The organism is Sandarakinorhabdus limnophila DSM 17366, from assembly GCF_000420765.1.
Lineage (GTDB): Bacteria > Pseudomonadota > Alphaproteobacteria > Sphingomonadales > Sphingomonadaceae > Sandarakinorhabdus > Sandarakinorhabdus limnophila.
In genome coordinates this window covers 55,152-277,403 of record NZ_ATVO01000003.1, presented here as the reverse complement: position 1 = coordinate 277,403, position 222,252 = coordinate 55,152, and the positions used below count along the sequence as shown (strand labels likewise).

At 64.3% G+C, this 222,252-nt stretch carries 228 protein-coding genes, 3 tRNA genes and 2 pseudogenes (2 of these 233 running past the window's edge); 87 read left to right on the top strand and 146 right to left on the bottom strand.

Annotated features, from left to right (window positions below):
• Positions 1-346, top strand: the 3' portion of a protein-coding gene (locus G566_RS0101470) for an alkaline phosphatase (protein ID WP_051135895.1). Its footprint begins 1,151 nt before the window's first position; the window shows 346 of its 1,497 coding nt (coding positions 1,152-1,497); the start codon falls outside the window, past its left edge; it ends in the stop codon at positions 344-346.
• 237 nt (positions 347-583) lie between these two features.
• On the opposite strand, the gene truA is transcribed toward G566_RS0101470, so the two are convergent.
• From truA to tolB, 4 genes are read right to left on the bottom strand one after another with little or no spacing between them, the layout of a single operon-like run.
• Positions 584-1,348: a tRNA pseudouridine(38-40) synthase TruA gene (gene truA, locus G566_RS0101465; protein ID WP_022678907.1), complete on the bottom strand. Its 765-nt coding sequence runs from the start codon at positions 1,346-1,348 to the stop codon at positions 584-586.
• Positions 1,345-2,250, bottom strand: coding sequence for a methionyl-tRNA formyltransferase (gene fmt, locus G566_RS0101460; RefSeq protein ID WP_022678906.1), 906 nt, complete (start codon positions 2,248-2,250; stop codon positions 1,345-1,347). The genes truA and fmt overlap by 4 nt, the downstream gene beginning before the upstream one ends.
• Positions 2,251-2,293: 43 nt before the next feature.
• Positions 2,294-2,839: a peptidoglycan-associated lipoprotein Pal gene (pal, locus tag G566_RS0101455; RefSeq protein ID WP_022678905.1), complete on the bottom strand. Its 546-nt coding sequence runs from the start codon at positions 2,837-2,839 to the stop codon at positions 2,294-2,296.
• 23 nt (positions 2,840-2,862) lie between these two features.
• Positions 2,863-4,182 (bottom strand): Tol-Pal system beta propeller repeat protein TolB, encoded by a 1,320-nt coding sequence (gene tolB / locus G566_RS0101450; protein WP_029131120.1) that lies wholly within the window; start codon positions 4,180-4,182, stop codon positions 2,863-2,865.
• Positions 4,183-4,315: 133 nt separating this feature from the next.
• Between tolB and G566_RS13150 the strand changes: the two genes are divergently transcribed.
• Positions 4,316-5,995 carry an amidohydrolase gene (locus G566_RS13150; RefSeq protein ID WP_022678903.1) on the top strand — a complete coding sequence of 560 codons (1,680 nt, stop codon included), beginning with the start codon at positions 4,316-4,318 and terminating at the stop codon, positions 5,993-5,995.
• A 15-nt stretch (positions 5,996-6,010) separates the two neighbouring features.
• On the opposite strand, the gene G566_RS0101440 is transcribed toward G566_RS13150, so the two are convergent.
• From G566_RS0101440 to ffh, 9 genes are all read right to left on the bottom strand, one after another.
• A complete protein-coding gene (locus G566_RS0101440) occupies positions 6,011-6,799 on the bottom strand; it encodes a hypothetical protein (RefSeq protein ID WP_022678902.1) in 789 nt (262 codons plus the stop codon).
• Positions 6,796-7,185, bottom strand: coding sequence for an ExbD/TolR family protein (locus tag G566_RS0101435; RefSeq protein WP_156874388.1), 390 nt, complete (start codon positions 7,183-7,185; stop codon positions 6,796-6,798). The genes G566_RS0101440 and G566_RS0101435 overlap by 4 nt, the downstream gene beginning before the upstream one ends.
• Before the next feature lie 53 nt (positions 7,186-7,238).
• Positions 7,239-7,952, bottom strand: a complete 714-nt coding sequence (gene tolQ / locus G566_RS0101430; RefSeq protein ID WP_207789899.1) for a protein TolQ — start codon at positions 7,950-7,952, stop codon at positions 7,239-7,241.
• Positions 7,949-8,395 (bottom strand): YbgC/FadM family acyl-CoA thioesterase, encoded by a 447-nt coding sequence (locus G566_RS0101425; protein WP_029131119.1) that lies wholly within the window; start codon positions 8,393-8,395, stop codon positions 7,949-7,951. The genes tolQ and G566_RS0101425 overlap by 4 nt, the downstream gene beginning before the upstream one ends.
• A gap of 92 nt (positions 8,396-8,487) precedes the next feature.
• A complete protein-coding gene (gene rplS, locus G566_RS0101420) occupies positions 8,488-8,865 on the bottom strand; it encodes a 50S ribosomal protein L19 (RefSeq protein ID WP_022678898.1) in 378 nt (125 codons plus the stop codon).
• A 1-nt stretch (position 8,866) separates the two neighbouring features.
• Positions 8,867-9,598, bottom strand: coding sequence for a tRNA (guanosine(37)-N1)-methyltransferase TrmD (gene trmD, locus G566_RS0101415; protein ID WP_022678897.1), 732 nt, complete (start codon positions 9,596-9,598; stop codon positions 8,867-8,869).
• Between the two features lie 10 nt (positions 9,599-9,608).
• Entirely contained in the window at positions 9,609-10,097 is a 489-nt protein-coding gene (gene rimM, locus G566_RS0101410) for a ribosome maturation factor RimM (RefSeq protein ID WP_022678896.1), read from the bottom strand.
• A 12-nt stretch (positions 10,098-10,109) separates the two neighbouring features.
• The gene (gene rpsP, locus G566_RS0101405) at positions 10,110-10,664 is read right to left on the bottom strand and encodes a 30S ribosomal protein S16 (protein ID WP_022678895.1); all 555 of its coding nucleotides are present in this window, start codon (positions 10,662-10,664) and stop codon (positions 10,110-10,112) included.
• 36 nt (positions 10,665-10,700) lie between these two features.
• Positions 10,701-12,188, bottom strand: a complete 1,488-nt coding sequence (ffh, locus tag G566_RS0101400) for a signal recognition particle protein (RefSeq protein ID WP_022678894.1) — start codon at positions 12,186-12,188, stop codon at positions 10,701-10,703.
• Positions 12,189-12,515: 327 nt separating this feature from the next.
• Here ffh and G566_RS0101395 point away from each other — a divergent pair, with 327 nt between their 5' ends.
• Complete coding sequence (locus tag G566_RS0101395) at positions 12,516-14,759, top strand: putative bifunctional diguanylate cyclase/phosphodiesterase (protein WP_022678893.1); 2,244 nt, start codon at positions 12,516-12,518, stop codon at positions 14,757-14,759.
• Between the two features lies 1 nt (position 14,760).
• Here the strand turns inward: G566_RS0101395 and ftsY are convergent, their stop codons facing one another.
• The 6 genes from ftsY to G566_RS0101365 are packed head-to-tail and all read right to left on the bottom strand — an operon-like array spanning position 14,761 to position 18,507.
• Positions 14,761-15,675 (bottom strand): signal recognition particle-docking protein FtsY, encoded by a 915-nt coding sequence (ftsY, locus tag G566_RS0101390; protein WP_022678892.1) that lies wholly within the window; start codon positions 15,673-15,675, stop codon positions 14,761-14,763.
• Positions 15,672-16,475: a diaminopimelate epimerase gene (gene dapF, locus G566_RS0101385; RefSeq protein ID WP_022678891.1), complete on the bottom strand. Its 804-nt coding sequence runs from the start codon at positions 16,473-16,475 to the stop codon at positions 15,672-15,674. The genes ftsY and dapF overlap by 4 nt, the downstream gene beginning before the upstream one ends.
• A gap of 10 nt (positions 16,476-16,485) precedes the next feature.
• Positions 16,486-17,319 (bottom strand): PhzF family phenazine biosynthesis protein, encoded by an 834-nt coding sequence (locus G566_RS0101380; protein ID WP_022678890.1) that lies wholly within the window; start codon positions 17,317-17,319, stop codon positions 16,486-16,488.
• Positions 17,319-17,906, bottom strand: coding sequence for a pyridoxamine 5'-phosphate oxidase (gene pdxH / locus G566_RS0101375; RefSeq protein WP_022678889.1), 588 nt, complete (start codon positions 17,904-17,906; stop codon positions 17,319-17,321). Before pdxH ends, G566_RS0101380 begins: the two co-directional genes overlap by 1 nt.
• A 41-nt stretch (positions 17,907-17,947) precedes the next feature.
• The gene (locus G566_RS0101370; protein WP_022678888.1) at positions 17,948-18,262 is read right to left on the bottom strand and encodes a TraR/DksA family transcriptional regulator; all 315 of its coding nucleotides are present in this window, start codon (positions 18,260-18,262) and stop codon (positions 17,948-17,950) included.
• Complete coding sequence (locus tag G566_RS0101365) at positions 18,259-18,507, bottom strand: HP1242/YdcH family protein (RefSeq protein WP_022678887.1); 249 nt, start codon at positions 18,505-18,507, stop codon at positions 18,259-18,261. Before G566_RS0101365 ends, G566_RS0101370 begins: the two co-directional genes overlap by 4 nt.
• A 221-nt stretch (positions 18,508-18,728) precedes the next feature.
• Between G566_RS0101365 and G566_RS0101360 the strand changes: the two genes are divergently transcribed.
• Positions 18,729-19,601 carry a MipA/OmpV family protein gene (locus G566_RS0101360; RefSeq protein WP_243442385.1) on the top strand — a complete coding sequence of 291 codons (873 nt, stop codon included), beginning with the start codon at positions 18,729-18,731 and terminating at the stop codon, positions 19,599-19,601.
• 236 nt (positions 19,602-19,837) lie between these two features.
• On the opposite strand, the gene G566_RS0101355 is transcribed toward G566_RS0101360, so the two are convergent.
• Positions 19,838-20,719: a LysR family transcriptional regulator gene (locus G566_RS0101355; protein WP_022678886.1), complete on the bottom strand. Its 882-nt coding sequence runs from the start codon at positions 20,717-20,719 to the stop codon at positions 19,838-19,840.
• A gap of 92 nt (positions 20,720-20,811) precedes the next feature.
• Between G566_RS0101355 and G566_RS0101350 the strand changes: the two genes are divergently transcribed.
• Both G566_RS0101350 and G566_RS0101345 read left to right on the top strand, forming a co-directional pair.
• The gene (locus G566_RS0101350) at positions 20,812-21,756 is read left to right on the top strand and encodes a sterol desaturase family protein (protein WP_022678885.1); all 945 of its coding nucleotides are present in this window, start codon (positions 20,812-20,814) and stop codon (positions 21,754-21,756) included.
• Positions 21,753-22,313, top strand: a complete 561-nt coding sequence (locus G566_RS0101345; protein WP_022678884.1) for a hypothetical protein — start codon at positions 21,753-21,755, stop codon at positions 22,311-22,313. Before G566_RS0101350 ends, G566_RS0101345 begins: the two co-directional genes overlap by 4 nt.
• 4 nt (positions 22,314-22,317) lie before the next feature.
• Here G566_RS0101345 and uvrA read toward each other — a convergent pair whose 3' ends face one another.
• The 4 genes from uvrA to G566_RS14565 all read right to left on the bottom strand — a co-directional run bounded on the left by uvrA (position 22,318) and on the right by G566_RS14565 (position 27,175).
• Positions 22,318-25,230, bottom strand: coding sequence for an excinuclease ABC subunit UvrA (uvrA, locus tag G566_RS13145; RefSeq protein WP_022678883.1), 2,913 nt, complete (start codon positions 25,228-25,230; stop codon positions 22,318-22,320).
• Between the two features lie 206 nt (positions 25,231-25,436).
• Complete coding sequence (locus G566_RS14570; protein ID WP_022678882.1) at positions 25,437-25,850, bottom strand: hypothetical protein; 414 nt, start codon at positions 25,848-25,850, stop codon at positions 25,437-25,439.
• A 93-nt stretch (positions 25,851-25,943) separates the two neighbouring features.
• Positions 25,944-26,300 carry a hypothetical protein gene (locus G566_RS13135; protein ID WP_022678881.1) on the bottom strand — a complete coding sequence of 119 codons (357 nt, stop codon included), beginning with the start codon at positions 26,298-26,300 and terminating at the stop codon, positions 25,944-25,946.
• Between the two features lie 95 nt (positions 26,301-26,395).
• Positions 26,396-27,175, bottom strand: coding sequence for a helix-turn-helix domain-containing protein (locus G566_RS14565; protein ID WP_169522737.1), 780 nt, complete (start codon positions 27,173-27,175; stop codon positions 26,396-26,398).
• 359 nt (positions 27,176-27,534) lie between these two features.
• On the opposite strand from G566_RS14565, the gene G566_RS0101320 reads away from it, so the two are divergent.
• Positions 27,535-29,082 (top strand): acyl-CoA carboxylase subunit beta, encoded by a 1,548-nt coding sequence (locus G566_RS0101320; protein ID WP_029131113.1) that lies wholly within the window; start codon positions 27,535-27,537, stop codon positions 29,080-29,082.
• Positions 29,083-29,093: 11 nt separating this feature from the next.
• Here G566_RS0101320 and G566_RS13125 read toward each other — a convergent pair whose 3' ends face one another.
• Entirely contained in the window at positions 29,094-29,363 is a 270-nt protein-coding gene (locus G566_RS13125; protein WP_084706715.1) for an EF-hand domain-containing protein, read from the bottom strand.
• Positions 29,364-29,435: 72 nt separating this feature from the next.
• Positions 29,436-30,248, bottom strand: a complete 813-nt coding sequence (locus G566_RS0101310) for an NUDIX hydrolase (RefSeq protein WP_029131112.1) — start codon at positions 30,246-30,248, stop codon at positions 29,436-29,438.
• Between the two features lie 129 nt (positions 30,249-30,377).
• On the opposite strand from G566_RS0101310, the gene ispG reads away from it, so the two are divergent.
• Genes ispG through G566_RS0101290 form a run of 4 tightly spaced genes read left to right on the top strand, consistent with a single transcriptional unit; the run spans position 30,378 to position 32,491 of the window.
• Complete coding sequence (ispG, locus tag G566_RS0101305) at positions 30,378-31,502, top strand: flavodoxin-dependent (E)-4-hydroxy-3-methylbut-2-enyl-diphosphate synthase (RefSeq protein WP_022678877.1); 1,125 nt, start codon at positions 30,378-30,380, stop codon at positions 31,500-31,502.
• Positions 31,503-31,505: 3 nt separating this feature from the next.
• On the top strand, positions 31,506-31,835 hold the full coding sequence (locus tag G566_RS0101300; RefSeq protein WP_156874386.1) for a hypothetical protein: 330 nt from the start codon (positions 31,506-31,508) through the stop codon (positions 31,833-31,835).
• Entirely contained in the window at positions 31,832-31,999 is a 168-nt protein-coding gene (locus tag G566_RS15240; RefSeq protein ID WP_022678875.1) for a hypothetical protein, read from the top strand. Before G566_RS0101300 ends, G566_RS15240 begins: the two co-directional genes overlap by 4 nt.
• Before the next feature lie 21 nt (positions 32,000-32,020).
• Positions 32,021-32,491 (top strand): GNAT family N-acetyltransferase, encoded by a 471-nt coding sequence (locus G566_RS0101290; RefSeq protein ID WP_022678874.1) that lies wholly within the window; start codon positions 32,021-32,023, stop codon positions 32,489-32,491.
• Positions 32,492-32,552: 61 nt separating this feature from the next.
• Here the strand turns inward: G566_RS0101290 and ppa are convergent, their stop codons facing one another.
• Positions 32,553-33,137 carry an inorganic diphosphatase gene (gene ppa / locus G566_RS0101285; RefSeq protein ID WP_022678873.1) on the bottom strand — a complete coding sequence of 195 codons (585 nt, stop codon included), beginning with the start codon at positions 33,135-33,137 and terminating at the stop codon, positions 32,553-32,555.
• Positions 33,138-33,227: 90 nt separating this feature from the next.
• Here ppa and G566_RS0101280 point away from each other — a divergent pair, with 90 nt between their 5' ends.
• Positions 33,228-33,554: a DMT family transporter gene (locus G566_RS0101280; protein ID WP_022678872.1), complete on the top strand. Its 327-nt coding sequence runs from the start codon at positions 33,228-33,230 to the stop codon at positions 33,552-33,554.
• A 3-nt stretch (positions 33,555-33,557) separates the two neighbouring features.
• Here G566_RS0101280 and G566_RS0101275 read toward each other — a convergent pair whose 3' ends face one another.
• Positions 33,558-35,471: a M61 family metallopeptidase gene (locus G566_RS0101275; protein ID WP_022678871.1), complete on the bottom strand. Its 1,914-nt coding sequence runs from the start codon at positions 35,469-35,471 to the stop codon at positions 33,558-33,560.
• A gap of 79 nt (positions 35,472-35,550) precedes the next feature.
• Here G566_RS0101275 and hisS point away from each other — a divergent pair, with 79 nt between their 5' ends.
• The 3 genes from hisS to prmC are packed head-to-tail and all read left to right on the top strand — an operon-like array spanning position 35,551 to position 38,731.
• Positions 35,551-36,840: a histidine--tRNA ligase gene (gene hisS / locus G566_RS13120; RefSeq protein WP_022678870.1), complete on the top strand. Its 1,290-nt coding sequence runs from the start codon at positions 35,551-35,553 to the stop codon at positions 36,838-36,840.
• On the top strand, positions 36,837-37,901 hold the full coding sequence (gene prfA, locus G566_RS0101265) for a peptide chain release factor 1 (RefSeq protein WP_022678869.1): 1,065 nt from the start codon (positions 36,837-36,839) through the stop codon (positions 37,899-37,901). Before hisS ends, prfA begins: the two co-directional genes overlap by 4 nt.
• Positions 37,901-38,731, top strand: a complete 831-nt coding sequence (prmC, locus tag G566_RS0101260) for a peptide chain release factor N(5)-glutamine methyltransferase (protein ID WP_419185332.1) — start codon at positions 37,901-37,903, stop codon at positions 38,729-38,731. The genes prfA and prmC overlap by 1 nt, the downstream gene beginning before the upstream one ends.
• On the opposite strand, the gene G566_RS0101255 is transcribed toward prmC, so the two are convergent.
• Both G566_RS0101255 and mazG read right to left on the bottom strand, forming a co-directional pair.
• Entirely contained in the window at positions 38,699-40,360 is a 1,662-nt protein-coding gene (locus G566_RS0101255) for a serine hydrolase domain-containing protein (RefSeq protein ID WP_022678867.1), read from the bottom strand. The two genes, prmC and G566_RS0101255, sit on opposite strands and share 33 nt — an antisense overlap.
• 45 nt (positions 40,361-40,405) lie before the next feature.
• Entirely contained in the window at positions 40,406-41,191 is a 786-nt protein-coding gene (mazG, locus tag G566_RS0101250) for a nucleoside triphosphate pyrophosphohydrolase (protein WP_022678866.1), read from the bottom strand.
• A 177-nt stretch (positions 41,192-41,368) separates the two neighbouring features.
• On the opposite strand from mazG, the gene G566_RS0101245 reads away from it, so the two are divergent.
• Complete coding sequence (locus G566_RS0101245) at positions 41,369-42,418, top strand: YeiH family protein (protein ID WP_022678865.1); 1,050 nt, start codon at positions 41,369-41,371, stop codon at positions 42,416-42,418.
• On the opposite strand, the gene G566_RS0101240 is transcribed toward G566_RS0101245, so the two are convergent.
• The 15 genes and pseudogenes from G566_RS0101240 to dusB all read right to left on the bottom strand — a co-directional run bounded on the left by G566_RS0101240 (position 42,413) and on the right by dusB (position 57,997).
• The gene (locus tag G566_RS0101240) at positions 42,413-43,192 is read right to left on the bottom strand and encodes an MBL fold metallo-hydrolase (protein WP_022678864.1); all 780 of its coding nucleotides are present in this window, start codon (positions 43,190-43,192) and stop codon (positions 42,413-42,415) included. The genes G566_RS0101245 and G566_RS0101240 overlap by 6 nt on opposite strands.
• The gene (locus tag G566_RS0101235) at positions 43,189-43,959 is read right to left on the bottom strand and encodes a TatD family hydrolase (RefSeq protein ID WP_022678863.1); all 771 of its coding nucleotides are present in this window, start codon (positions 43,957-43,959) and stop codon (positions 43,189-43,191) included. Before G566_RS0101235 ends, G566_RS0101240 begins: the two co-directional genes overlap by 4 nt.
• 4 nt (positions 43,960-43,963) lie before the next feature.
• The gene (gene metG, locus G566_RS0101230) at positions 43,964-45,499 is read right to left on the bottom strand and encodes a methionine--tRNA ligase (RefSeq protein ID WP_022678862.1); all 1,536 of its coding nucleotides are present in this window, start codon (positions 45,497-45,499) and stop codon (positions 43,964-43,966) included.
• Positions 45,500-45,532: 33 nt separating this feature from the next.
• Entirely contained in the window at positions 45,533-46,501 is a 969-nt protein-coding gene (locus G566_RS0101225) for an AAA family ATPase (protein ID WP_022678861.1), read from the bottom strand.
• The gene (gene tmk, locus G566_RS0101220; protein ID WP_029131109.1) at positions 46,495-47,106 is read right to left on the bottom strand and encodes a dTMP kinase; all 612 of its coding nucleotides are present in this window, start codon (positions 47,104-47,106) and stop codon (positions 46,495-46,497) included. Before tmk ends, G566_RS0101225 begins: the two co-directional genes overlap by 7 nt.
• Positions 47,106-48,257: a D-alanyl-D-alanine carboxypeptidase family protein gene (locus G566_RS0101215; RefSeq protein ID WP_022678859.1), complete on the bottom strand. Its 1,152-nt coding sequence runs from the start codon at positions 48,255-48,257 to the stop codon at positions 47,106-47,108. The genes tmk and G566_RS0101215 overlap by 1 nt, the downstream gene beginning before the upstream one ends.
• A gap of 23 nt (positions 48,258-48,280) precedes the next feature.
• On the bottom strand, positions 48,281-49,171 hold the full coding sequence (locus G566_RS15840; RefSeq protein WP_022678858.1) for a septal ring lytic transglycosylase RlpA family protein: 891 nt from the start codon (positions 49,169-49,171) through the stop codon (positions 48,281-48,283).
• Positions 49,168-50,265: a lytic murein transglycosylase gene (locus G566_RS13110; RefSeq protein WP_022678857.1), complete on the bottom strand. Its 1,098-nt coding sequence runs from the start codon at positions 50,263-50,265 to the stop codon at positions 49,168-49,170. Before G566_RS13110 ends, G566_RS15840 begins: the two co-directional genes overlap by 4 nt.
• A 60-nt stretch (positions 50,266-50,325) precedes the next feature.
• Positions 50,326-51,660 carry a GTPase HflX gene (hflX, locus tag G566_RS0101200; protein WP_022678856.1) on the bottom strand — a complete coding sequence of 445 codons (1,335 nt, stop codon included), beginning with the start codon at positions 51,658-51,660 and terminating at the stop codon, positions 50,326-50,328.
• Positions 51,661-51,682: 22 nt separating this feature from the next.
• Positions 51,683-51,910, bottom strand: a pseudogene (gene hfq, locus G566_RS0101195) (RNA chaperone Hfq); the annotation flags it as partial.
• A 99-nt stretch (positions 51,911-52,009) separates the two neighbouring features.
• Positions 52,010-52,885: a hypothetical protein gene (locus tag G566_RS0101190; RefSeq protein WP_156874384.1), complete on the bottom strand. Its 876-nt coding sequence runs from the start codon at positions 52,883-52,885 to the stop codon at positions 52,010-52,012.
• Positions 52,882-53,079, bottom strand: coding sequence for a hypothetical protein (locus G566_RS0101185; protein ID WP_022678853.1), 198 nt, complete (start codon positions 53,077-53,079; stop codon positions 52,882-52,884). The genes G566_RS0101190 and G566_RS0101185 overlap by 4 nt, the downstream gene beginning before the upstream one ends.
• A gap of 73 nt (positions 53,080-53,152) precedes the next feature.
• Positions 53,153-54,550, bottom strand: coding sequence for a nitrogen assimilation response regulator NtrX (ntrX, locus tag G566_RS0101180; RefSeq protein ID WP_022678852.1), 1,398 nt, complete (start codon positions 54,548-54,550; stop codon positions 53,153-53,155).
• Between the two features lie 16 nt (positions 54,551-54,566).
• A complete protein-coding gene (locus tag G566_RS13105; protein WP_169522735.1) occupies positions 54,567-56,804 on the bottom strand; it encodes a sensor histidine kinase NtrY-like in 2,238 nt (745 codons plus the stop codon).
• Positions 56,805-56,980: 176 nt separating this feature from the next.
• Complete coding sequence (dusB, locus tag G566_RS0101170) at positions 56,981-57,997, bottom strand: tRNA dihydrouridine synthase DusB (RefSeq protein ID WP_029131106.1); 1,017 nt, start codon at positions 57,995-57,997, stop codon at positions 56,981-56,983.
• 65 nt (positions 57,998-58,062) lie between these two features.
• Here dusB and G566_RS0101165 point away from each other — a divergent pair, with 65 nt between their 5' ends.
• Together G566_RS0101165 and G566_RS0101160 are read left to right on the top strand one after the other, a co-directional pair.
• A complete protein-coding gene (locus tag G566_RS0101165; RefSeq protein ID WP_029131105.1) occupies positions 58,063-59,214 on the top strand; it encodes a bifunctional 2-C-methyl-D-erythritol 4-phosphate cytidylyltransferase/2-C-methyl-D-erythritol 2,4-cyclodiphosphate synthase in 1,152 nt (383 codons plus the stop codon).
• On the top strand, positions 59,211-59,699 hold the full coding sequence (locus tag G566_RS0101160; protein ID WP_022678848.1) for a CinA family protein: 489 nt from the start codon (positions 59,211-59,213) through the stop codon (positions 59,697-59,699). Before G566_RS0101165 ends, G566_RS0101160 begins: the two co-directional genes overlap by 4 nt.
• Positions 59,700-59,763: 64 nt before the next feature.
• Here G566_RS0101160 and G566_RS0101155 read toward each other — a convergent pair whose 3' ends face one another.
• Genes G566_RS0101155 through G566_RS0101145 form a run of 3 tightly spaced genes read right to left on the bottom strand, consistent with a single transcriptional unit; the run spans position 59,764 to position 61,749 of the window.
• On the bottom strand, positions 59,764-60,201 hold the full coding sequence (locus tag G566_RS0101155) for a type II toxin-antitoxin system RatA family toxin (protein WP_022678847.1): 438 nt from the start codon (positions 60,199-60,201) through the stop codon (positions 59,764-59,766).
• On the bottom strand, positions 60,201-61,139 hold the full coding sequence (gene lipA / locus G566_RS0101150; RefSeq protein ID WP_029131104.1) for a lipoyl synthase: 939 nt from the start codon (positions 61,137-61,139) through the stop codon (positions 60,201-60,203). Before lipA ends, G566_RS0101155 begins: the two co-directional genes overlap by 1 nt.
• A 52-nt stretch (positions 61,140-61,191) precedes the next feature.
• Positions 61,192-61,749: a hypothetical protein gene (locus G566_RS0101145; RefSeq protein ID WP_022678845.1), complete on the bottom strand. Its 558-nt coding sequence runs from the start codon at positions 61,747-61,749 to the stop codon at positions 61,192-61,194.
• 130 nt (positions 61,750-61,879) lie between these two features.
• Here G566_RS0101145 and G566_RS0101140 point away from each other — a divergent pair, with 130 nt between their 5' ends.
• Entirely contained in the window at positions 61,880-62,572 is a 693-nt protein-coding gene (locus G566_RS0101140) for a carbonic anhydrase (protein ID WP_022678844.1), read from the top strand.
• Between the two features lie 185 nt (positions 62,573-62,757).
• Here G566_RS0101140 and G566_RS0101135 read toward each other — a convergent pair whose 3' ends face one another.
• The 7 genes from G566_RS0101135 to G566_RS0101105 all read right to left on the bottom strand — a co-directional run bounded on the left by G566_RS0101135 (position 62,758) and on the right by G566_RS0101105 (position 69,343).
• Entirely contained in the window at positions 62,758-63,129 is a 372-nt protein-coding gene (locus G566_RS0101135) for a hypothetical protein (RefSeq protein ID WP_022678843.1), read from the bottom strand.
• The gene (gene lpdA, locus G566_RS0101130; RefSeq protein WP_022678842.1) at positions 63,129-64,523 is read right to left on the bottom strand and encodes a dihydrolipoyl dehydrogenase; all 1,395 of its coding nucleotides are present in this window, start codon (positions 64,521-64,523) and stop codon (positions 63,129-63,131) included. The genes G566_RS0101135 and lpdA overlap by 1 nt, the downstream gene beginning before the upstream one ends.
• Positions 64,520-65,782 (bottom strand): pyruvate dehydrogenase complex dihydrolipoamide acetyltransferase, encoded by a 1,263-nt coding sequence (locus tag G566_RS0101125; protein ID WP_022678841.1) that lies wholly within the window; start codon positions 65,780-65,782, stop codon positions 64,520-64,522. Before G566_RS0101125 ends, lpdA begins: the two co-directional genes overlap by 4 nt.
• 2 nt (positions 65,783-65,784) lie before the next feature.
• Positions 65,785-66,450 (bottom strand): NYN domain-containing protein, encoded by a 666-nt coding sequence (locus tag G566_RS13100; RefSeq protein WP_156874383.1) that lies wholly within the window; start codon positions 66,448-66,450, stop codon positions 65,785-65,787.
• Between the two features lie 8 nt (positions 66,451-66,458).
• Positions 66,459-67,820 carry a pyruvate dehydrogenase complex E1 component subunit beta gene (locus G566_RS0101115; RefSeq protein WP_022678839.1) on the bottom strand — a complete coding sequence of 454 codons (1,362 nt, stop codon included), beginning with the start codon at positions 67,818-67,820 and terminating at the stop codon, positions 66,459-66,461.
• Complete coding sequence (gene pdhA / locus G566_RS0101110; RefSeq protein WP_029131102.1) at positions 67,820-68,869, bottom strand: pyruvate dehydrogenase (acetyl-transferring) E1 component subunit alpha; 1,050 nt, start codon at positions 68,867-68,869, stop codon at positions 67,820-67,822. Before pdhA ends, G566_RS0101115 begins: the two co-directional genes overlap by 1 nt.
• A 147-nt stretch (positions 68,870-69,016) precedes the next feature.
• Positions 69,017-69,343: an FtsB family cell division protein gene (locus tag G566_RS0101105; protein ID WP_169522732.1), complete on the bottom strand. Its 327-nt coding sequence runs from the start codon at positions 69,341-69,343 to the stop codon at positions 69,017-69,019.
• 109 nt (positions 69,344-69,452) lie between these two features.
• Between G566_RS0101105 and G566_RS0101100 the strand changes: the two genes are divergently transcribed.
• The 4 genes from G566_RS0101100 (at position 69,453) to msrA (ending at position 73,867) form a co-directional block, all read left to right on the top strand.
• A complete protein-coding gene (locus G566_RS0101100) occupies positions 69,453-71,492 on the top strand; it encodes a 3-hydroxyacyl-CoA dehydrogenase NAD-binding domain-containing protein (RefSeq protein WP_022678836.1) in 2,040 nt (679 codons plus the stop codon).
• A 62-nt stretch (positions 71,493-71,554) separates the two neighbouring features.
• Positions 71,555-72,709 (top strand): DUF3089 domain-containing protein, encoded by a 1,155-nt coding sequence (locus tag G566_RS0101095; protein WP_022678835.1) that lies wholly within the window; start codon positions 71,555-71,557, stop codon positions 72,707-72,709.
• A gap of 31 nt (positions 72,710-72,740) precedes the next feature.
• On the top strand, positions 72,741-73,217 hold the full coding sequence (gene msrB / locus G566_RS0101090; protein WP_022678834.1) for a peptide-methionine (R)-S-oxide reductase MsrB: 477 nt from the start codon (positions 72,741-72,743) through the stop codon (positions 73,215-73,217).
• On the top strand, positions 73,214-73,867 hold the full coding sequence (gene msrA / locus G566_RS0101085; protein WP_022678833.1) for a peptide-methionine (S)-S-oxide reductase MsrA: 654 nt from the start codon (positions 73,214-73,216) through the stop codon (positions 73,865-73,867). The genes msrB and msrA overlap by 4 nt, the downstream gene beginning before the upstream one ends.
• Before the next feature lie 88 nt (positions 73,868-73,955).
• Here the strand turns inward: msrA and G566_RS0101080 are convergent, their stop codons facing one another.
• The 11 genes from G566_RS0101080 to glmM form a co-directional block, all read right to left on the bottom strand.
• Positions 73,956-75,401 carry an NAD(P)(+) transhydrogenase (Re/Si-specific) subunit beta gene (locus G566_RS0101080; protein ID WP_022678832.1) on the bottom strand — a complete coding sequence of 482 codons (1,446 nt, stop codon included), beginning with the start codon at positions 75,399-75,401 and terminating at the stop codon, positions 73,956-73,958.
• A gap of 18 nt (positions 75,402-75,419) precedes the next feature.
• Positions 75,420-75,731 carry an NAD(P) transhydrogenase subunit alpha part 2 gene (locus G566_RS0101075; RefSeq protein ID WP_022678831.1) on the bottom strand — a complete coding sequence of 104 codons (312 nt, stop codon included), beginning with the start codon at positions 75,729-75,731 and terminating at the stop codon, positions 75,420-75,422.
• Between the two features lie 11 nt (positions 75,732-75,742).
• Positions 75,743-76,870, bottom strand: a complete 1,128-nt coding sequence (locus tag G566_RS0101070; protein WP_029131101.1) for an NAD(P) transhydrogenase subunit alpha — start codon at positions 76,868-76,870, stop codon at positions 75,743-75,745.
• A 27-nt stretch (positions 76,871-76,897) separates the two neighbouring features.
• Positions 76,898-77,023, bottom strand: coding sequence for an aa3-type cytochrome c oxidase subunit IV (locus tag G566_RS14965; RefSeq protein WP_022678829.1), 126 nt, complete (start codon positions 77,021-77,023; stop codon positions 76,898-76,900).
• Between the two features lie 106 nt (positions 77,024-77,129).
• The gene (folP, locus tag G566_RS0101060) at positions 77,130-78,119 is read right to left on the bottom strand and encodes a dihydropteroate synthase (RefSeq protein ID WP_022678828.1); all 990 of its coding nucleotides are present in this window, start codon (positions 78,117-78,119) and stop codon (positions 77,130-77,132) included.
• Positions 78,113-80,137, bottom strand: a complete 2,025-nt coding sequence (locus G566_RS0101055; RefSeq protein WP_022678827.1) for a M13 family metallopeptidase — start codon at positions 80,135-80,137, stop codon at positions 78,113-78,115. Before G566_RS0101055 ends, folP begins: the two co-directional genes overlap by 7 nt.
• Positions 80,138-80,305: 168 nt before the next feature.
• Positions 80,306-81,469 carry a site-specific DNA-methyltransferase gene (locus tag G566_RS0101050; RefSeq protein ID WP_272868122.1) on the bottom strand — a complete coding sequence of 388 codons (1,164 nt, stop codon included), beginning with the start codon at positions 81,467-81,469 and terminating at the stop codon, positions 80,306-80,308.
• A gap of 179 nt (positions 81,470-81,648) precedes the next feature.
• Complete coding sequence (locus G566_RS0101045) at positions 81,649-82,230, bottom strand: ribonuclease HII (protein WP_022678825.1); 582 nt, start codon at positions 82,228-82,230, stop codon at positions 81,649-81,651.
• Entirely contained in the window at positions 82,230-83,012 is a 783-nt protein-coding gene (gene thiD, locus G566_RS0101040; RefSeq protein ID WP_022678824.1) for a bifunctional hydroxymethylpyrimidine kinase/phosphomethylpyrimidine kinase, read from the bottom strand. The genes G566_RS0101045 and thiD overlap by 1 nt, the downstream gene beginning before the upstream one ends.
• A complete protein-coding gene (locus tag G566_RS0101035; protein WP_022678823.1) occupies positions 83,002-83,229 on the bottom strand; it encodes a DUF1272 domain-containing protein in 228 nt (75 codons plus the stop codon). The genes thiD and G566_RS0101035 overlap by 11 nt, the downstream gene beginning before the upstream one ends.
• The gene (gene glmM, locus G566_RS0101030; RefSeq protein ID WP_022678822.1) at positions 83,229-84,581 is read right to left on the bottom strand and encodes a phosphoglucosamine mutase; all 1,353 of its coding nucleotides are present in this window, start codon (positions 84,579-84,581) and stop codon (positions 83,229-83,231) included. The genes G566_RS0101035 and glmM overlap by 1 nt, the downstream gene beginning before the upstream one ends.
• Positions 84,582-84,627: 46 nt before the next feature.
• On the opposite strand from glmM, the gene G566_RS0101025 reads away from it, so the two are divergent.
• From G566_RS0101025 to virB11, 12 genes are all read left to right on the top strand, one after another.
• Positions 84,628-85,620: an aldo/keto reductase gene (locus tag G566_RS0101025; protein WP_022678821.1), complete on the top strand. Its 993-nt coding sequence runs from the start codon at positions 84,628-84,630 to the stop codon at positions 85,618-85,620.
• Between the two features lie 79 nt (positions 85,621-85,699).
• Positions 85,700-86,305: a bifunctional transcriptional activator/DNA repair enzyme AdaA gene (locus tag G566_RS0101020; RefSeq protein WP_022678820.1), complete on the top strand. Its 606-nt coding sequence runs from the start codon at positions 85,700-85,702 to the stop codon at positions 86,303-86,305.
• A 33-nt stretch (positions 86,306-86,338) separates the two neighbouring features.
• A tRNA-Ser gene (locus tag G566_RS0101015) sits at positions 86,339-86,428 on the top strand.
• Positions 86,429-86,607: 179 nt separating this feature from the next.
• Complete coding sequence (locus G566_RS13095) at positions 86,608-87,195, top strand: lytic transglycosylase domain-containing protein (RefSeq protein WP_156874381.1); 588 nt, start codon at positions 86,608-86,610, stop codon at positions 87,193-87,195.
• A gap of 38 nt (positions 87,196-87,233) precedes the next feature.
• Complete coding sequence (locus G566_RS0101005; protein ID WP_029131097.1) at positions 87,234-87,554, top strand: TrbC/VirB2 family protein; 321 nt, start codon at positions 87,234-87,236, stop codon at positions 87,552-87,554.
• Position 87,555: 1 nt separating this feature from the next.
• Positions 87,556-87,849: a VirB3 family type IV secretion system protein gene (locus G566_RS0101000; RefSeq protein ID WP_022678818.1), complete on the top strand. Its 294-nt coding sequence runs from the start codon at positions 87,556-87,558 to the stop codon at positions 87,847-87,849.
• A 22-nt stretch (positions 87,850-87,871) separates the two neighbouring features.
• Positions 87,872-90,262, top strand: a complete 2,391-nt coding sequence (locus tag G566_RS0100995; RefSeq protein ID WP_022678817.1) for a VirB4 family type IV secretion/conjugal transfer ATPase — start codon at positions 87,872-87,874, stop codon at positions 90,260-90,262.
• Positions 90,259-91,518 carry a TrbL/VirB6 family protein gene (locus G566_RS0100990; protein WP_156874380.1) on the top strand — a complete coding sequence of 420 codons (1,260 nt, stop codon included), beginning with the start codon at positions 90,259-90,261 and terminating at the stop codon, positions 91,516-91,518. Before G566_RS0100995 ends, G566_RS0100990 begins: the two co-directional genes overlap by 4 nt.
• A complete protein-coding gene (locus G566_RS13090; protein ID WP_169522730.1) occupies positions 91,515-92,264 on the top strand; it encodes a VirB8 family type IV secretion system protein in 750 nt (249 codons plus the stop codon). Before G566_RS0100990 ends, G566_RS13090 begins: the two co-directional genes overlap by 4 nt.
• Complete coding sequence (gene virB9, locus G566_RS13085) at positions 92,261-93,058, top strand: P-type conjugative transfer protein VirB9 (RefSeq protein ID WP_022678814.1); 798 nt, start codon at positions 92,261-92,263, stop codon at positions 93,056-93,058. Before G566_RS13090 ends, virB9 begins: the two co-directional genes overlap by 4 nt.
• A gap of 11 nt (positions 93,059-93,069) precedes the next feature.
• Positions 93,070-94,143, top strand: a complete 1,074-nt coding sequence (gene virB10 / locus G566_RS13080) for a type IV secretion system protein VirB10 (protein ID WP_022678813.1) — start codon at positions 93,070-93,072, stop codon at positions 94,141-94,143.
• The gene (gene virB11, locus G566_RS0100970; protein WP_022678812.1) at positions 94,140-95,153 is read left to right on the top strand and encodes a P-type DNA transfer ATPase VirB11; all 1,014 of its coding nucleotides are present in this window, start codon (positions 94,140-94,142) and stop codon (positions 95,151-95,153) included. Before virB10 ends, virB11 begins: the two co-directional genes overlap by 4 nt.
• A gap of 24 nt (positions 95,154-95,177) precedes the next feature.
• On the opposite strand, the gene G566_RS0100965 is transcribed toward virB11, so the two are convergent.
• Both G566_RS0100965 and G566_RS0100960 read right to left on the bottom strand, forming a co-directional pair.
• Positions 95,178-96,545, bottom strand: coding sequence for a DUF1501 domain-containing protein (locus G566_RS0100965; RefSeq protein ID WP_243442384.1), 1,368 nt, complete (start codon positions 96,543-96,545; stop codon positions 95,178-95,180).
• 23 nt (positions 96,546-96,568) lie between these two features.
• Positions 96,569-98,275, bottom strand: coding sequence for a DUF1800 domain-containing protein (locus tag G566_RS0100960; protein ID WP_022678810.1), 1,707 nt, complete (start codon positions 98,273-98,275; stop codon positions 96,569-96,571).
• 940 nt (positions 98,276-99,215) lie between these two features.
• On the opposite strand from G566_RS0100960, the gene G566_RS0100955 reads away from it, so the two are divergent.
• Positions 99,216-99,650, top strand: a complete 435-nt coding sequence (locus G566_RS0100955) for a hypothetical protein (RefSeq protein ID WP_022678809.1) — start codon at positions 99,216-99,218, stop codon at positions 99,648-99,650.
• Between the two features lie 96 nt (positions 99,651-99,746).
• Here G566_RS0100955 and G566_RS14960 read toward each other — a convergent pair whose 3' ends face one another.
• Positions 99,747-99,971: a hypothetical protein gene (locus G566_RS14960; RefSeq protein ID WP_084706712.1), complete on the bottom strand. Its 225-nt coding sequence runs from the start codon at positions 99,969-99,971 to the stop codon at positions 99,747-99,749.
• A gap of 171 nt (positions 99,972-100,142) precedes the next feature.
• Here G566_RS14960 and G566_RS14955 point away from each other — a divergent pair, with 171 nt between their 5' ends.
• Positions 100,143-100,388: a murein L,D-transpeptidase catalytic domain-containing protein gene (locus G566_RS14955; protein WP_084706711.1), complete on the top strand. Its 246-nt coding sequence runs from the start codon at positions 100,143-100,145 to the stop codon at positions 100,386-100,388.
• Positions 100,389-100,460: 72 nt separating this feature from the next.
• On the opposite strand, the gene katG is transcribed toward G566_RS14955, so the two are convergent.
• Both katG and efp read right to left on the bottom strand, forming a co-directional pair.
• Positions 100,461-102,671 carry a catalase/peroxidase HPI gene (gene katG, locus G566_RS0100945; RefSeq protein ID WP_022678807.1) on the bottom strand — a complete coding sequence of 737 codons (2,211 nt, stop codon included), beginning with the start codon at positions 102,669-102,671 and terminating at the stop codon, positions 100,461-100,463.
• A 180-nt stretch (positions 102,672-102,851) separates the two neighbouring features.
• Entirely contained in the window at positions 102,852-103,424 is a 573-nt protein-coding gene (gene efp / locus G566_RS0100940; RefSeq protein WP_022678806.1) for an elongation factor P, read from the bottom strand.
• A 92-nt stretch (positions 103,425-103,516) separates the two neighbouring features.
• Between efp and epmA the strand changes: the two genes are divergently transcribed.
• Positions 103,517-104,536: an EF-P lysine aminoacylase EpmA gene (epmA, locus tag G566_RS0100935; protein WP_022678805.1), complete on the top strand. Its 1,020-nt coding sequence runs from the start codon at positions 103,517-103,519 to the stop codon at positions 104,534-104,536.
• On the opposite strand, the gene G566_RS0100930 is transcribed toward epmA, so the two are convergent.
• On the bottom strand, positions 104,502-104,945 hold the full coding sequence (locus G566_RS0100930) for a hypothetical protein (RefSeq protein ID WP_156874379.1): 444 nt from the start codon (positions 104,943-104,945) through the stop codon (positions 104,502-104,504). The two genes, epmA and G566_RS0100930, sit on opposite strands and share 35 nt — an antisense overlap.
• A 123-nt stretch (positions 104,946-105,068) precedes the next feature.
• Here G566_RS0100930 and G566_RS0100925 point away from each other — a divergent pair, with 123 nt between their 5' ends.
• Positions 105,069-106,181, top strand: a complete 1,113-nt coding sequence (locus tag G566_RS0100925) for a peptidyl-alpha-hydroxyglycine alpha-amidating lyase family protein (RefSeq protein ID WP_022678803.1) — start codon at positions 105,069-105,071, stop codon at positions 106,179-106,181.
• A 111-nt stretch (positions 106,182-106,292) separates the two neighbouring features.
• Positions 106,293-107,078: a helix-turn-helix domain-containing protein gene (locus G566_RS0100920; protein ID WP_022678802.1), complete on the top strand. Its 786-nt coding sequence runs from the start codon at positions 106,293-106,295 to the stop codon at positions 107,076-107,078.
• On the opposite strand, the gene G566_RS0100915 is transcribed toward G566_RS0100920, so the two are convergent.
• The 9 genes from G566_RS0100915 to G566_RS0100875 form a co-directional block, all read right to left on the bottom strand.
• Positions 107,071-108,030, bottom strand: coding sequence for an NADPH:quinone oxidoreductase family protein (locus tag G566_RS0100915; protein ID WP_022678801.1), 960 nt, complete (start codon positions 108,028-108,030; stop codon positions 107,071-107,073). The two genes, G566_RS0100920 and G566_RS0100915, sit on opposite strands and share 8 nt — an antisense overlap.
• A gap of 17 nt (positions 108,031-108,047) precedes the next feature.
• Positions 108,048-108,806 carry an enoyl-CoA hydratase/isomerase family protein gene (locus G566_RS0100910; protein ID WP_022678800.1) on the bottom strand — a complete coding sequence of 253 codons (759 nt, stop codon included), beginning with the start codon at positions 108,804-108,806 and terminating at the stop codon, positions 108,048-108,050.
• On the bottom strand, positions 108,803-109,879 hold the full coding sequence (locus G566_RS0100905) for a CaiB/BaiF CoA transferase family protein (protein WP_029131092.1): 1,077 nt from the start codon (positions 109,877-109,879) through the stop codon (positions 108,803-108,805). Before G566_RS0100905 ends, G566_RS0100910 begins: the two co-directional genes overlap by 4 nt.
• Before the next feature lie 52 nt (positions 109,880-109,931).
• Positions 109,932-110,729: an alpha/beta fold hydrolase gene (locus G566_RS14560; RefSeq protein WP_169522728.1), complete on the bottom strand. Its 798-nt coding sequence runs from the start codon at positions 110,727-110,729 to the stop codon at positions 109,932-109,934.
• Positions 110,730-110,734: 5 nt separating this feature from the next.
• Positions 110,735-111,286 carry a VOC family protein gene (locus G566_RS0100895; RefSeq protein ID WP_040605323.1) on the bottom strand — a complete coding sequence of 184 codons (552 nt, stop codon included), beginning with the start codon at positions 111,284-111,286 and terminating at the stop codon, positions 110,735-110,737.
• Between the two features lie 41 nt (positions 111,287-111,327).
• Positions 111,328-111,930, bottom strand: coding sequence for an NAD(P)H:quinone oxidoreductase (gene wrbA / locus G566_RS0100890; RefSeq protein ID WP_022678796.1), 603 nt, complete (start codon positions 111,928-111,930; stop codon positions 111,328-111,330).
• Positions 111,931-111,946: 16 nt separating this feature from the next.
• Positions 111,947-114,124, bottom strand: a complete 2,178-nt coding sequence (locus tag G566_RS0100885; protein WP_022678795.1) for a TonB-dependent receptor — start codon at positions 114,122-114,124, stop codon at positions 111,947-111,949.
• 308 nt (positions 114,125-114,432) lie between these two features.
• The gene (locus G566_RS0100880; RefSeq protein ID WP_040605322.1) at positions 114,433-115,233 is read right to left on the bottom strand and encodes an IclR family transcriptional regulator; all 801 of its coding nucleotides are present in this window, start codon (positions 115,231-115,233) and stop codon (positions 114,433-114,435) included.
• 36 nt (positions 115,234-115,269) lie between these two features.
• Complete coding sequence (locus G566_RS0100875) at positions 115,270-116,436, bottom strand: CaiB/BaiF CoA transferase family protein (RefSeq protein WP_022678793.1); 1,167 nt, start codon at positions 116,434-116,436, stop codon at positions 115,270-115,272.
• A 137-nt stretch (positions 116,437-116,573) separates the two neighbouring features.
• Here G566_RS0100875 and G566_RS0100870 point away from each other — a divergent pair, with 137 nt between their 5' ends.
• Both G566_RS0100870 and G566_RS0100865 read left to right on the top strand, forming a co-directional pair.
• Positions 116,574-117,338: a citryl-CoA lyase gene (locus tag G566_RS0100870; RefSeq protein WP_022678792.1), complete on the top strand. Its 765-nt coding sequence runs from the start codon at positions 116,574-116,576 to the stop codon at positions 117,336-117,338.
• A gap of 17 nt (positions 117,339-117,355) precedes the next feature.
• Entirely contained in the window at positions 117,356-118,381 is a 1,026-nt protein-coding gene (locus G566_RS0100865; protein ID WP_022678791.1) for a uroporphyrinogen decarboxylase family protein, read from the top strand.
• A 62-nt stretch (positions 118,382-118,443) separates the two neighbouring features.
• On the opposite strand, the gene G566_RS0100860 is transcribed toward G566_RS0100865, so the two are convergent.
• The 5 genes from G566_RS0100860 to G566_RS15835 form a co-directional block, all read right to left on the bottom strand.
• Positions 118,444-119,580, bottom strand: coding sequence for a cobalamin-independent methionine synthase II family protein (locus G566_RS0100860; RefSeq protein WP_040605321.1), 1,137 nt, complete (start codon positions 119,578-119,580; stop codon positions 118,444-118,446).
• Positions 119,581-120,031: 451 nt separating this feature from the next.
• Positions 120,032-120,106, bottom strand: a tRNA-Gln gene (locus G566_RS0100855).
• Between the two features lie 195 nt (positions 120,107-120,301).
• Positions 120,302-121,126, bottom strand: a complete 825-nt coding sequence (locus tag G566_RS0100850) for an HpcH/HpaI aldolase/citrate lyase family protein (RefSeq protein WP_040605320.1) — start codon at positions 121,124-121,126, stop codon at positions 120,302-120,304.
• Between the two features lie 120 nt (positions 121,127-121,246).
• Positions 121,247-121,879, bottom strand: a complete 633-nt coding sequence (locus G566_RS13065; RefSeq protein ID WP_272868119.1) for a capsular polysaccharide export protein, LipB/KpsS family — start codon at positions 121,877-121,879, stop codon at positions 121,247-121,249.
• 56 nt (positions 121,880-121,935) lie between these two features.
• Positions 121,936-122,508, bottom strand: coding sequence for a capsular polysaccharide export protein, LipB/KpsS family (locus G566_RS15835; protein WP_272868118.1), 573 nt, complete (start codon positions 122,506-122,508; stop codon positions 121,936-121,938).
• Between the two features lie 267 nt (positions 122,509-122,775).
• Between G566_RS15835 and G566_RS0100840 the strand changes: the two genes are divergently transcribed.
• Positions 122,776-124,230 (top strand): LTA synthase family protein, encoded by a 1,455-nt coding sequence (locus G566_RS0100840; RefSeq protein WP_022678789.1) that lies wholly within the window; start codon positions 122,776-122,778, stop codon positions 124,228-124,230.
• A 1-nt stretch (position 124,231) separates the two neighbouring features.
• Here the strand turns inward: G566_RS0100840 and G566_RS15235 are convergent, their stop codons facing one another.
• Positions 124,232-124,756 (bottom strand): SDR family oxidoreductase, encoded by a 525-nt coding sequence (locus G566_RS15235; protein ID WP_156874378.1) that lies wholly within the window; start codon positions 124,754-124,756, stop codon positions 124,232-124,234.
• Between the two features lie 233 nt (positions 124,757-124,989).
• Between G566_RS15235 and rfbG the strand changes: the two genes are divergently transcribed.
• From rfbG to G566_RS13045, 11 genes are all read left to right on the top strand, one after another.
• Complete coding sequence (gene rfbG, locus G566_RS0100830) at positions 124,990-126,090, top strand: CDP-glucose 4,6-dehydratase (protein WP_022678787.1); 1,101 nt, start codon at positions 124,990-124,992, stop codon at positions 126,088-126,090.
• Positions 126,090-127,463, top strand: coding sequence for a lipopolysaccharide biosynthesis protein RfbH (gene rfbH / locus G566_RS0100825; protein ID WP_022678786.1), 1,374 nt, complete (start codon positions 126,090-126,092; stop codon positions 127,461-127,463). The genes rfbG and rfbH overlap by 1 nt, the downstream gene beginning before the upstream one ends.
• Positions 127,460-128,392, top strand: a complete 933-nt coding sequence (locus tag G566_RS0100820) for an NAD-dependent epimerase/dehydratase family protein (RefSeq protein WP_022678785.1) — start codon at positions 127,460-127,462, stop codon at positions 128,390-128,392. The genes rfbH and G566_RS0100820 overlap by 4 nt, the downstream gene beginning before the upstream one ends.
• Positions 128,393-128,493: 101 nt before the next feature.
• On the top strand, positions 128,494-129,612 hold the full coding sequence (locus G566_RS13055) for an N-acetylneuraminate synthase family protein (protein WP_022678784.1): 1,119 nt from the start codon (positions 128,494-128,496) through the stop codon (positions 129,610-129,612).
• A gap of 78 nt (positions 129,613-129,690) precedes the next feature.
• Entirely contained in the window at positions 129,691-131,544 is a 1,854-nt protein-coding gene (locus G566_RS0100810; protein WP_022678783.1) for a thiamine pyrophosphate-binding protein, read from the top strand.
• Positions 131,545-131,564: 20 nt separating this feature from the next.
• Positions 131,565-132,227 carry an HAD family hydrolase gene (locus G566_RS13050; RefSeq protein ID WP_169522725.1) on the top strand — a complete coding sequence of 221 codons (663 nt, stop codon included), beginning with the start codon at positions 131,565-131,567 and terminating at the stop codon, positions 132,225-132,227.
• Between the two features lie 92 nt (positions 132,228-132,319).
• Positions 132,320-134,272 (top strand): SLBB domain-containing protein, encoded by a 1,953-nt coding sequence (locus tag G566_RS0100800; RefSeq protein WP_022678781.1) that lies wholly within the window; start codon positions 132,320-132,322, stop codon positions 134,270-134,272.
• Positions 134,269-135,360: a GumC domain-containing protein gene (locus tag G566_RS0100795; protein WP_022678780.1), complete on the top strand. Its 1,092-nt coding sequence runs from the start codon at positions 134,269-134,271 to the stop codon at positions 135,358-135,360. The genes G566_RS0100800 and G566_RS0100795 overlap by 4 nt, the downstream gene beginning before the upstream one ends.
• Positions 135,357-136,319 (top strand): glycosyltransferase family 2 protein, encoded by a 963-nt coding sequence (locus tag G566_RS0100790; RefSeq protein ID WP_022678779.1) that lies wholly within the window; start codon positions 135,357-135,359, stop codon positions 136,317-136,319. The genes G566_RS0100795 and G566_RS0100790 overlap by 4 nt, the downstream gene beginning before the upstream one ends.
• A complete protein-coding gene (locus G566_RS0100785; RefSeq protein WP_022678778.1) occupies positions 136,319-136,738 on the top strand; it encodes a GtrA family protein in 420 nt (139 codons plus the stop codon). Before G566_RS0100790 ends, G566_RS0100785 begins: the two co-directional genes overlap by 1 nt.
• Positions 136,735-138,132, top strand: coding sequence for a glycosyltransferase 87 family protein (locus G566_RS13045; RefSeq protein WP_022678777.1), 1,398 nt, complete (start codon positions 136,735-136,737; stop codon positions 138,130-138,132). Before G566_RS0100785 ends, G566_RS13045 begins: the two co-directional genes overlap by 4 nt.
• Here G566_RS13045 and G566_RS0100775 read toward each other — a convergent pair.
• Both G566_RS0100775 and rfbF read right to left on the bottom strand, forming a co-directional pair.
• On the bottom strand, positions 138,114-139,256 hold the full coding sequence (locus tag G566_RS0100775) for an FkbM family methyltransferase (protein ID WP_084706709.1): 1,143 nt from the start codon (positions 139,254-139,256) through the stop codon (positions 138,114-138,116). The genes G566_RS13045 and G566_RS0100775 overlap by 19 nt on opposite strands.
• Positions 139,257-139,303: 47 nt before the next feature.
• Complete coding sequence (rfbF, locus tag G566_RS0100770) at positions 139,304-140,077, bottom strand: glucose-1-phosphate cytidylyltransferase (protein WP_022678775.1); 774 nt, start codon at positions 140,075-140,077, stop codon at positions 139,304-139,306.
• Positions 140,078-140,256: 179 nt separating this feature from the next.
• On the opposite strand from rfbF, the gene G566_RS0100765 reads away from it, so the two are divergent.
• Complete coding sequence (locus tag G566_RS0100765; RefSeq protein WP_029131081.1) at positions 140,257-141,852, top strand: glycosyltransferase family 39 protein; 1,596 nt, start codon at positions 140,257-140,259, stop codon at positions 141,850-141,852.
• Here G566_RS0100765 and G566_RS13040 read toward each other — a convergent pair.
• The gene (locus G566_RS13040; protein ID WP_022678773.1) at positions 141,838-142,749 is read right to left on the bottom strand and encodes a branched-chain amino acid aminotransferase; all 912 of its coding nucleotides are present in this window, start codon (positions 142,747-142,749) and stop codon (positions 141,838-141,840) included. The two genes, G566_RS0100765 and G566_RS13040, sit on opposite strands and share 15 nt — an antisense overlap.
• Positions 142,750-142,890: 141 nt before the next feature.
• Between G566_RS13040 and G566_RS0100755 the strand changes: the two genes are divergently transcribed.
• Entirely contained in the window at positions 142,891-143,421 is a 531-nt protein-coding gene (locus G566_RS0100755; RefSeq protein ID WP_022678772.1) for a MarR family winged helix-turn-helix transcriptional regulator, read from the top strand.
• Here G566_RS0100755 and G566_RS0100750 read toward each other — a convergent pair.
• The 5 genes from G566_RS0100750 to G566_RS13035 form a co-directional block, all read right to left on the bottom strand.
• The gene (locus tag G566_RS0100750; RefSeq protein ID WP_084706708.1) at positions 143,418-144,248 is read right to left on the bottom strand and encodes a c-type cytochrome; all 831 of its coding nucleotides are present in this window, start codon (positions 144,246-144,248) and stop codon (positions 143,418-143,420) included. The two genes, G566_RS0100755 and G566_RS0100750, sit on opposite strands and share 4 nt — an antisense overlap.
• Before the next feature lie 46 nt (positions 144,249-144,294).
• A complete protein-coding gene (gene proC, locus G566_RS0100745; protein ID WP_022678770.1) occupies positions 144,295-145,083 on the bottom strand; it encodes a pyrroline-5-carboxylate reductase in 789 nt (262 codons plus the stop codon).
• A 20-nt stretch (positions 145,084-145,103) separates the two neighbouring features.
• Positions 145,104-145,622, bottom strand: coding sequence for a type III secretion system chaperone family protein (locus tag G566_RS0100740; protein WP_022678769.1), 519 nt, complete (start codon positions 145,620-145,622; stop codon positions 145,104-145,106).
• 85 nt (positions 145,623-145,707) lie between these two features.
• Positions 145,708-145,995, bottom strand: a complete 288-nt coding sequence (locus tag G566_RS0100735; RefSeq protein ID WP_022678768.1) for an accessory factor UbiK family protein — start codon at positions 145,993-145,995, stop codon at positions 145,708-145,710.
• Between the two features lie 3 nt (positions 145,996-145,998).
• Entirely contained in the window at positions 145,999-146,547 is a 549-nt protein-coding gene (locus G566_RS13035) for a TspO/MBR family protein (protein ID WP_022678767.1), read from the bottom strand.
• 46 nt (positions 146,548-146,593) lie between these two features.
• On the opposite strand from G566_RS13035, the gene G566_RS0100725 reads away from it, so the two are divergent.
• Positions 146,594-146,890 carry an HNH endonuclease gene (locus G566_RS0100725; RefSeq protein ID WP_022678766.1) on the top strand — a complete coding sequence of 99 codons (297 nt, stop codon included), beginning with the start codon at positions 146,594-146,596 and terminating at the stop codon, positions 146,888-146,890.
• Here the strand turns inward: G566_RS0100725 and G566_RS0100720 are convergent.
• From G566_RS0100720 to G566_RS0100710, 3 genes are read right to left on the bottom strand one after another with little or no spacing between them, the layout of a single operon-like run.
• Positions 146,887-147,624, bottom strand: coding sequence for a TlyA family RNA methyltransferase (locus tag G566_RS0100720; RefSeq protein WP_029131078.1), 738 nt, complete (start codon positions 147,622-147,624; stop codon positions 146,887-146,889). The two genes, G566_RS0100725 and G566_RS0100720, sit on opposite strands and share 4 nt — an antisense overlap.
• On the bottom strand, positions 147,618-147,983 hold the full coding sequence (locus G566_RS13030) for a cupin domain-containing protein (RefSeq protein ID WP_156874377.1): 366 nt from the start codon (positions 147,981-147,983) through the stop codon (positions 147,618-147,620). The genes G566_RS0100720 and G566_RS13030 overlap by 7 nt, the downstream gene beginning before the upstream one ends.
• 17 nt (positions 147,984-148,000) lie before the next feature.
• Positions 148,001-148,336, bottom strand: a complete 336-nt coding sequence (locus G566_RS0100710; RefSeq protein WP_156874376.1) for a hypothetical protein — start codon at positions 148,334-148,336, stop codon at positions 148,001-148,003.
• A 37-nt stretch (positions 148,337-148,373) separates the two neighbouring features.
• Between G566_RS0100710 and tgt the strand changes: the two genes are divergently transcribed.
• Complete coding sequence (tgt, locus tag G566_RS0100705; protein WP_022678762.1) at positions 148,374-149,513, top strand: tRNA guanosine(34) transglycosylase Tgt; 1,140 nt, start codon at positions 148,374-148,376, stop codon at positions 149,511-149,513.
• Positions 149,514-149,569: 56 nt separating this feature from the next.
• Positions 149,570-149,803 carry a hypothetical protein gene (locus G566_RS15230; RefSeq protein WP_156874375.1) on the top strand — a complete coding sequence of 78 codons (234 nt, stop codon included), beginning with the start codon at positions 149,570-149,572 and terminating at the stop codon, positions 149,801-149,803.
• 77 nt (positions 149,804-149,880) lie between these two features.
• Here G566_RS15230 and G566_RS0100700 read toward each other — a convergent pair whose 3' ends face one another.
• Both G566_RS0100700 and G566_RS0100695 read right to left on the bottom strand, forming a co-directional pair.
• Entirely contained in the window at positions 149,881-151,011 is a 1,131-nt protein-coding gene (locus tag G566_RS0100700) for an NAD(P)/FAD-dependent oxidoreductase (protein WP_040605287.1), read from the bottom strand.
• Positions 151,008-151,961 (bottom strand): alpha/beta hydrolase, encoded by a 954-nt coding sequence (locus G566_RS0100695; protein WP_029131077.1) that lies wholly within the window; start codon positions 151,959-151,961, stop codon positions 151,008-151,010. Before G566_RS0100695 ends, G566_RS0100700 begins: the two co-directional genes overlap by 4 nt.
• Before the next feature lie 69 nt (positions 151,962-152,030).
• Here G566_RS0100695 and G566_RS0100690 point away from each other — a divergent pair, with 69 nt between their 5' ends.
• Positions 152,031-152,321 carry a hypothetical protein gene (locus G566_RS0100690; RefSeq protein ID WP_022678759.1) on the top strand — a complete coding sequence of 97 codons (291 nt, stop codon included), beginning with the start codon at positions 152,031-152,033 and terminating at the stop codon, positions 152,319-152,321.
• Positions 152,322-152,407: 86 nt separating this feature from the next.
• On the opposite strand, the gene ppdK is transcribed toward G566_RS0100690, so the two are convergent.
• The 12 genes from ppdK to G566_RS13020 all read right to left on the bottom strand — a co-directional run bounded on the left by ppdK (position 152,408) and on the right by G566_RS13020 (position 165,587).
• Positions 152,408-155,068, bottom strand: a complete 2,661-nt coding sequence (ppdK, locus tag G566_RS0100680) for a pyruvate, phosphate dikinase (protein ID WP_022678757.1) — start codon at positions 155,066-155,068, stop codon at positions 152,408-152,410.
• A gap of 89 nt (positions 155,069-155,157) precedes the next feature.
• Positions 155,158-157,233: a glycine--tRNA ligase subunit beta gene (gene glyS / locus G566_RS0100675; protein WP_022678756.1), complete on the bottom strand. Its 2,076-nt coding sequence runs from the start codon at positions 157,231-157,233 to the stop codon at positions 155,158-155,160.
• Complete coding sequence (locus G566_RS0100670) at positions 157,230-158,087, bottom strand: glycine--tRNA ligase subunit alpha (protein WP_022678755.1); 858 nt, start codon at positions 158,085-158,087, stop codon at positions 157,230-157,232. Before G566_RS0100670 ends, glyS begins: the two co-directional genes overlap by 4 nt.
• Before the next feature lie 33 nt (positions 158,088-158,120).
• Positions 158,121-158,417 (bottom strand): hypothetical protein, encoded by a 297-nt coding sequence (locus G566_RS0100665; protein ID WP_022678754.1) that lies wholly within the window; start codon positions 158,415-158,417, stop codon positions 158,121-158,123.
• A complete protein-coding gene (locus G566_RS0100660; protein ID WP_243442383.1) occupies positions 158,417-159,589 on the bottom strand; it encodes a molybdopterin-dependent oxidoreductase in 1,173 nt (390 codons plus the stop codon). The genes G566_RS0100665 and G566_RS0100660 overlap by 1 nt, the downstream gene beginning before the upstream one ends.
• Positions 159,590-159,614: 25 nt before the next feature.
• Positions 159,615-160,715: a redox-regulated ATPase YchF gene (gene ychF / locus G566_RS0100655; protein WP_022678752.1), complete on the bottom strand. Its 1,101-nt coding sequence runs from the start codon at positions 160,713-160,715 to the stop codon at positions 159,615-159,617.
• 50 nt (positions 160,716-160,765) lie between these two features.
• Positions 160,766-161,338: an aminoacyl-tRNA hydrolase gene (gene pth, locus G566_RS0100650; protein WP_022678751.1), complete on the bottom strand. Its 573-nt coding sequence runs from the start codon at positions 161,336-161,338 to the stop codon at positions 160,766-160,768.
• Positions 161,339-161,433: 95 nt separating this feature from the next.
• Positions 161,434-162,036, bottom strand: a complete 603-nt coding sequence (locus tag G566_RS0100645) for a 50S ribosomal protein L25/general stress protein Ctc (RefSeq protein WP_022678750.1) — start codon at positions 162,034-162,036, stop codon at positions 161,434-161,436.
• Positions 162,037-162,190: 154 nt separating this feature from the next.
• Complete coding sequence (locus G566_RS0100640) at positions 162,191-162,574, bottom strand: hypothetical protein (RefSeq protein WP_022678749.1); 384 nt, start codon at positions 162,572-162,574, stop codon at positions 162,191-162,193.
• Positions 162,571-163,425, bottom strand: coding sequence for a TraB/GumN family protein (locus tag G566_RS13025; RefSeq protein ID WP_022678748.1), 855 nt, complete (start codon positions 163,423-163,425; stop codon positions 162,571-162,573). Before G566_RS13025 ends, G566_RS0100640 begins: the two co-directional genes overlap by 4 nt.
• Positions 163,425-164,948, bottom strand: coding sequence for an acyl-CoA synthetase (locus G566_RS0100630; protein WP_022678747.1), 1,524 nt, complete (start codon positions 164,946-164,948; stop codon positions 163,425-163,427). Before G566_RS0100630 ends, G566_RS13025 begins: the two co-directional genes overlap by 1 nt.
• Before the next feature lie 3 nt (positions 164,949-164,951).
• Positions 164,952-165,587, bottom strand: a complete 636-nt coding sequence (locus tag G566_RS13020) for a Pr6Pr family membrane protein (RefSeq protein ID WP_022678746.1) — start codon at positions 165,585-165,587, stop codon at positions 164,952-164,954.
• 92 nt (positions 165,588-165,679) lie between these two features.
• Here G566_RS13020 and G566_RS0100620 point away from each other — a divergent pair, with 92 nt between their 5' ends.
• Both G566_RS0100620 and G566_RS0100615 read left to right on the top strand, forming a co-directional pair.
• The gene (locus tag G566_RS0100620; RefSeq protein WP_022678745.1) at positions 165,680-167,779 is read left to right on the top strand and encodes a molybdopterin dinucleotide binding domain-containing protein; all 2,100 of its coding nucleotides are present in this window, start codon (positions 165,680-165,682) and stop codon (positions 167,777-167,779) included.
• An 11-nt stretch (positions 167,780-167,790) separates the two neighbouring features.
• Entirely contained in the window at positions 167,791-168,117 is a 327-nt protein-coding gene (locus tag G566_RS0100615) for a DUF6481 family protein (protein ID WP_022678744.1), read from the top strand.
• 9 nt (positions 168,118-168,126) lie between these two features.
• Here G566_RS0100615 and G566_RS15720 read toward each other — a convergent pair.
• The 5 genes and pseudogenes from G566_RS15720 to petA all read right to left on the bottom strand — a co-directional run bounded on the left by G566_RS15720 (position 168,127) and on the right by petA (position 172,329).
• Positions 168,127-168,948: pseudogene (locus G566_RS15720) on the bottom strand (CHAD domain-containing protein).
• A gap of 44 nt (positions 168,949-168,992) precedes the next feature.
• Positions 168,993-169,535 carry an adenine phosphoribosyltransferase gene (locus G566_RS0100600; protein ID WP_029131075.1) on the bottom strand — a complete coding sequence of 181 codons (543 nt, stop codon included), beginning with the start codon at positions 169,533-169,535 and terminating at the stop codon, positions 168,993-168,995.
• Positions 169,536-169,615: 80 nt separating this feature from the next.
• Positions 169,616-170,434, bottom strand: coding sequence for a cytochrome c1 (locus G566_RS0100595; protein WP_029131074.1), 819 nt, complete (start codon positions 170,432-170,434; stop codon positions 169,616-169,618).
• A 12-nt stretch (positions 170,435-170,446) separates the two neighbouring features.
• The gene (locus G566_RS0100590) at positions 170,447-171,751 is read right to left on the bottom strand and encodes a cytochrome b (RefSeq protein WP_022678739.1); all 1,305 of its coding nucleotides are present in this window, start codon (positions 171,749-171,751) and stop codon (positions 170,447-170,449) included.
• Between the two features lie 11 nt (positions 171,752-171,762).
• Positions 171,763-172,329, bottom strand: coding sequence for a ubiquinol-cytochrome c reductase iron-sulfur subunit (gene petA, locus G566_RS0100585; RefSeq protein WP_022678738.1), 567 nt, complete (start codon positions 172,327-172,329; stop codon positions 171,763-171,765).
• A 215-nt stretch (positions 172,330-172,544) separates the two neighbouring features.
• Here petA and hemF point away from each other — a divergent pair, with 215 nt between their 5' ends.
• Both hemF and G566_RS0100575 read left to right on the top strand, forming a co-directional pair.
• The gene (hemF, locus tag G566_RS0100580) at positions 172,545-173,399 is read left to right on the top strand and encodes an oxygen-dependent coproporphyrinogen oxidase (RefSeq protein WP_022678737.1); all 855 of its coding nucleotides are present in this window, start codon (positions 172,545-172,547) and stop codon (positions 173,397-173,399) included.
• Positions 173,396-174,028, top strand: coding sequence for a GNAT family N-acetyltransferase (locus G566_RS0100575; RefSeq protein WP_022678736.1), 633 nt, complete (start codon positions 173,396-173,398; stop codon positions 174,026-174,028). The genes hemF and G566_RS0100575 overlap by 4 nt, the downstream gene beginning before the upstream one ends.
• Here the strand turns inward: G566_RS0100575 and G566_RS0100570 are convergent.
• Genes G566_RS0100570 through G566_RS0100555 form a run of 4 tightly spaced genes read right to left on the bottom strand, consistent with a single transcriptional unit; the run spans position 174,025 to position 175,680 of the window.
• The gene (locus G566_RS0100570) at positions 174,025-174,735 is read right to left on the bottom strand and encodes a hypothetical protein (RefSeq protein WP_156874374.1); all 711 of its coding nucleotides are present in this window, start codon (positions 174,733-174,735) and stop codon (positions 174,025-174,027) included. The genes G566_RS0100575 and G566_RS0100570 overlap by 4 nt on opposite strands.
• Before the next feature lie 36 nt (positions 174,736-174,771).
• Positions 174,772-175,104 (bottom strand): Grx4 family monothiol glutaredoxin, encoded by a 333-nt coding sequence (grxD, locus tag G566_RS0100565; protein WP_022678734.1) that lies wholly within the window; start codon positions 175,102-175,104, stop codon positions 174,772-174,774.
• 28 nt (positions 175,105-175,132) lie between these two features.
• Complete coding sequence (locus G566_RS0100560) at positions 175,133-175,363, bottom strand: BolA/IbaG family iron-sulfur metabolism protein (protein ID WP_022678733.1); 231 nt, start codon at positions 175,361-175,363, stop codon at positions 175,133-175,135.
• A complete protein-coding gene (locus tag G566_RS0100555) occupies positions 175,363-175,680 on the bottom strand; it encodes a DUF1476 domain-containing protein (protein ID WP_022678732.1) in 318 nt (105 codons plus the stop codon). Before G566_RS0100555 ends, G566_RS0100560 begins: the two co-directional genes overlap by 1 nt.
• 198 nt (positions 175,681-175,878) lie before the next feature.
• On the opposite strand from G566_RS0100555, the gene purC reads away from it, so the two are divergent.
• Positions 175,879-176,676 (top strand): phosphoribosylaminoimidazolesuccinocarboxamide synthase, encoded by a 798-nt coding sequence (gene purC, locus G566_RS0100550; RefSeq protein WP_022678731.1) that lies wholly within the window; start codon positions 175,879-175,881, stop codon positions 176,674-176,676.
• 4 nt (positions 176,677-176,680) lie between these two features.
• Here purC and G566_RS0100545 read toward each other — a convergent pair whose 3' ends face one another.
• On the bottom strand, positions 176,681-177,913 hold the full coding sequence (locus G566_RS0100545) for an MFS transporter (RefSeq protein WP_022678730.1): 1,233 nt from the start codon (positions 177,911-177,913) through the stop codon (positions 176,681-176,683).
• 92 nt (positions 177,914-178,005) lie between these two features.
• Between G566_RS0100545 and G566_RS0100540 the strand changes: the two genes are divergently transcribed.
• On the top strand, positions 178,006-178,521 hold the full coding sequence (locus G566_RS0100540; RefSeq protein ID WP_022678729.1) for a GNAT family N-acetyltransferase: 516 nt from the start codon (positions 178,006-178,008) through the stop codon (positions 178,519-178,521).
• Here G566_RS0100540 and G566_RS15635 read toward each other — a convergent pair whose 3' ends face one another.
• Positions 178,522-179,175, bottom strand: coding sequence for a DUF2853 family protein (locus G566_RS15635; protein ID WP_022678728.1), 654 nt, complete (start codon positions 179,173-179,175; stop codon positions 178,522-178,524).
• Between the two features lie 108 nt (positions 179,176-179,283).
• On the opposite strand from G566_RS15635, the gene coaBC reads away from it, so the two are divergent.
• The 4 genes from coaBC to G566_RS0100515 are packed head-to-tail and all read left to right on the top strand — an operon-like array spanning position 179,284 to position 183,684.
• Positions 179,284-180,483, top strand: a complete 1,200-nt coding sequence (gene coaBC, locus G566_RS0100530) for a bifunctional phosphopantothenoylcysteine decarboxylase/phosphopantothenate--cysteine ligase CoaBC (RefSeq protein WP_022678727.1) — start codon at positions 179,284-179,286, stop codon at positions 180,481-180,483.
• Positions 180,480-180,929: a dUTP diphosphatase gene (gene dut / locus G566_RS0100525; protein WP_022678726.1), complete on the top strand. Its 450-nt coding sequence runs from the start codon at positions 180,480-180,482 to the stop codon at positions 180,927-180,929. The genes coaBC and dut overlap by 4 nt, the downstream gene beginning before the upstream one ends.
• Positions 180,926-181,681: a HesA/MoeB/ThiF family protein gene (locus G566_RS0100520; protein WP_022678725.1), complete on the top strand. Its 756-nt coding sequence runs from the start codon at positions 180,926-180,928 to the stop codon at positions 181,679-181,681. The genes dut and G566_RS0100520 overlap by 4 nt, the downstream gene beginning before the upstream one ends.
• A 29-nt stretch (positions 181,682-181,710) precedes the next feature.
• Complete coding sequence (locus G566_RS0100515; RefSeq protein WP_243442382.1) at positions 181,711-183,684, top strand: transglycosylase domain-containing protein; 1,974 nt, start codon at positions 181,711-181,713, stop codon at positions 183,682-183,684.
• Here G566_RS0100515 and xth read toward each other — a convergent pair.
• Positions 183,681-184,448 carry an exodeoxyribonuclease III gene (gene xth, locus G566_RS0100510; RefSeq protein ID WP_022678723.1) on the bottom strand — a complete coding sequence of 256 codons (768 nt, stop codon included), beginning with the start codon at positions 184,446-184,448 and terminating at the stop codon, positions 183,681-183,683. The two genes, G566_RS0100515 and xth, sit on opposite strands and share 4 nt — an antisense overlap.
• Positions 184,449-184,465: 17 nt before the next feature.
• Positions 184,466-186,049, bottom strand: a complete 1,584-nt coding sequence (locus tag G566_RS0100505; RefSeq protein WP_022678722.1) for a cisplatin damage response ATP-dependent DNA ligase — start codon at positions 186,047-186,049, stop codon at positions 184,466-184,468.
• 58 nt (positions 186,050-186,107) lie between these two features.
• On the opposite strand from G566_RS0100505, the gene G566_RS14540 reads away from it, so the two are divergent.
• Positions 186,108-186,812: a MerR family transcriptional regulator gene (locus G566_RS14540; RefSeq protein ID WP_022678721.1), complete on the top strand. Its 705-nt coding sequence runs from the start codon at positions 186,108-186,110 to the stop codon at positions 186,810-186,812.
• Complete coding sequence (locus tag G566_RS0100495) at positions 186,805-187,905, top strand: asparaginase (RefSeq protein WP_084706704.1); 1,101 nt, start codon at positions 186,805-186,807, stop codon at positions 187,903-187,905. Before G566_RS14540 ends, G566_RS0100495 begins: the two co-directional genes overlap by 8 nt.
• Here G566_RS0100495 and G566_RS0100490 read toward each other — a convergent pair.
• The 4 genes from G566_RS0100490 to G566_RS12995 all read right to left on the bottom strand — a co-directional run bounded on the left by G566_RS0100490 (position 187,902) and on the right by G566_RS12995 (position 190,684).
• On the bottom strand, positions 187,902-188,405 hold the full coding sequence (locus G566_RS0100490; RefSeq protein ID WP_156874373.1) for a hypothetical protein: 504 nt from the start codon (positions 188,403-188,405) through the stop codon (positions 187,902-187,904). The two genes, G566_RS0100495 and G566_RS0100490, sit on opposite strands and share 4 nt — an antisense overlap.
• Positions 188,406-188,493: 88 nt before the next feature.
• Positions 188,494-189,579, bottom strand: coding sequence for a glycosyltransferase family 2 protein (locus G566_RS13000; RefSeq protein WP_243442381.1), 1,086 nt, complete (start codon positions 189,577-189,579; stop codon positions 188,494-188,496).
• Positions 189,554-189,853, bottom strand: a complete 300-nt coding sequence (locus tag G566_RS15715; RefSeq protein WP_243442380.1) for a hypothetical protein — start codon at positions 189,851-189,853, stop codon at positions 189,554-189,556. The genes G566_RS13000 and G566_RS15715 overlap by 26 nt, the downstream gene beginning before the upstream one ends.
• Before the next feature lie 123 nt (positions 189,854-189,976).
• Entirely contained in the window at positions 189,977-190,684 is a 708-nt protein-coding gene (locus G566_RS12995) for an acyl-homoserine-lactone synthase (RefSeq protein ID WP_022678718.1), read from the bottom strand.
• Positions 190,685-190,760: 76 nt separating this feature from the next.
• On the opposite strand from G566_RS12995, the gene thyA reads away from it, so the two are divergent.
• The 8 genes from thyA (at position 190,761) to G566_RS0100440 (ending at position 198,476) form a co-directional block, all read left to right on the top strand.
• Positions 190,761-191,684, top strand: a complete 924-nt coding sequence (gene thyA, locus G566_RS0100475; protein ID WP_022678717.1) for a thymidylate synthase — start codon at positions 190,761-190,763, stop codon at positions 191,682-191,684.
• Positions 191,681-192,181, top strand: coding sequence for a dihydrofolate reductase (locus tag G566_RS0100470; RefSeq protein ID WP_022678716.1), 501 nt, complete (start codon positions 191,681-191,683; stop codon positions 192,179-192,181). Before thyA ends, G566_RS0100470 begins: the two co-directional genes overlap by 4 nt.
• 10 nt (positions 192,182-192,191) lie before the next feature.
• Positions 192,192-193,355, top strand: a complete 1,164-nt coding sequence (locus G566_RS0100465) for a dipeptidase (RefSeq protein WP_022678715.1) — start codon at positions 192,192-192,194, stop codon at positions 193,353-193,355.
• Between the two features lie 25 nt (positions 193,356-193,380).
• The gene (locus G566_RS0100460) at positions 193,381-194,310 is read left to right on the top strand and encodes a bifunctional riboflavin kinase/FAD synthetase (RefSeq protein ID WP_022678714.1); all 930 of its coding nucleotides are present in this window, start codon (positions 193,381-193,383) and stop codon (positions 194,308-194,310) included.
• A gap of 33 nt (positions 194,311-194,343) precedes the next feature.
• Positions 194,344-197,109: an isoleucine--tRNA ligase gene (gene ileS / locus G566_RS0100455; RefSeq protein WP_022678713.1), complete on the top strand. Its 2,766-nt coding sequence runs from the start codon at positions 194,344-194,346 to the stop codon at positions 197,107-197,109.
• The gene (lspA, locus tag G566_RS0100450; protein WP_022678712.1) at positions 197,102-197,605 is read left to right on the top strand and encodes a signal peptidase II; all 504 of its coding nucleotides are present in this window, start codon (positions 197,102-197,104) and stop codon (positions 197,603-197,605) included. Before ileS ends, lspA begins: the two co-directional genes overlap by 8 nt.
• A complete protein-coding gene (locus tag G566_RS0100445) occupies positions 197,598-198,023 on the top strand; it encodes a DUF3035 domain-containing protein (RefSeq protein WP_022678711.1) in 426 nt (141 codons plus the stop codon). The genes lspA and G566_RS0100445 overlap by 8 nt, the downstream gene beginning before the upstream one ends.
• An 81-nt stretch (positions 198,024-198,104) precedes the next feature.
• Positions 198,105-198,476 carry a GFA family protein gene (locus G566_RS0100440; protein ID WP_022678710.1) on the top strand — a complete coding sequence of 124 codons (372 nt, stop codon included), beginning with the start codon at positions 198,105-198,107 and terminating at the stop codon, positions 198,474-198,476.
• On the opposite strand, the gene aroC is transcribed toward G566_RS0100440, so the two are convergent.
• Genes aroC through G566_RS0100420 form a run of 4 tightly spaced genes read right to left on the bottom strand, consistent with a single transcriptional unit; the run spans position 198,473 to position 202,167 of the window.
• Positions 198,473-199,543, bottom strand: coding sequence for a chorismate synthase (gene aroC / locus G566_RS0100435; protein WP_022678709.1), 1,071 nt, complete (start codon positions 199,541-199,543; stop codon positions 198,473-198,475). The genes G566_RS0100440 and aroC overlap by 4 nt on opposite strands.
• Positions 199,540-200,334: an enoyl-ACP reductase FabI gene (fabI, locus tag G566_RS0100430; RefSeq protein ID WP_029131066.1), complete on the bottom strand. Its 795-nt coding sequence runs from the start codon at positions 200,332-200,334 to the stop codon at positions 199,540-199,542. Before fabI ends, aroC begins: the two co-directional genes overlap by 4 nt.
• A 32-nt stretch (positions 200,335-200,366) precedes the next feature.
• The gene (locus tag G566_RS12990) at positions 200,367-201,230 is read right to left on the bottom strand and encodes a YihY/virulence factor BrkB family protein (RefSeq protein WP_022678707.1); all 864 of its coding nucleotides are present in this window, start codon (positions 201,228-201,230) and stop codon (positions 200,367-200,369) included.
• Positions 201,223-202,167, bottom strand: a complete 945-nt coding sequence (locus tag G566_RS0100420; protein WP_022678706.1) for a DnaJ C-terminal domain-containing protein — start codon at positions 202,165-202,167, stop codon at positions 201,223-201,225. Before G566_RS0100420 ends, G566_RS12990 begins: the two co-directional genes overlap by 8 nt.
• A 115-nt stretch (positions 202,168-202,282) precedes the next feature.
• Here G566_RS0100420 and G566_RS0100415 point away from each other — a divergent pair, with 115 nt between their 5' ends.
• Both G566_RS0100415 and ypfJ read left to right on the top strand, forming a co-directional pair.
• Positions 202,283-203,197 (top strand): S1/P1 nuclease, encoded by a 915-nt coding sequence (locus tag G566_RS0100415; protein WP_022678705.1) that lies wholly within the window; start codon positions 202,283-202,285, stop codon positions 203,195-203,197.
• A 24-nt stretch (positions 203,198-203,221) separates the two neighbouring features.
• Positions 203,222-204,115 (top strand): KPN_02809 family neutral zinc metallopeptidase, encoded by an 894-nt coding sequence (gene ypfJ, locus G566_RS0100410; protein WP_022678704.1) that lies wholly within the window; start codon positions 203,222-203,224, stop codon positions 204,113-204,115.
• 6 nt (positions 204,116-204,121) lie between these two features.
• On the opposite strand, the gene G566_RS14535 is transcribed toward ypfJ, so the two are convergent.
• Complete coding sequence (locus tag G566_RS14535; protein WP_022678703.1) at positions 204,122-204,676, bottom strand: hypothetical protein; 555 nt, start codon at positions 204,674-204,676, stop codon at positions 204,122-204,124.
• A 52-nt stretch (positions 204,677-204,728) separates the two neighbouring features.
• A complete protein-coding gene (locus G566_RS0100400) occupies positions 204,729-205,682 on the bottom strand; it encodes a DUF808 domain-containing protein (protein WP_022678702.1) in 954 nt (317 codons plus the stop codon).
• 333 nt (positions 205,683-206,015) lie between these two features.
• Between G566_RS0100400 and G566_RS0100395 the strand changes: the two genes are divergently transcribed.
• Together G566_RS0100395 and G566_RS0100390 are read left to right on the top strand one after the other, a co-directional pair.
• Positions 206,016-207,998, top strand: a complete 1,983-nt coding sequence (locus tag G566_RS0100395; RefSeq protein ID WP_169522723.1) for an autotransporter assembly complex protein TamA — start codon at positions 206,016-206,018, stop codon at positions 207,996-207,998.
• Positions 207,998-212,101: a translocation/assembly module TamB domain-containing protein gene (locus G566_RS0100390; protein WP_022678700.1), complete on the top strand. Its 4,104-nt coding sequence runs from the start codon at positions 207,998-208,000 to the stop codon at positions 212,099-212,101. Before G566_RS0100395 ends, G566_RS0100390 begins: the two co-directional genes overlap by 1 nt.
• 7 nt (positions 212,102-212,108) lie before the next feature.
• Here G566_RS0100390 and G566_RS0100385 read toward each other — a convergent pair whose 3' ends face one another.
• Positions 212,109-213,212: a Glu/Leu/Phe/Val dehydrogenase dimerization domain-containing protein gene (locus G566_RS0100385; RefSeq protein ID WP_022678699.1), complete on the bottom strand. Its 1,104-nt coding sequence runs from the start codon at positions 213,210-213,212 to the stop codon at positions 212,109-212,111.
• A gap of 153 nt (positions 213,213-213,365) precedes the next feature.
• Between G566_RS0100385 and G566_RS0100380 the strand changes: the two genes are divergently transcribed.
• Positions 213,366-213,442 (top strand) — tRNA-His (locus tag G566_RS0100380).
• Here the strand turns inward: G566_RS0100380 and G566_RS14940 are convergent.
• Together G566_RS14940 and G566_RS0100370 are read right to left on the bottom strand one after the other, a co-directional pair.
• Positions 213,421-213,987 (bottom strand): superoxide dismutase family protein, encoded by a 567-nt coding sequence (locus tag G566_RS14940; protein ID WP_029131062.1) that lies wholly within the window; start codon positions 213,985-213,987, stop codon positions 213,421-213,423. The two genes, G566_RS0100380 and G566_RS14940, sit on opposite strands and share 22 nt — an antisense overlap.
• Positions 213,988-213,993: 6 nt before the next feature.
• Entirely contained in the window at positions 213,994-214,506 is a 513-nt protein-coding gene (locus G566_RS0100370) for a DUF6456 domain-containing protein (RefSeq protein ID WP_022678698.1), read from the bottom strand.
• Between the two features lie 93 nt (positions 214,507-214,599).
• Here G566_RS0100370 and G566_RS0100365 point away from each other — a divergent pair, with 93 nt between their 5' ends.
• Positions 214,600-215,163, top strand: coding sequence for a helix-turn-helix domain-containing protein (locus G566_RS0100365; protein WP_022678697.1), 564 nt, complete (start codon positions 214,600-214,602; stop codon positions 215,161-215,163).
• Between the two features lie 7 nt (positions 215,164-215,170).
• On the opposite strand, the gene G566_RS0100360 is transcribed toward G566_RS0100365, so the two are convergent.
• Genes G566_RS0100360 through G566_RS0100325 form a run of 8 tightly spaced genes read right to left on the bottom strand, consistent with a single transcriptional unit; the run spans position 215,171 to position 221,795 of the window.
• Positions 215,171-216,523, bottom strand: a complete 1,353-nt coding sequence (locus G566_RS0100360) for a bifunctional folylpolyglutamate synthase/dihydrofolate synthase (protein ID WP_243442379.1) — start codon at positions 216,521-216,523, stop codon at positions 215,171-215,173.
• Positions 216,520-217,386, bottom strand: coding sequence for an acetyl-CoA carboxylase, carboxyltransferase subunit beta (gene accD, locus G566_RS0100355; protein WP_022678695.1), 867 nt, complete (start codon positions 217,384-217,386; stop codon positions 216,520-216,522). The genes G566_RS0100360 and accD overlap by 4 nt, the downstream gene beginning before the upstream one ends.
• Positions 217,383-218,216: a tryptophan synthase subunit alpha gene (gene trpA, locus G566_RS0100350; RefSeq protein ID WP_022678694.1), complete on the bottom strand. Its 834-nt coding sequence runs from the start codon at positions 218,214-218,216 to the stop codon at positions 217,383-217,385. The genes accD and trpA overlap by 4 nt, the downstream gene beginning before the upstream one ends.
• Positions 218,213-219,427: a tryptophan synthase subunit beta gene (gene trpB / locus G566_RS0100345; RefSeq protein WP_022678693.1), complete on the bottom strand. Its 1,215-nt coding sequence runs from the start codon at positions 219,425-219,427 to the stop codon at positions 218,213-218,215. The genes trpA and trpB overlap by 4 nt, the downstream gene beginning before the upstream one ends.
• Positions 219,424-220,056: a phosphoribosylanthranilate isomerase gene (locus tag G566_RS0100340; protein ID WP_022678692.1), complete on the bottom strand. Its 633-nt coding sequence runs from the start codon at positions 220,054-220,056 to the stop codon at positions 219,424-219,426. Before G566_RS0100340 ends, trpB begins: the two co-directional genes overlap by 4 nt.
• On the bottom strand, positions 220,053-220,730 hold the full coding sequence (gene pyrF / locus G566_RS0100335; RefSeq protein ID WP_022678691.1) for an orotidine-5'-phosphate decarboxylase: 678 nt from the start codon (positions 220,728-220,730) through the stop codon (positions 220,053-220,055). The genes G566_RS0100340 and pyrF overlap by 4 nt, the downstream gene beginning before the upstream one ends.
• 4 nt (positions 220,731-220,734) lie before the next feature.
• The gene (locus G566_RS12975) at positions 220,735-221,016 is read right to left on the bottom strand and encodes a hypothetical protein (protein WP_156874372.1); all 282 of its coding nucleotides are present in this window, start codon (positions 221,014-221,016) and stop codon (positions 220,735-220,737) included.
• An 8-nt stretch (positions 221,017-221,024) separates the two neighbouring features.
• Entirely contained in the window at positions 221,025-221,795 is a 771-nt protein-coding gene (locus G566_RS0100325) for a competence/damage-inducible protein A (RefSeq protein WP_022678689.1), read from the bottom strand.
• Positions 221,796-221,876: 81 nt separating this feature from the next.
• Here G566_RS0100325 and map point away from each other — a divergent pair, with 81 nt between their 5' ends.
• On the top strand, positions 221,877-222,252 hold the beginning of the coding sequence (gene map, locus G566_RS0100320; protein WP_029131060.1) for a type I methionyl aminopeptidase. 446 nt of this gene lie beyond the right edge of the window; 376 of the gene's 822 nt are visible here — the first part of the coding sequence; the start codon lies at positions 221,877-221,879; the stop codon falls past the right edge of the window.

Sequence of the window (222,252 nt, the reverse complement as noted above, 5' to 3'; positions counted from 1 at the left end):
CCCGGAGCGCGGGAATGACATATTGGGCTATATCAAGCCGCCCAAGGGCGGTGGCGAAGGCGATGGTGGCCTCAGCCCCGAAGGCTATGCGCTGGATGATCGCGGACAGCCGATGACGACGCTGACTTATGCCAACGGGCCTTTCGTGAGCCGCGGCCTGTCCCGCACGTTGCCGCCCACGGATCCCAATTATCTCGCCAACAAGACCTATGGCACCAGCGGCGAAAGCCATGGCGGTGAGGATGTGGCGTTGTTTGCCGAAGGCCCGCGCGCCGATCTGGTGCGCGGCGTGATGGAGCAGAATTTGATCTTCCACATCATGGCGGAGGCACTTGGCTGGCGGTAACTGGTCTCAGCCAGAAATCAGCCAGCCGGCCAGCAATCCGCCGGCGGTTCCGAGTGACAGCCCCATCCAGAGCCAGAGGCGCTTGCCGCGCTGGCCAGGTTGGCTGTGTGCAAGATGTGGCCCTTGGGGCATGTTGTGCTTCTTCGGTGGCGATCCAACAACAATCTTGCAATTAGCGTGCCAATTTGTGGATTGCCGGCAAGTGGCTGAATCCACCCAATCGGCAAGCGAGAAACTTTAGTCAGTTGTAAAGCCTACCGACAGTTCGGGGTAGCTGGCGCCGATGAAATAGAGGCCATCGGGCGGCGCGTTCAGCCCCAGCGCATCGCGATCACGGGCGGCGAGTGCGGCGGCAAGATCATCGCTGCTCCACTTGGCTTCACCCACCAGTTTCAGGCAGCCCACCATGGAACGCACCTGGTGATGCAGGAAACTGCGGGCCGCGGCGAAGATATGCACCTCTTCCCCCATGCGCGTCACCTCCAGCCGATCGAGCGTGCGAAGCGGTGATTTGGCCTGGCACTTGGCAGAACGAAAGGTGGTGAAATCATGCTGGCCAACCAGTATATGGGCTGCCGCGTGCATGGCCTGCACATCCAGCGTGGTTGGCACCCGCCAGGCCAGCCCCGCATCAAAGCTGAGCGGCGCGCGGCGATTGATGATGCGATAGTGATAGCGCCGCCCGGTGCAATCAAAGCGGGCGTGCCAATCTGGGGCTTGCGCACAATCGAGGATGGCAACCGGCTGCGGCTTCAACCGGGCGTTGATCGCCTCCATCAGGCGGAAGGGTGTGAGGGATTTTGCGATATCGGCATGGGCCGGCATGGCGCGGGCGTGAACGCCAGCATCCGTACGGCCCGACGCATGAACGTCCACCGCCTCGCCCGTCACCTGCAAGATCGCTTCCTCGATGGCGGCCTGCACCGATGGGCCATGATCCTGCCGCTGCCAGCCAAAGTAGGGCCGGCCATCATATTCCACGGTGAAACGGAAACGGGTCATGCAAGAGGTGAGCCGGCCGGAACGCGCCAACCGTTGAGCAGGGCCTTGACCGGCATGGCTGGTTTGCCAGCGCGCTGCACAAGCGTGGGCCGCAACACGCCATCGCCCGTGCCCAGCCCAAGCCGATCATCAACGGTGATGCCGGGCGCGGCCGGGGCGGGCTCAACGCTGGCGGCAAGGATCTTCACCCGTTCACCGGCAATATCGATCCAGGCCCCTGGTGCCGGATTGAAGCCGCGCACCTGCCGTTCCAGTTGCAGAGCAGGCAGGCTGGTATCGAGATGCGCTTCGGCCTTGTCGATGCGCGGGGCGAGTGTGACGCCGTCTTCCGGCTGCGGCACGGCCGCGCGCGGATTGGCCAGCACGTCGATCAACAATTCAGCGCCCAGTTGCGCCAGCTCGGCAAACAGATCGCCGCTGGTCTTGGCGTCGATGGGCGTCTCTACCGTGGCCAGCATCGGGCCGGTATCCAGCCCTTCCTCCATCTGCATGATGGTCACGCCGGTGATGGCATCGCCGGCCAGTACCGCGCGCTGGATCGGCGCCGCCCCGCGCCAGCGTGGCAGCAGCGAACCGTGGATGTTGAGGCAGCCCAAGCGCGGTGCATCGAGCACGGCGCGCGGCAGGATCAGGCCATAAGCGGCGACGATGGCCACGTCGCAATCCTTTGCCACCTCAAGGAACTGCGCCACCGCTGCCGGATCACGGAAGCTGCGTGGGGTGAAGACGGGTATGCCCAGCGCATCGGCGCGGGCATGGACCGGGCTCATCTGCAACTGCTTGCCGCGCCCGGCCGGCTTGGGCGCGCGGGTATATACGGCGATGATCTCGTGCCCGGCCGCCTCCAGCGCATCAAGCGCCGGAACGGCAAAAAAAGGCGTACCCATGTGGATGATCCGCATGGGCACGCCTGTAAACGATTAAACGGTGACGGGGGAAGGGGCCTTAGCGGCTCATCACCATGGTGACCGCGCGGCGGTTCCGCGCGTAGGCCGCTTCATCGGCGCCATCCACGGCCGGCTTTTCCTTGCCATAGGAAATGGTGCTGAGCCGGGCCACGTCGATGCCCTGCGTTGCGAGGAAATTCTTTGCCGAATTGGCGCGGCGATCACCCAGCGCCAGGTTGTATTCGCGGGTGCCGCGTTCGTCGCAATGGCCTTCCAGCGTCACGCGCACGTTCGGATTGGCGCGCAGCCACGTCGCGTGCTTCAGCAACGTGGCGCGAGCCTCGCCATCCAGTTCATAGCTGTCATAGGCAAACAGCACCGTGTCGCCGCCGGCCTGGGCGCGCAGATCGTCCTGGCTGCCGGGCACGATGCTGCTGGCACCCGTTTCAACGGTGGCTGGCCGGTCGATCGGTGCCGCTGCCGGCGTTTCCGGACGGGCGCTGGCAGGCGGAGCTTCCATCGTGGCTGGCGGCTTCTTGGGCGCGCAGGCGGCAGCAAGCAAAACAAGCGCCAGCAGGGGCAATTTGGGCAGGTGGCGGGTCATTTGGAGGGCTCCTCTTCCAACTGTCAGGGTAACAAGGGCGACCATGCTGGATCCGATGCATCCAGAGGGGTCGCGATACGGCGCTCATTCAGACCGGAAATATCGACGGACCACAAGCCCGAACGACCCGACCTGTCGCCGCGGGCAAACAGGATCACGCGGCCATTGGGGGACCAGGCCGGGCTTTCATCCTGGAAGCCGTTGGTCAGCAGCCGCTCGCCGCTGCCATCGGGGCGCATGACGCCCACGCCGAAACGGCCGCCGCCCATGCGGGTGAAGGCGATATAATCGCCGCGCGGGCTCCACACCGGGCTGGCGGAGCGGCCTTCGCCAAAGCTGATCCGGCTCTGGCCGCTGCCATCGGCGTTCATCACATACAACTGCTGCGATCCGCCGCGATCGCTTTCAAACACGATCTTTGTGCCATCGGGCGAGTAGCTGGGCGAGGTATCTATCCCCGGTCCGCTGGTGAGGCGCGTCGTGCTGCGGGTGGCAAGGTTGAAGCGATAGATATCGGTGTTGCCGCCCACCGCCATGGAAAAGACCAAGTTCTGCCCGTCGGGTGAGAAGCGCGGCGCGAAGGTCATGGCGGAAAACTGGCCCACCGCTTCCTGCCGGCCACTGCCCAGCGTGTAGATCCACACGCGCGGGCGGTTATTCTCGAAACTCATGTAGGTGATGGTCTGCTGCCCCGGCGCAAAGCGCGGCGTGAGCACCAGGTTCTGACCAGAAGTGAGGAAGCGGTGGCCGGCGCCGTCCTGATCCATGATGGCGAGCCGCTTGATGCGCTTGGTGCGCGTGCCCGTCTCGCTCACATAAACAATGCGGCTGTCGAAATAACCGCTTTCTCCGGTAAGGCGTGAATAGACGAGATCGGCGCATTTGTGCGCGGCGCGGCGCCAACCGGCCGCCGTGGTCACGAAACCCTGCCGCGCGATTTCGGCGCCGGCGAACACGTCATAGGCATAACAGGCGAGCGTGATGCCGCCATCGGGATTGGATGTCACCGTGCCCGTTACCAGCGCCTGCGCGGCAATCGTGCGCCAGGCCGGGAAATCCGGTTTCAGCACATCATCGATGCCCACCGTGGTTGTGTAGGCTGCGGGATCGAGTGGCCGGAACAGACCTGAGGATTTCAAATCATTGGCAATGACCTGCGCCGCGCGCTCGCCGATCTGCGTGGTGGTACCGGCTTCGGTGCTGGCGCCATTGCCAGGGGCAAAGGCTGGCACGGCAATCGGCATCGGCTGCATCAGTCCAGCGTTGATATCCACGCGAAGCGGCGCCGACTGCGCGAAGGCAGGGGCGGCAAAAAGTGCGGCAGTGAACAGAATCAGTCTCATCACCTCACCATATCAGGGGAGGGAGCTGAACGGGAGCCAAACTGTTTGCCTTGGCCGGCTGCGTCTTGCGTGGCGAAGGTTTCCCGTGCAAACACGCTGTGTAACACGTCTAATACAGATAGTTGGGGGAAATATGATCAGCCGCCGCATTGGCCTGGGATGCATCGTGGCGTTGGCCAGCCCAGCCAGCGCCGCCGATCTGCTGATCCACGGCGGCCCAATCCTGACCATGGTGGGGGACAGGCCGCAAACGGTGGCGGCGGTGGTCGTAGAAGGCGGCAGGATCGCCTTTGCCGGACCGCTGGCGCAGGCGCAGCGGATCGCCGGCGCGGAAACGCAGCGGCTTGATTTGAAGGGCCGCACGCTGCTGCCAGGGCTGGTCGATGCGCACAGCCACCTCGCCATGGCGGTTGATCTGGCGCGGCGGGTGAATGTGTCGGGCGCGCCGGTTGGCACAGTGGCCAGCATTGCCGATCTGGTGCGCAAACTGGCCGATGGTGCGGCGGCGCTGAAGATCGCGCCCAATGAATGGCTGGTGGGGTGGGGTTATGACGCCAGCCAGCTGGCCGACAAGCGCGACCTGACCCGCCGCGACCTCGATGCGCGCTTCCCGGATCGGCCGGTGCTGGTGATGCATGTTTCCGGCCACGGCGCGGTGCTGAATTCGGCCGGGCTGGCGGCGATTGGTGTGACGCCCGACACCAAGGCCCCCGAAGGCGGATTGATCAACCGCGAAGCCGATGGCCGCACGCCCAACGGCCAGATCTGGGAAAGCGCGCTGATGCTGGCCGGCCCGGCACTGAAACCGCCGCCACGTGAGCAACGCCTGCAGAATCTCGCCGCCGTGCAGCAGCTTTATGCGAAAAACGGCTACACGCTGGCCAATGATGGCTTTACCAGCCTTGCTGATCTCGATCTGCTGCAGGCGGCGGCGGCGCAGGGGCGGCTCGTGCTCGATGTGGTGGCACTACCCAGTTTTGTTGATATGCCGAAATGGCTGGGCAAGCCGGCCTATGCCTTCGGGCAATGGCAGGGCCGGCTGAAGCTGCAAGGCATCAAGATTACCCAGGATGGCAGCCCGCAAGGCCGCACTGCCTATATGAGCACGCCTTATCTACACGGCGGCCCCAATGGGCAGCAGGATTGGCGCGCACAGGGGATCCAGCCTTATCCGGCCTTCCTCGCCACCGCCAAGGCTGCCAGCGCCGCCGGGCTGCAACTCTTCATCCACGCCAACGGCGACGCCGCGATGGACGACGTGATCAACGCGGTCGACACGCTGCACCTGCCCGCCGATCACCGCACCATCGTCATCCACAGCCAGGTGCAACGCCCCGATCAGCTGCCGCGCTACGCCGCGATGGGCATCACACCGAGCTACTTCACCAACCACACGTATTTCTGGGGCGACGTGCATCGCAGCAACTTCGGCGAAGAGCGCGCCGCCCACATCTCCCCGAGCAAGAGCGCGATGGCGCTGGGCATCAAGGCCAGCAACCACAGCGATTTCATCGTTACGCCGCTCGATCCGATGTTCATCCTGTGGACCAGCATGGCCCGCACCACCCGCAGCGGCTTTGTGTTGGGGCCGGCCGAACGCCTGAACGCCTGGGCCGGCCTAAAAGCGATGACCATCAACCCGGCCTGGGCCTACCGCGAAGAGACGCGGCGCGGCAGCATCGAAGCGGGCAAACTGGCTGATTTTACCGTGCTCAGCGCCAACCCGCTGAAGACGCCAACTGCGCGCATCAGGGCCATCAAGGTGGTGGGGACGATGAAGGAAGGGCGATTTGTATGGGAGGCGGTGAAGTAGGGATGCCCCACTCCCTTAAGTCATCTCTTCCGGATCGAAATTGATCTCCACGCTGCCCCACAGATCATACAACTCCGCCGGCAGCCTCAACGGCTGGCAGCGCAGCACGGCGCGGCGGGCTGTTTCGGCGAAGGCGCGGGCGTAGTCGGCGTTGGCGGCGGTCATGCCGGTGGGGGTGCCGGCTTGCGGCATGCCGATCACGCGGCCATCGCGGCTGTAGTTCACGGTCACGATCACGGTCATGCGGCGCACGTCGCGGCCGCCGGTGGGCGGGTTCCAGCACGGGGCGACCTGGGCGCGGATGGCCTGGGCCAGGGTGGCGGCGGCGCGCGGATCGACGGTGGCGCGGGCAGGCGCGCTGGCGTTGAGTTCCTTGGCCAGTTTAGAGGTATCGAGCGGCTTCTTGGTCGCCTTGGGCAGCGCCTTGTCGATCAGGCTGGAGAGGGTGGACGTGTCGAGCGGGGAAGGCGGGGCCTTGGTCGGCGTTGCGGCCTTGGGCTTGGGCGGTGTTGGTTTGGTCGGTTCAGGCGGCGGCACGGCGTCGGCCTTCACCGGCTCTGGCTCGGGCGCGGTTTCGGCTTCGGGGGCCGCGGCGGCGGTTTCCTGCGGGGCGGCTTCCATCGAGGGCTTGGGCGGTTCCGGTGTGCGCGGCGCGTCGGATATGTCGACGATTTCCACCGGAACGGCGTCAGTGGGGGCGGCCAGCATTTTCTGGCTGTTCTGCCAGGCAAGGCTGAGCGCGGCCAGCAGCACCAGATGTGCGGTGGCGGCGCCGGCAATGCTGAGGCGTTCGGCGCGCGTCATCGCGGGGTTTTGGTTTGCCCGTCGGTGACCAGCGCCACCTTCTTGAAGCCGGCGCCGTTCACGTCTCCCACCACCTGCATCACCCGGCCATAATCGAGCCCGCGATCGGCACGCACATAAACGCGCGCTTCATCGCTGCGGGCCTCACGTAGGGCGGCGAGCTTGGCGGGCAGGGCGGCGGGCGCGATGGGCATGCGATCAACGAACAGCTCGCCGGCGGCATTCAGGCTGATCTGGATTGGCGACTGGTCCTGCGGCAGGCTTTGCGCCTTGGCGTCGGGCAGGTCGACCGGCACGCCGGCAACCAGCAGCGGCGCCGTCACCATGAAGATGATCAGCAGCACCAGCATCACGTCCACCAGCGGCGTGACGTTGATCTCCGCCATGGGCTGGCGGCCTCTTCCCCGGCCCCGCCTGCCTGATTGCGCTCCCATGCCCATTACTGGCTGTCCATGCCATCAAGCTGGCGGGAGAGGAGGTTGAGATATTCCTCCGAGAAGGCGTTCAGGCGGGCTTCGAGGCGGTTCACCCGGTGCAGCAGGCGGTTGTATCCGATCACGGCGGGAATGGCCGCGAACAGGCCGATGGCGGTGGCAAACAACGCTTCGGCAATGCCGGGCGCAACCACGGCCAGCGAGGTGTTCTGGCTGGCGGCGATGCTGGCAAAGCTGCGCATGATGCCCCACACCGTGCCAAACAGGCCGACGAACGGCGCCACCGAGCCGATGGTGGCCAGCGCGTTCAACCGGTCGGACAATTCATCGATATCGCGGCCGATGGCGACATTGATGGCGCTGGCCAGGCGGGAACGCAGGCCTTCGCGATCGATGCTGCGGCCAGTCTTGCCAGCCAGTGTGCGGCGCCATTCGTTCATGCCGGCCAGAAAGGCGCGGGCCGACGGGTGATCGGCGCGGGACGCTGGCTCATAAAGGCTGTCCAGATCCTTGGCCTTCCAGAACCAGTCTTCAAACTTCGCGGCCTCGCCATTCAGGCGCGACAGGCGGCGCGATCGTTCCAGGATGATCGCCCAGCTCCACACACTGGCCAGCAGCAGCCCGAACATCACCGCCTTCACGACGATATCCGCCTGCATGAACAGGGCAAAGGGCGACAGTTCGGCTGCGGTTTTGATCGCGATATCGGCTTGCATCATGGTTCCTGTGCCAGAAGTTCATTGAACCGCGCCATCCAGTCGCGCGGTTGCCGGCGGGGGCGGCCGGCGGGATCGAGGAAGGCAGCGACAAGTGTCGCGTCCAGCAGCGGCTCACCGGCGCGGGTGATGCGCTGAGCGATAGCGCAGGCCGCGGCGCGGACGCTGACGAGGCGGGTCTCGATGGTCAACACATCGTCCAGCTTTGCCGGGCGCAGCCACTTGATCTGCATTTCGGTCACCGCATAGGCGCCTTCGCCGGCCTTCACTGCCGCACCATGATCAATGCCCGCCACGCGCAGGAATTCGGTGCGGCCGCGTTCCATGAAGTGCAGATATTTGGCGTGATACATGATGCCGGCGGTATCCGTGTCTTCGAAATAGACCCGGGCTGACAGGCGATGGATGCCGCCATCGATCGCGCCGGAAGGGGGAAGGGGGGACATGGCTTCAGATAAGGGCTTGGGCTGCGAACACGCAATGAAAAACGGCGCCAGCAGCAGTGCCACTGGCGCCCTTTCGGCAATCTGAATGGAGATCAGTCCTTGGCGGGACGCGCGTCGCGCTTTTCGACAATGCGGGCGGACTTGCCGCTGCGCCCACGAAGATAATAAAGCTTGGCGCGGCGAACGACACCACGGCGGACGACTTCGATGGCTTCGATGCTCGGGCTGTACAGCGGGAACACACGTTCCACGCCTTCGCCGAACGAGATCTTGCGCACGGTGAACGACGAGTTGATGCCGCGGTTCGAACGCGCGATGCACACGCCTTCGTAGTTCTGCACGCGGGTACGTTCGCCTTCAACAACGCGCACGCCCACGCGCAGCGTGTCGCCGGCGCGGAACTGCGGGATGCTGCGCTTTTCGGTCAGCTTGGCAATCTGCTCGGCTTCGAGCTGCTGGATGAGATTCATCTCATTCCTCTTTCTTCTGTTGTCGCGCGCCAGAGGGCGGTTGGACCCGATCATCCCCATGATGATCCCACAGATCCGGCCGCCTTGACCGTGTGTCCATATTGGACCGCGCGCGCCGCCATTTGGCGATGCGTGCGTGATCCCCCGATCGCAACTCTTCGGGGATCGAAAGGCCTTCCCATTCAGGAGGCCTTGTATAGTGCGGGTGTTCGAGCAGGCCGCTTTCGTGGCTTTCCTCGGTCCCACTTGAAGCCGCCCCCATTACACCGGGCAGCAGCCGCACGCAAGCATCCATCACCACCATCGCGGCAACCTCGCCGCCGGACAGTACATAGTCGCCAATCGACACTTCCTCGATGGCCCGGCGCTGGAAGATGCGTTCGTCAAAACCCTCGAAACGGCCGCACAGGATGATGGCGCCGGGGCCGTCTGCCAATTGGCGCACGCGGGCCTGGGTGAGCGGCTTCCCGCGCGGCGTCATCGCCAGCACCGGCCGGCCGTCGGCCACGGCATCGATGGCGGCGCTGAGCACGTCTACTTTCAGCACCATGCCGGGGCCGCCGCCGGCCGGGGTGTCATCCACCGTGCGGTGCTTGTCCATTGCGTAATCGCGGATGTTGACGGCGTTGCAACCCCAGGTGCCTTGTGCCAGCGCCCGGCCTGCAAGGCTTTGGCCCAGGTGGCCGGGGAACATCTCGGGATAGAGCGTCAGAATTGTCGCCCGCCAGCTCATGCGAGCCCAGTCACGCTAACCACGCGCGGTCAACAATCAGCCGGTCCGCCTCCTCGCGCACCACCTCGGCGACGAAAGGCACCATCACCGTGCCGCCGCTCGCCAGCTCGATGTCGAGGATGTCGGAGGCGCCGAAATTCTCGATGGATTTCACGGTGCCAACGGTCGCGCCGGTTTCATCCACCACGCTGCGGCCAAGATAATCGGCGACATAATATTCGCCCTCGTCCAGCGCCGGCAGGGCGGTGCGGGCAACGGTGAGGGTGAGGCCACGCAGCGATTCCGCGACATTGCGATCGGTCACGCCCTCGAAACGGGCAATGGCGGTGCCGGGTTTGTCGGCACGGATGGCCGCCAAAACCAAGGCCCGCCCGCCCGCATCGAAGCGGGCGTGACGGGCCAGGGATTGGGCGTCGTCGGTGAACAGCTTCAGCCGCACCTCGCCGCGGATGCCATGGGCGCCGGCAATGGCGGCCAGCACGATCTGATCGGCCGCCATTGCACGCGTGCCTTAAGCGGCCGTTTCGTCGTCGGCAGCAGCTTCGGCGGCCGGCGTTTCTTCGGCGGCCACTTCTTCAGCAGCAGCTTCAACCGGAGCTTCTTCAGCCGGGGCTTCTTCGACGGCCGGAGCAGCAGCAGCTTCGGCAGCGGCAGCTTCAGCAGCGGCAGCGGCTTCAGCAGCGGCCGCTTCAGCAGCGGCTTCAGCAGCAGCGGCGGCTTCGACGGCTTCAGCAGCCTTCTGGGCGGCCATTTCGACGCGTTCCTTGGCCTTGGCGCCCGGTTCACCCTTGTTCGGGTTGTTCTTGGCAGCGCGGGTGCGCAGGCCAGCGGCATCCAGGAAACGGGCAACACGATCGGTCGGCTGCGCACCAACGCTCAGCCAATAGGCCGCGCGCTCGGTGTCCAGCTTGATGCGCTCGGGCGAATCCTTGGGCAGCAGCGGGTTGTAGGTGCCCAGCTTTTCCAGGAACTTGCCATCACGCGGGCTGCGGTTGTCCGACACGACGATGCGATAGAACGGACGCTTCTTCATGCCGCCGCGGGCAAGACGAATAGAGGTAGCCATTTTGATCTTTCCTTCAGTAATTTGCGTTGATTAGAGTTATTTTCTGCCAAACTTGTTGAAGCCGGGCGGCAGGCTGCCCATGCCGGGGCGGCCGAACATGCGGCCAACTGCCCCCAAATCGATGGCACCGCCGGGGCCTTCACCGCCGGCGCCGCCTTCCGGCCCAGGCATGCCACCACCCATGCCAGCCAGCATCTTCATCATGCCCTTCATGCCGCCCATCTTCTTCAGGCGCTTCATGACATTGGCCATTTCCTGGTGCATCTTCAGCACCTTGTTGACATCCTGCACGGTGGTGCCGGAACCATTGGCGATACGGATCTTGCGCTTGGCGGTGAGAATTTCCGGCTTGGTGCGTTCCTTCATTGTCATCGACAGGATGATCGCTTCCATGCGGTCCAGCATCTTGGGATTGACCGCGCCGCTGTCCATCGCCTTCTTGGCGGCGCCCATGCCCGGCATCATCGCTGCCAGGCCCGAAAGCCCGCCCATCTTCTTCATCTGGGCCAGTTGCTGGCGCAGATCGTCCATGTCGAACTGGCCCTTGGCCAGCTTCTCCGCCATCTTCTCGGCCTGATCGGCTTCGAAATTGGCGGCGGCCTTTTCCACCAGGCCAACAATGTCGCCCATGCCCAGGATGCGGCCAGCAACGCGGCGGGCGTCGAACAATTCCAGCGCGTCGAGCTTTTCGCCGACACCGGCAAAGCGGATCGGCGCACCGGTCACGCTGCGCATCGACAGCGCCGCGCCGCCACGGGCATCGCCATCCATGCGGGTGAGGATCACCCCGGTCAGCGCCACGTGTTCCTTGAAGGCAGCCGCGACATTCACCGCGTCCTGACCGGTCAGGCTGTCCACCACCAACAGGATTTCGTCGGGCGTGGTGGCGGTAGCGATAGCGGCCATTTCGGCCATCAGCGCTTCATCAACACCCAGGCGGCCGGCGGTATCGAGCACCACCACGTCAAAGCCCTGCAGCTTCGCGGACTGGCGGGCGCGCTCGGCAATCTGCACCGGCGTCTGGCCGGCAATGATCGGCAGGGTGGCGATGCCGGTCTGTTCACCCAGCACGCGCAATTGTTCCTGGGCGGCCGGACGGGCGACGTCCAGGCTGGCCATCATGACCTTCTTGCGTTCACGGGTCGAAAGCCAGCTTGCCAGCTTGGCGCTGCTTGTCGTCTTGCCGGAGCCCTGCAGGCCAACCATCATGACAACGGCGGGCGGCGTAACGGCAATCTTCAGCGGGATTGGTTCTTCTTCACCGCCGAGCAATTCCACCAGGCAATCATTGACGATCTTGACGACCTGCTGGCCCGGCGTGACCGATTTGATGACTTCGGCGCCGATGGCACGTTGGGTGGCGTTCTCAATGAAATCCTTGACGACCGGCAGGGCGACATCGGCTTCCAGCAGCGCCACGCGCACTTCGCGCATGGCGGCACGCACGTCGATCTCGGTCAGCGCGCCGCGACCGCGCAACCGCTCGAAAATGCCGCCCAACCGCTCGGAAAGACTGTCAAACAAAGCCCAGAGGCCCTTCTCAAAAATCGCTCTGCTTCCAAGTGAAAACGCGCCGGCGGGCGAAAACTCGCTGGCCGGCGTGCATCCTCAGACGCATGGCCCCCTCCCGGAAGCCGCCGCCTCCATAAGCGCATGGGGCAGGGCGGTCAAGCACCGTGGGTACGACGGGTTTGTCACGGGCAACTGGTCGCTATTCAGGCTTGAGATAATATGTTACTTCTTTACGGTTACATATTGAATTCAGTAAAACATAACCAACAGTTACTTGCGCATTCCGGTTGGCCGTTCCGGTGGGCGCGACGCATCCTGGGGCTGCAGCTTCCAGCCGCTTTGCAGGCTGAACTTACCCGCGATCTGGGGAATTATTTCTGGTCTTTTGCGTTTGCCGGGCCGGTGGCCGCGGTGCTGGCGATTGCCGCCGCACTGGCGGTGAAAAGCCTGCCGGCTCTGTTCTTTTCCGGGTTGGCCCTGGCCGGCTTTGCCTTTGTGATCTTTGCCTGCCATGCCGTGCGCACGCCCGATCCCGAAGTTGACCTAGAGGAGGTGGAGGCCCGCTATCTCTTGGGCACCATCATCGTTGCTGTCGGGCTGGGCGGCATCGTTGCTTCCGTTCTTGGGCAGAATTCGCCGTTCTTTGCGCAGGCGTTGGCCGTTATGGTCGCGTTGGCAACACTGGGGGCCGCCAACGGAGCCGGGCCGGGACGTCCGCTGATTGCGCTGGTGCAATTCCCGGCCATCAGCCTGCCGATTGGCATTGCGCTCATCCGTTTCTGGCCGGCGCCCTGGGGTGTCGGCGCCGGCGCCGGGGTGCTGGTGTTCGGGCTATTGTGCGTGTCGATGGCCCGCAGTGGTTATGCCGCCCACACCGAACTGCTGCTGGCACGCGAAGCGCAGGCGGCGGAGCGGCAACGCCTGGACACGGCCGTCCAGACACTCAGCCAGGCCATCACCATCCTGGATGCCGCCACGCGGGTGGTGGCGATGAACAGCAGCGCGATGGCGTTGCTGGGGGTGAAGCCGCTCGATCCGGCAAATCCCCCAACGTTCGCCGAATTGCTGGCCGATGCGCCCAACCTGCAGACCGCGGCCACCAACCGCGCCGAATTCCTCGGCCATGCCACGATGCTGGTAAACCTGCGCCAGCCGTTCAATGCCGCCCTGCACCTGAACGACAATCGCGTGGTCGATCTGGAATGCCAGCCGGTTCCCGGCGGGGGCTGGGTAACGGTGATGCGCGACAGCACCGGCGAGCACAATGCCATTGCCGAACTGAACCGCGAGATCCGTCGCTGCCCGGTTACCGGCCTGCCCAACCGACGCGCCTTCATGGAAGAATTGGATCAGCGCCTCCTTAAAGGCAGCAACTTTGCCTTGATGATCGTCGATCTGGATGGCTTCAAGCAGGTCAACGATCGTTATGGGCATGCCATGGGCGACCGCGTCATCACACGGGTCGGGTTCCGGCTGCGCACTGCTGATCCCGGCTTGTTTGCCAGCCGCATGGGCGGTGATGAGTTCGCAATCCTGGCCGAATCTGATGATGTCGAAGGCGCACTGGCGTTGGCCCGCGTGCTGATCGATGCGGTGGATCAGCCAGCACGGTTCGGTGATGCCGAAATTCAGGTGGGGGCCGCCGTTGGCGTGGCGATGAGCCCCGACAACGGGCAAATAGGCGAAGACCTGTTGCGCGCTGCCGATCTGGCGCTGCTGTCGGCCAAGGGTCATCCCGGCAGTCATATTTGCCTGTTCACGCCGGATTTGAAGCTGCTTTCGGCGCGCAATGCCGGGGTGGAATCGCGCGTGCGATCGGCACTGCGTGCTGGCAATATCGATGTTGCCTATCAACCGCTGGTCGATCTTGAAACCGGCACGGTGGTGGCGCTGGAAGCGCTGGCGCGCTGGCTGCCCGATGGCGGTGAGCCGGTGGCGCCCGCCGAAATGGTCCGCATTGCCGAAGCCCGCGGCCTGATTGGCACGCTGCGCCGCCTGGTGCTGGAGCAGGCAGCTGCTGTGGTGGCTGGACTGCCGGGGCCGATGAATCTGTGGATCAATGCGTCCGTGCACGATCTGCGCCTGCCCGGCATGGTGGATGAAGTGCTGGCGGAACTGCAGGTCGTCGGCCTGCCGCCACATCGCCTGGCGCTGGAAGTCACCGAAACCGCGCTGATGACCGATGAAGACGCCTGCCGCAGCAATATCGAGCGGCTGATCAAGCTGGGCGTGGGCGTGGCCATGGACGATTTCGGCGCCGGTTTCTCCTCGCTCGATCGCCTGCGCCGGCTCCCGATCAACGCGCTGAAAATCTCTGGATCGCTGCTTTCGGGTGCGCCAGGCCAGGCCATGGCCGCCGATATCTTCCGTGTTGCTGCAAGCCTGGGCCATTCGATGGACCTGATGCTTGTGGCCGAAGGGGTGGAAAGCCGCGAGGAGCTGGAGCTGGCCCGAGCCGCCGGCATTCACCGTGTGCAGGGCTTTGCGCTGTCCCCACCGGTGCCGGCCAGCCAGATCCCGGAAGCCATCGCCAGCGCTGAAGCAGCAGCCAACACCGGGTTGCAGTTGCGCGCAGCGAGCTGAATCAGTCCTCGGCGCCGGCCAGCGCGCGGGCGAACTCGCCGGCATCAAAGGGTTGCAGATCGTCCATCCCCTCACCAACCCCGATCGCGTGGATCGGCAGGCGGTATTTCTCCGCCGCGGCCACCAGCATACCGCCACGGGCTGACCCATCCAGCTTGGTCATCACCAGGCCGGTGACGCCCGCCACCTGACTGAACACCTCGATCTGGCTGAGTGCGTTCTGGCCGGTGGTGGCATCCAGCACCAACAGCACATCGTGCGGCGCCGAAGGATCGAGCTTGCCGATCACCCGCTTCATCTTGGCCAACTCGTCCATCAGGCCAGCCTTGTTCTGCAGCCGGCCGGCGGTATCGATGATCAGCACATCGATGCCCTCGTCCATAGCGCGCTTGACGGCATCAAACGCCAGGCCTGCCGCATCGCCGCCCTGTTCGCCCGAAATGATCGGCACGCCCACCCGGTCGGCCCAGATCTTCAATTGGGCGATGGCGGCTGCGCGGAAGGTGTCGCCGGCGGCCAGCATCACTGATTTGCCATCGGCCTTGAACAGGCGGGCCAGCTTGGCAATCGTCGTCGTCTTGCCGCTGCCATTGACGCCCACCACCAGCACCACCTGTGGCCGGCGCGTGATGGCCAGCGGAAGGGCGACCGGCGCCAGCACCTTCTCCACTTCCTCGGCCACCACCGTGCGGATGCCGGCTTCATCAATGCCCTTGGCAAACTTCTGATCCGCAAGCCGTTCGCGGATGCGGCCCGCAACGGCAGGCCCAAGATCGGCAGCAATAAGCGCTTCCTCGATCTCGTCGAGCCGCTCATCGTCCAGTGGCAACGTGCCGGTGGCGAGGCCGGTGATATTGTCTGCCAGGCGCTTGGTCGATTTCGCCAACCCTTGCGTCAGCTTCCCCAGCCAGCTCATGCGAAACGCTCCAGATCAACATCGCCGGTGTAGGCGATCACCGCTGCCCCAGCGAGCAGCAGATGGCCATCGTCGCGCCGCGTCACGGTCAGATCACCGCCGGGCAGGGAGACGCGCACCTGGGCATCCACAAGCCCGCGCCGCTGCGCTGCCGCCACTGCAGCAACGGCACCGGTGCCGCAGGCCAAAGTTGCGCCCGCACCGCGTTCCCATACGCGCAGGATCATGTGATCACGGGCTGTAACCTGCGCGATGCCGACATTCACCCGTTCGGGAAACACCGGATCATGTTCGACGGTGGGGCCGATCTGTTCCAGCGCAACGGCCGCCGCATCGGGCACAAAGAACACCACGTGGGGATTGCCCACCGACAGCGCTGCCGGATGGTCCAGATCGTCCCAGGCCAGCGGCAGGTTGGCGGTGTCCATCGGGTAAGCAACCGGCACCGCATCCCAGTCCCACTGCGGCGCACCCATGTCCACCTCGGCACCGCCCGCATGTGCGTTGCTGTCCAGCAGGCCGCCCGCGGTTTCGATGCGGTGCTGCCCGCCCAGCAAGGTCGCTGCCGCCCGGCTGCCGTTGCCACAGGCGGCCACTTCGCCGCCGTCGCTGTTCCAGAAGCGCAGCCGCAGATCGGCTGTGGTGCTGGGTTCAATCAGGATCAATTGATCGAAACCGATACCGGTGTGGCGGTTGGCCAGCGCCCGAACCTGCGCAGCGCTCAGCACAATCGGCTGTTCGCGTGCATCAAGCACAAGGAAATCATTCCCCAGCCCGTGCATCTTGATGAAGTGCGTCATACACCCGGCGTTAGTCGTTCAGGGCGGCATCCGGCAAGTCATACTCACCGCGGATCACGGTGCGAGCCTTGCCGGAAAGGATGACGGCATCGCCCTCCACCCGACATCCAAGCCGACCGCCGCGCACACTGGCCTGCACCGCGCTGAACTGCGGCCGGCCAAAACGGGCAGCCCACAGCGGCGCGATCACGGCATGGGCGCTGCCGGTTACCGGGTCTTCATCCACGCCGCACGCCGGCACGAACACGCGGGACAGCACGTCGGAATCTTCCCCCGGCGCGGTGGCAATCAGCATCAGGTCTACGCCCGGCGCCAGCGCCAGAATCGCCGCAAAATCAGGCTGCAAGCTGCGGACTTCATCTGGCGAATCGAACACCGCCAGCAGATAATCGTGGCCACGCGCCCACACTTCCACCGGCAGTGTGCCCAGCGCGGCGGAGACGGCGGATTCTTCCGCCTGCGTCACCGGACGGTTAGCGGGCAAGGCCGGCAGGCGCATCGCCAAGCCATCGCCATCGCGGGCCACGTTCAACAGGCCAGCCTGGCGGGTAAGGAATCGCGCCATCGGCAGATCAGGCAGCGCGTCAAGCACGACATGCCCGCTGGCCAGCGTGGCGTGGCCACACAGCGCGACCTCCAGCTTGGGCGTAAACCAGCGCAGTTCAAAATCGGCCTCGGCGCCGTCGTGCGCCACAAGGAATGCGGTTTCAGACAGATTGTTGTCGGCCGCGATGCCTTGCAGCACGCTATCCGGCAGCCAACGTTCGAGAAACATCACCGCCGCCGGATTGCCGGTGAAGGCACTATCAGCGAAGGCATCAACTTGGGAAAAGGGCAGGCGCATCAGGGATAGACCAGCCCAAAGCGCCAGCCGTCAGCCTCTCGCCAAAACACTTCGCGCTCGTGCCAGCGGCCATCGCGGGCCTGCCAATATTCAATGCGTTCAGGCACCACGCGCCAGCCGCTCCAGCGCGGCGGGCGCGGCACGTCGGCGGGGAAGCGGGCCTCCATTTCGGCGATGCGTGCTTCAAAGGTGGCGCGGTCGGGCAGGGGCTGGCTCTGCAGGCTGGCCCAGGCACCCAACTGTGATTCCCGCGGCCGTGTGGCGAAATAGGCGTCGGCCTCCGCATCGCTCACCAGTTCGGCGCGGCCGCCGATGCGCACCTGGCGTTGCAGCGATTTCCAGTGGAAATTCAGATGCGTCTGCGGGTTGCCTGCCAGTTCGCTGCCCTTCTGGCTGTCGAGATTGGTGTAGAACACAAACCCGCGTTCATCCCATGCCTTCAGCAGCACGACGCGCAAAGATGGCGCTGCATCCGGCGTTGCCGTCGCGACCGCCATTGCATTGGGATCATTGGGCTCTGCCGCTTCGGCGGCGGCCAGCCATTCGCCGAAACGGGCAAACGGGGCAGGGTGGGGCAACAGGTTCATGGCCGGTGGTTAGCCGCCCCGTTGCCCCCTGTCACCTGTGGTTATGCCGCGCACTTGATGCAGCGTGTTGCCGTGGGCAGGGCGGCCAGGCGGGCAGGGGCGATATCGCCGCCGCACACGTCGCATTCGCCATACTGGCCGGCCTCGATGCGGGCCAGCGCGGCCAAGATCTGCTCGGCTTCATGGATATGCTGCACTTCCATGCCTTTGTTGGTCGCCAGTTCTTCCAGATCATTGGCCTGATCGGAAAATTTGGCTGAAAGCGGCTGGATGGTGGCCTGTTCCAGACGGGCGATTTCGGCCTGAACCTCGGTCAGTCGCGCGCGCAGTTCGGCAGTGATCTCGTTGACATTCATGCCTTTTCTCCTTCCAGAATGGCCGCAATCTGGTCCAGCAGCGCCAGTCGTTCCTTTTTCAGGCCTTCGGCATGGGCATCGTCCATCGCCGGGGTGAAACCCGTTTCGCTGCGGCGGATTTCATCATCCAGTACGGCATAGCGATCAGCCAGCGTGCGGAAATGCCGATCCGTCTCTTTCAGGTGCCGCAACTGATCAGCGGCGGCGGGGAAGATGTCGTGAAGATCCTGCGGCAGATGGCTCATGTTGTGCTCCCAAGGGGTGTGTCTTGCAACCAATGTGGGCTGCCTTGGTTCCGCTTCCCATCGTGGCGATTGCGTAATTGCTGCCGGAATGTGCCGGGCCGCTGCCACACGGTGCCGGCGCGCTGCCGGCGTGTGCCGGGCCGCTGGCGGCACGCACCACATTGCAGTTCCGTAATAATCCCGCTATCGCCTGCGCACCCCATCCCGCTCGGAGCCTGCGCATGATCCGCCCCGCCGCCGCCCTGATCCTGATCACTGCAACCCCTGCGCTCGCACAACAAGGCCCGGCGCCCGGCGTGCCGACTACCCTGCAAGGCGCACAAGCCCAGCGCCCTCCCGCGCCCAAGGCCTGGACCCTCGGCATCGGCCTCGCGCCCATTTATGCGCCGGTGTGGCAGGGCAGCCGCGATCACGGACTGTCGATCTTCCCCGATCTGCGCCTGAATTATAAGGATGCCGTCTTCCTCTCTGTTCCCGATGGCCTGGGCTGGAACGCGGTGAACAGGGATGGCTGGAAGATCGGTCCGCTGGCCAAGATCCGCTTTGGCCGGCAGGAAAACACCGGCGGCTCGCCCTTCCTCATCACCGGCGGCTCCACGGCGCTGCGCGGCATGGGCGATATTGGCCTGGCCGGCGAGTTCGGCGGCTTTGCACAGAAAAGCCTGGCGGGTGGCAAGCTGCGCCTGCGCGCCGAAGTGCGGCAGGGCACCGGCGGCCACGATGGCCTGATCGCCGATACGATCATCGGCTGGAGCGACCGCAAGAAGGACGCCAGCCTGCTGTGGAACCTGTCCCTGCGCGCCACCTGGGCCGACAGTGATTACAGCAACATCTATTTCGGCGTTTCCGCCGCGCAAGCCGCTGCCGCTGGCCTGCCGGCCTTCACCACCGGGTCCGGCCTGATCTCCGCCGGCGTCTCCGGTGCGCTCACCAAGCCGTTGGGCCGCTTTGGCAAGCATGGCGCGCTCACCCTGTTCACCAGCTATGATCGCCTGGGCGACGTGGTGGCGGGTTCATCGCTCATCCGCCTGCGCGGGCAGCGGGATCAGGTTTCAGTGGGGCTCAGCTACGGCGTGCGCTTCGGGTTCAACTAACCCCTCACGCCACCCGCGCCAGTGATCCGCTGCCCATCCCAACGCCCTCGCAGCGAGTGATTGAACGATAGAGCTTATGGGACAGAACAAACGGGTGCAGGGACTGCGTCCCTGCCCGCCGGAGGCCCCTCAGCCTTCCTCATCCCTTCGCCTTGCGCGTCCGCTTCAGCGGCACGGGAGCTTCTTCCGCCACCGCCACAGGTGCACCCGGTTTCAGTCCTGCCGGATCTTTCGCGTCATTTGTTCCCTGACACGATTTCGATGAAATCGGCGGCTGCCTGATCGGGGACATCGGCCAGTGTCATGGCGGCGAGGGTGAAGGGGGCGATGCCGGGCACTTCATAGGAGATCAGGCCGCCTTCCGTGCAGGCCTTCAGCGCGCCGGAGCGGGGTGCCATTGTGACGATCAGGCCGTGCCGCGCCAGGTCCACACAGGCTTTTTGGCTCGACAGGCGAAAGCGCGGAAAGTCGGAGCGTTGCAGGGCTTCACGACGATCGGGTGCCAGATTGGCGGCAAAGCCTGGATCGAAACCGGCGATGGCCCAATCATGCTGGAGCAGGGCATCTGCATCGCGGTTGGTTGCCGCGGGGTGGGTGGGCCCGCACAGGAGATGATAGGGTTCTTCGATCACCGGTTGAATTTTGAGATCGCGCCGGCCGGCGAAGGCCGCGAGCGAGCCAGAATGATAGAGCAGCAGTTGCGCGCGGCGTTGTTGCAGGCGTTGGACGGCCATATCGGGCGGCAGATATTCCACCTCAACCCCGATGCCCTTGTGGCTGCGGGCGAAGGCGGAGAGTGCGGCGGGGATGAAGCTTTCAAGGATGGCCGGGCCGCACACGATCGACAGGCGGCGCCCGGCGGCCAGCACGCGGGCCTTGCTTTCTTCGGCATGGGTCAGCAGTTCGGGCGCCAGTTCGATCAGGCGCCGGCCGGCGGCTGTTGGCACCACGGATCGGGTTGTGCGTTCGAACAGGCGGACACCCCACAGCTCTTCGAGCGTCCGGATGCTCTTGGTCATCGCCGAATGGGTGACGCCAACCTCGTCAGCCGCGGCGGAAAAGCTGCCGAGGCGGGCGACGGCTTCAAACCGGCGGATCAGGACGAGATCGAGTGACATGTTCCATTACCTACATAATGAGGCAGAATAACTCAATTGTTGTCTACAACCGGACCACCTAACCAGGGGGCGTGCTTTGGGGGGAGAGTTAGATGACCGCGATGGAGTTCGTGCGTTCCAACATCGTCCAGTTTTCCGCGCTGGCGTTCCTGGCGATGATTGCGGTTGAACAGATCGCCATCCGGTTGTTCCACCGGAAGGGCAAGACCCCGCTGAAGGACAGCGGGGTGAGCATCGCGATGGGCTTTTTGAGCGAGCCGGCCAATGCGGCGACCGCGTTCATCACCCTGGGCGCGCTGGCGGCGGTGGAACCCTTCCAGATCGCCACCATCCCGGTGACCTGGGCAACCTTCCTGCTGTGTTTCGTGCTGGATGATCTGCGTTTTTATGTGCACCACCGGATTGCTCACCGGGTGCGCTGGGTGTGGGCGATGCATGTCGTCCACCATTCCAGCCAGAATTATAATCTGCCGATTGCCTTGCGCCAATCATGGACCAAGCATTTCACCGGCACGATGATGCTCAAGATCCCGCTGGTGCTGGTTGGCTTCGATCCGATCATGGTCACGTTTTGCGGGGTGCTGAATGCGACCTACCAGTTCTTCCTGCACACCGAAACGATCGACCGGATGCCGCGTTGGTATGAAGCGATCTTCAACACGCCATCGCACCACCGCGTGCACCACGGCACCAACCCGCGCTATCTCGATGCGAATTATGCCGGCACGCTGATCATCTGGGACAGGTTGTTCGGCACGTTCGAGGCCGAGCGCGCCGATGATCCGCCCGTCTATGGCCTGGTCAAGCAGCTGGACACGCTCAACCCGGTCACCGTGCTGACGCACGAATATGTTGGCATTGCCCGTGACGCCAGCCAGCGTGATCTGCGCTGGTGGCAACGGCTGGCCTATGTGTTTGCGCCGCCGGGCTGGAGCCATGATGGGGCGCGCGAGACGACCCAATCCATCCGGGCCGCGGCGGGCTTTGCCCCGGACGCCCGCCGCCGGGCGGGCAGCAGCGCGGTGCCCGCCGAATGAGTGCGCTGCTGCCTCAGCATTTCGCCGTGACCGAAGCGGTGGTAGTCGCGGCCGGCGTTTATGCCATGGCCCGAACGGCGCGGATCAATGCCTGGTGGGCCGTGGGGATCGCGCCCTTCATGCTCGCGGCCCTGGTGGGCACCATCAGGATCAGCGCTGGCCTGGCGGGGAACTTCGAGTTGGTTCACCAGTTCCTGTCGCGAGCCGGCGCGGTGTTCGGGCTCGGCTGCATGATCGGCGTGATGGCCGGCCGAGCCCGCTGGCTGGCGCCGATTCTGGGCGGAGCGGCGGGCATATTGGCCGTGCTGGTTCCGGGCGCGATGGTGCCGACCTTTTTGGCACTAACCTTGGTGGGAGCATGGCTGGCATATCGTGCCGCCGACGGGAAGGCGCCGCTGGTTGCCGCCAGTTTCACCGTGCTTCTGATCGGGCGGCTTGCGACGGATCCGCTGCGCGCGGCGCATCCGGCGTTGGCCTGGCATCTGTTCCACCTGGCGGTCGCCCTGTGGTTGTTGCTGCTGGCCATCGTTGTCATTCCGCGGCTGCGGGCACGCTGAGGCTTCAGGCCTTCGCTTTGCGCGCGCGCTTCGCCGGGGCGGCGGTTTCTTCCTCCACGGCGCGCGGGGATGCGGCGAGCAGCGGCGCCAGATATTTCCCGGTCCAGCTGGCCTCGCACGCGGCCACTGTTTCGGGCGTGCCGGTCGCCACGATATGGCCGCCTTTGTCGCCGCCGTCGGGGCCGAGATCGATGATGTGGTCGGCGGTTTTGATCACGTCGAGATTATGTTCGATGACGACGACGCTGTTGCCTTGTTCCACCAGGGCGTGGAGGACTTCGAGGAGTTTGCGAACATCTTCGAAATGGAGGCCGGTGGTGGGTTCATCGAGGATGTAGAGCGTGTTGCCGGTGGCGCGCCGGGAGAGTTCCTTGGCGAGTTTGACGCGTTGGGCTTCGCCGCCGGACAGGGTGGTGGCCTGCTGGCCGATCTTGACGTAGCCGAGGCCGACTTCGAGCAGCATGGCGAGCTTTTCGCGGATGGGTGGCACGGCCTTGAAGAATTCGACGCCGTCTTCGATTGTCATGTCCAGCACGTCGGCGATGGATTTGCCCTTGAATTTCACTTCCAGGGTTTCGCGGTTGTAGCGGTGGCCGTGGCAGACGTCGCAGGTGACATAGACATCGGGCAGGAAGTGCATTTCGATCTTGATCAGGCCGTCGCCCGAGCAGGCTTCGCAGCGCCCGCCTTTGACGTTGAAGCTGAAGCGGCCGGGCTTGTAGCCGCGGGCCAGCGATTCCGGCAGGCCGGCGAACCAATCGCGGATGTTGGTGAAGCAGCCGGTATAGGTCGCGGGGTTGGAGCGCGGGGTGCGGCCGATGGGGGATTGATCGATGTCGATCACCTTGTCGAGGTGGTTCAGCCCATCAAGGCCATCGTGCGGGGCGGCGAGCACGCGGGCGCCGTTCAGTTCGCGGGCGGCGGCGTTGTAGAGTGTATCGATGGTGAAGGTGGATTTCCCGCTGCCCGACACGCCGGTGATGCAGGTGAAGGTGCCCAGCGGGATGCTGGCGGTGACGCCCTGCAGATTGTTGCCGCGGGCGTTCTTCACGGTGAGTTTCTTGCCCGATCCCTTGCGGCGCTTGGCCGGCACCGGGATGGAGCGGCGGCCTGACAGATAGGCGCCGGTGATGCTGGTGGGGCTGTCGAGAATATCCTGCAGGCTACCGGCCGCGACGACTTCGCCGCCGTGGACGCCGGCGCCGGGGCCCATATCGACCACATAATCGGCGAGGCGGATGGCGTCTTCATCATGTTCCACCACCAGCACGGTGTTCCCCAGATCGCGCAGGCGTTTCAGCGTGGTGAGCAGGCGATCATTGTCGCGCTGATGGAGCCCGATGGACGGTTCATCGAGCACGTAGAGCACGCCCGACAGGCCGGAGCCGATCTGGGAGGCGAGGCGGATGCGCTGGGATTCGCCGCCCGAGAGCGTGCCGGATTTGCGATCGAGGTTGAGATAATCGAGGCCGACATTGTCGAGGAAGCCGAGGCGTTCGGTGATTTCCTTGAGGATGCGATCGCCGATGGCGCGTTGTTTGGGCGTGAGATGATCGGCGACGCCGCGCGCCCAGCGAAGCGCCTGGCCGACGGGGCGGCGAACTGCGGTGGAGATGGTTTCGCCGGCGATCTTGACGCTGAGCGCTTCGGGGCGGAGGCGATCGCCGTGGCAGACTTCGCAGGGGGAGGGGGATTGGTACCGCTCCAGCTCCTCGCGGATCATAGTGCTTTCGGTATTGAGGCGCTTTTCGAGGTTGCGGACGACGCCTTCGAAGGTTTTGACAACCTCATAGGCCTTGCGGCCGTCTTCGAAACGCAGCGGGATGGCGCGGCTGCCGGTGCCATAGAGCACGGCGCGGGCGGCTTCATCCGACAGATCGGACCATTTGCTTTTCAGGGTGAAGCCATAGGCGCGGCCGATGCTGGCCAGCACCTGCAGATAATAAGGCGAGGGCGGGTTGGATTTGGCCCACGGCGCGACGGCGCCCTTCTCCAGCGTGAGCGCGTGGTTGGGGACAATGAGATCGGGATCGAAATGCTGTTTTTCGCCAAGACCATCGCAGGCCGGGCAGGCGCCTTGCGGGGCGTTGAAGGAGAACAGCCGCGGTTCAATCTCGGAAATGGTGAAGCCGGAGACCGGGCAGGCGAATTTTTCGGAGAAAAGGATGCGGCGCTCAGCTTCGGGCGCATCGGCCAGCGCGTCTGCCAGTTCGACGAAGGCGAGGCCTTCGGCCAATTTCAAAGCGGTTTCGAAGCTTTCGGCGAGGCGGGATTGGAGGCCCTCCTTCACCGCCAACCGGTCTACCACCACGTCGATGTCGTGCTTGTATTTCTTGTCGAGCGCCGGGGCTTCCTCGATGGCGTAGAACTCGCCGTCGATCTTCACGCGGGTGAAGCCGTCTTTCTGCAGCTGGGCCAGTTCCTTGCGATACTCGCCCTTGCGGCCGCGCACGATGGGGGCGAGCAAATAGAGGCGGGTGTTTTCCGGCAGCGCCATGACGCGATCAACCATCTGGCTGACGGTTTGCGCCGTGATCGGCAAGCCGGTGGTGGGCGAATAGGGGACGCCGACCCGCGCCCACAGCAGGCGCATATAGTCGTAGATCTCGGTGACGGTGGCGACGGTGGAGCGCGGGTTCTTGCTCGTCGTCTTCTGTTCGATGCTGATCGCCGGGGACAGGCCCTCGATATGGTCAACGTCCGGCTTGGACATCATCTCCAGGAACTGGCGGGCGTAGGCGGAGAGCGACTCCACATAGCGTCGCTGGCCTTCGGCATAGATGGTATCAAAGGCGAGGCTGGACTTGCCGGAACCGGACAGGCCGGTGATCACGGTGAGCGCGTTCTTGGGCAGATCGACGTCGACGCCCTTGAGATTATGCTCCCGCGCGCCGCGCACCTGGATATGGTTCAGCATGAGCCCGTATGTTCCACATTTGTTCAGGCCGTGCAAGCCGGCTTGATCCGGGGTTACGAGGCGCAGACGGAGAGGGCAAGGGCGGCGCTGTCGCGGGGGGTATTCACTGTGAAACGCGGCAGAGCCACCCCCGATCAAGCCGGGGGTGGCCGTGCCATGCGAAGCTCTACCAGAGGTTGATAGAGCGAAGAACAATCAGTGGGCTGTTACAGCCCTGCCAACCGTCGGTTGCGGCTTTCCAGCCACGTACCGGCGAGCAGCGCCGCGATCACCGCGTAGGACCAGAAGATCAGGCCAACCGCATAAGCCCAGGCCATGCCGCCACCAGCAGAGGTGAGGCTGCCGATGTGGACCAACAGGCCAACCAGCTGGAACGCCGTGGCGTACATCGGCCAGAAGCGGTCACTGGTGAGCGCCAGGGCCAGCAGGCCAAGCAGCAGACCAAAGTCCACGGCCAGCACGCCATATTCGACATGCTGATACTCGGCGGTGATCATGCGGGTGGCGAGCGTGGCGGCCAGGAAGCCGATCGCGGCCAATTGTTCGTCACGGCCGCCGAAACCGAAGGCCAAGAGGGCCGCGGCGACAACGGTGACGACAGCAATAATTTCAAGAAACATCGTCCATACTCCAGACGAGAAGCGGTCTCCGGCGCATCAGCGCCATGAACCAAGTTTCAGCTGAAAAAGGCTTGCGCCCAGATCACGCCGCTCTCAGGCAGCGATCGTGAGGTGGCGGCGCGGAGCGACCGTCTCGTCGAGGCGGGCTTCTTCGGGCGGGCAGTTGCCCATGAAGTTCACGGCATCGAGGCCGATCTGGGTCTGCGCGGCGCGCAGGGCGGCGTGGGTGGCGATGATGCGCGAACGGGCCTGAACCAGCTGCTGGCAGGTTTCCATGGCGCCCATCAGGGCGTCCTGACCGATGCAGGCAGCCAGATTGGCTTCCTGGGCGGCCATCGGCATCACGGCGGTGAGTTGGGCCACAGCCGACACAGCGGCATTGATGGCGGCTTCAGCGGCGAACAGCTGCTCAGCAACTTTGTTCGCGGCGAGACGACGTTCTTTCAGCATAGCACAATCCTTTTTGAGAAAAGAACTGGCGGCTGATACGCGCAGCCAGTTGGTTAGACGCCCTTCCGGACGCCACGCAACTGGTTCCGGAAGTTCTAAACGAGTGTCTTCAGTGCAGCCAGGGCAGCGAGAATGCCGCCGAAGCTCAGCGCAGAGGCCATGGCGATCCCCATGATCCAGCCAAGCCTTTGGCCGATTCCGAGATCATTCTTCTGACCCCACGGCCGTGTCTGGTGAAACGGTGTGGTGTGGAATGGCCGGGCACCAATGCCAGGGTCGGGGGCTGCAATGCCCGGCCAATCCGTTGCAAGCGTCGCCGAAGCGATATTGCCTGATGCTGCAACTGGTTGGGCGAGGGAGCCACCTGATGGACCAACATCCAGCTTGCCAAGATCTGGGTGCAGCGTCCTTGCGAGGGATCCATGTTCAAGCTGATTGGGGTCGCTGGAACGATTGGAGGTTGCACCCGGTTCCTGAGAAGCCGGTGCCCCAATCGTCGCTGATTTCGCGTCGTCAGCAATCTCCGAAGCTTGGTATATCAATTCCTGATACGCATCACCGGTCGCGTTATCAGCAACGGGCTGGGCGATACCGAGGAGAATTTCGGTGTGGACAAGGGCGCGGGCCGCCTCGATCCGGTTGGTGACCTCAAGCTTGCGTATGGCCTGACGCAGCCGCATATCAACGGTATGCGGCGACACACCGAGCTGGCGCGCGATATCTTTGCTGGTCATGTGTTGGAAAACGAGGCGCAGGCAGTCGCGCTCCGCATCGGTCAGCAGCGTCACACGCGGGTTGCGCGGGCCATCAGAGCCTTGCCGTGTTGCCACAATAGAACACAGTGACGGGAAGGCGGCAAAGTCAAGCGTTGCCACGCCCGCACCCCCGGAATTCTTGTAAATTCGACCACTGAACATAGCCGCGACCCCATGCGACGCTAGAAACCAACCTGATTTATGAGCCTTTCTCCAAAGGGAAACAAGGCAAAATACACGCTTTGATCCCGAATGAGCATCAAAATCAACTTTATCTAAATCATTTTGCAATGGTTTGGCAAGGCTTGTTGAATTTACGAGTCAAACCCTCTGCCCAAGCCCAGCGAATCCCGATCAGCGGCGAATCACCCCGGATCGACCCAGGACGGGACATCCTCTCCAAACATGGGCTTTTCGCCATTGGTAAGGCCTGCCACGATGGTGACTTATCAATGATTGAGATGGGGCTTGATAGGCTGATGGGCTGGGAATCAGAGATTGATGAGCTGGGTCGCCGCCGTATTGCCGCGCATGGCATGGGCGGGCCGGAGAAACTCACGCGCCAACGCGACCAAGGCAAGTTGAACGTCCGCGAACGGCTGGCGGCGCTGGTCGATCCCGGCAGCTTCCACGAGGTGGGCGAGTTGGCTGGCTTTGCCCGTTATGACGATTCCGGCGAGATGACCGGGTTCCAGCCGGCCAATTTCCTGTTTGGCAACGCGACGATTGATGGCCGGCCGGTGGTGGCGACCGCCGATGATTTCACCGTGCGCGGCGGTGCAGCTGATGCCAGCCTGCACCGAAAGCTGATCGCCGCCGAGCAATTGGCCAGCGAATATCGCCTGCCGCTGATCCGCATGATCGAAGGCACGGGCGGGGGCGGCAGTGTGCGCACGCTGGAAAGCGCAGGTTACACCTATATCCCCGAAATCCCGGGTTGGGAGCTGATGACCGCCAACCTTTCCCAAGTGCCGGTGGTCGCGCTGGGCTTGGGACCGGTGGCCGGGCTGGGTGCCGGGCGGATGGTGATGGCGCATTATTCGCTGCTGGTGGATGGCCTGGCCCAGATGTTTGTCGCCGGCCCGCCGGTGGTGGCGGCTGCGGGCGAACATCGCACCAAGGAGGAACTGGGCGGCGCGGCCATCCATGCCGCCAATGGCGCGGTGGATGATCGGGTGGCGAGCGAGGCGGAAGCCTATGCCCGCACGCGCTGGTTCTTGTCTTACCTGCCGTCCTCGGTGGAGGAACTGCCGGCGCGCGCCGTTAACCGCGATCCGGCGGACCGTGCCGAGGAATGGCTGATCGATGCGGTGCCGCATGATCCGCGCCGGCTCTATCCGGTGCGGCCGATCGTGGAAGCGGTGGTGGACAAGGGGTCGTGGTTCGAGATCGGGCGGGAGTGGGGCACCGGTGTGGTGACGGGGCTGGCCCGGCTGGATGGCTGGCCGGTGGCGATCGTGGCTTCGAACCCGGAAAGCCTTGGTGGGCTGTGGACGGCGGCGACCGCGCGCAAGGTCGAACGCATGGTCGATCTGGCTGATACATTCCATCTGCCGATCATCCAGCTGGTTGATAATCCCGGCTTCCTGATCGGGCGCCGGGCGGAGGAGGAGGCGACAATTCGCTGGGGTTCCAGGGCCTTAGCGGCCATATATCAATCATCCGTACCCTGGGCCTGCGTGGTGATGCGCAAGGCCTATGGCATGGCGGGCAGCGGCCACGCGCCGGCTGATCGCTTCCGCTGGCGCATGGCCTGGCCGTCGGGTGACTGGGGTTCGCTGCCGATCGCTGGCGGGCTGGAAGCCGCCTACCGCGCCGATCTGGAAGCCGCGGATGACCCGGCGACGAAGCTGGCCGAGATCAAGGCGCGGCTGGAACAGGTGCGATCCCCGTTCCGCACGGCGGAAAAGTTCGGCGTGGAGGCGATCATTGATCCACGAACCACGCGGGCGGAGTTGTGCCGGTTTGCCAACATGGCGCAGCGGGCGTTGAAGCCGGGGGTGAAAGGGCGAGGGTTGCGGCCCTGAGGGGGTGTGCCTCAATCCTGCGGCGGCGGGCTCATCCCCATTGCCTGCATGCGCTTCATGCCTTCCATCAGCTCAGGCTGGGTGACGAACCCGTCCTTGTCGGCATCGATCATGGCAAAGCCCATTTCGCGGCGGCCGGCAGCGAGCCATTCTTCCTTGCTCCATTTGCCATCCTTGTTGGCATCGGCAGCCATCAAGCGTTCGCGCGGGGTAGCGGGAGCTGCTGCCTGCGCGAAGGCTGGCGTGGCGGCGAGCAGGGTGAGAGCAAGGAACATGCGCATCAAATCAAACTCCGGATGAGAGCGGGCACCCTACCAACGACTGAGACGGAGGCAATCCCCCGTTTGTGGCCCTCACTCGCGGCGAAGATTGTTCACGCGGTCGCGGGTGACGGGATAATCAATGCCTTCCGGGATGGTGAGCCAGGGTTCGCCATCAATCGTCTCAAACGCCGGCTGCACATAGGGGGCGGGCAGGGCGCTAACCCGTTCGAACAGCGTGGCCAGCGTTTGATACTGCGCCAGCCGGTGCATGTTGCACCAGGTGGGGAACACCATGGCGGCGGTGCCAGCGTCATAATCGGCGATGGCCTGCGCCGCCGTTGTCCAGCGCAGCGCCTGCGCTTCGAACCCATCGGGGCTGATCACCGCACTGGCAGACCGGCCGGCATCGGCCAGATAGAAGCGGGTATCGAACCGGCGGACAATGGCGGCAGCCGATGGTGGCTCCCAGCGGGCGAAGGGAATGAAGCGGGCCGCGTCCACCTTGTGGCCCATGGCGCCCAGCATGCCGGCAAACCCCACGGCCTCGGCTTCATCCGGCCCGGCGGCGAGCAGGGACCGGGCATGGGCCAGCGCGGCTTCGTCGGGGTGGGGGCCTTCGGTCAAGAGCACGCCGGTTTCCTCCAGCGCTTCGCGGGCGCAGGTGATGCGGGCGGCGGCGTCAAGATCTTCAAGGCCATCAAAGCCCATGGCCAGCAGTTCATTGCGGGCGATGTGGATATCGGCGGCATCCACCCGGCCGCCGGGGAACACCAGCGCACCGCCGGCAAAGGCGAGTTGTTCGCCGCGTTGCACCAGCAGATATTCAGGCACGCCGCCCGGCCCTTCGCGGGCCAGAATCACGGTGGCAGCCTGGATGGAAACGGGTTTGGCGGGTTCAGTCATGCGGCGATGATAAGCCGCGTCTTGCATGGCTGCATCCCTGTGCTATCGGGCAGGGGCGTCGCGCGCCGCAACGCGCGCCACCAACAAATGCGCGCCGGGCAGGGCGATTGAACGAAGGAGCCGATTGGCATGAGCGTGCGTCCCTGGCGTGACATCACCCGCCGCAAGAGCCGGCAGATCATGGTGGGCAAGGTGCCGGTGGGCGGGGATGCCCCGATCGCCGTGCAGACCATGACCAACACCCCCACCGAAGACGTTGGCGCAACGATCGATCAGATCCGCGCCTGCGAGGATGTGGGCGCCGATATCATCCGGGTGAGCTGCCCGACCAAGGAAGCCACCGCGGCGTTCCGTGCCATCACCCGCGCCGCCAAGGTGCCGATCGTGGCCGACATCCATTTCCACTACAAGCGCGCGCTGGAAGCGGCTGACGCGGGCGCCGCCTGCCTGCGCATCAACCCCGGCAACATCGGGAGCCGCGAACGCATCCGCGAAGTGGTGAACGCCGCCAAGGCCAATGGCTGCGCCATCCGCATCGGCGTGAACGCCGGCTCTCTGGAAAAGCATCTGCTCGAAAAATATGGCGAGCCCTGCCCGGAAGCGCTGGTGGAAAGTGCGCTGGAGCATATGAAATATCTTCAGGACGAAGATTTCCACGAGTTCAAGATCAGCGTGAAGGCCAGCGACGTGTTCCTGGCAGTCGCGGCCTATAACGGCCTCGCTGAAGTCTGCGATTATCCGCTGCACCTGGGCATCACCGAAGCCGGTGGCCTGATCGGCGGCACGGTGAAATCCTCCATTGGCATGGGCATGCTGCTGTGGGCCGGGGTGGGTGATACCATTCGCGTTTCGCTCTCCGCCGATCCGGTGGAGGAAGTGAAGGTGGGCTATCACATCCTCAAATCACTCGGCATCCGCGCCCGCGGCGTGCGCATCGTGTCGTGCCCGTCCTGCGCCCGCCAGGGCTTTGACGTGGTGCGCACCGTGGAAGCGCTGGAAACGCGCCTCGCGCACATCACCACGCCGCTGTCGCTTTCGGTGCTGGGCTGCGTCGTCAACGGCCCCGGCGAAGCGCGCGAAACCGATATCGGCCTGACCGGCGGCGGCAACGGCCGCCACGCCGTGTTCCTTTCGGGCATCAGCGATCACGTGATCGACAGTGAGCAGATGCTGGAACATATCGTGAAGCTGGTTGAAGCCAAGGCCGCCGAGATCGACGCGATCAACGCCGCTGCAGCAGCGGCAGCGGCCTGATCCATGCATGGCGGACCGCCCCGGCCGCGCCGGGTGGAAGAACCCGTGCGCCAGCAGGCGGTGGCCTATGGCTATGCCGTCGCGCTTTGGTGTTTCGGCCTGGGCGCACTGGTCGTGCTGCTCGAAGCCATCGGCCTCGGCTTTGATGGCGACCGCATCACCTGGATCGCCGGCCTCACCGGACCGGCCGCACTGGCCTGGCTGCTGAAGCGGCTGTGGATGCCAGATCGGGTGGACCGGGGCGCGCGTTACTGGGTATTCGCGGTGCCATCGGTGAGCCTCGCCTTCTTCAGCGTGATGTGGATGTTCAAGGCGATGGGGCGGATGCTGTGATCCGTCTTGCCAGCGCCGGTCTGTGGCTGGGCGTGGGCCTCGCCAAAATGGCGGCGCTGGTGTGGTTGATTGACGAAAATTGGCTGCAGTCGCTGCTGGCGCTGGTGCTGGCGTGGAGCCTCGCAGGGCTGGCCCTGTGGCTGCGGGGCTTGCGCCGCGCCTGAACTCCCGCCAATGCGGCAGCCATGATCCGCGCCGCCGCACTTGCCGATATACCCGCCATCCATCGCCTGATCGTCGAACTGGCGATCTACGAAAAGGAGCCGGACGCGGTGAAGGCCACGCACGATGATCTGGCGCGCGCCTTGTTTGGCGAACGCCCTGCAGCGGAATGTGTGCTGGCCGAGCAGGATGGGCTGCCGGTGGGCATGGCGCTGTTCTTCACCAATTTTTCGACCTGGACGGGCAAGCCCGGGCTCTATCTCGAAGATCTGTTCGTCATGCCTACCGCACGCGGTTCCGGGCTGGGCAAGGCGCTGCTCGTGCATCTGGCCGGTTTGGCCGTGGCGCGCGGCTATGCCCGCTTCGAATGGAGCGTGCTTGATTGGAACACGCCGGCCATCGGCTTCTACACGGCGATTGGCGCGAAGTTGATGGACGAATGGACGGTGATGCGGGTGGAAGGCGAAGCGCTCACGGCGCTGGCGGCAGGGTAGCACCACGAACAGAAAAGGGCGGCCCAAACGGACCGCCCTTTCTTGTACCCAGCGCCAAGGTTTAGCCTCGCGGTGCGCCCGGATGTTCCTTGTGCTCGACCATCAGGCGGCCTTCCTTCTCGGCGTTGTAGCGCTCGATCGATTCCATGATCAGCCGCTCGGCCGTGGCCTTGCCTTCAAAGCCCTGGCACTTCACCCACTTGCCGGGTTCCAGATCCTTGTAGTGGCTGAAGAAATGCTCGATCTGATCGAGCACGATCTTGGGCAGATCGGTATATTCCTGCACATCGTCGTAGTAGGGATAGACCTTGTTGACGGAAACGCAGATCAGCTTGGCATCACCGCCGCCATCATCTTCCATCATCAGCACGCCCACCGGGCGCACGCGGGCAATGGAGCCTGGCATGAACGGCGTGCGCGCCACGATCAGCGCATCGATGGGATCGCCATCATCGGCCAGCGTGTGCGGGATGAAGCCATAGTTGCACGGATAACGCATTGGCGTGTGCAGGATGCGATCGATGAACAACGCGCCACTCGCCTTGTCCAGCTCATATTTCACCGGTTCACCGCCCATCGGGCATTCGATGACAACATTGACATCTTGCGGCGGGGCAACGCCAATCGGAATCGAGTCGATACGCATGGGACTGGATTCTCCTATATTCTTCTCGGGCGCGGGTTACGGGGCTGCGACACTCTTGTCCACGGTCCAATTGACGCGGAAGGAACGGATATGGCGATGATCGGGCCCTGGGTGGCACTGCTGGCAGGCGGCTTGTGCGAAGCGGGTTTCACCACCGCGCTGCGCCATATCGATGGCGGCCGCAATATCGGCGCGCTGATCGCCTTCCTGCTGTCGGTCACCGCCTCCATGGGACTGCTGGCGCTGGCCGGGCGGCAGATTCCGATGGGCACGGCCTATGCAGTTTGGGCCGGTATCGGCGCGGCGGCCACCGCCATCATCGGTGTGGCCTTCTATGCCGAACCGATGTCGATCGTGCGTGGCCTGCTGATTGCCGGGTTGATCGGCTGCATCGTCGGGCTGAAGGCGCTGGGTTAGGACCTACTTCCTCGGGCTGAGCAGCATTTCCAGCGGCGTCTGCTTCACCGCCCCGATGCGTTCCAGCCGCGGATAGCGCAGCCCGCCCGTCCACGCCCACTCCACCGTGCGCACGCGATCATCAGTCTTCACCACCAGCTTGATCGGCGTGGCTCCGCCCTTTGCCGCTGCCACCGCGGCGCGCAGCGCATCATCGCTGAATGGCAGTTCGTTCGCGGCCAGCAGCACATCGCCCACGGCTAGGCCGGCATCATAGGCGGCGCTGTTCCACAACACCTGTTCCACCTTGCCGGCAAGACCAAGCAGCAGGCCGCCCGAAAACAGCAGATTGACCTGGCGCCGGTTGGCATCGGTGAAGGCGGCACTGGGCTTGTCGGTATAGACCAGCTTCCAGCCCGACAGTTCCAGGCCCTTCAACGGCGCGCCGTCGGCCTTTTCCGTCAACCGTCGCGTGAGGTGGCTGCCCCAATCATAGGGCTGCACCGCGTTCAGTTCAGCCACCAGGCTGGCAAAATCATAGGGTTTCACCCCCCAATCGCCGTCGCCGGTGCCAAAAAAGCGCCGCGCGAAATCATCGAGGCTGCGGGCGCCGCCACTTTCCCGCCGGATGATGGCATCGGCTTCCAGCCAGATCAGCAAGCCTTCGGTGTAATAATCCTCGCTGCGCTGGAAGCTAAGCCAGCCCTTGGGCGCGCGCGGCGTGATGATCGGATCGTTGGTGGTATCATCCAGGCTGCGCCAGCTGCGCGCCGGGCGGTTGTCCAGCGTGGCGGCGATGGTGGCGAGCTGGTCGAGCGTGTCTTCCACCTTCACCAGCCCGGAACGCGCCTGCAGCACATAGCCCCAGAATTGCGTTTGCCCTTCATATACCCACAGCATCGAATTGCGCATCGGCGTGCGGAAATCCGGCGTCACCAGATCGGCACCGCGGCGATGCTTGCCGTTCCAGCTGTGGGTGAATTCGTGCGGCAACAGGTTGCGCCGGCCAGGGCCGCGATCCCAATCGGTGAAATAGCCGGTATCGACACCGTTTTCGGAAGAGCGGTGATGCTCCAGCCCGATGCCGCCCATCTTTTCGGTGAGCGACAAGAGCAGATCATAATGATCAAACTGGCGGGTGCCGAACAGCTTCACCGCCTGGGTGACGAGCGCCTTGTGCTTGCCGATCTGTTCATCATTGGCCTTCAGGAAGCGCGCATCATCGGCGACCACGTTGAGCGTGACATTCTGGCCAAGATCCCATTTGGCGAAATGGCGGCCGGCGAAGAACGGGCTGTCCACCAGGGTTTCATAGTCGACCGTCTGGTAGGAAACGCGGCTGCCATCGCGGCTGGTTTCCCGCATGGCGGAACCGGCCTGCCAACCCTGCGGCCAGGTGACGGACAGGGACACCGGAATCTGGCGCGTGAACCAGCCCGCCGGATAAAGCGAGACACTGTTCGGCTGCAGGTTCATCATGTCCTGCGTCACCACGATGCGACCCTGTGGGCCATCGGTGGCGGAAAGGAACTGGAAGCGCACATCGAGCGCGGTGGCACCGGCCGGCACCTCCACCCAGAAGGCATAGACATCAACCGGATCACGCTGCCAGCGCAGCAGCTGGCCGCCGGCACGGATTTCCAGCCCCGCCAATTTCTCGATCTCGCCGCGCGGCGCGTGCTTGCCGGGCAGCCATTTCGGGAACAGCAGCGCCATCTTCTTGCCGGCAAGATCGGGCGGCACCGGGATGGTTTCCTCAACCTTGAACACGCCATGCAGCATATCGGTGGTATCCACATGCAGGCGCAGCGTGCCGGGGAAGGGCACATCCTTTGCCGCCGGCACCGCATCCACGATCGGCAGTGGCTGCGGCATGGAGCGTTGGGCAAGCGCCGGAGCAGCGATGAGGGCGGAAGCGAGGAGAAGGAAGGTGCGCATGGTCGCTGGTTAGCGAAGCGCGGCGCGGCAGGGAAGGGGGGCGTTGCGCGCATCCCGGTGCTGCCCTATTGGCGCGACCATGAGCAAGGCACCCCAGAAACCGCCCCAAAAACCTCGGGGCACGCAGGACATGATCGGCGAGGCCGCCGCCCGCTTCGATCATGTGATCGAAACGTTCAACCGCGTGCGCAAGCTGCACGGCTTCGGCAGGGTGGAAGTGCCGGTGTTCGAAGCGACCGCCGTGTTCGCGCGCTCGCTGGGCGAGACGACCGACGTGGTCTCCAAGGAAATGTATGAATTCCAGGATCGCGGCGGCGATGCCATGTGCCTGCGCCCGGAATTCACCGCCGGCATCGCGCGCGCCTACATCGAAAACGGCTGGCAGCAATTGGCGCCGTTGAAGCTGGCGGCGTGGGGACCCTTGTTCCGCTATGAACGCCCGCAAAAGGGCCGGTTCCGCCAGTTCCACCAGCTCGATGCCGAGATCCTGGGCGCGGGCGAGCCGGCGGCAGACGTGGAAGTGATCGCACTGGGCCAGCATCTGCTCGAAGAACTGGGCGTGGCGGGCGACGTGGAACTGACCCTCAATTCGATGGGCGATCCGGAAACACGCGCTGCATGGAGCGCCGCCGTTGCGGCCTATTTCGCCGCTCATCGTGGCGATTTGAGCGAAGACAGCCAGCGCCGGCTGGACGCCAACCCGCTGCGCATCCTGGACAGCAAGGATGCTGGCGACGCCGCACTGGTGGCGAACGCGCCGCAGATCGACGATTATTTCACGGTAGAGGCCGGCCAGTTCTTCGAACGGTTGCAGGTCGGTCTGCAAGCCAGCGGCATCGCCTGGACGCGCAATGCACGGTTGGTGCGCGGGCTGGATTATTATCGCCACAGCGTGTTCGAATTCATCACGCAGAGCCTGGGCGCGCAGGGCACGGTGCTGGGCGGCGGGCGTTATGACGGCCTGATCGGCCACATGGGCGGCCCGGAAACGCCGGCCGTGGGCTGGGCCGCGGGGATCGAGCGTCTGGCGATGCTGGTTGTGGGGCCGTCAGCGGACGACGTGTTCACCGTCATCGCGGATGCGCCCGAACTGGAGACCGACGCGCTGATCGTCTCGGCGCTGCTGCGTCAGGCCGGCTTCGCGATCGAGCGGCACTTTGCCGCCAAGGCGAAGCGCCAGATCGAGCTGTCGAAGAAGCGTGGCAACGCCGGCATCTTCTTCGTCAAACGGGAGAATGTGGAGTCCCCGCCCTACGTCTACGCCCGTTATCTGACGGAAGATCGTGACGAGCAGATTGGCTTGTTCGAGCGCGCAGCAGCGGCGATTTCAGGTCGCTACACGTTAAACGCGAGCGACTTGCCGGGATGACGCTGCCGCTTGAGCGCATCGCCCAGATCGAGCGCCGCCATGCCGCCCTGGCGCACGACATGGGCAATCCGGCACTGCCGCCCGAACAGTTCGTGGCGCTGTCCAAGGATTATGCCGAGCTGACGCCGTTGGTGGAGGCGGCGCAGGCGTGGCGGGCACTGATCACGGAACGCGACGAACTGGCCGCCATTCCGGCTGCCGACGAAATGCACGGCATCGCGCAGGAAGAACTGGCCAGCATCAATGCGCGGCTGCCGGCCGCCGAGCGCGCGCTGGCGCTGAAACTGCTGCCGCGCGATGCCGCCGATGATCGGTCCGCGGTCCTGGAAATCCGCGCCGGAACGGGTGGGGACGAGGCCGCGCTGTTCGCTGGTGATCTTGCACGCATGTATGAACGTTATGCGGCAAGCCATAGCTGGCGCTGGGAAATCCTTTCCGCCAGCGCGTCCGATGTGGGCGGCTTCAAGGAAATCATCGCCAGCGTGTCGGGCGCCGGGGTGTTTGCGCGGTTGAAGTTCGAAAGCGGCGTCCATCGCGTGCAGCGCGTGCCGGCCACGGAAGCCGGCGGCCGCATCCACACCAGCGCCGCCACTGTTGCCGTGCTGCCGGAAGCCGAAGATGTGGACGTCGCCATCGACGAGAAGGACTTGCGCATCGACGTGTTCCGCGCTTCTGGCGCCGGTGGCCAGCACGTGAACGTCACCGACAGCGCGGTGCGCATCACGCACATCCCCAGCGGTGTGGTGGTGGCCGTTCAGGATGAACGCAGCCAGCACAAGAACAAGGCCAAGGCGCTGAAATTGCTGCGCACCCGCCTGTTCGATGCCGAACGCGAGCGCCTGGCCAACACGCGCTCCGCCGATCGCAAGGCGATGGTGGGTAGTGGCGACCGCAGCGAACGCATCCGCACCTACAATTTCCCGCAAGGCCGGGTGACCGACCACCGCATCAACCTCACACTGCACCGTCTGCCCGAAATCCTGGCTGGCAGCGGGCTGGATGAACTGGTGACCGCGCTGATCGCCGAAGATGAAGCGGCGCGCCTGGCGAGTTTGGGGTGATCCGCACCGTCGACGCGTTGAATGAAGCTGCCGCCCGCATCGGCGGGGAGACGCCGCGCCTGGATGCCGAAGTGCTGCTCGCCCATCATCTCGGCTGCTCGCGTGGCGATCTGTTGCTGAATCCAGATTGCAAGTTCGATCCACAAGATTATGAAAAACTGGTTGAACGCCGCGCCAATGGCGAACCCGTCGCCCACATCACCGGCACCCGCGAATTCTGGTCAGTCACCCTCAAGGTCAGCCCCGCTGTGCTGATCCCGCGCCCTGACACGGAAACGCTGGTGGAGGTGGCCCTCAAGCTTTGCGCCCACCCACCAGCACGCATCCTTGATCTGGGTACAGGCTCGGGCGCGCTCCTGCTGGCCTGCCTCTCGGAATGGCCGAACGCGACCGGGCTTGGTGTCGATGCCAGCTTGGCGGCCCTAGCTGTGGCGCAGGAAAATGCGCAGTCCACCGGCCTTGCTGGCCGCGCCAATTTCCAGCTCGGCGACTGGGGGGAAGGGCTGAATGAACGCTTCGATCTGATCCTCAGCAATCCACCCTATATCGCTGAAACCGAAGAGCTTTCGGAGGAGGTCCGCACCTTTGAACCGGCCAGCGCCTTGTTTGCCGGCGGCAAGGGCCTCGACGATTATCGCCGCATTGTGCCGCAACTGCCCGGCCTGCTGAACCTCGGCGGCCTGGCGGTGCTGGAAATCGGCCACAAGCAGGGCCCGGCGCTGATGGCCATGGCGGCTGACCACGGCTTCACCGCCAGCCTGCACCCGGATTTGGCGGGCCGCGATCGCTGCGTTGCGCTAAACGTCCCGCCGCTCAAGCCGGCGGCCTGACCAGATCACCACCTGCGGCACGCCGTTCACTTGCGCCTCAAATCGCAAGCGTTCAGGGCTGTTGGCCGGATCAGCCGGTACGAAATCCACCTTGCCGGTGCGACGCAGGAGACCGGCACCGCCCAGATAGAGTTGGTCGCCCCGCGCCACGATACTGACGCCGCCAATCCACGGATCATCGCTTTGATAATGGCCGGCCAGGGCCGCGATTTCGGGCGTGGTTGCGGGCAGGGGCGCGTTTACGCCCGATCGCACAAAGCGCCGGCTGCCGTGATCAAGTGCGATCACCGCCTTTTCGCGGCGCACTGCCACCAGTGGCCACTCCACCAAGCCCGGATGTGCAGTCACGAACAGGCCACCACCTTGCGCCTGCAACGGCACGCGCGCGCCATCCAGCACCACGATAAGGCCGGGCAAGATGTCCAGTTTGGCCTGGCCGTCGCTGTAGCTGCCCACAAAATCGCCGGCGTCGGCGGGCAGGGCGCCCAGAGCCGGCGGTGCGGGAATGGCAGCGCCGGCCGCCGCCGCCCGCAGCGCCCGCAGCGCATAGAGCGTGATCAGCCGCGGCCGATAATTGATTCCGCCCACCGCGCAGCTGGCAAAGGCGCCCAGCCCCGCCGCCGCATCGACATGGAAAGACGAGGAAAAACACACCATCCCGCCGGTGTGGTGCAGCAGCGCCCGGCCTTCATCGGCGCGGTGCATCAGGGCTAGGCCATAAGTCTCCGCTGGGTTTGCCGGATCCTGCACCACCGGATTTTCCAGCCACAGCCGCGCCTGTGCATCGGTGAGCAGCGGGCTGCCCTTGCCTTGGCCAACCGCGATCAGGAAATTCAGATAGCGAGCCATGTCAGCCAGCGGCGCCGCCACCGAGCCGGCCGCCAGATTGGCATCCACCCACGGCGCCGGTGCCAGCGCCATGCCGGTCAACACCGGCCGATCGGGCCGCAAGGGGCTGTAACTGGCCGGATAGCGGCTGCGATCGCGCCACTGGATGGCGCCGCGCGTGTCGGTCATGCCCAGCGGCGTGCACACACGTTCTTCGATGATCTGTTTCACCGGCTTGCCTTCGATGCGCGACAGCGCCTGGCCGACCAGATCATAACCGGTGTTGCTATAGCTCCAGCCCTTGCCGGCGTTGAAACTGCGCCACAGTTTCTCGCCCAGCGCCGGCGCGAAATCCGGCAGGCCGGTGGTGTGATCAAGCAAGCCACGGATGGTAAAGGGCCCGCCCGATGACACGCCCGGCAACAGGGCTTCGGGCAGGTGCTGGCGCAGCTCATCGTCCAGCGTCAACTTGCCTTCGGCCTGCAGCGACAGGCAGGCCAGCGCCAGGAAGCTCTTGGAAATACTGCCGATCTGCCACAACTCATCGCCGCCCAGCGGCTGTGTCTCGCGATAATCGCGGGTGCCGGAATTTATGGTGAAGGGCCGCCCGCCGGCCACCACCACCATGCCCATCGCCGGCAGGCCATAATGCCGGCGGTGTGCCTCCAGATAGGCGGCAACGGCTTCCAGTGCGCGGGCTTCAGCCGCACTGGCACCCGGCGCGATCAATGTGGCGTTGGCGCCCCCGGCCAGCGAAACGCCGGCTGCACCGGCCAGAAACAGACGACGATCGATTGGCATTGTATTTCTCCCCCGTCGCAATGTGTAAGGGCAGAGCCGGGCGCGTCAACGCCGTTCGGCGGCCTTCACCTGTTGCCAGTAATCTTCCTGCGCATCGAGCGGCAGCGCCGGGAAATCCGGCCCGGCCAGCGACTCCATCGCCTTGAATCGGCGTTCGAACTTGGCGTTGCCGGCACGCAGGGCGGTTTCCGGATCGATGCCATGGCGGCGGGCCAGATTGGCAAGCACGAACAGCACGTCGCCCATCTCTTCGGCGCGGTGGGCGTCATCCGTGGCGGCGTCGAATTCGGCCAGTTCCTCGTCCAGCTTGGCGCGCACGCCGGACACATCGTGCCATTCGAACCCGACTCGCGCCGCACGGGCCTGAAGCTTTTCGGCGCGCATCAAGGCGGGCAGGGCCGTCGCCACCCCATCCAACGCCGAAACCGGCTTTTCCGGTGCACCGGCCGCGGCCCGTTCTTCGGCCTTGATGCGTTCCCATTCGTCCTTCTGGGTATCTGCATCCCTGGCGCGGGTGCCGTCACCGAAGATATGCGGATGGCGACGTTCCATCTTTTCGCACAGGGCGGTCACCACATCGGCGAGCGCGAAATGCCCGGCTTCTTCGGCCATGCGGCTGTGAAAGACGACCTGGAACAGCAGATCGCCCAATTCCTTCTTCAATTCCGCCATGTCCCGCATCGCGATGGCTTCGGCCACTTCATAGGCTTCCTCGATCGTGTATGGCGCGATCGTATCGAAATCCTGGGCCAGATCCCACGGGCAGCCATTCTCCTTGTGGCGAAGGGCGGCCATGATGGTGGCGAGGCGAGTGAGCGAGAGCGTTTCCATGCCGCTTCACTGCCGCAGTGCTGAACTGGTTTCAATCGGTTCAGACAGGCGGGGAGTGCCACGCCCTACCGCGCTTTGGATAATATGATTGCCTGATAATATATATTATGTTTAATACATACTGAGACTATCAGCGCCCCCTTGGCGAAATCCCTGCAACCGCCTAACCCTGCACCGATGGATGCCGCCAATCAATTGCCCCAGGCCGCCGATCTTTACGGCGACATTGAACGCACACCGGCGACACGCTGGCGCGATTATCTGCCCGGTTTGATGGTCGCCGTGTTGGCCACGCTGGCGGCGGCATCACTGGCGGATCGTTATGGCGCGCCGCTCACGCTGCTGGCGCTGCTGATCGGGCTCGCCATGAATTTCCTGTCGGCTGATCGGCGGCTCACGCCCGGCCTGACACTCGCGAGCCGCGAACTGCTGCGCTGGGCCATCGTGCTGGTGGGAGCGCGCATCACGCTGGAACAGATCGTGGCGCTGGGTCCCCAATCGCTGCTGGCGGTGGTTGCCATTGTTGGCATCACCATGGGCGCTGGCGTGCTGGCGGCGCGCAGCCTTGGGTTTTCCTCGGCTTTCGGCACATTGTCCGGCGGCGCTGTCGCCATCTGCGGTGCCTCGGCGGCTATGGCATTGTCCGCCACATTGGGCGAGCGTCGCTTGCGCCAGGCCGAACTCACGTTGGTGCTGGTCGGCACATCCACGATGAGCAGCGCGGCCCTGGTGCTGTATCCGGCAATCTGCGAACTGTTCAATTTGAACGACTTGCAGGCCGGTTTCGTGCTTGGCGCCTCGATCCACGACGTCGCGCAGACGCTGGGTGCCGGATATGCATTCTCGCCTGCGGCCGGTGAAACGGCCACCATTGTGAAACTGGCTCGGGTCGCGCTGCTGGCCCCGGTGCTGGCGCTGGTTGCGCTGGCCTTTCCGCAGCCATTGAAGATCAGCGGCGGCAAGCGCGCGGCGCCGTTGCTGCCGTGGTTCGTGGTGGGCTTCTTCGTGGTGGCCGGCATCAACTCAACGGGCATCATTCCGGCACAAGTCTCTGGTTTTGCAGCTGATGTTTCGAGCTGGATGCTGGCTGTATCAGTTGCGGCAACCGCCATCCGGTCACCATTGGGCGAAATATTGAAGGCCGGGCCCAAGCCGCTGTTGGTTGGCATTGTCGCCAGCCTCACCAGCCTGGCGGCAGCGCTCGGGTTCGCGGTCCTTGCGCTATAGCGTGATCACCTGGCCGTCAAAGCCCGGCTCCACCCCGGCCGGCAGTTCGGCGCGCAGGGTTTCATAGTCCATCGATTGATCCATGTGGGTGAGCACTGCCCTGCCCGGCCGGCGCTCAGTGATCCATGCCAGCGTCTGTTCCAGATGCGTGTGCGTCGGGTGCGGTTCGCGGCGCAGCGCATCGACCACCCACAGATCAAGGCCGGTCAACGCGGCATCGGCACGAACATCAAAGTCTTTTACATCAGTGGAATAGGCTGACGACCTTCCATCATGATCGAAGCGAACGCCGGTCGATTCAATGTCCCCGTGCGGTTGCGGGAACGGAGTGATGCACAGATCACCCAGCATTACCGGTTGTTCGAAATCATGGGCCGTGCAGGTGGCGGGATAGCCAGCAGCGCCAAAGAACACATAATCAAAGCGCGATTTCAGCACAGCGAATGTCGCCCGGCTAGCCCACACGTCGACCGGGCGCCGCATGGCGTGGAAGACCTGGCGCAGATCATCGATGCCATGGGCGTGATCGGCGTGATCATGGGTGATGATCACCGCATCAAGGTGCGCCACCTTGGCCGACAGCAACTGTTCGCGGCAATCCGGCCCGCAATCGATCAGAACGGTCTTGCCGGCGGCTTCGACCAGCACGGAGACGCGGCGGCGGCGGTTCTTGGGGTTTTCAGGGTCGCACAGGCCCCAGTTCCCTGCCCCATCCGGCCCGCCAATGCGAGGCACACCGCTGGACGTGCCGCAGCCGAGGATGGTGATCTTCATGCCGCTTTCGTGAAGAGCGCGTGGAAGTTGGCAGTCGTGCTGGCGGCAAGTTCCGCCTCGCTCACGCCACGCAGATTGGCCAGGAAACGCGCGGTGTGGGCGACGAAGGCCGGTTCACACGTCTTGCCGCGCATCGGCACGGGGGCGAGATAGGGCGAGTCCGTTTCCACCAGCAGGCGATCGGCGGGGATGGTCTTGGCGGTTTCCTGCAGATCACGGGCGTTCTTGAAGGTGACGATGCCTGACAGCGAAATGTAGAAACCCAGCGCAAGCGCCTCATCTGCAAAGGACTGGCTGGCGGTGAAGCAGTGGATGACGCCGGTCAACGGCCCCTCGCCCGGCTCCTTCAGCAAAGCCAGCGTATCAGCTTCAGCATCGCGGGTGTGGACGATCAGCGGCAGGCCGGTGGCGCGCGCGGCCTGGATATGGCTGCGGAAACTGGTCTTCTGTCGTTCCCGGTCCGACTTGTCGTAATAATAATCGAGACCGGTCTCGCCGATGGCGACAACGCGCGGGTGATGGCTTGCGGCGATAAGCGTCGCGGCGTCGGTATCGGGATGTTCGTCAGCCTCGTGCGGGTGGATGCCGACACTGGCCCAAACGCCGTCGTGCGCATCGGCTATGGCGATCACGCCGTCCCACTCGCTTTCCCGGCAGGAAATGGCGAGGAAACCACCCACCCCGGCGCCGCGGGCGCGTGCGAGCACGCCGGGCACATCTTCACCCAGGCTGGCGTAGTTGAGGTGGCAATGGCTGTCGATCAGCACGTCGTCAGCCTTCCAGCGTGATGCGCGGAAACACGCCGGCCGGGGCCGGCAGTTGCGTGCCGGCGTCAACCGGCGTGTTGAAGCCATTGAAATCACACAAATCAGCGGCCACGCCCAGCTGATCGAGCAGCTGCGTCGTGCTGGCCGGCATGAAGGGCTGGGCCAGGATGACGATGCGGCGGGTGGCGTCAAGCGTGGCGGCCAGCACTTCGGCCATGCGGGCCACGTCGGTCTTGGCCAGCGCCCACGGCGCATTCTCGGCGAAATAGCCGTTGGCGGCGGCGACCATGGCCATCAACGCATCGAGAGCCTTGTGTAGCGCCAGCGCGTTCATGGCGGTGAAATAGGCTTCGCTGCCGGACAGGAATGCCTCCTTCAGGCGCAATTCCGTTTCACCAGCCTCGCCGCGCACCGGCATCACGCCGCCGAGGTTCTTGGCCACCATCGACAGGCTGCGCTGGGCCAGGTTGCCGATGCCGTTGGCCAGATCGGCGTTTGTACGCTCCACGATGGCTTCGTCGCTGTAGCTGCCGTCATCACCAAAAGCGACTTCGCGGCACAGGAACCAACGCAGGCGATCAACGCCGAAGCGGTCCACCATGGCGGCCGGATCGACGACATTGCCGAGCGATTTCGACATTTTCTCGCCGCGGTTGAGAAGAAAACCGTGGCCGAACACGGTTTTGGGCAGCGCGATCCCGGCAGACATCAGGAACGCCGGCCAATAAACGGCATGGAAGCGCACCACGTCCTTACCCACAACGTGCAGATCGGCCGGCCACCATTCGCCATCGAGGCTGCCCCGACCAGTTGCGTCTGCCCCGGTGAGATAATTGGCCAGCGCGTCGAGCCAGACATACATCACATGGCGCTCATCCCCCGGCACCGGGATGCCCCAGGTGAAGCTGGTGCGGCTGACCGACAGATCCGAAAGCACGCCGGCAACAAAGGCGCGCATCTCATTGAAACGACTAGCGGGCTGAATATACTCGGGGTGGCTCTCGTACAGCGCCAGCAGCTTGTCCTGATAGGCCGAAAGCTTGAAGAACCAGCTTTCCTCCACAGTCCATTCGACCGGCGCGCCGTTGGGAGAGAGCTTGCCACCATCCTCGCCGGTAACGAGTTCACCTTCGTCATAATAGGCCTCGTCGCGCACCGAGTACCAGCCTTCATAGCGGCCCAGATACAGGTCACCATTGGCCGCCATGCGCTGCCACAGCGCCTGCACCAGCGCCTTGTGATCATCATCGGTGGTCCGGATGAAACGGTCGAAGCTGATCCCGAGGGATTCATGAAGCGACTGGAACGGCGCCACCATGTCATCGACATAGGCCTTGGGCGGCTTGCCGGCGGCGCGGGCGGCCTGGTCGATCTTCAGGCCATGTTCGTCTGTGCCGGTAAGGAAGCGCACATCAAAACCATCGAGCCGTTTGAAGCGGGCGATGACATCGGTGGCGATCGCTTCATAGGCATGGCCCATGTGCGGGCGGCCGTTGGGATAGGCGATGGCGGTGGTGACGTAGAAGCGGGGCTTGCTCATGGCCACGGCCAATGGGGCAATATGGTCCCAGATTCAAGCAGGCACGGCGGCCAGATGCAGGGCGAGACGATGCGCCACCTGCCCCGGTTCCAGTTGCAGCGGCACGGCTTCGCGGGCGAGACGGCTGGCGGCCTCCCATTCGGCAATGGCCGCCCCCCGCGCCGGGCCGGTCAGGCGTTGGGCGCGATCGGCGATCAAAGCCGGCACACGATCGAGCAGCGCGGCATAGCGCCCTTCCCGGCCCTTGCCGCCAATCCCGCGCGCCAGCATCAGGGCGGCCGGGTTGGCAATCTGCGGCGGCAGATCGGCAAGTTGGCCCAGATCGCGTTCCAGCGCGGTGATGCCGGCGCCGGCCAGGGCGATGGCGCGGCCGGGGCAGCCTTCGGCCAGGCGCACGAGCAGGTTTTCGTCCTCGCCTTCCAGATCAGCGCTGGCCAGAACGCGGGAGACTTCTGCGTCGGTGAGGCGGGAAAAGCGCAACGTGCGGCAGCGCGAGCGAATGGTGGGCAGCAACCGGCCGGGCGAGTGGCTGACCAGAAGGAAAACCGTATCTTCCGACGGCTCCTCAAGGCTTTTCAGCAAGGCGTTGGCTGTGTTGCGATTCATGTCGTCAGCCGCATCGATCACCACCACACGGCGCGGGCCCAGCATCGGTGTTCCCGACAGGAACTCGCGCAGCGGCTGCCCCTCGCCGTCAGGCCGGCGCACGATCTGGCCGATAACGATTTCACTGCGCAGCTTGCCGGTCTTGGCTTCGGTGCGTTCGATCAGGCGATAATCGAGGTGCGATCCTGCGGCCATCAGGCGGGCGGCGTCGCCTTCGGGCGGCACGGCAAATCCATCACCGCGCGGTGCGCCGGCCAGCAGCCAGGTTGCCGCCTCCCGCGCAAAGCTCGCCTTGCCCAGCCCCTGCTGGCCGACCAGCAGCCAGGCGTGATGCGGACGGCCACCGGTGAAGGCGGCGGTCAAGGCCTCGATCTGGGCTTGGTGGCCGATCAGCACAGCGCGTCCCGGAGGCGCCCTGCCACATCGTCGATGCTGCCGCCGGCGTTGACGGCCTTGCAGCGGGCCGGCTCGGCCTTGGGCAATGCCACGAAAAATTCCTGCACGCGGGCGTGGAAATCGCCGCCGATGGCTTCAAAGCGAGCTTCCGCACCGCCCCGCGCCGCCGCCCGGGCAAGCCCTTCGGCTTCATCGAGCAGCAGCACCAGCGTGAGATCAGGCCACAGGCAAACCGCTTGGTTGTGCAGATCGATCAGCGCCGCATCTTCCAGCCCGCGTCCCGCCCCCTGATAGGCGCGAGTGGAGTCGATGAAACGATCACAGATCACCGTGGCGCCGCGTTCCAGCGCCGGGCGTATGACGCGCGCGACGTGATCAACACGCGCGGCCGTCATCAACAGTGCATCGCTCCACGGCGTCCAGCGATCGGGATCGCCGGTCACCAGCAGGCTGCGAATGGCTTCCGCACCCGGCGTGCCGCCCGGTTCGCGGGTCAGCAGCACCTCGTGGCCATCGGCTCGCAACGCCTCGGCGAGCAGCCGGCCTTGCGTGGACTTGCCGCTCCCCTCCCCGCCTTCCAGCGTGATGAAACGGCCAGTCTTCATCAGCCGAAGAAGCTCATCAGCCAGTTCCACGCGCGGCGGAACATGCCGGCTTCCTCGATGGCGACCGGAGTCACCAACGGCGCCTTGAGCGGTTGCTGGCCGGGCATGGTGACCACGAGATTGCCGACCTGCTGGCCGGCCTTGAGCGGTGCGGACAAGCCGGGCAGCGCTTCAACGCTCGTCTTGCGCTCCATGCCGAAACCGCGCGGCAGCGTGACAAACAGGTCCTTGCCAGCCACCGCGTCGATGGACGGATCGGCAGCGCCACTGATGGCAACCTTGCCCATCACCTGGCCCTTCTTGCCGAGCGGGATATTCTGCCAGGCGGCAAAGCCCCAGTTCATGAAATCGACACTGGCGGACACGCGCTCGCCAAAGCTGGGCAGGCCGGCGACGACCATCACCAGGCGGCGGCCGTTCTGCACGGCGGAACCGGTGAAGCCATAGCCGGCCTCTTCGGTGTGGCCGGTCTTCAGGCCATCGGCGCCAGCCACCTTGCCCAACAAGGGATTGCGGTTGCCCTGGGTGATGGCCTGGCCGGCACCCATGGTCTTGCCCCACGTAAAGCCTTCCTTCTGGTAGAAGCGGGCGTAGAGATCGGGGAAATCGCGGATAGTGGCTTCGGCGATCATGGCCAGATCGCGGGCGGTCACATATTCGTTCGGATCAGGCCAGCCATTGGTGTTGGCGAAATTGCTGCTCTTCAGGCCCAGGCGCTTGGCTTCGCGGTTCATCAGCGCGACATAATTGGCTTCGGTACCGCCCAGCCCTTCGGCCAGCACCACGCAAGCGTCATTGCCCGACAGGGTGACGATGCCGTGCAGCAGGTTTTCAACGCTCACCTGGCTGTTCACGTCCAGGAACATGGTGCTGCCCTGGTTGTTCCACTTCTTCCAGGTTTCCTCACGCACCAGGATCGGCTGTTCCAGATTGGCTTCGCCCGACTTGATCAGCTTGAAGGCAACATAGACGCTCATCATCTTGCCCATCGAAGCGGGCGGGATGCGCTTGTCGGCATCCTTGGCCAACAGGATGCGACCGGTCTGCAGGTCCTTCAGGAAAGCGATGGGCGCCGCGGTGGTATAGGCCGGGGCCTGCGCAAGGGCGGGCGTAGCGGCAAGGAACAAAGCAATCGGAGCAATCAGGCGCATCAGAATTTTCGTCCTTGGGTCAATCAGCGTGATGTGGTGGGAGGAATCAGTCTGGCGTCGGCATAGCCGGCAGCGCGCACCTGCGCCAGCGCCGCGCTGGCCATGGTTTCGCTGCCAAAGGGGCCAAGCCGCACACGGGTGAGGCCGCCGGGCAGGCTTTCGGTCAACACCGGGCCGAAGCTGGAAAGGAAGCCCTTCAGCCAGGAAACGCGGCCGCCGTCGCCCAGCGCCGCCACCTGCACCAGCCAGTTGGCGCCGGTGGACGTTGTTGCGCGTGCGGGTTCGCGGCTGGCCGTGGGCAAGGAAATTGTGGTGACAGGGGCGACCGGTGCCGATGCGACGACGAACGGCGGTGGCGGTGGCGGTGCAATTTCGCTTCGTCCACCCGGATAGACGCGGCGCAGGCGCACGCGGGCGGTGCCGGCGCGATCAACGCCCAATAACTGCGCCGCCTTGCGCGACAGATCGATGATGCGTCCGCGCGCAAACGGGCCGCGATCGTTGATGCGCACGGTCAACTTGCGGCCGTTGTCCAGGTTTTCCACCTCCACCCAGCTCGGCATCGGCAGGGTGCGGTGGGCGGCGGTAAGATCATCCTGGTCATAGCGTTCGCCGTTTGCGGTGCTGCCGGCGTGGAAGCCAGGGCCATACCAACTGGCAACGCCGTCCTCGCGGTAATCACGCTCATCGGCAGGATAATAGGTGATGCCCGCGACCTGATACGGCTTGCCGATCTTCACAGGCCAGTTGCCCAGCTTCGCGGCGTCGCGGGCCACGGCGGCTGAATCGTCCGACACGTCAACCAATCGCGGCGGCGGCGGCGGTGGCGGTGCATTTACAATGCGCGGCGCGGGCTTCCCGCCACAGGCCGCAACGGCAAGGACGGCCAGCACCGGCAACAGCAACCGACTCATTGCGGGCTGCTCGCTGCCACCACGGGGGCGGCCACCGGCGCCGATGCGGCGGCCCCGGCCAAGCTGATGGCATCTGCCAGCAGCGTGACCGACAGGGCATAGAGATTGGAGCAATTGTAGCCGAGCACCGCGCGATAGCTGCGGGTGACAAGATAGGCGCCCTGCCCCGCCCCGTCCGGTTCGATCAGGCTCATCACCACATCATCGGCCGGCCAGCTGCCGTTGACCGGCGTGAAGCCCGCCGCCCGCCATTCGCGCGCCGGTTTCAGCGCCGAATGGCGCGACAACGGCGTGACGCAGCGGGTGGGTGGTTCGGCGGCGGCAACAGCGCTGCGATCAAAGCCATCAGGCACCAATGTGCGGAAACCCCAGGCCTCGCCCGGTTGCCAGCCACTTTTGGCCAGATAATGGCCGATGGAAGCGAACACGTCGGGCTGGCTGCCCCAAAGATCAATCTTGCCATCGCCATCACCATCGCGGCCATAGGCAAGATAGGAGCTGGGCAGGAACTGCGTCTGGCCAAAGGCGCCGGCCCAGCTCCCCTTCATCGCTTCACGCGCCACCCGGCCTTCGCCCACCATTTGCACGGCGGCATCAAGTTCACGGGTGAACAGATCACGGCGACGGCCATCAAAGGCGAGCGTCGCCAGCGCGGACGGCAGATCATAGCGGCCAAGCACACGGCCATAGCTGGTTTCGATGCCCCAGATCGCCGCAATCACGGCCGCCGGCACGCCGCTGGCGGTTTCGGCCTGTGCGAGCAAATCCCGATTGGCGGCAAACTGGCGCTGGCCGTGCGGGATGCGGTCGCCGCGGAATTTGCTGGCCAGATAGTCGGGGAAGCGGATCGGTTTGGCGCTGCCGCCGGGCTGATTGCGATCGGCGCCGATCACGCGCGGCACCAGCCTCACATTAGTCAACGCCGTGTCCAGCCATTCCGGTTTCAACCCGCGCGCCGTGGCCTCTGCGCGATACAGGTTCAGCCAATCGGCAAACGCCGCCTGCTGCTGCGGTGAGACCGGGGTTTCATCGGCACGAACCGGCGCGGCCACAAGGGCCACGGCCAGCGCCAAAAGGGGAAAGCGGGCGGGCATGGCGTCTTGTGCCAAAGCATCGCCGCCGGGGGAAGGCCTAATGGCTCAGCTCCCCAATTCTTATGTCATCGCGTCAAACCGCGACTTGTCCTTGTCTGAAAGGCGTACGTTGACGGTCAGGCTGGTCTCGTCCCCGGATTGGCCGACCACTTCCCCATGGCTGTGCAGCCAGGCAAGCCTGCGGCCATCGCTCATCGGCAGCGTGATGCGGTGCACGCGGGCGCCGGCGCGCAGCGTCAGGTCCATGGCGGCCTGTAACCGATCCAGCCCTTCGCCCGTGAGCGCCGATACCGGTATGGCATCATCGCCAGCCTGACTCAGCACAATTTCACGCTGTTCGGCATCAAGCGCGTCGATCTTGTTGAACACCGTGATCATCGGCGTTTCACGCTGGCCGGGCGCGAGGCCCAGGCTGGTGAGCACATCGACCACGTCCTGCGCCTGCGCGTCGCTGTCGGGGTGGCTGATGTCACGCACGTGGATGATCAGATCAGCTTCCATCACCTCTTCCAGCGTGGCACGGAAGGCAGCAACAAGTTGGGTCGGCAGATCGGAGACAAAGCCGACCGTATCCGACAAGACCACCTTGTCATGCCCCGGCAACTTGATGGCGCGCATGGTGGGATCGAGCGTGGCGAACAGCAGATCCTCGGCGCGCACCTCGGCACCGGTGAGCCGGTTGAACAGGGTGGATTTCCCGGCGTTGGTATAGCCAACCAGCGCCACCACCGGCCACGGCGCCTTCTGGCGCTGCTTGCGGTGCAGGCCGCGGGTGCGGCGCACTTCCTCCAGTTCCTTGCGCAGGCGGGCAATGCGGTCGCGGATCAGGCGCCTGTCCGCCTCGATCTGCGATTCGCCAGGGCCGCCGAGGAAGCCGAAGCCGCCGCGCTGGCGTTCAAGGTGGGTCCAGCTGCGCACCAGGCGGCTGGCCTGATATTGCAGATGCGCCAGTTCGACCTGCAACGTGCCTTCCGCCGTGCTGGCGCGCTCGCCAAAGATTTCCAGAATCAGCCCGGTGCGATCGATCACCTTGGCCTTCAGCAGTTTTTCCAGATTGCGCTGCTGCACCGGGGTAACGGGGCCATCGATGATGACCACTTCGGCCTCCATCGCCGCCACCAGGCCGGCCAGACGATCGATCTGGCCGCTGCCCAGCAAGCGCGAGACCTGCACATTGCGCAGCTTCACCACTTCGGAATGGACAACATCGAGCGCGATGGCGCGCGTCAGGCCCTCCGCCTCGGCCAGCTTGGCTTCGGGCGAGCGCAGGGCATTGGCGGATTTGGCAAGGATGTGCGGCAGGATAACGATGGCGCGCGAACCGGTGCGGATGCCACGTGCTTCATCAAAGCCGCCGATGGTGAGTTCGCCGGCCTGTGGTGGTTGATAACCCAAATTCTGTCTCTCAATCTTCGGTTTCGGCCTCGAACAGCTGCAGCGGAGTCGCCGGCATCACGGTCGAGATGGCGTGCTTGTACACCAGTTGGCTGTGGCCGTCGCGGCGCAACAGCACCGAGAAATTATCAAACCAGGTGATGACCCCTTGCAGCTTGACGCCATTGACCAGGAACATGGTGACGGGGGTGCGCGTCTTGCGCACGGTGTTCAGGAACTTGTCCTGCAGGGTGTTGGGCTTGTCCGCCATCGGGCCATCCTCTTGTTCTTGGGCGTGCCACATGCCGCCGCAACAACGACATAAGGATGGAAAAGCGCATTTTCAAATACGTGTTTCGTCACAGGCAGTTCAGAAACTGTCGTTGACCAGTTTCATTGCGGCACCGATTTGGGCACCCAGTTCATCGACCTGCGTTGACAGCCACAATCTGACCTTGGTGGTATTCCAGCCCGATTGCCACAATTCGGGCTGACGCTCGATCTTGTCTTTCCAGACCTGCATCGCGCCGATCAGCCGTTGTTGGCCGGCAATGCCCGACAGATCATAACGCAGGATGGAGACATGCTGGCGGCCGAAATCGGCACCCGGTGCCCAGGCCGCCAGCAGTGGCCCGCGCGTGGCCGGGGCCAGGCGTTCGGCGGACGGCAGCCCGGCCATGGCCTGTTGGGCGCGCAGATAATCATAATTGGCCGCCGCCGCTGTGCACAGGCGATCCGCCTCCGCAGCGCTGGACACCACGCCCGAACGCGGCACGGCGCTGCCGTTTTTCACCGGCCAGATCGTCACCATCTGGGCGGCATCGGGCAGTCGCTCGCTCACTTCGCCGCTGTCGTCGAGCACAGCAACAAAGGCCCGGCACACCTGCTGCAGCCGGGCCGGATCAGAGCCGTTGGGGAAGATCACCACGGCAATCGCGCCGAACTGGCCAGGAATCGGCTCGTTTCCGGCCAGGAAGATGCGGGTGGCAATCGCCATCGGCCGGACAGCAGGCGGACGAGCTGCCGCCGGAGGTCGCGCACTGGTTGGCGGACGGCCGGCAGAAGGTGGCCGCGCCTCGACCACCGGCGATGGTGGTGGTGGTGGTGGTGGCGGCTCTTCCCGCGGTGCGCCAACAATCGGTTCATCAGGGCCAACGGATTCAACCGGCGCAGAGGAGTCTGGCGGCGGCTGCTTTGCGCAGCCCGCGACGGCCAGCATCAGCGTTAATGCAGCAAGCGCTTTCATTTGCCGTCCTCCGCCCCTGCCGGCGGCGCTTTCCTGCCGCGAACAGATTGCACGATGATACCGCCCAGCGTGAGCAATGCCGTGCACACGATGATGACAAGCGCAGCGCCTTCGGTGGTTTCCGGCCGCAGCCACCACACGAGCACCAATCCAATCAGGAATCCGGCCGTACTGGCCCACACAGGCGGTTTCATGGCGTTTCCCCACGGGAATGCCCCAACCCTGCAAGCAGTGTTACGCAAGCCGGCCGCTCTGGCAAGCCGCGACTTATTCCTCGGTAACGTCCTCGGCACCCGGCTCATCGGCCAGACCCAGCGCCTTCAGTTTCCTGTGCAAGGCGCTGCGTTCCATGCCGATGAAGGCGGCGGTGCGGCTGATATTGCCGGAAAAACGCCGGATCTGCGCGCGCAGATATTCACGCTCGAACGCTTCGCGGGCTTCGCGCAGCGGCGTCCCCATGATCGATCGCGCCGCCTGACCGGGCATCAGTCTTGAAGGCTCCGCCGTCACTTCGGATGGCAGCATGTCGATCTCCAGTGTCGCCATGCTGGTGCTGGGCGCCATTATCATCGTGCGCTCGATGACGTTCCTGAGCTGCCTCACATTGCCCGGCCAATCATAGGTTTGCAGCGCCGCCACCGCGTCTTCCGAAAGATCGGGTGTCGGCATGCCGCGTTCGGCGGCGTAGCGGGTGAGGAAATAGCGGGCGAGTTCGGCCACGTCCTCGCGCCGTTCCGACAGCGGCGGCAACCGCACCGGCACCACGTTCAACCGGTAATAAAGATCCTCGCGGAAGCGGCCGGCGGCGATTTCGGCGGCCAGATCGCGGCTGGTGGCCGAAATCACCCGCACGTCCACCCGCACCCAGCGCGCACCGCCCACACGTTGGAACACCTGTTCGGTGAGCACGCGCAAGATCTTGGCCTGGGTCGTCATCGGCATGTCGGCCACGTCATCGAGGAACAGCGTGCCGCCATGCGCCTGTTCCAGCAGGCCGGCGCGGACATTCTCGCCGCCCTCCTCCACCCCGAACAGCGCCTCTTCCACCCGCTCCGGCGTCATCCGCGCGGCCGAAACCACCACGAACGGCGCATCGATGCGCGGGCTCCACTGGTGCAGCAGGCGGGCGGCGACTTCCTTGCCGGAACCGGCCGGGCCGCTGATCAGCACGCGGCTGCCGGTGGCGGCCACCCGCTTCAAGGTGGCGCGCACCTGGTTGATCTGCGGGCTCGTGCCGGTAAGCTCGATATCAATGCCCACCCGCTCCTTCAGCGCCTCATATTCGCGGCGCAGGCGCTCGGTTTCAGTGGCGCGGCGCACCACCAGCAGCAATTGCTCGGCCTGGAACGGCTTTTCGATATAATCATAGGCGCCGCGCTTGATGGCGGCGACCGCGGTATCGAGGTTGCCGTGCCCGGAAATCACCACGATCGGCAGGGTCGGATCGCGGGCTTTCATGGCGTCCAGCAGTTCGATCCCGTCCATGCTACTGCCCTGCAGCCAGACATCGAGGATGACGAGGCTGGGCCGGCGTTCGGCCAGCGCCGCGAGTGCGCCTTCGGCATGGGCAGCGGTGCGGGTTTCAAAGCCCTCATCGCCCAGCACGCCGGCCACCAGCTCGCGGATATCGGCTTCATCGTCGACGATCAGTATATCAAGGGCCATTGTGGGGCAGTCCTTCTCAGGCGGAGGTGGTGGCGGCAGCCGGCAGGGGCAGACCGGGTTGCGGTTCGGCGGCAAGGTGCCGGCTGATGCGGGCGATCACCATCGCACCGGGGCCATCGGGATTATCGGCCAGTTCAAGCTGGCCGCCGTGATCTTCGATGATCTTGGCGCAGATGGCGAGGCCGAGCCCGGTGCCGCGCGCCCGGGTGGTGATATAGGGTTCGAGCAGGCGCATACGGTCTTCCGCCGGGAAGCCCAGGCCGTTGTCCGCAACGCTGATGCGCACGAAATGCTCATCGGCGGCCACGCTGATGGCGATCAGGCCGGGAGTGGCTTCATCACCATCGCGCTCAACCCGCGCCACAACGCTTTCGGCGGCGTTCTTGATCAGGTTGGTGAGCGCGCGGCCCAGTTGCTGGCGGTCACACACCAGCGCCAGATCGGTGGGGCCGCTCAAGGTGAAGCGGATCGCCGGGAAGGCGACTTCCTGCAGCACCAGCGCCTGCCGCAGCAGGCGGTCGAGCGCTTCGGAGGCAAACACCGGGCGCGGCAACCGGGCAAATTCGGAAAACTCGTCCACCATGCGCCGCAGGTCACCCACCTGCCGGACGATGGTGCTGGTCAGCGTCGCAAAGGTCTCGGCGTCCTCGTCGATCTGGCGGCCGAACTTGCGCTGCAGGCGTTCGGCGGCAAGCTGGATCGGGGTGAGCGGGTTCTTGATCTCGTGCGCGATGCGGCGGGCAACATCGGCCCAGGCGGCGCGGCGCTGATCGGCGAGTTGCGCGGTGATATCGTCAAAGGTGAGCACAAAGCCTTCGGCCCGGCCTTCCGCTGCTTCGGCCGCACCGATGCGCACGGCCAATGTCTGTGTCTCCTCGCCGCGCTCGATGCGCACCTGCCCGGCGGCGTCACCGGTCTGCCGCGCCTGTTCCAGCAGATCAGCCAGTTCGGGCGCCACATCCTGCAGCATTTGCCCGCGCAGCACCCGATGCGGCAGCGCCAGCAGCGCAGCGGCAGAAGCATTGGCGACGCGGATCACCCCTTCCGGCGTGATCGACATGACGCCCGCCGACACGCCGGCCAGCACCGCTTCGGTGAAACGGCGGCGGGTATCCAGTTCGTCATTGGCGCCCAGCAGCGCGGTTTGCTGCGCCTTCAATTGGCTGGTCATGCGGTTGAAGGCGCGTTCCAACACGCCGATTTCATCGGCCTGGCCGCGCACCGGCACCCGCACATCCAGATCGCCATCGCCCACCCGTTCGGCAGCGCTGGCCAGGCGCGCGATCGGCGCTACAAGGCGATTGGCCAGCCAAAGCGCAAACCAGATGGCGACGATCAGCGTGAGCAGCGACACCGCCATCAGGATCAGGTTGAAGCGCAACTGCATCACCCGGCTGCGTTCGGTGAGCGCATTATACTCGCCCAGCGCGCCGGCGGCCTGGTTGGCACGGGCCAGCACGGCGGGATCAACCTTGCGGCTGACATAAAGGAAGGTGCCGGGGCTGCCCGGCACGCCAACCGCGGACTCCACCCGATCCTCACCCGCGCCGATCAGGGTGACGGGCGTGGCGTTGGCGCGGGCCAGATTCATGTCGGCGACATGCGCCTGCACTTCGCTGGCCGAAGCGCCGCTGGCCGCCACCAGTTGCAGGCCGGTGGCCGTCATGCGGAAAACGGCGGCTTCGGTCAGTGTGCGGCCGGCCACCTGGAAATCGAGGCCGCGGCGATAGAGCGGCGTGCCTTCGCCGAAATCGCGGGCATAACTGGCCACGTCGGCGGCCATCACCACGATATCATCGCCGATGCGCTGGCGGTTTTCCTCAACATAGGCCTGCGCGACCTGGTTGGAGCTGTCGAGAATGGTTTTCACCCGATCGGAAAACCAGAATTGCACGCCGAATTGGAACAACAGCGAGGCAAACACCACCACCAGCAGTGTGGGAACGGCCGCAATACCGGCAAACAGCGCCACCAGGCGCAGGTGCAGCTGGGCAACGGCCAGGCCCTTGCGCCGGTTAGTGATCAATATGGCAAACCGCCGGCCGATCAGCACCACCAGCAGCATTGCCGGGACCAGACAGGCCACCAGCACCAGCGCCACCAGCGGCTGCGACGCACCAGTGGCCGGCACTTCGCGGCGGGTGAGCAGCGCATAGCTGGACCAGCCCATGATGATGGTGGCCGCCGCCGCCAGCACTTCAAGCCGTGGATAGAAATTATCGTTGCGGGTGACACGCAGCACCCGGCGCAACAAGCGCCGCCCGCGCAAGCCAAGGCGGGCGCCAGGGCCACGCCGCCGGCGCATCGGCACGGATTCAGAAATGGGTGATTCGACCGTCACAGAGCCCCAGCATAACCTGCCATTGTGTCTTTAGGAACACAGTGCAGCGCCATAGCGTTGCCCCGATGCGACAGAAGATCTGCGACAGGTTACGCCGCGAGTGCCGCCGGGCGCGGTGGCAGGCTGGCCTGGGCCTCGTAAAACTGGTCGATCATCGCCAGCACGGTGGCGCTGTCAGGCACGAAATTCACCTTGTTGCGGAACACTGCGCTGTCGTGCAGCCCTTTGGTGTACCAGCCCAGCTGCTTGCGGGCGATATTCACGCCGTTCAGCTCGCCATAAAGATCAAGCATCAGCGCATAATGCTCCTTCACCAGCGCATGCTGCTGCGCCAACGTGGGGTCCGCCGGCACGTCATGGCCCGTCAGCGCGGCCATCACCTGGCCGATCAGCCACGGCTTGCCATAGGCACCGCGCCCGATCATCACGCCGTCCGCACCGCTTTGCAGCAGCGCCGTCTTGGCATCCTCGATCGAGCAGATGTCGCCATTGACGATCACCGGCAGCTTCACGGAGTCCTTCACGCTGCGCACGAAGGCCCAATCGGCGGTGCCGCTGTAGAGCTGGCAGCGAGTGCGGCCATGCACGGTGATCAGGTGCACGCCTTCGCCTTCGGCAATGCGCGCCAGTTCCGGTGCGTTCAGGCTGTTGTGATCCCAGCCCATGCGCATCTTCAGCGTCACCGGCAGCTTCACCGCCTTCACCGTGGCGCGAATAAGCTGCGTCGCCAGCGGCAGATCGCGCATCAAAGACGATCCGGCGTGGCCGTTGACCACCTTCTTCACCGGGCAGCCCATGTTGATGTCGATGATCGCCGCGCCCTTCTGCTCGTTGAGCTTGGCGGCTTCTGCCATGCGTTCCGGCTCGCATCCGGCCAATTGCATGGAGACGGGCTCCTCGCACGGGTGCCAGGCGGCTTTCTGGATGCTCTGCCGCGTCTCGCGGATCATTGCTTCCGATGCAATCATCTCGGTCACGGTCAAGCCGGCGCCGAACCGCTTGACCAGCGTCCGGAACGGCATGTCGGTCACGCCGGTCATCGGTGCCAGGATCACGGGCACATCGATGCGGTTGGGACCGATCTGGATGGGGGCGATAAGGCTCATTGCGCGCGGCCCATAGCGCAGATTGGGCCTTTCCGGCAAGGCGACCGGGCTTTATGCGGCAAGCCATGCGGATCCACGCCATCATCGTTGCGGCCGGTGCCGGCCTTAGAGCCGGCGGCGGCGTGCCGAAACAATATCGCGCTGTGGCCGGCCAGCCCTTGTTGCGGCATGCGGTGAAGCGGTTGCTGGGGCACCCCGCCATCACCGGTGTGAGCGTGGTGATCAACCCGGAATGCCGGGCGCTGTATGATGAGGCGGTGGCCGGGCTTGGCCTGTCCGAACCCATTGTTGGCGGCGCGACGCGACAAGAGAGCGTGCTTGCCGGGTTGGAAGCGCTGGCCGCTGATCCGCCCGACATCGTGCTGGTGCATGATGCGGCCCGCGCCTTCGTTCCGGATGCGGTGATCGATGCGCTGGTGGCGGCCTTTGATGATGACGTGGACGGCGCCTGCCCTGCCCTGCCCCAGGTCGACAGCCTGCGCCGCGGCGAGGATGGCCGTTTTTCCGGCAGTGTTGTCCGCGACTCTCTCTGGCGGGTGCAGACGCCGCAGGCCTTCCGCACCCCCGCCATCCTCGCTGCGCACCGTGCCGCAGCGTCCGGCGCCACCGACGAAGTGGCGATTGCGCTGGCCGCCGGGCTGCGTGTGGCAATCACGCCGGGAGACGAACGCGCTTTCAAGGTGACGGAGCCGGCCGATTTTGCCAAAGCCGAGGCGATGACCACCTATAGCTCCCGCGCCGCCTCCGGCTTTGATGTGCACAAGTTCGGCCCCGGCGATCACGTCTGGCTGTGCGGCATCAAGGTGCCGCATGATCATGGCCTGATCGGCCACAGCGATGCCGATGCCGGCCTGCACGCGCTCACCGATGCGCTGCTCGGCACCATTGCGGCCGGCGATATCGGCGATCATTTCCCGCCGAGCGACGAACGCTGGCGCGGCGCGGCGTCCGATCAATTCCTGGCGCATGCCGCCACCCTCGTGCGCGAACGTGGCGGCCTCATCGATCACGTCGATGTCACCCTGATCTGCGAGCGCCCCAAAGTCGGCCCGCACCGCGACGCCATGCGGACGCGCATCGCCGAAATCCTCGGGCTGGGCATCGACCGCGTCAGCGTGAAGGCCACCACCACCGAGAAATTGGGCTTCACTGGCCGCCAGGAAGGTATCGCAGCCCAAGCCATGGCCAGCGTGCGCCTGCCGGAGCACTCGGCATGACTCCCGATCTCATCGCGCTGGCCGAAACCGTGCTCGCTGAAAACCGCGCCGCCGGCCGCCGCGTCGCCACCGCTGAAAGCTGCACCGGCGGTATGGTCGCGGCTGCTCTCACCGAAATCGCCGGATCGTCGGACGTGTTCGATCGCGGCTTCGTCACCTATTCGAACGAAGCCAAGATGGAGATGCTCGGCGTTTCGGAAGACGTACTGGCCACCTTTGGCGCCGTGTCCGTCGCCACCGCCTGGGCCATGGCGCTGGGCGCACTGAAGCACAGCAATGCCGATGTTGCCGTTTCCATCACCGGCATCGCCGGGCCGGGCGGCGCCACCGCCAACAAGCCGGTGGGCATGGTGGTGTTCGCGCGCGCCGTGTGCGGCGAAGATCCGGAAATGGTGGTCGCCGATACCCGCCAGTTCGGCGATGTGGGCCGCGCCGAGGTGCGGCGAGAGGCGGCGCTGGTTGCGCTGGAACTGCTTCGTCCGTAGCGCCGACTGCATCAAAGTTTGAAGCGGGGCCCCGGATCAAGTCCGGGGCGACGCGGCAGTTTATCTATCGCGGCCCGTACAGCGCCTGCGCGCGCGCAACGAACGCGCCCACCATCTTTTCGAACGCCTGCGTGAAGAACATGCCCGCCAACGCCTCAAAGGCGCGGTTGCGGAATTCGAAATCGACCGCGAAATCAATCTCGCAGCCGCCACCCGGCGCGTCCCTGAACGTCCAGTCGTTAAACAGATGCTTCATCGGCCCGTCGAGATACTCAACATGAACCGTCCGTGGCCGATCCAGCGTCACCCGGCTGGTGAATTTCTCGCGGATCATGCGGAAACCCACGATCATGTCGGCCACCACGACACCATCCCGCTCCGGCCCCACCCGCATGCCCTGCACCCACGGCAGGAACTCCGGATAGCGGCCGATATCGGCGACCAGATCGAACATTTCGGCGGCCGACCACGGCAGCCGGCGCACTTCGCGATGCTTGGGCATCAGGCCCCGAAGGACTTTGGCACGGCAGCACGGCGCCGCGCCTGCATCTCGGCAAAATCCCGGCCGGCGTGATAGCTCGACCGGGTCAGCGGCGAGGCCGCCACCAGCAGAAAGCCCTTGGAGCGGGCAACAGCGGCATAGGTCTGGAAGGTGACCGGCGGCACGAATTCCATCACCTTGGCATGGCGCGGCGTCGGCTGCAGATACTGGCCCACCGTTAGGAAATCGACCCCGGCCGAGCGCATGTCGTCAAACACCTGGTGCAGTTCCAGCGGCGTCTCGCCAAGCCCCACCATCAGGCCGGACTTGGTGAAGATTGTCGGCGAAAGCTGCTTCACCTTATCGAGCAGGCGCAGCGAATGGTAATAGCGCGCACCCGGCCGGATCGTTGGGTACAACCGCGGCACGGTTTCCAGATTGTGATTGTACACGTCCGGCCCGGCCTCGACGATCATCTCCACCGCCCGGTCCATCTTGTTGCGGAAATCGGGCGTGAGGATCTCGATCGTGGTGCTCGGTGTCTGCCGGCGCAGTTCCTGGATCACCTTCACGAACTGGCTGGCGCCGCCATCCGGCAGATCATCGCGGTCCACCGAGGTGATGACGATATGTTCCAGGCCCAGCTTGGCGGCCGCTTCGGCAACATGGCCGGGCTCGGTCGCGTCCACCTTGTTCGGCATCCCGGTCTTCACGTTGCAGAAGGCGCAGGCGCGGGTGCAGGTATCACCCAGGATCATCACGGTGGCGTGCTTCTGGCTCCAGCATTCCCCGATGTTCGGGCAGGCGGCTTCCTCGCACACGGTGTTGAGCTTCAGCGACCGCATCAGCGCCCGCGTCTCGTTGTAGGCCTTGGAGGTGGGCGCCTTCACCCGGATCCAGTCCGGCTTGCGCGGCAGGCCAGACGGCGTGAGGGGAAGATCAAGGACAGGCTCGCTCATGCCCATCTGATAGCGACCAGGGGCATCTCGAACAACCGGTCAGTTGTGCAGATCAGCCATGCGGTGGTGCGGCATACTCGCTGCCCGCCGCCCAAGCCTCGGCCTCCTCCGCCGCCTCAATAGCCGCCGTGCCAATCCCCAGGATGCGTGTCGCCAGCGCGTCTGCCGTGCAATCAAGCCCGAGCACCAGCACATCATCATGTGCAACCAATCCGATGGCACGGGCGAGCCGTGCAAACAGGCTGGCCGGCGGATTGAGCTCCGGATCAACCAGGCGCAAGCGCACCGCCGGGATGCCGAACCAGTGCACCGGATCAAATTCGGCAATGTTGCTCCAGCCAATCGGCTTGGTTGACCAGCGCCGATCCAGCAGGCCATCCAGGCCAAGCCGCACGGTTGGCCGTGAATCCCGCATCAGCAGCACGACAATTAACAAAACCGCCAGGCCCAGCATCGCCAGTGCCCATGCCAGTGCCGTGCCGAAACCGAACCTGCCGGCATCCGCCGTGTGGAAGAAATAGGTCAACCCGATGGCAAGGGCGAGCAGGACCAGCGCCCCCACAGCGACCCGAACCGGGGCATCTTCGCGATAACGGACAGCAAAACGCATACGCCTTACCCTCAACTGATCACGCTCAAACGTAAGGGCCGCCAGCCTGCTTCGTTTGGAAACAGGTTGGCAGCCCTCGCAGATGCTGAGATACTCGTTCCAACATTAACGCAGCATTGCGGAGGACAAGATGCCCGAATTCAAGGCCCTGCTCGAAGGCTATCGCCGGTTTCGCACCGGCGCCTATCAGGAACAGCGCCGCCGGTACGACGCCCTGGCCGACAAGGGCCAGGCACCAGGCGTGTTGGTGATCGCCTGTTCCGACAGCCGGGTGGACCCCACCCGCGTGTTCGATACCGAACCCGGCCAGATGTTCGTGGTGCGCAACGTGGCCAATCTGGTGCCGCCCTTCGATCCCGATCCGACGCACGGGCAGCACAGCACGTCGGCCGCCATCGAGTACGCCGTTACCCAATTGAAAGTGCATCATATATTGGTTCTGGGCCACGCGCGTTGCGGCGGCATCAAGGCCAGCATTGAAGGCACGTTCGATGACGCGGCGCCGGGTGAAGGCGGCTTCATCAAACGCTGGATGAGCCAGATTGCGCCGGCACGCGATACCATCCGCGCCGCGGCGCAGCTGTCACCCGATATCGATGCCTGCAGCGCGCTCGAACTGGCCGCCATCCGGCTTTCCATCGACAATCTGCGCAGCTTCCCCTTCATCGCCGTCGCCGAAGCGGCCGGCGAACTGCACCTGCAAGGGGCGCTGTTCGATATAGCAGAAGGCGTGCTGCGCGTGCTGAATCACGAAAGCGGCAAGTTCGAAGCGCTGTCCGTGGATTGGGAAGAAGAGAATGTGACCGTGCTGAAATCGGCCTGAAACGCGAAACGGGCGTATCCGACACAAACAGGGGGGAGTGCCGGATACGCCCGCAGCAGCTTGGCCTTCGACAAGGGCAGTTGCCTTGGGCCGCGCCGTTGTATCAAATATAAGATTGATTTGGTCTTGTTTGCAAGGCGAAAGATTGCACTTCTGTCACTTTCACCTGCGGCAGGCTGCCGCAGCTAGTGCGGTTCGCGATAGGCCCGGCCGCGCGGGTCACTGCTTCCGGCGGCCTGATTCGCGTTGTTCTTGAACTCATTATACTTGCATCCGAACGGCCCCGCTGGGCCCCAGGTTCCCGAGCACGTGCCGGCGGTGCCGACATCCGGCCCCATCAACTTGTTGCGTTCGGCCGATACACTGGCAGTGCCGCGCTCACCAATATCCCGCAACACCGGCAGCGGGGCGCGATAGGGCGATTGGGCTGGCTCACGGTCAGCACACACCACGATCTCATCGGGACGGGACTTGGGCGGGCACAACACGCTCCAGCCCGGCGGCATGAGACTGGCGGTGCCGGCGGCGGCCAGAACAAAGCCCGCCAGCAGGCTCATCAGTAGTGCAGCGCCCGGCCGTAGGCGTCGAGCACGCTTTCGTGCATCATTTCGCTGAGTGTCGGATGCGGGAAGATGGTGTGCATCAACTCTGCCTCCGTCGCTTCCAGGCCCATGGCGATGGCATAGCCCTGGATCAACTCGGTCACCTCGGCGCCCACCATGTGCGCACCCAGCAATTGGCCTGTGGTGGCATCAAACACGGTCTTCACGAAGCCTTCCGCTTCGCCCAGTGCGATAGCCTTGCCATTGCCGATGAACGGGAATTTGCCAACGCGCACCGTGTGGCCGGCGGCTTTCGCCTTGGCTTCGGTCAACCCGATGCTGGCCACCTGCGGGCGGGCATAGGTGCAGCCCGGAATGCGGGCGACGTCCATCGCGTGGGGATGGCCGCCGGCGATATGTTCGACAGCAATAATGCCTTCATGGCTAGCCTTGTGGGCAAGCCAGGGCGGGGCCGTCACGTCGCCGATGGCATAAAGGCCGGGCACGTTGGTCTGGCACATGCCATCGGTCACGATATGGCCACGGTTGGTGGCGACACCCAGCGCCTCCAGGCCGATATTCTCGGTATTGGGCACGATGCCGATGGCAACGATGACATGGCTGTAGCTGTCGGTGCTCGCCTTGGCGTCGGCCGTGGTGATGGTGGCTTTCACGCCTTCAGGGCCGGGCGTCACGTCCGACACCTTGGCGCCGGTCACAATGGTCATGCCCTGCTTGGTGAGCGCCTTCTGCGCGAAGGCCGAAACCTCCTCGTCTTCCACCGGCAGGATGCGATCCAGCATTTCGACCACGGTCACATGCGCGCCCATATAGCTGTAGAAACTGGCGAATTCGACACCGATCGCGCCCGATCCGATCACCAGCAGCTTGGTCGGCATCACCGGCGGCACCATGGCGTGGCGATAGGTCCACACGCGGTTGCCGTCGGCCTCCACGCCCGGCAGATCGCGGGCGCGGGCACCGGTGGCGACGATGACATTCTTGCCCGTCAGCACCCGCTCGCCATTGGCGGTGGTGACGGAAACCGTTGTGGCCCCGGTCAACCGCCCCTGCCCTTCAACCACCTCGATCTTGTTCTTCTTCATCAGCGATTTCACACCGCTGTTCAATTGGGCCGCCACTTTGCGGGAACGGTCGGTGACCTTCTTCAAGTCAAACGACGGCTTCTCCACACTCAGCCCATAGGCATCGGCGTGGGTGATATAGTGGTAGATTTCGCTCGTCCGCAGCAGCGCCTTGGTCGGGATGCAGCCCCAGTTGAGGCAGATGCCACCCAGGCGCTCCCGCTCGACGATGGCGACACTCATGCCGAGCTGAGCCGCGCGGATGGCGGCCACATAGCCGCCGGGGCCGGACCCGAGGATGACGAGATCGTGGGTGGTGCTCATGCGACCAGCCCCAGTGGGCTTTCGATCAGCGCCTTGACCGCGCTCATCAGCGCCGCCCCGTCTGCCCCGTCGATGGCGCGATGGTCAAAGCTGCCGGTGATGGTCATCACTGTGGCGATGGCCAGCGCGTCACCCTTCACCACGGCGCGCTTCTCGCCCGCACCCACGGCCAGGATCATCGCCTGCGGTGGGTTGATCACGGCATCGAACTGCTTGATGCCAAACATGCCGAGGTTGGACAGGCTGGCGGTGCCGCCCTGATATTCGTGCGGCTGCAACTTGCCGGCACGGGCCTTTTCGGCGAGCGCCTTCATTTCACTGGCGATCTGGCTGACCGCCTTGCCATCTGCGCCCACGATGATCGGCGTGATCAGGCCCGACGGCGCGGCGACGGCGACCGAGATGTCGGCGCGATCATAAACCAGCAGATTGTCGCCTGCGAACGACACGTTGCATTTGGGCACCTGGCGCAGGCCCAGTGCCAGCGCCTTGATGACGAGATCGTTGACGCTGACCTTGATGCCGCGGGGTTCCAGCGCCTTGTTGAATTCGCCGCGCAATTTCAGCAGCGCATCCAGTTCGACATCGAGCGTCAGGTAGATGTGGGGGATCGACTGTTTGGCTTCGGTCAGGCGGCGGGCGATGACCTTGCGGACATTGCCGAGCTTTTCCAGTGTGTGGGGAATGTCGCTGGTAACAGGCGCAGCTGGAGCGGTTGCTGCAACCGGAGCCGGTGCCGCAACAACGGGCGCGGGGGCAGTGGCAGCGACGGGCTTGCCGCTGGACGCTACCACATCGGCGCGCACGATGCGGCCGCGTGGGCCGCTGCCGGCAATACTGGCGAGGTCCACGCCTTTCATTTCAGCGATGCGCCGGGCGAGCGGGCTGGCGATGACGCGGTCGCCTGCTGGTGCAGGCGCAGCCGGGGCTGCAACCGGAGCCGGTGCTGCAACCGTTGCAGGTGCCGCCACAGGAGCAGGAGCAGGCGCGGCCTTCGGCGCGGGCGCAGCCGCCTCCCCTTCCCCGGCCAGGCGCAGGATCACCGTGCCCACCGGCACATTCTCCAGGCCTTCCGGCACCGCCAGTTCGATCACCGTGCCTTCGTCCACGGCTTCCACTTCCATTGTGGCCTTGTCGGTTTCGATCTCGGCGATGATGTCGCCGGATTTCACCGTGTCACCGGGCTTCACATGCCATTTGGCCAGCGTGCCCACTTCCATGGTGGGCGACAGGGCGGGCATGGTCACATCAATAGCCATGATCAATTGTCCACAAAAAGCTGATCAACCAGAGCGCGCTGTTCCTCGTCGTCCGGGTTGTCGATCAGGTCGGCCATGTCGAGGAAATAGGCGGCCGCGCCCGCGAGCGGCCCGGAAAAACGCACCTGTGTGCCGGCTTCGGATTTCATGCTCCACGCCACCACCAGCGCGCGCTTGCCGATGGCGTTGATCTTCTTCACCAGCGGCACGAAATCGCCGTCGCCAGCCACCAGGGCCACCACGTCGCAGCGATCACTCACCGCCAGATCGAAGGCCTCCAGCGCCAGCCACACATCGATGCCCTGTTCCTTGGGCGGTTCGCTGTTGGTGTCGATGCGGGTGAAGTGCGGCGTGATGTTGCTGGCGGCCAGGATCTGATCGAACACCCGGTCGTTGCGCAGCGATTCCTCGACGAAACTGGCGTTGCGCGCCCGGTCTTCCAGGTCGCGCAGCGTGTAACGGCCGCGGAAATAATGCGCCTCCACCACCCGGCAGCGATTGCGCGACACTTCCTCCATGTCGGCGGCGGCGATACGGATAAAATCCATCAAGCCGGACAGCGACAGGCGCCGGCCAACATTGTGCTCGAACTTGTAGAAGGTCGATACGCGGTTGAAATAACTGCCATCGATCATCACGGCGACACGGGTTTGCCCAGAGGGTTTCATCGTGCCGCTCACTTGTAACAGACAGTGCGAGCGGCGGTGACGACGTCTTCCGCCTTCAGCAGCGCCGCCTTTTCAAGATTGGCAGCATAGGGCAGCGGCACATCGACGTTGGTCACCCGCAGCACCGGCGCATCGAGATCGTCGAAGCCCTTTTCCATCACCACCGCCATGATTTCCGATGCGATCGAACAGGTCGGCCAGCCTTCTTCCACCACAACCATGCGGTTGGTTTTCTTCAAGGAGGCCAGCACCGTGGCGGTATCCATCGGACGCAGCGTGCGCAGATCGATCACCTCGGCATTGATGCCGAGCCCGGCCAGCGTTTCGGCGGCCTGCAAAGCCACGCCCACGCCGATGGAGTAGCTTACCAGCGTCACATCCGTGCCGGCCTTGACGATGCGCGCCTTGCCGATGGGGACGACATGATCGCCTTCAGGCACATCGAAGCTCTGACCATAGAGCAGCTCATTTTCAAGGAAGACGACCGGATCGGGGCTGCGGATCGCGGCTTTCAGCAGGCCCTTGGCATCATCGGCGCTGTAGGGCGCAAGCACGATCAGGCCGGGCACGCTTGCATACCACGGCCCGTAATTCTGGCTGTGCTGGGCGCCCACGCGGCTGGCAGCGCCGTTGGGGCCGCGGAACACGACGGGGCAGCGCATCTGGCCGCCCGACATGTAGAGCGTTTTCGCCGCCGAATTGATGATGTGATCAATGGCCTGCATGGCGAAATTGAAGGTCATGAACTCCACGATGGGCTTCAGACCGCCCATCGCCGCGCCCGTGCCCAGGCCGGCAAACCCATATTCGGTGATCGGCGTATCGATCACGCGGCTGCCGCCGAATTCCTCCAGCAGGCCCTGCGTCACCTTGTAGGCGCCCTGATATTCGGCGACTTCCTCGCCCATCACGAACAAGGTTTGATCGGTCCGCATTTCTTCGGCCATGGCATCGCGCAGGGCTTCGCGCACGGTCTGGCGGCGGGTGGGTCCTGGGGCGATATCGGGAGCGGGCGCGGCAGCGACCGGGGCATTGTCATCGCCCGGCGTCTCCCGTTCAGGAAGCGAAACGGCCTTCGGTTCCTCCATGGTGGCCTTGGGAGCGGGAGCCGCGGCCGGCGTTTCCGCTTCATCCTCCCCGGCGATGTTGATGATCGGCGTGCCGACCTTCACGCCTTCGGAACCGCCCGCCACGAGCAGCGCCGTCACCGTGCCGCCGTCGTCGGACTCCAGTTCCATCGTCGCCTTGTCGGTCTCGATTTCGGCGATCACGTCGCCGGGTTTGACCACATCGCCCACGGCAACCAGCCACTTGGCCAGCGTGCCCTCTTCCATGGTGGGCGACATGGCGGGGAGAAGAATCTGCGGCATCAATAGGTTCCCAACAACACGTCGGTGTGGAGTTCGGCGAGCGCCGGCTCGGGCGTTTCCAAGGCAAAGTCCGCGGCTTCGGCCACTTCATCGCGCACGTCGCGGTCGATGGCTTTCAACGCGGCTTCGTCGGCATGGCCACCTTCCAGGATCAGCTTCTTCAGCCCTTCGATCGGGTCGCTCTTCTCGCGCATTGCCTGCACTTCGTCGCGGCTGCGATATTTTGCCGGGTCGCTCATCGAATGGCCGCGATAACGATAGGTCTTCATTTCCAGCAGCAATGGCCCTTTGCCGCCGCGCACCCATTCCACCGCCAGCTTCGCGGCACCGCGCACGGCCAGCACATCCATGCCGTCCACCTGCAGGCCCGGCACGCGGAAGCTTTCGCCGCGGCGATAGAGCTGGTCTTCCGAACTGGCGCGGTTCACCGATGTGCCCATGGCATATTGGTTGTTCTCGATCACGAAGATTACCGGCAGCTTCCACAGCTCGGCCATGTTGAAGCTTTCATAGACCTGGCCCTGGTTGGAAGCACCGTCGCCAAAATAGGTCACGGCGATATGGCCATCATTCTTATATTTGTGGGCAAAACCCAAGCCGGCGCCCAACGGCACCTGCGCCGCCACGATGCCGTGGCCACCGAAGAAGCCATGTTCAACGCTGAACATGTGCATCGAACCGCCCTTGCCGCCGCTGATCCCGGCTGCGCGGCCGGTCAATTCCGCCATCACCGCCTTGGAACTGATGCCGCAGGCCAGCATGTGGCCGTGATCACGATAGCCGGTGATGATGCTATCGCCCTTGATCAGCTCGGCCTGCAGGCCCACCACCACGGCTTCCTGGCCGATATAGAGGTGACAGAAGCCGCCGATCTGGCCCATGCCATACAACTGGCCAGCGCGTTCCTCGAACCGCCGGATCAGCACCATCTGGCGGTACATTTCCAGCAGCTGATCACGTGAGGCGACGAACCGTTCCGGTTCATCAGGCCGCGGCCAGTTCGGAATCGGCGGGGCGGATGCGGCCTTGCGGCCCGTGCTGCGTGCCAAGATAATCACCTTTCACTGGCGGTACCTGACAGGTATAAAATGTCGCACCCGCGCCGAAAAGCCCCTATCCAGCCCAAGGTGCCAGAACGGTTAGTCGCAACAAAATTCAGGGAATAATCTGGCGGTCGCAGCCTGCTGCGGCGTTGATCAATTGCCCGCCGACTGGGCCTGCGGGAGCGGCACGATCACCTCGTCTGGCTTCACCAGATCGAGGTTGCGGCGCACCAGTTCATCGGCCAGATCGGGATCGACATGGCGCGGATCAAGCAGCACGAGCCGGCGCTGCAATGCGGCCTGCTGTTCCTCGCTGGTTTGCACGGCCTGTTGCAGTTTCGAACGCTGCACCTTGTATTCGCGCCACGCGACATAGCCGGTGGGGCCAGACACGGCATGGAACGAAAAATAACTGGCGACAGCCACGCACACCGCCGGCAGCGCGGCGCGCGTTATCATCTGTTGCAAGGTCAGTTTCATCGCCATCGCTGGTGAAACTACGCAAACACTGGCCTATCCACAAGGCTGCAATCGCGCCGAAGTGATGCTAACAATCCACAACAGGCCAATAATCGGGGAGAAAACCGCCATGACCGCCATCAACACCGTCGTCGATCTCGCAAAGGACGGTGAAATCGCCATCGTCACGGTCAATTCGCCACCGGTCAACGCGCTTTCCGCCGATGTGCGCGATGGCCTGGCCGGGGCGTTCGCCGCGATCGCCGCTGATTCTGCGGTGAAAGCCGCCGTGCTGGTCTGCGCCGGCCGCACCTTCATTGCCGGTGCCGACATTTCCGAATTCGGCAAGCCGCCGCGCGGCGCGTCACTGCCGGCCGTGCAGGATGCCATGGAAAGTTCGCCCGTCCCCGTCATCGCCGCCATCCACGGCACCGCCCTGGGCGGCGGCCTGGAAGTGGCGCTGTGCGCGCATTACCGGGTGAGCGATGCCAAGGCCAAATTCGGTCTGCCGGAAGTGAAGCTGGGCCTGCTGCCCGGTGCCGGCGGCACGCAGCGACTGCCGCGCATCGTTGGCGCGAAGAAGGCCACCGAAATGGTGACCAGCGGCGCGCAGATGGGCGCCAAGGATGCGCTGGCCACCGGGCTGGTGGACGAAGTGGTGGACGGTGATCTGACCGCCGGCGCTGTCGCCTTCGCCCGCAAGGTTCTAGCCGAAGGCCGCCCGCTGAAGAAGGTGCGCGACGACAACAGCAAGTTGGGCGGCAGCACGGCCAATCTGGCGCCGTTCTTCGCCGACGTGCGCAAGGCCAATGCCAAGGCGTTCAAGGGTTTTGACGCACCCGAAGCCAACATCAAGTGCATCGAGGCGGCGGTCGCCCTGCCGTTCGAGGAGGGCCTGAAGGTCGAACGCAGCGAATTCATGAAGCTGATGACCGGGCTGCAATCGGCGGCCCAGCGCCATGTCTTCTTCGCCGAACGCGCCGCCGCCAAGATCGATGGCCTGCCTGCCGACATGCAGCCGTTGCCCGTGAAGAAGGTTGGCGTGATCGGCGCCGGCACCATGGGCGGCGGTATTTCGATGAACTTCCTGTCGGTCGGCATCCCGGTCACCATCGTCGAGATGAAGCAGGAGGCGCTCGATCGCGGTGTCGGCGTGATCCGCAAGAATTACGAGAACAGCGCCAAGAAGGGCCGTTTCAGCATGGAAGAGGTCGAAGCCCGCATGGGCCGGCTGACCCCGACGCTGAACATGGAGGATCTGGCCGATTGCGACCTGATCATCGAAGCCGTGTTCGAGAATATGGCGATCAAGAAGGACATCTTCGGCAAGCTCGACAAGATCGCCAAGTCCGGCGCGATCCTCGCCAGCAACACCAGCTATCTGGATGTGGACGAAATCGCTTCGGCCACGTCGCGCCCAGAAAGCGTTGTGGGCATGCACTATTTCTCGCCGGCCAACGTTATGCGCCTGCTGGAAGTGGTGCGCGGCGCCAAGACGGATCCGCAAGTGCTGGCCACCGCGATGGCGATGGGCAAGGCAACCGGCAAGATCGCTGTGGTGGCCGGCGTGTGCCACGGCTTCATCGGCAACCGCATGCTCAGCCGCCGCCAGCAACAGGCAAATCTGTTGATGCTGGAAGGCGCCGCCCCGGCCGATATCGATCGCGTGCTGACCGATTTCGGTTTCCCGATGGGCCCGTTCCAGATGAGCGACCTGGCTGGCCTCGACATTGGCTGGAACGCCGAAACGTCGAAGGGCGAAAGCGTGCGCGACCGGCTGTGCGAGGCGGGCCTGCGCGGCCAGAAGAACGGCAAGGGTTTTTACGTTTACGATGAAAACCGCAACCGCACGCCCAACCCCGAAGCGCTGGCCATCATCGATGCCTATGCCGTGGAAAGGGGCATCAACCGCCGCACCATCGACGATCAGGAAATCCTGGAACGCTGCCTGTTCCCCATGGTGAACGAAGGCGCGCGCATCCTTGCCGAAGGCAAGGCCCAGCGCGCCAGCGACATCGATATCGTCTGGATCAACGGCTATGGCTGGCCGGTCTATCGCGGCGGCCCTATGTTCTGGGCGCAGAATGATGCGGGCCGCGAACGCATCATCGAAGTGCTGGAAAAGATGGGCGAAGAGGTGTCGCCCGTGCTGAAGGACGGCTGGAAATAAGCTGCATCAACCACCGCCACCCCGGCTTGCGTCGGGGTGGCGAACTGGTTCAGGATGCAGGCATGAAGCTGCACCTCCTCCCCCTGCTCGCCCTCCTCGCCGCGCCGACCTTCGCCCAGCCCGCGCCCGCACCCGATTATCGCAATCCTGCCAGCTGGCTGTGCCGGCCCGGCGCCAAGGACCCGTGCAGCGGGGACGCCAGCACCTCGCGTGTAACAGCCGATGCGGTGGTCACGCTGGACATGCTGCCGGCCGCCAAGAAGCCCAAGATCGACTGTTTCTACGTCTATCCCACCGTATCCACGGACCCGACGCCCAACAGTGACATGACCGCCGATCCGGCCGAGATCGGCGTGGCCCAGGCCCAGGCGGCACCGTTCCGCCAGGGCTGCCGGGTGTTCGCGCCACTGTACCGGCAAGTCACCTTGGCCACGCTGCGCGATCGCATGATGGGCAAGCCGGTTGCCGCTGATCCCGCCATGGGCCTGCGCGACGTGTCGGCCGCCTTCGCCGATTACATGAAGCATGACAACAAGGGCCGCGGCGTCATCCTGATCGGCCACAGCCAGGGCAGCGGCGTGCTTAAGGCGCTGGTGCAGACCGAGATCGAAGGCAAGCCCGTCGCCAAGCAGATCATCGCCGCCTATCTGGCTGGCCACAATCTGCTGGTGCCGCAGGGCGCAGATGTGGGCGGCGATCTGAAATCCACCCCACTGTGCCGCTCCGCCACGCAGACCGGATGCGTCGTCGCCTGGGTGAGCTTCCGCGACACCATGCCGGTGCCGCCGGCCAGCCTGTTCGGCCGTCCGCGCGAAGCCGCACCGGGTATGGCGGTAGCCTGCACCAACCCCGCAGCCCTGGCCGGCGGCCGTGCCCCGCTGCGCCCGCTGATGGTCAACCGCACCGGCATTGTGGACAACGGCACACCGGCACCGAAATGGGCCAAGGGCCGCAACATTTACATGCCGTTCGTCGCCCTGCCCGGCCTGCTCAGCGGTGAGTGCATGAACCGCGAGAACGCCAACGTGCTTTCGGTGGGCATCAAAGCCGATCCATCTGATCCGCGCACCGATACAATCAACGGCGACGTGATGGTGGGCGGCCAGGTGGTGCCGAGCTGGGGCCTGCACCTGATCGACATGCAGGTGGCAATGGAGGATCTGGTCGATCTGGCGAAGACGCAGGGGCAAGCCTGGCTGCGGCGTCGCGGCAAGTAACCGTTCAGCCGTGTCTTGCGTATATGAAGGCATGACCACACGACGCAGCCTCCTCGGCCTCATCGCCGCTATTCCCTTTGCAGCGCCCGCCTTCGCGGCGGCCGGCCGCTTTGCCGTCAGCTACACACCGGATGAATGGCGGCGGCGGCTGGGCAAGGATGCCTATGCCGTGCTGCGCGAGGAGGCCACCGAACGCCCGTTCACTTCGCCGCTGAACAAGGAAAAGCGCATCGGCACCTTCGTGTGCCGCGGCTGCGCGCTGCCCTTGTTCAGTTCGGCGCACAAATTCGAAAGCGGCACCGGCTGGCCCAGTTTCTGGCAGCCGATCAACAAGACCGCGATCGGCAGCACGGTGGACAAGAGCTATTTCATGGTGCGCACCGAAGTGCATTGCAGCCGCTGCGGCGGTCACCAGGGCCATGTGTTCGATGATGGGCCGAAGCCGACGGGGCTGCGTTATTGCATCAACGGCCTGTCGCTCAACTTCGTTCCGGAGAAATCGGCATGAAGCGCCTGCTGATCGCACTAGCCCTCGCCACGCCCGCCTGCGCCGCCGAGCGCATGGTGCTGGCCCCGGCCCCGGCCATTGATGCGCCGCTCACAAAAGCCCGGTTGCAGAAGGCGGTCTTTGCCGGCGGCTGCTTCTGGGGCGTGGAAGGCGTGTTCGAACGGGTGAAGGGCGTTCGCTCCGCCGTGTCGGGCTATGCCGGCGGTGCGCGTGCGACGGCGATTTATGAAGTCACCGGCAGCGGTCTGACCGGCCACGCCGAGGCGGTGGAAGTGACCTACGATCCTGCGGTGGTGAGCTACGGCACGCTGCTCAGGGTCTTCTTCTCCGTGGCGCACGATCCGACACAGCTGAACCGCCAGGGCCCGGACAGCGGCAGCCAGTATCGCAGCGCGCTGTTCACGCGCGGGGCGGAGCAGGAACGGATTGCGCGCGCCTATGTGGCGCAGCTGGAGAAGGCCGGCACTTGGAAGCCGAAGATCGTGACGACGTTCGAAGGCGCCAAGCCCTTCTATGCCGGCGAGGGCTATCACCAGAATTATCTGCGTGCCCACCCGACACAGCCCTATATCGTGTGGAATGACATTCCCAAGGTGGAAGGCTTCAAGCGGCTGTTTCCGGCGTTGTGGAGCGAGAAGCCGGCGGCGTGAGACAGATGCTCCGTCGGTGAAACGAAAAAGGGCGGCCTGCGAAGGCCGCCCTTTTCATTTGTCGTACGGTCTTGCCGCAGGGCTTGGCTCAGTGGCCCCCGCCGTTCAGCGCCTTGACGATATTCTCCACCATCTTCTTCGCATCAGCGAGCAACATCATGGTGTTGTCCGCATAGAACACCGGGTTGTCCACGCCGGCATAGCCCACGCCGCCCATGGAGCGTTTGATGAACAGCACGGTCTTGGCCTTCTCAACGTCCAGGATCGGCATGCCATAGATGGGCGACGTCTTGTCGGTCTTGGCCAGCGGGTTGGTCACGTCGTTGGCGCCGATCACAAAGGCGACATCGCACTGGCCGAATTCGCTGTTGATGTCTTCCAGTTCGAAGACTTCATCATAGGGCACATTGGCTTCGGCCAGCAGCACGTTCATGTGGCCGGGCATGCGGCCCGCGACGGGGTGGATGGCGTATTTCACCGAAACGCCTTCCTTGCGCAGCAGATCGCCCATTTCGCGCAGCGCGTGCTGGGCCTGGGAGACCGCCATGCCGTAACCCGGCACGATGATCACGGTTTCGGCATTCTGCATGATGAAGGCGGCATCGTCGGCCGAACCGGCCTTGTAGCTCTTGGCCGGGCCAGATGCCTTGTCGCCGCCACCGCCACCGGAATCCGCGCCGAAGCCACCAGCGATGACGCTGATGAAGCTGCGGTTCATCGCCTTGCACATGATGTACGACAGGATCGCTCCCGACGAACCGACCAGGGCGCCGGTGATGATCATTGCGGTGTTCTGCAGGGTGAAGCCCATTGCCGCAGCCGCCCAGCCCGAATAGCTGTTCAGCATCGAAATGACGACCGGCATGTCCGCGCCGCCAATCGGGATGATCAGCGTCACGCCGATGATGAAGCTGAGGCCCAGGATGATCCACATCAGCGGTCCCTGGCCCATGCCGGCAGCGGTATCAAAGGCAAACACGCCGGTGAGCACGATGATGCCGGCCAGCACGCCAAGGTTGATGATGTGGCGGCCCGGCAGCAGGATCGGCGAGCCGGACATGCGGCCCGAAAGCTTGAGGAAGGCGATGATCGAACCGGAGAAGGTGATGGCCCCGATGGCAACGCCCAGGCCCATTTCCACGCGGCTCACCGCCAGGATCGCACCAGTGGCATCGGTGATGCCGAACGCGCCCGGATTGAGATAGGCCGCACAGCCGACCAGCACGGCGGCCATGCCGACAAGGCTGTGGAAGCCGGCGACCAGTTCCGGCATCGCCGTCATCTGGATGCGCTGGGCAATCACCCAGCCAATGCCGCCGCCGATGGCGATGGCGCCAATGATCAGCAGCAGGCCTGTGGGGTGCAGGGCCAGCGTGGTGCCCACGGCCAGCGCCATGCCGATTATGCCATTGCGGTTGCCCGCCTGGCTCGATTCCGGCGACGACAGCCCGCGCAGGGCGAGAATGAAGAGCACACCGGCGGCGAGATAGGCCAAAACGGCCCAGGCCGGGGTAGCGGCGACTGCGTGTTCCATGGTCGTTTGCCCCTGCCCTTACTTCGAAGCCGCCGGCTTCTTTTCTTTTTTCTTGTACATGGCGAGCATGCGGCGTGTGACGGCAAAGCCGCCAAAGATATTCACGCTGGCCAACACGACGCCCAGCAGGCCCAGCCACTGCGACAGGCCACCGCCATCGGTGATGGCGCCCGCTGCCGCCGCGATGAGCGCGCCGACGATGATCACCGATGAAATGGCGTTGGTCACGGCCATCAGCGGCGTGTGCAGCGCCGGCGTGACCGACCACACGACATAATAGCCGACGAACACCGCCAGCACGAAGATCGACAGGATCGACAGGAAATCCATGTGCGTGCCCCTTAACCCAACAGCCGTTCGTGGACGACAGCGCCGCCCTCGGTCAGCTTGATGCCCTTCACGATGTCATCATCGGCCGGCCACACGGCGGCTTTCGCCTCCTTGTCCCAGAAGGCGTTGATCATGTTGAACAGGTTGCGGCTGTACAGCGCCGATGCATCGGGCGCGAGCCGGCTTGCCGGGTTCTTGTGGCCAATGATCTTCACGCCGTGGCGCTCGACGATTTCGCCAGCCACGGCGCCTTCGACGTTGCCGCCGCTGTCCACCGCCAGATCGACGATCACGCTTCCCGGCCGCATGGAAGCGACCTGCGCATCGGTGACCAGGCGCGGCGCCGGCCGGCCCGGGATCAGCGCGGTGGTGATCACGATATCCTGCTTGGCGATGTGCGACGATACCAGCTCGGCCTGCGCCGCCTTGTATTCGTCGCTCATTTCGGTGGCATAGCCGCCGGCGCCTTCGCCGCTGATGCCCACCACCTTCTCGACGAAGATCGCCTTGGCGCCCAGCGATTCAATCTGTTCCTTGGTGGCGGCGCGCACGTCGGTGGCGCTGACCAGTCCGCCCAGGCGACGGGCGGTAGCGATGGCCTGCAGGCCGGCAACGCCAACGCCCATGATGAACACGCGCGCGGCGGAAATGGTGCCGGCCGCCGTCATCATCATCGGGAAGGCGCGGCCATAGGCTTCGCCGGCATCGATCACCGCCTTGTAACCGGCGAGGTTGGACTGGCTGGACAGCACGTCCATCGATTGCGCGCGCGTGGTGCGCGGCATCAATTCCATCGCATAGGCGATCAGGCCGGCCCCTGCATAAGCGTCGATCTTGGCGCGATCGCTGAAGGGCGACTGGATGGCGGCCAGAATCGTGCCGGCCTTGATACCGGGCAAATCGGCCAGCGCCGGACCCTGCACGCCCAGCACCATATCGGCCCCGGCAATCACGTCGGCGCGCGGCGCCACAGTGGCCCCTGCGGCGGCATAATCGGCATCGCTGATCTTGGCACCAAAGCCGGCGCCGGTTTCAACTGCCACGCTGGCCCCAAGAGCCATCAGTTTCTTCACCGTTTCCGGGGTGGCCGCGACGCGCGTTTCAACGCCGCCGGCTTCCTTCAGCACCGCGATCTTCATGGTTTCGCCCCCAAAGCTGCGCTGCAATCAGACCAGGAACACGTAAAGCGAAGCCACGACCACAATCACGAAGATCGTGCCCCACTTGGTAAAGCCGGTGAAGCTTTCGTAGGTGGAACGGTGGCTGTCGTTCTGCTGTTCGTTGCTGGCCATGACCGGCGAAACCCTCGTTGAATTGCAGTGGCTGGTTGCAAAACCGCAACCTGTGCAGGTTGCCTGTTAGCAGACACGGCGCGGCTGTGAAGGGGCAAATGCCCGCTCAGGCCCGTGCGGGATGGCAGGCTCGCCAAACCGCGAGGGCTTGGGCGGTTTCGGGCACATCATGAACGCGCATGATCTGCACCCCAGCATCCGCTCCCGCCAGCGCCAGCGCCAGGCTGCCGGGCAGGCGTTGTTCGACAGGAACCTCACCCGCCAGATTGGAAATCAATGACTTGCGGCTGGCCCCGAGCAGGATCGGCACGCCCAAACCGTGCAGCAGCGTCAGCCCCTGCAACAGTGCGAGATTGTGGCTGAGCCCCTTGCCGAAACCAATGCCGGGATCGGCGATGATGGCATCGGGTGCGATCCCGCCGGCCACGGCTGCGGCAATCCGCCTCTCCAGCCAGTCGAACACATCGAGCAGGGCGTTGTCATACTGCGGCGCGATCTGCATCGTTTCCGGCGTGCCCTGGTGGTGCATCAGGATCACCGTGCAACCGCGCGCGACGACCAGCGCCATGGCCGCCGGATCATGGCCCAGCGCGCTGACATCATTGACGATCATCGCGCCGGCATCGAGCGCGGCCGCCATAACGGGCGATTTGCGCGTGTCGATCGACACCGGCAGCCCGGCCAGCCCGGCCCAAAGGGGCGCAAGCCGCGCCAGTTCATCAGCAACCGGCAATTCCGGCGCGCCCGGCCGCGTGGATTCCGCCCCCACGTCGATAAGTGCAGCACCGGCAGCATGCATGGCGCGGGAAGCGGCAATCGCGGCATCTGGCGCATCATGGCGGCCGCCATCGGAAAAACTGTCGGGCGTGATGTTGATGATGCCCATCACCAGCGGCAGTTGTTGATCGAACCGGGCCAATAACGGGCGTGGCCGCGTCAGCCGCTCCCGCCAGTCATCCGGCACATCGGCCGCGTCCACCAGTCCCTCGCTCCCGGCCCGAGTCAGCACCTCGGCACGCGCAAACGAAAAGGGGCCGCCGGCAAGCGGCAGCCCCTCCCCTTCACTCAGTATCGGGCGATAATAACGCCTTACCACAGCTTGATGCGCTCTTCCGGCGACAGGTACATCTTCTCGCCCTGCTTCACGTTGAACGCCTTGTACCAGGCATCGATGTTGCGCACCACGTAGGGGCGGAAATGGCCCGGCGTGTGCGGATCGGTGACCAGCTGCTGCAGCAGCGCCGGCTCGCGATATTTCTGGCGCCACACCTGGCTGAAACCGAGGAAGAAGCGCTGATCGCCGGTGAAACCATCGATAGCCTTCGGCTTCTTGCCGCCAAGGCTGCGCTTCCAGCCATCATAGGCGATGGTGATGCCGGCCAGATCGGCAATATTCTCGCCCAGGGTCAGCTCGCCGTTCACCTTCTTGCCGGCGACCGGCTCGTAAGCGCCATATTGGGCCACGACCTTGTCGGTGCCCTCCTTGAAGCGCTTCACGTCTTCAGCCGTCCACCAATCGGCAAGCCGGCCGGTCTTGTCATATTTGCGGCCCTGATCGTCGAAATGATGGGTGATTTCGTGGCCGATCACGGCGCCGATGCCGCCATAGTTTACGGCATCATCGGCATTGGGATCAAAGAACGGCGCCTGCAGAATTGCGGCCGGGAACACGATTTCGTTCCAGGTCGGGTTGGCATAGGCGTTCACCGTCATCGGCGTCATGAACCACTCGCTGCGGTCCACCGGCTTGTTCAGCTTGGCCACGGATTCGTTGAACTCGAACTCGGTCGCACGCTTGGCATTGCCGCGAACAATGGTGAGCGCCGAATAATCCTGCCACTTGTCCGGGTAGCCGATCTTGGGCGTGAACGCGGCGAGCTTCTCGCGCGCAGCCACCCGGGTCTTGGGGTCCATCCACGCCAGATTGGCCAAGCGGGCATCCATAGCAGCGATGATGTTCTTCACCAGCGCATCGGCCTTGGCCTTGGCTTCCGGCGGGAAATATTCGGCCACATACAGCTTGCCCAGCGCTTCGCCGAGCACGCCCGACGTGATGTCCACGCCCCGCTTCCAGCGCGGCGCCTGTTCCGGCTGGCCGCCCAGTGTCTTGGAATACATGTCGAAATTGGCATCGACAAACGCCTTGGGCAGGAAGGCCGCGGCATCGCAGATGGTGTGGAAGGCCATATAGTCCTTCAACACCGCCAGATCGGCAGCGGCAATCACCTTGGCGGCGCCTTCAACGGCACTGGGGTTGGCGATGATCACCTCACCCTGCACCGGGATGCTGCTGCCGGCGATCATGCGGCTCCAATCAAGCCCGGCAAAGCGGTTCGGCAGTTCAGCGACGGGCACCGGATTATAGGTCTTTTCGGCCTGACGGCGCTCCACGCAGGTCCAGTGGGTTTTCGCAATCGCGGTTTCCAGCGCAAAGATGCCTTCGGCACGGGCCGCGGCATTGTCGTAACCGGCCAGGCCCAGCATGGTGGCGATGTACGCCTTGTACTTGGTGCGAGCCGCCACGAACGATGCGTTCTTGTCGTCCAGATAATAGTCACGATCCGGCAGACCCAGGCCCGACTGGCCAGCCTGCACGACGAAGCGATCCGGGTTCTTGCGATCCGGGCCCACGCACATGAAGATCGGGCCGGGCACGCCGAGCTTGAAATTGCGGCCCACCAGTTCGGCATAATCGGCCTTGCTTGCGATGGCTGCGATGGCATCAAGCTGCGGCTTCAGCGGGGCGATGCCCTTCGCTTCGATGGCGGCTTCATCCATGAAGCTGGCGAAGAAATCACCGACCTTCTGGGCTTCGCTGCCCGGCGAGCCACCGCTGGCGGCGGCCTTTTCGATGATGGTGCGGGTGCGTTCCTGGGACAGGTCACGCAGTTTGGTGAACATGCCGAAATTGGTCTTGTCAGCCGGAATTTCCAGCGCGGCCATATATTTGCCGGCAGTGTGGCCCACGAAATCGTCGCCAGCCTTCACGCTGGTATCCATGCCGGCAACATCGAAACCAAACGTGCCGATCTGCGGCTTGGTATCGGCAGCCAGCGCCGGAACGGCAAACATGGTCAGGCCGGTGGCCAGCGCCAATATGGCCTTGAACGTCACGCGTCATTCTCCCCAACAGGTCGGTTGCCGCGCGGCTTAGCCACAGCGGCCGGCATACGCAACGGGCTGCGGCAGTTGATGCCACAGCCCGTCAGGCTGCACGTGTGTTAGGGGAACGATACGCAATTGGCAAAAGCGAAAATGCCAACGGAAAATGGATGCCAGGCGTCAGCCGTCCACAGCAGTGGCGTGACGGAACGCCTGCCGCCTGGCATCCAACGGAACCAGCCGGCCATCGTCGTCCTCGAAGTGCCAGAAGGTCCAACCATTGCAGCTTGGCAGGCCTTGCGCGGCCGCACCCATCTTGTGGATGGATCCGGTCGTGCCGGCCATGTCCAGACTGCCATCAGCTCTTACGCTTGCGCCCACACGCCGCCCCGGACCCCACAGGCGTGTGCCAGGGCGGACGTAGCCGCTCTCGACGAGACTGCCAAACGGGATGCGGGCGAGGCTGCGATTGCCTTCGCTGATCTTGATGTCGCCGCCCTCAAGCGGCAGCAGATTGTTGATACGCTCACTCGCCACTCGCACATATTTCGGCTCGCGTTCGATGCCGATCCAGCGGCGGCCGAGCAGCTTGGCGACAGCGCCGGTGGTGCCGGTGCCGAAGAAGGGATCGAGCACCACGTCACCCGGCTGGGTGCAGGCGACAAGAATGCGATAAAGCAGGGCTTCGGGCTTCTGCGTCGGGTGGGCCTTGGACGCACCGTCCTTCAGCCGCTCACCGCCGGTGCAGATCGGGATCGTCCAGTCCGACCGCATCTGCAGATCATCGTTCATCGCCTTCATGGCGTGATAGTTGAAGCAATAGCGGCTGTTTTCGCCCTTGGCGGCCCAGATCATGGTTTCATGGGCGTTGGTGAAACGCGTGCCCTTGAAATTGGGCATCGGGTTGGCCTTGCGCCAGATGATATCGTTGAGGATCCAGAAGCCTTCGTCCTGCAACGCGGCGCCAACGCGGAAGATGTTGTGATAGCTACCGATCGTCCAGATCGCGCCATCTGGCTTCAGCAGGCGATGCGCCGCCTTCAGCCAGGCGCGGGTGAAACCGTCATAGGTTTCAAAGCTGGAAAACTTGTCCCAATCATCGGTGACGGCATCGACATGGCTGCCATCCGGACGGGCCAGATCGCCACCCAGCTGCAGATTATAGGGCGGATCGGCAAATATCAGATCGACACTGCCGGCGGGCAGGCTGTTCATCATCTCGATGCAGTCACCCACCAGGATGCGATCGGTCTCCAGCTTGGGCGCGCGGGCCTTGCCGGCCAGGCCGGTATCCACCAGCAGCCGTTCGGCATCACGATGATCAGATGACCGGAAATGTTTCATCATACGCGCTCCAAAAGACAATGCGGTGATGATTCAGATGGGATTCACGGTCAAGAATCATTTGGAATCAATGAGATTCCTCGATTCGTCATATTCCGGAATCAAAAGGGGAACAAACCCACATCTTGAGTCCGGGCGGGACACGCGGACTCAACCCCTAGTGGTGTGACCCAAAAGACTCACCCCGAAGTTTCTTCCCGCAGTCGCTGCAGAACGGCGCGCACGGGCGCAAAACTGGCGCGGTGATGGGGCGTTGCACCCAATCTGTTCAGTGCATCGGCATGCGCCGCGACACCATAACCCTGGTTGGTCGCCCAGCCATAGCCGGGATGCGCGGTATCGAGTTCGACCATGATCCGGTCACGCGTCACCTTGGCGATGATCGAGGCCGCCGAAATCGCCGGCTCGCAGCCGTCGCCGCCGATGATTGCGGTGGCCGGCCAGCGCCACTTCGGCAGGCGATTGCCGTCAACCAGCACATGCGCCGGCACTTCGCCCAAGGCTTCGACGGCGCGTGTCATCGCCAAATAGGTCGCCTGCAAGATGTTGATCTGATCAATTTCGGCCACGCTGGCCTGGCCAACGCCGATCAGGCAGTCGCTGGCCTGCAGCGCATGGAACAACGCCTCGCGCCGCTTAGCACTCAATTTTTTGCTGTCATCAAGGCCCGTAGGGACCTTCCCACGCAGGATCACGGCCGCAGCCACCACCGGCCCCGCCCACGGCCCGCGCCCGGCCTCGTCAACCCCAGCGATCAGCATCAGGGCAACGGATAAAAGCCCAACGGCCCGTGTCCCTGGCCGAGCCCCGGCGCCCGTTCCAGTCCCTGCCGCACAAATGCCCGTGCGCGTTTCACCGCTTCGGGCAAGGCCAGCCCCTGCCCCAGACTGCACGCCAGCGCTGCAGACAAGGTGCACCCGGTGCCGTGGCTGTGCCGGGTTTCGATCTTCGTATCAGTGAACGCCAAATGCCCCTGCCGCGTCACCAGCCAATCAGTCAGCTGGTCACCCTCCAGATGCCCGCCCTTGGCCAGCACCGCGCGCGGGCCCGCATTCAGCAATTCCTGCGCCGCCAGCAGCATGTCGGCGGCGTCCTCCACCTCGGTCTCGGTCAGCGCGACAAGTTCGGGCACGTTCGGCGTGATCACGCTGGCCAGCGGTAACAGGCGCTGCATCATCGCCCATACGGCATCCTCCTCAATCAGCGGCGCGCCGCCCTTTGCGATCATCACCGGATCGAGCACGATGGGCACGCGGCAACCCTCAAGCGCATCGGCAACGGCGTTGATGGTGGCTTCATTGCCCAGCATGCCGATCTTGATGGCATCGACGCCGATATCATCGATGCAGGCGCGGATTTGCCCCGCCACGATTTCCGGCGGAATTGCATGCAACGCGCTCACGCAAAGCGTATTCTGCACGGTGATCGCCGTCACCGCCGTCATCGCGTAACCGCCCAATGCAGTGATCGTCTTGATATCAGCCTGGATGCCGGCGCCGCCGCCACTGTCCGACCCGGCGATGGCCAAAATCCTAGCGACCATGTTTGCGCTCCGCGGAGGCCGGATATTTCGCTAGCGCCGCACCCACCCGCAACGGCCGCACTTGCAGATCGCCACCGCAATTGGGGCACCGCCCGTCGAGCGGCCCCGCCGCACAATCCGCACAGAACGTGCATTCGAACGAGCAGATCAGCGCGCCGCCCACATCCGCCGGCAGATCGACGCCGCAGCGTTCGCAATCGGGCCGCAGTTCCAGCATCAGGCGGCCGCTGCCGCAACAGCCGCGCAGATATCATCCACCACGCGGCCGACCAGCGCCTTGTCCTCGCCTTCGGCCATCACGCGGATCAATGGCTCGGTGCCGCTCTTGCGAATGAGCAGCCTCCCCTGCCCGGCCAGTTTCGCCTCACCCGCAGCAATCGCGGCCTTCACACTGTCGGCCTCCAATGGCGCGCCGCCCTTGAAGCGCACATTCTTCAGCAATTGCGGCAGCGGATCAAACAGGTGCAGCAGCTCGCTTGCCGGCTTGCCCGAACCCACCAGCGCGGCCAGCACCTGCAAGGCTGCCACCAGTCCATCGCCGGTGGTCGCGTGATCCGAAAGGATGATATGCCCCGATTGCTCGCCGCCCACGTTGCAGCCGCGATCACGCATCAGTTCCAGCACGTGCCGATCGCCCACATTGGCGCGGTGCAGCGCGATGCCCTTCGTGGCGAGAAACCGCTCCAGCCCCAAATTGGACATCACGGTTGCCACCAGTGCGCCGCCCTTCAGCGTGCCGGCTTCCGCTGCGCGTGACGCGATCAGCGCCATCAGCTGATCACCATCCACCACCTGGCCGCGTTCATCCACAACGATCAACCGATCCGCATCGCCATCCAGCGCGATGCCGATATCGGCGCCCGATTCCAGCACCTTCAGTTGCAGCGCCTTGGGATGGGTCGATCCCACCTTGTCATTCACGTTGAAACCGTCCGGCGCGACACCGATGGCGATCACTTCGGCACCCAGTTCCCACAAGGCCGCGGGCGCTACCTTGTAGGCGGCACCGTGCGCGCAATCGATGACGATCTTCAGCCCATCCAGGCGCAGATGTTCGGGGAAAGTCGCCTTAGCAAAGTGGATATAGCGCCCCTGCGCGTCATCAATGCGCCGCGCCCGGCCAATGGCGCGCGGTTCGGCGAGCGGAATCTCCTCCTCCAGCAACGCCTCGATCGCCATCTCGTCGTCATCCGACAGTTTATAGCCATCGGGGCCGAACAGCTTGATGCCGTTATCGTGAAACGGGTTGTGGCTGGCCGAAATCATCACGCCGATATCGGCCCGCATCGACCGGGTGAGCATCGCCACCGCCGGCGTCGGCATCGGGCCGAGCAGCGTCACATCCATGCCTACGCTGGTAAAGCCGGCAACCAGCGCCGATTCCATCATGTAGCCCGAAAGCCGCGTGTCCTTGCCGATCACCACCCGGTGCGTGTGGCTGCCCCGCAGGAAATGCCGCCCGGCGGCCTGGCCCAGTTTCAGGGCGATGGCGGCGGTCATCGGCGGGCTGTTGGTCAGGCCACGAATGCCATCGGTGCCGAAATAGCGGCGGGTCTGCTTGCTGCTCATGGGTGGATTCTCTAGCCTGTGATGCAGAGCAAAGAAAGGACGCGCCATGCAGACCCACAAGATCGGCCCGCTTACCGTTTCGTCCCTCGGCCTGGGCTGCATGGGCATGGCGGGCACCGCTGGCCAGGCCGCCATGTACGGGCCTGTCGATCGCGCTGAAGCCATCGCCACCATCCACCACGCGCTCGATCTCGGCATCAACTTCTTCGACACCGCCGAAATCTATGGCCCGTTCGCCAATGAGGAGCTGGTCGCCGAAGCGCTGGCCGGCCGCCGCCACCAGGCCATCATTGCCACCAAGTTCGGTTTCCGCATCGAAAATGGCCGCGTGGCCGGCGTCAACAGCCAGCCCGCCCATATCCGCGACGTGTGCGAGGCGTCGCTGAAGCGCCTGAACACCGACGTGATCGACCTGTTCTACCAACACCGCGTCGATCCTGCCGTGCCGATCGAAAACGTGGTCGGCACGCTGGCGGACCTGGTGAAGGAGGGCAAGATCCGCGCCATCGGCCTTTCGGAATGCTCCGCCGCCACCCTGCGCCGCGCGTGCGCCGTCGCCCCCATCGCCGCCCTGCAAAGCGAATGGAGCCTGTGGGAACGCGACGTGGAGTCCGAAATCGCGCCAACCGCCCGCGAACTGGGCGTCACCTTCGTGCCCTATTCCCCGCTCGGCCGCGGCTTCCTCACCGGCAGTGTGCCGCGCGCCGAAGATCTGCCCGACGGCGATTATCGCAAGGCCGATCCGCGTTATCAGGGCGCAAATTACGACGCCAACATGGCAGCCGTCGCCGTGGTCAAATCCATCGCCGCCGCCCACGCCGCCAGCCCCGCCCAAGTCGCCATCGCCTGGCTGCTGGCCAAGGGTCCGGACGTCGTGCCCATCCCCGGCTGCAAGCGCCGCACCACCCTGATCGATACCGCCGGCGCCGCCGCGCTCACCCTGTCCGCCGCCGACATCGCCGCGCTCGACACTGCCCTGCCCCACACCGCCGGTCTGCGCTACGGCAGCAAGGCCGCGCTGGCGATGACGCGGTTGTAACAAGTTCACTCGCGAAAATCGGCCATCGTCTTCACGGTTACTATGGCGGGAGGAACGGCACGGGCGTATTTAGATCCCCATGCACGCACCCGTCGATCCGTCCGTTCACGGCCTCGATTTCGACACGATGAACGCGGCGCGTTTCGCCCGCGATCCGGCGTACGACGGTCTGTTCTTCTTGGCTGTCAAAACAACTGGCATCTATTGTCGCCCGGTCTGCCGCGTGCGCCAACCGCTCACGCGCAACATCAGTTTCTTCCCCAGCGCCGCTGCCGCCGAACGCGCTGGATACCGCCCCTGCCTGAAATGCCGCCCCGAAAGCGCGCCCTTCTGTCCGGCCTGGAACGGCACCAAGACGACCGTGGAACGGGCGCTGAAACTCATCGACGAAGGCGCGCTCGATGGTGAAGGCACGGTGGAAGCCCTCGCAACACGCTGCGGCGTCGGCGCCCGCCACCTCACCCGCCTGTTCCGCCAGCATCTGGGCGCTTCCCCCATTGAAGTCGCCCAAACCCGCCGCGTCCAGCGCGCCATGCAGATGATCGCGCACACACAACTGCCGATAACCGAAATCGCCCACGCCGCCGGCTTTGCGTCCCTGCGCCGCTTCAACGAAGTGATCAGCGCCCGCTACGGCCGCCCGCCATCAGAGTTGCGCAAGGCGCGCCCGCATAACGTGACTTGACCGGGTGCCCTCCAAACCACTAGGCCCATCCCCGGACAGATGGCCGAGTGGTTTAAGGCAGCGGTCTTGAAAACCGCCGTGGGTGAAAGCTCACCGTGGGTTCGAATCCCACTCTGTCCGCCAGCAACCCTGCGCTTTGGTCTCCCGAGGGCCGGGTTGTCGGCAACAGGGTCAATCCGTTGGTGGCGGGCGGCTGCTCGCGCTTATGATCGCTCTCTTGTGGACGGAAAGGCTGGTCGGTGTCCGACTTCGCCTTGACGATTCCCATTGCAAGTCAGTCTGACAAGCGCCTATCCAATGGCTTGTCGTTCACAGAGGGTTTCATGCACACGCGGCTGATCACGGCAGTTGCATTGGTGCTGTCGACACTGTCAGCCAGCGTGGCCAATGCCGATGTCTATGAAGTTGGCCAGGACGGCCGGATCGAACGGATCGACAGCTTGCCGCCGCGGCTCGAAAACCGGCCAGTTTCGCGCAAGGCCCGGCCAGTGCCGGTCAGCGCGCGCGCCGCCGCCTTTCGACCCGCCGTGGCAAAGGCGGGACAGATTTATGCAGTCAGCCCGGCCCTGATCGATGCCATTGCCCACCATGAATCGCGCTATAGCCAGCACGCGGTTTCGGCGGCCGGCGCGATCGGCATCATGCAGCTGATGCCGCAAACGGCGCGAACGATCGGCGTCGATCCGCAGAATGCAGCGGCCAATATCCGCGGTGGCACCGCCTATCTGCGCTATCTGCTCAATCGCTATGATGGCGACATTGTCTGTACGATTGCCGCTTATAACGCCGGACCTGCCCGGGTGACGAAATCACGCTGCATCCCCAACTTTCCCGAAACACGGGCCTATGTCGCAAAGGTTCTTGACCATCTTGCCAATGCAGCGGACTGAAAGAGGCGACGGAGACCACAGGGGGAAAGCAGATCGCCATGTCGAGCCAGACATATGCCCGCCGGACAATGGCAGCCATGGTCGCCGCAATGCTTGCCACGCCGGCCCTGGGCCAATCCGTCACGCTTGATCCGCAAGGCTCCGGTCCGCTCACCGCGGCACTCGGCTGGATCCAGGGCACGCTGCTCGGCAGCGTCGCGACGGCGGTTGCCGTCATCGCCGTTGCCAGTGTCGGGCTGCTGATGCTCACCGGCCGGATGAACTGGCGTTATGGTGCCACGGTTGTCATCGGGCTGTTCATCCTGTTCGGCGCCGGCGCGATTGTTGCCGGCATTCGCAGCGTCGCCGGGGGCGCCTGATATGGCCGAGGCCGACATGCTCGTTCGCGAGCCGGTCTTTACCGCGCTCACCCGGCCACAAATGTTCGCCGGCGTTACCTATAACTTCTTCATCGTCAACGCGTTGGTGACCATGGAGGCGTTTCTTTTAACCCGATCGTTCTGGGTTATCGCACTCGCGCTTGTGCTGCACGGCCTGGGGGTGTTGGCGTGCGTGCGCGAACCACGCATGTTCGATCTCTGGATCCTGCGCGCGCAACGCTGCCCGCGGCTGGCCAGTTTCCGGAATTGGCAATGCAATTCTTACGATCCGTGATCGCGGTGTCATGGCACGGTCAATGATGGCGAGCGCCGCCCTGCACAGCCGAACCGCGGCAGGGTCGCGTTTGCCCTATGGCCATCATGTCGACGACATGACTATCGCAACGCGCGACGGCATGTTGTGCCAGTTCATCCACGTTGCCGGGTTGCCATTTGAAACCGCCGACACCGAAGATCTGAATTATCGCCACGCCATCCGCGAGTCCTTGCTGCGTGGCCTCAATGATCCGCATCTGGCGCTCTATCACCATATTCTTCGGCGCCCGGTGACGGCGGCGTTGCAGGGTGAGTCGCCCAATGGCTTTTGTGCTGAAGTCGATGCGGCCTGGCGTGCACGCCTCGCCGGCAAGCAGATGTATGTCAACGATTTGTTCCTGACACTGGTTCGCCGGCCGCTTGGCGGCCGCTCCGGCCTGATTGATGCGGCCATTGCGCCATTCCGCCGTGGCGGCGGTGCCGACACGATCGGGGCCGGGCTTGGCGATCTCAACAATGCCAGCAACATCATCCTGCGCAGTCTGGCGGCCTATGGCGCCCGCCAGTTGACGGCCTATCAGACCGAGGCGGGCATCTGTTCGGAACCACTGGAGTTCCTGTCGTTTCTCTACAATGGCGAGCTGCGCCCGGTTCTGCTGCCGCGTGCCGATGTCGGGATGTATCTGCCGCAAAAGCGGGTCAGTTTTGGCGGTGACACGATCGATCTGAAGGGTGCCACCGAGGCCGACCGACGTTTTTCGGCGATGCTGTCGATCAAGGATTATCCGGCCGCCACCTCGCCTGGCCTGCTCGACAATCTGTTGCGGCTGCCGCATGAAATGGTTGTCAGCCAGAGCTTTGGCTTTGTCGATCGCACGCAGGCGGTGAACAGGATTGATCTGGTGCTGCGGCGCATGCGTGCCTCCGACGATGCCGCCGTATCGCTGCGCGGCCAGTTGGCCCAAGCCAAGGACAATGTCGCCGCCGGCCGGTCGGGCTTTGGTGAACACCATCTGACCGTGCAGGTGCGGGTGCCGCGGTTGGCGGATCTTGATCGCGCGGTCGCAGATGTGATGGCGGGCTTCACCGATCTGGGCCTGATCGCTGTGCGGGAGGATGTCGCCATGGAGCCCGCCTTCTGGGCGCAGTTTCCTAGCAATTTCAAGGACATCCCACGCCGTTCGCTGGTTTCGACCGGCAATTTCGCGGCGCTGGCATCGCTGCACAATTTTCCGGTCGGCAAAGCCTCGGGCAACCATTGGGGTGATTCGATCACCGTGCTCGAAACCACATCGGGTACACCCTACCATTTCAATTTCCATGCCGGCGACCTCGGCAATTTCACGATCATTGGCCCCAGCGGGTCGGGCAAGACGGTAGTGTTGACCTTTCTGCTGGCGCAAGCGAGCAAATTTGGGCCGCGCACCGTCTATTTCGACAAGGATCGCGGCGCCGAAATCTTCATCCGTGCGATCGGCGGCCAATATTCGGTGGTTCGGCCGGGGTTTCCTTCGGGATTCAATCCCTTGGCGCTGCCCGACACGCCGGGCAACCGCCGCTTCCTCACCGAATGGATCGAGCGCCTGTTGTTGCCGGCCGGCGGCGGACTGGACGTCGGCGACCGTGAAGTGGTGGCGCGCGCGGTCGATGCCAATTTCGAATCGGACCCCAGCTTTCGGCGGCTGCGCTATTTTCGCGAGCTGCTAGGTGGGGTCGATCGGCCGCGCGCCGGTGATCTGGCGCACCGGCTGGGCGCCTGGGTTGACGGCGGCGAGCGCGCCTGGCTGTTCGACAATGAACGCGATGCGCTCGATCTTGGCATCACGTCGATCGGCTTCGACATGACGATGTTGCTCGACGACCCGGTGCTGCGCACGCCGACCATGATGTATCTGTTCCACCGCGTCGAGGAACGGCTTGATGGCACGCCGACGATCATCATCGTCGATGAAGGCTGGAAGGCGCTTGACGACGAGGTGTTTGTCGCGCGGATCAGGGATTGGGAGAAAACCATCCGCAAGCGCGGTGGCATTGTCGGCTTTGCCACCCAGAACGCCCGCGACGCCCTCGACAGCCGGATCGGCCCGGCGATCATCGAACAGGCGGCGACGCAGATCTTCATGCCCAACCCCAAGGCGCAGGCGGCCGATTATCGCGAGGGTTTTGGCCTTTCGGCGCATGAATATGATCTGGTGCGCAGCCTGCCCGACACGTCGCATTGCTTTCTGGTCAAGCACGGCAACGACAGTGTCATCGCCCGGCTCGATCTGACCGGCCTCAACCGAATCCTGACCGTGCTGTCGGGGCGCGAAGCGAGCGTGCGCCGCCTCGATGCGTTGCGCAATGAACTGGGCGATGATCCGGCGGTGTGGCTGGAACCGCTGTTGGCGCAGGTGGCGGCGGCCGATCCAGCCGCGCGATCGCCCCGATGAGCGGCGCCTGCAGCCTTGCCAGCGGGCCGCCGAGCCTGGCGCGCGATCTTCTGGGCAGTGTGGACTGCTTTATCGCCGATAAGGTCGAAGCATCCTTTGCCGGCCTGATGGCGCCGGGCGGCAGCCTTGAAGCCGCGCTGACGATTAGCCTGACACTGTATGTCGCAATCTATGGCTATCGGCTGGCGCTCGGCCTTGCTTCGCTGTCGCTGGGCGAAATCGTGCCGCATTTCATTCGGATCGGGTTGGTGCTGTCACTGGCGACGAATTGGCCGGCCTATGATCGGCTGGTCTTCAAGCTGTTGTTCGATGGCCCCCAGCAGGTCGCTGCCCTGGTGATGCCGGGTGCCAGCGCCGGCACCGGCGATGCGGTGATTGTTGGCGAGCAACAGCTTTTCGATGCCATCACCGATTATGCCGGCGCTGCCTGGCAGCAGCGCGACCCGGCCGCGCCGGTCGCTGACGCCGCTGCCACGTTGCCGTCGCCGACGCCACCGCCCGCCGCCGGGGCGCCGCCACCAACAGCGCCGGCGCCGACTGCGATCGTTGGCTTTGTTCCGGGGGCGCCGCAATTTGTTGCGATGGTGCTGTGGCTCAGCGCCTTGCTGATGATGGCGAGCAGCGTCGGGCTGTTGTTGATTGTCCGCATCATCCTCGCCCTGCTGCTGGTGGTCGGCCCATTGTTCATCGCCTTCGGCCTGTTCGGCGCAACCCGCGGGCTGTCGGAAGGTTGGCTGCGCGCGGCGGTGAAGTTCGCATTGGTGCCGTTGATCGTGTTGCCGCTGACGGGCGTGCTGGTCACTGTGCTGACGCCCTTTGTCGCCAGCCTGCCCCCAGGGCCGATCACGGCGTTTCGTGATACGCCGGCGTTGGCGATCCTGATGATCGTTGTGGTCTTTGCCGTCGTGCTTTCGCAGGCGTTGGCCCTTGCCGGCATTATCGCAGCCGGTCTGCGCTTGCCCAGGGGTGCGCAGGCGCCATTGCGCACAACGGCCGAAACGGCGCTGACGGTGCCGCGCATGTCTGCGCCTGAACAGAGCCGCACCGAGACCATTGTCAATCTTGTCCAGACTGCCCCGTTGGCCGGTGCCGCTGCGCAGCCCCGCGACCTGCTGGTGTCGCGCGCCGCCGAACCGGCAGCGCTGAGCGCGATTGACCCGGTGGCCGTTGCCGGACGGCTGGGCCAGGGCCGTCGCCGCATCACCCCGCGCGCTGGCTTTGCCAACGGCGGCCAGGGTATGGTGAAATGGACATGATGGAAAAGCTGCCCCCCCCTGCTGCCGTGATCCCGGCAGCCTATCGCGCCGAGGCGGCAAGTTGGGCGCAGGACGTCAATGCCGGCCTGCGCGCATCGCGTGCCCGCGCCTGGTGGGTCGCTTGTGTCGCGCTTGGCCTCGCCGTCGTCCAAGGGCTGGCATTGATCCTTCTGCTGCCGCTGAAGACCGTGGTTCCCTACACGATTACCGTCGATCGCCAGACCGGTCATGCCGAATTGGCGCGCGGCGTCGTTCTCGGGCCGCTGAGCGAGAACGAGGCGCTCACCCAGTCGGCGCTGGCGCAATATGTCATCGCCCGTGAAACGCTCGACGCCGCCGATCTTGCTGCCAGTTACCGCAAGGTCGGCCTGTGGTCGACGGGACAGGCGCGTCGCGATTATCTGCGCGCCTTTGACCGCGCCAACCCGCAATCAGTGCTCAATTCCGCCAACGCCGAAACGCTGATCACGACGATGATCAAGTCGATCGCCTTGATCGACAAGAACAATGCGCTGGTGCGCTTTTCGACCGACCGCCGCGATGGCGATGGTCCGGTGACGCGGCGCGATTGGGCGACGGTGGTGCGCTTTGGATTTTCCGGGGCGCCGCTTGCGGCCGAAGACCGCTTGCTCAACCCGCTCGGCTTTCAGGTGTCGCACTATCGGCGCGATGCGGAATCAATGCCGCAGGCGGTGCCGACCGGGGATGCCGCGCCGTCATCCGCAACGCCAGAGGCAAGCCAATGACTGTTATCAAACCCCTTTTGGTGACGCTGCTGGTGGCGATTGGCAGTGCTGCCAGCGCAGCGCAGACCCCTGTCGCCAGCCCGGTCGATCCGCGCATCCGCACCGTCGTCTACAACCCGCGCGAGGTGGTCACCATCACGGGCCAGCCGGGATATCAGATGGTCATCGCATTCGGGCCTGGTGAGCGCATCGAAAATGTCTCGATCGGCGATTCGCAGGCGTGGCAGGCGACGCCGAACCGCAAGGCCGATTTGCTGTTTCTGAAACCGATCGATTCGATCGCCAGCACCAATATGACCGTTGTCACCAACGCGCGGCGCTACAATTTCGAACTGATCGTCCAGTCGGCCAGCATGCGCCGCAACCAGACCTTCGATATCCGCTTCATCTATCCCAACGAGGAACTGGCCGCAGGACAAACGGCCGCCGGGGAGCCGCTGGTCAGCGACGCGTTGCCACCGGAAAGCTGGAATTTCGCCTATAGCTATACCGGCGACAAATCGAACCTACCGTCGCGCGTTTTCGATGATGGCCGCTTCACCTATTTCCAATGGCCGGCCGGCATCGACACCCCGGCTGTGTTCGCGGTTGGCGCCGACGGCAAGGAAAGCCTGGTCAATCATATCGTCAAAGGGCGCTATTTCGTGGTCGAACAGCTGGCTGGCCAGTTCGTGCTGCGCAGCGGCCCGCAGGTGACCAAGGTGTTCAACGATGCGTTGCGCGCCATTGAGCCCGGCGCTGCTGCCCCCCGCCCGCGCGAGGCGCGGTCGCGCAAGCGCGGCCTGTTCGGTTGACCGGGCGCCCCATGGCCAATCCCAGCCCTGACGACGCCCTCGCAGCCGTCCGCGCCGCGTCGCTGCCGGCGGTGTCACGCCCGCCCAACCGCTGGCTGCTGCCGCTCGGGTTCGTCGGCGTGCTGGCGCTGGGTGCCGCCACGTTTGCCGGCTTGCAGGCGGGCAAGCCGGTTGACGTTGCGGCCACAGTGCCGACGGCACCGGCAGCCGTGCCATCGACGATCGATTTGCCGCCGCCACCGGTCCTGACACCAGTTGCGCCCCCGCCAACCGTGGCCGAGCCTGAACCGCCGCCTGTGGTGGCAGCTCCGGCCCCGGTCGAAACCGCGCCGCCGCTGCCTGAACGCCGATCGACAACGCCGGCCCTGATTGTCGATACCAGCGTCAGCGATCGCCCGGCGCTCACCGCCGACGCGGCCAAGGCTGCGGCCGGTACAGCCGATAAGCTGACCGCCAATGAGGTCTTCGCCGACCGCGTGGCGCGCAGCCCAACCGAAAGCGTCGGCACGGATCAACTCGCATCGACCACCATGGTCATTCCGCAGGGTACGATCATCGCCGCCGTGCTGGAAACCGCGATCAATTCGGATTTGCCGGGGCTGGTCCGCGCCGTTGTCAGCCGCGATGTGGCCGGCTTTGATGGCAACAAGGTCCTCATTCCGCGCGGCAGTCGCCTGATCGGCCAATATTCGAGCGGCGTTGCGCTTGGCCAGTCCCGCGCCTTTGTCATCTGGACGCGCGTGCTGCGCAGCGACGGCGTGTCCGTCCAGCTGGTGTCGGCGGCGACGGACCCGCTCGGCTCCACCGGACTGGGCGGTAAGGTCGATACGCACTTCATGAAGCGTTTCGGCGCGGCGACGTTGCTTTCGGTGATCACCGGCGGCATCGATTATCTCGCCAATACGGCACGCAATGGATCACAGGTGCTGATCGGCAATGTCAGCCAGGCCAACCAATTGGCGAGCATCGCCCTGCAGCGTCAGATCGATATCGCCCCGACAATCAAGGTGATGCAGGGCACGCCGGTGCGGGTCTTTGTGGCGCGGGACCTGGATTTTTCCAAGGTACGCGAGAAGACGCCATGACCAACGTGGCCGACATCGGTGCCGACGGCGTTTATCTGCGATCCTTCCTGGCGCCGCTGGCACCATGGCTCGAGCGCGATGACGTCACGGAAATCCTGATCAACCGGCCGGACGAGATCTGGGTTGAAAGCAACGGCCGGCGGGGGATGGAACAGATCGCCGTGGCGGGCCTTGGCGAGATCGTGCTGGCGCGGCTGGTGGCGCAGGTGGCGCGCGCGAACAACCAGGGTGTCAACCGCGCCCAGCCGCTGCTGTCTGGCCTGTTGCCAGGGGGCGCGCGCATCCAGATCATTGCACCGCCGGCCACCCGGCAACATTTGGCGATTGCCATTCGCAAGCACGTCCAGGTCGACATCGATCTTGCGGATTATGCCGCGGCCGGCGCCTTTGCCAATGTGAGGACCCGCGACAGTGGCGATGCGGCGCGCCGTGATGCCGAATTGCGCCAACTGCTGGACGCCGGCAACATCCTCGGATTCCTCGAACATTGTGTGGCCACGCGCAAGAACATCCTTGTCGCTGGCGGCACGTCGAGCGGCAAGACGACCTTTCTGAACGCGCTTTTGAAGCGGATTCCGACGGATGAGCGCATCATCGTCATCGAGGATACGCCAGAGGTTGCGCTGGGTCGGCCCAATGCGCTCGGTCTTGTCGCGGTGCGGGGCGAAACCGGTGAAGCCATGGTGACGACCGAAGACCTGTTGCAGGCCTCGCTGCGGATGCGACCTGACCGTTTGCTGCTTGGCGAAATGCGCGGCAAGGAGGCGTTCAGCTTCCTGCGGGCGATCAACACCGGCCACCCAGGTTCGATTTCGACGATCCATGCCGACAGCCCTCGGGGGGCCATCGAGCAAGTGGCGCTGCTGGCGCTGCAGGCGCGTGTCAATCTGGGACGTGAAGAGATCATCGCCTATGCCCACAGCGTGATCGATGTTGTCATTCAGGTCGAACGGGGCGCTTCGGGTCAGCGTGGCATCGCCGAAATCGCGCTGGTCAAGGATATGCGGTAACCGGTTCCCGCAACCCGTTGCAGATCAAATGAAGCCGAGGTTGCGCGATGCCGCCGGATAATTGCCGATGAACGGCAGCACGTTCGCCATATCGGCAGCGCTGACGCCGAACCAGCTCGCCAGTGTTGCCGCATATTGATCGACGCTGATCGCCGGCAACAGCCGCCCCTGGCCGACATCATCCGGGCCATTGTCGGCGAGGACCGGCGGTCTGCCGTAAAAGTTGCGGCCGTTGACCGCGCCACCGACGACAAAATGCATCGAGCCCCAGCCATGATCGGAGCCACTCGAATTGCTCAGAAGGGTGCGGCCGAAGTCTGATGCCGTGAATGCTGTAACGCGGTTGGCGACGCCAAGTTCGACGGTGGTATCATAGAAAGCGCGCATTGCATCGGCCACCCTGCCAAGCAAAACGGGCTGCGTTGCCGCGAGCCCCGCGTGGAGATCGAAGCCACCGAGCGAGACGAAGAACACCTGCCGCTTGGCGCCGAGCTCCTGTGATACCGAAATCAGCCGGGCAACGACTCTCATTTGGTCGGCAAGCGTGTTGCCGGTTGGATACGGCGTGGCAATCGTCGGCGCGCCGGCCAGTGCGGTGGAGACCTGGTTGTAGGCGGTCAGCGCCCGGCTGCTCGTGCGCGCCAGTTCATTGCCGAACAGATTGGCCTGAGTGGCGCCGACGATCGCTTGCAACGCCGTCGCACCGGCCGCCGATCCGAACAGCGTTCTGGCATTGCCATTCAGGGCAACCGGCCCTGTCGAGGTCACGGCATATTGGCTGGCCGTCCTGCCGGTCAGAAAGACAGCGTTACCCGCGGCGTTGATCGCTGTCACCACCGGGTTGCTGTTCTGAGCCAGAAACAGATCGGCCATGCGTCCACCCCAGCCCGATCTGGCGCCTTCGGCTGTCGACGCCTGCCAAAAGGATTGCTGATCGTTGTGGCTGAACAATTTTGGCGGCAACGGTACGCTTCTGGCGAGATACTGCGCCTTGGTTGTCGGCTGGATCAGCGTTCCGACATTGAGGATCGCCGCCATCTTGCCGGCATTGAACACCGGCAGCAAGGGCGCCAGCGATGGCGCCAGCGCATATTGGATGCCGCCGGCAAGCGGCGTCGCCGGGTTCAGTGCCGTCGCGGCAAGATCAGTGCGCGCCAGGGCAATGTTGCTGCGCAACCCGCTGTAGGTCGCATGACTTGCCGGATCATAGGGCACCAGCGTGTTGGCATAATCATTGCCACCAAACAGGAATATGCAGACCAGCGCCTTGTAGTCCGTCGCGGTTGCAGCCGCAGCCGCGCCGATATCCCCAAGCGTGCCGATGAATGGCGCCGCCGCCGCAGCGGCTCCCAGTGCGGCGCTGTCCTTCAGGAATGTCCGACGCGATGGCATGGTTGGCAGCATGGATCGGGCCCTCATTTCTGCACAAGATATTCAGGCGACGCGAGGGTGAGCAGCAACGCCATAAAGACCCGGTTGTTGAGGCCTGTCGGCGTATCGGCCGCAATCCCGTCCACAACGGCCTGGATCTGGGCGATGGTGGCGGCACTCAATTGGCCAGCGGCAAGGACCAGGTTGATGTCTTCGATCAGGCTTGCCGAAACCGGTGCCTTGGCGATCAGATCAGTGTAATTCGCCCTGATATCGCCGATCCCGGTGGAAACCACTGTCTGCATGTAATTGACATAGCCGATCACCGACGTCTCGTTGGCGAGCTGCAATTCCGGCGCAACAAGGTTCGCGTTCGCAATCGCGCTGTTGGGCGGCGTGTAACCGGGCCGGAAGAATCCAAACACGCTGGGCGATCGACCGGGGCTCTGCGCCAGTCGGGTCACGGCGCTGGTATCGCCGAACGCCCAGGCATTGCTTGGCGAGGTGGCGCCATACGCGCGTGCCCAGCCGGTCAGCCGCAACACCGGATCTCGAACCTTGCCAAACGATGTCGAAGCGCCTGCAACGTCGTTGCGCGCCTCGCTGTCGGTCAGGATCGCCCGGATGATCGCCCTCATATCGCCGCGAACGCCGCTGCCATTGTTGACAAAGGCGGCGGCAACGCGGCCGACATAGGCTGGCGACGGATTGCTCGTCACCAGGCGTTGAATGAGCTGCTTCGATACGAAGGGCGCGATATTGGCGTGGGCAAACAGCGTATCGAGCGCCATGTTCTTGCTGTCTGGGCCATTGGTGTTGGCCGGGATCGACCTGCCAAGAAAGGTCTTCACCCCGGTTTCATGCTGGCCGGCCGTATTGACCATCGGCCGGCGATAGCGATCGGGCGTGCTGTTGTCGGTTGAATCGAGGTTCCAACCGGTCCAGACCCGCGCCATGCCGCTGACATCGTCCGGTGTATAGGTCTCGATCGGTGCGCCGGCATTGAGCCTTGGGCTGCCATCGGCATTGAGCTCCTGCAGTCCGATGGTAAACAATTGCATCAGTTCGCGCGCGTAATTCTCATCCGGCAGGGCGCCCGTTGTCGCGTTGGCCCTGCGGTTGCCGAGAAAGGTCAAATACGAACCCATTGCGGCACTGGTGCTGATCTGATCGAGCAGGGTGCGGTAATTGCCAAAGGCATTGTCCATGAGGACATCGACATAGGCAGCCATCGAGAATTGCCGAAAATTGCCGGGCAGACCGCTGATGCCGACCACCAGAAAATCAAGCAACGCCATCCCGACGCGCTGCCGAAGCTGGTCGGGTGCGGTGATCAGCTGGCTCCATGTCGCAGGGTCGAAACCGAATTCATTGTTGACGTTGCCAGCGACGTTGAAGCCATTGGCGACAAGCCAGTCCCAGCGTGTCTGGGAGCGCGGTTGGTTGAACTGTTCGGTAATCCAGTCGTCGAAGCCGAGTGTTCGCACCCGCGCGATCGAATCGGCTGTTGCACCCATCGACGCCTGCGCCAGAAACCGCGATGCCGACAGAGCAGTGGTGCGGAGCACAGGCGCAGCTGTTGCTGGCGGGGCGGATGACGTCGAGCCGCCGGATGATGAGCCGCCGCACGCATCGAGCGCCAAGGCTGCGACCGTGATACCCGCCAATGCCCCAACAGGCAGGCCCTGAACACGCGTCTGTTCGGCCGCGCTCTGCGCTTCCTCAGGCTGAACAAGCTTGATGTTGGTCATTGCCCCCCCCTTTGACGACCCGGCCATCCTACAGGAGAAGCCTGACAGCAAATAGCCGGTTTCTACGCAATCTGGCCCGTCTTCAATCGGGATTGTCAGGCCAGTGTGGCACGGCCCAGCTGGGGATTCGAGCTTGCCAAAGCAGCCGGAAATCCGGCACTTCAACCCGGAACGCCGTCTCATCATTCGACAGATCTACAAAACCCAATGCGCCTCAGCCCTTGCAGAGTGGCGCGCAGTCATGAGTTGGACGCAGGGCGGATTGCAGCACGCTGCGGCTACCGGAGACGATTCGCAGTTGGACTGACAGCGCCGCCATATATTCAATGTTTTCAAATCCTTAAAAGAATGGCGTGGGTAGTACCCACCCTTCTACCCATCTTTGAAACCGGCCTAGGGCGCATGTGGAGCGGCAAGAACACGCACCCCCACCCCCTCCAAGATTGCTGCTCATCCAGACCTCACCCCGGCCCCCCCCTTTCCAAGATACGGGACCCGCGCTTCCTTCGTACATATTGATCTGCTCGTTGGATGGTGATGTTTCAGGCGCAACGGTGATGATAGTGCCTCGATCAGTTCCCGACAGGCTCACCCCGCCTGACCCGCTCCATATACTACCTCCCCGGCGCCGGCGGCCGACTTGAGGCTGGGCTGGGTCAGGCTTTGCTGGGTCGCGGGTATAAGGTCATCGGGCGCTTGCAACAGGACTGATCGCAGCCGGTGTCAGCCTGAGTATTGCTTCCAAGTCATTGATAACGAAACAGATAAATATTTAAATGCTTTTGGATAATGGTTGTGCGCGTAGTGGCTGAGAGCCATAATTTGATTCAAGTGGTTGCGGCACACAATTCAATTCACCTGGCTGCTGCAGCTGTTTGTCTGATTGCATGGTTCGTTTATGCTGCCCGATGTTTGTACAGCTTGGATTGGGGAATATTAGATGATCAAGTCAATGACCGTGGCCGCTTCGGCCGCGCTAATGTTTGCCATGCCGGCAATGGCTCAGGAATGGCCGCTCAAGGGCGGTAATTACTGGGAGACATCCCAGATCATGGTCAAGGATGGTGGCGACCTGAAATATGCCAAGCACATTGCGGATGTATGGGTGCGCCAGATGGAACTGCTCAAGGCCAGCGGCGACATCAAGGGCTATCACATCCTGCGGAACATGTATCCGCGCGCCGGTGAGGCCACCTATGTGCTGATCACCGTGTATGATCGCCTGCTGCGGCCGGAAGAGCAGGACAAGCGCAACGCCGCCAACCGTGCCGCGATGAACGCCACCATCGCCAAGATGATGGAGGAAAGTGGTTCGCGCACCGAATATCGCACCCTTGGCAGCAAGGGGCTATATCTGGAAATGATGAAGCGCTGATCCGGCCGTGGTCGGAGAAAATGGCCGGGGTGATCTTCACTCCGGCCGCTTTTCAAGATTGCTTACGCCGCAACGACAGCGCCCACCCCGGCCTCATCAGGGTTTGATACCGGTGATCTTGGTGAAGGCGTTAGGCTGTGCGAAGCCCACATCGGCCCGCAGATAGGCGGGGAAGCCAATCTGAAGGTTGCCGGCCAGCCGAATACGGGGGCCCTCTGCACACCATACAGGTCCATCGCCGTCCCAAACACGCGTAGGGATGCAAGTGAACTCTTCGCCGGCAGGAACAACTGTAATTGCAAGCAGCAAAGCGCCGATCATTCGCGGGCTACTCCATCACGGTCATGACGTGCTCCCTTCAATTGCGACCGTTTGCCGGCAGGGCAAGTTAGAAACTGAGGGGCTGACTTGTTCACCCCAGTCCATGAACGTAGGCGTCTTCCTCCAGCGAGTTGAGAACGGCCTTCCAACACCCAACACCGCCGCCGCCTCATCCGGAGCCATTCGTCAAGCCAGCATGGCCGTTCGCGCCGGCTGATCGGGCTGGAACCGGAAAACAGCACAGCGGAAAGCCGCGCCATCGTGATCCACGGTGCCTGGTATTGCGAGCCGCAGGTGCTGAAGCAGACCGGCAAGCTTGGCCGAAGCGAAGGCTGTTTTGCCTTCAGCCAAAGCGACGTCGAACTGGTGCTCGAACGGCTCGGCCCCGGCCACCTGCTCTATTCGGGCCGCGCCTGAACAAAGAAAAAGCGGCGCTTCTCGGGGGAGAAGCGCCGCTCCGATCCAACCCTTGCAGGGCCGGCTCTAGCCTTACTTGCCGGCGCGATCGCGGTTCATCACCTTGGTCCACGCCTTGGCAAAATCGCTGACCATCTGCTTGTGGCCATCGGCAGCGCCATAGACTTCGGCCACCGCACGCAGTTCCGAATGGCTGCCGAACAGCAGATCCACCGGGCTTGCCGTCCACTTCTTGGCGCCCGTGGTGCGGTCAACACCGTCGTACAGGCCTTCGGTGGCGGACTTCTGCCACTTGGTTTCCATGCCGAGCAGGCCGACGAACCAATCATTGGTCAGCACGCCCGGCTTGGCGGTGAACACGCCCACCTTGCTGGCGCCGGCGTTGGCATCCAGCACGCGCAGACCGCCCACCAGCACCGTCATTTCCGGCACGGTCACGCCCAACAGGTTGGCACGATCGATCAGGCCCTGCGTCGGGTTGTAGAAGCTGTCCGCCGTCCAGTAATTGCGGAAACCATCGGCCTTGGGCTCCAGCGCGGCAAAGCTGGCCACGTCGGTCTGCGCCTGTGACGCATCGGTGCGGCCCGGCGTGAAGTTCAGCGTGATCGCAACGCCAGCATCAGCCGCGGCCTTTTCCACCGCCGCATTGCCGGCCAGCACGATCAGATCGGCCATGCTGATCTTGCGGGCACCGACCTTGTTGAAATCGGCCTGCACCTTGCTCAGAACCGGCAGCACCTTGGCCAGTTCGGCCGGGTTGTTGATCGCCCAATCCTTCTGCGGGGCGAGCCGCAGCCGGCCGCCGTTCACACCACCACGGCCATCGGTGCCGCGATAGGAGGCCGCCGCCGCCCAGGCGGTGCGGACGAGTTCCGGCACGGTCAGGCCGCTGGCCAGAACGTTCGCCTTCAGCGTCGCCACGTCGGCATCGTTCACCAGCGGGTGATCAACCGCCGGCACCGGATCCTGCCAGCTCAGCACTTCCTTGGGCGCATCCGGGCCGATGTAACGGGCGCGCGGGCCCATGTCGCGGTGGGTCAGCTTGAACCAGGCGCGGGCAAAGGCATCTTCGAACGCCTTGGGGTTCTTCAACCAGTTCTGCGTGATCTTCTTGTAGGAAGGATCGGTGCGCAGCGCCAAGTCCGTCGTGAACATGATCGGCGCGTGGAACACGCCGTCACGGTGGGCATCGGGCACGAACTTCTGGTCCTTGGCGTCCTTGGGTTCCCACTGGATGGCGCCGGCCGGGCTCTTGGTCTGCACCCATTCGAAACGATACAGGTTTTCCAGATACTGCATCGTCCACTGGGTCGGTGCCGAGGTCCACGCGCCTTCCAGGCCGGACGTGATGGTATCGGCGCCCTTGCCGGTGCCCATCTTGTTTTCCCAGCCAAAGCCCTGCTTTTCAAGGGCTTCAGCGGCCGGTTCCTTGCCCACGTTGGTGGCGCTGCCGGCACCGTGCGCCTTGCCGAACGTGTGGCCACCGGCGATCAGCGCGGCGGTTTCCTCGTCGTTCATCGCCATGCGGCCAAAGGTTTCGCGGATGTCGTTGGCGGCCAGCTGCGGATCAGGCACGCCGTTGGGGCCTTCCGGGTTCACATAGATCAGACCCATCTGCACGGCGCCCAGCGGACCCGCCAGCTTGCGGCCAGCGCTGTAACGCTTGTCGTCCAGCATCTTGTTTTCCGGGCCCCAATAAACCTTGTCGGCCTCCCAATCATCGGTGCGGCCACCGGCAAAACCGAACGGCTTGAAGCCCATGGTTTCAAGGCTCACGTTGCCGGCCAGCACCATCAGATCGGCCCAGCTCAGCGCGCGGCCATATTTGGCCTTCACCGGCCACAGCAGGCGGCGGGCCTTGTCGAGGTTGCCGTTGTCCGGCCACGAGTTCAGCGGTTCAAAGCGCTGCTGGCCACCACCGGCGCCGCCGCGGCCATCGGCGATGCGATAGGTGCCGGCGCTGTGCCAGGCCATGCGGATGAAGAACGGGCCGTAATTGCCATAGTCAGCCGGCCACCAGGGTTGGGTGGTGGTCAGCACCTTGGCGATATCGGCCTTCACCGCCTTCAGATCGAGCTTGGAAAATTGGGCCGCATAATCGAAATCCGGGCCGTAGGGATTGGATTGCGGCGCCTGCCCACGCAGCGGGGAGAGATCGACGAGCTCCGGCCACCAGAATTGCGGCGTGGTGTTGCCGCTCATGCTGGATTCCATGGCAGTGGCGCTGCCGGCGCTCAGGCCGGCAATGGCCAGTGCGACGATCGATGCGAATGAACGTGACATCGGCGTGTTATCCCTCTCTTGCAATCCGGGGTTACCCCAACTCCACCGTCCATAGGCCCCAGCGTTCAAATCAAGAAATTGATTGTCTCTCGCGCTGCAATCGAAAAAATCGCTAAGCCAAAACGAAAAAAGGGCTGGCCCTGCGGCCAGCCCCTTCACGCCCCGATGGGAAACGCCGGATCAATCCTTGGCGCGTTCCACATAGCTGCTGTCGTCAGTGTTGATCACGATGCGGGTGCCGGCTTCGATGTGAGGCGGCACCATCACGCGGGCGCCGGATTCCACGATCGCAGGCTTGTAGCTGGACGATGCGGTCTGCCCCTTCACCACCGGTTCGGTCGAAAGGATGGCCATCGTCACGCGGGTTGGCAGGGTGATGGTGATGGCCTTGCCGTCGAACATCAGGATCTTGCACTCGGCATTTTCCTGCAAAAATCCGATGCCGTCGCCGATCATCGCCTCGGTCAGGCTGATCTGGTCGTATGTCTCGATGTTGATGAAGATATACTCGTCACCATCTTTGTAGAGATAATTGTGCGGCACTTCCTCCACGAACGCCTTTTCCAGGGTATCCGTGGTTTTCACCGTGATCACCGTCTTCACGCCATCGGTGATGCGGCGCATGTCGATGGTGGTGGTGGGCGTGCCCTTGCCGGGGCGGAAGGTTTCGGCCTTCAGCACGACATAGAGATGGCCATCCTCATGCTCGATGACCTGACCCTTGCGGAAATTGCTCGCGATTTCCTTGACCATGATATCCCCTGTGCGCCATCGCGCCAAAAAACCTGATGCTTACAATGCTGCACGCCGTTAGGGCATGCCGCCGGCTTTGTTCAAGGAAAAACATGGAACCGCGCCCCTTCTGGCATACCGATATCCACGCCGACCGCCGCCCCTTCCTGCTGGGCCGGGGCCGCATCAAGGCGGCGCTGCGTGGCTGGTTCACTGGCGAAGGCTTCACCGAAGTCGAATGCGGCGCCGTTCAAGTCTCGCCCGGCAACGAGACACATTTGCACGGCTTCCCTGTCACATGGCGGCCAGAAGGCGGTGCGGAACAGACACTGTATCTGCACACCAGCCCGGAATTCGCTGCCAAGAAACTGCTGGCCGCCGGCGAAACGAAGATCGTCGATTTCGCCCGCGTCTGGCGCAATGGCGAACAGGGCCCGCTGCACGCGCCCGAATTCACCATGGTGGAATGGTATCGCGCCCACGCCGACTGGACCGTCGTGATCGCCGACACGCTGGCCCTGGCCCGCACCGCGCAGGTTGCCGGCAACGGTCTGCTTTCATGGCGCGGCCGCACCTGCGATGCCATGGCCGAACCGGAAATGCTCAGTTGCGAACAAGCTTTCGCGCGCTACGCCGGCATCGATCTCGCTGCCTGCCTCGACAACCGCGACGCACTGGCCGCTGAAGTCGCCCGCATCGGCCTCGACGTGCGCGCCGACGACATGTGGAGCGACCTGTTCAGCAAGGTCATCGTGACCATCGAACCGAAACTGGGCGAAGGCCGCCTCAGCTTCCTCACCCACTATCCGGTCTGCGAAGCCGCGCTCGCCCGCCCCTGCCCCACCGATCCACGCTGGGCCGAACGGTTCGAAGCCTATGCTTGCGGCGTCGAACTGGCCAACGGCTTCGGCGAACTCACCGATGCGGCCGAGCAACGCCGCCGCTTCGTGGCCGACATGGACGAGAAACAGCGCCTCTACGGCCGCCGCTACCCCATCGATGAAGACTTCATCGCCGCCCTTGCCCACATGCCGCCGGCCAGCGGCGTGGCGCTCGGCTTCGACCGCCTCGCCTTGCTGGCGCTGGGCGGCACCGATATCAGGCAGGTGATCTGGACGCCGTTCCCCGGCTGAAGAACCCCAGCTTCACCGCCGGCCCCATGAACAGCGCCACGAACACCGCATTACTCACCGCATTGAGTGGAAACCCCGTCGCCACCGACAGCACGCTATCCACCACAAACCAGATCAACAACGCCCGGCTCAGCCCGCGCCAGACGGCCACATCGGCCCCGCACGCGCGATACACGGCCAGCATCGCACAGCCCCAGCCCAGCATCACCGCGCCCACCAAACTCACCGAAATCCGCATCCCCGGCGCATCAAAGTGAGATGCATCCACCACGCCACCGCTCACCACCCAATAGAACAGCCCCGCCCCCGCATCGAGCCCCGGCACCCCCGCCGCGGAAAACAAACACCCGAACCCAATCACCATCCACACCCAGGTGTGCAGGCAATTCTCCCAGAAAGCGTTTGTCATTGCCGGGTCTCCCTTGGCTGTTGATGGATCAAGGCTGCGCTCATAGGATGAGTGCCGCAATTACCGGACGGGTAGGGGCTGAACGCCCTTGGATCAGACCGGGCTTCAAGGGGGAGACGCATCATGCTGCGAGCGATTGGTCTTTGTGCTGCACTGCTGGCATCGGTGAGCGCGGGGGTGAGCGCGGGGGCCAGCGCGGCTCAGGAGGTTCCCGAAATCCGCTTCGACGCGGTTGATTTCCTGAAACCCCCGGCCGATCTGCACATGGGCGAAGTTGCCGGCGTCGCGCTCGGCAAGGCGGGCCAGGTTTACGTCTTCCAGCGCGGCAACACCCAGGGCCCGGCCTATGCCGCGGCCGCTGCTCAGCTGCTCGAATTCGATGCCAATGGGCGTTATGTGCGCGAAATCGGGCACAATCTCTACGCCTGGTCATACGCCCATGCGACGCGCGTTGATGCCGGCGGCAACATCTGGGTGGCCGACAAGGGATCGAACATGGTGGTGAAATTCGCGCCCAGCGGACGCGTCGCCATGGTCTTCGGCCGCAAACCCGAAGCCAGCGATGAAAACGCGCGGCCCCTGGAACACCCCAAGCCGCCGCTGCCCGCTGTTGACGGCCAATTCCGCGAAGTGACCGACATGGCATGGGACAGCCAGGGCAACACCTACATCAGCGACGGCTATATCAATTCCCGCGTCGCCAAGGTGGCGCCCGATGGCCGCTGGCTGGGAAGCTGGGGCAGCTTTGGCAGCGCACCCGGCCAGTTCAACACGCTGCATTCGATTGCCGTCGATGCGCGAGACGAAGTCTATGTCGCCGATCGCGGCAACCGGCGCATCCAGGTGTTCGATACCGCCGGCACCCTGCTGCGGATCATCCAGATCAACGTCCCCTCCCCCGCGGATGCCCCAGTGGCAATCGGCAACCGCCCGGTCGTGCCCCCCGCCGGCCCAGACGCCGCAGGAACCAAGACGATGATGCCCGGCGCACCCTGGGCCCTGTGCATCACCCCGCGCGACAAGGCCGGCAAGCAGGTTCTGTATGTCGCCGATGCATGGCCCGGGCGCATCTACAAGCTGTCGCTCGATGGCAAGGTGCTGGGCTGGCTCGGCGGATCGGGCAAACAGATCAAACAGTTCGGCTGGATTCACGAGATCGCCTGCCCGTCAGAGAATGAACTCTACGTCGCCGAACTGCTCAACTGGCGACTGCAGAAGCTGGCGCTGCGCCCTTAGGCGCAGAATGAACGGCGCATGGGACGAGAAAAGGACGTCAAGGCGCCAGATCATCCCTACCCTTACCTTCCACATCATTGCACGCCTGCGCCAACCTGCCATCATGCCTCGATGGCAACGCGCGCAGACATCCACGATCCCGGCCCGTTTGGCACCGCGTTGAAGGCGGCGCGCGCGGGGCGGCGGGTGAGCCAGTTGATGTTGTCGCTCGATGCCGGGGTGAGTGCACGGCACTTGAGCTTCCTGGAATCCGGGCGGGCGATGCCGAGCCGGGAGATGGTGTTGACCCTGGCCGAAGCGCTGGCGCTGCCTTTGTCGGCGCGCAATCATCTGTTGGGTGCGGCCGGGTTTGCCTCGGCCTATCCCGCCTCACCGCTGGCGTCGGAGGCGATTGCGCCATTCCGGGCGATCCTTTCGCAGATGATGGAGAACCACGCGCCGTTCCCGGCGCTGCTATGTGATCGGCACTGGAATGTGCTGGAAGCCAGCACGTCCGCCGCCGCCATGCTCAGCCCCTTGCTGGAAGGGTGGCACGGGCCGCCCAACGTCTTCCGCCTCACCGCCTGTCACCCGCGGGCGCCCGAATTGATCGCCAATCTGCCGGAGGTTCTGCACGAAAGCCTGGAGCGGCTTGCGCTCGAGCAGAGCCTGGCCGGCGATGATCCAGTGCTGGCCGATCTGATCGCCGTCACCCGCGCGGCGGCGGCGAAGCACCCCTATCGCGCCGCGCGCACCCGATCACCGGTGCTGCCGGTGGTGTTTCGCGGGCCGGCGGGGTTGATGAGCTTCCTGTCGGTAGTGGCGCAATGCGGCACCAGCGAGGATGTAACGGTGCGCGATCTGCGGCTGGAGTTGCTGTTTCCGGCGGATGAGGCGACGCGAGCAGCGTTCAACTGACGCGGATCACGCACTTCCCCTCGATCCGCCCTTCCCCCATCGCCGCAAACGCCTCGCGCACGCCGGCCAGCGGCAATTCCAGCCCGATGTGCGGCCGCATATGCACCGCCCGCGCATCAATCTCCTGAATATGCCGCACCCCGGCCGCCGGGTCCTGCCGGCCCTGTTCACCGGCGCGCACGCCGATCAGGGCGATTTCCTTCAGCAGCAGGCGGTTCAAGGGCACGCTTTCCCCGCGCCCGCCGACAAAGCCGATGATCGCATAACGACCACCGCGACGCAGGCACTTCACCAACGGCATCACCAGCGGCCCGGCGACCGGATCGAACACCAGATCAATATCCTTCACCGGGATCTGCGGGTGTTCGCGGTCCACCAGATACGCCTCCTGCGCCCCAGCCTCGCGCGCCAGTTGCAGACGCGCTTCGGAGGACGCGACCGCCACCACGTGGGCGCCAAGATGCACCGCCAATTGCACCGCCGCCCGTCCCATGCCGCCGCCGGCGCCGGTCACCAGCACGCGCTCTCCGGGTTGCAGCCGCCCGCGTTCCACCAGCCCCACCCAGGCCGTGAGCGCGCCCACGGTAAAGGCAGCGGCTTCGGCCATGGTCAGGCCTTGCGGAACCGGGCGCAACCCACGCGCTGGCAAGGTGATCCGCTCCGCCATCAGGCCGCTGCGCGCGCCGAGCATTACCGCCTGGCCCAGCAGCGCCTCCGCCCCTTGCCCGCCGGCAATCACGGTGCCGCTGCCTTCGGTGCCGGGGATGAACGGCAGTTCCGGTTTGAACTGGTAGCCGCCTTGCAGCATCAGATAGTCGGGGAAGTTGAGGCTGGCATGGCTGATGGCCACCAGCACTTCGCCCGGGCCGGGTGCATGCGGTTCCGGCCAATCATCGTGGAGCGCGAGGCCCGACAGATCGGGCGACAGGGTGGAACAGACGGCAGCGCGCATGGATCAGGCCCCGGTTCTCAAGCAATGAACTGCGGCTTGCGCCGCTCAACGAAGGCGGCGGCGCCTTCGGCGAAATCCTGGCCCGCAAATGCAGCGGCAAAGATCGCCAGCGTTTCGGCATCGTCCGCCGTCTGCCCATCCAGCACGCGGCGCACAAAGCCCTTGGCCGCCTTGGTCGAATGGCGGGAGGCGGCGACGATGGCATCCTTGATGCAGGATGGCCCGCCGGCCAGCAGCTCCACCAGCCCGATGCGGTGGGCTTCATCGGCATCCAGCAACTGCCCGGAAAACAGCATGCGCTTGGCCTGCCCCGGCCCGACCAGATCGATCAGCAATTTCACATCGTGCAGCGGATAGACGATGCCCAGTTTCGACGGCGTGATGCCAAAACGCGCCGATAGTGTGGCGATGCGCAGATCGCAGGCCAGTGCCAGGCCGCAGCCGCCGCCCACGGCATCGCCTTCCACCCAGGCGATGGTGGGCAACGGAAAGCGCGTCAGATCATGCTGCGCCTTGTTGATCGCGGCCTGGTTGGCGGCCAGCCATTCGGCATCGTCCTTGTTGGCGAGCAGCTCAGGAATATCGGCCCCAGCGCAGAACGCCCCGCCGGGATGCGCCGCCTGCACCAGCAGCAGGCGCAGATCAGGCAGCGCCGCCGCCTCTGCCAGCAGGCGAGGCAGCAGGTGCCACATGGCCAGCGTGAAGGCGTTGCGCTTGTCCGCCCGGTCAATCAGCAGGCGAGCAATGGGGCCATCATGTTCCAGGCGCAGGCTCATGGCGCGTCTCCTTGCAAGGGCGGCACCGGGCCGGGCGTGTAAGTCTCCCCGGCGAAGCGGATGGCCGGCGAGATGTGGACGCCGCACAATAGCCCGCGTTCGGCGATGTGAGGTTGGGCGAAGGCTTCGGCGAAATCCAGCACCGGAGCGTAAGCGACATCCAGATCGGCCATGAAGGCATCCCATTCATCACGGCTGCGAGTGCGGAAGGTGTCGCGCAGGAAGGCGATGAGGGGGGCTTGGGCCTCGCCGGCCTCGGCTTCGGCCAGCGCGATCAGATCGGGCCGGCCCAGCGCGGTGAGCAGCGCGCGGGCAAACTTGATCTCGCGCCCGCCCAGCACGACGTGGCGGCCATCTTCGGTGTCATAGACATTGTAGAACGCCGCACCGCCCAGCGAGCGCTGATTGTCCGAGCGCGGGCTTGGCCCGCCCGTCAGCGCGCTGCCAGCGATATGGGCGCCCCACGGCAACAGGCTGTCGAACATGGCGATATCGATGTAATCGCCCTGCCCAGTCTTCTCGCGGCCGATCAGTGCCATCAGCACGGCGGCCAGCCCGGTGAGCCCTGCCGCCACGTCCGCCGCCGGTACGCCGGGCACCGCTGGCGTGCCATCGGGGCCATCATTCACGCTCAGGAAGCCGGCCAGCGCCTGCACCGTCATGTCGTGCGCCGGATGGTGGGCCAGCGCGCCATGCTGGCCAAAGGCGGAGATGGAACAATAGACGATGCGCGGATTGAGCGCCCTCACGTCGTCCCAGCCAAAGCCGAGCCGTGCCATCACGCCGGGGCGGAAGCCTTCCACGAACACATCGGCACCGCGGATCAGATCAGCCAGCGCCGCCTTGCCCGCCTCGCTCTTCAGATCGAGCACCACGCTCGCCTTGCCGCGATTGAGGTTGGCGAACCAGATGCTGTGGCCGTCTTCGAAAGGCCCCTGCGTGCGCGCCGGATCACCGGCGGCGGGCTCGACCTTGATCACGTCTGCCCCCTGATCGGCCATCATCACGGTCAGCATCGGGCCGGGCAGGAACATGCTAAGATCAATGACGCGGATGCCGGAAAGTTTGCCCATGATGCACTGCACCGCGAAGCGTTGCCGGCGTCAACCTGCGACTGTGGCAGGCTCAGGCCAGTGCGGCGATGATGGCTTGGTTGGTCTCGGCCGCCGCATCCAGCGGCGCCAGATGGCCACCACCACGAATGAAGCCGGTGGCCAGCCCGGCCTGCCCCAGCGCAGCGACCACCGCGCGCCGCCACGGCGTGTCGTCTTCCCCAGCCAGCGCGGTTGCTCGCACGGCGATGCGCTTCACATCGCCCGGCGTCACCGTCAACGGCCGCCCCGGGGTCACAAGATCGCGGCCATCGTAGCCCAACAGCATCGCCGCCATCGCCGCGCGCACTTCCGGGCGACCAGCGGTGAGCTGGTGGGCCAGCCACAACTGGCGCATCTCGGCCAGCTTGCCGGCGCGGGCCAGCGCGGCCATCTCGGCGGCTGGCACGGTTTCATGCGGCACGGCCAATTCGGCATCGATAGGCGCACCAATCACCACAAGCCGCTCCAAGCCGGCCGGCTGCGTCGCTGCATGCGCCAGGGCCACCTTGCCACCCTGGCTCAGGCCAACGAGATGATAACGGGATATGCCCAGCGCCGCGGCCACACGCGCCACATCGGCAGGCTCTTCGGCCAGGTCGGCCGGCGCGCTGGATTCGCCAAAGCCGCGCCGATCCACCGCCACCAGCGTGAACCGGTCGGCCAGCGGCGCCTGCCCGCACCACTGCCGCCGGTCCAGCGTCCAGCCATGCAGCAAGAGGACAGCAGGCCCCTGCCCTGCCACCTCTGCCACAATCTCGCCGCCGGGCACCGCAACGCGATGGACCCTCCCGGCGGCGAAGGCGCCATCCACCCGAGCGGACAGCGCCAAGCCGGTCACGCCGCTTCGCGACGGAAATTGTTGTTGTTGGTGTGATCGCCGGCCAGCCAGCGCTTCAGTTCGGCACGCGCGTTGGCGCGGCGGGTCGCGTCCAGCGCCGGATCCAGAGCTTCGGCCAGATCATGGGTGAATTCCACGATCATGCCGTTGGGATCGGTCACATAGAGCGAGCGGCAATAGCCATGTTCCAGCACATAGGTCTGCGGCTCGGTGATGCCAGCGGCGGCAACGCGCGCGGCGATCTCGTCCTGGGTTGCCTTGTCCACATGCAGGGCGATGTGGATGAACGGGCTGGACGGGATTTCCGGCCCGAATTCGGCCTGATCATCAGCATCGGCAAACTGGAAGAAGGCCAGCGCCGAACCATCGGCAAGTTCGAAGAACACATGGCAATAGGTGCGCATCTTGCCGAACAGTTCGTCGGCTTCCGTCCAGGTGGCAATCATCGGCAGGCCGATCACGTCTTCATAGAAAGCGCGCGTGGCTTCCAGATCCTTGGTCACATAGGCGGTGTGGTGCAGGCGGTTTGGACGACGGGTCATGGTCATGATGCTCTCCTTCTCCCCGAAAGGATAATCAACCAAACAGCTCAGCCAAAGAGTTTTTGGGCAATCTCGGCGGTGTGCTTGCCCTGGAAACGCGCGCCGTCCAGCTCGTTGGCCGACGGCTGGCGGCTGCCATCACCGGCGGCCAGCGTGGACGCGCCATACGGCGTGCCGCCGCTGATTTCAGTCATGATGGTGTTGCCGGCAAAGCTGTAGGGCAGGCCCACGATGATCATGCCGTGATGCAGAAGCGTGGTGTGGATGCTGGTCAGCGTGGTTTCCTGGCCGCCGTGCTGGCTGGCGGTGGAGACAAACGCGCCGCCCAGCTTGCCGATCAGCGCACCCTTGGCCCACAGGCCGCCGGTCTGATCGAGGAAGTTGCGCATCTGGGCCGCCATGTTGCCGAACCGGGTGGGCGTGCCGATGACGATCGCATCATAATCGGCCAGCTCGTTCGGATCGGCAATCGGGGCGCCCTGCTCGGTCTTGTAGTAAAAGGCCGCGGCGGTATCGGCGGCCACCAGTTCCGGCACCCGCTTCACCACGGCTTCGACGCCGTTCACACTGGCTGCGCCCTCGGCCACGGCATTCGCCATGGTTTCGACATGACCCCATGAGGAGTAATAGAGAACGAGAACGCGAGCCATGTGAGCGCCTTTCAGATCAGAAGTTGAAGCTGGCTTCAACGCCATAGCGGCGCGGACGGGCCTTGAACACGAAACCACCCGGCGAGAATTCGGCGTTGTAGATTTCGTTGAACAAATTCTGGCTGAACGCCGTGACGCTCCAGCGCTTGTTCGACACCCCCAGGCGCGCATCAACGATGTTCACCGGGTTGCGCGAGGTGGAGTTTTCGACATCCCACCACGTGCGGCCGGTGCGGCGATAATCAACGCGGGCGTTGAGATCGAGATCATCGCTGATCGGCGTGACATAGTTGATGCCGGCGTTGAGCGTGTAACGGCTGATCAGCGGCAGTTCATTGCCGATGCGGCGGGCGTCGGAAAAGCGCTTGATCTCGCTGTCGGTGTAGCCAAGGCCGAAATTGATATCGAGCCCCTTGGTCGGGCGCAGGGTCAGATCGGCTTCGAAGCCCTTGATCTGCGCCAGCGGCACGTTGCCCAGGTTCTGGGTGGAGTTCGCCGCCAGGAACACGAAGAAATAGCTGTTTTCCGTGCGCGTGGTGAAGGCGGCAGCGTTGAAGGTGAGCAGCTTGTCGCTGGTCTGCGTCTTCAGGCCGGCTTCGAAGGTTTCGGCCACTTCGGCGTTGAACACGTCGTTCACGCCAACGATGCCGTTGCTGGCGGCAACACCGCCCACACCGGTCTGGTTGAAACCACCCGAACGGAAACCGCGGCTCCAGCCACCATAAAGCGTGACATTGTCCACCGGCTTGTAGGTGATGGTCACCTTGGGCTGCCAGCTCTGGAAGCTGCGCTCACGCACTTCGCCGGTGCGGCCCTGCGGGAAGCCGGGCACGTTGGGCAGGAAGGCGGTGGGGGTGAGCGTGGTGTTCTCGCGGTTGTCGCGGTCATAGCGCAGCGAGGCGTCCACGCGCAGCTGCTCGTTCACCTTCCAGCTGGTGTTGGCAAACACGGCCCAGGCGAAATTGTCCTGGCTGTCCGACAGGAAGCTGAACTGTCGGTTCAGCGCATTGGTGCTCGGGGTGCGGAACACCGGGAACACGCCGGCACCGGTATCGATCATGTTGCCGGTGGAAATGAAGCGCTTGGTGCCCACCATGTAGGTACCCGCGGTGAACTGCACCGGCTTGTCGGCCGGCGATTCATAGCGCAGCTCGTTCGACCAGGCATCGACTTCCAGATACTGGCTCTGGTTAAGATCGAAGCCGAAGAACTGGAAGAACAGGGATTCGCGGATCGGCAGGAAGTTGAAGGCATCGCCGGTCAGCACTTCGGTCAGCCGGTCGTAGCTGAACACGTTCTGCACGCTGCCCCAATCGCCGCTGTAACGCACCTTCAGCGCCGCATTCCACATCTCGCGGTCGTTCTGGCCGCGGTTGTTGACGCGCACCGGCAAGGACGTATTGTTCACATCGTTGACGATGTTGAAATACAGCGCCTGCGTCTGCAGGTTGGAATAAGCGACGCGCAGATCGACATCCAGGCCCTCGGCCGGGGTCCACAGCAGGTTGCCGCGCAGATTCAGATCCTTGATCGGATCGGCCTTCTCATTCAGGAACGTGTTCTGGATGAAACCATCTGTGTCATACCAGCTGCCCGACAGGCGGAACTTCAGGTTTTCGGCGATCGGGCCCGACACGTTGCCACGCACAAAATAGCCGAAGCCATTGTCCACACCGCCGGTGATCTTGCCCGACAGTTCGTCGGTGGGCGCCTTGGACTTGATGATGATGGCGCCGCCGATGGCGTTACGGCCATAAAGGCCGCCCTGCGGGCCCTTCAGCACTTCGATCTGCTCGATATCGAACAGTTCCTGGTTGAACTGCGCCGGGTTCACCTGCTGGATGCCGTCCACGATCACGGCGACCGACGGCTCGCTGTTGCGGGCCTGGGTGATGCCGCGGATGATCACGAACGCGTTGCCGGCGTTCTGGGTCTCGACCAGGTTGACGTTGCTGGTCAGCCCGATGAAGTCACCCGGGCGCTCGATGCCGGCCGAGGTGATGGCAGCAGCATTGAAGGCGGTGATGGCGGCAGGCGTGTTTTGCACCGTGTCGGCGCGGCGCGTGGCGGTGACGATGATCTCGCCAGTGTCTGCCGGGGCAGCAGCCGCCTGAGCGAAGGCGGGCATCGCCGCCAGGGCGAGAACGGAAACACTGGCCAGACGCATGGCGTTACGGGCGAACTTGATCTGCATGGAAACTGCCTCCCCAAAAATGGCGACCCCGGCTGTTTAACCGCCGCTGACGCCCTTCGTGCTGGCCCGAACGGCCAATGACACATTGATGACTGCTGCGGCGATTACCCCTTCGCCATGCGAAGTCAAGTTCGATATACGAAACTCAGCGCGGCAGTTGGCCGCTGTGGCGCGGCTGCAACGCTCAGATCGGGGTGCCTGTCCCAGCCGGCCGCATTTTGGCACCTGTCCGGCACGGGTCTGCAGCCACCCGGCACCACCCGGCCACTGTCCGGCACATGACCGCCACCGCCGGCTGCATTCGCGCTTCAACTGCCAGAGAGGGACCGTGCCAACTGCGGAAACCGCCGCAGCTCGCTGGCAATCGTGCCGGCTGCATCGGCAAGCAGCGGCAGCCGTGTACGCACCAGTTCATCCTGACTGATCCGGGTGGTGCTGGTGGAGCAGTTGATGGCGCCAACCACCTGCCCGGCCACGTCGAACAGCGGCACCGCTACCGAGACGATGCCGTAATCCAGCTCATCAAGCGCGCTGTCATAGCGGCGTTCCCGGATGGACTGCAGCCGGGCGCGGAAACTGTCGGGATCGATGATGGTCCGCTCCGTAAGGCGCGGCAGCGATCCACCGGCCAGATAGGCCTCGATCGCCGCATCGCCCTGGAATGCGAGGATCACCTTGCCCATCGACGTGGCGTTCAAAGGAAAGCGCGTGCCGACCCCGGCGCCAAGGCGGATGCGCCGGTTGGACGGGATGTGGCAGACATACAGGATTTCGCGGCCCGAACGCACGGCAAGGCTGACCGAATCCCCAGTGGCCTGGCCCAGCGCCTGCAGCGGCGGCACCGCGATGGTTTCGATGTTCATCGACGAAAGATAGGCCGAACCGAAGGTCAGCACTTCGGGTGTGAGCAGGAAGCGGCGGCCATCCTGCCTTATATAACCCAATGAGACCAAGGTGTTGAGGCAGCGCCTTGCAACGGCAGGTGAAAGATCGGTGGCGGCCGCGACGTCCGACAAGGCCATTTCGGGCCGGGTCGCATCAAAGGCGCGCAAAACCTTCAAGCCCCGTTCCAGGGTCGAAAGATACTCGGGATCCTTTTCGGCGGTCATGGGCTTGGTTAGGCCGGGTTTCACCACGCGGGTCAACTACTCGGCCGCTTCAGCGCGGCGTCCGAGGATAGCGTCGTTGTCTTGCCCCAGCAGCGGCGGGGCGGTGACGGAAAGGCTGCGCTGGCCATCAAAGCTGATCGGCGAGCGGATGGTGCGGAACTCACCCATCGGGCCGGGCGTCGAAATCTCCAGTTGCAGATGCTTCGCCTGTTCATCTTCCAGCACTTCGACGCTGGTCGCCACCGGGGCCGACGGCACTTCCAGGCGGCGCAGCGTGGCCAGCCATTCGGCCCGCGGACGGCTGGCGAAGATGGGGGCGAGGTGGGCGACCACGTCCTCGTAATGCGCGATGCGGGCGTTGCGATCCGCAAAGGCCGGCAGTTGCAGCATGTCGGGCTGGCCGACGGCTTCGGCCAAGTTTTCCCAAAACTTGGGTGGGCTGCTCATGTGCAGGGCCAGCCACAGGCCGTCGCTGCACTGGAACACATAGGACTGGGAAACATGGGGCCGGCTGTAGGCATCCATCACCTGATCGGCGGCAAAAAGATGGGTGAAATCATCGAGATTGAAATGCGCCATGGCTTCGAACATCGAGGTTTCGACCAGGCGACCCTGCCCTGTCGTGGCCCGCTGCAGCAGCGCGGCGAGCACGCCCTGCGCCGTGTAGAAGCCCGTCATCATGTCGCCGATGGCCGGGCCGACGACACGCGGGTGCACCGGATTGACCAACAGGCGCAGAAAGCCGGAGGCCGCCTGAGCAACCGTATCAAAGGCCGGGCGATCGGCATCGGGGCCGGTGGCACCGAAACCAGAGATACTGGCATAGACAAGGCGCGGGTTGATGGCGCGCAGCCGCTCCCAATCCACGCCCAGCTTCTTGGCGACGCCGGGCCGGAAATTCTGGATGAACACGTCCGCTTGCGCCACCAGCGAATCGAACGCCGCCAGATCATCAGCCCCACGCGTATCAAGCGTGACCGATTGCTTATTGCGGTTCCAGGTCTGGAAATGCGGGCTGTAAAGTGTGCCCTTGAAAGCCCGGAACGGATCCCCACTTCCCGGCTGCTCGATCTTGATGACGCGGGCGCCAAGATCGGCCAGCAGCATGCTGGCGCATGGCCCGGTGATGAAGGTGCCCATTTCCAGCACCGTCACCCCGGCCAGCGGCAGTGTACCGTTCTGGGATTTCGCATCCGTTTGCATCGCAGTGTCCCTGCACCAAAATCAAAGAAATTTCGGGGGCTGTAGGATGTGTCCAACAACCAACCACGCTTGCCGTCTTTAATCTTTTCGCATATCGAAGGCAAGTTCGTATTTCGAAGATTCAAGGACCTTATCCCATGCGCATCGGCAAGCAGGACGCCCCCTTCACCGCCATCTGCACGTCAGACGCACACAGCATCACCGTGCGTGGCCACGACCTGGTGGGCGAGATCATCGGCAACACTGATTTCACAAGCTATTTCTGGCTGTTGGTGACCGGCCAGATGCCGACCGAGAAGCAGAAGTTCTTCGCCAACGCCGTGTTGTGCGCCATCGCCGAACATGGCCTGGTGCCCTCCGTCGTCGCCACCCGCATGACCTATGCCGCCGCCCCGGAAGCCTTCCACGGCGCCGTCGCCGCTGGCCTGCTCGGCTGCGGCAGCGTCGTACTGGGTTCAGCCGAAGTCGCCGGTCGTTTCCTTGCGCAAGTGGTTGAATCCAATGACCCCGCTGGCGAAGTCAAAGCCCTGCGCGCCGAAAAGAAGGCCATCCCCGGCTTCGGTCACCCACAACATAGCGAAGGCGACCCGCGCGCCAACCTGCTGCTCAAGCTCGCGGCCGATCACGGCATCGAAGGCGCTCATATCAAAGCGCTATATGCCATCCAGGCCGCCCTGCCCGAAGCCATTGGTCGCAGCCTGCCGATCAACGTCAACGGCGCCATCCCGGCCGTCATGCTTGATGTCGGCTTCCCGTTGGCGGCCTTGAAGGGCATTTCCCTGCTTGCCCGCACCGCCAGCTTGATCGCCCACCTGCAAGAAGAAACCGAACGCCCGATCGGCTTCATCATGTCAGGTGCAGGTGCTGCCGCAATCGACTATGATGGACCCAATCACGCATAAACGGGGGAGATTTCAACATGCTGTTTCCGACGTCATTGGTGGGCAGCTATCCGCAGCCAGATTGGCTGATCGACCGGGCCAAGCTGGCTGGCCGTTTCCCGCCGCGGGTGCGGGCGTTGGAATTGTGGCGGGTGGCGCCTGAATATCTGGCCCAGGCCCAGGATGATGCGACGATCATCGCTATCCGCGACCAGGAGCGCGCCGGGCTGGACATTATCACCGATGGCGAGATGCGGCGCGAAAGCTATTCCAACCGCTTCGCAACGGCGCTGGACGGGGTTGATCTGGATAATCCCGGCTCTGCCCTGGATCGCTCGGGCCACCCCAACCCGGTGCCGCGCGTGACCGGCCGCATCCGTCGCCGCCATGCCGTGGAAGTGCGCGATGTGCAGTTCCTGCGCGCCAACACCGATCGCCGCATCAAGATCACCGTGCCCGGCCCGTTCACCATGGCGCAGCAGGCCCAGAACGACTTCTATGCCAGCGAGCGCGAGATGGCGCTGGACTATGCAGCCGCCGTAAATGCCGAGATTCGCGATCTTTTCGCCGCCGGGGCCGACGTCGTGCAGATTGATGAACCCTACATGCAGGCTCGGCCCGACAAGGCCCGCGAATATGGCCTGGAGGCGGTGAATGCTGCGCTGGACGGCATCAAAGGCGAGACGGCATTGCACATCTGCTTCGGCTATGCCGCCATCATCCACGAGCGGCCGGCAGGCTACAACTTCCTGCCCGAGCTGGCCGGGTCAACCGTGAACGGCATCAGCCTGGAAACGGCACAATCAAATCTCGATACCAGCATTCTCACCAATCTGGCTGGCAAGACCATCATCCTGGGCGTGATCGATCTGTCTGATCCGGAAGTGGAATCTGCCGAAACCGTCGCCGCTCGCATCCGCCGCGCGCTGCCGCACGTGGACCCGACAAAGGTGATTGTCGCCCCCGATTGCGGCATGAAGTATCTCCCGCGCGAAACCGCATTCGGGAAGATGCAGGCCATGGTCGCCGGTGCCGCTATCGTCCGTGCGGAAATGGGTGGCTGAGGGCCGCCTGAAAACCAACGCGTGCAGGGACTGAGTCCCTGCACGCCGGAGGCCGCCTTTACTCAGCCCCAGAACATCTTCGTAGCGATTTCAGCGCCTTCGCTCATCGCCTTCATCTTGGCCCACACCACGTCCGGATCGACTCCGCCCGATCCGGCGTGGATGGAAAAGCCGCAATCGATGCCGGCCTGCACATTGTCCCGCCCGACCAAGTGGGCATAGCGCGCGATGCGCTGGGCGATGAGTTCGGGGTGTTCGATATAGGGGCTCTGGCACTCGACCACACCGGGGATCAGCTTCTTGCCCTCGGGCAGTTTCACCGCCTCGAACACGGCGAACTCATGGGCGTGGCGGGGGTTGGCCGCTTCAAACTGGATGGCGTGTGGGCGCGCCTTCCAGATCAGATCGATGATGTCCTGCAGCGGCACGTCACAATGGTGCGGGCCGGGGTAGTTGCCCCAGCACAGGTGCATGCGCATCTGTTCCGGCGCGATGTTACGGGTGGCGTGGTTCAGCGCCGCGATGTTCAGTTCCATGTGGTCGCGGAAACCGCCCAGATCGAGCTCGCGGAACTGGGTGTGGCGGCCCATGGCCAGATCGGGGCAATCGACCTGCAGCATGATGCCGGCGCCGACAATGGCCTCATATTCATGGCGCAGCCCTTCGGCCAGCGCCATCACGTAATCTTCGTCGGTGGCATAGAAATCATTACGGAAAAACAGCGCGGTAACGCCCGGCGAGGCCGCCGACATGAAGGCTTGGCGGCCGGGATGGGCCGCAATTGCCTTGTTGAGATTGGCGGCATCATGCTTCACCGCCTCCATGTCCTTCACGGTTATGAGGGCGTTGCAGGCGGGCGTCTTGCGGTGCTTGCGGCCTTCATCGCCGAAGATGCGCTGCTTCACACCGGGGAAATCCTCGATGTCCTGAAACACGTACGAGGTCCCGCTGCCGCCGAAGCCGGTCAGGCGATCCTTGATATAGGTGGCATAGCTGGGCTTGGACTGTTCGCCATCGTTAATGATGTCGATGCCGGCGGCGGCCTGCTTGCCCACCACATAGGCCACGGCCTGTTCGATGCGGCTGGCAAGGGCGGCCTCATCAACCGTCTGGCCTTCTTCACGAGCGAGGATTTGATCAAGCAGATCGGCGGCGCGCGGCAGGCTGCCGACGTGGGTGGTGAGAAAACGGTCTGCCATGGCGATGCCTCCTGCAATTTCGCTGCGCATAGCCAGCATGGCAGCCGCGCGCCAGTGGGGGTGCAGCAAAATAGTCGACGGAGCGCAGACCAGATGGCTCTGCGACCGGCGCGTGGATTTAACGGCTTCGTCAAAAAAACTGCGACTGCCCATCAGCGCGGGCGGGTGCAGCACGATTTGCTGGCCAGTACCGCGGCGGTCGCAGGCGATTGGCGGGGAACGCAGGACGAGCGCACCTTATCTCTAATCGGAACAGGCTGTGGCCGGAAAAGTCGGGGCCGTGCCCATCGTGCCAGTATTGACCCTGCAGGCAACATTGGGTGGGTCCTCGCCTCCCAAGCCGGGCAATGGCAAAAAGTCTGACAATTGACACAATGAGTTGGCTGGCACCCACCACCATTGATGAGCGGCGCGCGAGCGAGATGGCGCAAATGTTTCAAAGGAAATCGGTTGGCTGGGGCGCCAGGATTCGAACCTGGGAATGCCGGTACCAAAAACCGGTGCCTTACCGCTTGGCGACGCCCCAACAGCCCATTTGAATGAGCGCTCAGCCGGTTAGGCAATCGCACGCGCTTTGCCAAGCCCTTCTTTGCCGCAATCCCCAGGCGGTGGCTGTTTGACAGCCCGGCTCTGCCACGTCAGCATCGCGGCCATGAACAATGCCAGCTGCAGTGCGCAAAGGCACCTTCTCGCCCTTTTGCCAAAAGTGCGGCGCGAGGGCCTAGGTACGCGCCAGCAGCCGCCGTGCCTGTTCGACGTGCAGGATTTCCACCATCTGGCCGTCGAGTGTGGCCACGCCGCGTCCGGTCTCAAGAGCGGCCTCATATGCGGCAATCATCGCCCGGGCGTTCGCCAGCTCGTCGGCTGAAGGCGAGAAGACTGCGTTGCCGGGATCGACCTGGCTGGGATGTATTAGCGTCTTGCCGTCAAAGCCGAGCAACTTGCCCTGCCCGGCTTCGGCCCGGAATGCGGCTTCGTTGCCATACTCAGTGCACACACCATCAAAGCATGCGATTCCCGCAGCGCGGGCGGCAACGACGATGGTGGACAGACTATAGAGCAAGGGCGTCCGGCTCGCATCAACGCCACAATTCAGTGCCTTGGCTAGATCGGCCATGCCCGCAATGAGGCCGGCCACGCCCGGCGTGGCGGCAATGGCGGCAGCATTGAGCACACCTGCCGGGGTTTCAATCATCGCCAGCACCGACCGCCCGCCGGCGCGATCCAGCACGTCGGTGGCTTCGGCAGCGGTGTCCACCTTGGGCACCACGATGCCGGCAAAGCCTTGCGTCTGGGCTGCGGCCAAATCATCGCCATGCCAAGGCGTGCCAATGCCATTCACCCGCAAGAACAGTGCCCGATCGCCCCATCCGCCATCCAGTGCAGCCGCCACGGCAGCGGCGCGAGCATCGGCCTTGGCATCGGGCTGCACTGCGTCTTCAAGATCGAGGATGACAGCGTCGGCGGCCAAGGTGCGCGCTTTGGCGATAGCGCTGGGCCGGTTGGCGGGCAGGTACAGTAGGGAGCGCAGGCGGGTCATATCCATGGCAGGCACGCTGCCAAAGCGTCGCAGCATTCGCAACCGGCCTAATAATCAGCCCAACCCGTGAACTGCCCGCGCAACCGGCATATCAGCGTGACCCTGCATTACCAGGATACGGCCTGATCATTCGGGCGCCAGCGGGTGGCCTTCGAAGCGGGCGATGGCGTGGCTCACCACCTTATCGAGCGCCTCAGGGGAGAAGAAGCCGCCGGGGATCAGGCAGCGTTCGATCAGCAAGCGGCGCCAGGCGGCGAAGGTTTCGGCATCCGGCGGCGTCGGGTGCTGCCAGAAGGCGCCAATCCCACCCTGGAAGGTGATATCCGCCATGTCGTAGATGGCATCGCCCAGCACCGCCACCGGCAGGCCCATGGCCAAGCCCAGCGTGCCGGTCGTGCTGTTGATCGTCACCATGCCGCGCGAGCCGGCGCTGATGGCTCCAATGTCGCCGCCCACCAGATAATCCACCCTGTCGGCCACCTTGAACTTGGTGGCGATATCGGCCGCGACCTGTTCCCAATTGCGCACGCCGTTATCGAGTGGATGTTCCTTCACCACCAGCCGCACACCGGCCGGGGCATGGGCGGCGAAGGACTGGATCACCGTTTTCATCGCATCGGCAATGCCCACGAAGGGGGAATGGATGCGGATCTGGGCATCGCTGTCCAGCTGGAGCGGAAAAGGAAATACGGTGCGGCTGATTGTTCCAGCCGGGTGATCAGCGCCTGCCCGGCCGCTTCGCGTTCGCGCTTGCGCCACAATTTGCGGGCCCAGCCCATGCCTTCCACCAGCGGAAGCCAGAGGCGGTGATTGTCCTAATGCGGATAATGCCAGCGGCTGAACAAGTCGGCGGCATTATAGGCCAGGCCTTGCAACGCGCGGCGGCGGAAGGAGGAGCTGACCCTGCTGTGCGGCGGCACCGGCGGCAACAGCGCAGCGGTGCGGCGGTAATATTCGGGATCGCGCGGTAGGCTGGAGTGGCCGTTCACGCCGCCTTCTTCCATCGTTACCCAATCGGGCCGAACATAGCCTTCTTCGAACACATGCACGCGCACGCCCAGTTCGCGGCACACATCGCGGGCGACCATGTGATAATCGCGGCAATCGCCGAACAGCATCACATCGGTCACCGCATGTTGGCGGATCAGGCCACGCAGCGCATCGGGCCAATCTTCCTTGGTGCCGCAATAATCGATGCCGCCGGGCAGGCGCCAATAAGCCCGATCACCACTGTTGAAGTTCACCTTGTGCACGCGGTGGCCGGCGCGGATCAGGCCCTGGCCCAGGCGGCAGAACAAAGGCCCCATCAGGCCCTGCAGCAACAGCACGCTGCGCGGCGCGGCCAACAGCGACGGGCTCATTGCTTCGCCGGGCGCTGGGCTGGTCATGTCAGGCATCAAGGGCGGTCCCGCTCAGCTGAGCCAGAGGCCATACAGGCAGATGATGGTTCCTATCGACAGGCCAGCCGCTCACGTTGGTGCGCGCTGATCATGGCCATGCCTGTTGCCCCGCCCATCATTCCAGGAACCGCCCGCTTTCGTCCAACCCAAACCCGGTTCCTTTTGCCCGGCGTGGATGAACACAGGCATAATGACAGGCCCGTAATCCCCCGCTATAGAGCCAGCGTTGCACGGTTGCGCCCCAGCAATCTCCATATGAAAGACACGATGGGTCGCACCTCGCCCTGCCTTAGCCTGATCTTTGGCCTGTTGCTGGCGGCATCGCTGCTCGCAGATGCATTCGTGCGCGAGCGGCGCCGGCGCAGCCTTGCCGGCGTGTGGCTGCATCTGTTGATCGTGCTGGCTACGGCCGGCCTGGTGCAGGCGGTGAGCGGCAATGCGATGGTATCGTCACTGGTGGCCCTGGGGCTGGTGGCCATGCTGGCGCTGGTTTCCAATGCCAAGAACGCCATGCTGGGCGAACCGCTGGTGTTTTCCGATCTGGCGTTGCTGGCCGCCGTGTTCCGTCACCCGCAATTTTATCTTTCGGCCTTGCAGACGTGGCAACTTGCGGCGCTGGTGGCCGGTGCTGCCGGCCTGCTGGCGTTGCTGGCCTGGCAATTCGTGGCCGCGATCCTGCCGCATCTGTCCGGATTGGCCGTGCTTGTGGCAGCGCTGCTGATGATCCGGATAAGCCTGATGCTGCCGCCGTGGCGCGGCCTTGCCGTGGTGCCCGATGCCCGCGCCGATCTGGCCCGCCATGGCCTGCTGGCCAGCCTGCTGCTCTATTGGTGGCGCTGGCGGGCCAGCGAAAATCCGCCGGCGTGCACGACAGCGCTGGATGGGCCAGCCAGCGCCGAACTGGTGGTGGTGGTGCAATGCGAAAGCTTTGCCGATCCGGCCGATCTGTTTGGCGATCCGGCGCTGGCCCTGCCCTGCCTCGCCGCGGCGCGGGGCGATGCCTGGGCCCATGGCCGGCTGCTGGTGTCGGGCTTTGGCGCCTATACCAACCGCACAGAATATGGCGTGATCTTCGGCCGCGATGAAGATGTGCTGGGTTTCCGCCGCTATGATCCCTTCCTCACCGCCCTGGGCGAAGCCAGCCATGCCCTGCCCGCTCGCCTGGCCCGCGCCGGCTGGCGCAGCCTGTTCGTGCACCCGTACGATCTGGGCTTCTACAGCCGCGATCTCATCATGCCGGCGGCCGGCTTTGCCGAACTGGTCGGGCCGGAACGCTTTTGCATGCCCACGAAGGGCGAACATCGTTATGTGACCGATGCCGCCATCGCCGATGTGATCATGGACCGCGCCCGCAACGCTGCTGGCCCCACATTCATCCATGCGGTCACCATCGAAAACCACGGCCCATGGCCGGCCGACAGCAACGGCCATCGTTCCACCGCCTATCTGCGGCTGGTGGCCAAGGGCGATGCCATTCTGGCCCGGCTGGTGGACGAGATGGCCGCCCTGCGCAAACCGGCGATCCTGCTGTTCTATGGCGATCACCGCCCCAGCATTGGCGGCCTGGTCGATCCCGGCGGCGATCGGGACACGCCTTATGTTTTGCTGCGCTTTGGCGCCGATGGCACGCTGCTCAGCGGTTCCGGCCAACCACGCGATCTCAGTCCGGCGCAGTTGCACCATTTGCTGGCCGGCACGATCACGGCCTAAGTCACGGCCTGAGCCGGAGCAGCAGCGCATCAACGAAACGGGCCAGCCCGGCCTTGCAGCGGCATAGGTGCGCATACGGCAGCGCGTGGAAGGCCGCTGCCGGTACGATCAGCAGGATGCGGCCTCGCCCGCGCGCCACCGCGCTTGTGGCCAGCGCTGCCACAAGCGCCGCCGGGCCGGCTAGATTGACGGCAGGCAGCAGCGCCACCTGTTCAGCCGGTTCAACAATCTGCCGTGGCGGTCCCGCATCCACCTGACCTGCCATGAGCGGCGTCGCATCTATCGGCGCGGCAGAACCGTCTGCGGCGAGGGCTGCAAGCGTGACGGCGCGGGTTCGGCCGAGGCGATCTGGCGCAGTTTTACCGTTGCGCCGGCCGCGCGGAAGATAGTAGCGATCGGCGCTCCATATCCCGGCTCCACAGCAGCAGGTGCATGCCCAGCGCCGCCGACCGCCGTGCCAGCTCGCCGCCAATTGGACCAGAACCCCAATAATCAGGATGCCGCGAAAAACCTCGGCTGTGGCCATTCCAGCCGCCTGATACCTGCGGGGTGCGACGTTTTGCCGATTGGTTTAACTTACGTAATTTAAACTCCTTGATAATTATACACCTAATAAACATAAATTTTCTCAGTGGCTGCTTTATCCAATCCTCCAAAACTATTAACGACCCGCCCAAATTTAAAAAAATTATAACATGTTGCTCTTGCCATTTTAGGCTGCTAAGCGGCGCCGGCATTAGTGATCCGGGGTAATGTTTAATGTCGATGGACACTGGGTCCTGGGCTGGGCGGAGAGTGCTTGTTACTGGCCACACCGGGTTCAAGGGCGGCTGGCTTTGCTTGCTCTTACAGCGCCTAGGCGCCCAAGTGACGGGGCTGTCGTTGGCTCCGCCCAGCGAGCCGAATTTATTCGAGCAGGCGCGGGTCAATACCGGCATCACCCACATTATCGGCGATGTGAGAGACGCCTCTTTGGTGCTCGATGTGGTGAACAATTACTGCCCGCAAGTTATCTTTCACCTCGCTGCTCAACCGCTTGTCAGATATGGCTATGTCGAACCGGTTGAAACGTTCGCTACCAACGTTCTAGGCACCGCGCACGTGTTGGATGCCGCACGTAGACAAGGTGAGGTCCGAGCAATCGTTTCGGTCACATCCGACAAATGTTATGAAAACCGCGAATGGGTGTGGCCTTATCGCGAAAACGACCCCATGGGTGGTCATGATCCGTACAGCGCAAGCAAGGGGGCGGCCGAACTAGTAATCGCGAGCTATCGCGACAGCTTTTTTCCGGCAGTCGGGCTGGCTAAAGGCGGCACTGGCTTGGCATCGGTGCGTGCCGGCAACGTAATAGGTGGCGGCGATTGGGCGACCGACCGCTTGGTGCCCGACCTTATCCGCGCTTTCTTGGCCGGCGAGACCCCGATGATACGATCGCCGCGTTCAGTGCGGCCGTGGCAACACGTGCTGGAAGCAGTGTTTGCTTATCTTGACATCGCAGAGCGATTAATTAAAGGCGACTCACACTTCGCTGAGGCTTGGAATTTTGGTCCCGGCGAAGATGATACCCAGTCGGTGGCCTGGATCGTGGAGAAGCTTGCAAATTTATGGGGCGTGCCCGGTCAATGGCAGCAGTTTGACGGCGAAATCCCACATGAAGCTCATCTGCTGAAGTTGGATTGCGCCAAGGCGCGGATCATGCTCGGTTGGCAGCCTACATTGCGTCTCGCTCAGGCTTTGGAGTGGATAGTTGAATGGCACCAGTCCACAGCAAGCGGCGGTGACGCCCGTCGCATTACCCTTGATCAGATCGAACGCTTCGCGAATTTGAAAAATCAAGCAACACAAGGGAATGTCTGATGAGTTTTGCTAGCTCGGCCAATGCTGTAGCAGTCGCCCCGATTGGTAACCCGGCTCCCGAAACAGAGGCTGGTCGTATCCGCGACCAGATCATGGACCTAGTGGCTCAATATCATGCTGTAGCCCACACGCCCAAGCCGTTCACTCCAGGCCAGAGCCCGGTGCCAGTTTCCGGTAAGGTATATGGCCATGAGGAGATGCAACTGCTTGTGGATAGCGCGCTGGATTTCTGGCTGACTACCGGGCGGTTCAATACAGAGTTTGAACAGAAATTGGCAGCGCGACTGGGCGTGAAGCATCTGCTGACCACCAACAGTGGTTCATCGGCAAATCTGCTGGCGCTGTCCTCACTGTGCTCGCCCTATCTGCGCGGCGACGCGCTGAAGCCAGGTGACGAAGTGATCACCGTGGCCACCGGTTTCCCAACCACCATCAACCCCAGCCTGCAATATGGCCTGGTGCCGGTATTCGTGGATTGTGACTTGCCCACCTACAATATCAAGCCGGACATGATCGAGGCCGCCGTTTCGAGCAAGACGCGTGCCATCATGATCGCTCACACGCTGGGCAATCCGTTCGATCTAGCCGAAGTGATGCGCGTGGCAGAAAAGTACAATCTGTTCGTGATCGAGGACACATGCGATGCCCTAGGCGCAACTTATGATGGCCGCATGGTAGGCACCTTTGGCGACATCGGCACCCTTTCTTTCTATCCGGCACACCACATCACCATGGGCGAAGGCGGCGCTGTGTTCACCGACAAGCCACGGCTGAAGCGGGTGATCGAATCCATGCGGGACTGGGGCCGCGATTGCTGGTGCGCGCCGGGCATGGACAACACCTGCGGCAAGCGTTTCGGCCGCGCGCTGGGTCAATTGCCCTTTGGCTACGACCACAAGTACACCTACAGCCACGCTGGCTACAACCTGAAGATCACCGATATGCAGGCCGCCGTTGGGGTGGGTCAGCTGGAACGTTTGGATGATTTCATCGCCGCCCGCCGCGCCAATTTCGCCAAGCTGGCGGCGCTCTTCAAGCAGTATGAGGAGTTTTTCATCCTGCCCGAAGCCACGCCGCGCAGCGAGCCGAGCTGGTTCGGTTTTCCACTGACCTTGCGTGACGGCGCGCCCTTCGCCCGTGAAGATCTCACCAAGCATTTCGATGCCCACCGCATCGGCACCCGCCTGCTGTTTGGTGGCAATATCCTCAAGCAGCCTTATTTCCGTGGCCGCGATTACCGGGTGGTGGGCGATCTGACAAACGCCGATCTGGTAACCAGCAACACCTTTTGGCTGGGAGTGTTCCCGGGCCTGACCGATGACCATTTCGGGTTCATCGACGACTGCGTGAAGGGTTTCCTGGCGTCACGATGACCTCCGCAAAAGGCCTTGATCGCAACGTGCGCTTTGTGGTGACCGGCCCGTCGGGCTGGATCGGCCAGGCGTTCATGGCGCACGTTGCGAGCCGGCTTGCGGTGCCGGGCGCGCAATTAGTGTTGGCTGACCGTGTGACTGCATTTGCCTCCACAGCGCGCGACATGGTGTTGCCTTGGGGAGACCGATTGCCGGTCCGGGCGCTTGAGAGCATTTGCCCGGACGATGTTGCCGGTGCCCATGTCGTCCACTTGGCCTATCTGACCAAAGAGAAGGCGGCACAGCTGGGTGAGCGGCGGTTCATGGACGTGAACCTGGGCATCGACGATGCCCTGCTGGCCGCCATCGCAGCAGCCAAGCCAGCGAGCCTGTTCGTCGCATCCTCCGGCGCGGCAAAGCTGGCCGCTCGCGGCAGCGATCTTCACCCCTATGGTTTTGCCAAGCTGATGCAGGAAGACCGGTTTTTAGCTTGGGGCCGCGCATCCGCTGTGCCCGTTGTGGCTGGTCGGATCTTCAATGTTGCCGGCCCGTACATCAATAAGGTGGAAGCATACGCAATTTCGAATATGGTGCAGCAGGCAATGCACACGGGCATCATAACGATTAAGGCTCAGGTGCCTGTGTTTCGTTCCTTCATCCACGTCGATGATCTGTGCGGTTTGATAGCCAATGCCGCGATTGGCAGCATCGACCGCGCGGCACCGATTGATCTGTGTGGCGCCGAAATCGTTGAAATGGAAGATCTTGCCGTTGGAATCGCAAAGGCATTCAAGCGCAACATCACCATCGCGCGCGGCAGCGTGGATTTCACCGGCGAGAGTAGCTACCTGGGTGAGTTTCCACACACAAAAACATTTGCGATGCAGACCGGAATAACCCTTAGGGGCCTGCAATCCTGTATATCAGACACATTGGCATGCCTGACGTAAACGAAGATTTTACGCGACAGGCTTGGGTTTTCGTACTGTAATAGGCACGAAGAAAATCCAAATTCTCTTTCACAAAAACTTTGGAAAAGGCTGGAAAAAACATGTCTCACACTATCTTCGACGATCTGTTCGTTCTCGAGCTTGCCAATAATCATTGGGGCAAACTCGAACGCGGTGTCAAAATCATTCATGACTTCGCTGAGGTGGTAGCCAGGAATGGCGTCAAAGCGTCGGTAAAACTCCAGTTCCGCGACGTGGACAATTTTATCCATCCCGATTATCGCAGCTTGACTGACTTCCGCTATATCAAGAAGACTATCGACACTCAGATGCCGTGGGACAACCTACTCGCGATGGTGGAGACCGTTCGCGCATGCGGAATGTTGACCATGGTTACGCCGTTTGATGAAGCATCGGTGGACAAATGCGTCGAGTTCGGTGTGGACATACTGAAAATTGCCAGCTCGGACATTCGCGACAAAACTCTGTTGCGCAAGATCGCATCGGCCGGTAAGCCAGTCATTGCGTCGTCCGGTGGCGCTGCCGAGCATCATATTGATAATCTCGTCGCCTTTTTTAAATCGGCAGACCTCCCCTTCGCGCTAAATCATTGTGTTTCGCTCTATCCTTCCGAAGACAGTGACTTGGAGTTGAACCAAATCGATTATCTACGGGCGCGCTATCCCGACGTTACGATCGGACTGTCCACCCATGAGCAGCGCGACTGGCATGATTCGATCCTGATTGCCTACGGTAAGGGTGCGCGCACCTTCGAACGGCATATCGACATCGATTACGAGGGCGTGCCGGTCAGCAGCTACTGCACCCGTCCGGAACAGGCCGATGTCTGGTTTAAAGCCTTTCTCAAGGCCAAGGAAATTTGCGGAGGCACGCCATTGACCCGTCGCGAGGTGTCCAGCAGTGAGCGGGTTTATCTCGATGCGCTCGTGCGCGGCGTCTATGTCAAGCGCGAGATCCCTGCAGGCCACGTGCTAACACACGACGACGTATTCTTAGCGGTGCCGTTGCTGCAGGGCCAAATCTCGACGCGCGAGTTTGAATCGGGCGAACATACGACGGCGCCCATATCGGCTGGTGCCCCCGTCCTGCTGGAGAATATCAATGCATCGTACAGCAATGACCCGGAGGTCACGAGCCTGGTGCCGACCCGTGGCCTGCCGCACCGTATGCCGGCTCCTGCCTTCAAGGCTGTTGGCTGATTTGGTTCTGAGCCAATCCTGGTCGTTATAGCGTGCACGGCTCCCATGCGTCTGGACTGTGCCAAAGGAGTGATGCGAATGCCGAGTGTGCGACTGTCCGATTATGTTGCCCAGCGGTTGCACCAGCACGGAGTCCGCCATGTGTTCATGTTGACTGGTGGGGGAGCCATGCATCTGAACGATGCAATGGGGCGGGTAGACGGCTTGCGTTACGTCTGCTGCCATCACGAACAGGCCCTAGCGATGGCGGCCGAAAGCTACACGCGCCTGTCGGGTCGCCTTGCTGCGGTGAATGTCACCACGGGGCCGGGTGGTATCAATTCTCTCAACGGCGTGCACGGAGCGTTTACAGACTCTATCGCGATGTTCATCATCTCCGGGCAAGTCAAGCGCGAAATGCTGGCCAGTCGGGCACCGGTGCGGTTGCGCCAACTGGGCGACCAGGAAGTTGACATCGTGTCGATGGTGACGCCGATCACCAAATTCGCCGCGACGGTCGCAGACCCGTTGGATATCCGCTATCTGCTGGAGAAGGCGCTGTGGCTTGCCGAAACCGGTCGCCCTGGCCCTGTCTGGCTTGACATCCCGATCGATGTCCAAGCGGCGCTCATCGATCCATCGGTGCTTCACGGTTTCAATCCGCTGCGCGAAGGCTATGGTCGGCCTTATGCGCTGCCCGCCGAATATGGCTGGTTGCAGGGCGAAGCGCTGGAGTTGGCCGCGCGCAATGTGGTTGACGCGATCAAGAGCGCCGAGCGCCCGGTGTTGCTGCCGGGCACAGGCGTGCGCATCAGCGGCGCCTATGACAATTTCCTGCGTGTGGCCGATCTGCTCGGGATCCCGGTGGCGCCGGCCTGGAATGCCCAGGATCTGGTGCCGGACGACCATCCGCTTTATGTCGGCCGCCCTGGCACTGTCGGCGACCGCGCCGGCAATTTCACCGTGCAGAATTCGGATTGTGTGCTGGTGCTTGGTTGCCGCCTCAATATCCGCCAGATCAGCTACAATTTTTCCTCCTTCGCTCGCGCCGCCCGCAAGATCATGGTGGATGTGGACGCGGCCGAACTGGCCAAGCCGACCCTTTCGATCGACATGCCCATTCATGCCGACCTGAAGGATTTCCTGCCGGCATTGGAACGTGCGCTGGCTGGTTACGAGACCCCGCAGGCGCACCGTCGGTATCTGGATTGGGCCATGGAGCGCCGCCGCAAATATCATCCCGTCCTCCCCGAATACTGGGCCACACAGGGCGTGGTAAACCCCTATTGCTTCACCGAAGCGCTGTTCGAGCAGCTTGCCGAGGATGAGGTGATCGTGATGGCTGACGCCACAGCTGCCGTTGTCACCGTTCAGGCCGCCCGCCTCAAGAGGGGCCAGCGCCTCTATTCCAACTCCGGCGCAGCCTCGATGGGCTATGACCTGCCTGCCACCATCGGCGCCTGGCATGCGATGCCGGACAGCGCGTCGCGTATAATCTGCATGGCGGGCGATGGCTCGATCATGCAGAATCTGCAGGAACTGCAGACGATCGTCGGACAAGGCATACCGGCCAAGATATTCCTCTACAACAATTCGGGCTATCACTCGATCCGCCAGTCGCAACAGGCGCATTTCGCCGGCTTTTCAGTGGGCTGCGGCCCGGATTCAGGCGTTACCTTCCCGGATTTCGAGAAGATTGCCACCGCCTTCGGGTTCGCCTTCCGCCGCACCAGCGATCATGACGACATCCGCTCCGCCATCGCCGAAACTCTGGCCGCGAACGGCCCAACGATCTGCGAGATCATGGTCGACAAGGAGCAGAATTTCGCTCCCAAGCTGTCGTCGCGCCGGCTGGACGACGGCACCATGGTGACCGCGCCGCTGGAAGACCTCGCGCCATTCCTGCCGCGCCACGAGTTTCTGGCAAACATGATAATCCCGCCGATCAATTGATGACTGCACTCGCACCATTCTTGCTCGATCTTGATGGCACATTGGTGGACAGCGCACGCGGCATCGCCAATGCGCTCACCCGTGTGGCCAACGCCAGGGGCCTTCCGGCGGTGACGGCGGGCGCGGTGCGCCCGCTGGTCAGCCAGGGCGTTGAGACGCTGGTCGGCACCACGCTGGGCAGCACGGCTGCGGACCTGGCGGCGGACGTAGCGGCGTTCCGCCAGGTGCTTGCCGGCCTGCCGGCCGATCCAGACGCGCTCTACCCCGGTGCTTTTGCGGCAGTGTCGGGTCTGCATTCCGCCGGCCACCCGATCGCCATCGTGACCAACAAGCCCGAGCGTCTTGCCCTCGGCCTGCTGGACCAGCTTGGACTGCTGGCGCTCTGCGGCGCGGTCGTCGGCGGCGACACCTGCCCACGGGCCAAGCCAGACCCATTGCCGCTGCTGCATGCATTGGCCCGAATTGCACCGTCAGTGCGTCCGGGTGATGCAATCATGGTCGGTGACAGCGATGTGGATGGTCAAGCTACGTTAACAGCCGGCTGCCGTTTCCTGCTATTCACGGGCGGCTACGGGCCGGTCACGCAGGGCCTTTATCCGGTACACCGGCGCTTTTCCGAATTCGATAAACTCGAAGCCATTGCGGCCAGCCTCGGGCACGAGTACTGCGCTGCATCAGCATGATTCGCTATGACCCGCCTTCAAAGCCAGCATCCAATCCTTTAGATTGGCACGGATGTTGAATTGCTTCCGTTAATGATTGTCAGGACTGGAAGATGAGTATCATGGACAGCAGCGTCCCCGTGCGGGCGCCCGGCCCATCTCTGTGGCGCCGCCTGGTGGTGACGGCTTGTCTGGCACTAGTGGGATCTCACAGCGCCGTCTTCGCACAGTCCGCGGCCTCCATCACACCGTTGGCCAACAACCAGCCAAGTCAAACGGAAGACCAGCCTGAGCAGCGTGAGCAGCGTGAGCAGCGTGAGCAGCGTGAGCGGCGTGAGCGGCGTTATCAAGGCGACCAGCAGGCCCAGAACTACCAGCCCTATTCCCCGGTCTCTATAAGGGAAGAACGCGGTAACCGCGGCGACGACATTCGCTCGCTTGATACTAGCGGCAGGAGCCTTACCATGCCGGCCAGGCCGGGCGAATTCGAACGTTACATAGAAACCGCACTTGGCCGGAAGATTCCGCGTTTTGGAGCAAACCTGCTAACCGAAGCTGTGCGTGACTTCGAGATGCCGGCACAGGCCACTGTGCCGCCTGATTATTCGATCAATGTTGGCGACACGATCGCCGTCTCGCTAACGGGGGCCATCGAAGGTATCGCCAATTTCGTCGTCGACACCGACGGGCGCATTACCATCCCCAAAGTTGGCCCTGTGCCGGTCGCCGGTGTACGTTATCGCAACTTGGAAAGCCGCATCGCTCAGGCCATCGGCCGCCAGTATCGGGGTTATGAGGTCAGCGTGAGCCTTCCCAAGCTGCGCGGCCTGCGTGTTTATGTGACCGGGTTTGCAAACAGTCCCGGCGCCTATTCGCTTAACAGCCTGTCAACGCTCGTGAATGCCGTGCTCGCTGCAGGTGGCCCAAACGCGGGGGGCAGTTTCCGCGTTGCCCAGTTGATCCGAGCCGGCAAAGTTATGACGGAGGTTGATCTCTATGAAATATTGCGCAAGGGCAATCGCTCGCTCGACCCGATCCTTCAAAACGAAGATGTGATCTTCATCCCGTCGGTTGGCAAGCAGGTGGGGGTGATCGGCAGCGTGAACGAAGAGGCCATCTACGAGCTCACACCTGAGGAGACCGTGGGCGATGCGCTGCGCATCGCTGGGGGCAGGAACGTACTCGCCGAAGCGTCGAGGGTTATCCTTTATCGTTTGTCGGAAAAGCAGACGCTCGGCAGCCGCGAAGTGCAGATGGCACAAGCCGGTACCTATCCGATTGAGGGCGGCGATATCGTCCAGATGCTGTCGGAAGGATCGTTGATGATGCCGCTTGGACGTCAGCAGGTGATCTTGCGGCTTGAAGGTGAGGTTAACAGGCCTGGAAATTACTTCGTCGCCCCGGGCACGCCCGTGTCAAAGGTGATCGAGATGGCTGGCGGCTTAACCCCGCGCGCATATGTCTATGGCACTAAGCTCGTGAGGGCAAGCGTTGCCGCCCAGCAACGCGTCGCTCTCAAGGAGATACTTGACCAGTTCGAATTCACGCTGACCACAGTGCCACTGTCCAACAATGGCACGATCAATGGGGAGCAGCTTGCGTCGGGACGGCAGGTCCTAGAGCGCCTCCGCAATACCGAACCCGACGGTCGTCTTGTCCTGCCCATCCCGTTCGACGCTGCAGCGCTGCCCAGCGACCTCCCGCTCGAGAACAATGACAAGTTGACTATTCCTCCCTTGGTACCAACTGTAGGCGTATACGGGTCAGTGTTTAGGCCGGCCACGTTCCTGATTGACGAGCGCCAGACAACACGCGTGCGGGATATGATCGAGAAGGCCGGCGGTGTGCAGCGCGCGGGTGACCGGGGCCAAATCCTCTTGATGCGGGCAAGTGGCGAAGTGCTCACTCGGCGCCGGGGCGCGATGCAGGCGAGGCTGCAACCGGGAGACTTGATCTTCGTGCCGGTCAAGACCCAGTCGAGTTCGCTGCTGCAAAAGCTGACGGCAATCAGCCAAGTGATCTTCTCCCTTAGCCTCGGCGCGGCAGCCGTGGCGGCGATACAATGATCTGGCGCCCCCACAGCCTCATCGGTCGGCTCAGCCGCTTCGGCTTACTTGCCCTGCCTGCTGCGCGGCGGGCCCTTTTTGCTGTATTGTTCAGCATTGCGGCGCTCTTAGCGCTGTTCCCAGAGCGACACCGCGCAGTCGTTACCCTAACCCCGTCGGATCCGGCCAGCCTTGGCCTATCGGGCACGCTTGGCCAGCTAGGGGCGGTGCAAAGCGTGTTTGGGAACCAGGCGGCGGTCGAGGTCAGCTTGCGCATCGCGCGCAGCGACTACGTGCGCGACCGAGTCAATGCCGAACTGGGGCTCGAGTCCTATCTCGGTGAGAACCGGATCGAGACGTTGCGCTGGTTGGACCGCAAGGTTGATATACACGCCCTACGCGGCGGTATTATCGAGTTCGAGCTGACGCTGGGTAATGCTTCGCAGGCGCGCAAGATCGTCGACGTCTATGCACGGGCTGTGCGCGAACAGCTTGCGGCCATCTCGCGCACTCAGACAGCGTACAAGCGCGACATCCTAGTTGACCTCGTCGATCAGGCCAATCGGCGACTGAGCAAGGCACAAGCTGCCTACGACACATTCCGCCTGCGCACCCGTTACAGCTCGCCGCAGGCGGCCATTTTATCGCTGGGTGACCGGGTACCTAAGTTAGAGGATGCGATCAAATCAAAGCGCATCCAGCTTGCCGCTGCGCGCCAGTTCTTTACCGATGACAATATGAACGTCCGTCAGATTCGCGCAGAGATAGAGGCACTCGAGCAGCAACTTTCTCAGACGCGCTCGATCACGCCGGGCGACAACAGTTCGGTGGGGCGGGTAGTTCGCGAATCCACAGAAGTCGACCGCTTGCGCCGCGACCTCGACCTCGCTTTAGGACTGTACGACAACTACAAGCGATATCTGCAAGGCACGTCAGTTGAAGACTTGACCTCCACCGCCAACGTCCGTATCCTCGAACCAGCTTATGTGGACAGCCAGCGCCAGTATAATTGGCCCTTTGTAATCGTTGCCTTTCTCGTGCTGCTATTGGCCGTCGTTATCGAATTTTACCAAATGCGGCCACCGCTCGAGCCGGAAGCCACGAAATGAACGTGTATGCTGCTGTGGCCGGTCGACCCGAGATCTCAGTTGTTATCCCCTGCTACAACGAGGAGGACAACGCCGCCGCTATCTGCGCGGCAGCCGTGACCGAACTCGAATCGGCGGGCGTTAGCTTTGAGATCATATTCATCGACAATGCCTCGACCGATACCACTGTAGCAATCATCAGGCGGCTGTGTGCCGCAGATACGCGAGTCAAACTGATCGTCAACAGCCGAAATTTTGGCCAGATGCGTTCTCCCACCCACGCCATCTATCAAGCCAACGGCCGCGCGGTCATCGGTCTGTGTGCAGATTTTCAGGACCCTCCCGAAATGATCCCCCGGTTCATCGAGCGCTGGCGCGCCGGGGTAGATATCGTGTTGGGGGTGAGGCAGGCGGAAAAGGTCACCGTTATCCATAGCGCCTTCCGCAAGTTGTCCTACACGTTGGCCAACAGGTTCGGCGATTACGCGATCATTCCGCAGGCCACCGGTTTTGGCCTGTACGACATGCGCGTGGTCGATGCCACGCGGGGTTTGGCCGAGCCTGAACCCTTTTTCCGCGGCATGCTGGTCGAAACCGGTTTCCGCCTTGAGACGATCCCTTATGAACGGCCGCCCCGGGCCGGCGGCGCTTCCAAAAACAACTTCTGGGCGCTTTTTGATTTCGCCATGTCGGCGCTGGCTGGATCGTCAAAGAAGCTGCTGCGCCTGCCCCTGTACATCGGCGCCTTGGGCATCCTGCTGACACTGCTCATGTTGCTGGGCGGGCTTATCGCTTATTTGGACGGACGCCCCATTGCCAGTTGGTTCATAGCGTCTGTTATCCAGTTCCAGTTTGCGCTGCTGTTCGGCTTCCTCGGGTTGCTGGGAGACAATATACGCATCATCTCCGAGCGGACCCGGCGAACCCCGCTGGTTGTCGAACGCGAACGGATAAACTTCAGCGACATCGGCGGTCACTGATGTCGAGCGACGGCGGCCTGCTCGCCGAGCTGCGCCAACGTATCTCCTGGAGCCAAGTGCAACTGGCTGTACGCTTTTACCAGGCTGCCATCATCAACACGCTGTTTGGCATTTCCTTCTATGCATTGCTCGTCTGGCTGGGTTTGAATCTGTTCCTGGCCCAGGCGCTGTCCCACGTCGTGGGGACGACCTTCAATTACTTCACATATTCTCGCCACGTCTTCCGGACGGCGCGACCGGCGAAAGCTCGCTTCCTGCTATCCTACCTCGGCGCCTATTTGCTCAATCTGGCCGTTCTCTACGGGCTCTCGCGCGTGATCCCGTCTCCCTATGTGGCGGGGATTGCCACGGCGTTGATCGTCTCTCTGGTCAACTTCCTCGTGCTCAAGCGGCTGGTGTTCAGGGTTGGAGCGCCATGACCGCGAGCCGGGCCCGCCGCAACGGACGCTGGGTGGAGATCGCCCTGTCGTTCGCCATCTTGCTACTGCTGGTCCGCGCAGGCTGGAATCTGTACGAATACGGCTATCTGCCCCAACCATTCTTCTATGAACCTTCCGATTCTTGGATGGACTGGTTCAACACAGCCTATTGGTCACGCGATCCCGGCGCATACAATGTCTGGGGCACCATTTACCCACCGCTGTCCTTCGTGGTGATACGCCCACTTGGCATCGACGCCTGCTATGGACGCAGCTCCATAGTCAGCGACCTGTTGACCATCCGCGATTGCGATTGGCTCGGTATCGTTGCAATTCACGCGATCTTTGCCTTGAACATCGTGCTGATCGCGCGGACCTTGAACCTGATCGATTGCGCCACAATGGTGCCGCGAACGATCGCGCTGGCGCTCGGGATGCCCATGTTGTTCGCGCTGGAACGCGGCAACATTCTGCTTCTCACGTTCACCTGTTTCCTGCTTGCCTTCGGCCCCCTGCTCCGCTCGGCCCGGCTGCGCTGGTTGGCCGCCGGATTGGCCGTCAATTTCAAAGTCTATCTGATCGGTGCGGTGATCGCTCTGCTGATCAAGCGCCGCTGGCGCTGGGTGGAAAATGCCTTGATCGCTATCATCGGCGTCTATGTCGCGACGTATTTGCTGCTGGGTACGGGTAGTCCAATTCAGCTGATCAGCAACATCACCCGTTATTCATCTGGGTTCGAGGCCAGCCAGGTTCTCGATATCTGGTATTCAATTACCTATGGTCCATTGATTTCGTTGCTGAACGGGAATGTCTTTCCGGTCTCCTCTGCGGTCGGCAGTCAGCTCCCTGAAATCGGCCTTCTCGTCATCCCAGCGCTGGTACGCTTTGGGCAAATGGCCATCATGATCGCCGCGGCGGCGGCGTGGTTGCGCCCCGAAGTCGTGTCTCCCCACCGCGCTGTCTTCCTGGGAACGGCCATGGCACTGATCAGCTCCGAGGCGGGCGGCTATACCCAGATCCTCATCGTCCTGCTGGTGTTCATGGAACCCTGGCGCGGGATTGCACGTCCGATTGCCATCATTCTCTGTTATCTGCTGTGTATGCCGGGCGACATAACGGTGGGAGAAGTGCCGCCTTTCATTCGCAACAGCTATTTCGTAGGGCACCTCGTCGAGGTGCAGATGGGCGTCGGGCTGGGCATGTTCCTGAGGCCAGGCATGCTGATCGCCATAGCCATCGCCCTGTCGGCATCGACGATCAACGATGTCTGGCGCGACATCCGCCACCAAGGCAACCGCCGGCGCTGGCGCTTCCGCCGAGACGCCCCGCTATTGCCCGGCGTCGCCCCGCCGGTGCCTCCAGTCGGCAGCGGGGCTCAGTCCCAGTCGACATAGAGCACCGTGTCATAACCGTTGTGGCCATGCTGGCGCAGCGCGTAGCGTCCGCCGGGCAGCATGGCATCGATCTTCAGCGGCAGTTCCCACAGATCGGACGGCTTGTGATAGACTGCGATCGCGATACGCGGCCGGTGCCGACCCAGCAACCCGGCCATACCATCCAGCGCGCCCGCCTCGAACCCCTCGATGTCAAGCTTGACCATGTCGAGACGATCAAGCGTCAGCACATCGTCCAGACGCACCACCGGCACGGTTTCGACATCGACCTGGACGCCGGCCTCGACGCCGCGCGAGGCATCGGCATTGCCGGCCGCAAAGCCCATTATGCCGGTCTGCGCCCCCACCCCACAAGGAAACAGCGCCACCTCGCTCAGATCGCTGCCATGCGCCTGGACGAAGTCGCTCATGTGGCGGAAATTCCGGCGGTCAGGTTCAAACGCATACCATTTGGCGAGGTGGACGCCAGCTTTGTTCGCGGTCTCCAGCAGATCACCCGGAAACGCTCCGCAGTCGATCACTACGATTTCATCACTGCCAATCGGCAGATCGGCCGGAAAATACTGGCGATCACGGTCAACGGCTGGATGATCCTCCGGACGGCCGGTTATACGATAGGCGACGAGCTGCTCCAGGATCGTGCCGGAGGCCTCATCGCCCAGCAGGGCAGCCACACGGGCGATGGAGTCGGCCTGCTGGACCGGCAGGGCACGGCTGGTTTGCCAGTAGTTGCCTAGCGCGGGATCGACCACATCCGGCAATTCGGGCACGAACAGTATCTCGGCAAAGCCGATAGCGCGCGCCCAGGCTACGACATCATCGATCGCGGTCCGGAAATTGTTGATGGCCATCACCAGCACAGCCTGCGCGGCGTGCCTGCCATCGATGGCAGCAGTGCCCATCACCGGCAAATCGTCGACGATCTGTCCCGGCTGGGCATGGCTGTCAATGAAGCCCTGCACGGTGTAGCCGTGGTGCCGCAGCGTGGCGGCCAGCTGGCGCCCATAACCGCCGGCGCCATAAACCAGCACGCCGTGCCGGCGGATCTCCGCCTGCAGCCGATCAGCCGACCGGTTCTGCACCGTCCACGCAAACTGTTCCTGAATTATCCGCTTAATCGTCATATCACCGTCATCCCCGCCTTGGCCCGAACGGGCGTGCCGCCTGCATGTCACCACAATTTCCACGGCGCCTTATTCTTCAGCCAAAGTTCATCCAAATACTGCTTGTCGCGCAGCGTGTCCATCGGTTGCCAGAAGCCCTGGTGATGATAGGCGACCAGTTCGCGGGTGTGCGCCAGCGTTTCCAGCGGTTCCTGTTCCCAAACGGTAGAGGGGCCATCGATCAGATCAACCACCGACGGATCGGCGACGAAAAACCCGCCGTTGATCAGGCCGCCATCGCCGGCTGGCTTTTCCTTGAAGCGCAGCACTTCGCTGTTCTCCGACAGTTCGAGCGCCCCAAATCGTCCGGGCGGGGCCACGGCGGTGATCGTCGCCTTGCGGCCATGCGCCTTGTGGAAGGCCACAAGCTTGGCCACATCGATATCGGCCACGCCATCGCCATAAGTGAAGCAAAAGGGCTCACCAGGGGTGAGGAAATCCTTCACCGCCTTTAACCGGCCGCCGGTCATGGTGTCGGCTCCGGTTTCCACCATAGTGATCCGCCAGGGCTCGCTGCGGGCGCGATGCACTTCCATGCTGTTCTCGCGCAGATCAATCGTCACATCGGCCGTATGCAGGAAATAATTGGCAAAAAACTCCTTGATCACATAGCCCTTGTAACCAAGGCAGATAATAAAATCATTCAACCCGGCGGCGGAATAGATCTTAAGAATGTGCCACAGGATCGGCATGCCGCCGATTTCCACCATCGGCTTGGGGCGGACGCTAGTTTCCTCGCCCAACCGAGTGCCAAGGCCGCCGGCCAAAATAACCGTTTTCATGTGGAGTTATATCCTGAATTGAAAGGCTGCGCTACGCCTTGTCAATTTCATCTGGCGGCGTCAATAGTTCGTCCACGCTGGCACCCATCTGCCGCCAACACCGGCCCTTGCAGGATCCAATTTTGCCGTCCAAACCCTCTTCATCGCCAGGCCGCTCGGCCAGCCTCTGGTGGCTGCTGATGGCATTTCTACTGGCGGGCCTGCTACGCACCCATGGCATAGGCCAGGGCCTGCCCGGCCTCTATGATCCCGATGAGCCATTGTTCATCATCAATGCCATTGAGCTGCTGGCCAAACAGACGCTGATGCCCGGCTGGTTCGGGCATCCCGGCATCACCACCCTGTATCTGCTGGCCGCCTGCGATCTGCTGGTGTTTCTGGGTGGCCGCGCGGCGGGGCTGTGGGCCACCACGGGCGAATTTGCCACCCAGCTTTATGCCGACCCTTCAGCCATCGTGCTGGCCGGCCGGACGGCCATTGTGGCGCTGTCGCTGGCGGTGATGGCCACAACTGCCCGGCTGGGCGCCCGGCTGGGTGATGCCCCCGCCGGGCTGGTGGCGGCCATGCTGCTGGCTGCCAGCCCGCTGCACAGCGAAATTTCCAGCCTGGTGCGAACCGACATCATGGTCAGCCTGTTCAGCCTGTTGGCCATGCTGGCATCCGTGAGCGTGGCGCAACATGGCCGCCGCCGCGATCTGATCGTCGCTGGGCTTTGGATGGGCACGGCGGTATCAACCAAATGGCCCGGCGCCGTGCTGGCCCTGGCTCCGCTGGCGGCCTGGATCTGGGCCTGGCGGCAGGATCGCCGACAATGGCTGCGCGGTGCGCTGCTGCTGGGGGGTGCGATGCTGTTGGCCATGGCCGTGCTGATGCCGCCTCTGTGGCTGCGGCCTTTGGATGTGTGGGCCGCGCTGATCAACGAAGTGCAACCGGCGCATGTCGGCGCCACCGGCGGCAACTGGCTGGACAAATTTCTGTGGTATCTTGCCGTGCTGTGGGATCGCGGGCTGGGCTGGGCGGCGCTGCTGATCCCGGTTGGCGCGGCCCTCGCCATGCAGCGCCGGGCCATGCCGGTGGTCCTGATCCTGCTGCTGCCGACGGTCGCCCTGCTGGCGCTGCTGTGCAGCCAAACCAATGTCTGGCAACGCTGGCTGGTGTTGCCAATGCCGATGCTGTCATTGCTGGCCGGCCTGGCACTTTCAGCAGTCGCACGCGCCGTGAGGGGGGCGCGCAGCGGCTGGCTGGTCGCAGCCGCCGGCACCGCGCTGTCCATCCCCTTGGCCTGGTCTGCCTGGCAAGACGGCACGGCGCGCGGAAATCCCACCCAGGCTCGCGCGGTGGCCTTCATGTTGAACAACGTGCCGGCCGGCAGCCGCATCACGGTCGAAATGCTGGCCTTCCCACTGCTCAAAGGCAATTGGTCGATCCGCTACCCGTTCGGGCCGGTGGGCTGCGTGGATGGCCGCGCCCTGCTGGCCGGCAAGGTGAATTATGACGATGCAGCCGGCGCCCAGAAAGGCAAACAGAAACTGGTGCTTGGCACCATAAATCCGGCCCGGATCGCCAGCTGCTGGGCCGATTATGCCATCATCCACGATGCCGACCGCTGGCTGAACGAAGCTTCGCGCTATCCGCAGGAAGCGGCAGTGTATCGCGCCTTCATCGATGGCGGCACGATCATTGGCGATTTTCGGGCAATCCACGGCGTCTCGGCCGGGCCGCGCACTTTGGTGATCAAGTTGGGGCCCGAATTGCCGCCATCACCGCTGCGTTGACGGCACCGGCTCCACGCCGGTGATGCGGCCGTGGACGAGATCACTGTAATCCTGCGCCAATTGCAGGGTCGCCTCGCCCACCTGGAAATTCCACGGACCGATTTCGGCCAGCGGCGTCACTTCGGCGGCTGAGCCTGTCAGGAAGGCTTCCTGAAAATTGGCCAGTTCTTCCGGCCAGATTGCGCGTTCCACCACCTTGATGCCGCGGCGCTGGGCCAGCGCGATGATGCTGCGGCGGGTGATGCCATCCAGGAAACAATCCGGGGTGGGCGTGTGCAGTTCGCCGTTCTGGAAGAAGAAGATGTTGGCCCCGGTGGCTTCGGCCACCTGCCCACGCCAATCCAGCATCATCGCATCGTTATAGCCGGCGTTTTCGGCGGCGTGCTTGGACAGCGTGCAGATCATGTAGAGGCCGGCCGCCTTGGCGCGCACCGGCGCGGTGTAGGGCGCGGGCCGCCGCCACGGCGCGATGTTGAGGCGCAGGCCCTTCTTCAGCGCTTCCGGGCCAAAGTAAGCCCCCCATTCCCAGGTGGCGACGGCGAGATGCGCCTTGGTCTTCTGCGCCGAAACGCCCATCTGCTCGCTGCCGCGCCACGCGACGGGCCGCACATAGGCGTTGGTCAGGCCGTTGGCGGCCAGCGTCTGACGGCAGGCCTCGTCGATCTCTTCAACGCTCCACGGCAGCGGAAAGCCCATCAGATTGGCCGAGTCGATCAGCCGCTGTGAGTGCAATGACAGCGCATAGATATGGCCGCCATAGGCCCGCGCGCCTTCGAACACGGAGCTGGCATAGTGCAGGCCGTGGGTGAGGATATGGACATTGGCTTCGCGCCAGGGCTTCAGTTCGCCATCCATCCAGATGAAGCCGTTGCGATCGTCGAAGGTAGCGTCGGTCATGGCAGAAACCCTGTCCCCAGAAACAATGGTGAGGCTTGCCGCCCTGCCACGGCAACAAACGAACAGTGTGGCCACCGCCGCCTTGCCGGGAATTGCGCGCCCCGCTTGTGTCGGCATAGCCTTTGTGGCAGATAAGTCAACATGACTGTCCCAATTTCTGCAACCGCCGCGCAGGCGCACGTCTCCCCCCTGAAGGTGACGCCGGCCTCGCCGCTGTTCCTGCGCGAGGACGAGATCCGGCGCGGCATTGAACTGCTCTATTTCGGCTACACGTCGATGATCCGGGGTGCCGATGCGATTTTGGAAGCACAGGGGCTGGGTCGCGCCCACCACCGTTCGCTCTATTTCATCGCGCGTCGGCCGGGGCTTTCGGTGGGGGAACTCATCAGCCTGCTCGGCGTCACCAAGCAGTCGCTGGGCCGGGTGCTGAATGATCTGGGCCACCGCGAACTGGTCGAACAGCGCGTGGGCGTGGCTGATCGCCGCCAGCGCCTGCTCACCCTCACGGCGTCGGGCGCGGCACTGGAAGCGCGACTGTTCACCGAGCTGGAACGATCGATGGCGCGCGCCTATGGCGAAGCCGGGCAGCAGGCGGTCTCCGGCTTCTGGGCCGTGCTGATGGGCCTAGTGCCGCCTGCTGACCGCCCACAGGTGGAAGCGCTGCAGGGTTAAGGCGGCAAGAGCGACTTCAGATAATCGAACAGCGCCCGGCGTTCGGCGTCGGTCATGTGCACCAATCGTTCCCGGCCCACGCCCGTCATCAACCGCAACTTGCGTCCATCCGGCGGCCGGCCGGTGGTGGTGAGCCGCACAAAGGCTGGCCAGTCATAAACCTGGATGGCATCCGCCAAGGCAGGCGTATCGCCGCCTGTGCCGCCAAGTCCGTGATTGTGACACTCCGCGCAGGCAAGCCGGGTGAAATAGGGGCCCCATGCCGGCGTACCGGGTGCCGGGGCAACAGCAGGGCCAGCATCCGTGGCCCGCACGAGCACGACATTGGGGATCAACTCGCCGGTGGCGGCGACATAGGCCTTGAACAGACGATGTTTCAGCGTGATCGGCTGGGCATCTGTGGCGGCCGGCAGGCGGCGCAGATGGGCGTGAATGGCGGCAATTTCGTTGTCGGCCATGACGGCAAACATTTCGGTTGGCATTGCCCAACTGATGCTGGTGCCATCGGGGCGCAGACCGTGACGCACAGCGCGCGCGAAATCCTCGCGCGTCCACTCGCGGGCGCGGCGGCGCAGATTGGGCGCGACGATGCCATAGAAGTCTTCGCCGGCCAGTGCCTTGCCGTGGCAACCGTTGCAGCCATAAACGCCCACCAGGCGCGCGCCCAGCGCCGCATCACCGGGCCCGCCCGCCACCGTTGACGGCAGCGCGCCATGATCCTTCGTCAATTGCTGCTGTCCGGCCCACCACAACCCGCCTGCGGCGCCGGCCACCACGAGCAGCGATGCGACGATCACCCCCAGACCAAGCTTCACCCATCGCGGCACGGCATCTGTCTCCCAAGCGAGAGATTATGTCAGTCGCGCCAGCGTGTCAGCCCAGTTCGCGTGACCGCGCCGCCGCTGCGGCCACCACCTGTTCCAGCAGCGGCGTCAGGCCTGGCATCAGCACGGACAGGCCCGCCGCAGTGGTGCCGCCCGGCGAGGTGACGCGTTCCCGCAAGGCGGCGGCCGGCGTTGCGCCATCCTGCGCGGCCAGTGCCGCAGCGCCAATCAAGGTCTGGCGGGCGAGGCGCATGGCCATGGCCGGTTCCAGGCCAGCCACTTCGCCAGCGGCGGCCAGTGCCTCGATGAAATGGAACACATAGGCCGGGCCGGAACCGGAAACGGCGGTGACGGCATCGAACTGGGTTTCATCGGAAAGCCAGATCGTCTGGCCCACCGGCTGGAACAGGGCTTCGGCGGCGCCCTGCACGATATCGCCATCGCGGGTGAACAACGCGGTGGCCCCCTGCCCTACCGCAGACGGCGTGTTGGGCATGGCCCGCACGATGCCGGCGCCCGGGAAAAGCCGGGCCAGGTCCTCCGTACGCACGCCAGCCATCACTGAAATCACAAGGGTGAGCGGCCCCAACCGGCCGGCCAGTGGCAACACCGCCTGCGCCCAGGCCTGCGGTTTCACGGCGAGCACGACGATATCGGGTTTGCCTTCCGCCGGTGGGCGAGCCGAAGCTTCGACGCCGGGCGGCAGATTGCGGGCCGCCGGATCGATCACGGCAACCGGACCCAGCCCTTCGGCCAGCCAGCGCCGCAGCAGCGCGCCGCCCATGTTGCCACAGCCGATCAACCAGATCGGCGCCCCGATCTGCGCACTCGCTGTCATGTCTGCTCCCAAAACCGGTCTTATGCTTCGCCGGCTGTCTCGATCAGCGCGGCGGCCAATGCTTCGACCGGGCTCTGGCCCGCCAGCAACACCAGCTGGAACACCGGATAATAACGCTCGAACTCTTCAACCGCTGCATCGGTGAGGATTTCAGCCTGGGCCGGCGACAGGTCGCCGCCGTCTTCGGCATCATCATCGGCCAGCAACGTGGCGTGGCGGAACAGGATCATGCCATCGGCCGACCAGAGTTCGAAATGGCCCATCCACAATTGTTCGTTGATCAGGCCGATGGTTTCATACACCGCCAGCCGCCGATCCTCGGGCACAGTGAGATCGGCCTGGGCAATGATCTGCAGCACCCGGTCTTCCCCGCGCCACAGGGCGCGCAGCTGGTAGGTGCACCAGCCACCTTTCACCGTGGTGATGATTTCCTCATCACCCACACGTTCGGAGGCCCAGCCATTGGCATCGAACAATTGTTCGAGCAGGTCGATCGGGGCGGGCTCGCCCGCGCTGAAATCAATTTCGGAAAAGCTCATCGTGCCTATCCCTTACCGGCCACGGCACAGGCTGTGCAAGCCTTGCCGATTCGGCAAGAGCAAGGCACGCAAAATCTTGTGGATATCAGGCGTCTGCCCCACCAGATTTGCGGCTCTTCTTCGCCGCCGGCTCAGCAAGCTCGGCTTTCAGCGCGGCAATTTCCGCCTTCAGCGCCTCGATTTCACCGCGGGCCGTGGCAGCCATGGCTTTCACCGCATCGAATTCGTCGCGGCTGATCTCGCTGGCGCCAACGAATTCCTTCATCCGTTCCCGCGCCACGCCGGAAAATTCGCGGCTGGCGCCGGCCAGCGTGCCCATGGCGGCGGTGGCGACCTTGGACAGGTCTTCAAACAATTTGTTGTCGTTCTGCATGGTTCAAATTCCCAGCTGCATGGCATCGGCCATAGGGTTGAGCATCATGATGGCAATATTCAAGGCGCCGGCAAAGCACAGCCAGGCGCAATAGGGCAGCATCAGCCAGCCGGCCAGCCGGTTGACGCGCCAGAAGCTCCAGGTGGTCGCGATCGCCACCAGCAGCATCACCGCGATGATGGCCAGCGCGGCGGAAATCATGTGCAGGCGGAAAAACACCGGCGACCAGGTAAGATTGATGGCAAAGCCAACGGCAAACAGCGCGATGGCGAGGCGCTTGCCCGGCACCTTTTTCGTGCCCCATACCATGGCAAAGGCCACGCCGATCAGCGTGTAGAGAATGGCCCAGGCAATACCGAACAGCGGCCCCGGCGGCTGAAACGCCGGCAGAGTGAGCGACTGGTACCACGGGTTGGTATCGGTGGAGCCGGCGATGCGCGCCACCAGCCCGCCCATCAGCAGGATGGCTGGCACCGCCACGATCGCCGCCCGCGAAAAGCTGCCAGTGGAAAACCAGGGTTCAGGCGCGTCAAGGGACTCAGGGATGGACATTGCCGTTGGTGTAGCCTGTTGCCCGCTGCCACGCTACACGTGACGCATGGTGGACAGTGACGCAGTGCCCGTGATTGACAGCTGCTGGCTGTGCGGGCGGCCGTTGGGTGTGGAGGTGGAATGGCACCACCCGGTCCCCAAGGCCAAGGGCGGCCGTGATCGGCAAAAGGTCCACCGGATCTGCCACGAAGCCATCCACGCCCATTTCAGCAACAGCCAATTGGGCCGCATGGGGGCGGATAAGGCGGCCGTGCTAGCGGAACCGGGCGTGGCGGCGTTCGTGGCGTGGGTGGCGGGCAAACCGCCGGACTTCCATGCGCCCACCAAGGGCAAGAAGCGCTAAGCGGCCAACTGCGCGCCGATCAGAAACTCCACATTGCCTTCCGGGCCCGTGATGGGGCTGGTGGTGAGGCCTGCGACGGCCCAGCCCTGCCCGAGCAGCCACGCGGCGACGTCACGGCAGACGCGTTCCCGCACCGCTTCGTCACGCACCACGCCGCCCTTGCCCACATCCTCGCGGCCGGCTTCGAATTGCGGTTTGATCAGCGCCAGCAGGCGGGCGCCGGGTTTCGCGAAACCCATCGGCACGGGCAACACCTTCATCAGACTGATGAAACTGGCATCGCAGACGATGATATCGATCGGCTCAGGGATATGCTCCGGCGTCAGCAGACGGGCCGACAATTGTTCGAGCACGACAACGCGCGGATCCTGCCGCAATTTCCACGTCAGCTGATTGGTGCCGGAGTCGACCGCATAGACACGGGTGGTGCCGCGGCTGAGCAGCACATCGGTGAAGCCGCCGGTGGAGGAGCCGACATCGATGGCGACCGCGCCCGCCACGTCCCAGCCGAAATGGGTAAGACCGTGATCGAGCTTGATGCCGCCGCGCGACACCCAGGGATGGTCACGACCCTTCACCTCCAGCGGCGCATCGGCAGCCAGCGTGTCGCCGGACTTGGCGATCTTGCGGTCACCGGAAAACACCAGGCCGGCCATCACCAGCGCCTGCGCGCGGGTGCGGCTTTCAACCAGCCCGCGCTCCACCAGCAATTGATCGACGCGCGACTTCACCACGCTTTCTGCAGCTCCACCACCATGACTTCAATGGGTTCCTTGCCCACGTTCACATCCTGGTGCAAGGTCTTGGGGTTGGCCGGCAACCAATAGGCCTTGCCGGTTTCCCAATTCTGGATGTCCGACTGCCCGGTCTCCTCGCGAATATCCATGGTGCCGCCCTTCAAGGCGATCAGCACGCGCGGATGATCGTGGCGGTGCAACGGCAGCGGATTGCCGACTGCAATCACAGAACGCCACACTTTCACCTCCTCGTTGGCAAACTGCGGCGTGCGCCCGGTTTGCACCTGCGCCACCGCCAGACCGGCGCCAAAGCCAGCCAACAGCAGCACCGCACCAAGGCCCCAGGACTTCACCATGTTCATTCTCCCCATCGTCAGAATCGGCTCGCCTTGTTCAGCGGCTCAAACCGGCCGAACCGGCAGAGGCTGAACACCTCAGGCGTGAAATTGTCCTTTACCTCGAACAGATCATTGGCGCAGGCGCGCGGGGACGCGTCACGGCGCATGATGATCATGTTGGGTTTGAGGCCGGGGCAGCCATCAGGCAGGCGGGATCGATGCCAGCGCCCGCCAGCGCGCACCAGCAGCACATCGGCGCTGGCCACCTTGTATTCCAACTGGCGGCCGACGATCAGGCAAGCCGCCGCCGTCCCCACCGCTGGCGCGGTGAGCGGATCGGCAGCCGCCAGCAGAAGCAGAACCCCAAGCATGTTGGCCAAAGCCTGCCACAGACGCTATGCGCGGCCAATGACTCGTTTCGCCTTCAACATCCATGCCCGCGACGGCAAGGCGCGCACCGGTACGATCCAGATGCGCCGCGGCGAAATCCGCACGCCGGCCTTCATGCCAGTGGGCACGGCGGCCACAGTGAAGGCTATGCGCGCGTCTGAAGTGCGCAGCGCCGGCGCCGATATCATCCTTGGTAACACCTATCACCTGATGCTGCGCCCCACCGCCGAGCGCATCCACCGCCTCGGCGGCCTGCATGCCTTCATGGGCTGGAACCGCCCCATACTCACCGACAGCGGCGGCTATCAGGTGATGAGCCTTTCCAACCTGACCAAGCGCACGGAGGAAGGTGTCACCTTTGCCAGCCATCTCGACGGCAGCCGGCATCTGATGAGCCCGGAACGTTCGATGGAAATCCAACGCCTGCTGGGCAGCGATATCGTCATGGCGTTTGATGAACTGGTCGCCCTGCCCGCCCCGCGTGAAGTGGTGAAGGACGCCATGGACCGGAGCATGCGCTGGGCGGCGCGCAGCCGGGCGGCGTTCGACGCCGGCGGTGAGCACGCGGCCGGAGCGGCGTTGTTCGGTATCCAGCAGGGCGGGCTGGATGAACGTCTGCGCGCCGAATCTGCCACCGCGCTGCGCGCGATCGGCTTTGATGGCTATGCCATCGGCGGGCTGGCGGTGGGCGAAGGCCAGCCGGCAATGTTCGGCGTGCTGGATTATGCCACTGGCCAGTTGCCGGAAGAGGCACCGCGTTACCTGATGGGCGTGGGCAAGCCCGATGACATCGTCGGCGCGGTGGTGCGCGGCGTGGACATGTTCGATTGCGTGCTGCCCACGCGATCAGGCCGCAACGGCCAGGCCTTCACCCATGATGGCCCGCTCAACCTCAGGAATGCCGTGCATGGCGAGGATCTGTCCCCCCTCGATGACGATTGCCGTTGCCCGGTCTGCCACGGGCCGGAGGCGGCAAGCCGCGCCTATCTCCACCATCTGATCAAGGCTGGCGAGATGCTGGGGGCGATGCTGCTGACCCAGCATAATATCGGTTTCTACCAGCAGTTGATGGCAGGCTTGCGCGGCGCGATTGCAGAGCAGCGGTTGAGCGATTTCGCCGCCGCCTTCCTCGCCCGCTATCACGCAAAACGCCGCTGATACGGCTGCGCCCCGGCTTGGGTAAATCAATCACCGCAAAGCCGGATGCGCCCAGGGTGAAGTTGTTTGAAAAGCCGACGCCATTGGTGATGGATCCAGTAGAGCCAGCTTGGCCGAACACGAAGACCGACCGCGAACCGCCGGTATCGATGTTCGGATTCATTTGGAAAAACAGGGTGTTGGCGGAAGCCGGCAGCGCCAGGCCCATCGCCAGCGCGGCCATCGCGGCCGAGGCGAGAAAATTCTTGGTCATATGTTCCCCCAATTGGAACGTTCATGTGGTTCGTTGACCACGGACGTGCGACCTTGTGGTCGGGGTTATACACCCAAACAGGTAACATTATTGTAAATTTATGACGAATTTTCTTTAAGAAAAATTACTTTTACGCGGCAGGCCGGCGGCATAGGGAGCCGGATCAACCGGCGCAGTGCCGCCCAGCAGCAACGCCGCACACAGGCGGCCGGCGGCCGGTGCCGTCTGGATGCCGAAACCGCCCTGCCCGGCACACCAGAACAGGCCATCCACGGCACCATCAAAGCCATACACCGGCAACCGATCGGGCGCGAAGGTGCGCAAGCCCGCCCAACTTGATTCGAGCCGCTTCACGGCCACTGTGCTGGCCTGTTCGAACCGGTCGATCACCACGGCCAGATCCATCTCGTCGGGGCGGACATCGTGCGGCACATCGGGAATCTCGTCGTGCGGCGACAGCCACAGCCGCTCGCCATCCGGTTTGAAGTAGAAACTGCCGTCGCTGCTCATCACCGTCGGCAGATCGGCCGGCGGGACGGGATCGATACGCAGCACGGCCATCGTGCGCCGCAGCGGCATCAGCCCCCTTGGCGCGGCCCCGGCCAGCGTCGCCAGTCCATCGGCCCAGGCCCCGGCGGCATTGACCAGCAATGGCGCCGTGAAAACGCCGGCGCGGGTGGTGATACGCCACATGCCCGCGCTGCGGTCGAGCGCAGTGACTTGGGCATTGGTGATGAGCGTGGGCTTCGCGCCATTCACACCGCGCAAAAAACCCTGATGCAGGGCGGCCACATCAATATCGTGGCAATCGGGCTCGATCAGGGCGCGATTGCGCCATTCGGGCTTCAGCATGTGACCTACCGGCGACGCCGCCAGCGCGGCGGCGTCCAGCCATTCATAGGCCACACCGCCTTCATCATATTCGGCGGCGACCCGTTCCAGCCCGCCCGCATCCTCGGGGCTTTCGATGATCAGGCTGGGCCGGTGGAACAGCAGCGGCGGAAAGCCCGCTGGGGGTTCCCCAAAGAAAGCCCGGCTGGCGCGGCTCAACGGCACGACGGCCGGGCCGCCATAGCTTTCGATGAAGATGGCCGCCGATCGCCCGGTGGTGTGATAGCCCGGGCGTTCCTCCATCTCGATCAACACAATCCGCAGTTGCGGGGCCGCTTCCAGCAAGGCCCAGGCCGTGCTGGCCCCGGCGATGCCGGCGCCGATGATGGCAATGTCGAAATCCTGGCTCATCATTGCCCGCCGAAGAACGCCAGCATGCGGTCCAGCACCGTGCCGCGCAGCGGTTCGGCTTCGCGCAGCAGTTCGTGGCCAGCTTGCGGATATTCCACCGTTTCGCCGGCGGGGATGCGCGCGACAAAGCGGCGGGTAGCCTTGCTGTCCACCAGGCCATCCTTCTCCGGAATCAGCGCCAGAACCGGCACGGAGATAGCCTCAGGCACGCCGCGCGCGTTCAGCGCATCGATGCTGGCAAAGGCATCGTGCAGCCAACCCCAGGTCACACTGCCCAGCGCCAGCGCGGGATATTGCCCGATCCACCAGCTTTCATCGGAATAACGTTCGGCATCACTGGTGAGCAGCAACTGGCGCTTGCTGCCGGCAACACCGGGTTCATAGGGGCCGCCGCCCAGCACGAAATCGCTGCCGCGCCGCCATTTCACCATGCGTGCCGCCAGCCAACGGGCAAGGCCCGGGCCCAACGGGGAGGCCGACAGCCCCAGCATCGGCGCCAGCACGACCGCACGGCTGATGCCGCCACGCGCGGCCGCCAGGTGACGCAGCACAATATGCCCGCCCATCGAATGGGCCGCCGCCACCACCGGGCCACCGCTGCGCTCTACCGTCCACGCCACCAGTTCGGCCAGATCATCCAGCCATACGTCAAAGCCCGGCGAGGCGCCGTGCATCGGCGTCTTGCCCACCCGCCGCGACAGGCCCTGCCCGCGCCAATCAAAGATGGTGACGCCCCAGCCGGCATCGACCAGGTCGTGCAGTGTTTCGGCATATTTCTCGACGAAATCAGCCCGGCCGGTGACCATCAACATATGACCCCGTTCCGGATTGCGGCGCGGCCAATGTTCCAGCCGCACCGGCCAGCCATCGCGCAGCGGCAGGAAAAGGCGCTCTCCGCCCGCCGGCAGGCTGCGGCGGCGCATCCACGGGTCACTCTCGGACACAAAACTCATAAGACGCATCGATAAAGCCGAATCGCGTCGCTTGCCAGCGCCTTGGGTTGCGGCTTAGCTGGGCAGGCAATGCACCCCGCCCTGAAACTGCTCACCGGCCTGGCCGCCACTGTCGTGCTGGCGCGTGGCGCTTCCCTGCATCAGGGCCAAGTGATGATGGCCGAACTGGGCCTGTCTGCGGCCACAGCCATGCAGGCGCAGGGCGTGATGGATGGCAGCATCAGCTTTCGCCAGCCATCGGGGCTTGTGGCGCGGGTGGCCCGCCTGTCAGGCACCGCCGATCCCGCCACACGTGCTGCCGTCATCGCTGATCTGAAACGCCACCCCGGCATTGCCGACGCCGTCTGGAGCCCACGATGATCTGGCTGTTCGGCGAGATTTGGCTGTGGGTGCTGGCCGGCTTTGCTGTCGGGCTGGCCACCGGCTGGTGGCTGTGGAAGCGCTGATCAGCCTTTCTTGAGGGCCGCCTGCGCCGCCGCCAACCGTGCGATCGGCACGCGGTAAGGCGAGCAACTGACATAATCCAGCCCTAGGCCTTCGCAGAACAGGATGGAGGCCGGATCGCCGCCATGTTCGCCGCAGATGCCGAGTTTCAGGTCAGGCTTCACGCTGCGGCCACGTTCGGCGGCCAGTGCCACCAGTTCGCCAACACCGTCTTCATCGATGGAGACGAACGGGTCCTTCGGGTAAATGCCCTTCTCCACATACGGCCCCATGAACCGCGCCGAGTCATCGCGGCTGATGCCAAGCGTCGTTTGCGTCAGATCGTTGGTGCCGAAACTGAAGAACTGCGCGTGGGCAGCGATATCGCCAGCGCGCAGGGCCGCGCGCGGCAGTTCGATCATGGTGCCAACCAGATAATCCAGCGTGGTGCCGGTAGCGGCGAACACGGCGGCGGCTTCGGCGTCGATGGCGGCCTTGGTCAGCTCCAGTTCCTTCGCCGTCGCCACCAGTGGCACCATCACTTCAGGCACCACCGCTGCCCCGGTTTCCTGGGCCACCTTCACGGCGGCTTCGAAAATGGCGCGGGCCTGCATGGCATAGATTTCGGGATAGGTGATGCCGAGGCGGCAGCCGCGATGGCCCAGCATCGGGTTGAATTCATGCAGTTCGTTGATCCGGCGGCGCACCAGCGTTTCCGGCAGGCCAGTGGCGGCAGCGACGTCGGCAAGACCTTCATCATCGTGCGGCAGGAATTCGTGCAGCGGCGGATCGAGCAGGCGGATGGTCACCGGCAGGCCGGCCATGACGCGGAAGATCTCGGCGAAATCGGCTCGCTGTTCGGGCAGCAGCTCGGCCAGTGCGGCTTCACGCCCGGCGGTGTCTTCGGCCAGGATCATGCGGCGCACGGCGGTGATGCGGCTGGGTTCAAAGAACATGTGCTCGGTGCGGCACAGGCCGATGCCTTCGGCGCCGAACTGGCGGGCAACGCGGCAATCTTCCGGCGTTTCGGCGTTGGTCCGCACCTTCAGCCGGCGATGCTTGTCCGCCCATTCCATCAATATGCCGAAATCGCCAGACAGATCGGGCTCCACCGTGGGCACGTCGCCCAGCATCACGTCGCCGGTGGCGCCATCAATGGTGATGCGATCGCCTTCCTTCACGATGCGGCCGCCGGTGCTGACCGTGCGGCCGACCAGATCGATGCTGATGCCGCCAGCGCCCGAAACGCAGGGCCGGCCCATGCCGCGCGCCACCACGGCGGCGTGGCTGGTCATGCCGCCACGCGCCGTGAGGATGCCGCGGGCGGCGTGCATGCCGTGTATGTCTTCCGGGCTGGTTTCGGTGCGCACCAGGATCACCGAGTCACCGGCAAGAGCGCGGATTTCGGCGCTGTCGCTGTCCAGCACGACGATGCCGCTGGCCGCGCCGGGGCTGGCCGGCAGGCCGCGGGCGATGATGTCACGCACGGCCTTGGGATCGAGCGTCGGGTGCAGCAACTGGTCCATGGCGCTGGCATCAACGCGCTTCACAGCTTCGGCTTCGGTGATCAGGCCTTCGCCTACCATGTCCACCGCGATGCGCAGCGCGGCCTTTGCGGTGCGCTTGCCGCTGCGGGTTTGCAGGATATAGAGGCGGTTGTCTTCCACCGTGAATTCAATGTCCTGCATGTCGCGGTAGTGCCGCTCCAGCAGATCGAACGTGCGGCCCAGTTCGGCGAACACCACCGGCATCGCCTCTTCCATCGAAGCCGCCTTGGCGCCGGCCTTTTCGCGCGCGGCCTTGGTCAGATACTGCGGCGTGCGGATGCCGGCCACCACGTCTTCGCCTTGGGCGTTGATCAGATATTCGCCATACCAGGCATGTTCGCCGGTGCTGGGATCGCGGGTGAAGGCCACGCCGGTGGCCGAGGTATCGCCCAGATTGCCGAACACCATGGCCTGCACGTTGACAGCGGTGCCCCAGTTTTCGGGAATATCGTTGAGCCGGCGATAGGTGCGCGCCCGATCGCTGCGCCACGAACCGAACACCGCGCCGATCGCGCCCCACAATTGTTCGTGCGGGTCCTGCGGGAACGGACGGCCCAATGCCTGCTCCACAATGGCCATGTAGCGAGCAACCAGTTTCCTCAGATCATCCGCATCAAGCCCGGTATCCTGGGTGACGCCCTTGTCTTCCTTGGCGATTTCCAGCGCGTCTTCAAAGGCATAGTGATCGAGTTCCAGCACCACATCGCCATACATCTGGATGAAACGGCGATAGCTGTCCCACGCAAACCGCGCGTTGCCACTAGCGGCGGCGAGGCCTTCCACGGTCTGATCGTTCAGGCCGAGGTTGAGCACCGTATCCATCATGCCCGGCATCGACACGCGCGCGCCGGAGCGAACGGAGACGAGCAGCGGGTTGGTGGCGTCGCCGAATTTCTTGGCCGTCACGCCTTCAATGAAGGCGAGGCTGTCCAGCACCTGCGCCTGCACATCATCCGGCAGGCGGCCGCCGGCATCATAATAGGCGGCGCACACGGAGGTGGCGATGGTCAGGCCCGGGGGCACGGCGAGGCCGATGCCGGCCATTTCCGCGAGGTTGGCGCCCTTGCCGCCCAGCAATTCCTTCTGCGTGGCATCGCCCTCAGCCGTGCCGCCACCGAACCGGAAAACTGATTTCATTGCGCCCACACTCCAAAATCCCCATTCCCCAGCGCGACCCTGATCCGCCATCGGCGACCCGCCCGCTCCCCGCAAGGGGGTGGGAATACCTAACCCTCGATCTTCGAAAAATCCGCGACGCCATGCACCGCATCGCGGAACCGCGCCAACAGGGCCAATCGCCGCGCCCGGATGCCGGGATCGGGATCATTGACCATCACATCGGTGAAGAACGCATCGACCGGCCCGCGCAAACTGGCCAGCGCCGCCATCGCATCGGTGAAGCGCTCCTCGGCCACGGCCTGCTTGGCGGTGGGCAGCGCGGTCGCCAGTGCGGCGGCGAGCAGCGCTTCCGCCCCATCGCCTTCGCCGCTGGCCGGTTCGCCGATGCCGTCCTTCTCCGCCGCCTTCAGGATATTGGCCGCGCGCTTGTAACCGGCGAGCAGGTTGGTGCCGTCCTCGGTTTCCACGAACGCCTGCAGCGCCTTCACGCGGGCGAGCAGACGGACAAGATCATCCTCGCTGCCGAGGGCGAACACGGCGTCGATCAGATCGTGGCGAACGCCGGCTTCGCGTTGCTGGACTTTCAGGCGGTCGGCGAAGAAGTCCAGCAGCTTGGGTTGCCAACCAGCATCGGAAATCGACAGTCGGCAGATATCGGTGAAATACTGCATCAGCTTGCGGAGGCTCAACCTCGTGCCGGTAGATTGCACGACAGAGATACAGCCCAAGGCTTGCCGGCGAAGCGCAAACGGGTCCTTCGAACCGGTTGGCGGCATGTCAGCTTGGAAGAAGCAAATCAATGTATCAAGCTTGTCGGCAAGTGCCACTGCCACACTCACCGGCGCAGTGGGCACGTCGTCGCCCTGCCCTGCGGGCTTGTAGTGGTCGCGGATGGCGTCGGCGATGGCTGGCTCCACGCCGATGCCGAGCGCCAGATAACGGCCGATCTGGCCCTGCACTTCGGGGAACTCGCCAACCGTGGCGGAGACGAGATCGGCCTTGGCGAGGCGCGCGGCCCGTTCGGCTTGCGCCGGATCGGCCGGCACTACGTCGTTTTCGCAAAGCCACTTGGCCAGCGCCGCGACGCGATCCACCTTGTCGGCCAGCGAGCCCAACTTCTCGTGGAACACGATGTCGTTCACTTTGGGCAGGAACGCTTCCAGCCCGCCGGCGCGGACGGTCGCCAGATCCTGTTCCCAGAAGAAGCGCGCGTCGGACAGACGGGCGGAGAGCACGCGCTGGTTGCCGTGGGTGATGGCGGCGCCGCCATCGGTGGCGTCGAGGTTGGCAACGCAGATGAAGGCCGGAACCAGCGCGCCGCTGGCATCCGCAAGCGCGAAATATTTCTGGTTGGTGCGCATGGTGAGCACGATCACCTCGCACGGCACCGACAGGAAATCGGGATCGAAACGGCCGAGCAGCGGCACCGGCCATTCGGTGAGGCCGGCGTTTTCGGCGACCAGGCCATCATCCGGAATCAGCGACAGGCCCGCCCCGGCGGCCAGTTCGGCAGCGCGGGTGGCGATGATCCGGCGGCGTTCCGCGCTGGAGGCCAGCACATGCGCGGCGCGGAGCTGTTCGAGATAGGTGGCGGCGCTGGTAATGCTCAGCACGCCCGGCGCGTGGACGCGGTGGCCGCGCGTTTCCCGGCCGGAAGTAATGCCATGGGCTTCACAGGCCACCAAATCGCCATCGAGCAGCGCGACGATGCCGGTGAGCGGACGCACCCAGCGCGGCGCGGCGGTGGAATGGCTGGCGGCACCCCAGCGCATCGATTTGGGCCAGGCGAAATCGCGGATGATCTGCGGGATCACGTCGGCAAGGATTTCGGACGCGGTGCGGCCTTCGCGGCGCAGCATGGCGAACAGCACGATGCCCTTGGGCGTCTCACGCTCTTCCAGCTGGTCGCGGGTCAGACCGGTCTTTTTCAGGAAGCCGTCGATCGCCTGCGCGGGGGCCGAGGCGGCGGGGCCTTTGACTTCCTCCGCACTGCCTTCGCTGGCAGCGGCAACACCGTCCGCAATCAGCCACAGCCGGCGCGGCGTGGCGTCTGCCGTAACGGCGCCGTGCGCGAGGCCAGCAGCCTTCAAGGCATCAACGAACCGCGTGCGCAGTTGCTCCGCGGCAGCCGCCTGCATGCGCGCCGGGATTTCTTCGGATTGGAGCTCAAGGAGGAACTTCACTTGCCTTGCTCCACCCAGCAATCCGCCACGGCCTTCACCAGATCGCGCACGCGGCCAATGTAGGCTTGCCGCTCCGCCACCGAAATCACGCCGCGCGCGTTCAACAGGTTGAACAAATGGCTGGCCTTGATCGCCTGGTCATAGGCCGGCAGCGGCAGGCCACGCGCCACCAGCGCCCGGCACTCGTCGGACACGTCCTTGAAATGCTGGAACAGCTTTTCGGTGTTGGCAGCTTCGAAATTATAGGCGCTGAACTGCTGCTCGTTCTTCAGAAACACGTCGCCATAGGTCACGCCGGCATCGTTGTAGGCCAGATCGTAAATGCTCTCGACGCCCTGGATATACATGGCGAGCCGTTCAAGCCCGTAGGTGAGTTCGCCTGCAACGGGCGCGCAATCATGGCCGGCAACCTGCTGGAAATAGGTGAACTGGCTCACTTCCATGCCGTCGCACCACACTTCCCAGCCCAGACCCCAGGCGCCCAGCGTGGGGCTTTCCCAGTCATCCTCCACAAAGCGCACATCATGCTTGGCGCGGTCGATGCCGATGGCGTCCAGACTGCCGAGATAGAGGCCAATGAGGTCAGCGGGGCTGGGCTTCAGGATCACCTGGAACTGGTAATAATGCTGCAGGCGGTTCGGGTTTTCGCCGTAACGGCCATCGGACGGCCGCCGGCTCGGCTGCACATAACAGGCGTTCCAGTGATCCGGGCCCAGGCTGCGCAACGTGGTGGCCGGGTGGAAGGTGCCCGCGCCCACTTCGAGATCGAGCGGTTGCAGGATTACACACCCCTTATCGCCCCAATATTGCTGGAGCGCGAGGATCATCGACTGGAAGGATAGGGGCTTGCTCACGGCTTGGCCCTTAGCGGGCGGGAGGTTGCGCGGTCAATCAGCGACGAGCCAATCGAGGATCGCCTTGTCGTCCGCCGGATCGATCGGCGCGGCATAGACGGTGCGCATCTTGGCGATGGTTTCGCCCCACTGCACGCGGGACAGGCGCGGCTGGGCGGTGATCATCGTGGCGCTGTGACAGGCCAGGCAGTTATTGTTCACCGCTTCGGAAGAGACGCCATAACGCTCAGGCAAGAGGCCCTCCGCATCCGGCAACTCCACAGACAGGCGTTTCGTCGGCGGCGCGGCGGCGACGAGAGCCAGGGCGGCAAGAGCAAGCAACACACGCATCAGGCGATCTCCACGCGGACCGGATCGACGCCAGCCCGGTTGTAGCCGGACGGGTTCCAGTTCTGATTGAGCGGTTGCATCACCCCGGCGGCGCTGGTGGCGCGGGCCATGATGACATGGCGGCCCGGCGGCAGCATCAGCGCACCCAGAAAGCGTCGGAAGCTGTAGCGGCCAAGATCACGGCCAAGCTGGGCCGGCACCCAGTTGGCGCCACCGTCGGCAGAAAGCTCAACCGTTGCCACGCCGTAATCGCCGCCAAAGGCCACGCCCCGCACCGGGGTGAACCCGCGCTGCGGCAGCTTGGCGTTATCGGCGATGTTGGTGATGACGGCGCGCGGCCGCATATTGGTGACCGGCACACGCGGGCCGGCGGGCGCACCCGGCACGGCATCTGCGAGCGGATTGGCTGGCTGGAGATAGGCCTTGGCCATCCAAAAACCTTCATCCGCCTTGTCGAGCACGGTGATGCTGTCCAGCATCTTCACCCAATAGGTGGAATACCAACCGGGCACGACCAGACGCAGCGGGAAGCCATTGAGCAGCGGCAAGGCCTGCCCGTTCATGCCCCAGGCGATCAGCACATCATCGGTGAGCGCGTGATCGATGGGCAGGCTCTTCTCGAAATCGGGGGCGGCCTCCACCAGTGGCGTATCGAGCCCGCCAAAACGCACGGCCACCGCGCCAGGCTTGACGCCGGCAAGCGTCAGCACGTCCTTCAGCCGCACCCCTTCCCACAGCGCATTGCCCATGGCGCCATTTCCCCATTGCGCGCCGGGGATACGCGGGATGAACAGACCGCGGCCGTTGCCGGCGCACTGGTTTACGGCGGCGATGGCCATGCGCGGCAGCTTGGCGAGATCAGTCAAAGACAGATTGAGCGGCTTGCCGACATGGCCGCCGATGCGCAGCCGGTGCTTCGCCGGATCGACGCTGGTCGGAAACGGATAATGCCAGCGCACGAAGAAGCGATCATTGGGGGTGAAATCGTGCGTATCGAACACGGAAAGCGGCGTTTCCAGCAGCGGCGGCGTGGAGCGCTGCAGGATCATCTCGCCCTTCTGCGGGAAGGCGCGCGTGATCGGGCGCAGGCCATTGTCCGCAAAGCCCAGATCGACCTGCGCCGCGGCAGGCGCCGCAAGGGCAGAGGCGATGAGGGCGCGACGGGTCAGCATGGGGAAGGTGTAGCGCCCGCCGCCATCAGGCGCCATGCAGGATGTGCATCACGTCACCATCGGCGACCACATATTCCTTGCCTTCCGCCCGCAGGCGGCCGGCGTCCTTGGCAGCGTTTTCACCGCCCAACGTGACAAAATCATCGTAGGAAATGGTTTCGGCGCGGATGAACTTCTTTTCGAAATCGCCGTGGATTTCACCGGCGGCTTGCGGAGCCTTGGAACCGCGCTTCACCGTCCAGGCGCGGGCTTCCTTGGGGCCGATGGTGAAGAAGGTGATAAGGCCAAGCAGTTCATAGGCGGCGCGCACGACCCGGGCCAACCCGGTTTCGTGGAGGCCGAGGCTCTCCAAATATTCCTGGCGATCCGTGGGCTCCATCGTGGCGATTTCGGCTTCAATGGCGGCACTCACCACAACGGCGCTGGCGCCGATGCTGGCAGCCATCTTGGCGACGGCTTCGCTCAACGCGTTGCCGGTGGCGGCGCTGGCTTCTTCGACATTGCACACATAGAGCACCGGCTTGGTGGTGAGCAGCTGGGCGTTCTTCAGCGCGCGGGCTTCGTCCTCATCCTTCGGCTCGGTCAGGCGGGCGGGCTTGCCGGCTTGCAGCAGCGCCAGCGCCTGGCCCAGCACCGCCGCTTGCACCTTGGCTTCCTTGTCGCCCTGCTGCGCCTTTTTCAGCAGCTGCGGCACGCGCTTTTCGAGGCTTTCGAGGTCGGCGAGCATCAGCTCGGTCTCGACCGTTTCGGCGTCTTCCACCGGGTCCACCTTGCCGGCAACGTGGGTGACATCATCATCAATGAAGCAGCGCAGCACGTGGGCGATAGCGTCGGTTTCGCGGATGTTGGCGAGGAACTGGTTGCCCAGGCCTTCCCCCTTGGAGGCGCCCTTCACCAGGCCGGCGATATCGGTGAAGCCCAGTTGCGTCTCGATGATCTTCTGGCTCTTGGCGATGGCGGCCAGCTTGTCGATGCGCGGGTCCGGCACGGCCACGTTGCCCACGTTCGGTTCGATCGTGCAAAATGGATAATTGGCCGCCTGTGCCGCCGCCGTTTGCGTGAGCGCATTGAACAGGGTGGATTTGCCGACATTGGGCAGGCCGACGATACCGACGCGGATGGGCATGACGTGATTCCAGATTGGAAAATGGGTGGGCGCTCTCTAGGGCGGGAACGTCAGGGCTGCAACCGCAGTGCGATGTCCGACAAGTAGCGGGGCTCATCACCGGCCAGCAGCGTGGGCAATTCGGCAGCGAGCACACCGAGCAGATCAGCCAGCGGATCCATTTCCACCTTGGCGAAATTGCCCAGCACACGCCCCGTCACCCGATCCTTGTGACCGGGGTGGCCGATGCCGATGCGCACGCGGCGCCAATCGGGGCCAAGATGGGCGTCGATGGAGCGGATGCCGTTGTGGCCGGCTGCACCGCCGCCATGCTTGATCTTCAGCTTGAACGGGGCAAGGTCGAGCTCATCGTAAAAGACGGTGAGCGCCTCTGCGGGATCGCGTTTGTAGAAACGCACGGCTTCGGCAACGCTGCGGCCGCTTTCATTCATGAAGGTCGCAGGTTTCAGCAGCAGAACCTTGGCCGGGCCGATGCGGCCTTCGGCGGCCATGCCCTGAAAACGCGGTTTGAATGGCCCGATGTTCCAGCATTCAGCGATGGCATCGATGGCCATGAAACCGACATTGTGCCGGTGCAGCGCATATTGCGCGCCGGGATTGCCGAGGCCAGCCAGTATCTGCATGCGCGGCTGCTAACCTTGAACGGGCCAAAGGGGCAATGAAAAACGGGGCGGAGGATCGCTCCCCCACCCCGTTTGTTGGCACACAAACCGAACGCTTATGCAGCGGCGGTTGCTTCGCCTTCTTCGCTCTTCATTGCCTTGGGGGCAACGATGGTGGCGATGGTCAGGCCAGTTTCGCGGCCATGCGGCCTCACACCGGCGGGCAGCTTCACATCGGCGATGTGGATGGCGGCGCCAACCTGCAGGCCGGCCAGGCTGATGGTCACATCATCCGGGATGGAATCTGGGGCGCAATCCAGCTTCAGTTCGTGCGCGACGATGTTGAGCATCGCGCCGGTCTTGATGGCCGAAAGCTCCTGATCAACGAAGTGCACCGGCACCGTGACGGTGACGACTTCATTGCCGGTGAGGCGCAGGAAATCGACGTGGATCGGGCGATCCGAAACCACATGGAAAGCCACGTCGCGCGGCAGGGTGCGGATGATGGCGCCATCCAGTTCCAGCTCGACGATGGCGTTCATGAAATGGCCAGTGTGCAACTGGCGCATGAGGATCTTTTCCTCAATGTGGATGGTCGTTGCGGCTTCGCCCGCACCATAGATCACGGCCGGGACACGGCCTTCGCGGCGGATCGCGCGGGAGGCTCCCTTGCCTGCCTTGGCGCGAAGTTCAGCCACGAGCTTGAAGGTTTCGCTCATGATTGGCTCCTGATGGATATAATTTCGTTTGTGCCCGCCGCCTCCAGGGATGCGAAAATGGCAGATCACCAACGAAGCGGCGCGGATAGGGGAAGCCACCGGAAAAAGCAAGCGCCCGCTCCGCGATGGCCGGATTACGGCAGCGGCGCCCCTCTCAGGGTGCGGGTTGATCGGTGTAGCTGTCGATCTTCAGCTGCCCATTTTCTTCCACCAGCACGAACAATTCCGAAACCGGGCCACGCTCATAGCGGGCGGACCAGGCGACCGTTGTGCGGCCATCCTCACGGGTGATGCCTGCCAGTTCGCCGCCAATATAGCGGCCATGGCGTTCGATGATGGCGCGAAAGGCCCGCGCGGTGCCGCCGCCGGGGCGAAGGTTGCGGGTGGACTGGCTGAGCAGGCCATCGATTGCAGCCCAATCGCCAGCATTGAGCGCCCCATGGAAACGATCGGTCACCGCCCGACTGGCCGCTGCGTCTGGGCCGGAACAGGCCGCCAGCAGCACAGATACGGCGACAGGGGCGATCCAGCGCGTCATTGCACTCTCTTGATCTTGAAACCGCGCGCCTTCAGCAGGGCGATCAGGCTGTGCGGCCCGGCCATGTGGGCAGCGCCCACGGCCATGAAATGCCGGCCCGGCTTTTTCAGCGCTGCCTGCACCCAATCGGCCCAGGCAGCATTGCGATCCCGGAACAGGCGCTTTTCCAGCTCCGGCGACAGGCTGGCATCGTCGAAATCGGTGAGAATGCGCTCCACGTCGCCGGCAGCCCAAGCCGCGACCAAGCCCTGCATCTGCTCGCCGGTCTTGCCGGCATCGGCGATGGACGACGCCAGCAGCAGCCGCTGATCGGCTTCCGGCAGCCCGTCGAACAGGGCAAGCTGCCCGCGCGGGGTTTCCAGGCCCACCAGCGGCTTGCCGGCCGCCCGGGCGCGAGCGATCAGCGCCACATCAACGCCGGCCGCCGGATCGAGCCCAGCGCGCGCCACCTCGATCTGCACCAGGGTGAGCGCTGCCAGCCAGCTTTCCATACCATCCAGCGCACCTGGCGGCAGGCCCGTCGCCTTCAACAGCGCATCGGCCTTGGGTTTGAGATCATCAGGCAGCCGACTGGCCAATGGCACCGGCGTCGGCAGGCGGCCCAATTCCATCACCACGGCGCGCATCGCGGCCGGATCGGGCGGCCCGGCGATTTCCACCACCAATGTGCCGGCGCGATTGAAGGCGCGCGCCGCCTGAGGGGTGAGCCAATCCGTGCCCTTCGGCAGGGCGTGGATGGTGCCATAAAGCGTGATCTGGCGCTTGCCCTGCCCCACCTGCCACATCGCCGGCACTGCCCATGCGGGCGCCGCCAGCAGCAACAGGAACGTCAGAAACAGGCGGCGAAGCATCACCCCGCCTTGGCCCAATATTCGTCCTTCAACAACCGCTTGTAGAGCTTGCCGGTGTCGTGGCGCGGCAGTTCGGCGCGGAAATCGATGCGCTTGGGGCACTTCACGTGGGAGAGGCGCTCGCGCACATAAGCGATCAGTTCAGCTTCCAGATCAGGTCCGGCGCGTCCCATGTCACGCGGCTGCACGACGGCGTGGACGGCTTCGCCCATCACTTCGTCCGGGATGCCGAACACCGCGACATCGGCCACCTCGGGATGCGAGATCAGCGTGTTTTCGGCTTCCTGCGGATAGACGTTCACGCCGCCGGAAATGATCATGAAGGCCGCGCGATCAGTGAGGAACAGATAGCCTTCCTCGTCCACCCGGCCGATGTCGCCGAAGGTGGCGCCATGCTCGCTCATCACGCTGGCAGTCTTCTCGGGATCATTGTGGTAACTGAAACTGCCGCCGCCGTGGAAGAAGATGCGGCCCACCTCGTTCGGGCCGAGCCGGTTGCCATCATCATCGAGCACACGGATTTCGCCCAGGATGGATTTGCCGACACTGCCCGGCCGCGCCAGCCATTCCTGCGGGGAAATGGCGGTGAAGCCGGCGCCTTCGGTGGCGCTGTAATATTCGAAGATCACCGGGCCCCACCAGCTGATCATGGCGTGCTTCACGTCCACCGGGCACGGCGCGGCGGCGTGGATGGCAACCTTCAGGCTGGAAAGGTCATAGCGGGCGCGCACATCATCGGGCAGTTTCAGCATGCGCACGAACATCGTGGGCACCAACTGGCTGTGGGTGATGTGGTGCTTTTCGACCAGCGCCAGATAGGCTTCCGGATCGAACTTCTCCATCACCACCACGGTACCGCCAAACTTGTGCACGCTCATGCAATAACGCAGCGGTGCGGCGTGATAGAGCGGCGCCGGCGACAAATATTTCATGCCCGGTGCGAACTGATAAAGGGCTGCCACCATGCCGGAGAGCGCATCGACCTGATCGATCGGCCCTTCTGGCAAGGGCCCGCGCACGCCCTTGGGCCGGCCAGTGGTGCCGCTGGAATAGAGCATGTCGCGCCCGGTGCTTTCATCGGCGATGCGGGTGGTGGGCATGTTGTGAATCGCATCGTGCAGGCGCGTGCAACCGGGGGCGCCGGCACCCGTGCAGAATCGTGCCGCCGGGGACAAGGTAGGCGTGGCGGCCACGGTCACTTCGGCCAGTGCCGGCGAACAGAAGATCGCCTTCGCGCTCGAATCCTGCGCGATATAGCCGGCTTCATCGGCGGTCAGCTTGGTGGACATGGCGACATAAACGAGGCCCGCCCGCTGCGCCGCCCAGCAGATGGGCAGGAAATCAATCTCGTTGTGCATCAGGATGGCGATGGTGTCGCCGCGCACCAGGCCAAGGCCGCGCAGGAGATGGGCAATGCGGTTCGATTGCGCCTCCATCTGGACATAGGTCAGCGTTTCACCGCTGCCGGCCATGATGATGGCAGGCGTATCGGGCTGGTTCGCGGCGTGGTGGAACGGATGCATGTTTTATCCTTTTGGCGAAGGGCGGCGATCCCACCAGATGGCAATGGCCATTGCAGCAGCAAACAGGCTGGCGAGGCCGGTGATGTTGATGCCCAGCTGCGCCCAGCCCAGCTTGCCGGCATCGATGAAATAATAGGGGTAGCGGCCGGTCTGTGCGCCCACCAGCAATGCAAACAGGCAATAGGCCAGCGGCAGCGGCAGCACCGCCCACACATGCTGCCAGCCAAGCCGGGCAGCCGGCCGCAGCAGCAGCCACCACAACGACCAGGCAACGGGCGCAAAGACATGGAAGATGAAATCAATGGCCTGGCGCAACAAGGTTGGCGGGTGGTTCAGGCCTGCGAGCAGCGTGTTATAGACGATGCCCACCACCGCGATCCACGCCACACTGGCGGCCAGCAGCGCCGGATGCGCCGGACCGCGCGCCCGGCCGACAAGGGCGACATGGCCGGCAATCAGCGCCACCGCCGTGTTCGACCAGATGGTGAACCAGCCATAAAGCCGCTGCACCTCGTCAAACGGATCGCGGCCGCGTTCCACCACGTTCAGCGCGAATTGGGTAAAAAGCGCCGTGCCGCACAGCACCGCAACGGCTACCGCAGCGGCGCGTGATCTGCCTGTCAGCCATTCTTCCTTCATTACCGCAATAGCTAGCGCACGCAGCGGCCAGCGCAAAGCCTGTCGCCATTGGGGGGTGGCGCTGATAGGCTCGTCAGCGGGAGATTGCCGCCATGCCGGTCCACACACGCACGTGCCACATCTGCGAAGCCAATTGCGGACTGCTGATCGAAACCGAAGGCCGCCGCGTCGTCAGCATACGCGGCGACTCCGACGATCCGATCTCGCGCGGCCATATCTGCCCCAAGGGCAATGCCATTGCCGATCTGGAAGCAGATCCCGACCGGCTGACCAGTCCAATGAAGCGGGTGGGTGAAGACTGGGTGGCGCTGGAGTGGGAAACGGCGCTTGCGGAAATCGGTACGAAATTCGCTGCCATCAAGGCTGCGGGCGGCGCGGCAGCGCTCTATGTTGGCAACCCCACCGCACATGATTTCGCGCTGGGCATGCAGACCGGCGCGTTGAAGAAGGCGCTGGGGGTTCGGGGAGTCTATTCGGCGTCCACCGTCGATCAGATGCCTCACCAGTTGGCGCAATATTTTCTCTATGGCCACAATGCGTTATTCCCGATTCCCGATATCGAGCGCACGCAGCATCTGGTGATCCTCGGCGGCAATCCGCTGGCATCGAATGGCAGCGTGTGGACCGTGCCCGACGTGAAGCGCCGCATCGCCGAAATGCAGGCGGGCGGCGGCCGCCTGACCGTGATCGATCCGCGCCGCAGCGAAACGGCGGGCATTGCGGACGCCCATCATTTCATCCGCCCCGGCAGTGATCCGGCCCTGCTGGCGGCGTTGCTGTTGGCGCTGGACGACGCCGGACTCGTGAACCCCGGCCGGCTGGCGCCGATGCTGGAAGGCTGGGACGAGGCGTGGGCGGCGCTGCGGCACTTCACGATCACCGATCTCGCCCACGCCTGCGGCTGGGAGGTTGCTGCCATCCACACGCTTGCCGCCGAGCTCGGCAATGGCCTGCCAACCGCCTTCTACGGCCGCATCGGGGTGAGCACGGCGCCGTTCGGCACGCTGGCGCACTGGTTGATCAACCTGCTCAACATTGCGACGGGCAATCTCGACCGCGAGGGCGGGGTGATGTTCTCCCGCCCGGCGGTGGATGTCGCCGGCAGTTCCGGCCCCGGCAGCCGCGGGCGCTTCTTCAGCCGAGTAAGCGGCCATCCGGAAGTGATGGGCGAATTCCCGGCGGTGAGTCTGGCCGAAGAGATATCGACGCCCGGAGAGGGCCAGATCAAGGCGCTGGTGGTGATTGCCGGCAACCCGGTGCTCTCAGTGCCGGATGGCGGCGCGCTGGATGCGGCGCTCGACGGGCTGGAACTGATGGTCTCGATCGATCCGATGATCACAGCAACATCACGCAAGGCGCATTACATTCTGCCGCCCTGCCCGCCGCTGGCCAAGGATCATTATCCGCTGTTGCTGGCCCCCATTGCCTTCCGCAACTTCGCCAAGTTCTCGCCCGGCCTGTGGGAACCACTGGAAGGCCAGAAGCGCGATTGGGAAGTGGTGGCCGAACTGGCGCAGGCGCTGGCCGCTGCGCAAGGCATCAACTTGCCGCCACCGGTGCAGCCGCGCGAACAGCTCGATCGCATGTTGCAAAAGGGCGGGCGGAGCCTGGCGGACGTCATGGCGCATCCGCACGGGCTTGATCTGGGCCCGCATGTGCCGCGCTTGCCAGAGCGGCTGTTCACGCCTGGCAAGACCATCCGCTGCGCACCCGAACCGGTAATCGACGATTTCACCGGACGCTTTGCCGCGTGGCTGAAGGCGCAACCCGAGCCCGGCCTGGTATTGATCGGCCGCCGCCATATCCGCAGCAACAACAGCTGGCTTGGTAACGCCCCGCGCCTGGCCAAGGGGCCGGACAAGTGCATCGTGCTGATCAACCCCCAGGATGCCGCTGAACACGGCATCGGCGATGGCGCGCTGGTGCAGATCAGCAGCGCCGCCGGCACGGTGGAAGCACCGGCCAGGGTGACGGACGAGATCATGGTGGGCGTCGTCTCCCTGCCCCATGGTTTCGGCCATGCCAGGCCCGGTGTGCGCCAGTCGGTAGCAGCGCTGCGGCCGGGGGTGAGCCACAATGATCTGACTCTGCGCTCGCGGTTGGACGTGCTGTCGGGAACGGCGGCGCTGGTGGGCACGCCGGTCAGGATCAGCCCTGCCTTCGCGGTTGCAGCAGAGGCCGCGAGCGGCTAAAGCGGCGCTCTATGTTCAAACTCCCCGATCACAAAGACCGCGCCAAGACCGCCGCTGAAGCCAAGCTGGCCAAGCTGGAAAAATTCAAAGCCGCTGCGCCAAGCGATGAAGCCATTGCCGCGGCCCGTGCGCGCGCCGAAAAGCGCGCCCAGAAGGAAGCCGAAGCCAAGGTCGCCCGCGCCGAACGCGCCCGCCAGATGGCCGAGGAAAAGAAGGTCAAGGAAGCCCAGCGCGAGAAGCAGGCCGAACAGCAGCGCCTGGAAGCCATTTCCCGCGAAGCCGCCCAGAAGGCCGCCCGCGACGCCCGCTACGCCGCCCGCAAGCAGCGCATCCGCTAACCAGCCGCTTCAGCGCCAGAACCGCGGCGCTGTCATCACCTGTTCATGGGCCTTCACGGCCGTGGCCAGCAGCGCCGGGCGTTGGGTTTGGCCGATCAGCGCCGCGGCCCCGCGCACACGGCTGCTGCCGATGCGGGCCAGCACTGCCTGCGCCACCACCAGATCGTTCAAGGCACCCAATGCATCCTGCAGGGGCAACAGCGCCGCCATGAAGCGCGCTCGCCGGCCGGATGCCGGAAACAGGCTGCCGAACAGTTCGACGGCATGGCGCAGCCGCTTCACGCACTTGCGCAGCCGGTGGCGGGCTGCGTCATCGCCATCCACCAACGCCTGCCCAGCCTTCATCACCTTGCGCCGGTAGCAATCAAGCTGGCGGGCGGCGTGATCGCGTGCATCGTCCGCCGGCAGTGGTGGGTGCAGCACAATCCATTCCGACAGGTCGAGCAGCATGGCCCGGGTGGAGGCGGCGTGCAGTGCAGCCAGCGCGTGGGCGAAGGCTTCATCACGCGCGGCTGAGAGCTTGTCGTGCAGCGGGCCCGGCTAGGTCCGCGCCAGCAGCACATCCAGATCGCGTGCAGCACCCAATGCGCCCGACAGGTCGCGCAGCCCCGCCTCCAGCGCCAGCTGTGGGCTCGTGAGTGGCTGGAACAGTCGCAGTGCCGATCGCAGCCGGCGCAGGCTCGCCCGCGCCTGGTGCAGGGTTTCGCCGTCCAGCGCGGCCAGCAATTGCGCCTCGTTGCGGCGATACTGGCCGAGGCAGGCGCTGAGGACGGCGCGCAACACCGCATCGGTCCCACCCAGATCCAGCAGCCCATTCCGTTCGCGGCCCATCTGCCCTCACCCCGCACGATTCGCCGGGACAAGCATAAGCCGGATCAGTGGCCAGAAAACGCCATCAGACTGTTGGGGGTGATGCCGGCCTCGCGCAGCCGCTGGGCGCCGCCCAGATCGGGCAGATCGATGGCAAAGGCCGCCTGTGTCACCACGGCACCGCCGCCGCGCAGCAGTTGCGCCCCGGCAAGGGCAGTGCCGCCGGTGGCAATCAGATCATCAACCAGGCAGACACGACTGCCGGCCGGCACGGCATCATCGTGCATCTCGATGCGATCCTGGCCATATTCCAGCGCATAATTCACGCCGGTCACCCGGCCGGGAAGCTTGTTCTGCTTGCGCAGAAGGACCAGCCCCACCCCAAGTTCACGGGCCAGGGCCGCCCCGAAGATGAAGCCGCGCGCCTCGATCCCGGCGATCAGATCGGGCGGCGTGGTCAGGCTTGCGGCCATGCGGGCGATGCTGGCGGCAAATCCCGGCCCATCCAGTAGCAGCGTGGTGATATCGCGGAACATGATACCGGGCTTGGGATAATCGGGAATCGTGCGCACCAGCGCCTTCAGATCATCGTTTGCACTGTGGTCCATCATCAAACGCAGCTCCCCAAACGGCGGAAGGCGGCCATCCTGCCGGATGACCGCCTCCCTGCAACACGCGTTCTGCCAAATCAGGCCTTTTTGATGTCGGCCCACACCTTGCGGTACGACAGATAGCCCAGCCCGGTCATGATGATCAGGAACAGGATCATCGCCATGCCGGTTTCCTTACGGTTTTCCAGCTTGGGTTCCGCCGTCCAGGTCAGGAAGGCACTCACGTCCTTCGCATATTGATCGGTGGTCGCGGGCGACCCATCGGAATAGGTCACCTGGCCGTCAGCCGCGAGCGGCGGCGGCATGGCGATGTTGACGCTGTGGAAATAAGGATTGTAATACAGCGAGTCCGGCTTGGTCCAACCCTTCGGCACGTCATCGGAATAGCCGGTGAGGAGCGAATAGACATAGTTGGTGCCATCCGGGCGGGCCTTGGTCATCAGCGACAGATCGGGCGGATTGGCGCCGTTCTGCGCTGCGCGGGCAGCCGCTTCGTTGGCATAGACCAACGGGAATTTGTCGGCACCGGTTGCCTTGCGGGTCGTCGGCTCACCGTTCGAGTCGATCGCGGCCACTTCATATTCGGCAGAGATCGTCTTGATCTGGGCTTCGCTGTAACCCAGGTCAGCCAGATCGCGGAAGGCGACACGGTTGATCGAGTGGCAGGCCGCGCAGACTTCCTTGTACACCTGGAAGCCGCGTTGCAGCTGGGCACGATCAAACGTGCCGAACACGCCCAGATTGCCCGGGCCATTATGGGCCCATTCCATGTGCTTGGGATGCTTGTGGAGTTCCTTGGTCATGTCGGGCGAGGTCGCCTCGCGGGGAGCGATAGCTCCCCACAGGACGTTCACGACAAACAACAGGCCAACGGCAAGTGCGCCGAGACGGATCATGTATATGGCTCCTTATTCGGCCGGCTGCGCGAGGGGCGCAGCGCCACCGCCACCTGACTTGCTGCCGTATTTGGCCAGCACAGCTTCCGAAATGGACCCCGGCAGCGGCTTGGTCTTCTCCAGCTTGGAGACGATCGGCAGAATGATCAGGAAATGGGCGAAATAATAGGCGGTGAGGACCTGGGACAAGCGCACCCAGGGTTCTTCCGCCGGCTTGCCGCCGCACACGCCCAGCACCACAGCCACCACCACGAACACCCAAAACAGCAGGCGGCTGAGCGGACGATAGTTGTTCGAGCGCACCGGCGACGTGTCCAGCCAGGGCAGCAGGAACAGCAGCAGGATCGAAGCGAACATCGCGAGCACGCCCCACAGCTTGGCCGGCACGCCCAGGAAGTCGGTCGTGAAGGCACGCAGGATGGCGTAGAAGGGCCAGAAATACCATTCCGGCACGATGTGGGCAGGCGTCGAGAGCGGGTTGGCCGGGATATAGTTGTCGGGCTCACCCAGGCTGTTCGGCATGAAGAACACGAAGGCCGCGAAGAGGATCAAGTAGATCCCGAGACCGACGAAATCCTTGGCCGTATAATAGGGATGGAACGGCACGGTATCCGCCTCCGACTTCACGTCCACACCGGTCGGGTTGTTCGAACCCGGGATGTGCAGCGCCCAGACGTGCAGGATGATGACCCCGAACGTCACGAACGGCAGCAGATAGTGCAGCGAGAAGAAACGGTTGAGCGTGGCGTTGTCCGGCGAGAAGCCGCCGAGCAGCAGGGTCTGGATGTAGGTGCCCACGACCGGGAAGGCCGAGAACAGACCAGTGATGACCTGTGCGCCCCAGAAGCTCATCTGGCCCCATACCAGCACATACCCCATGAATGCGGTGGCCATCATCAGCAGGAAGATGACGAGGCCGAGCATCCACAGCACTTCACGCGGCGGCTTGTACGAACCGTAATAGAGGCCGCGGAAGATGTGGATATAGACGACACCGAAGAAGAAGCTGGCGCCGACCGCGTGCATGTAGCGGATCATCCAGCCGCCGTTGACGTCGCGCATGATGTGCTCGACCGAATCAAAGGCGACGCGCGTGTCGGCGGCAAAGTGCATGGCCAGCACCACGCCAGTGATGATCTGGATCACCAGCGCCACACCAGCGAGCACGCCGAAATTGTAGAAAGCGTTCAGGTTCTTCGGCGTCGGATAACCCGGACCCAAAGCGCCATGAACGAAACGGGCGAGCGGCAGGCGCTCGTCCATCCATTTGCCGACTTCGCTCGTCGGCTGATATTGTTTTGCCCAGGGAAAGCTCATGCTCTTGCTCCTCAGCCGATGGTCACAGCGGTGGGCGACTTGAAGGCGTAGGGCGGCACTTCCAGGTTCTTGGGTGCCGGGCCCTTGCGGATGCGCGCGGCCGCATCATAGTGCGAGCCGTGGCAGGGGCAGAAATACCCGCCGAAATCGCCCTTGGCTTCACCTTCGGCTGCGCCCAGCGGCACGCAGCCGAGGTGGGTGCAAACACCCAGCGTGATCAGCCATTGCTCGCTGCCTGGCTTGGTGCGGTCTTCCAGCTTCTGCGGGTCACGCAGAGTGGAAACGTCCACCTTCTTGGCATCAGCGATCTCTGCCGGCGTCAGGTGCCGGGCAAAGATCGGCTTGCCGCGCCAGCTGGCCTTGATGGCCTGGCCGGGCTGCACTGCCGACAGATCGAGATCGATCGACGCCAGCGCCAACACGTCCGCGGACGGGTTCATCTGGTTGACGAGGCTCCAGGCCACCGGCACGACGCCGGCGCCGGCAAAGGCCGCCGTCGCCACATAGAGAAAATCACGGCGACGTTCGCCACCGGGACCGAGATCTTCGGCAGTCGCCTGCCGCACTTCGCTAGCCATCTTGCCCCTTCCGGAATCTGATGCATGACCGGCAAGCCTTCAGCCTGCCCGCATGACGTGCCCGGATAGACAAGGCGATGCCGCAACGCAACGGAGAAAAGCCGCACACCCCCCGGACAAATTGGCGCGGTTATGACAATCCGGTAAGGTCCGTGGCCGAGCGCTGGCCACTGTAGGGGGTTTCGCGTCGCGAGAAGCCTGTCTAAAGCTTGGCCATGATCGAGCTTGATGACCAGCAGAAGGCCGCGCAGGCCTGGTTCCGTTCCCTTCGCGACAGCATCTGGGCGATGCTGGAACAGCTGGAGGATGAATCCACCCTTCCCGGTGACGCGGGCCGCTTTGAAAAGCGCGTGTGGGACCGGAGCGACCACAGCGGCGGCGACGGTGGCGGCGGCGAGATGGGCATCATGAAGGGCCGGCTGTTCGAAAAGGCCGGGGTCAACATTTCCACCGTTTATGGCGAGTTCAACCCGGATTTCGCCAAGCAGATCAACGGCGCCGCCGAAGATCCGCGCTTCTTTGCCACCGGGCTCAGCCTGGTGATCCACCCGGCCAACCCGCTGGTTCCGGCAGTGCACATGAATACGCGCATGCTGGTCACGACGAAGCGCTGGTTTGGCGGCGGGGTCGATCTGAACCCTGCCCTGCCCGATGCGGCTGAAACCGCCGCCTTCCATGCCGCCGTGAAGGCGACATGCGATCGGCACAGCCCGGATTATTATCCGGCACATTCGAAGTGGGCGGAGGAGTATTTCTGGGTGCCCCATCGCAACCGCCATCGCGGCGTGGGCGGCATCTTCTATGATCACCTGAACAGCGGCGACTGGGCGGCAGACTTTGCCTACACACAAGACGTGGGCCGCTGCTTCCTGGAAACCTATCCCAAGCTGGTGCGCGCCAAGATGCATCAGGATTTCAGCGAAGCGCAGCGTATCGAGCAACTGAAGTACCGCGGCCTCTATGCCGAGTTCAATCTCGTCTATGATCGCGGCACCACCTTCGGCCTGAAAACCGGCGGCAACACCGATGCCATCCTGATGAGCCTGCCGCCGCTCGCGATCTGGGAATGAGCGAGCGGCAAGGTGGCGGCAGCATGGTGGCATCGCGGGTAATCGCGGTACCAGCCGGTCAGATTGCCACCATCGTCACTTGCCTCGAAATGACTGCGCCGCCGGCGCCGGTTGTGCCGGTGAAATCAGCGTTGAAGCTGGAGCGCTGGACGGCGCCCGTGGACCTGGACCGATATCGCGCCCTGTTCCGCGCCATCGGTCAGCCCTGGCTGTGGCGCGGGCGGCTGGTAATGGATGACGAAACGCTGACCGCGACGTTGAACGCGCCGACGCTGGAGGTGCATGTCGCCACACGGCGCGACGGCACCCCGCAGGGCCTGCTGGAACTGGATTTCAGCGGCGACCGCGAATGCGAGCTGGCCTATTTCGGCCTGGTCCCGGAGTTGACCGGGCGCGGCCACGGGGCCTGGCTGATGGGCCACGCACTGAAACGGGCATGGCGGGAGGGAATCCGCCGCGTCTGGGTGCACACCTGCGATCTCGATCATCCGGGCGCACTGACCTTTTACCAGCGCCACGGTTTCCGCCCTTATGAGCGGCTGGTCGAGATCTATGCGGATCCACGCGCCAGCGGGCTGTACCCGCCCGAAACGGCGCCGGAGGTGCCTCTGCTGCGCGCCGAGACCTAGCGCAGCGGTGCGGCCAGTTGGCGATAGGCGGCTGCACTGGCTCCACCGACACCGATGGTGACCAGACAATTGCCGATAGCGGGCACCAGCGCGTGCAGGAAGCGCCCCACCGACGCCAGCCCGCCGGTACGCGCCACCACGTCCAGTGCGGCGCCAGCGCCTTCGGCCAGGATGCCGATGCCGATCACACCGAACAGGCCCAACACCAGGAACAGGGTCAATTGCAGGCCCTGCCCCTCGCTCAAGGCCCAGCTGCGGCGCAGCAGCGCAAAGGGCGTGCCGCCTTCGGCCAGCACTACAGCGCCCGAAAGAAACAGCAGCCGGGCGAACAACCACAAGCCGGGCACCAGCAGCAGCAACAGGCCCAGCCCGACCGGCAATGAGCCGGAGATTTGCGCCAGCGCATAGGCTGGAAACGCCGCCAGCGCCGCGGCCAGCGCTTCACGGGGCGTGGCATTGCCGCGCAGCACCAGATAGGTGGCAGCAAGCTGACCGAACGCGGCGATCAGGCTGGGCACCGCCAGTCGCCACAGCAGTTGCTGATTGCTGATTGCGTCAAGGCTGGTGGGTGCCGGCGGGCCGAACAGTTCAACAGCTACAGCCGGCAGCAACGCGAATGGCGCCACCAGGAAAAACAGCCGCGGCAGATCTGCCCGTACGGCGGTGGACATCGTGTCCCACAGGGCGGCGGCCGACAGACGTTGCATTGTCGGCCTCCTTCCCGCCACGGTATTCCGGCCGGATCAGGCCGCCGGTTTGACGCCGGCTTCGGCCACCAGGGTATGCAATTCGCCGGCCTGGAACATTTCCATCATGATATCGCTGCCGCCAACGAATTCGCCCTTGATGTAGAGCTGCGGGATCGTCGGCCAGTCGCTATATTCCTTGATGCCCTGGCGGATTTCCTGATCGGCAAGCACATCAACGCCTTCGAAGGCGACGTTCAGCCGTTCAAGGATGGCAATGGCAGTGGAGGAAAAGCCGCACTGCGGGAAGAAGGGCGTGCCCTTCATGAACAGCACGACATCGTTGCTGTTCACCAGATCGGCAATGCGTTCGTGGACTGGGTTGGTCATCGGGAGGAATCCTTCTTGGCCGGGCTGTTCACGCCGCGACCGTGGTCAATTTCAGAGCATGGAGCGCACCCCCCATGCGACCGCCAAGAGCATTATACACCAGCCGCTGCTGTGCAACCCTTGAGAGGCCTGTGAACTGCGGCGCCGTCACCACCGCGGCATAATGATCGCCATCGCCGGCCAGATCGGTGATCTCCACCGTTGCGCCGGGCAGCGCCGCCAGAATCGCCGCTTCGATGTCGGCTGCAGCCATCGGCATCAGGCGGCTCCGCTGATCTGGGCTTCGGCCTGGGCAAGTTTTTCGGCCAGCATCGCCTTGATGTCGTTCACGCCCACGCCCAGTCCGGCCAGATCGCCGTGCAACTTTGCGATGATGTCGTCATCACCGGGGATTTCCAGATCCGACAGCAGCACCGACTTGGCATAATCGTCGGCGGCCTGGCCATCCTTGCCCAGCTTTTCCGCCGCCCACAGCCCGATGAGCTTGCCGCGGCGGGCAAGAATGCGAAAACGCATTTCCTCGTCGTGGGCGAACTTGGTTTCAAAGGCTTTCTGGCGATCGTCGAACGTGGTCATATCATGCTGCTCCCAGGCGGGTATCCTACCCCAAATAGGTAAGCACGGCCGCCTGATCAATGATTGTATCTCGTCTTCTTTGCCGCTATGGCCACTCGCCCGCGCTGAAGGGCCGTGTTAGCCTGCCCCGGCGTTGTTGAATTTAAGCCGCGACCTGCCCTGCACCGGGCTGGCCGCGCCGCCTTCGAAAGGTTTGCCATGACCCGCCGCCGCCAGATTTATGAAGGCAAGGCCAAGATCCTGTATGAAGGTCCGGAACCCGGCACCATCATCCAGTATTTCAAGGATGACGCCACCGCCTTCAATGCCCAAAAGAAGGGCACGATCAGCGGCAAGGGCGTACTGAACAACCGCATTTCCGAACATGTGTTCACTCTGCTCGGCATGATCGGCATCCCCACCCACTTCATCCGCCGCCTCAACATGCGCGAGCAACTGGTGCGCCAGGTGGAGATCATTCCGATCGAGGTGGTGGTGCGCAACGTGGCTGCCGGCAGCATCGCCAAGCGGTTTGGCATCGAGGAAGGCACCCAACTGCCGCGCACCATCATTGAATATTATTACAAGGATGATTCGCTCGGCGATCCGCTGGTGAGCGATGAGCATATCGCCGCCTTCGGCTGGGCCAGCCAGGACGAGATGCACGACATCGCCGACATGGCGATCCGCGTGAATGACTTCATGGCCGGCATGTTCGCCGCCGTCGGCATCCGCCTCGTGGATTTCAAGCTGGAGTTCGGCCGGCTGTTCGATGGCGAATTTTCCCGTGTCATCCTGGCAGACGAGATCAGCCCGGATGGCTGCCGCCTGTGGGACATGAAGACCGGCGACAAGATGGACAAGGACCGTTTCCGCCGCGATCTGGGCGGCGAAGTGGAAGCCTATCAGGAAGTCGCACGCCGCCTTGGCCTGCTGACCGAAGACGAGCCGGCCGTGCTCGACCTGGATGAGCACCGCAAGGCGCGCGGCAAGGACAAGCCGACGCCGACCGAGTGACGTATCAAGCCGGTGCCCAGCGCACCGGCTCGATCCGCCGCACCACAAGGCCGAAAATCAGCGTGCCGGTGCCAACGATGGCAGCGGTGACGATGAAGGCGGGGCGATAGCCGGCGGCATCGACGATGATACCGGTCATCACTGGGCCGATCACCCCCGACAGATTTCCCAAACTTGTCTGCACGCCCACCCAGCGCCCGGCCGACGCCGGACCAGCCATGGTCTGGCCGATGACGAACAACAGATTGGGCACCGGGCCATAGCCGAAGCCGGTGATGGCGATAAGGCTGATCAGCGGCAGCCAGCCCTGGATATCGGGCAGCAGCAGCAGGCCGGTCACGCAGGCCGCCACAGAGCAGAACAGCATCCGCCGCCGCCACTTGGAGCCATCGCCGCCATTGCGGATTGCCCGGTCAATCGCCCAGGCGCCCAGCGTGCCGCCGGCGATCTGCGCGATGTAGAAGACCGAGGTGAGCAGGCTCATATCGATGATCGAATAGCCGCGCGCCTTGACCAGCCACAGCGGCAGCCAGCCAACGATGAAATAGAGCGCGAAGGTGCCGGCCAGATGCAGCAGGGTGATGGCCCAGAAGGTCGGCTGGCGCAGCACGGCGGCGAGCGGGGCGGCGTTCTCAGGCGTTTCTGCATGACGCCCCTCGCCTTCCTCGATGCCGCGGCGGGCCAGCCACCACGGCACCAGCCACACCAGGGTGGCGAGGCCGAAGACGATGAACATCTCGCGCCAGCCCCACAATTGCATCATGGCGCCGCCGGCCAGCGTGCCAATCAGCGGCCCCAGCGCGAGGCCGCCGGACAGCGAGATATTCGCCAGCCCACGTGCGCCTTCCGGCACTCGCGCGATGAGTTTCGATCCGCAGGGGAAGGCCACGCCTTCGCCCAGACCCATGAGAAGCCGCAGCAGCAGCAAGCCGGTGACGCCGCCGGCCAGGCCGGTGCCGACAAAGCCCATGCCGATGGTGGCCAGCGCCCAGGTGGCAGCGCCCATTGCCATCAGCAGCCGCACGCTCATCCGGTCGGCGAGCCAGCCGGCGAGCGCCAAAGCGGGAACATAGGTCCAGTAGAAGCTGGAAACGATGACGCCGTAACGCTCGTTGGTGAGGCCGAATTCGTCCTTTATCAACGGCGCCGCCACGCTCACCGCACCGCGATCGATGTAGTTGAGCGCAATGGCGGCCCCGATCAGGATGATCGCCCAGCGCAACGGACCTGACAGCATCAACTTCTCCCCAGCAGGCACAGTGGCGGCCGCGAATTGGGCCGTCAACCGGCCACTGGATCGGCGCGCAACGCTTTGGCATCGTAGCGAGCATGATCATTCGAACGCTCGATCCGGACACTGATGCCGCCCTGTTGCCTGACCTCGCCGCCATGATGGTGGAGGCGGTGGTCGGCGGCGCTTCCATCGGATTCATGGCCGGCTTTTCACAGGCTGACTCACTGGCCTGGTGGCAGGGCCGGATGGCGGCTGCGGCGGAGGGCGAGGTGCAGATATTGGTAGCACTGGATCACGGTGGCGTTGCCGGCACGGTGAGCCTGGTGCCCGCCGCCATGCCCAACCAGCCGCACCGCGCCGATATCGCCAAAATGATGGTGGCAAAGCGAGCGCGCGGCCGCAGGGTGGGCGCAATGTTGCTGACGGGGGTGGAAGCGCTGGCGATAGCGCAGGGACGCACAACGCTGGTACTCGACACAATCAGCGGTTCGGCTGCGGCGCGGCTTTATGAACGGGCTGGCTGGGAAAAGGTGGGCGACATCCCGGCCTATGCCTTGATGCCGGACGGCGAAATGGCGCCCACCACTTTCTATACCAAGCGGCTCGCCTGATTACTTGCTGCCAGCAATGATCAGTGCCGCTACGCCGCCAAATGCCACCAGCGCGGCGGTGAGCGGCCAGAACAGGCCCGGAGTCTTCACCAGCTTGGCAGGCGCCGCCAGAGCAGCAGGCTTCGCAGCTGCCATAACCGGTTCCGGCGCGGGCGGCGGCGGTGGGGGCGGCGGAGGTGGCGGAGGCGGCGGCGCCATCACCGGTTCCGGAGCGGCCGCAGCCGGCGCGGCTTTGGCCTTGGCCGCCTTGGGCTTAGCAGCGGTTTTGGCCTTGGCGGCCACGACTTCGGGTTCAGCCACCGGCGCCGCGGCCTTGGTCTTGGCCTTCGTCTTGGGGCGGAAATTTTCCAACCGACCAAAGGCGTCGGCCAGCAGATAATAGACGGTGACGCGATTCTTGGTGCGATCGGTCTTCATCTGCTCGCCCACCTTGGCAATGGCGGCGTCCAGAACGTCGTCACTGTCGGTGAGAGCGAGCTTCTTCTTGAGGAAATTGGCCTTCACCCGGTCGGTCTCGGTCTTGTCCGAAAAGGAAACCAGCGCGGAATCCCGATTGCGCAGCGCGATCCCGCAATAGCGAACCAAGCCCGCGATGATATCGTCATCGGCATCCGGCGCGTATTTGCGCACGTCTAACGCCCAATCTTCGGCCATGTCTGTTTCCCCCGGTCTGAAAATTCTCAGTTGACTGACGCTAATCGTCGAATCGCCCGACTGCAATGCGGGTTGCCGCACCGCTGGCATCGCTGGCAACACTGGGCTATGCCGGCCTTCGTGCAGGGCAAGACCATCCTTTTGATCGTGGGCGGCGGCATCGCCGCCTTCAAGGCGCTGGAACTGGTGCGCGAACTGGGGCGCGCCGGGGCCCGCGTGCTGCCGGTGCTGACCGAGAACGGCGCGCGTTTCGTCACCCCACTTTCGCTGTCGGCGCTGGCCGGCGAGAAGGTGCGCACCAGCCTGTGGGATCTGGAGGATGAGGCGGCGATGGGCCATATCCAGCTTTCCCGCGCGGCCGATCTGGTGGTGGTGTGCCCGGCCACCGCCAGCCTGCTGGCGCGCGCGGCGGCGGGCATGGCCGATGATATGGCCACCACATTGCTGCTGGCGACCGACAAGCCGGTGCTGATGGTGCCAGCGATGAACGTACGCATGTGGCTGCATGCGGCCACCCAGCGTAACATCGCCACTCTGCGCAGCGACGGCATTACGGTGGTGCAGCCCGACGATGGGGCGATGGCCTGCGGTGAATTTGGTCCCGGCCGGTTGCCCGAATTGCCCAAGATCATGGCGGCAATTGCGGCTCAGTTCGGTTCCAAGCCATTGCTGGGCCGCCACGCGCTGGTCACCGCCGGACCGACGCATGAACCGATCGACCCGGTGCGCTTCATCGGCAATCATTCGTCGGGCAAGCAGGGTTTCGCGATTGCTGCCGCTCTGGCCCATCTGGGTGCGCGCGTCACGCTGGTGGCCGGGCCCGTGCATCTGCCCACCCCCGCCGGCGTCACCCGGGTGGACGTGATGACCGCGCGGGACATGGCGGCTGCCTGCGAAGCCGCCCTGCCCGCCGATATCGCGGTGATGGTGGCGGCCGTGGCCGATTGGCGGGCCGAGACCGCGCCGCAGAAACTGAAGAAGGACAGCAGCGCCCCTGCGCCGCTGGTGCTGACCGAAAACCCTGACATCCTTGCCGGCATCGGCCACCATGCCCAGCGCCCGGCGCTGGTGGTGGGCTTTGCCGCTGAAACCCATGATCTCATCCCCCACGCTGCCGCCAAGCGGAATCGCAAGGGCGCGGACTGGATCGTGGCCAACGATGTTACGGATGGCGTGTTCGGCAGCGATTCAAACCATGTTCATCTGTTGACCGCCACCGGTGCCGAAGACTGGGGCGCACAGGCCAAGCAGGCCGTGGCCACCAGCTTGGCCCAGCGCATCGCCGCGCATTTCGCAGGACACCCATGATCTCGATACCGCTCACCATCCTGCCCCATGGCGAAGGCCTGCCCCTACCCGCCTATGCCACCCCCGGCGCCGCCGGCATGGACGCGGTCGCCGCCGTCACTGAAACCATCGTGCTTGCACCCGGCGAGCGGTTCCCGGTGCCGCTGGGATTCTGCATGGCCATCCCCGATGGCTATGAAGTGCAGGTGCGACCGCGGTCCGGCCTGGCACTGAAAAACGGCATCACCGTGCCCAACAGCCCCGGCACCATCGACAGCGATTATCGCGGCGAGGTGAAGGCGCTGCTGATCAATTTGGGCCAGGAGCCCTTCGCCATCGAGCGCGGCATGCGGATCTGCCAATTGGTGCCGGCCGCCGTCACCCGGGCCACGCTGGCCGTGGTCGAAACGCTGGACGACACGCAGCGCGGCGCTGGCGGCTTCGGCTCCACGGGAGTGCATGGGTGAACTTTTCCGACGACGAGCTTGAACGCTACGCCCGTCACTTGGTGCTTCCGGAATTTGGCGGGCGCGGACAGGCGTCGCTGGCACGGGCGCGGGTCGCCGTTGTCGGCGCCGGCGGGCTGGGCAGCCCGTGCCTGCTGTATCTCGCGGCGGCGGGCGTGGGCCGGCTGACCATCATCGATGATGACGCGGTCGCGCTGTCCAACCTGCAACGCCAGGTGCTGTTCGAAACCGCCGATGCCGGCGAGATGAAAGCCGAGCGCGCCGCCAGCCACCTGCATGCGCTCAACCCGCATGTCGAAACCGTGGCGGTGCCGCTGCGGCTCGATGCCGACAATGTTGATGCGCTGCTGGCCGGACATGATCTGATTATCGATGGCTGCGACAGTTTCACGACGCGGGTGCTGGTGGCAGATAGCGCGCTGGCCGCCGGCGTGCCGCTGGTTTCGGGCGCAGTCGGGCCGTTCGATGGCCAGGTCGCCGTATTCAAGGGCCATGATCCGGCCTTGCCCTGCTACCGCTGCTTCGTGGGCTCACCCGAGGATCAGCCCGACCGCAACTGCGCTGCCGTGGGCGTGCTGGGCGCGCTCACCGGGGTGATCGGCAGCCTGATGGCGATGGAGGCAATCCGCGAATTGTCCGGCTTCTCGCCGTCCAGCGCCGGTCGCATCACCCTGTTCGACGCGATGGCTGGGCGTTTCCGCACCCTGAGTTTGCCGAAAGATCCGGCCTGTCCCGCCTGCTCTGCCCAATAGCTGCCGTATTTTCTGGATAATACACCCAAGTGCCCCAACGTCGTCCCGCTCCGCGCCCGAAACAATCCCGCTGGTATACCAGCCTCCTGAAATGGGGGCTGGTGGCCGGGCTCGCGCTGTTCATCGCGGTGGCGGTGGCGGTTGCGCTGGCTTATCGCGACCTGCCCTCCTTCGACGACATGAAGCGCAGTCCCAATGGCCAGCCGGTGGAAATCCGCGGCGATGATGGCACGGTGCTGGCCAGCTTTGGCCCCAGCTATGGCGCATGGCTGAGCTATCCCGAGATTCCGGCGACGATGAAGAACGCCATGATCGCGGTGGAAGACCGGCGCTTCTGGTATCATCCCGGCATCGATCCGATCGGCATCGTGCGCTCGTTCGTGGTGAACACGGCGCGCGGCAACAAGGCGCAAGGCGCTTCCACCGTCACCCAGCAGCTGGCGCGCAACCTGTTCCTCACTGCGTCCAAGGATTACACGCGCAAGCTGCGCGAAGTGGTGCTGGCGCTGGCCATCGAGCGCAAGTTTGCCAAGGAAGATATTCTCGAACTCTATCTGAACCGCGTCTATTTCGGCGGCGGCGCCTATGGCGTGGATGCCGCTTCCCGCAAATTTTATGGCCACAGCGCCCGCCGGCTTTCCCTGGAAGAAGCCGCCATCATCGCCGGGCTGGTGAAGGCGCCATCGCGCTTTTCGCCATCTGCCGATGCCGAAGCCGCCCGCAAGCGCGCTGCCACGGTGATCGCGGTGATGGTGGAACAGGGCGGCATCACCCCCGAAGAAGCCACCGCCGCTGATCCAAGGCTGGTGCAGTTTGCACCGCAGGCCCGCCTGGCCGGCGTGCGGTACTTCACCGGTTGGGTGCTGACCGAGCTGGAGAATCTGACTGACGAAGCCAATGAGCCGTTGCTGGTGGAAACCACGCTCAACAGCCAGATGCAGCGCGATGCCGAAGCCGCGATCCGCGCCGAAGCGCCCAAGGGCGCGCAAGGGGCACTGGTGGCGCTGGCGCGCGATGGCGGCGTGAAGGCGATGGTGGGCGGCACCGATTATGTGCGCTCCAACTATAATCGGGCGATCGTGGCGCGGCGCCAGCCCGGTTCGGCGTTCAAGTTCTTCGTTTATGCCGCCGCGCTGGAAAGCGGTGTGACGCCCGAGGATATCTACGAAGACAAGCCGGTGAGCATCGGTACCTGGAGCCCGAAGAATGACAATGGCCAGTTCATCGGCCCGGTGAACGTGCGCCAGGCCTTTGCCGGATCAATCAACACGGTGGCGGTGCAGCTGGCCGAACAGGTGGGCTTTGACACGGTGGCGGAAATGGCCCGCCGCTTCGGCATCACCACGCAGATCAGCCGGCAACCGGCGATGGCGCTGGGTTCATCGGAAGTCACCTTGTTCGAAATGACCAACGCCTATGCGACGGTGGCCAACAATGGCCTGGAAAACACGCCTTTTGCCATCACCCGCATCACCACCGGATCGGGCCGCGTGCTGTACAACCGCAACGAAGGCGAAACCCGCCAGGTCGTCGCCCCCGTTGTGGCCGCGCAAATGACACAACTGATGCAGGCCGCCGTCGAAGAAGGCACTGCCCGCGCCGCCCAGATCGGCCGGCCCTTGGCAGGCAAGACCGGCACGACCAGCAGCAACAAGGATGGCTGGTTCATTGGTTTTTCCAGCGGCATCACCACCGGCGTGTGGATGGGCCGCGATGATGCCAAGGCGGTGCGCGGCCTCGCCGGTGGCCGCGCGCCAGCCCGCGCCTTTGCCCAGTTCATGGCGCGTGCCGTGGGCGGCACCCCGCCCGAGGCGCTGGTGACAGAATTTGCCGATGATACGCTGGGACCGGAGCCCGACGCGCAAAGCTATGGCATCATCATAGACGAAACCCCGCCAATGGACGGCGAAGCCCCTCCAGGCGACGAGCCGCCGCGGCTGGACGACAATTGGTTGGACAAGACGCTGAAGGAACCGGCGCAGCCGCAGGTCGAGCCGCGTTAACGCAGCACGCAAAAGGCCGGCGCGTGATCGCTGGCCTTTTCCTGGCCCCGCACGGCTTTCATCACGCCGGCATCTGCCAAGCGATCGGCTGCCGCCGGTGACAGCAGGAGGTGATCGATGCGGAAACCGTGGTCGCGTTGCCAGGCCCCGGCCTGATAATCCCAGAAGCTCCAGATACCCCCAACCGGATGGAGCTGGCGCACGGCATCGGTCCAGCCCTGCCACAGCAGCTGCCGGTAGGCGGCCACCGATTCCGGCTGGCGCAAAGCGTCGTCCCGCATCGCCGTGGCATCCCAGATGTCGTCATCATTGGGGATGACGTTGTAATCGCCGGCCAGCACCACGGGCAGGCCGGATTCCAGCAGCCGGGCAGCGTGGACGCGCAGCCGCTCCATCCAGGCCAGCTTGTAATCGAACTTGGGGCCAGGCTGCGGGTTGCCGTTTGGAAGGTAGATGCTCGCCACCCGCACGCCCATCACATCGGCTTCGAGATAGCGGGATTGTTCGTCCGTCTCATCACCAGGCAGGCCGCGCTGTACTTCTGTGGCGGGTTCGCGGCTGAGGATGGCGACGCCGTTGAAGCCCTTCTGGCCGTGGACAAGGCAGTGGTAGCCCGCCTCGCGCAGCGTCTCGACGGGGAAATTCTCCGTCATCATCTTGATTTCCTGCAGGCAGGCGATGTCGGGCTTGGCCTCCTCCAGCCATTCCAGCAGGCGTGGCAGGCGGGCGTTGGTGCCGTTGATGTTGAAGGAGGCGATGAGCATGGGTGAACCCTAGGCGCTCAGGTGGCGAGCTTCAACAGCGCCGCGATCGTATCGGCCTCGATCGCCGGCTTGTCGGTGCGGATGCGCGAAATGCGCGGGAAACGCATGGCTAGGCCGGATTTGTGGCGGCTGGAAGCGTGGATGGAGTCGAACGCCACTTCCAGCACCAGCGATTTCTCCACTTCCCGCACCGGGCCGAATTTCTGCATCGTGTGCCCGCGCACGAACTTGTCGAGCAGCGCCAGTTCGGCATCGGTGAAGCCGCTATAGGCCTTGCCGACCGGAAGCAACTGGCCATCCGGCGTCCAACACCCGAAAGTGAAATCGCTGTAGAGGCTCGACCGTTTGCCGTGGCCGCGCTGGGCATACATCAGCACGCAATCGGCAGTGAGCGCGCTGCGCTTCCACTTGAACCACTGGCCGGCTTTGCGGCCCGCCACATAGGGTGCGTCGCGGCGTTTCAGCATCAGGCCCTCAATGGCGGCATCACGGGCGGCATCGCGCAGGGTGGCCAGATCGGCCCAGGTGCCGGCCTCCACCAGCGGCGACAGTTCGAAACGGACCGGATCAAGGCCGGGCAGCACTGACTCCAGCCGGGCGCGACGCGCCGTCCACGGCAGGGCGCGCAGGTCCTCGCCAGCATGGGAAAGCAGATCATAGGCGCGGATGAAGGCCGGGCGCTCGGCCATCAGCTTCGCCGTCGGCGCCTTGCGGCCAAGGCGTTGTTGCAAGGCATTGAAGCTGCCCGAGGCGGCCACGCTATCTGCCTGCCCTTCCCCCCGCACCAGCAGTTCTCCATCCAGCGCCAGCGGCGCGTGCAAGGCCTGCGCCACATCGGGGAAGCTGGCCGAAATATCGTCGCCAGTGCGGCTGAACAGGCGGGTCTGGCCGCCGGCGTGGACGATCTGGACTCGAATGCCATCCCATTTCCATTCGGCGGCATGATCAGGCAAATCGAGCGTCACCCCGTCTTCCAGTGGGCTGGCCAGCATGAACGGTCGGAACACCGGCACGTCGCCGGCAGTGGGCGGCGGCGTGGCGCCGGTGGCCCATGCGAACAGCGGTGTGAACGGCGGTGTCAGGCTGTGCCAGACTTCCTCAACCGCCTCCACATCCAGGCCAAAACCCTGTGCCAATCCTGTCTTCGCCAGCCGTGCCGATACGCCAACACGCAGCGCACCGGTCGCCAGCTTGATCAGCCCATAGCGGCCCTGCACGTCCAGCCGATCGAGCAGCGCCGCGACCGCCGCCGGTGCTTGACCACGCGACAGGCCGGAAAGCTGGACGACCACTTCGTCGAGCGCGGGTGACGGTGGCTTTTCCCCCGGCGGATCAGGCCACAGCAACGAAATCGTCTCCGCCATGTCACCCACGAAATCATGGGACAGCGCAAACAGGGTCGCATCCACCCGTTCGGCCATCAGCGCCTTTAGCAGACTGGGCTGCACCGCCTTCAGATCAATCGTGCCGGTGAGGGCCGCCAGGGCCCAGCCGCGATCGGGATCAGGCGTGGCCACCAGATAATCCGCGATTAACCGCAACTTGGCGGTGCGACTGCGCGTGTAGAGCAGCGCATCGAGCAGGCGGGCAAAGGATTCCATCGGCAATCAGCCCATTAGCATGACCGCCTCAGTTGCGCTAAGGCGCTCAGGGATGAGAATGCGCGATCTTGAAAAGGCCAGTGGCGTCGGCCGGGAAACCATCCGATTCTACATCCGCGAAGGCCTGTTGCCGGAACCGGACAAGACCAGCCCGAACAGCGCGCGTTACACCGATGTGCATGTCGCGCGGCTGAAGGCGATCAAGCGCCTGCAGGAAGAACGCTTCCTGCCGCTGGCTGTGATCCGCACCCTGCTGGAGGCCGACGATGGCGACCGCTGGCTGCTGCCCGAAGTGTTTCCCACGCTGGATGCCCTGCTCGCCCAGCGGCTTGAAGGCGGCGGGCCGGCGCGGGTGGTTTTTGACGATCTTGGCCTACCGCCGCACAGCCGCGAACATCTCGATGATCTGATGATCCCGCTGGCCGAAGACGGCACTGTCACCGCCCGGGATGCAGCCATATTGCGCACCGTGCAGCGGCTCGACGATATCGGTTTCACACCGGAACTGGGTTTTGATGACGGCCAGATGCGCCTCTACAACGTCCTGATCGACTGGCTGACCGCCCAGGAAGTCCGCCACTTTCTGGAGCACACCGCCGGCCATGTTGGCGAGGCCAAGGCCTTGGACATGGCCGAACAAGGCATTTCGGTGATCAACGAACTGCTCGGCCAGTTGCGCACTCGGGCGCTGCTGCGGAAACTCGCCGAACGGCGGACCATCGCCACCCCGGGCGCCAACCCGGGCGCCAACGACAATGGGTGAAGGACAGGCTTTGCACAAATCCACACGGGTTCTGGCCGCTGCCATGCTGCTGGCCGGCACAACGCTGCATGCGCAGCCCGTTGAACCTACTGCAACAAGCCAGGTGCGCATATTGGCCACCGGCGGCACCATTGCCGGCAAGGGCAATGCGGCGGGCACCAGCTATCGTTCAGGCGCCGTATCGGTTGACGATCTGATTGCCGCACTGCCGGGGGTCGACAAGATTGCCCGGGTGACCGGCGAACAGATCGCCAACGTGCCGAGCAGTGACATGGACGAAACCATCTGGCGCAAGCTCCATGCCCGCGCGCTGGAGGCGTTTGCTGATCCTGATGTGGCTGGCGTGGTTGTCACGCATGGCACCGACACGCTGGAGGAAACCGCCTTTCTGCTCAGCCTGATCCTGCCGCCGACCAAGCCGGTGGTGGTGGTCGGCGCGATGCGGCCCAGCACCGCCGTTTCCGCCGACGGGCCACAAAACATGCTGGATGCGATCCGGGTGGTGACCTCACCCGCTTCCAGCGGGCGCGGCGTGATGGTGGTGTTGAACGACACGATCTTCGATCCGCGTTCTGTCACCAAATTTGACGTGAACCGCGTCGAGGCGTTCACCGCCCCCAGCCGCGGCCCGATTGGGCATGTGCTTGGCCTGGCACCGCGCTATTTTGGGCCGCCGCAGCCGCAGCCCGAAATGCTGGCCCTGGGCGAAGCCAAGCTGCCGCGCATTGCAGTGGTTTATGCCTATGCCGGCCAGACCGAAGACGAAGTGCGCGACATCGTGCGCAATGCCGATGGCGTGATCGTGGCCGGGGTTGGCGCCGGCGGCGTTTCCAGCGGAGCCCGCAAGGCGCTGCGAGCGCTGGCGGATAAAAACATTCCGATGGTCACCACGCCGCGCCAAGGCCACGGCGACATCCGGCGTTCGGAACCAACGCCAGCAGCGAAGTCGGATGATGATGACCGGGTGCCGACGATCGGCGGCCGCGAACTGACACCGGCCAAGGCGCGCATCCTGCTGATGCTGGCCCTGCAGCAGCGGCGGACGTTCGCCGAACTGCAGGCGATCTTCGACCGGGCCGGCACAACGAACTAAAAGCCCGCGGATACGGTCAGCACCGGCCCACTGCCCGGCGCGGCATTGCCGCCCACGCGTTGCCGCCAATCGGCTTCGATGCGGATGCCCTTCACCTTGACGCTGTGCGAGGGTCCAACATCCACCCGCCAGACATCGGTACTGCCCGTCTGCACGCTGGCCCACGTGGCGGCGTTCAGCGTTGCCGGGCCAAACCGCACGACACGGGCGCGAGCCTGGCCGCCGGCATAGACCTGACCCGTGTCGATCACGCCGGCCTCGCTATAGGCTTCCAGCCGTTGCCAGCGGACACCAGCGGCCAAGCGAGCCGTGAAAGCGCCTTGCGTTGCCGCACCCAGCGGAATCAGGCGCTCGACTGAAAGTGACACGCCAGGCAGCAGCGTCTGCCGCAGCCCAAGCGCCAGTTGTGCGGTCTCACCGCGCACGCCCTGTGGATCGGCAGCGACATTGGCCCGCGCCACCATCGCCAGCCGTGCCAGCGCCTGCAGATCGTGCTGCATCGCCGGCAGCCGCATGCCGATCCACAGTGCCAGCAGCAGCCCCAGCCCGGTGAAGGCCCGCAGCTCCGGCCAGTCAGGCCCGCAGCCTTCATGGAGAAAAGCCGGGGAAACGGTGGATCGTCTTGTCCCACACGAGGCGCCGGCCTGTTCGCACCGCCTGGGCATAGCGCGACAGTGCGCGCAGTGCCGCCATGGCGTTGATAAAATTGCCGACAAGCGCGCGTGGCGGCGTCAATATCGCTTGGCTCAGATCATGCACGCGCAAGGTGAACAGCGCCCGCACCAGCAGCCGCCAGCACAGCAGTGTCCAGTTCAGCCATAGCAGCGCCCGCGTGACGTCGCCCGCCACTGGCGGCATCCGCGCCGCCGCTGGCAACGCCAGCCGCGGCAGGCTATCGATGCCGAGCAGCAAGGCAATGCCATAGGCAGCCAGCGTCAGCAGCGCCATCAACGGCGCTTTGCGATCGCGCAGCAGCATCCAGCGGTTGACCAGCCCGCCGCGCCACCCGATCCGATCCCAGCCGGCCAGCGCGATGCCGGTGAGCCAGCGCGACTTCTGCCGAACCGCTGCTTCGAATGTGGCCGGGAAATGCTCGCGTGTCGCCACCGGTTGGCCATCGGCGATCACCCACACCAGACGACAGCGCCCACCCAGTGCGTGGACATGCTGGCCCAGTTCATAATCCTCGGTCAGGCTGGCGGCATCAAAGGGGGCGCCGTCGCGGGCATCGGCAATGCGGCCCAACATGGCCCGATCGATGGCAACCCCTACGCCGGCCGCCGGCACCGCCGCGTCCAGCCACTGCCGCACCAGCAGATCCTTGGCATGTGCTTCTGCAAATTCATCGATATAATTACCGGAAATCAACGGGCTGCTAGCATCGGGCAGCGGCAGCACCGGCAATTGCACCATGGCATATTCCGGCAAATGGGCGGCAAACACCGCCAGTTCGCAGGCGTGCACCAGATCTTCGGCATCGTGCAGCACGATGGCAGCGAAGGGCCGGCCGCTGGCCGCCTCCTCTGCCAGCGCCGCCCGCCACAGGCTGTTCAGGCAATCGGCCTTGGTGGTGGGGCCGGGTGTCGCACCAACTGCCACGTACAGGCGCGAGTCGTTGAACGCCGACACCGCCGCCTGACCTTTGGGATCATTGGGATAAAGGCCAACGAACACGGCATAATCCGGCCAGTCCAGCGTGGGCCAGCAGGCGCTGCAGCATGGCACCGATCACCGCCGATTCATCCCAGGCCGGGATCAGGATGGCAAAGCGCGCTGGCGGCGGTGCTGGCGGGAGCGGTTGCGGCTGGCGCTTGTGGCGCGGCATCATCAGCCACAGCATATCGATGGCCAGATCATCCAGGCCGTTGATGGCCACCAGCAGCGCTACCAGCAACAAGGCTTCGGCCAGCGCGACATGCCAAAGAGCAAGCAGCTCAGGCAGCATCATGGCCGGTGGTTCTTGAAGGGGTGGATGCCCCGGCCTTCACCAGAATCTGCGCACGGGGAGGGCCGTTTGCAGGTGGATTCAGCAGGCCGGGTCATCCTCGGCAGGAAAGCGACAGACGCAGGGTCAAAACGCCTGTTCATTCTCCCGGCCGATCGGGGGCGGCGACAGCACCGGCCGGGCGATTGCCCAGGCCGCGCGCAGGCGCTGCAAGGTGGTCTCGTCAATATGGATCCGCAGCGCGGCAACGGCATTAACGCCCTCACCGTGCGGCAGGCCCAGTGGTTCAGCATCCCAGCCGATGGACAGCAGGCTCGGCAACCACTGCAGGTGTGTAACCATGATATAATATTGAATTCTGTTTGCAAGTGCATGTTCTTGCAGGGCAATTGCCAATTGTCTGCGCACCTGCAGCGCTTCAGCGCGTGTCAGGCCGGGCGCAGTGACCAGACGGGTGATCTCCCACACATTGGGGCCCACCGGGACACCATCGGCACACAGATGCGCGAACTTGTCGCCCAGCAGGTGCGCGCCGGTGGAGGGCAGCAGCCGAACCGATCCCAAATGGCGGCCGGTTTCGGGCTGATGAACGATCAGATAGAGCGTATTTCCGTCATCATATTCGTCCAGCTCGTGCAGGCCATCGAGCGATTGCAGATCCCAGCCCAGCCGGTCCATCAGCACGATCTTGCGATCCTTCAGCATGGCGGATCGCAGGGCGGCATGGTGCATTCCCCGACTGGACAAGGCCTCCGCCTCGCCCTGTGCGTCGCGCCACAGGCCGGGAATGGCCTGAATATCGTGGCTGGTGCCTGTTGTGGCTGTGCCGAACATCGCCTGCTTCCTGATGGGGTTCGGAAGCGTTGTGGCAATGGTTGACGCGGGCGCGCCATATCCCTGACAAGGGGCAATGACTCATGGCGGCGAACACCAGTATCTTTCTCTGATGGAGCGTGTGTGGCGGACCGGCGCCATGCGCGGCGACCGCACCGGTACCGGCACGCGCGCCCTGTTTGGTGAGACGCTGAAATTCGATCTTTCCGATGGCACGGTGCCGCTGCTCACCACCAAGCGCGTGTTCTGGAAATCGGCGGTGAAGGAGCTGATCTGGTTCCTGAACGGCGAATCGAACATCCGCCCGCTTGTGGAACAGGGCGTGCATATCTGGACCGACTGGCCGCTCGATGCCTATCGAAAGGCGACCGGCGAGGCCATCAGCCGCGATGATTTCGAAGCGCGGATCATTGCCGACGATGATTTTGCCGCGAAGTGGGGCGATCTGGGCCCGGTGTATGGCGTCCAATGGCGGCGCTGGCCGCGCTATGCCGCCAATGAAGACGGCAGTTTCCACGCCGATACGCCGTTCGATCAAATGACCGAGTTGGTCAACGGCCTGAAGCACAACCCGGCCAGCCGCCGCCACATCTTCACCGGCTGGAACGTGCCGGAACTGCACCGGATGGCGCTTCCGCCGTGCCACATGACCTACCAGTATTTCGTCGCTGATGGTCGCCTATCCGGCATCCTCTATCAGCGCAGCTGCGATCTCGGGCTCGGCTTTCCGTTCAACATCTTCGAAGCGGCGGTGCTGATCCGCATGCTGGCGCAGCAGTGCGGGCTGGAACCGGGGGTGCTCACCTGGATGGGGGCGGATTGTCACCTCTATCTCAATCACGAGCATCTGGTGACGGAGCAGCTTTCGCGCACGCCCCGCCCCTTCCCGCGTTTGGACTTCGCGGGACAGCCGGAGGATCTGTTCTCCTATCGGCTGGAGGACTTCCTGATCACCGGCTACGATCCGCATCCGCACATCGCCGCGCCGGTGGCGGTATGAGCCTTGATGTCACCATGGTGGTTGCCCGCGCCCGAAACGGCGTGATCGGCAACAAGGGCGCCATGCCCTGGCACCTTCCGGCGGACCTGAAGCGCTTCAAGGCGATTACGGTCGGCAAGCCCGTCGTGATGGGCCGCAAGACGTTCGAATCGATCGGCAAGCCCCTGCCCGGCCGCCAGAATATTGTGCTCACCCGTGATGCGAGTTGGGCGGCCGACGGGGTGACGGTGGTGCCCAACCTGGCCGAAGCGGTTGCGGAAGCGGGCCTTGACCCACGCATCCGGGGCCACATCATGATCATCGGCGGGGCGGAGATCTATGCGCTCGCACTCCCCATCGCGACGCGGGTGGAATTGACTGAGATCGACGCGGAGCCTGAGGGCGACACGTTCCTGCCCGCCTTCGATCCGGCGCGCTGGGAAGAAGTGGCGCGGGTGACGCATGAACCGGAGGGCGACAAGCCGGGATATGCGTTCATCACGCTGGAACGGCGATAAGGGGAATCCGATGAAGAAGCTGGTGTGGGGAACGGCGGCGCTGCTCGGCGTGGCGGCGGTGGGCTTGTTCGGCTTCGCCCCCGGCATCGCCGAGCGCGGCATGAACAAGCAGACGGGAGCGACGTGGCCGGTGAGCGCCGAGGCCCAGGCGCTGCACAAGACGCTAACCGTGATCGATCTGCACAGCGATACGCTGATGTGGAAACGCGATCTGCTGTCGGAATCCAGTGATGGCCATGTCGATCTCAAGAGACTGGAGGCCGGCAATGTCGCATTGCAGGTATTTTCCAGCGTCACCAAGACGCCGCGCGGGCAGAATTACGAGAAAAATTCGGACGAGACCGACAATATCACCCCGCTGGTGATCGCGCAGGGGCAACCACTCCGCACGTGGGGCAGCCTGCTGGAACGCTCGCTGTGGCACGCCGAAAAGCTTCACGAAGTAGAGAAACGCGCCGATGGCCGGCTGCGGGTCGTCAAGACCCCGACTGATCTGGCCAGCCTGCTGGCGGACCGTGCGGCGGGCAAGCGCGTGACCGGCGCGCTGCTCTCCACCGAAGGCGGGCAGAATTTGGAAGGCAATTTGGCCAATGTAAAGCGGCTGCACGACGCGGGTTTCCGCATGCTGGGGCTGGCGCATTTCTTCGATACCGAACTGGCAGGTTCGATGGCGGGGGAGAAGAAGGGCGGGCTCACCGCCCTGGGCGCCGAAGTGGTGCGCGAGGCGGAGAAGCGCGGCATGATCATCGATGTCGCCCACAGCAGCCCCGCCGCCTTTGCCGACGTGCTGAAGATCGCCACGCGGCCCGTGGTGGTGAGCCATGGCGGCGTGAAAGGCACCTGCGACACGCCGCGCAATCTTTCCGACGATCAGTTGCGGGCGCTGGCGGCCAATGGCGGCGTGGTGGGCATCGGCTATTGGGATGCCGCCATCTGCCAGCCAACACCGGAGGCCACCGCCAAGGCGATCCTGCACGCGGTGAAGGTGGCCGGCATCGATCATGTCGGGCTGGGCAGCGATTATGATGGCGCAACCACGGTAGGTTTCGATACCGCGCATCTCGATGTCGTCACTCAGGCCCTGATGCAGGCGGGCATGCACGAGACCGACATCGCCAAGGTGATGGGCGGCAATACGGCACGGCTGCTTGCCGCCGGGCTGGCTCCCCGCTAAGCCGCCTGCCCATGGAGCTGATCGCGTGGACCTGATTTCTGGGGGCGCCGCCCTGCCTGGCCATTTGCGTGGCGGCATCGTGGCGCTGGGCAATTTCGATGGATTTCACGCCGGGCACCAGGCTGTGGTGGGCGCCGCGCGTGATTGGGCGCGAAAGTTGGGCCGGCCGGCGCTGGTGGCGAGTTTCGATCCACACCCGGCGCGGCTGTTCCAGCCCGATGTGCCATCTTTCTCGCTTTCCACCATTGAACAGCGCGGCGAGTGGCTGCGCGCGTTCGGCATGAATGGCGCGGTGGTGATGCCGTTCAACCGGGCGCTGGCTGCGCTTTCCGCGGAGGAGTTCGTGGACGAATGGCTGGTGACGCGCCTTAGCGTGGCCGGCGTGGTGACCGGCGGCGATTTCACCTTCGGGCGCGGGCGTTCAGGCAGCGTGACCGATCTGGAACGGCTGGGCCTGGCGAATGGCTTTGCGGCGCGGGTGGTGGATGCAGTGCAGGACGGTGCGGGCACGATCAGCTCGACACGCATTCGTGCCCTTCTGCGCGATGCGCGGCCGGGGATGGCGGCGGAGCTGCTCACCCGGCCGTTCACCATCAGGGGCGTGGTGGAACATGGCGCCAAGCTGGGGCGCACCTTGGGTTTCCCGACCGCCAACATGATGCTGGGGGATTATGTGCGGCCGGCCTATGGCGTCTATGCCGTGCAGGTCGTGCTGCCATCGGGTGAGCGCGTGGATGGCGTGGCCAACCTTGGCATCCGCCCCATGATCGAACCGCCGGTGGAACTGCTCGAAACCTGGCTGATGGATTGGCAGGGCGATCTCTATGGCCAGACCCTGGATGTGCAGCTGGTCGCCTATCTGCGGCCGGAAATGAAACTGAATGGCCTTGATGCATTGAAGGCGCAGATTGCGGCCGATGCGACGGCGGCACGGCGCATGCTCAAGGGTGGGTGACAGGCACGCGCCCTTCCCCTAAAGCCCACCCTCATGAACGCGCCCGATTATCGCCCCACCGTTTTCCTGCCGAAAACCGACTTTCCGATGAAAGCTGGCCTGCCGGAGCGTGAACCGCAGATTTTGGCGAAATGGCAGGCGGCTGATCTTTATGCACAACTGCGCGAAGCCCGCGCCGGGCGGCCGAAGTTCATCTTCCACGATGGCCCGCCCTATGCCAACGGCGACATGCACATCGGCCACGCGCTGAACCATATCCTGAAGGATGCGGTGGTGCGCACGCAGACGCTGATGGGCAAGGATGCGCCCTATATCCCCGGTTGGGATTGCCACGGCCTGCCCATAGAATGGAAGGTGGAAGAAGCCTACCGCGCGAAAAAGCAGAACAAGGACGATGTGCCGGCGGTGGAATTCCGCGCCGAATGCCGCGCCTATGCCCAGCATTGGGTGAATGTGCAGCGCGACCAGCTGAAGCGGTTGGGCATCAGCGCGAATTGGGAGAAACCATATCTCACCATGGACTTCCAGGCGGAAGCGACCATTGTTTCCGAACTTTTGAAGTTTGCCGAGAGCGGCCAGCTGTATCGCGGTGCCAAGCCGGTGATGTGGTCGCCGGTGGAAAAGACCGCGCTCGCCGATGCCGAGGTAGAATATCACGACATCACCTCGACCCAGATCGACGTGGCTTTCGAGATCACGGAAGCGCCGAACGCGCCGGAACTGGTGGGGGCACACGCCGTCATCTGGACAACGACGCCGTGGACGACCCCGGTCAACCAGGGCATCGCCTATGGGCCGGAGGTCACCTACCAGCTTTGCCGCACGCAAGACGGCCACCGCATCCTCATTGCCGCCCCACTGGTGGAGGCAGTGAGCGCGCGCATCGGTTCTGCGCTGACCGTGGAGCAGGATGTTGCCGCATCTGCGCTGGCCGGTGCTGTCGTTCGGCACCCGATGCACCAACTGGGCGACTTCTTCGCGCGTCCCCGCCCCTTCCTGCCCGGCGATTTCGTCACCACGGATGCCGGCACCGGGCTTGTCCACATGGCGCCCGACCATGGCGAGGATGACTTCGCGCTGTGCAAGGCGCACGGGATCAACCCGGTGTTCGCGGTGGAAGGTGATGGCCGCTACCGCGCCGATTGGCTGTGGCTGGGCGGCGAGAGCAAGAACGTCATCAACCCCACGCTCAATGCGCCAGATGGGCCGATCTGCAATGATCTACGGGCCGCGGGCGCGCTTCTGAGCGCCGAGCCGTTCGCGCACAGCTATCCGCACTCGTGGCGGTCGAAGAAGAAGGTGATCTTCCGCTGTACGCCGCAATGGTTCGTGCCGATGGATCAAGGTGAGCACACGCTGCGCCAGAAGGCCGTTGCCGCCATCGCCGCCACCCAGTTCACACCGGACAAGGGCCGCAACCGCATCGGCGCGATGGTCGAAGGCCGGCCGGATTGGGTTCTCTCGCGCCAGCGCGCCTGGGGCGTGCCGATCACATTGTTTGTTGATCGCAAGAGTGGCGATTATCTTGTTGATAAGACAATCAATGAGAAGATTATCGCGCGTTTCCGCGAGCAGGGCGTGGACGCCTGGACTCCGGAGTTCGCTGCCGAGTTGCTGGGCGACAAGGTCGATCAATACGAACAGATCACCGACATTCTTGACGTGTGGTTCGACAGCGGTTGCACCCATGCCTTCGTGCTGGAATCGGGCCGCTGGCCGGAAATGCAGTGGCCGGCGGATCTGTATCTGGAAGGCAGCGATCAGCATCGCGGTTGGTTCCAATCCAGCCTGCTGGAAAGCTGCGGCACCCGCGGCCGCGCTCCTTACAACGCCATCCTCACCCACGGCTTCACCATGGATGCCAGTGGCCGCAAGATGTCGAAGTCGGAAGGCAACACGGTCAATCCGCTCGACGTGATGAAGACTTATGGCGCCGATATCCTACGGCTGTGGGCACTGAGTGTCGATTTCACCGAAGATCACCGCATTGGCGATGAGATCCTGAAAGGCGTGGCCGATCATTATCGCAAATTGCGTAATACCTTCCGGTATTTGCTTGGCGCTCTTGAGGGCTGGAGCGAGGAAGAGCGCCTACCGGTCGATCAGATGCCGGCACTGGAGCGCTGGGTGATGCACCGGCTGTCGGTAATTTCCGACGAGCTCAAGGCGGCGGCCGTGGCCTATGATTTCAATCGCTACACCAGCCTGATCACCGATTTCGTGCAGAATGATCTGTCCGCCTTTGCGATGGATGTCCGCAAGGACAGTCTCTATTGCGACGCGCCCACCGCGCCGGCCCGCCGCGCCTGGCGCACGGTTCTGGATCTCACCTTCCACGCCCTCACCCGCTGGCTGGCGCCGGTGATGGTGTTCACGGCGGAAGAAGTGTGGGGCACACGGCACCCGGATTCGGGCTCGGTGCACCTGCTGGAATGGCCGGAAATCGATGCTGACTGGCAGGATGCCGTGCTGGACAAGCAGTTCATGCTGGCGCGCAAGCTGCGCGAGGAAGTCTATCTGAAACTGGAAGAACTTCGCCGCGCCAAGACGGTGGGCAGCTTCCTGGAAGCCAGCGTGACCATCACCACCACCCATGCCGACCGGATCGCGGCACTGGCAGGAATTGATCTTGCCGAACTGCTGCTGGTCGCCGACGTGTCGTTGACCCATGCCGACACGGAATCGCTGACCGTTGAAAAGGCCGATCTGGCCAAGTGCGCCCGCTGCTGGCGCCACCTGCCCGATGTGAAGCCCGAAACCGAATTGTGCGGGCGCTGCGATGCGGTGGTGAATGGCTAAGCGCGGCTTTCTCCTTGCGGCGCTGGTGCTGATCCTTGATCAGATCAGCAAATATTGGGTGCTGGAAATCATCCACCTGCCCGAACGCGGCGGCATCGACGTGTGGCTGTTCTTCCGCCTTACCTTTGTGGGCAATATCGGCGTGTCGATGGGCATGTTGCAGGCGGACAGCGATCTGGGCCGCTGGCTGCTCACCTTCATCACCGCCGGCATCGCGCTGGCGGTGGCATTGTGGCTGCGGCGCGAAAAGAACCCGGTGGATGTGGCCGCACTGGGCCTGGTGCTGGGCGGCGCCATCGGCAACATCCTGGATCGCGTGCGGTTCGGTTATGTCGTCGATTTCCTGCATTTCTTCTGGGGGCAAACCAGCTTCTGGGTCTTCAATCTTGCCGATGCCGCGATTACACTGGGTGTGATATTGCTGCTGGCCCGTGCCGTGCTTGCCAAGCCAGAGCCTGAAGCTGCTGTTAATTCAAGGGATGCCAAAGATGCGTAACCTGCTGATCCTGACCGTGGCCGCCCTGGCGCTGACTGCTTGTGGCGGCAAGAAGGACCGGCTTTCCGGCCGTGGCCCCGATGAGCTGGCGATCGCCCGCGGCGCGCCGCTGGTGGTGCCGCCCGATTTTTCGCTGGCGCCGCCCAAGCCCGGCGCGCCGCGCGCCATGGGCGTCGATTCGCAGGCCGCTGCCATGGAAGCGCTGTTTGGCCCCGGCGTGAAGCCGCCGCCGAAGAGCGCCGCCGAACAGCAATTGCTGGATCGCGCCGGCGCCAACACGCCCGATCCCGCCGTGCGCAGCCAGGCCGGCGATCCGCGCACCAGCACAGTGAACAAGGGCGTCTTCCTGCAGGAAGTGCTCGCGGCGCCCGTGGGCGTGCGCGACAGCAAGGTGGCTGATCTCACCGTACCGAGCTGAAAACGCGCAAACCGCTTGTGAATCGAACGACTGCACAGCTTGATTTCCAGCCGGCTTTGACGTGATGTGCCGGCCGTGACGATGCGGGAAGCAACAGGTGGCTGCCATTGCGGCAAGGTGCATTTTCGGGTGCGGTTCGCCGATCCGCCGGAACTGCTCGACTGCAATTGTTCCATCTGCGCCAAGACCGGGTTCCTGCACCTGATCGTCGACAAGGCGGGTTTCACGCTGGAGCGCGGCGCTGATGCGCTGACCGATTATCGCTGGGGCAGCGGCACGGCGCAGCATCTGTTTTGCAGCACCTGCGGCATCAAGAGCTTCTATATACCACGGTCGCACCCGGATGGGTTCAGCGTGAACTGGCGGGCGCTGGACGGGGTGGAGGATGTGAAGCCGCTGATCCGTCCCTATGACGGGAAGAACTGGGAAAAGGCCCGCGCAGACCTGGATTAGAGCCCAGTTTGCCCGCGCTGTAGCAGCATCGCATCAGCCAGCACCAGCGCCACCATCGCTTCCAGCACTGGCGCGGCGCGGATGCCGACGCAGGGATCGTGGCGGCCCTTGGTGACGATTTCGGCAGCCTGGCCGTCCTTGGTGATGGTTTCGACCGGCGTGAGGATCGAACTGGTCGGCTTCAGCGCCATCCTGACCACGATGGGCTGGCCGGTGGAGATGCCGCCGGCGATGCCGCCCGCGTGGTTGGAGAGAAACTCCGGGCCATCCTCGCCGGGGCGCATCCGATCGGCGTTTTCCTCGCCACGCAGGCGGGCAGCGGCGAAACCGTCGCCGATTTCGACGGCCTTCACCGCGTTGATGCTCATGGCGGCGTTGGCCAGTTGCGCGTCGAGCTTGTGATAGAGCGGACTGCCCCAGCCAGCCGGCACACCGGTCGCCACGCATTCGACGATGGCGCCGAGCGACGAGCCTGACAGCCTCGCGGCGTCGAGATGCTCTTCCCAGATTGCGGCCGTCACCGCATCGGGGCACCAGAAGGGATTGCGATCAATCTCGGCGAGATCAAAGCGGCCGCGATCAATGGCAATACCACCGATTTCAACCAGATAGGCGGTGATTTTCACGCCTGACATGATCTTCCGTGCCACCGCGCCGGCGGCCACGCGACTTGCGGTTTCGCGCGCCGAGGAGCGCCCGCCACCGCGCGGATCGCGCAGGCCGTATTTGGCATCATAGGCATAATCGGCGTGGCCGGGCCGGTATTTGGCGGCGACGTCGCTATAATCCTTCGAACGTTGATCGACATTCTCGATCATCAGGCTGATCGGCGTGCCGGTGGTGCGGCCTTCGTACACGCCCGACAGGATGCGGACTTCATCCGGCTCCTGGCGCTGGGTGGTGAATTTCGATTGGCCGGGCCGGCGCTTGTCGAGGAAGGGCTGGATATCGGCTTCGGACAGGGTGAGCCCGGGAGGGCAGCCATCAACCACCGCGCCGATCGCCGGGCCGTGGCTTTCGCCCCAGGTGGTGAAGCGCAGCAGGTGTCCGAATGTGTTGAGGCTCATTTTTCGAGCCCGATATCCGGCGCATCCTCCGCCTTCATGCCGATGACGTTGTAGCCGGCGTCGACATGGTGAGTTTCGCCCGTCACGCCGCTGGCCAGACCGGAGAGCAAGTAAAGGCCGGCGCCGCCGACATCCTCGATGGTGACGTTGCGGCGCAGCGGCGAATTATACTCGTTCCACTTCATGATGTAGCGGAAATCGCCGATGCCGCTGGCAGCCAACGTCTTGATCGGGCCGGCGGAGATGGCGTTGACGCGCACATTCTGCGGGCCGAGATCCATCGCCAGATATTTCACACTGCATTCCAGCGCGGCCTTGGCCACGCCCATGACATTGTAATGCGGGATCACCTTTTCGGCGCCGTAGTACGACAGGGTGAGCATGGCACCGCCGTCTGGCATCATCGTGGCGGCGCGCTGGGCGACGGCCGTGAAGCTGTAGACCGAGACGTTCATGGTCAAAAGGAAGTTATCAAGGCTGGTATCGACATAGCGGCCGCGCAGCTCGTTCTTGTCCGAAAAGCCGATGGCGTGGACGAGGAAATCGATCGTGGGCCATTCAGCCGCCAGCGCGGCGAAGCAGGCGTCCATGCTTTCCACCGACGACACATCGCATTCGAACAGGCGGGCGACACCCAGTGCTTCGGCCAGCGGGCGCACCCGCTTTTCCATCATCGGGCCCTGGTAGCTGAAGGCCAGTTCGGCACCCTGTTCGGCCAAGGCCTTGGCAATGCCCCAGGCCAGACTCTTGTCGTTCGCCAGCCCCATGATGAGGCCGCGTTTTCCCGCCATGATTCCCATGAAATTCTCCTTGGCTGCGCGGCTTAACGAGGAATTGCGGCAATTTCCAGCCGGGCGCGGGCGATGGCAGCATTCAGTTGGGCGCCCAGCACCATCCCGAGCCCGATGATGTAAAAATAGAGCAAGGCGATGATCACGCCGGCAAGGCTGCCATAGGTGAGCGCATAGCCACCAAACAGGGTGAGTGCGCGCGGCAGCGCCAGGGTGGTCGCCGTCCACGCCGCCGCTGTGGCCAGCGCACCGGGCCACACCGGGGCGATGCGGAACCGGCGTGGGCACAGCAGCGCAAACAGCCCCCAAAGGGCAAGAAACAGCAGCAGCGCCGGTACGATGCGTTGCAGGCCCAAGGCCGGGAAGATGTTCGCCGCCATCGGCATCAGGCGATAAACGAAGGTTTCGGCGCCGGTCACCACCACCTGGGCGGCAAAGGCGATCAGAAGCAGCAGCACCAGGCCCAGCACCTCGAGCAAGCCGAGCAGGCGCCAACGCAGATAGGGCATTTCCGATTCCCGGCCATAGGCCTGGGTGACGACGGTGCGCAGCGTGACCAGCACGCCCGACGACGTCCAAAGCGCCACCGCCAGACTGAAGGTGATGACGCCGCTGCTCGAATCGGCCGCGATCACGTCGGTCAGCGCCGGAGCGATGAGTGCGGCAACATTGCTGGGCAGCGCAGTGAGGAAGCCGTTGACGGCCGCCAGCCCATCGGCCGTGCGGCCCAGTTGCCCGGCAACGGCGGCGAGCAGGATGACGAAAGGAAACAGGGTGACAAGGCTGAGATAGGCGAGATTGCCGGCGTGGGTGAAGCCATGTTCGAAGGTGCCGCTGGCGGTATCACGCGCGATGGCAGGCCACGACAGCCGCCGGCTCGGGCCCGTTTCAACCATCCAGCGTGGCGCGAATGTTGCGCGGATCGACGAAGCTGGCGGCAAAGGCCTTCAGTTCTTCGTGATCGGGCGGGATATCAATCTGCACCGTCACCAGTTGATCGCCGCGGGTGCCATCCAGCTTGCGAAAACCCCTGCCCTTCAGCCGGAACATCTTGCCCGATGCGGTGCCGGGCGGGATGGACAACGAAACCATGCCTTCGGCGGTGGGCATACGAATCTTGGCGCCGAGCACGGCTTCATCCAGCTTGATCGGCAAGGTGAGGCGCACATCATCGCCGTCGCGGGTAAGGGCGCGGTGCGGCCCGATCTCGATGGTGACGATGGCATCGCCATGGCCGCCGGGGCCAGGCTCGCCCTTGCCGGCCAGCCGCACCTGCTTGCCCGTTTCAAGGCCAGCGGGCAGCTTGATCTCGATCGTCTGGCCGGAACGCAGGGTGACGCGCTGCGGGGTCAGCTGCACGGCATCGACGAACGGCACAGTCAGGCGATATGCAACATCGGGCCCGCGCACCTGAGTGCGAAAGCCGCGGCCACCACCACTTGCGGCGCCGCTGCCGCCGAACGGGCTGCGGCCGCCAAAGATTTCGGCAAACAGATCATCGGCGGCACCGGCGAAATCGGCACCGCCGCCGCTGCGGCCATTGCTGCCAAAATCGCGCGGGTTGAAACCGCCGCCACCGCCAAATCCACCACCGCCAAAGGGATTGGTGGGCTGGCCATCCGGGCCGATCTCACCACGATCAAACTGGGCACGCTTGGCTGAATCAGACAGCAGCTCATAAGCGAGGTTGGCTTCCTTGAAGCGTTCCAGCGCCTTGGGATCATCGGCGTTGCGATCCGGGTGATTGTCCTTGGCGAGCTTGCGGAACGCCTTCTTGATGTCGGCATCCGTTGCCGACCGCGGCACGCCCAAAACGCTGTAGGGATCTCGCATCGTCTGTCTTTATCCTGTTGGCCCAAAGATTGGCAGCAAGGGCCCGCTTTGCAAGCCCATACAGCCACCCAGCGGCACTGGCCAGCGTCACCGCCGTGCGGCATGGGCGAAAGCCATGATGCACCGCTTGATTCGCCCCCTCACCTGGCTGGCCCTGCCGCTTGCCCTGATTGCTTCCCAACCGGCGCTGGCCTGGGGCGAGTATGCCCACCGGTTGACCGGGCGCATCGCGCAGGCCCAGCTCACACCGGCGGTGCGTGCTGAAGTGAAACGCCTGTATCGCGCCGAAGCTGCATTGAACACGCCCGAATGCCGGCTGCGCAGCATCGAGGAGGCCAGCGTGTGGCCCGATTGCGTGCGCGCCCGTTATCGCGACCGGTTCGCCTTCTCTGCACCCTGGCACTATCAGAACATCAGCGTGTGCGGCGATTTCGACATCAACGCCAAATGCCCGGACGGCGATTGCGTGACGGTGCAGATTTCGCGCCAGCAGGCCATATTGGCTGATCGCAGCCGGGAGGCGCACGAACGCCTGCAGGCCTTCGGCTTCCTGGTGCATTTCGTGGGCGACATGCACCAGCCGCTGCACCTCGGCGACAAGGCCGATCTGGGCGGCAACCAGGTGCGCGCCGATTATGGCTATAAACAGCGTATGAACCTGCACTGGATCTGGGATGGTGACCTGGCCGAACGCGCGCTGACCGAACCGCCGGCGATCACGCCGCAGCGCATCACGCAGGCACAGGTCCGCGGCTATACCGCTGGCCCCGCCGACACCGCAGCACGGGTGGCGCTTTGGGCGCGCGACGTGTGGGAGATTTCGCGCACGATCGCCTATCCGCAACTACAGGGTTATCCCGACAGTTGCCCGATCCCCGCCGACCAGCGCCGCGCCCTGCCGCGCGGGATGGTGACGCCCGACTATATCACCAAGGCGACTCCAGGCGTGCGTGATCAGGTGGCCAAGGCCGGCAGCCGCATCGCTTTGCTGGTGAACGAGGCGCTGGCGCCGGGCGGGCGCACCCGGTAACCTGTCTGCCGGGAGACGCCGGCCATGAACCTCGACGACGAACAGGAAAGCAGCAACATCGTCGACCGGCGCGGGGAACGCGGCGGCGGTAGCGGCATGCGGCTGCCGATTGGCGGCGGCAAGCTGGGCATCGGCGGCATGATCGTGGTGGGCATAATCGCCTTGCTTCTGGGGCAGAATCCGCTGGAACTGATCGGCGCTGTGGGCGGTAGCAGCGTGGGTGGATCGGGTGCGGGCCAGCCGCGGCAGGCGGTGGAACCAGCGGCACCTGCAAAGCTGGATGGCGCACATGACCGTTTCATCGCCAAGGTTCTGCGCAGCACCGAGCGCACCTGGGGTGAGCAATTCCCGGACCAATTAGGCAAGCCCTATCCTCAGCCAAAACTGGTGCTGTTTGAAGGCGGCGTGGATTCAGGCTGCGGCCAGGCAGACAGCGGCATGGGGCCATTCTACTGCCCGGCAGACCAACAGGTCTATCTTGATGCCAGCTTCTTCGATGATCTGTCGCGCCGCTTTGGCGCCCCCGGCGATTTTGCTGCCGCCTATGTGATCGCGCACGAAGTGGGCCATCATATCCAGACGGTGATCGGCATTTCCGCAGAGGTGCAGAAGGCCCGCCGCGCGTCAGGGCCGGCACAGGGCAATGCGCTTTCGGTGCGGCAGGAACTGCAGGCCGATTGCTTTGCCGGGGTTTGGGCGCATCATAACCGCGATCTGCTGGAGCCCGGCGACATCGAAGAAGGCCTGCGCGCCGCCCAGGCCATCGGGGATGACACGCTGCAACAAAAGGACGGGGCGCGGGTGAATCCGGAAAGCTTCACCCACGGCACGTCAGCGCAGCGCATTCGCTGGCTGCAGGCCGGGCTGCAATCCGGGCAGATGGACAGCTGCGACACCTTTGCGGCGCGCAGGCTCTAAAGCGGATCAGCCCTTGCGATCGCTGATGGTGATGCGGCCGCGGGCAACGCCGGTGTCGCCATCTTCCACGGCGATCACCATGCGGTCACCATCTTCGGTGGTGCCGGTGAGCGTGTTGCCGCTACGGCTGGGGGTGCGGCCCTTGTCGGCCAGAGCCTTGGCATACCAATTGGCCACCTGCGTTGCCGTGCCCGGCGCGCTGAAGCCCAGCAGCACCTGACCGCGGCCGTCGCCATCCTTGCCACTGGCCTGCACATTCACACTGGTCAGCTTGGCACCGGGATAGCGGCCCACCCCGTCCAGATCGAACTTCGCATCCGGTTCAATGCCGTCCGGGATGCTCACCTTGCCGGCGATGCCACCGGGCAGCTTCAGCTCGACCTCGCCCTTTTCCATGTCGGCCTTGATGTTCACGCCGGTATCGCCGGCGGCGCCCTCATCCCAATGCTTGTCGACACTGATCGCGGCCGCTTCGGCCTTTTCCTTCTCATCAACGCGCCGGGCATCGCAGGCCGCCACGGCGACACCGCACAACAGGATGGCGATCAGGGCATTCTTCATGGTATCAGGCTCCAGTGTATTGCAGTAACAATACACGATGAATGAAGGGCAATCAATGGCCCTTGCGCGGGATGGCGTGCAGCGCGGCCACGATCAGCGCGCCGAGCGCAACGCCGAACAGCCCGGCGCCGCCCGCTTCGGCCAACCACGTGGCAAAGCCACCCGCGCCTTCCACGGCGTGCATGGCAGCATGCAGCAGATCGTGCGGCGCATCGATACCGAACTTGTGCAAGCCGTCGATCACGATATGGCCGCCCACCCACAACATGGCCGCCAGCCCAACCCAGCCCAGAAGCACAAGGAACGGCGGCATGCCAACGACCAGACCGCGCCCGATCGCCGCCACAGCGCCATTGCGCTTGCGGGCGAGGAACACCCCGAAATCATCGGCCTTCACGATCAGCGCGACGGCGCCATAGACCAGCGTTGTAATCCCCAGCGCGACCACCACCAGCGCGGCGGCCTGTTCGGCGATGGGCTCCTGTTCCACCGTGCCCAACGCGATCGCCATGATTTCAGCCGACAGGATGAGATCGGTGCGGATGGCGCCCGATACCATCGTGCGCTCCTTCTCCACCAGGTCCATCGCAGCATCGTCTGCGGCGTCTTCATCATGCGGATTCAGCTTTTCCCACAGTTTTTCCGCGCCTTCGAAACACAGGAACGCCCCGCCCGCCATCAGCAGCGGGGTGATTACCACCGGCAAGAAATAGGACAGCGCCAGTGCACCGGGCAGCAGAAATACCAATTTGTTCTTCAGGCTGCCGCGCGCGATCTTGGCGACGATGGGGATTTCGCGTTCCGCCGCAAAGCCGGTGACATAGCGCGGCGTGACGGCGGCATCATCCACCACCACGCCGGCCGCCTTGGCCGAAGCCTTGGCCGCTGCCGCTGCGGTATCATCCAGGCTGGCGGCCGCCATGGTGCCTACATCATCGACACTGGCCGCCGCGACCTTGGCGATCGCCGCAATATCATCCAGCAATGCAAACAGGCCGCTTGCCATGCGTTATCACTCGAAATTGCTGCCGTTTGATACCGCAGATTAACGCCAGCGCAATGCGACGTTCAGCGGCGGTCGCGCACAGCGAGCAGAATGGCCGCTAATAAACCCACGCCCAACCCTGCAAGCAGCCCCACAGACGGCTGCCCGGCGAGCATGCCGCCAACGGCACCCGCCACCAGCCCAAAGGCGATGAAGATGCCGCCGCCACGTTGTGGTGGACGCGAAACAGGAGAGCCGGGAGACGCCATGCCCAGCCCCTTGCACCAGAGCGACGGCCAGCGCCAGAGGCGCGTGCGCCTTGCGCTGTCTTGCCCATCCGGTAAACCCTGTCTGGTGCATAGGTTCCTGCCCCTCTTGCTCGCCGCTGCGGCCGGAACCGCGCAGGCCCAAACTGCGCCCGCTGGGCCGCCGCCGCCAGCACCAACCGCCGAGCCTGTCGCTTCTGCTGTGACCGTCGATATTCCGGGGCCGCAAGCCCCTCTGCCTGATCTGCCCGGCGGCGAGGCTGTGGCGTGGCCCGATGTCGAATCGACCAGCTCCGGCGATGCTGATGCGCCGGATGCCGCCGTTCGATACAGCGTTGAAGTCAGCGGGCTGGCCGAACAGGGCCTCGACGATGAGTTTCGCGGTCTGTCGACGCTGTGGCTGCATCGGGGCGAAGAGACCAACCTGGCACAATTGGGCCGCCGCATCGCCGAAGACCGTGATCTGGTCGATTTGCTGCTGCGCTCGATAGGTCATTATGGTGGCCAGGCCCGCATCAGCATCGCGCCGGGCACCGCCGCCGCGCCGGCCAGCATCGTGCGCGTCGTTGCCCAGCCCGGCCCCGTCTACAATTTCCGCGAAATCACCATCACGGCATCGCCGGGTGCCGTGAACAGCAGTGACCCCGCCCGCATTGTCGGCCCGCTGTTGCCGATCCGGGTGGGCGATGCAGTGGAAGCCGCGCGCGTGCAATCGGCGCAGGATGGCCTGCCGATCCGCCTTGCCGATGCTGGCTATCCGTTCGCGCGCATTACGCTGCCCGATATCACCATCGATCATGCCAGCCGCGACGCCACGCTGGTGCAAAGTGTCGATCTTGGCCGGCGCGGCGTGTTTGGCGCCATCCGCATAGACAATGGCGTGAAGGGCATGGACGAAAAACATGTCGCCCTGCTCGCCCGCTTCAAGCCCGGTGACCGTTACAGCAACGCCGGCCGCGAGGATCTGCGCCGCGCACTGGTGCAAACCGGACTGTTCGGCGCGGTGGCGATCAAGCCTGGCGAAGGCGCCGTGCGCGAGGATGGCACACAGACGGTCAATCTCGACATCAACAGCGAAGCCGCACCAATGCGCACCATCGCCCTGTCCGGCGGTTTTTCCACCGGCCAGGGCGTGCGCGCCGAAGGCAGCTGGACCCACCGCAACCTGTTCCCGCCCGAAGGCGCCTTCACCGCCCGTGCTGTCGCCGCGCAGCGCGAGCAGGTGGCGCAGGTGGAACTGCGCAAGCGCAATTTCGGCCAGCGCGATCGGCAATTGCTGGTTGCCGGCGGCTTTACGGCCAGCCAGCAATTCGCCTTTGCCGCCGAAACGCTGGGCATATCGGCGGCACTGGCGCGCGAATCCAACATCCTCTGGCAGAAAGACTGGACTTGGAGCATCGGCGCCCAGGCGCTGATCACCAGCCAGCGCGACCGTTCGGTGCCAGGCGACCCGCGCCGCACCTTCACGGTGTTGGCGCTGCCAGCCAGCGTCACCTGGGACCGGTCCGACGATCTGCTCAACCCATCCCGGGGCTTCCGGCTGACCACCCGCCTCAGCCCGGAATTTACGCTCAGAAACCAGAGCAATTTCAATTATCTCAAGGCCCAGTTCGAAGCCACGGCCTACAAACCGATCGGCGACAGCCTGGTGCTGGCCGGACGCTTCCACATCGGAAGCATCGTTGGTGCCAATCGCGGCGTGATCGCGCCGGACCGGCGCTTCTATGCCGGCGGTGGCGGCTCGGTGCGCGGTTATGTGTTCCAGGGCGTAGGCCCGCGCAGTGAAGACAATGTGCCGACCGGCGGCAACAGCCTCACCGAACTGGCGGTGGAAGCGCGCTATCGCTTCCAGGCGCTGGGCCAGGATCTGGGCATTGTCGCCTTCGTCGACGCCGGCGAGGTTTCCACCGGCACCACGCCGGCCTTTGATCGGCTGTCGCTGGGCGCGGGCATCGGCGCGCGCTTCTACACCGGCTTTGGCCCGGTGCGGGTCGACATCGCCACACCAGTGAACCCGCAGAAGGGCGACCCCCGGCTGGTGTTCTATGTTTCTATCGGGCAGGCATTTTGATGCGCGGGTGGCGCATCCTGCTGGTTTCGCTGCTGGCGCTGCTGGCGCTGATCATTGCCCTGCCCTTCGCGCTTGATACCCAATCCGGTCGCGACTGGGCGGCGCGGCGGCTGGCCGGGTTCAGCCTGGCCAACGGCATTTCGCTGCACGTGACGCGGATCAGCGGCAGCCTGTGGGGCAAGGCGACGCTGGAGGGCGTGGAACTGCGCGATCAGGATGGTCGCTTTGCCCGCGCACCGCGGGTGTTACTCGACTGGGCACCACGGGCGCTGATCAGCAACCGCTTCGAGGCGTCCGAACTGATCATCCCCGATGCCACGCTAGAACGCCTGCCCCGCCTGAAGCCGGTGACCGATCCGCGCATCCTGCCCGATATCGATATCCGTATCGGCAAGCTGGAACTGGGCCGGCTGATTGTGGCCAGGGGCATCGCTGGGCCGGAGCGCCTGCTGAGCGCCAAAAGCCGGCTTGATCTCCACGCCGGGCGGGCGCTGGTTGATCTGGATGCCGCCGTGTCTGACGGAGACACGCTGGCGCTGCACCTTGATGCCGAACCGGATCGGGACAAGTTCGCGCTCAACGCCAAGCTGGCAGCGCCAACTGGTGGCCTGGTGACGACACTGGCCGGGTTGAAAGCGCCGCTCAATGCCACCGCCACCGGGCGCGGGCGCTGGCGCGATTGGACCGGGCAGTTGGGGGCCAGCTTGGGTTCCGCGCCGCTGGCCGATCTGGCGCTGGCGGGCAAGGCCGGGGCGTTGGGGGCGCGCGGGCGCATCGATCCGGTGCCGCTGTTGGGTGGCGCTGCGAAAGAGGCGCTGGCCGGCGGGTTGGCCGTGGTGGCCGAAGTGGTGCCCGATGGCGATCTGACCCGACTGAAACTCACGGCTGATGGCAGGCAGTTCACCGGCCGCCTGGCTGGCCGGATCGACCGTGCCGAAGAACGCTGGACCGAAGCCGACATACGGCTGAGCTTGGCGGAGGGCAGCGCGCTCGCCAAGGGTTGGGGCGTTGACGGCGGCCTGCTCACCGCGCGCTTGGCTGGCCCGCTGCTGGCGCCCATCATCGATGCGCGGCTGCTGGCGAAGCGGCTGGCGCTGCCAGGCGGGCTGGCGCTGAACAGTCTGTCTGTGGCCGGGATCGCCGATCTGAACGAAACGGGCCTGTCAGCCCCGTTGGTTGCCACCGCTACAGGCCTCACCGGCTTGCCCGACAATTTGAAGCCCTTGGCTGGCAAATGGCGCGCCGAAGGCCGGCTGCTTTATGCCAAGGGCCAGTTGCAAGCCAATGATCTGAAGCTGGCCAGCGGGCCATTGGCGGCACGCATCGGCCTGTCGTTCGTTCCGGCCACCAGCGCCTGGGGGCTGAGCGCGGCGGGCGATGTGCGCGGTTGGGCGCTGCCGCAACTGGGCGTTGCCGACGCGACCTTCCGCGCCAATCTGAAACCTGGCGCCAACCGGAGCGTTGCCGCCAGCGGCGATTTCCGCCTGATCGCGGCGCGCCCACCCGCCGGCGGGCTCACCCGCATTACCGGCGGCGGCGTCAAGCTGGGCGGGCGTTTTGCGCTGCTGCCCGCCCTGGCCGTTGCCCTGTCGGATCTGGCGCTGTCATCGCCAAAACTGGCCGCCGCGGGCCGCGCTGGTTGGGCAAATGGCCGCTTCACGCTCGCCTCCTCCGGCAAAAGCCTCGATTGGGGGCCATTCGCAGTCGATGGCGAAGGCACTATCGCCGCGCCGCATTTCACCGCCCGGCTGGCGAAACCCGGCTATGGCCTCACCGCCGTGGCCGCCCGCATCGATCCGGCTGGCGATGGCTGGCGGGTGGATGGTGATGCGCAATCGGGGTTGGGGCCGGTCACCTTGAAGGCCGATATCAGCCTGTCGCCTGTGCTGCGAATCGATGTTGACCGGCTGGCCGCGGCGGAGTTTGTCGCCAGCGGCCGGCTGGACCAGTCCGCTGCCGGGCCGTTCGCTGGTACGCTTGCGCTGGCCGGCAAGAGCCTCACGGGCAGCGCCAAACTGTCTGCCGCTGGCGCCGTGCAGTTGGCGGAACTGGCCGTGGCCGGCGACTCACTCAACCTGCCTTTTTCAACGCCGATCACGGTTGACCGGCTGCGACTGGCCGCCCGGGTGCTGTTGCCGGCCAGCGGGCCCGATATCGATGCCGCGCTGGATCTGGCCGGATTGGAACGGGGCAATCTGGCAGTGGAAAAGGCCACAGGCACACTGCAGATGAAGGGTGGTTCCGGCACCGCAAGCCTGGTTATTGCCGGCAACAGCGGTGAGGCCTTCAACCTCGCCTTCACCGGCGCCATCGCGCCCAACCGCTGGCAGATCAGCGGCGGCGGCGAATATGATGGCCGTGCGGCCAAACTGGCCGGGCCAGCGGTGATCACCCGCGATGGTGCCGGCTGGCACCTCGCGCCCGTTACGCTGACCAGCGCACTCGGCAATGCCGAATTGGCCGGCGATTGGGGCGAGACGAAACGGCTCAATGCCCGGCTCGACAAGGTATCGCTGCAGATGGTGGGCTTGGCCTACCCCACGCTCAATCTGGCCGGACGGGTTTCGGGCACGCTGGCGCTGGCGCAGGCCGGCGATGCTACCCCCACCGGCACGGCGGCCTTGCGCCTGAACGGCCTGTCGCGCAGCAACATCACCTCCACGTCCACCCCGATCGACGTTGGCCTCAACGCCGCACTGGGTGCCGGTGGCACGGTGATGCGCGCGGTGATCGTGCGTGCCGGCAAGGTGGAAGGCCGTGCCCAAGCCCGATTGGGCCCGATCCCGGCCGGCGATGCTGACCTTGTTTCCCGCCTATTCGATGCCAGCGTCACTGGCCAATTGCGTTATGCCGGGCCGGCGCAGGATCTGTGGGGTCTGTCCGGCCTCACCGCGCTGGATGTGCGCGGGGCGGTGCAGGTTGCTGCCGATGTATCAGGCACGCTGGGCGATCCGCAGGTGGCAGGCCAGGTCCGCGGCACCGGTGGCCGGGTGGAAGCGCCCTTGTTGGGTGCGGTGGCCACCGATGTCAGCCTGGATGCCCGCTTCACCGCGTCGAAACTGGAACTCACGCGCTTTACCGGGAAATCCGGCCAAGGCAGCATCAGCGGATCGGGCAACATCGATCTGAGCTATGAACGCGCCTTCCCGATGGATATCCGCATGGTGGTGACCTACGCCGCCATCCTGGGCCGCGATGATCTTTCCGCCACTGGCAGCGGCAATATCCGATTGGCGACCGACGAATATGGCGGCGTCGTTTCGGGGACGCTCACCCTGTCGCGCGCCGATTATCGGGTGGGGCGCACCGCCGTGGCCGATGTGCCGGTGCTGCAGGTGACCGAGAAGAACACCCGCGTGCTCGGTCGGCGCATGGTGCAATATGTTGCCCCCACGCGCTGGCTGTTCAACCTCAATATCAAGGCCGATCGCCGCCTGCTGGTCACCGGCATGGGTATCAATTCGGAATGGCAGGCCGATGTGCGGCTGCGCGGCGGTGCCACCACGCCGGAACTATTTGGCCGCGTGCAACTGGTGCGCGGCGATTATGATTTTGCCGGCAAGCGTTTTCAGCTCACTCGCGGCGATATCCGCTTCGTAGGCGCCTATCCGCCCGATCCGATCATTGCCGTGACCGCGGAAAACACCGGCAACGGCTTCACCGCTTTCCTGAATGTGGAAGGCACGGCGCAGCGGCCGCAGATCAAGTTCAGCTCCGTGCCGTCCCTGCCGGAAGATGAAGTGTTGTCGCGTGTGCTGTTCGGCAGCCGCGTCACCGATCTTTCTGCGCCCGAAGCCATCCAACTGGCCGGCGCGCTCACTTCTCTTCGTGGCGGCGGTTTCAACCCGATTGGCGCAGTGGGCAAGGGCCTGGGCATCGATCGGCTGCGCATCCTGCCCGCCGATGTTGTCACCGGCCGGCGCACCACCGTGGCAGCCGGGCAATATGTTGGCCGCAATGTCTATGTCGAGCTTGCCACCGACGCGCAGGGTTACACCGCCACCAGCATCGAGATCGGGCTGACCCGCACCTTTTCCGTGCTCAGCCAGGTGGCGACGCTGGGCGGCACATCAGGCAGCGTGCGTTGGAAGAAGGATTATTGAAGGCGGTTCAGCGCTCGATCAACGCCTGTGCCGTGCGGTCCGCCACCACGTCCGTCGCCAGCCCGCTGGCATCGGCCTCCGCAAACAGGGTGGCCAAGCGCGGGCCGATAGCATCCACCTGCGCGTTCACCTCCGCCAGCGTCGCCTTGTGCCCTTCGGTCTTGGCCAGATATTCAGCCACGACCGAGATAATGCCGCCTGCGTTGATGACATAATCAGGAGCATAGAGGATGCCGCGCGCCGCCAGTCGGGCACCGTCTTCCGGCGTGGCGAGCTGGTTGTTGGCAGCGCCTGCCACCACCGCCACGTCAAGCGCGGCAATGCTGTGCTGATCAAGGATCGCGCCAAGCGCGTTCGGGCTGAATACATCGGCCTTAACTGCCATGATCGCGGCGACGTCCACCTGGGTCGCGCCCAGTTCGGCGGCCAACGCCGCGGCGCGGGCCGGATCGACATCGGCGATGGTCAGCCGCGCGCCCTCGGCGGCCAGTGCCCGGGCCAGCGCACCGCCCACGCTGCCAACGCCCTGGATGGCGACGTGGAGCCCAGCAACACGGTCGGTGCTCAGTTTGTGACGCACCGCAGCCTTCAGCCCGGCCAGTGCGCCCCGCGCCGTGAACGGCCCCGGATTGCCGCCCACTTCGCCGGCCGCCACCGGCAACCCGGCCACATGCGGGGTGCGACGGGAAACGACTACCATATCGGCATCGCTCATGCCCACATCCTCGGCGGTCAGATAACGGCCGCCGAGCGCGGCGACGGCATCGCCAAAGGCTTCCAGCAGCGCTTCCGTCTTGGACGCGTCAGCGATTACCACTGCCTTGCCGCCGCCCGCCTTGAGCCCCGCCATAGCGTTCTTGTAGCTCATGCCGCGGGACAGGCGCAGCGCATCGGTGAGCGCGGCGGCCTCGCTGGCATAGGCCCAGCGCCGCACACCGCCGGCCGCCGGGCCAAGATGGGTGGAATGGATGGCAACGATGGCATGCAGGCCAGTGGCCGCATCCTTCGCCAGCGCCACGCGTTCATGCGCGTCGAACCCCGGCGCGCCAGCGGCATCAAGGGCAGCCAGTTGAACGGTCGCGAAACGGGCAGCGGGGGCGGCAACGGTCATCAGCTCTGCTCCAACGGACAGGATTTCATTGCGCGATACTGTAATAAAATTTCTGTTCGACGCAACGGTCATTCATGAGCTGGAGCGCGGAACTTCTGGCTTGCCTCTGGCCCCGCCCTCGTCTATCCCGCGCCTCCCGGCAGGTTTGTCGTGGCGACTGTAGCTCAGCTGGTTAGAGCGCTGGTTTGTGGTACCAGAGGTCGCGGGTTCAAGCCCCGTCAGTCGCCCCACTTGTTTTCCGCACTTCGCCGCACGCAATGCGCGTGCCCGCGTTGCCAGCCGGATCGCTGCGATAATCATCGGCCTTGGCATGCAGCACGACCGCCGCGCCATCGGCATCGAGCAGCGGCGTATCGCCATCGGCCAAGCGCAGACCAGGCAGCATCAGGCTCATTTCGCCCACACCCTTTTCGGTCACGGCCAGATTGGGCAGATCGCCGGCATGGGAACCCATCGGATTGTCACGCCCGTGTTGCTTGCCCGCCGGGTTGAAATGCGGACCGGCGCTGGTGAAATCCGGGCCAACACAGCGGCCCACGCCGTGCAGGTGCATGGCATATTGGCCTGCTGGCAGCCCCTTCACCGTGGCGATCAGCTGCACGCCTTCGGCCATCTGGAGCAGTTCGACTTCGCCCAAGCTGTTGCCTTCCGCGGTAAGCAGGCGGGTAGAGAGCATCAGCGACGGCGGCGCGCCGCCCACCCGGCCCAGTGATTCTGTTTTGGGTCCGCAGGCCGCGAGAACGAGAAGCGGCAAGAAGAGCGTGGGGCGGCGCATGGTGGCTTACTCCGATGATTGAAGCCCATAATGGCTGACCAGGCGATCAAGCGCCAGTTGCAGCACGAGTTTTCCGGCCCGCACTGGCCAGCCCAGCGCACGTTCGGCCGCTTCTAGGCCTTCGCCCTGACAGATCACCCGCCAGGCGATATCGGAAAGGCCGGGGCCGCAGGCGGCAACTGCTGCCTCAAACCGGCGTTTGGCGGCGATCTGTCCCCCGGAAAGATCGGGTGGACCGCCCTGCCCGCGCGCGGCTGCAGGCAGCGGATCCCAGCGCATCGTCACGCGCGGGCCCAATTGCGCATTGTAGAAATCGGCGCGCAGCCGTTCGCTTGCCAGCAGTTGCATCTGCGAGACATGGCCACGCCGCGCTAACCAGGCCAGCGGCGATTCGGCCAGATTCACCGTCACTCGGGCGCGATCGATGATATCGGGTGCCGGCAGGATGCGGGTGGCGCGCAGGCGATTTTCGGTCGGCGGTGCGATGTCCGGGGTGATTTCCTGTGCATGGCGAGCCATCGGCTTTTCTCCGTTGCGGCACGTTGATGATGGATTACCTCTCGCACAGGAGAGGATTGTAGGACAGAAATAACCAGAGAGGTTATTTGATCCATGCTCACCCGTATCCGTGATGTTCGAAAGGCGCGCGGCCTTACGCTGGCCGATGTTGCGGCCGCCTGCGATCCGCCCACCACGCCGCAAACCATCGGGCGGCTGGAAACCGGTATGCGCACCGTATCGATCGACTGGCTGGAGCGCATCGCTGCCGCGATGGCGGTGCCGGCCTCCAGCCTGGTCACCTTGCCCGATCGGGCGGACGTGCCGGTGGCGGCACTGATCGGCAGCAATGGCGCCGATGCCCCCGAACGGCCACGCACGTTGCTGCCGCCGCAGCCGCAACCCGATCTGATCGGCATGGTGGTGGAAACAGCCCAGGGCGATTATCGCAGCGGTGACGAACTCTGGGCGCAACGCCTGGCCCCAGAGCAGTTCGGCCGCGCCATCAACCGCGATGTGCTGGCACCGCGCCCCGCCGGCCGTTTCGCCTTTGGCCGCCTGATCGCCGTGGACGGCAGTCGCATCCAGCTGCTGCCCACAACGCCCGGGGCGCGCCAGCAGGTGCTGGCCGAGGTGCCGTGGCTGGCGATGGTGACGATGCTGGTGCGGCGGCCCTAGGCCAAGCTCAGTTCGGCAGATTGCCGTTCAGTTCCAGCGCCCGGCCAGCTAGGTGCAACGATCCGGTGACCAGCACCAGCGGCGGGCTTTCACTGTTGCGCGCGATGGCACGCAGGGCTTTGGTCAGATCAGGCGCGGTCATGGCGGCCATGCCCATGGCCGATGCAGTCGCGGCGAGCCGGGCGGGATCATGGGCGGCATGGCCCGGCACCGGCACGGCATAGAGCGCCGATGCCATGCCGGCAAAGCTCTTCAGGAAGCCTTCGGCATCCTTGGCGGCCAGCATGCCGGTCACCAACAGCAGGCGCTGGCCGGATTGCAGCAAGGGTCGCACGCTTTCGGCCAGGGCACGGCCGGCGGCGGGATTGTGGCCGCCATCGACCCACAAGCTGCTGCCCGCTGGCAGCAATGCCCACAAGGGCCCGCTTTCCAGTTTCTGCAGGCGCGCTGGCCATTCCACCCAGCCCATGCCGGCGCGATAGGCGGCATCCTTCACCGGCAGCGCCGTCTGCGCACGCAGCATCGCGATGGCGAGCGCGGCATTGTCGTGCTGGTGGATGCCCACAAGGCGCGGCAATGACACGGCCAGCTTGCCGGCTTCGTCGCGGTAATGCAGCTGGCCCTCATAGGTGGCCGCATCCCAATCCTGCCCGCGGATCAGCAGCTTGGCACCGGCAAGGCCAGCGACTTCGGCGATGCGGGCGGTGACGGCGGCCGGGTGACGGCCCGTCACCAGCGGCACGCCCTTGCAGGCAATGCCAGCCTTTTCGCGGGCGATGTCGAGAATGGTCGGGCCGAGCCATTGCGTGTGGTCCAACCCCAGTTGCGCGATGCCGGAAACCAGTGCGGTGGGGATGATGTTGGTGGCGTCCATGCGCCCGCCCAGGCCCACCTCGATGATGCAGGCATCGGCTTCCACCGTGGCGAATGCGAGGAAGGCGGCGGCCGTGGTGAGTTCGAAGAAGGTGATTGGCGCTTCGCCGTTGCGCTGGATCACATCGTTCAACAGCACGATCAGCGCATCATCGTCGATCAATTGGCCGGCAAGGCGGATCCGCTCGTTGAAGCGGACAAGGTGCGGGCTGGAATAGACATGCACGCGCCGGCCTTCAGCTTCCAGGCAGGCGCGCAGCATGGCGCAGGTGCTGCCCTTGCCGTTGGTGCCGGCGACATGGAACACCGGTGGCAAGCGGTGGTGCGGATTGCCGAGCGCGCCGAGCAGGCGTTCGAGGCGACCGAGCGTAAGATCGATCTCGGTAGGATGCAGATCGTGCGCCTTGCGGAGCAAGGCATCCAGGCGCGGATTGTCAGATCGCGCCGGCGGCATGCGCGCGCCGGGTGGAGGGGGCGGCAGGCTCACGCGGCGCCGCTAACCTTTTTCGGGCGCGCCATCAGCAGGGTGATAAGGCGACCCAGGGTTTCCTTCAGGTCGCGGCGGTGCACCACCATGTCGAGCATGCCATGTTCGAGCAGATATTCGGCGCGCTGGAAGCCCTCGGGCAGTTTCTCGCGAATCGTTTGTTCGATCACGCGCTGGCCGGCGAAGCCAATGAGCGCGTTCGGCTCGGCAATCTGGATATCGCCCAGCATGGCATAGCTGGCGGTCACGCCGCCGGTGGTCGGATCAGTGAGCACCACGATATAGGGCAGCCCGGCTTCGCTCAGCATCTGGATGCCCACGGTGGAGCGCGGCATCTGCATGAGGGACAATATGCCTTCCTGCATGCGGGCGCCGCCGGCGGCGGTGAACACGATATAGGGCGCCTTGGCGGCCAGCGCGGCATCCACGCCGGACAGGAACGCCTCCCCCACGCCCATGCCCATCGATCCGCCCATGAAGGCGAAATCCTGCACGCCCACAATGGCGCGCTGGCCCATGATCTGGCCATCGCCGATCATCATGGCTTCGGGTTCACCGGTGGCGGTGCGGGCGGCCTTCAGGCGATCGGTGTATTTCTTCTGATCCTTGAACTTCAACGGATCTTCCGCGACCTTCGCCGCCGGCAGCACACGATAATCGCCGTCAAACAATTGGGTGAAGCGCGCGTTGGGCCCGATCCGATCATGATGATCACAGCGCGGGCAGACGCTGCCATTGTCTTCCCATTCCTTGGTGTAGACCATGGCGCCGCAATTCTTGCACTTGGTCCACAGATTGTCCGGCGTGTCGCGGCGGGCGAGGAACCCAGTCAATTGTTGGCGGGTGCGGGTGATCCAGCTCATGCGGCTTTCTCCGTACGGGCGGTGCGCACCGCCTGGGCCAGCGCTGCCACCTGGGCCGCAACGCGGGCGGGAATATCATTGGCGCGCTCTTCAGCGGCGGCACCAATGGCATCGACGATAGCGCTGCCCACCACCACCGCATCGGCGTGGGTGGCGATGGCAGCGGCCTGATCGGGGGTACGCACGCCAAAGCCGACCGCGATCGGCAGGCTGGTCGACGCCTTCAGGCGGGCGACGGCTTCGGCAACATCGGTCGCCGCTGCGCTGTTGGCACCGGTGACGCCGGCGACCGCAACATAATAAAGGAATCCCGACGCGCCGTTGAGCACAGTCGGAAGGCGATGGGCATCGGTCGTGGGTGTCGCCAGCCGCACCAGGTGCAGGCCACGGGCGGCCAGCGCGGGGGCAAGTTCACCGCCTTCTTCAGGCGGCAGGTCGACGACGATGCAGCCATCGATGCCGGCCGCTTTGGCGGCAGCGGCAAAGCGTTCGGGGCCAAAGGCGAGGAGCGGGTTGAAATAACCCATCAGCACGACCGGTGTGGCGTTGTCAGTCTCACGGAACGCCGTCACCATCGCCAGCACCTTGCGCAGCGTCGTGCCGGCAGCAAGGCTGCGCAGATTGCCACGCTGGATCGCCGGGCCATCGGCCATCGGATCGGTGAACGGCATGCCAATTTCGATCACGTCTGCCCCAGCGCCGGGCAGCGCGGCCAGGATTTCGGCAGATGTCGCCAGATCGGGATCGCCCGCCGTCACGAACGTCACCAGTGCAGCGCGGCCTTGCGCGGCGCAGGCGGCAAAGCGGGTGGAAAGACGATCCCCGCTCACATCGTCACTCCCAGCGCGGCGGCGACGGTGAAGATATCCTTGTCGCCGCGGCCACACAGATTGGCGATGATGATCTGATCCTTGGCCATTGTCGGCGCGATGCGGGCCACGGCAGCGATGGCGTGGGCCGGTTCCAGCGCCGGGATGATGCCTTCGGTGCGACACAGCAGCTGGAAGCCTTCCAGCGCCTCGGTGTCGGTGGCGCTTTGATATTCGACGCGGCCAATGGCGTGCAGCCAGGCATGTTCGGGCCCGATGCCGGGATAATCCAGGCCGGCCGAAATGCTGTGCGCTTCGGTGATCTGGCCGTCCTCATCCTGCAGCAGCATGGTCTTGTTGCCGTGCAGCACCCCGGCGCGACCACCGGCCAGCGAAGCGGCGTGCTCGTGCGTGGTCAGGCCCTTGCCCGACGCTTCGATGCCGACAATGCGCACATCCTTGTCATCCAAGAATGGGTGGAACAAGCCGATAGCGTTGGAACCGCCGCCGATGGAGGCGACCAGCAGATCGGGCAAGCGCCCTTCCCGCTCGAGAATCTGGGAGCGGGCTTCCTTGCCGATCACCGTCTGGAAATCGCGCACAAGTTCCGGATAGGGGTGTGGGCCGGCGGCGGTGCCGATGATGTAGAAGGTGTCGTGCACGTTGGTCACCCAATCACGCAGCGCCTCGTTCATCGCGTCCTTCAGCGTGCGACTGCCGCTTTCCACGGCTTTCACCTCGGCACCCAGCAGTTTCATGCGGAACACGTTCGGCGCCTGGCGCTCGATATCGCGGGCGCCCATGAAGATGGTGCACGGTAGGCCAAAACGCGCGGCCACGGTGGCAGTGGCGACACCATGCTGGCCGGCGCCGGTTTCGGCGATGATGCGCGTCTTGCCCATGCGGCGGGCGAGCAGGATCTGGCCGATGCAATTGTTGATCTTGTGCGCGCCGGTGTGATTCAGCTCGTCGCGCTTGAGGTAGATCTTTGCGCCCCCCAGTTCATCGGTCAGCCGCTCCGCGAAATAGAGCGGGCTGGGGCGGCCCACATAGTGCTTGAGCAGATCGTCCAGCTCGGCCTGAAAGGCCGGATCGGCCTTGGCGGCGATATAGGCCTGTTCCAGTTCCAGGATCAGCGGCATCAACGTTTCGGCGACATAGCGCCCGCCGAATTCACCGAAATGGCCGTTCGCATCGGGGCCGGCGCGCAGGGAGCCTGTCGGGGCGTTCATGAGGCCCTCACGGCGTTGGCAAAAGCCCTGATCTTGTCCACCGATTTCACCCCTGCACTCTCTTCCACACCTGATGCCACATCCACCAGCGCCGGCGCCACCCGGCGGATGGCATCTGCGACATTGCCGATACCAAGCCCGCCGGCCAGGCCAAAGCGCCGTCCGGGCCGCGTGTCGATCAGCAACTGCCAATCAAAGGCCAGCCCGTTACCGCCGGGAAGCGGAGCGTCGTTAGGCGCTTTGGCATCGAGGAGCAACAGATCAGCCGGGCCTGCGGCCTTTTCAGCGCTGCGGATATCGTCGCGGGTCTTCACCCCCGCCGCCAGCCACACCGGCAGATTATACCGCGATTTCAGTTCACCCACCCGCTCTGCGCCGGCATCATGCAGCTGCAATATGGTGACGCCGGCTTCGATCACGGCGGCCACCAGCGCATCATCCGGCGCCACCAGCACGGCGACCCGGCCCACCCCGGACGGCACGCGGGCGATCAGCGACGCAGCGGTGCCCGGTTCGACAAAGCGCGGGCTGGGCGGAAAAAAGTTGAAGCCAAGATGCGCCGCGCCAACTGCAACCGAGGCATCCACGGTTTCCGGCGTGGACAGCCCGCAGATCTTGAAGGGCGTCACAGGCTGGCTGCGATCGCAGCAGCCGCAGCGGCCGGATCGGCGGCGGCCGTGATCGGACGGCCGATGACGAGGACGCCGGCTCCGGCCTTGAGAGCCTCGGCGGGCGTCATCACGCGCTTCTGATCGCCAGCATCGCTGCCGGCCGGGCGGACGCCGGGCACGACGAACAGGCCATCGGCCCATTCAGCCTTCACGGCGGCGACTTCATGCGGCGAGCAGACGATACCATTCAACCCTGCCCCGCGCGTCAACCGGGCGAGGCGCGCAGCCTGGGTGGCAGCACCATCGGGCACACCGGCGCTGAGCAGATCAGCATCATCCAGGCTGGTGAGCACGGTGACGGCCACCACGTGCGTGCCGGGCAGCGCGGCAGCGCGAGCTGCGGCCAGCATGGCGTGGCCCCCGGCGGCGTGAACGGTGAGGATGGACGGGGCCAGCGGCGCGAGGCTGCGCACGGCGCCGGCCACGGTGTTGGGAATGTCGTGGAGTTTGAGATCGAGGAACAGCGGTAACGACTGGCCTTCCATTACAGCGGCAATGCCGGCCGGGCCATGGGCGCAGAAGAATTCGAGGCCGAGCTTCACCCCGCCAACATGCGGCGCAACAGCAGCGACCAGCGCGCGCGCAGCAGCGACATCGGGCGTATCGACCGCCACGAACACCGGATTGCTCATGGCGTCAGGCTCCGCTGGCGGGGGAAGTAACCGGGGCGGCCACCTGCGCCTGCTCGACCCGGGCCGGGCGCACGCGCCGGCTTTCAGCCAAGGGCCGCAGCAACACGTGCCAGATCCATGTGGGGATCACGCCGGCAAGGAAGGCGATGCCGAGCAGCAGCGGCAACGGCAGCGCCGCAGGCGTGCCATCGGGCAGAACGAAATCGACGAGTGTCCAGTTGGACACCGCCAACAAGATGAACAACACCGCCATCACGGCGAGAAAGACCCAGCGAACGATTGCCATGTTGACCCTCACAGCTCTCCGTCAACCGAGGTGATACCAGCTTCCGACAGGGCTGCCATCAGCTTTTGCGCCACCTCGGCCAGTTGCGCATCACTGGTGGAGCGCATGACGAAATTGGCGCCGGTCTTGCCTTCGCGCCAGAACGGGTAGGAACCGATCTGCACGCCGGGATTTTCCTTCTCGGTGCGCTTCAAGATCTCGGCGGCCTTGCTCTCCTGCGTCCAGGCGCCAACACTGCGCGACAGCACCGGTGCGCCGCCCGGTAACTGGCCATCCAGCCAGGCCAGCATCCCTTGCGTGATCATCGGCACACCGGCCATGATGAAGATATTCTCCACGCGGATACCCGGCGCCTTGGTGCGCGGGTTCTCGATCAGGCTGGCACCAGCCGGCGTGCGGGCCATGCGCAGGCGGGCATCGGTGAGCTGGTCGCCATAGTGCGCGGCCAGAATGGCGCGGGCATCGGGGTGGATGATGACGTCAAGACCCAGCGCGGCGGCGATGGCATCCACGGTGATATCGTCGTGCGTCGGGCCGATGCCGCCGGTGGTGAACAGATAGTCGTGCATCACCCGCAGGGCGTTCACCGCATCGGCAATGGCATCCATCTCGTCGGCGACAACGCGCACTTCCTTCAGGCGGATGCCCTGCACGCCCAGCCATTTCGCCAGATAGGCGGTGTTGGCGTCCTGCGTGCGGCCGGACAATATCTCGTCGCCGATGATGACGAGAGCGGCGGTGTAGATGCGCCCCGCCTGCGTGTGACTCGGTTCGTTCATGCGCCCGGACTTAGCGCAGGGCGGCGGCCGTGACCATGGTGAAGATGGACTCTGCCGGCCTGAAACCCTATGGGCGTGGATATGACGCAAGCGCTCTATACCACGGTGATGGACCCACACGAGGGCCAACTGCGCCTGCATGGGCCGGCGGCCTTTGAAGGGATGCGCAAGGCTGGCCGGCTGGCCGCCGAGGTGCTGGACCATCTGACCCCGCATGTATTGCCCGAAGTGGCGACCATCGATCTCGACACAATGGCGTGGGAGTTCGTGCGCGCCGCGGGAGCCGCCTCAGCCACCGTTTTCTATCGCGGCTTCTCGCACTCGCTGTGCACCAGCGTGAACCATGTCGTGTGCCACGGCATTCCTGGGCCAAAGAAGTTGAAGAGCGGCGACATCGTCAACATCGATGTGACCGTGGTGGTGGACGGCTGGTATGGCGACACCAGCCGCATGTTCC

What these genes read in the sequence shown, in the direction of transcription:
- G566_RS0100365 (WP_022678697.1), top strand. Translation starts at nt 214,600, where the DNA reads ATGCTCACCCGTATCCGTGATGTTCGAAAGGCGCGCGGCCTTACGCTG.
- G566_RS0101125 (WP_022678841.1), bottom strand. Translation starts at nt 65,782, where the DNA reads ATGGCTATTGATGTGACCATGCCCGCCCTGTCGCCCACCATGGAAGTG.
- G566_RS0100870 (WP_022678792.1), top strand. Translation starts at nt 116,574, where the DNA reads ATGCGCATCGGCAAGCAGGACGCCCCCTTCACCGCCATCTGCACGTCA.
- G566_RS0100505 (WP_022678722.1), bottom strand. Translation starts at nt 186,049, where the DNA reads ATGGAATCCTTTGCCCGCCTGCTCGATGCGCTGCTCTACACGCGCAGT.
- G566_RS0100490 (WP_156874373.1), bottom strand. Translation starts at nt 188,405, where the DNA reads ATGCAGCACGATCTGCAGGCGCTGGCACGGCTGGCGATGGTGGCGCGG.
- G566_RS0100470 (WP_022678716.1), top strand. Translation starts at nt 191,681, where the DNA reads ATGAGCCTTGATGTCACCATGGTGGTTGCCCGCGCCCGAAACGGCGTG.
- G566_RS0101145 (WP_022678845.1), bottom strand. Translation starts at nt 61,749, where the DNA reads ATGCGTTTTGCTGTCCGTTATCGCGAAGATGCCCCGGTTCGGGTCGCT.
- virB9 (WP_022678814.1), top strand. Translation starts at nt 92,261, where the DNA reads ATGACTGTTATCAAACCCCTTTTGGTGACGCTGCTGGTGGCGATTGGC.
- katG (WP_022678807.1), bottom strand. Translation starts at nt 102,671, where the DNA reads ATGTCACGTTCATTCGCATCGATCGTCGCACTGGCCATTGCCGGCCTG.
- G566_RS0101365 (WP_022678887.1), bottom strand. Translation starts at nt 18,507, where the DNA reads ATGAGCCATCTGCCGCAGGATCTTCACGACATCTTCCCCGCCGCCGCT.
- G566_RS0101070 (WP_029131101.1), bottom strand. Translation starts at nt 76,870, where the DNA reads ATGAAGATCGCGGTGCTGAAGGAAGCCGGCGGCGTTGAAACGCGCGTC.
- rplS (WP_022678898.1), bottom strand. Translation starts at nt 8,865, where the DNA reads ATGAATCTCATCCAGCAGCTCGAAGCCGAGCAGATTGCCAAGCTGACC.
- dusB (WP_029131106.1), bottom strand. Translation starts at nt 57,997, where the DNA reads ATGAGCCTTATCGCCCCCATCCAGATCGGTCCCAACCGCATCGATGTG.
- hemF (WP_022678737.1), top strand. Translation starts at nt 172,545, where the DNA reads ATGATCGAGCTTGATGACCAGCAGAAGGCCGCGCAGGCCTGGTTCCGT.
- G566_RS0100325 (WP_022678689.1), bottom strand. Translation starts at nt 221,795, where the DNA reads ATGAACGAACCGAGTCACACGCAGGCGGGGCGCATCTACACCGCCGCT.
- G566_RS0100440 (WP_022678710.1), top strand. Translation starts at nt 198,105, where the DNA reads ATGCGGGAAGCAACAGGTGGCTGCCATTGCGGCAAGGTGCATTTTCGG.
- G566_RS12990 (WP_022678707.1), bottom strand. Translation starts at nt 201,230, where the DNA reads ATGGTTGAAACGGGCCCGAGCCGGCGGCTGTCGTGGCCTGCCATCGCG.
- rfbG (WP_022678787.1), top strand. Translation starts at nt 124,990, where the DNA reads ATGTCGATGGACACTGGGTCCTGGGCTGGGCGGAGAGTGCTTGTTACT.
- G566_RS0101320 (WP_029131113.1), top strand. Translation starts at nt 27,535, where the DNA reads ATGGGCTGGGAATCAGAGATTGATGAGCTGGGTCGCCGCCGTATTGCC.
- G566_RS0101000 (WP_022678818.1), top strand. Translation starts at nt 87,556, where the DNA reads ATGGCCGAGGCCGACATGCTCGTTCGCGAGCCGGTCTTTACCGCGCTC.
- G566_RS0100765 (WP_029131081.1), top strand. Translation starts at nt 140,257, where the DNA reads ATGGCATTTCTACTGGCGGGCCTGCTACGCACCCATGGCATAGGCCAG.
- G566_RS0100420 (WP_022678706.1), bottom strand. Translation starts at nt 202,167, where the DNA reads ATGCGAGATCCCTACAGCGTTTTGGGCGTGCCGCGGTCGGCAACGGAT.
- G566_RS13110 (WP_022678857.1), bottom strand. Translation starts at nt 50,265, where the DNA reads ATGCCCGCCCGCTTTCCCCTTTTGGCGCTGGCCGTGGCCCTTGTGGCC.
- G566_RS0100640 (WP_022678749.1), bottom strand. Translation starts at nt 162,574, where the DNA reads ATGACGCGCTGGATCGCCCCTGTCGCCGTATCTGTGCTGCTGGCGGCC.
- G566_RS0100820 (WP_022678785.1), top strand. Translation starts at nt 127,460, where the DNA reads ATGACCTCCGCAAAAGGCCTTGATCGCAACGTGCGCTTTGTGGTGACC.
- G566_RS0100955 (WP_022678809.1), top strand. Translation starts at nt 99,216, where the DNA reads ATGATCAAGTCAATGACCGTGGCCGCTTCGGCCGCGCTAATGTTTGCC.
- G566_RS0100690 (WP_022678759.1), top strand. Translation starts at nt 152,031, where the DNA reads ATGCACCCCGCCCTGAAACTGCTCACCGGCCTGGCCGCCACTGTCGTG.
- G566_RS15715 (WP_243442380.1), bottom strand. Translation starts at nt 189,853, where the DNA reads ATGATGCTGCCTGAGCTGCTTGCTCTTTGGCATGTCGCGCTGGCCGAA.
- G566_RS0100880 (WP_040605322.1), bottom strand. Translation starts at nt 115,233, where the DNA reads ATGACCGCCGAAAAGGATCCCGAGTATCTTTCGACCCTGGAACGGGGC.
- G566_RS0100445 (WP_022678711.1), top strand. Translation starts at nt 197,598, where the DNA reads ATGCGTAACCTGCTGATCCTGACCGTGGCCGCCCTGGCGCTGACTGCT.
- G566_RS0100495 (WP_084706704.1), top strand. Translation starts at nt 186,805, where the DNA reads ATGGGTGAAGGACAGGCTTTGCACAAATCCACACGGGTTCTGGCCGCT.
- G566_RS13040 (WP_022678773.1), bottom strand. Translation starts at nt 142,749, where the DNA reads ATGACCGACGCTACCTTCGACGATCGCAACGGCTTCATCTGGATGGAT.
- G566_RS0100595 (WP_029131074.1), bottom strand. Translation starts at nt 170,434, where the DNA reads ATGATCCGTCTCGGCGCACTTGCCGTTGGCCTGTTGTTTGTCGTGAAC.
- G566_RS15635 (WP_022678728.1), bottom strand. Translation starts at nt 179,175, where the DNA reads ATGGCCGAAGATTGGGCGTTAGACGTGCGCAAATACGCGCCGGATGCC.
- G566_RS0101025 (WP_022678821.1), top strand. Translation starts at nt 84,628, where the DNA reads ATGCAGACCCACAAGATCGGCCCGCTTACCGTTTCGTCCCTCGGCCTG.
- petA (WP_022678738.1), bottom strand. Translation starts at nt 172,329, where the DNA reads ATGGCTAGCGAAGTGCGGCAGGCGACTGCCGAAGATCTCGGTCCCGGT.
- G566_RS0100370 (WP_022678698.1), bottom strand. Translation starts at nt 214,506, where the DNA reads ATGGCTCGCCATGCACAGGAAATCACCCCGGACATCGCACCGCCGACC.
- G566_RS0101275 (WP_022678871.1), bottom strand. Translation starts at nt 35,471, where the DNA reads ATGCGCACCTTCCTTCTCCTCGCTTCCGCCCTCATCGCTGCTCCGGCG.
- G566_RS0101095 (WP_022678835.1), top strand. Translation starts at nt 71,555, where the DNA reads ATGAAGCTGCACCTCCTCCCCCTGCTCGCCCTCCTCGCCGCGCCGACC.
- G566_RS0100385 (WP_022678699.1), bottom strand. Translation starts at nt 213,212, where the DNA reads ATGACCGTTGCCGCCCCCGCTGCCCGTTTCGCGACCGTTCAACTGGCT.
- virB10 (WP_022678813.1), top strand. Translation starts at nt 93,070, where the DNA reads ATGGCCAATCCCAGCCCTGACGACGCCCTCGCAGCCGTCCGCGCCGCG.
- lipA (WP_029131104.1), bottom strand. Translation starts at nt 61,139, where the DNA reads ATGAGCGAGCCTGTCCTTGATCTTCCCCTCACGCCGTCTGGCCTGCCG.
- G566_RS15840 (WP_022678858.1), bottom strand. Translation starts at nt 49,171, where the DNA reads ATGAGTCGGTTGCTGTTGCCGGTGCTGGCCGTCCTTGCCGTTGCGGCC.
- G566_RS13045 (WP_022678777.1), top strand. Translation starts at nt 136,735, where the DNA reads ATGACCGCGAGCCGGGCCCGCCGCAACGGACGCTGGGTGGAGATCGCC.
- G566_RS0101115 (WP_022678839.1), bottom strand. Translation starts at nt 67,820, where the DNA reads ATGCCGCAGATTCTTCTCCCCGCCATGTCGCCCACCATGGAAGAGGGC.
- G566_RS14960 (WP_084706712.1), bottom strand. Translation starts at nt 99,971, where the DNA reads ATGATCGGCGCTTTGCTGCTTGCAATTACAGTTGTTCCTGCCGGCGAA.
- mazG (WP_022678866.1), bottom strand. Translation starts at nt 41,191, where the DNA reads ATGGAAACGCTCTCGCTCACTCGCCTCGCCACCATCATGGCCGCCCTT.
- tgt (WP_022678762.1), top strand. Translation starts at nt 148,374, where the DNA reads ATGACTCGTTTCGCCTTCAACATCCATGCCCGCGACGGCAAGGCGCGC.
- G566_RS0100965 (WP_243442384.1), bottom strand. Translation starts at nt 96,545, where the DNA reads ATGCCATCGCGTCGGACATTCCTGAAGGACAGCGCCGCACTGGGAGCC.
- G566_RS0101310 (WP_029131112.1), bottom strand. Translation starts at nt 30,248, where the DNA reads ATGACTGAACCCGCCAAACCCGTTTCCATCCAGGCTGCCACCGTGATT.
- G566_RS13100 (WP_156874383.1), bottom strand. Translation starts at nt 66,450, where the DNA reads ATGAAACCCTCTGGGCAAACCCGTGTCGCCGTGATGATCGATGGCAGT.
- G566_RS0100800 (WP_022678781.1), top strand. Translation starts at nt 132,320, where the DNA reads ATGAGTATCATGGACAGCAGCGTCCCCGTGCGGGCGCCCGGCCCATCT.
- tolB (WP_029131120.1), bottom strand. Translation starts at nt 4,182, where the DNA reads ATGAGACTGATTCTGTTCACTGCCGCACTTTTTGCCGCCCCTGCCTTC.
- ntrX (WP_022678852.1), bottom strand. Translation starts at nt 54,550, where the DNA reads ATGGCCCTTGATATACTGATCGTCGACGATGAAGCCGATATCCGCGAG.
- G566_RS0101290 (WP_022678874.1), top strand. Translation starts at nt 32,021, where the DNA reads ATGATCCGCGCCGCCGCACTTGCCGATATACCCGCCATCCATCGCCTG.
- G566_RS0100990 (WP_156874380.1), top strand. Translation starts at nt 90,259, where the DNA reads ATGAGCGGCGCCTGCAGCCTTGCCAGCGGGCCGCCGAGCCTGGCGCGC.
- G566_RS14570 (WP_022678882.1), bottom strand. Translation starts at nt 25,850, where the DNA reads ATGTTTCTTGAAATTATTGCTGTCGTCACCGTTGTCGCCGCGGCCCTC.
- G566_RS0101100 (WP_022678836.1), top strand. Translation starts at nt 69,453, where the DNA reads ATGACCGCCATCAACACCGTCGTCGATCTCGCAAAGGACGGTGAAATC.
- purC (WP_022678731.1), top strand. Translation starts at nt 175,879, where the DNA reads ATGACCCGCCGCCGCCAGATTTATGAAGGCAAGGCCAAGATCCTGTAT.
- G566_RS0100860 (WP_040605321.1), bottom strand. Translation starts at nt 119,580, where the DNA reads ATGGCAGACCGTTTTCTCACCACCCACGTCGGCAGCCTGCCGCGCGCC.
- G566_RS13030 (WP_156874377.1), bottom strand. Translation starts at nt 147,983, where the DNA reads ATGGTGAAGTCCTGGGGCCTTGGTGCGGTGCTGCTGTTGGCTGGCTTT.
- G566_RS0101160 (WP_022678848.1), top strand. Translation starts at nt 59,211, where the DNA reads ATGACTCCCGATCTCATCGCGCTGGCCGAAACCGTGCTCGCTGAAAAC.
- msrB (WP_022678834.1), top strand. Translation starts at nt 72,741, where the DNA reads ATGACCACACGACGCAGCCTCCTCGGCCTCATCGCCGCTATTCCCTTT.
- proC (WP_022678770.1), bottom strand. Translation starts at nt 145,083, where the DNA reads ATGACAGCGAGTGCGCAGATCGGGGCGCCGATCTGGTTGATCGGCTGT.
- G566_RS0100700 (WP_040605287.1), bottom strand. Translation starts at nt 151,011, where the DNA reads ATGATGAGCCAGGATTTCGACATTGCCATCATCGGCGCCGGCATCGCC.
- G566_RS0101155 (WP_022678847.1), bottom strand. Translation starts at nt 60,201, where the DNA reads ATGCCCAAGCATCGCGAAGTGCGCCGGCTGCCGTGGTCGGCCGCCGAA.
- ychF (WP_022678752.1), bottom strand. Translation starts at nt 160,715, where the DNA reads ATGCCCATCCGCGTCGGTATCGTCGGCCTGCCCAATGTCGGCAAATCC.
- ppa (WP_022678873.1), bottom strand. Translation starts at nt 33,137, where the DNA reads ATGCGTATCGACTCGATTCCGATTGGCGTTGCCCCGCCGCAAGATGTC.
- truA (WP_022678907.1), bottom strand. Translation starts at nt 1,348, where the DNA reads ATGACCCGTTTCCGTTTCACCGTGGAATATGATGGCCGGCCCTACTTT.
- virB11 (WP_022678812.1), top strand. Translation starts at nt 94,140, where the DNA reads ATGACCAACGTGGCCGACATCGGTGCCGACGGCGTTTATCTGCGATCC.
- uvrA (WP_022678883.1), bottom strand. Translation starts at nt 25,230, where the DNA reads ATGCTGAACCATATCCAGGTGCGCGGCGCGCGGGAGCATAATCTCAAG.
- G566_RS14540 (WP_022678721.1), top strand. Translation starts at nt 186,108, where the DNA reads ATGCGCGATCTTGAAAAGGCCAGTGGCGTCGGCCGGGAAACCATCCGA.
- G566_RS0100755 (WP_022678772.1), top strand. Translation starts at nt 142,891, where the DNA reads ATGACTGTCCCAATTTCTGCAACCGCCGCGCAGGCGCACGTCTCCCCC.
- G566_RS0100895 (WP_040605323.1), bottom strand. Translation starts at nt 111,286, where the DNA reads ATGACCATGACCCGTCGTCCAAACCGCCTGCACCACACCGCCTATGTG.
- G566_RS0100735 (WP_022678768.1), bottom strand. Translation starts at nt 145,995, where the DNA reads ATGCAGAACGACAACAAATTGTTTGAAGACCTGTCCAAGGTCGCCACC.
- aroC (WP_022678709.1), bottom strand. Translation starts at nt 199,543, where the DNA reads ATGAGCCTCAACACATTCGGACACCTGCTGCGCTTCACCACCTGGGGC.
- G566_RS0100775 (WP_084706709.1), bottom strand. Translation starts at nt 139,256, where the DNA reads ATGACGATTAAGCGGATAATTCAGGAACAGTTTGCGTGGACGGTGCAG.
- G566_RS13025 (WP_022678748.1), bottom strand. Translation starts at nt 163,425, where the DNA reads ATGCTTCGCCGCCTGTTTCTGACGTTCCTGTTGCTGCTGGCGGCGCCC.
- G566_RS0101440 (WP_022678902.1), bottom strand. Translation starts at nt 6,799, where the DNA reads ATGACGCGCGCCGAACGCCTCAGCATTGCCGGCGCCGCCACCGCACAT.
- G566_RS0100560 (WP_022678733.1), bottom strand. Translation starts at nt 175,363, where the DNA reads ATGCCGATGGCTGCAGCCGACATCGAAGCGGCGATTCTGGCGGCGCTG.
- ileS (WP_022678713.1), top strand. Translation starts at nt 194,344, where the DNA reads ATGAACGCGCCCGATTATCGCCCCACCGTTTTCCTGCCGAAAACCGAC.
- G566_RS12975 (WP_156874372.1), bottom strand. Translation starts at nt 221,016, where the DNA reads ATGGCAATCGTTCGCTGGGTCTTTCTCGCCGTGATGGCGGTGTTGTTC.
- G566_RS0100465 (WP_022678715.1), top strand. Translation starts at nt 192,192, where the DNA reads ATGAAGAAGCTGGTGTGGGGAACGGCGGCGCTGCTCGGCGTGGCGGCG.
- G566_RS0101345 (WP_022678884.1), top strand. Translation starts at nt 21,753, where the DNA reads ATGAGTGCGCTGCTGCCTCAGCATTTCGCCGTGACCGAAGCGGTGGTA.
- G566_RS0101370 (WP_022678888.1), bottom strand. Translation starts at nt 18,262, where the DNA reads ATGAATGTCAACGAGATCACTGCCGAACTGCGCGCGCGACTGACCGAG.
- G566_RS0100390 (WP_022678700.1), top strand. Translation starts at nt 207,998, where the DNA reads ATGCGCGGGTGGCGCATCCTGCTGGTTTCGCTGCTGGCGCTGCTGGCG.
- G566_RS0100785 (WP_022678778.1), top strand. Translation starts at nt 136,319, where the DNA reads ATGTCGAGCGACGGCGGCCTGCTCGCCGAGCTGCGCCAACGTATCTCC.
- G566_RS0100925 (WP_022678803.1), top strand. Translation starts at nt 105,069, where the DNA reads ATGCTGCGAGCGATTGGTCTTTGTGCTGCACTGCTGGCATCGGTGAGC.
- G566_RS0100875 (WP_022678793.1), bottom strand. Translation starts at nt 116,436, where the DNA reads ATGCAAACGGATGCGAAATCCCAGAACGGTACACTGCCGCTGGCCGGG.
- G566_RS0100660 (WP_243442383.1), bottom strand. Translation starts at nt 159,589, where the DNA reads ATGCTGACCCGTCGCGCCCTCATCGCCTCTGCCCTTGCGGCGCCTGCC.
- G566_RS0101035 (WP_022678823.1), bottom strand. Translation starts at nt 83,229, where the DNA reads ATGCTGGAACTGCGGCCCGATTGCGAACGCTGCGGCGTCGATCTGCCG.
- G566_RS0101185 (WP_022678853.1), bottom strand. Translation starts at nt 53,079, where the DNA reads ATGAAACCGCCTGTGTGGGCCAGTACGGCCGGATTCCTGATTGGATTG.
- G566_RS0101245 (WP_022678865.1), top strand. Translation starts at nt 41,369, where the DNA reads ATGGATGCCGCCAATCAATTGCCCCAGGCCGCCGATCTTTACGGCGAC.
- G566_RS0100645 (WP_022678750.1), bottom strand. Translation starts at nt 162,036, where the DNA reads ATGAGCGAAACCTTCAAGCTCGTGGCTGAACTTCGCGCCAAGGCAGGC.
- coaBC (WP_022678727.1), top strand. Translation starts at nt 179,284, where the DNA reads ATGCCGGCCTTCGTGCAGGGCAAGACCATCCTTTTGATCGTGGGCGGC.
- G566_RS0101215 (WP_022678859.1), bottom strand. Translation starts at nt 48,257, where the DNA reads ATGCGCCTGATTGCTCCGATTGCTTTGTTCCTTGCCGCTACGCCCGCC.
- G566_RS0100725 (WP_022678766.1), top strand. Translation starts at nt 146,594, where the DNA reads ATGGTGGACAGTGACGCAGTGCCCGTGATTGACAGCTGCTGGCTGTGC.
- accD (WP_022678695.1), bottom strand. Translation starts at nt 217,386, where the DNA reads ATGAGCTGGATCACCCGCACCCGCCAACAATTGACTGGGTTCCTCGCC.
- xth (WP_022678723.1), bottom strand. Translation starts at nt 184,448, where the DNA reads ATGCTCATCGCCTCCTTCAACATCAACGGCACCAACGCCCGCCTGCCA.
- G566_RS0101435 (WP_156874388.1), bottom strand. Translation starts at nt 7,185, where the DNA reads ATGGCGGAGATCAACGTCACGCCGCTGGTGGACGTGATGCTGGTGCTG.
- thiD (WP_022678824.1), bottom strand. Translation starts at nt 83,012, where the DNA reads ATGGTCGCTAGGATTTTGGCCATCGCCGGGTCGGACAGTGGCGGCGGC.
- G566_RS0101240 (WP_022678864.1), bottom strand. Translation starts at nt 43,192, where the DNA reads ATGAAGATCACCATCCTCGGCTGCGGCACGTCCAGCGGTGTGCCTCGC.
- prfA (WP_022678869.1), top strand. Translation starts at nt 36,837, where the DNA reads ATGACGCTGCCGCTTGAGCGCATCGCCCAGATCGAGCGCCGCCATGCC.
- fmt (WP_022678906.1), bottom strand. Translation starts at nt 2,250, where the DNA reads ATGCGGATCATCCACATGGGTACGCCTTTTTTTGCCGTTCCGGCGCTT.
- G566_RS0100885 (WP_022678795.1), bottom strand. Translation starts at nt 114,124, where the DNA reads ATGCAGATCAAGTTCGCCCGTAACGCCATGCGTCTGGCCAGTGTTTCC.
- wrbA (WP_022678796.1), bottom strand. Translation starts at nt 111,930, where the DNA reads ATGGCTCGCGTTCTCGTTCTCTATTACTCCTCATGGGGTCATGTCGAA.
- G566_RS0100810 (WP_022678783.1), top strand. Translation starts at nt 129,691, where the DNA reads ATGCCGAGTGTGCGACTGTCCGATTATGTTGCCCAGCGGTTGCACCAG.
- G566_RS0101380 (WP_022678890.1), bottom strand. Translation starts at nt 17,319, where the DNA reads ATGCGCCTGCCCTTTTCCCAAGTTGATGCCTTCGCTGATAGTGCCTTC.
- G566_RS0101045 (WP_022678825.1), bottom strand. Translation starts at nt 82,230, where the DNA reads ATGCTGATCGCTGGGGTTGACGAGGCCGGGCGCGGGCCGTGGGCGGGG.
- G566_RS0101105 (WP_169522732.1), bottom strand. Translation starts at nt 69,343, where the DNA reads ATGAAACTGACCTTGCAACAGATGATAACGCGCGCCGCGCTGCCGGCG.
- G566_RS0101020 (WP_022678820.1), top strand. Translation starts at nt 85,700, where the DNA reads ATGCACGCACCCGTCGATCCGTCCGTTCACGGCCTCGATTTCGACACG.
- G566_RS0100795 (WP_022678780.1), top strand. Translation starts at nt 134,269, where the DNA reads ATGATCTGGCGCCCCCACAGCCTCATCGGTCGGCTCAGCCGCTTCGGC.
- G566_RS0101280 (WP_022678872.1), top strand. Translation starts at nt 33,228, where the DNA reads ATGGCGATGATCGGGCCCTGGGTGGCACTGCTGGCAGGCGGCTTGTGC.
- G566_RS15835 (WP_272868118.1), bottom strand. Translation starts at nt 122,508, where the DNA reads ATGACCAGCCCAGCGCCCGGCGAAGCAATGAGCCCGTCGCTGTTGGCC.
- G566_RS0101350 (WP_022678885.1), top strand. Translation starts at nt 20,812, where the DNA reads ATGACCGCGATGGAGTTCGTGCGTTCCAACATCGTCCAGTTTTCCGCG.
- G566_RS13125 (WP_084706715.1), bottom strand. Translation starts at nt 29,363, where the DNA reads ATGCGCATGTTCCTTGCTCTCACCCTGCTCGCCGCCACGCCAGCCTTC.
- G566_RS0101050 (WP_272868122.1), bottom strand. Translation starts at nt 81,469, where the DNA reads ATGAAACATTTCCGGTCATCTGATCATCGTGATGCCGAACGGCTGCTG.
- pdxH (WP_022678889.1), bottom strand. Translation starts at nt 17,906, where the DNA reads ATGAACCTGTTGCCCCACCCTGCCCCGTTTGCCCGTTTCGGCGAATGG.
- ispG (WP_022678877.1), top strand. Translation starts at nt 30,378, where the DNA reads ATGAGCGTGCGTCCCTGGCGTGACATCACCCGCCGCAAGAGCCGGCAG.
- G566_RS14535 (WP_022678703.1), bottom strand. Translation starts at nt 204,676, where the DNA reads ATGAAGAATGCCCTGATCGCCATCCTGTTGTGCGGTGTCGCCGTGGCG.
- lspA (WP_022678712.1), top strand. Translation starts at nt 197,102, where the DNA reads ATGGCTAAGCGCGGCTTTCTCCTTGCGGCGCTGGTGCTGATCCTTGAT.
- G566_RS0101005 (WP_029131097.1), top strand. Translation starts at nt 87,234, where the DNA reads ATGTCGAGCCAGACATATGCCCGCCGGACAATGGCAGCCATGGTCGCC.
- G566_RS0100960 (WP_022678810.1), bottom strand. Translation starts at nt 98,275, where the DNA reads ATGACCAACATCAAGCTTGTTCAGCCTGAGGAAGCGCAGAGCGCGGCC.
- G566_RS0100915 (WP_022678801.1), bottom strand. Translation starts at nt 108,030, where the DNA reads ATGCGCGCTGCCGTCTGTTCCACCCTGTCGCCCGATCTGTCGGGCCTC.
- glmM (WP_022678822.1), bottom strand. Translation starts at nt 84,581, where the DNA reads ATGAGCAGCAAGCAGACCCGCCGCTATTTCGGCACCGATGGCATTCGT.
- G566_RS0100930 (WP_156874379.1), bottom strand. Translation starts at nt 104,945, where the DNA reads ATGACAAACGCTTTCTGGGAGAATTGCCTGCACACCTGGGTGTGGATG.
- G566_RS0101140 (WP_022678844.1), top strand. Translation starts at nt 61,880, where the DNA reads ATGCCCGAATTCAAGGCCCTGCTCGAAGGCTATCGCCGGTTTCGCACC.
- G566_RS0100620 (WP_022678745.1), top strand. Translation starts at nt 165,680, where the DNA reads ATGCCGGTCCACACACGCACGTGCCACATCTGCGAAGCCAATTGCGGA.
- G566_RS0101355 (WP_022678886.1), bottom strand. Translation starts at nt 20,719, where the DNA reads ATGTCACTCGATCTCGTCCTGATCCGCCGGTTTGAAGCCGTCGCCCGC.
- G566_RS0101360 (WP_243442385.1), top strand. Translation starts at nt 18,729, where the DNA reads ATGATCCGCCCCGCCGCCGCCCTGATCCTGATCACTGCAACCCCTGCG.
- G566_RS13020 (WP_022678746.1), bottom strand. Translation starts at nt 165,587, where the DNA reads ATGAAGGAAGAATGGCTGACAGGCAGATCACGCGCCGCTGCGGTAGCC.
- G566_RS0100615 (WP_022678744.1), top strand. Translation starts at nt 167,791, where the DNA reads ATGTTCAAACTCCCCGATCACAAAGACCGCGCCAAGACCGCCGCTGAA.
- rfbH (WP_022678786.1), top strand. Translation starts at nt 126,090, where the DNA reads ATGAGTTTTGCTAGCTCGGCCAATGCTGTAGCAGTCGCCCCGATTGGT.
- dapF (WP_022678891.1), bottom strand. Translation starts at nt 16,475, where the DNA reads ATGACGCACTTCATCAAGATGCACGGGCTGGGGAATGATTTCCTTGTG.
- efp (WP_022678806.1), bottom strand. Translation starts at nt 103,424, where the DNA reads ATGGTCAAGGAAATCGCGAGCAATTTCCGCAAGGGTCAGGTCATCGAG.
- G566_RS0100695 (WP_029131077.1), bottom strand. Translation starts at nt 151,961, where the DNA reads ATGAGTTTTGTGTCCGAGAGTGACCCGTGGATGCGCCGCCGCAGCCTG.
- pal (WP_022678905.1), bottom strand. Translation starts at nt 2,839, where the DNA reads ATGACCCGCCACCTGCCCAAATTGCCCCTGCTGGCGCTTGTTTTGCTT.
- epmA (WP_022678805.1), top strand. Translation starts at nt 103,517, where the DNA reads ATGGAACCGCGCCCCTTCTGGCATACCGATATCCACGCCGACCGCCGC.
- ftsY (WP_022678892.1), bottom strand. Translation starts at nt 15,675, where the DNA reads ATGAGCTGGCTGGGGAAGCTGACGCAAGGGTTGGCGAAATCGACCAAG.
- G566_RS0101425 (WP_029131119.1), bottom strand. Translation starts at nt 8,395, where the DNA reads ATGTCCCCCCTTCCCCCTTCCGGCGCGATCGATGGCGGCATCCATCGC.
- G566_RS0100665 (WP_022678754.1), bottom strand. Translation starts at nt 158,417, where the DNA reads ATGCGTGTGTTGCTTGCTCTTGCCGCCCTGGCTCTCGTCGCCGCCGCG.
- msrA (WP_022678833.1), top strand. Translation starts at nt 73,214, where the DNA reads ATGAAGCGCCTGCTGATCGCACTAGCCCTCGCCACGCCCGCCTGCGCC.
- G566_RS13135 (WP_022678881.1), bottom strand. Translation starts at nt 26,300, where the DNA reads ATGCTGAAAGAACGTCGTCTCGCCGCGAACAAAGTTGCTGAGCAGCTG.
- G566_RS0100905 (WP_029131092.1), bottom strand. Translation starts at nt 109,879, where the DNA reads ATGGGCAAACTTTCCGGCATCCGCGTCATTGATCTTAGCATGTTCCTG.
- G566_RS0101165 (WP_029131105.1), top strand. Translation starts at nt 58,063, where the DNA reads ATGCGGATCCACGCCATCATCGTTGCGGCCGGTGCCGGCCTTAGAGCC.
- G566_RS0100590 (WP_022678739.1), bottom strand. Translation starts at nt 171,751, where the DNA reads ATGAGCTTTCCCTGGGCAAAACAATATCAGCCGACGAGCGAAGTCGGC.
- G566_RS0100920 (WP_022678802.1), top strand. Translation starts at nt 106,293, where the DNA reads ATGGCAACGCGCGCAGACATCCACGATCCCGGCCCGTTTGGCACCGCG.
- ppdK (WP_022678757.1), bottom strand. Translation starts at nt 155,068, where the DNA reads ATGAAATCAGTTTTCCGGTTCGGTGGCGGCACGGCTGAGGGCGATGCC.
- rfbF (WP_022678775.1), bottom strand. Translation starts at nt 140,077, where the DNA reads ATGAAAACGGTTATTTTGGCCGGCGGCCTTGGCACTCGGTTGGGCGAG.
- G566_RS0100710 (WP_156874376.1), bottom strand. Translation starts at nt 148,336, where the DNA reads ATGCTTGGGGTTCTGCTTCTGCTGGCGGCTGCCGATCCGCTCACCGCG.
- thyA (WP_022678717.1), top strand. Translation starts at nt 190,761, where the DNA reads ATGACTCATGGCGGCGAACACCAGTATCTTTCTCTGATGGAGCGTGTG.
- grxD (WP_022678734.1), bottom strand. Translation starts at nt 175,104, where the DNA reads ATGACCAACCCAGTCCACGAACGCATTGCCGATCTGGTGAACAGCAAC.
- G566_RS0100600 (WP_029131075.1), bottom strand. Translation starts at nt 169,535, where the DNA reads ATGGACCACAGTGCAAACGATGATCTGAAGGCGCTGGTGCGCACGATT.
- rpsP (WP_022678895.1), bottom strand. Translation starts at nt 10,664, where the DNA reads ATGGCTACCTCTATTCGTCTTGCCCGCGGCGGCATGAAGAAGCGTCCG.
- tmk (WP_029131109.1), bottom strand. Translation starts at nt 47,106, where the DNA reads ATGAAGACTGGCCGTTTCATCACGCTGGAAGGCGGGGAGGGGAGCGGC.
- trmD (WP_022678897.1), bottom strand. Translation starts at nt 9,598, where the DNA reads ATGAGCTGGCGGGCGACAATTCTGACGCTCTATCCCGAGATGTTCCCC.
- G566_RS14940 (WP_029131062.1), bottom strand. Translation starts at nt 213,987, where the DNA reads ATGCGCCGCCCCACGCTCTTCTTGCCGCTTCTCGTTCTCGCGGCCTGC.
- G566_RS0100840 (WP_022678789.1), top strand. Translation starts at nt 122,776, where the DNA reads ATGAAAGACACGATGGGTCGCACCTCGCCCTGCCTTAGCCTGATCTTT.
- pth (WP_022678751.1), bottom strand. Translation starts at nt 161,338, where the DNA reads ATGCAGATACTGGCTGGCCTCGGCAATCCCGGCGCGCAATATGCGCTG.
- pyrF (WP_022678691.1), bottom strand. Translation starts at nt 220,730, where the DNA reads ATGAGCAATCCGGTGTTCGTGGCGGTCGATACGCCCGATGTCGCTGCT.
- G566_RS13090 (WP_169522730.1), top strand. Translation starts at nt 91,515, where the DNA reads ATGATGGAAAAGCTGCCCCCCCCTGCTGCCGTGATCCCGGCAGCCTAT.
- G566_RS0101300 (WP_156874386.1), top strand. Translation starts at nt 31,506, where the DNA reads ATGCATGGCGGACCGCCCCGGCCGCGCCGGGTGGAAGAACCCGTGCGC.
- G566_RS0100850 (WP_040605320.1), bottom strand. Translation starts at nt 121,126, where the DNA reads ATGGATATGACCCGCCTGCGCTCCCTACTGTACCTGCCCGCCAACCGG.
- G566_RS0100540 (WP_022678729.1), top strand. Translation starts at nt 178,006, where the DNA reads ATGATCATTCGAACGCTCGATCCGGACACTGATGCCGCCCTGTTGCCT.
- metG (WP_022678862.1), bottom strand. Translation starts at nt 45,499, where the DNA reads ATGAGCAAGCCCCGCTTCTACGTCACCACCGCCATCGCCTATCCCAAC.
- G566_RS0101255 (WP_022678867.1), bottom strand. Translation starts at nt 40,360, where the DNA reads ATGCCAATCGATCGTCGTCTGTTTCTGGCCGGTGCAGCCGGCGTTTCG.
- G566_RS13055 (WP_022678784.1), top strand. Translation starts at nt 128,494, where the DNA reads ATGTCTCACACTATCTTCGACGATCTGTTCGTTCTCGAGCTTGCCAAT.
- G566_RS0100555 (WP_022678732.1), bottom strand. Translation starts at nt 175,680, where the DNA reads ATGACCACGTTCGACGATCGCCAGAAAGCCTTTGAAACCAAGTTCGCC.
- trpB (WP_022678693.1), bottom strand. Translation starts at nt 219,427, where the DNA reads ATGAACGCCCCGACAGGCTCCCTGCGCGCCGGCCCCGATGCGAACGGC.
- G566_RS13150 (WP_022678903.1), top strand. Translation starts at nt 4,316, where the DNA reads ATGATCAGCCGCCGCATTGGCCTGGGATGCATCGTGGCGTTGGCCAGC.
- G566_RS0100570 (WP_156874374.1), bottom strand. Translation starts at nt 174,735, where the DNA reads ATGCAACGTCTGTCGGCCGCCGCCCTGTGGGACACGATGTCCACCGCC.
- G566_RS0100415 (WP_022678705.1), top strand. Translation starts at nt 202,283, where the DNA reads ATGATGCACCGCTTGATTCGCCCCCTCACCTGGCTGGCCCTGCCGCTT.
- G566_RS15235 (WP_156874378.1), bottom strand. Translation starts at nt 124,756, where the DNA reads ATGGCCACAGCCGAGGTTTTTCGCGGCATCCTGATTATTGGGGTTCTG.
- G566_RS0100740 (WP_022678769.1), bottom strand. Translation starts at nt 145,622, where the DNA reads ATGAGCTTTTCCGAAATTGATTTCAGCGCGGGCGAGCCCGCCCCGATC.
- G566_RS14965 (WP_022678829.1), bottom strand. Translation starts at nt 77,023, where the DNA reads ATGGCCAGCAACGAACAGCAGAACGACAGCCACCGTTCCACCTACGAA.
- tolQ (WP_207789899.1), bottom strand. Translation starts at nt 7,952, where the DNA reads ATGATGCAAGCCGATATCGCGATCAAAACCGCAGCCGAACTGTCGCCC.
- dut (WP_022678726.1), top strand. Translation starts at nt 180,480, where the DNA reads ATGATCTCGATACCGCTCACCATCCTGCCCCATGGCGAAGGCCTGCCC.
- G566_RS0101080 (WP_022678832.1), bottom strand. Translation starts at nt 75,401, where the DNA reads ATGGAACACGCAGTCGCCGCTACCCCGGCCTGGGCCGTTTTGGCCTAT.
- fabI (WP_029131066.1), bottom strand. Translation starts at nt 200,334, where the DNA reads ATGGCGGGAAAACGCGGCCTCATCATGGGGCTGGCGAACGACAAGAGT.
- G566_RS0100995 (WP_022678817.1), top strand. Translation starts at nt 87,872, where the DNA reads ATGATGGCGAGCGCCGCCCTGCACAGCCGAACCGCGGCAGGGTCGCGT.
- lpdA (WP_022678842.1), bottom strand. Translation starts at nt 64,523, where the DNA reads ATGAGCACCACCCACGATCTCGTCATCCTCGGGTCCGGCCCCGGCGGC.
- G566_RS0100400 (WP_022678702.1), bottom strand. Translation starts at nt 205,682, where the DNA reads ATGGCAAGCGGCCTGTTTGCATTGCTGGATGATATTGCGGCGATCGCC.
- G566_RS0101190 (WP_156874384.1), bottom strand. Translation starts at nt 52,885, where the DNA reads ATGAAAGCGCTTGCTGCATTAACGCTGATGCTGGCCGTCGCGGGCTGC.
- G566_RS0100545 (WP_022678730.1), bottom strand. Translation starts at nt 177,913, where the DNA reads ATGCTGTCAGGTCCGTTGCGCTGGGCGATCATCCTGATCGGGGCCGCC.
- ypfJ (WP_022678704.1), top strand. Translation starts at nt 203,222, where the DNA reads ATGAACCTCGACGACGAACAGGAAAGCAGCAACATCGTCGACCGGCGC.
- G566_RS0101075 (WP_022678831.1), bottom strand. Translation starts at nt 75,731, where the DNA reads ATGGATTTCCTGTCGATCCTGTCGATCTTCGTGCTGGCGGTGTTCGTC.
- G566_RS0100790 (WP_022678779.1), top strand. Translation starts at nt 135,357, where the DNA reads ATGAACGTGTATGCTGCTGTGGCCGGTCGACCCGAGATCTCAGTTGTT.
- rimM (WP_022678896.1), bottom strand. Translation starts at nt 10,097, where the DNA reads ATGGCGGCCGATCAGATCGTGCTGGCCGCCATTGCCGGCGCCCATGGC.
- G566_RS12995 (WP_022678718.1), bottom strand. Translation starts at nt 190,684, where the DNA reads ATGTTCGGCACAGCCACAACAGGCACCAGCCACGATATTCAGGCCATT.
- G566_RS0100575 (WP_022678736.1), top strand. Translation starts at nt 173,396, where the DNA reads ATGAGCGAGCGGCAAGGTGGCGGCAGCATGGTGGCATCGCGGGTAATC.
- G566_RS0100910 (WP_022678800.1), bottom strand. Translation starts at nt 108,806, where the DNA reads ATGAGCCTGCGCCTGGAACATGATGGCCCCATTGCTCGCCTGCTGATT.
- G566_RS0100865 (WP_022678791.1), top strand. Translation starts at nt 117,356, where the DNA reads ATGCTGTTTCCGACGTCATTGGTGGGCAGCTATCCGCAGCCAGATTGG.
- hisS (WP_022678870.1), top strand. Translation starts at nt 35,551, where the DNA reads ATGAGCAAGGCACCCCAGAAACCGCCCCAAAAACCTCGGGGCACGCAG.
- G566_RS0101135 (WP_022678843.1), bottom strand. Translation starts at nt 63,129, where the DNA reads ATGAGCCTGCTGGCGGGCTTTGTTCTGGCCGCCGCCGGCACCGCCAGT.
- G566_RS13035 (WP_022678767.1), bottom strand. Translation starts at nt 146,547, where the DNA reads ATGTCCATCCCTGAGTCCCTTGACGCGCCTGAACCCTGGTTTTCCACT.
- G566_RS0100630 (WP_022678747.1), bottom strand. Translation starts at nt 164,948, where the DNA reads ATGCATCCGTTCCACCACGCCGCGAACCAGCCCGATACGCCTGCCATC.